Genomic DNA, 216,986 nt, shown 5'->3' on the forward strand with positions numbered 1-216,986 from the left:
CGCCTTGATGGAAGTGGGCTCTTATCTGGAATCGCAGCAGCAATACGATTTCGCTTATACGGTCCAGAAGGAAGTTGACCTTCTCATTCTGCCGGCCATCGAACGTTTGAAGGAGAAGAGCCGTGATCGCGATCGGGCGACGGCGGAGTTCTTGAAATCGCTAGAGGCCGAACAAGAAGGAAAAGAATAGAAAAGGGTGTGCCGCTCATTGGAGCAGGCACACCCTTCTTTAGTTGTGTGAGTTACAGCTTTAGCATATCGTCTAACCGTTCGGCATTTAACAGGTTGCCAACATAAAAGGCACCAAACTCGCCATAACGCGCGCTGACTTCGTCAAATCGCATTTCATAGACCAGCTTCTTGAACTGCAGCGCGTCATCGGAGAACAAAGTCACGCCCCATTCCCAGTCGTCGAGGCCGACGGAGCCGGTAATGATTTGCTTCACTTTGCCGGCATAGCTGCGGCCGATCAGGCCGTGGCTACGCATCATCTCGCGACGCTCGTCCATCGACAGCATGTACCAGTTATCGTTCAGCTCCCGCTTCTTGTTCATCGGGTAGAAGCAAATATGGTTGGATTTCGGAAGGATCGGCTGCAACCGCGCCATCACCTCGGGGTTCGCCTTCGGGTCACCGCCGCCGGAAGCAAGATAATTACTTAACTCAACAACGCTGACGTAAGAGTATGCTCTGCTCGTATACTCAGCAAAGGTCGTTTTGTTGAAGGCCGTTTCCAATGCGTTCAGCTCTTCCAAGCTTTCGCGCAGGTGCATGAACACGATATCGGCTTTCTGGCCGACGATCGAATACACGGCGGTGCTGCCCGTCTTGGATTCTTCCATCTGGTTCCAATCTTTCAGGAACGTGTGCAGCTCCTCCAGAGCTCCAGCGCGCTCCTCGTCATCCGCCGCTTTCCAGGCGGTCCAATCGATGGTGCGGAAATCGTGAAGCGCATACCAACCTTCCAAGGTTAGGGTAGCTTCATTCATGTATAATCACTCCTAGATAGATTCTGATCCTCATTCACGAATCGTACATTACGCTTCTTATTGTAGCGCAAGGTGCCTAAACGGGGCAAATCGATTCATCTAATTTTCATGCAAAGTTCATTGCTTCGTTACATAATATCTAGTAAACTAACTACTAGCTTGATTTCGTGTGATTTATGTTATAGTTCGAGCGAGCCTCGTGCTCGTCCAAAGATGCCTTTTTGAATGACCTTTAGAAGGGTGGGGAAGCGATGGGTTGGCTCATCGTACTGGTGCTGATGGTTTTATTCTTCGTGATGATGTTCGGCATCGGCTTTATTCTGAATATGCTGATGAAAACAACCTGGTTTCCGGCATACGTTTTCATTATCGTGATTTTACCGATTGTGGTGTACACCCTATGGGATCATGATCGGAGCTTTGGCGCTTACCTAGCGTCGTTCCGGCTGGTTGATTATTTGACGGCGTTCGCCGGGCTGTGCGGGGCGATTCTGAGTGGGTGGACCATCCGCAAACTGCGGTTAGGCGGTTACAAAATGTTTTAAAGGTGGTTCAAAAAGTCATCTTTCCATAACGAAGCAGAGCATGAGAAGTAGATTCGACGTCGAATCTTGAATTCAGCCGGGTCCTCCGTTGCTCACGTACCTAAAACGTACGCTGCGCTACTCAGTCCCTAGCTTCATCCAACCTTCTCGGTCCTGAAAACCTGACTTTTTGAACATGCACTTTTAGAAGTTGTTCAAAAAGCGCGAGTATCGTCATGGGATCGTCCCTGACGTCTCGCGCTTTTTTGCGTGTACCGTTATTCCTGCTGGTCTCTTTTCCACTTCTGATATTCGAGGAAGTCCTTAAACTCCTTCTTGCTGACGCCCGAAGTCATCGCTTCCTGTACCAGCTCCGACCATTCCGGATCAAGCAATTCCGGTGCGGGGCGGTCGCCATACAATAGCAGGTTGATCGAGACGTTTAGAGCGTCGGCTATCTTCTCGATGAAGGAAATGGAGGGGTTCGATTGAATATTGCGTTCAACATTGCTGAGGTAGGATTTTGCCACATCCGCCTTCTCCGCCAGCTCGGATAAGGAGTACCCTCGGTCTTGCCGAATTTTCTGAATACGCTCGCCAATATGTTCTGCCATGTAGCCGTCGCCCTTCTATCAGAATAATTTTGATGTCATTATATCAGAATAAACGAGATCGGACAAAGGCGTTAAGTCGGAATTTAACCTAAGCAAAGAACACCTTAGTCCCAGGAGCGGGGCAAGGTGTTCTGCTTCGGATGGTCCGATCTTATTTGACGTCGCCAGCGCCTTGTTTAGCTTCAAACGTCCATTTCAGGTTCAAGGCGTCGCCTTGGAATTGGTTTTGGTCTTGGCCGTTGTCCACGAATTCAAAATCAACGATCATGGTATCGATGGAGCCAGCTCTCAAGCCGCTGCGTTCCCCGAGGAAGAAGCCTCTTTCAACGGCATCCGGAGTTTGATTTTGCAGATCATACAGCGTAGTTTCGTAGATAACGTCATTCAACTTGTCGGAATTGTACAAGAATTTCACTTTAATATGTTTGCCGAAGTCGTCCGTGTTCGCTGGAGCGCCGGCTCGATTCGTAATCGTATAGCTCGTTTTCAGCAGCACTTCTTTGATATCGAGTGTGCCGTCGTTTTTGAGTTTGAACGTACGAGGAATATGGTCGCCTGGTTTCAAGTTACCGATATTTACAATCGCCGTTGGATCCGCGTTGATATCCAATGTACCAGCGGCGAACGTCCCGGTCGTTTCTACCGTATCGCTAAAGTACGCGAACGTGCCTCCGCCGATCAATGTCAAACCTAGTGCTGCAGTTGCTACTCCGAAACCTAATGTCTTTTTGATACCCATTCCTGAATTCCTCCCTGATTTTAAAAAGATTTTTTTATATATTGCATCCTTATGAATACATAAGGAGAACAACCGAATCATACTTGCTTCAATTGGGTGAAAGTGTCAATCTCGTTTTAGGATGCCTTGGCGTCAGGCTGTGTTTTGTTCGGGTCTGGTTTCTTATCCTCCAACCCGGCGATCGCCTTCCATAGGGAAACGAGCGCGTACAGGAACAAGAGGAGTCCAGGGATAATCAGCAGAGCGACATTTCCCGTCTTCGTCCCGGCGAAGCTTAATACATAGCCAATGTAAGGAACATTAAAGCCGGTATAAACGCCGGTGACATTGGCTGGATTCACCGGATCCGAGTCAGCGGCCCCATTGTTATCGCCTTTGGTCCGGTATAGCACCTGCCCGCTTTGCTCGTCGTGCGTCACCTCGACGATGCGGTGAGTGATCAGTTTGTCATCATTCGACCGGAAGGTGATGACATCGCCTACGGTGAATCGGGTCATATCGCCGCCAGGTTTAATGGCCGCAACGGAACCGGTAGGGATGGAGGGCTCCATCGAGCCGGACAGAACCGTTTTCAATTGATATCCATAGAAATTCGGTTCGCCGCCGGACGCTTTCGAGAGCACGACCGAGCCAGCCACGGTAAAAAAGGCTACCGCCATCAGGAACGTCAGCGCGTTCCCTAGCCACTTACGAATCCGCATGCTTATTCACCTGCTTTCGATAGAGTTGCGGGAGTAGGGACCGCAGACGGGGTGGAGTTTTCGACAGTCTCATCGTCCATCTCGTCTTCCTCATCCTCATCGTCCGTCACGTCATCGTCGTTGACCGGGAGTTCATCCTCCGGTTTCGTCAGGACCAAATCGTCCAACGGATCCGGCTGCGCGGGCGGCAGCGGAGATTCCAGCACCGGCGTGTCGTTGCTTCCAGGTACGTCAGGCGGAAGAGCAACGGGGTCACCGCCTGCCGGTGGGTTCGGATGATCTGAAGTAGGTTCGTGTCCGACCGAATCGTCGGAAGCCGGCGGTTGTTCGTCGGAGGAACCTTCGTCATCTGCCTCGTCTACTGCGCCATCCTCCGTAGCGTTGTCGTCCGTAACTTCGTCGTCTGCAGCATCACTCTCTGCGTCCTCCGATGACTCGTCGTCTGCAGGAGGTTGAACCGCACCGTCACCAGCGTCGCCCACCGTAGGGGGGGCTTCACCTTCAGGTGTTTCTTCCGCCGGCTGTCCCTCCCCAGATTGATTGTCGTCGCCGCTTGGGTCGACGTTTTCATCCGGGTTGGCTGGGTCTTTATCGGCTTGTTCCGCTTCTTCTTTGGCTTTCTGTTCCTCCAACTGCTTCACCCGTTCAATTTCGGCCAGTCGCTGCGCTTCTGCCTCTGCCAACAATTGGGCTCGCTGCGCCTCGAGACCGGAGATCTCGGAAGTTAAACCGGCGATGGCGGATTCGAGAGAGGCTTGCACGCTCTCAAAATAGGCGAGATCTTCCCCGCCAACCGGATTGCTAAAGGTCGAATCGTCATAAGTTGACATCCCGGCAAACGGACTGGCGAAAGTAACGGCAGCGAATCCATCGCTCGAGATCGACAAATCGGAAGGCTGGATGGAACGCAAGTAGCTCAGGATCTCTTGCAGCGTGCCGCGAAGTGGGCCGGACAGTAAACCACTGCCCTTCAGAAGGTCGGCAATGCGATCAAGCAGCGTCGTTTGCGTGATCTCCGCGCAATTGGGCTCCAAATCATTCAGCGAGGTCATTAGCCCGTGAATAACGGCTGTCGCGGCGGCGAGTTCCTGCACCAGCTCCTGCCATATAGACTGATTTAACGCCAACTGCTGCTGCAGCTGTTGAATCGTGGCATTGAGTTCGCTAATTCGCGTCGACAACCCATCGGCGGCCGTCTCCATCTGCAGACTCGCAGAGAAATCTGCGATAACCTCCGAGCTGCCAGATTCGTCGCCGCCAGAGAATACCGCGTCGGTGGAGGATGGATCCGCCGGTGGAGCGGGGGCGACCGTGTCCGGGAGTACCGGAGCCGAGATCGGAGTCGTTGTATCTATCGCAGCGCGGGTCAGGGTCGCGCCGATTAATTTTCCTTTTAAGGAAGCGGCCCGTTCCAGGTGCTCGGCCAACAATGCAAGCTGGCTTTCGATTTGGCTCGGAAATACGCGGCAAGCCTTGATTTCCGAGTTGTCCTCGCGCACGCTGGTGAATTCGCCAAAGGTCGTTCCGACCTGCTGAGAAGTCCACAAGAGCAGGGTTGAGAGAATTAATCCGGATTGCAGCGATTTGACCATATTTTGTTTCTTCCGCTTTTTGCGTAATTTGCGGATTACTTCAGCACGAGATCTTCGCAGAATAGTCGCTCCTTTCTAGGTAAGTCGCTATTCGTTCGTTAACATGTTCGTTATAGAGAACGAATTCCGTGATTCGAATATACCTGATAGGATCGAAAAAAGGAAAATCGCAAATCCGACGATTTGTTCTCAATAAAGAACGATTATCTCGATTTTTCTTTAAATAACTCCATTTTGCGTGAAATTTCACAGGAAACCGTTCACTATAAGGAACAAAGTCTTGGTTTCCAAGCTGACGGCTGTTTTTTTGCCGTAAATGACAAGATCGTTAGCGATCAAACAAAATAAGCTAACCTTTTCGATGAAAACGGGTTAGATGGACTACGCAGAGTGACATACTTTTCAAAACCAGGCCATTATAATAGGTACCAGGAAAGCTTGCTGACTTAAGAGCCCGTGATCCAACGGCCAAAACAAAAGCACCAGTTAAGGGTAAACCTGTTGAAAAGCAGGGGCACAAAGTCTCAGATCTAAGGTAGTGATACTAGGATGGCTGGACTGCCTGGGGACAAAACCAAAATAATGATCTTAGGAGGAGATTGTTGTTGAAGAAGTCCGCCCAGGTTATTGTTTATGATCGGTACCCCGGTAACGTCGATCCGGAGTGGGTGGTTTTGCTCGCCACGGCCAAGGAGGCGGGAATTTCCATTGACGAGGTTCGGCGCTTTTTGGCCGGAGATCGATCGCATTTAGCAGAATGGCATGTACATAACGAATAGATTGCGCAGGAAGAGGGAGTAAGGGATCGTCCCAGGTCGGAAGAGGGGCGGTTCTTTTTTTTTGTCTATTCTGGCGTAAATCGTTGTCCCGGTGCGGAGCAAGCGGAAAAAGGGCGATTTTTGTAAGGTGGGGGCGATTCAGGACTTCGTCTTTTATGCTAAAATAGAGGAAGTCTATTTGTGCGTGATAGGGAAGGAGCGATGAAGCCGTGCGCATGAACAACATGCTGCATTTTACCGAAAATCACCGTTACTGCGTATACCGTGACTTCGGTCTCAGTCCCGTCGATGGCAAGATGCTAGGGTTGGTCTATCAACCGATGGTAGGAGCGTTTGCCATTTCGCTTTATCGTCTGCTGGCGGACCAGGTTCCTCTGGAGCAGGTCGGATATTCGGACGTGGAGCAGCAGCGGAAGCTGTTTCTGACCCTGGGTCTAGATCCTAGCGAGAAAGGGCGGAAATTCCTGATCGAGCAAACATCGCGTCTCGAGGCGGTTGGCCTTCTTCAGACGAACCGGCTGTATGTCCCGGACAGCGACGATTATATGTACGAATATGAGCTTCAAGCCCCGCTGGCGCCGGCCGAATTTTTCCGGACCCAACATCTGACCCTGCTGCTGCGGGACAAGATAGGCAAATTCGCCGTATTGTCTCTGCGTGAGCAGTTGTTCCGTGAGGAACCGGTGGCGTGGTCAGGACTTGCCTTGAACAAGGAAAATATAACGGTACCGTTCTATGAGATATTCGAGCTGAATACGCATTCCATCGATTATGAGCTGGAGCAGGCCATCGCCGAGACGTCGATGGCCAGACAGCCGGGTCTCAAGTTGGCCTTAGAGGAGGAGGAAGCGATCAATTACGCCGATATCATCCTACGGTTCCCTCGAGAATCGAAGAATCGGGCATTCGTTGAGGCGCTTCGGTTTGATCCGGAAGGGATGGGCGTGGTCAATTTTGTCGCTCGCAAATATGAGCTGAGCATCCAGGATCTATGCAGGCTATTGGATGAAGATGGTGTCTTCGATCCAGGCGGCGCTATTCTGCTGGATGCCCTCCAGCACATCGCCAATCTGCAGTTCCGGCAGGGGAAGCGGCGGCAGGAGGAGCGCGAGGTCGCCTACGGCAAAATCGTCGCGCTGCGCGGGGAAGAGCCGAAAGCAGTTGCTTCTTCCTCTGGGAATGTAACGGAAGAAGTTGCGGTGCAAATGGAGTATTATGTGGAGGTACCGCCGCAGTTCCAAAGCAAGTGCGATATTCACCAATATAATATGATGCTTCGAAATGAGCCGTATACCCGGCTGCTCAAGACGTTCTTCCCGGGGACGATTCCGGACAATCTGCTGGATATCTTTGAGAAGATCGACTTGAACTATAAGCTGCCCGGTGAAGTGATCAACGTACTTATTCATTATTTGATGTCGCTGCTTACCTCGGGCGGAGAGCAACGGATTAACCGTAACTTCATCGACGCGATCGCCGCCAACATGCTGCTGAAGCAGATCAGTACGTATGAGCAGGCGGTGCAATATATCCGTGACCAGTCGAAGGTGAAGGAGAAGGTGAAGGAGAAAGCGGCTGGCAGCACTTCCAGTGGAGGGCGTGCGCGGACCTATGGGGGCCGCGGGGCCAAGCCGAAGCCGGAAATTCCGATTGTGGAGCGAACCGGCGCGGAAACCGCCGTGTCCGAAGAGGAATTTGCCGAATTGATCAAGATGGCGGAACGCATGCAGTCCGGAAAGCATAAAAAAGAAGTCTGAATCCGTTCGGGCTTGGGGGAAGGTGAAACACCGCGATGGAATCCCTTGGGGAAATACTTACGCAGATGAAAAATACGCAATTAAAACAACGCTCGGAGGAGCTGACTGCGCGTCTATTTAATGACCCTCTGGTATTGGAACTTCGAAATCGTTATCCGGAGCTCGGACAGGAACAATTGACGCGCGGAATGGCTAAGCTTTATCAATATGTAAACGACAGCAAGCACTGTGCCAATTGCCCGGGACTTGCGAACTGCCCCAACGACTTCCCCGGCCACTTCACGAAATTGACGGTCGAACAGGTGGGCGGCAGCCCGCAGCTGGTTGATCGGCAGGTCCCTTGCCAGAAGCAACTTCAGTATGAGCGCGAATTGTCCGTCAAGAAGCGGATTCACAGTTTCTATGTGGATGAGCGTGCGCTGGAGGAAGGGTACAATGCGGTCGAAATTATGGCCAAGGATAGCCTGAGGGCTCCAGCCGTCGGACAATTATTTCGCTACATTGAAGTTACGAAGGAGTCTGGCCTTCAAACGAAAGGACTGTATCTGGAAGGTCCATTTGGCACAGGCAAGACATTCTTGATGTGTTATTTACTGCACGAGCTGGCGAAGGAAGGGTATTCTGGAGCTATCGTCTATATGCCGGAATTCGTGGAAGATCTGAAAAGCATGCTGCAAGACAGCGATAAGCTGCGGGATACCGTGGAAATGATGAAGCAGGTCGACCTGCTGATCTTTGACGATATCGGCGCAGAGAACTTAAATCCGTGGGCGCGTGACCATGTGATGGGCGCGATCCTGAATTACCGGATGAACCGTAAACCGACGTTCTATACCTCGAATTATTCCTTGAACGCGCTGGAGAAGCATTTGAGCTTTACGAGCAAGGATGGGGAAGAGCGGCATAAAGGCCAACGGTTAATGGACCGGATTGCCCCATTCGTCGATGTCGTGCAGGTGAACGGGACGAATAAACGAGGACGGGCGTAGAGGTGTCATTCACGGCAGAGAAAAAAGAGCCGGGCTTCCCTTGGAAGGGAAACGCCCGGCTCTTTCGTTCGTTTCGCGGTCTTGTTACCGCCAAATCAGCTTAACTGGCGATAAATTTAATGATGACCATACCGAAGAAAATCACGGCCATCAATGTCAACATGCCAAAAAAGCCGTTCATCAAATCAAACAAATCGTTGCGGGGTTCTTCGTTGATGTGCTGCCGCGGATCGTTCGCATGCGTGTTAGCATCCATGGCGACGGGCCTCCTCAGGAAATAATCGTCTCGTCAATGAAAGATGTCATAGACAATCCGTTTTCAGGTTATTCTTAGTATAACCAAACCCTTTTCACTTTGTAAAGAAGGCGTTATCATGCACTTTCTTTTTTTCAGTGGTGTATGGTATAATTGGTTCGGCAGCTGTTTTCCAGGCTGTCTGCATCATTTTTGTCCAACTATCCAGTTGCTCGGGAACTCGTTTTTTTGTACGGGACGGGCAACCCCAATAAGGAGGAAGTTATCATGGCTATCGTGAATGTATCCGATCAGTCCTTCAACGCGGAAATCGAAGGGCAAGGTCCGGTTCTTGTTGATTTTTGGGCTCCATGGTGCGGTCCTTGTAAAATGATCGCTCCGATTCTGGAGGAGCTCTCTTCGGAAGTAGGCGACTCGGTGAAGATCGCCAAGCTGAACGTGGATGACAATCCGGAAACGGCATCCCGTTTCGGCGTAATGAGCATTCCTACACTCATCTTGTTCAAAGACGGTCAACCTGTCGATAAAATCGTCGGGTTGAACTCGAAGGACACGTTGAAGAACCTGATCTCTAAACATCAATAATCCAGACGATCAGGCGCGTCGCTTGACGCCTTGGATGACGCCTCCGGTTTGGGCCGGGGGCGTTTTCTGCGTTAACATGGAGAGGAGAAAGGAGGAGGAAGCTTGGACGCACCCACTAACGAAACGCCTAGTTATGAGAAAGCGATGGAGCGAATCCAACACAAGCTGGCGCTGCTACCCGATTCCCCGGGTTGTTACCTGATGAAGAACAAGGAAGGTACGATCATTTACGTCGGGAAAGCCAAAGTGCTGAAGAACCGGGTTCGTTCCTATTTTACGGGCAGTCATAACGGAAAAACCCAACTGCTCGTGTCCGAGATCCGAGATTTCGAGTACATCGTGACCGGAAGTAACATGGAGGCGCTCATTCTGGAGTGTAACCTGATCAAGGAATATCATCCGCGGTTTAATATCCTGCTGAAGGACGACAAAACTTTTCCTTATATTAAAATAACGAATGAACCGCATCCCCGGCTGGAAGTTACCCGGCGGGTGCTTAAAGATAAAGCGAAATATTTCGGACCGTATCCCAACGCGTACGCGGCTCAGCAGACGAAGAAGCTGCTCGATCGCATGTATCCGCTGCGCAAATGCAACGTGATGCCTAAGGAAGTGTGCCTGTATTATCACATCGGCCAGTGCCTGGCGCCTTGCGTGCAGGAGGTGGCGAAGGAAACGTACGAGACGATGATCCAGGAAATCACCTCGTTCCTTAGCGGAGGGCATGAGGAGATCAAAAAAGAGCTGCAACGTAAAATGCACGAGGCGGCCGAAGAGTTGCAATTTGAGCGGGCGAAGGAATTACGCGACCAAATCATCAATATCGATGCGCTGATGGAGAAGCAGAAGATTACGGTGAACGACGCGAAGGATCGCGACGTATTTGGTTACGCTGTGGATAAGGGCTGGATGTGCGTGCAGATTCTATACATGCGCCAGGGGAAAATGATCGAGCGGCATGCGTCGGTCTTTCCGTTCTACGGGGATGCCTACGGCGATTTCATGTCCTATGTGACCCAGTATTACAGCGATAATCCGGCACTGCCCCAAGAGATCCTGCTGCCGGAGCAGCCGGAGGATCAAGACGATCCGACTGCGATTGATGCCCCGACCGCCCTGCAGGAGTGGCTTGGCGTCAAGACGTTGGTGCCGCAACGCGGTTTGAAGCGGCAGATGACCAAGATGGCCGAGGAGAACGCGCGCGTCTCGCTGGACGAGAAGTTCCGCCTGATTGAACGGGACGAGGAACGGACGTCGAAGGCCGCGGAGAACCTCGGCAAGGCGATCGGGCTGGAGTCGGTGTCGCGCATCGAAGCGTTTGATAACTCCAACATCCAGGGGACGAACCCGGTCTCGGCAATGGTGGTGTTCATTGACGGCAAACCGGCCAAGAAAGAATATCGCAAATATAAAGTAAAAACCGTGCAAGGACCGGACGATTACGAGACGATGCGCGAAGTTATCCGCCGCCGTTACGAGCGAGTGCTAAAGGAGAACCTGCCGCGTCCCGACCTGATCGTGGTCGACGGGGGCAAAGGGCAGATTTCCGCAGCGACCGACGTGCTAGAGAACGAGCTGGGGCTGTTCATCCCGGTGTGCGGTCTCGTCAAAGACGCCAAGCACAAAACGGCGCAGCTCATGGCTTTTGATCCGCCGGAGCCGGTTTATCTGCCGCGCGACAGCCAGGAGTTCTACTTGCTGCAGCGGATTCAGGACGAGGTGCACCGCTTCGCCATTTCGTTCCACCGCGAACAGCGGGCCAAGTCGATGGTCACTTCGCGACTGGATGCGATCCCGGGGATCGGGGAGAAACGCCGGAAGGCACTGCTAAAGCATTTTGGGTCGTTGAAAAAAATAAAAGAGGCCTCCGTCGAAGACTTTCGGCCTCTCTCTATCGGGGAAAAATTAGCCCACGAGATTATCAGTGCCCTTCGGGACGAGGATCCGCCAGAGGAGTCGTGAAATACGGCTCCTCTTTTTGCTGCTGCTGCGGGGTCTTCCGTTCCTTACTCGGCGGGTTGAACAGGTAAATGACATAAGCTACGATCGCCGGCAGGGCGATATAGAATATTCCGGCGCTGATGTTCAGCGCTCCGCCCATAAACATCAGGCTCAGCGACATTAGAATGCTGTCAAAGACGACGTGCGAGAAGACGACGGCGGCGAAGCCGTAACGCAAGAACACGAAGCTGAACAACAATCCGATAAAGGTCAACTCGATAGGGCGAGAAATCACCGGATAAATCGGATACAACGTGTGGCCGAACGCCCAGATCAAGGTCGATAACAGGCTGGCGATGAAGGTGCTGCGGAACATTTTCTTCAGCATCGGGATCCCGAACAAGCGATAAACCGCTTCTTCTCCAATCCCTGCTACCCATGCGAGCAGCGGCAGCAGCAACGGATACACCATATTGTACGGCGATTGTGTGGCATCCGTTGTCGACCACGTATGAATCGTACGTTCCAGAATGAAGAAGACGACGGATTGGGCTCCCAGCAGGATTAACGCCCAGGCGTAGCCGTCAGCCATCGAGGTCAGCACATAACGGCCGTACCCTTCCTCCCGCGACCGCGGCCACAGGTTAATCCCGTTCTTCCGCCACAGTCCGTCGCCGCCCACCAGCGAGAAATACACGGAAGCGGCGAGGAACAACGTAACCAGTCCCTGGAAGAAGAAGCCGAAAATGAGCACGCCGGATTCGAGACCGTCTTTTTGAAAGACCGGCATCATGTTGATCGTACCCAACGTGGATAACACGAAGTAGACCGCTGCCAGGAAGATCCCGCGTTTAAACGAGGTATGGGCCCGCGTCATCGCGCTGTATACGATGGCAAGGATCGCCAGCACGAAGGTCAACAGGGCGTAACCGGCATACGTGAGCCAATTGGCGAGTTTTGTTTGCCCGGCTACGTAGTCCGTGTGCGCCTGCGGCACGGTAAAATAGCTCTCCATCGAGGACACGGCGCCGTATTCGTAACTCAGCTTGATTTGCGCTTGCGAATCGCCTAACGCGAAGCCTTTGATCAGATATTGAAGGCCGATATCCCCTTCGCCAGAGGCTAGCTCCAGATCGCTGGCTTTATAGCCAAAGGCGTTCAGGAAAGGCAACGCCAACTGTTCTTTCTCCGCTAACGTCAAATCGCCTTCCCAAGCCTTCATGGAATCGGTGGTTTCCGAGCCCAAATCAAGCATCAACTGCTTGTTGGCGTTGCTGGAGGAAGCGATCTCCTCAAAGCCGACGACTTGGCCGGTCGTCATGTGGACATCGACGGTCACAGCGCTTAGCGCTTCGGTGGGATCGTTATAACGGACGCGGAACACGTCATAAGGAAACTTCTTTTCATATGTTTTTAAGTAAGGGGCCAGAAGATCGGATTTGGTCAAATAACCAAACAAATCGGAACGTGTTTCGTATGTAATTAAGGCTTTATCCTTCATAGGTTCAGACAGATTCAGGTTTAAGACAGACCCGGCGAACTCAGCTGCGCTGGCCGCTGCTTTCGTTTTACTGATGACCTCATCCGCTTGCTGCAGCTGCAGCGATTCCGAGTCGGTGCTTGGGAACAACTGAACGGCGATAAACACAATGAATCCGAGAGCGGCCAGCAACCACAGATTCTTCGTTTTCATCCTGCGGCCAGTTGGTTTCAAAGAGGAACTCACTCGCAAAACTCCTTTTTTATTTGGTAAAATTCACTTTTTGAACACGTACTCTTTATATAGATGAGGTATGATTTCCCCCCAAGTACGTCAAAGTAAAGATAACACAGCTGCCCCCCCTGCGCCAGACGCGAGGCAAAATTGACGAGAAACGGCAATAACTCCGGCAAGCCTTCGCATCGCTCAGATACGAGGCGAAGTTTATCCCTCTACCCCTTCATTTCGCCCTTTTTTGTTCTTTTTCATGAAAATAGAGCTTTGTAGCGGAAGGAAATAAGGGATATAATCCATTTGACGAAAAAATGAATGAAAACAATTGAAAAGAAACTCGGCCGAATTTCGTAATGAAAACGGGGGAACCGTATCTTTTGGGGTGAATTTCGCAGAACTTCGCGCAGCCGGCTAGGAAGCGGCGGAAGTGTCAGCGAATAGGGCAACTGTGCATGCCCGAATCCGTCAGCTAACCTCGTAGGCCTGTGCAGCAGGAACCAAACACCGAAAGGCATTGGATTTCCAGTGCTTTTTTCTTTTGTGCTTTTTTCATAACAACGATGAGGTGAACAAGTTGCATTTTAAGAAAATAAGCCTTTCTCCCCCGCAAATCTTGGTCATCGGGTTTGCGCTCATCATTTTGCTGGGTGCGTTGCTGCTTATGTTGCCGATCTCCAGTAAAAGTGGAGAATCGCTGTCTATTGTAGACGCGGTATTCACGGCTACCTCTGCCACATGCGTGACGGGGCTGGTCGTGGTTGATACAGGGACTTACTTTTCCACCTTTGGGCAGATCGTCATTATGTTGCTTATCCAGGTGGGGGGCTTGGGCTTCATGACGATGGCCACGTTGTTTTCGCTTGTGTTTAAGCGGAAAATCTCGCTGAAAGACCGCCTCATTCTGCAGGAGGCCATGAACCAAAACACCATGGAGGGCATCGTCCGGTTGATTCGTAAGGTCCTTATGTACTCGGTGATCATTGAAAGCATTGCTGCAGTCATCTTCTCTCTGCGGTTAGCTGTGGATATGCCGTTCGGAAAAGCTGCCTATTTTGGTCTTTTTCACGCCGTATCCTTGTTCAACAATGCCGGATTCGATTTGTTCGGGGAATTCCGCAGCCTAACGCAGTATGTTGGGGATCCCGTCATGAATTTAGTGTCTATGGTACTCATCATCTCCGGGGGGCTAGGTTTTATTGTTCTTTCCGATTTGATTGATTACCGGAAACACCGAAAGCTATCTCTTCATTCGAAAGTGGTATTGTCTACAACAACCGCTTTAATCCTTATCGGTACGTTGGTCATCTTCATTTTCGAGTTCACCAATTCCAAGACGTTGGCGTCGTTGGATTGGGGAGCTAAGATTTGGAGTTCTTTCTTTCAATCTGTTACCCCAAGAACGGCGGGGGCGAACACGCTGGACATCGGTGCAATGCGGCAAGCGAGCCAATTCTTTATGATTATTCTGATGTTTATCGGAGCATCGCCAAGCTCTACAGGGGGCGGTATTAAAACGACGACGTTTACGATCTTGGTTGGCGCGGTCATCTCCATGATTCGCGGCCGGACTGACCTGGATCTGTTCCGTTATCGGTTGGCTCAGGAGCGAATCTTTAAAGCGGTCACGATCGCGATGCTGGCTCTATTCCTTGTGATCGCGGTAGCGATGGTGTTATCCACGACGGAAGATGCCAGTTTCTTAACGATATTGTTTGAATCGACTTCTGCTTTCGGAACCGTAGGACTTTCCATGGGGTTAACGGGCAAATTAACGCTTGTCGGGAAAGTGATCATTTCTTTTACGATGTTTGCAGGGCGACTGGGCATGCTGACATTGGCCTATGCGTTGGGACCGAAAAAGGGTAAAGACTTATATCGCCACCCAGAGGGTAAAATTATTATTGGATAAGGGGTATTAAACGACGATGAAGACACAGCAGTTTGTAGTGATCGGGTTGGGACGCTTTGGTTCCAGTCTGGCGCTGGAGCTCATGGACCAAGGGTACGAGGTTCTGGGTATTGATCGGAATGAAGAGCTGGTCAACGAAATGAGTGAGCACCTGACGCATGCCGTTGTAGCGGATGCGACGGATGAGGAGGTATTGAAGTCGCTGGGGGTACGTAATTTCGATTGCGGCATCGTCGCAATCGGCAATGATATTCAAACCAGCATCCTGGCGGCTATCCTCCTAAAGGATCTGGGCATTCATACCGTTGTTGCCAAGGCGATTTCCGTGTTGCACGGCCGTGCCCTTGAAAAGCTGGGCGTGGACCGGATCATTTTCCCCGAAAGGGATATGGGGATTCGTGTCGCTCATCAACTGGTCACACCCAATCTGCTGGACTATATCGAACTGTCGAAAGAATACAGCATCGTAGAGATGAACGTCCCTGCTTGTCTGAACCAAAAAAGCCTAGGCGACATCAACCCGCGGGCACGCTTCGGCTGCAGTATCGTGGCGATCCACCGCGATGGCAGTATCCTTGTGGCACCAACTGCCATGGATCAGCTGACGGAAGGCGATATCATGGTAATTATCGGAGCGAAGAAGAATATCGAGCAGTTCGAGACCATACTAAACCAATAAAGAGAAGTTTGGCATTGGACGGGAGAAGAACATGGAACAACAGGCGATTTGGGCATTAGGCATTTTTTTACTAACCTACGCACTCATTATTTCGGAGAAGGTTCATCGAACCTTGCTGGCGATGTCTGGCGCGGCTCTGATGATCATGCTGGGCATTCTTGATCAAGAGAGCGCGGTACATCATATCGACTTCAACACACTGGGGCTGTTGATCGGAATGATGATTATCGTCAATACAACGGCCGAGACGGGATTGTTCTCCTATATTGGGATCTGGACCGCCAAATTGGCCAAAGGGAATCCTATCACCATTTTGTGGCTTCTTGCGCTCATCACTGCAGTGGGATCGGCTTTTTTAGATAACGTGACAACCATTATCCTGATGGTCCCCGTGGCATTTAGCATCACTCGTCGGTTGAGGGTACATTCCTTCCCTTACCTTTTCTCTATGATTATCGCGACGAATATCGGCGGCACCGCTACATTGATCGGGGATCCTCCCAACATTATGATCGGCAGCGCCGTGAAGGAGCTGACTTTCGTTGCTTTCTTGGAAAATTTGGCGCCGGTCGCCTTAATGATTCTGGCGGTCATTTTGCCGCTCGTGATCCTAATTTTCCGCAAGCAACTGAAGGAAGCCTCGGCCAATCGTCACCGTATGATGGAGATCAGCCTGGAGGGGTTGATCACGGAGAAAAAGCTGCTAGTCAAGTGCCTGATTGCCCTGGGGCTGACTTTGCTCGGATTCTTTCTGCATCAATACACTCACCTAGAAACCGCAACTATCGCACTGGCTGGTGCATCGCTACTGTTGCTTATGACCGGCGAACACGTGATGGAAAGAGCCTTCCGTTCCGTGGAATGGCCAACCATCTTTTTCTTTGTCGGTCTGTTCGTCTTGGTTGGCGGTTTGGTTGACACGGGGATTATCACGCTGGTGGCTGAATGGGTGATGCATTTGACCGGAGGCAACCCGTTGTCCACCTCGATGCTGATCCTGTGGTTGAGCGCTATTGCATCGGCCTTTATCGACAATATCCCGCTGGTCGCGACGATGATTCCGATGATTCAGGATATGGGAAGCTTGGGGATCAGCAATCTGGAGCCGCTTTGGTGGAGCTTGGCCCTGGGAGCTTGCTTGGGCGGTAACGGGACCCTGATCGGCGCCAGCGCTAATTTGATTGCAGCCGGGATGTCCGCGAAGGAGGGGGAACCTATCCGCTTTGTCCAATATTTGAAATATGGGCTTCCATTGATGGTTGTCACCATCCTGATCTCCAGCGTTTATATCTATCTTCGATATTTTATTTAGCAGACAAGCTGTTGCTGTTCCGGGTCTTACCTGGAGGAGCGGCAGCTTTTTTTGTTAAAGCGGCAGTTCCTTGACGAGGGTTTCGCGGATTTGCGAGATCCATTCCTTCGTTTCGCTCGTCAGCTCCGATTTGTCGCCGTAGACAAGGCAGGTTTCGCGGCGTGTCTGAGCCAGCTCGGGAATCGGCACGGTGAGCAAGCCGTTATCCCGCAGCAGTGGCATGCGCAGGTACGATTTAGGCAGCAGGGCAGCCGCTTTGCAAATCGGCAGAAGGCGCACGATCGCTTCAAATGAATCGATCTCCATACGGATGTCGGGCAGGATGCTGTAGCGGCCAAACAAGTCGTCGATCAGCCTGCGGTACCAAGTCCCTTTGGAAAAGACGATCATCGGCCGACCGTTCAAATCGTCCATCACGAGGCGGCGTTTCTGCCCGGCAGCGGCCAGCGCATGCCCCTTGGGCACGACCAGCTCGAGGTGGTCCTTAAATAAAGGCAGGCATTTCAGGCCGGTCTCGTTCACCATAGAGGCGACGACGCCGATATCTACCTTTTTGTCGCGGACGTAAGAGACGATTTCGTGAGTTTTGCCGGTGACGAGCTTCAACTCGATGTCCGGAAACTTCTCCATCAGCGCGGTCACGAGGGGCGGGAGCGTGGTTTGGATCGTCGTCAAACTGGCGCCCAATGTCACGATACGGCGCTCGGCCGCTTTGAAGCGGGATACCGACTGCAGGAAATTCTGATGGCGTTGGCGCTGCTCCAGCGCGTATTGGTAAGCCTCCTGGCCAACCCGGGTGAGCTCGAGCCTCTTTCCTTTGCGATGAAACAGGGAGACCCCCCACTCTTCTTCCAATTTGGCAATTTTCCGTGAGAGGGCCGGCTGGGACAGGTTCAGCAGCTTGGATGCTTTGTTCAAACTGGATTGCTCTACAACGGTGGTGAACACCAGCAGTTCTTCCAGCATGGGGGTGACCTCCTTTTTCTGGGCGAATGACATGATTCGACAGGCACGCATATGTGAATTCGTTATAATGATTAATAAATATATTGCAATTCCATTATAAGATAAAAAGGAGTAACATGAAAAGTGACACAAGTTGTTCACATGTTACTTTTGGTACAAAGGGGTTTTACCGACCGCGGTGTGGTAATTATCATATACAATATCTGCGCCCCGTAAGGTCGATTCTTGAATGAAGAAGTGTAAGTTGAAACGGATGATGGAATGAGAAAGGGGTACACGCACTTATGAAAGGGTTTTATTCCAGAAAACTGCACTCACTGCTGGGCGTCATTCCGCTGGGATTCTTCCTGCTGGAGCACATGATCACCAACTTTTCGGCGGTCGAAGGCGGGAGCGAAGGATTCAAGGAGGCCGTGGCATTCTTAAACAGCCTCCCGCTCGTACTCGTCTTGGAGATCTTCGGGATATGGCTGCCGCTCCTGTATCACGGAGTCTATGGACTGTATATCGCATTTCAGGCGAAGCCAAACAACGGACGGTTCCCGACCGAACGCAACCTGCGTTATTTGCTGCAGCGGATTACCGGTGTCATCGCGTTTGTCTTCGTCATTTGGCATGTAGTGGAAACGCGTGTTCAGGTGGCTCTGGGCAATGTCACGCATGAAGAATTGGGCGGTGTGATGCATGATATCGTCAACAATCCGATTTTCTTCACGCTGTATGTGATCGGGGTTGTGTCTGCGGCATTCCACTTGACGAATGGCTTATGGTCGTTCCTCGTCAGCTGGGGTGTGACGGTGGGTCCACGAGCACAGCGCGTATCCTCTAATATTTGCATGGGCTTGTTCGTTATCGTCGCGGTTATGTTCGTCTGGTCGCTGTTCGCTTTCCGCGGGGCCGAGTTCCAGGCGGAAGGTACGGCATTGCTTGAGACGGCGAAGGCTTGGCTGGCTTAGGTTGATATCTGAAGGTCGAACTCGTTGATGTAACGCTCACAAAACGAAGCGGATGCTTACGAAGCAAGTTTTGTTCGTAGCTACTCGTTGAAGTAATGCTCACAAAACTTTTAGGAGTTGAAATAGAATGGCTAAACAAAGCTTAATCGTCGTTGGCGGCGGCCTGGCCGGCCTGATGGCTACGATCAAATCGGCCGAAGCGGGCGTGCCGGTGCAGCTCTTTTCGCTCGTGCCGGTGAAACGTTCCCACTCGGTGTGCGCGCAAGGCGGCATTAACGGAGCCGTCAATACGAAAGGGGAAGGCGACTCGCCCTGGGAGCATTTTGACGACACGGTATACGGCGGGGACTTCCTGGCTAACCAGCCGCCCGTTAAGGCGATGTGTGAGGCAGCGCCCGGCATTATTCACCTGATGGACCGGATGGGCGTGATGTTCAACCGCACGCCGGAGGGCTTGCTTGATTTCCGCCGGTTTGGCGGGACGAAGCACCATCGTACGGCGTTTGCCGGAGCGACGACCGGACAACAGCTGCTGTATGCATTGGATGAGCAGGTACGCCGCCATGAAGCAGCCGGGCTGGTTACCAAATACGAAAACTGGGAGTTCCTCTCCGTTGTGCTGGACGAAGAAGGCGTCTGCCGCGGGATTACGGCACAGAACCTGCGCTCGATGGAAATCACGACGTTCCCTTCGGATGCCGTGATTTTGGCGTCGGGGGGGCCAGGGATTATTTTCGGCAAAACGACGAACTCGGTCATTAACACAGGGACGGCGGCCAGTGCGGTGTATCAGCAAGGCGTGACGTATGCGAACGGCGAGTTCATCCAAATTCACCCGACGGCCATTCCGGGCGATGACAAGCTACGGCTGATGTCAGAATCGGCGCGCGGCGAAGGCGGACGGATCTGGACCTACAAGGACGGGAAACCTTGGTACTTCCTTGAGGAGAAATACCCGGCTTACGGCAATCTCGTACCGCGGGATATCGCGACACGGGAGATTTTCCACGTATGCGTGGACCAGAAGCTAGGCATTAACGGCGAGAACATGGTCTATCTCGACCTGTCCCACAAGGATCCGAAAGAGCTCGATGTGAAGCTCGGCGGCATTATTGAGATTTATGAGAAATTCATGGGCGACGACCCGCGTAAAATTCCGATGAAAATCTTCCCGGCAGTCCATTATTCGATGGGCGGCATGTGGGTCGATTTCAATCAAATGACAAATATTCCCGGCTTGTTCGCAGCGGGCGAATGTGAATACCAATACCATGGGGCCAACCGGCTTGGCGCCAACTCGCTTGTCTCGGCGATTTACGGCGGGATGGTGGCAGGACCGAAAGCGGTGGAATATCTCCGCGGCTTGAAGAAATCGACCGAAGACCTCAGCCCAGCCGTATTCGAAAGCTCTCGCAAGGCGCAAGAGACGAAATACGAAGGCATCCTGGCGATGAACGGCACGGAAAACGCTTATGTTATCCATAAAGAGCTCGGCGAATGGATGACGGCGAACATGACGGTCGTACGTCATAACGATAGACTGGAAGCGACCATCGGCAAAATCAAGGAATTGAAGGAGCGCTATAAGAACATCAACATCAACGATACGTCTCGCTGGAACAATACAGGAGCGGCGTTTACCCGTCAGTTGTGGAACATGCTGGAGCTGGCCGAGGCCATGACGCTGGGTGCACTGCTGCGCAACGAGAGCCGGGGCGCGCATTACAAACCGGAATTCCCGGATCGGAATGACGAGGAATTCCTCAAGACCACCAAAGCATCTTGGACGCCGGACGGCCCGCAGATTTCGTATGAACCGGTCGACGTCTCTTTGATCCCGCCGCGGATTCGCGACTACTCGAAGGACAAATAGGAGGGGTACCCCATGGCAATGGCGGAAACGGATGTATCGGCCAAAAAATTTACGGCTAAAAAAGTCAAATTCATCATTACGCGCCAGGATGATCCGAACTCGAAATCCTATACGGAAGAGTTCGAGCTCGACTATCGTCCCGGCATGAACGTGATCAGCGCCTTGATGGAAATCCAGCGGAACCCGGTGAATGAGAAAGGCGAGAATACCGCACCGGTCTGCTGGGAGTCCAACTGCCTGGAGGAAGTGTGCGGCGCCTGCTCGATGGTGATCAACGGCAAACCACGCCAGGCTTGCGCAGCCTTGATCGACAACCTGGAGCAGCCGATTCGCGTTGAGCCGATGCGGACGTTCCCGGTCGTGCGCGACCTGGTCATCGACCGCAGCCGGATGTTTAACGCGCTGAAGAAGGTGAAAGCGTGGATTCCGATCGACGGCACGTACGATCTCGGACCAGGCCCGCGGATGCCGGAGAAGAAGCGCCAATGGGCGTATGAGCTGTCCAAGTGCATGACCTGTGGCGTTTGCCTGGAAGCTTGCCCGAACGTTAACGAGAAGACGGACTTTATGGGACCGGCGGCCATTTCCCAAGTGCGCCTGTTCAACGCGCATCCGACCGGCGAGATGAACGCCGATGAACGCCTGGAAGCGCTGATGGAGGAAGGCGGTATCGAAGGCTGCGGCAACTCGCAAAACTGCGTCCGTGCCTGCCCGAAAGGCATCCCGCTGACCACCTCCATCGCTGAAATGAACAAAGCGACCACGAAACATATGTTCAAAACGTGGTTCACTCAGTAACCTAGAGCGATATCGGTAGACCGAAAAACGGTCCACCGTCCATCCGAAAGAATCGGAGACAGACCCCAGAGGGGCTGTCTCTTTTTTTTCGTGCTAGACAGAAAATAGGAGGGAATCAGGGATGTACATTCATATTCATCGAATCGAACATGATCAGGTTTCCGTGAAACTGGCGGAGTTCTCAAGAGAGGGTGTAGATAAGCTGCGTGCGATTGGGGGTGGGAAGTGGGATCCCAACGGGAAGTTCTGGCGGTTTCCTTGCACGGAGGAGAAACTTCGACAATTGGCCGAATGCTTTCCGGAAACGGAGATTACTTTCGATGGACTCACCGTATCTTCAAAAGTAACGGAGGATGAGCAACTCATGCTCACATTGGAACGGAAGCTGATCTCTGCACTCAAGTTAAAAGGATATAGCCTCAAAACGAGTAAAGCATACCGCGGCCATGTCCGGCGATTTTTGCAGAACTTGGCTAGTTATTTGGAGTTGAAAAGTCCAGGAACCCTCAAAGAAGAGGAACTTGAGTCCGCGATTATCGATTCGTCCCGTGCAAAACAGTATGCGTTGCAGCTCCTTGAGCAAGGACATTCCCCAGCCTATGTCAACCAAGCGATCAGTGCTTTGCGTTTTCTGGCCGTCGAGGTGTTCAAGCAACCTTCCGAACAGACGAAATATATCCGACCGAAAAAGGAGAAAAAACTGCCCTATGTCCTATCAGAGCAGGAAGTACTGCGCGTTATCCAAGCGCCAACGAATCTGAAACACCGCACGATGCTGTATCTGGCCTACGCCTCAGGGTTGCGAGTGAGCGAAGTCGTCCGTTTGAGGATTACGGATATCGACCCGGAACGCGGCATCCTTCGAGTCCGGCAAGGAAAAGGCAAAAAAGACAGACACACGTTACTGTCGCAAACGGCATGGGACATGATCAAAAAATATGTGAAAGCCGAGCGACTCTCCACCTCGTTGTGGTTATTTCCGGGGCAGCATCCGGGGAGCCATTTGCATGAGCGTTCCTTGCAAAAAGTATTTAAGGAAGCCCTGCAAACTTCGGGCGTCATGAAGCAGGTCGGCATTCATGTCCTGCGTCATTCTTTTGCTACCCATTTGCTCGAAAACGGCACCGATCTCCGTTATATCCAGGAGCTGCTGGGCCACGCCAACCCTTCCACCACCGAACGCTACACCCACGTCAGCACTAAGAACCTGAACCGAATCCAGAGTCCGCTGGATCGAATTTTGCGTGATGAGAGGGGGGGTAGCAGATTCAAGTAAGCGAACAGATTCGAAAATACAAAATCAAGAAATGGAGGTATAATTAAGGGGGTATGAACGGAGTACGCTAATCACCTGAATGGGGTGAGGTTTGTGACGGGCAGAGATTGAGGAGTTATCTGAAACCCCGGAAGAGGAGAGAAATCCATCAGTTGGTGGTTGGAAGACGCAACCGAAAGAAATAAAAAAGCTCCTTATACCTTCTATATTCCAAGTAAAGAGGTTATTGAGATTTTAAAAACAGGAGATCAAGTCAAGTTATTATTTGCATCTAATGAAATTGATGGAGATTTCGAAGTTGAAAGAATGTGGGTTGAAATATCAGAACGTGATGGAGAACTATTCAGTGGCATCTTAGTCAATACACCAGCTTCTATTAAGAATCTAGAAATGGGTCATAAAATACGTTTTAAGAGAGAACATATCAGTGACACTGAATACAAAGATCCGGAAGAAGAAGCATGGGATTACTACTTTGACAGTAAAGTAGTAGTAAGTAAGGATGTACTTAAGAGAAATGAATATAACTTCATGTTAAGGGATTTTCCTAAGGGTGAAGGAGACACAGGATGGGCATTTTCTAGTGGTTATGAAAATGATGAGTTTTTAAGCAACTCAGAAAACCTCCAAGTTATTTCGTTAGGTGTCATACTAAATATTGATGATTCAATATTAGCAATACTTGATGACCATCCACAATGTGTATATGAGCGCGATCCAGAAACAAATATGTTTCGAAAAATACATGACTTTGATTGGGACTATTATAACGGAACTTAATCTTGTGTAAGTGTGTCAAGGAGTCCGGGGCATCAGATAACAATGTGTTCACGCATCGGCGGACAAGCCGCCTCGGTCCCGGAAGATATGTCGAAGAAGTAATTGCCGGGACACATCCGCACCACCTAACCGCATCGCGGCCGGCTGCTACGCAGCCTTAAGGTGGTGAGACGTCGTGAACACGGAAACGTTAGGCGAAATCTTCGAAAGACATTATTTATATAAAATTCAAAGGAAGAAAGACATGATCTTATTGAAACTTTACCATTATTATGAATTGGATAAAGGACCTTTTAAAAACTTATCTTCCCTGGGTATCAATGAAGCAGAAGAGGTATTGGAAAAACTCAGGAATAGAGGAGACACATTTGCAAGCAAACGATCAAATGATTATTTGAAAATTAGGAGAGACCTAGAGAATCAAGCAAAAACGTTATTTACTAGTAAGGGAGGTAAACCACAAAACGATTACCCGCATTATATGACTTTAGAGGCTTGTGAGTGGATAAGAAATTGGTATAAAGACGGAAGGTACATAGAAATTAACTTAGAAGAGTTTAATAAAGATAGTATTAGTTTTACTTACGGTGATTTATTTCCCACAATGAGATATAAAGATGACCGAGAATATCGAGGACAAGTCTATACCAAGAACGAAATATTTGAATTAGTAAATAAGTACGGATTACCTCAAGAATGGAATAAGGATGGAACGAACGGACCAGAGAGATATATTGAAGTACAAGTATGGGATGATGAAGTAATAAAGAAGTACATATATTAGTAAATCTGTGGGTCGAAGACATCGCCTAACACCGTATTCACGCATCGGGGCTATCGCCCCTGGGTTGTCCAGATGTATAATCATGGAAGAAGCTCAGACAACAAACGACCCAGCCTAAGATAAGAGCTATCTAAGGCTGGGTCGTTTCGTGAATACAAGAACGTTATAGGAAATTCCGGCAAAAGTTATATATAAGGAGAAATTTTAATGAAGATTTTAAATGCAATCTTCAAAAGAGGAAAAATTAAACGATTAAAACAAGAGATTGAATTCCTTAATCCAATTAATACTTATTTGTCTTATGATTATTTGTGGTTCGACTTAAATTGGAGGTTAGTGAGGAGACTTACGTATTATATTGAGAATATGAACAGGAATACTGATGAACTATTATCTGCACTAACTAATGAACCACAAAGCTATTATTTGAACTTAATTGATTACGTTGAAAAGAATATACGGACAATTAATAAATATTTTAAAGATAACAAATCGATAATTACTTTTAAGACTTTTGACTTTGAATTTTTTGAATTCTCCTTCATGTATATTCCAAAGTTAGCGAAGAAACAAAGGGAAGCTTTCACTAATAACAAGTTATCTATAGCTAGATTAAAGGAAATAAATATGCTGTTGTTTTTTTATCATGAAGTACTATTAAGAATTCAAGTAGTTGATTACAGGATTGAAGAATTGAAGAGTATTATATAGATTATTCGACGAAGGCGGGAACATCCTATAACACAGTATTCACGCTGCGGGCCTGGCGGCCCTTGGATCGCCAGAAGTTAAGAAGCCAGGAAGCGGTTCAGGCGATCAACTCCTGCGAGGCTAAGTCTTCGACCCGGGCGCAAGCGCCCTTAAGCCTCTCGGGTTCGTGAATACAAGAACGTTATGTGAAATTCATGCAAACATAAATAAAACCATTACTCTCAAGAGGTGATCTCTATTAGTTTAATATGTTGGCTTGAAAGTTGGTATGAGAGCGAATGTAATGGAGATTGGGAGCATTCCTATGGGGTAAAAATCGGAACAATAGATAACCCAGGGTGGAGTATACAAATTTCATTAATTGAAACTGGTTTAGAATTTAAAGCCTTTAATGCAGTTGAAATTGAAAGAGATGAGGGAAATTGGATTCATTGTAGAGTCCAAGATGGTTGTTTTGAAGGATTTGGAGGACCGAGAAATTTAGAAGAGTTAATAAAAACATTTAAAGAATGGGTTGAAAAGCATTAATGAATCACAGGAATTTGTTAGTAATTCATGTAGGCATGAACATCACATAACACCGTATTCACGCTACGGAGCTGACGCTCCTTGGTTCGCCCGAGGTAATGACAGAGATGTTTAATCAGGCGAACAACCCTGCACCACCTAACCACATCGCGGCCGGCCTGACGGCCTTAAGGTGGTGAGGGTTCGTGAATTCAAAACGTTATATGAAAGAACACAACTGCTAACTTTTGAGGGTGAATTCATGGAAGAGAATATTAAGTCCTTACTATCATCATTAAGCTGGAATTGTCCACAAGATGAACAAGAGATAGCGGTAATGAAAATAATTAATCTCAAAGATAAAATCCCTAATTGCTTGATAACAAATACAAGTAAAGATCAATGGGATAATTGTATGAAGATAATCAATAAATTGGATTACAAAGATCAATTAAAAATGACTCCACAAATGCTATTTCTTCTTAAAGATATGAATTGGCCAGGTGCTCAAGAAGCTTGTAATTTAATGTGTACGATGAATACTGATGATTTAATTCCTTACATTATGCAAGCCCTAGAACAAGCAGATACGGAATGCGATACGATTTGGATTACATGGATAAAAAAATTCTTAGAAAAACTAAATCAGAATGAAATAATTATAACGAATATTGAAATCTTTAAACACGCCGAATGGTGAGAGTTGCACAGGAAGTGTGTTCCTTCATATAACACCGTATTCACGCTGCGGGCCATTCAGCCCTTGGATCGCCAGAAGTTATGAAGCCAGGAAGCGATTCAGGCGATCAACTCCTGCGAGGCTAAGTCTTCGACCCGGCCCTAAAGGGCCTTAAGCCTCTCGGGTTCGTGAATACAACAACGTTAGACGAAATTCACTTAAAACTTTTATTTGGAGGGTCATATCGTGGAAGTATTATTTAAACGTAACCCGGACATTAAGAAAAACGCATATCCGAATTGGAGAAGAAGCAACTATTCAAGTTGGGAATTTAAAACTTACTCAGAGATGTACAAGAAGAGCGGGGATCTGCTCATAGATACTATTGCGGATAATTACAATAATAGAGCTGATGAAGTAATTATTCCGAGTATCTTTTTATATCGCCATGCAACTGAATTGATTCTAAAAGCTATCTTGTTAACACATTATTTAATGGATAGAAGTATGTCTAGAGAGAAGATACAAGATAAACTTCAAGGGCATAGCTTATTTACTTTGTGGAATAAAGTTGAAAATATTATTCCTGAGTATTTGAAAGAAGCAATTAAAAAGGACAAAAGCCCATTACAATTAATGAAAGCAGCTGTTATGGAATTGCATGAGATAGATTCAACTTCAATGATGTTTAGATATCCTTTTGATAAAGAGTACAAAGAAGCGCAATTAATAGGTGACGAAGAACATAATTATGGGATTGATTACATAGCACTAAAACAACAATTTAATGAAGTATACAATTATATAGAAGGCGTTTTCTATACGTTATTTAATAGGTACGAGAATTTAGAGACAATTCCTATTTTGTAAGCTTATTCATTGAAGAAGTGAATTTCGTCTAACAATGTATTCACGCTACGTAGCCTGAAGGCTCCTTGGATTGCCAGATAGTAGGAAGCAAGGAAGAGGACTCAGGCAATCAACCACTGCGAGGCTAAGTCCTGACGGACCCAGTCGCATTTGCTCCTTTAAGCCTCTCGGGTTCGTGAATACGAGAACGTTAGACGAAATTAACGAGATTTAAACATTAGAAAGACTTATATAAACCCGAACAATCGTTCTTCATTTTACTGGTATATCATGGTAGAATAGTAAAAGACAATTGAATCTTGGGTGGGCATAGTATCCCTTCGAGAGGAGGTGATACTATGGAAGTAAAAGATGCAATAACGATTATGTTCCTTTTCGGAATGTTTATCCTTGCTCTTTTAACATACATCAGTAATAACAACAAGAGAAAGTAAGAACCCACCCCAAGGTTAGCGCCAAAGGTGGGTTCTTATTCCTTTTCGACTGTAGAAGGGATAATCCCATCCAAGCCAATTGTTTTGCCGAGTGTTTGCCGCACTCGGCTTCTTTAAAAATATGATAACACAATTGGAAAAAGAAGTGAACAAATAGAGATAAGTAAAACATTTTAAAAAAAATAAGGACCTGTTAAAGGAATCAAAGGAATTTTGTGAGTAATTCGAAGAAGCGTTAACTTCGTCTAACACAGTATTCACGCATCGGGGCATTCGCCCCTCGGTCCGCAGATGCATTTTCAAGTAGTTGAATCTGCGGACACATCCATTCCCCTAAGATAAGAGCTATCTAAGGGGAATGGACGTCGCGAATACGGAAACGTTATGTGAAATCATCGAAAGGAATGAAGTATCAAAATGAAGACTGAAGTCCTAACCTCAATAATTGGTATAGGGGGAACAATATTAGGATTCTTCTTAAGTGAGGTGTCTACATATTTCAAAAGAAATAAAGACGAGAAAGAAAGATTTATAATGGCCAACTACACCCAGAGACAGAACTCTTATGCCATAATGTATAAAGCTTTAATACAATATCAAAATTACTTTAGAAAGTTTGTTGAATATGGTAATGAATTTGTTGAGCATGAAGAACCAGAGAAATTTGGACCTTTATCTGAACTAGAGAAGTTTACACATACCTTCGAAGAAAATGAAATATGGTTACACGATAAGACAATTGAAGAATTAAGAGAAGTGCTATCCATTTCGTCACCTGCAATCAATGTTGCTCTCCTTGTTGCAGGAGGAGATGAAATGTGGATATCTCAAGTTGAGAAGATATCTACCTCAATAATTAAAAAAATTGAAGAAGTCAAAGACCATATCAAAAGTATAACTGGTATGAAACTAATTGATAATTATCAAAGTAAGCATGCTTTAACGAACAACATGAATGTTGTTTCAAGAAGTCGATGACTTCACATAGCACAGTATTCACGCATCGGGGCTATCGCCCCTCGGTTGTCCAGATGTATTATCATGGAAGAAGCTCAGACAACAAACGCCCCAGCCTAAGATAAGAGCTATCTAAGGCTGGGGCGTTTCGTGAATACAACAACGTTAAGTGAAATCGGGGATATGTATTAATAAAAACATGTAAGACAAATGAAGATTCAAAAGGGACGTGAAGATTTTGAATTACATAAGACAAATAAGAGAGTTAGTAGGAACACATCCTATAATTATGGCAGGAGCATGTGTGATTCTTATAGACGGTGAAGGTCGATTATTATTACAACAAAGAACAGATAATGGTTTGTGGGGATTACCGGGAGGTTCAATGGAACCTGGGGAAGAAATGAAAGAAGTTGCAAAACGGGAACTTTTTGAAGAGGAACGTTATAGGAAATTCCCGCAAAACATATTCAAACACAAAACACGAACAAACATTCTATTAACGAGTTGTTATTTGTGGTAGAATAAGGAAGTACAATTGAATCTTGGGTGGGCATGGTTTCCCTTCGAAAGGAGGTGAAGCCATGGAGGTTAAAGATGCATTGACAATAATGTTCCTATTCGGAACGTTTATCCTTGCCCTCTTAACATACATTAATTCCAACAACAAGAGAAAATAAAAACCCACCCCAAGGTTGACGGCCGAAGGTGGGTTTTGTTCCTTAAATGACTTAGAGGGGAATAAACCATCCAAGCCAATTGTATAGCCGAGTGTTGACGCACTCGGTTTTCTTATAACGATCATAACATATACTGAATTGACTGAAAACCAAGAAAATGGAATGTATAAAAACTTTGTATAAAAACCTGTGTGAAGTAAATTGAATGAGATATCGAAGAGGGCCGAAACATCCTATAACATCGTATTCACACGGCGAGACCTGACGGTCCCTTGGTCTGCAAGAGGATTTTCGAGGAAGCGAACTCAGCAGACAGCCCTGCATTGGCTAAGTCCGTCGGACCCGCGCTTGCCCGCTTAAGCCAGTGAGGGTTCGTGAATACAAAAACGTTAGCTGTAATTCGGTTAACCATTTTTTGGGGGGAGAAAATGAAAGAAACAAGGATTTATAAGCAAATAGATAACTGCTCTATTAGTGCAGATATCTATTACCAAGGCACTGATACTCCTGTAATATTATATATTCATAGCGGCGCTTTAATTTTTGGGACAAGAGAATGGTTACTGACTGCACAAATTGAGTATTTAACAAATGCAGGGTTTAGTTTGGTTAATATTGATTATCGCCTAGCACCTGAAACTAAATTTGAAATAATTATTGAAGATATTAGAGATGCAATTGAATGGGTAAGAACTAAAGCTATTGAATGGTATGATTTTGACATTGATAATATTGCAGTTATGGGGAGTTCAGCAGGTGGGTACCTGAGTTTATTGACTGGTACAATGGACTATAAACCAAAAGCTATTATTTCATTTTATGGATACGGTGATATTCTAGGCACATGGTACACAGAACCAAGTGAGTATTACTGCAAGAAACCGATGATAAGTAGAAGTAAGGCAATAGAGAACATAGGTTTTGAGGAAACAACAGATGGTAAATGGGATAGGATTGACTTTTATTGTTATTGTCGACAACAAGGTGTTTGGGTTCAAGAAGTAACTAAAATGGATCCTAACTACGATTTGAATAAATTAATGCAATATAATCCAATAAATAATATTTCAAATGATTACCCACCTACATTATTTCTACACGGTGACCAAGATACAGATGTTCCATATGAACAATCTGTAAAAATGTATGAGAAGCTCAAAGGAATAGGAATCGAGACAAAATTAATAACAATTGAAGGCGCAGATCATGTTTTCGATCATGATTTTGAAGATCCCAAGGTTCAAGGAGCGTTTATAGAAGTTGTAGATTTCTTAAAAACACATTTATGCAAGTGATTCGAATTAGAACCAAACTTCAGCTAACACCGTATTCACGCAGCGCGGCTATCGCCCCGTGGTTGTCAGATGTATAATCGTGGAAGAAGCTCAGACAACATACGACCCAGCCTAAGATAAGAGCTATCTAAGGCTGGGTCGTTTCGTGAATACAAAAACGTTATGCGAAATTACTGTATAGATTTGAAAGTAGGTGATTCATAGATGTTTGATAAAACACGATACCCTATTGGTCAATTTGACCCGGCACTCATATTCTTTGAAGAGGACAGGGATAAGTTCATTAATCAAATCTTATTAATTATACCTAAGCTTCGAAACCTAATATCACACTTAACGATCGACCAACTCCAAACGCCATATCGGGATGGTGGTTGGTCAATTCAGCAAATTATCCACCATATGGCCGATAATGATATGAATGCTTATTTAAGATTTAAAAGGGCATTAACAGAAATAGAACCTGCGGCTTCATCATATCGAGAAGAACTATGGGGAGATCTTCATGATTATTTTGAAACTGATATTGAAATCTCTTTATTGCTTCTAGAATCACTCCACAAACGTTTTTACATACTACTCCACAAGTTAGACTCAGGTCAGTTCTCGAGGACACTCAGAACTCAAGCATTAGGGTTAATTAATTTGGACACTGCTCTACAAAGATTTATTTGGCACAATCACCACCACATATCTCAGATTGAATCATTAATTATTAGAAAAGCGTGGTAAACAGAGATATTGTAGGTATTTCAAAGATGACAGTAACTTCGCATAACAATGTGTTCACGCATCGGCGGACAAGACGCCTCGGTCCCGGAAGATAAGTCGAGGTAGTGATTGCCGGGACACATCCGCATCACCTAATTGCGTCGCGGCCGCTCACTATCGTTCGCTTAAGGTGGTGGGTCGTCAACACGGAAACGTTAGGCGAAATTCCTGCAAGTGAGAGGAGGGGAACCATGAAGTTATACCACTTCAGTGATAATCCCGATATACAAAGATTTGAACCAAGAATGATTTATGAGGAGACGGAAGCAAAGGTCTGGGCAATAGATGAGTTTCATGCTCCACATTATTTCTTTCCTCGGGAGTGTCCGAGGGTATGTGTCTGGCCTGAAGAGTATACAACAGAAGCGGATCTAAACCTCTTTTTTTGTATGTCAACAACACAAAGAATAATTGCTATAGAGTCTGCGTGGTATGATCAAGTCAGTAATGGACATATATACCGATATAGTTTTAACCCTGATGATTTCGTGTTACATGAGCCTAATGCAGGATACTACATAAGTTCAGTTTCAGTTGTACCTAGTAATGTTGAACGAATTGATGACTTAATAGGATCAATCACAGATCTTGGAATAGAGTTTAGAGTAACCCCTTCACTAAAACCTCTTAAAGACTTAGTATTAAAATCTTCTTTAAACTACTCCATGATAAGACTAAGAAATGCAGTGATGTAGCTAACTCAGAGATGGCAGGAACATCGCCTAACACCGCATTCACGCTGCGGATCGCTGTCGTGCCCCTTGGTCCGCACCGAGGATTTTCGGGGAAGTGGAGCCAGACGGACAACCCTGCACTGCCTAACCGCGTCGCGGCCGGTTCTATGGACCTTAAGGCGATAAGGCGTCGTGAACACATGAACGTTATCTGCAATTCGAGCACGGCCTCACAGACCTAAGTCCCATTAATAACTTTTTTAAGGAGACATTAAACCATGTCCATTAATGTATCAGGAATTATCTTTAGTTCCTTAACTTCAATTGTAATTCTTTTTCAAATTGCTTTAGCGTTAGGGGCGCCTTGGGGGAGGTTTGCGATGGGAGGAAAGTACCCTGGGAGGTTCCCTATCTCTATGCGAGTAATTGCATTATTTCAAGCTGTCGTGCTTGCATTCCTCGGACTTATTGTTCTAAGTAAATCGGAACTTGCCGTAAATCAATGGTATGAATTCTCTCTTTCAGCGGTTTGGTTTGTGGTTGCTTTCTCCGTATTGTCTTCTATTATGAATCTGATCAGTAGAAGTAAAGGAGAGAGAGCTATATGGGCTCCAGTTGCTATTGTAATGGTTATTACAAGTCTGATTGTCGCGTTGGGTTAGTATTAATTATGATTAAAGAGATGAGGATCGTTTGATGACCTACAAATCAATTTTAATAGATCAAATAACTGCATGTTATAACGATAAGAGTTGGTTTATTCCACTTGCAGATATACTGGCAGATTTGACAGTGAGCGAAGCAGTTACTGAGAATGAGAATAAACAATCCATATGTTCAATAGTGAATCATATTATTTACTGGAATGAGAGATGGCTTGAGCGATTTAAGGCTGGAGAATTTGTATCAAATAATACTATTAATAATGATGAAACATTTTCTTTAACTCCAGATCAATTTGAAGATTTAGGTTGGAATGAAACATTAATTAGACTTGAGAAAGTATTTAGTAATTGGAGAACTGTTTTAGAAGAAACGGATGAATCAAAACTTACAAGACAAATTCCAGAATATTATAATGCTCAATGGTGGGGAGTTGTTTCTAATTTGAGTATTCATAATGCATATCATATTGGACAAATCATGTTATTAAAGAAACTAATTCGAGTTAAATAAATTTCTTAAGTTATTTGCAGATGTGGTTCCTTCGGATAACACTATATTCACGTATAGGGCCATTCGGCCCTCGGTCCGGACCGGAGCTCGATGCATTTCGATGAGGCATTTCAGTATACGATGAAGCGGAATCAGCCGGATACATCCGCACCGACTAACTGCGCAAGCGCAGCCGGCCAACGGGCTTAAGTCGGTGGGACGTCGTGAACACGGAACCGTTTCAGTCGAAATTCAAGCAAGATTGGAGAGATTTAATGCCACTAAACGACAATCAATTATTAGAGATATTAAGGAATCAAAATGATTTTGAAGTTCTTGATGTAAGAAGGACAGAAAATATTACTCGAGATCGGGCATCACTGAGTAAAATCGATGTACACACAAGAGACAATAGGATTGTTCCATTATTAGAGAAAAATACGATATCTATGTCTGTTCCATATGAGAATATTATTTACAAGTACTACTCCAGCAAGAATGTTTCTATTCCAAAGGTTTTTTACAATGAATATGATCAAGTTGGACATGAAGGTATATTGTTGATGGAAGATTTAACACCGACACATCGTAATATTGCTGATTGGGAGCCCCCTATTGATACTAATAAAATAAAAACCATTATTGATGTAATCTCACAATTTCATGCGGTCTCTTGGGGAAGGGGAGAACTAGCTGTCCCCAAGCATTTGCAGAGTGTAGAGGAATATTTAATACATATTGGTTATTTGGAAAGAGATTATATTCATTTTAGAAAAACTCAAATCTATAACCTTGGAGATGATCAATTTGAAATATATGAGGAAAGTCTACAGAGGTTACGCGAGAACGCTCAAAAACACATTGAACGTATAACTAATAATCAACATACTTCATTTATCCATGGTGACCTGAATGTATGCAATATGTTGTATCCGTTAATAGGTAATGCAAGGCCGTACATAATTGACCTTGAAGCAGTAAGGGTTGGGCTTTGTACAGAAGACTTGGTTATGTTATTTATTCATGATTTATTTCATGGTGGGGAAGAGACCTTACATATTTTTCAGATTTATTACCGTTCAATTTGCACTAAGATTTCCTGTGAATATACTTACGATCAATTCTTGGAGGATATAAGAATATCAATAATGGAAGGGATCTTTTTTCCACTTAAGCTTTTTGTTCATAATGGTGTAAAGGATGAAGAACTGGTATTGAAATCAATAAATGCATATAAAACTTTTATTGGGATAACTTGAGGAAGTGCTTGAGCATTGCCTAATACAGTATTCACGCTTTGGTGCTATCGCCCCTCGGTTTTCCAGATGTATAATCATGGAAGAAGCTCCGACAACAAACGACCCAGCCTAAGATAGGAGCTATCTAAGGCTGGGTCGTTTCGTAAATACGAGAACGTTAGGTGAAATCATTGGGAGTAAGAACATAACATTCCATTCTTTTAGGGAGGACAAAATGTCAATCAAGAAGGACAAAAATCTTTCTCAAAAACTAACCGGTCATGAACAGGTGATGAAATTTCTTGAGAACCTCGAACATCCATTAAAGCCTGAAATCGAGTATGTAAGAAGAATCATTTTGGAATCTAATGATCAGTTATCCGAACACATCAAATGGAATGCTCCAAGCTTTTATATTCATGACGATCGAATAACTTTTAATTTACATGGTAAAAACGGTTTTAGGTTGATTTTTCATTGTGGTTCGAAAGCTACAGAATACGCTAACGGTAAACCAATCTTTGAGGACTCCTCAAATCTATTAGAATGGTTGGCTGGGGATAGATCGACAATTCGATTCAGTTCAATGGAACAAATAGAAACCAATAAAGAACGTCTAAAACAAGTAGTAAATAAATGGATTGAAGCGACCAAAGAGTTTTAGTATGTATCATATTGAGGTCAATGACTTCAGCTAACAATGTGTTCACGCATCAGCGGACAAGCCGCCTCGGTCCCGGAAAGATAAATCGAGGAAGAGGTTGCCGGGACACATCTGCACCGATTAACTGCGCGAGCGCAGCCGCCCTACGGGCTTAAGTCGGTGGGACGGGTGGATACAGTAACGTAAGACGGAAGCCCCGAAGGGCAAGTAGAATATCTCAATTCAAGGTCGGTGAATTTCATGAAAAACACTAAATTCAAGTTCTCTTTAATCTTTATTATTTTAGGTATTAGTATTATCACAATATCTAAGATCGTTGAAGAAATAATCCCCAAAATAGGTTTTGCAGCATATCAATCTGCTGCCGCTGGTTCATTTTCTCCCGAGAATTATCATGTAAATTTAACACTAAATTATTGGATAGGAGCATTATGTATTCTGGGTGGAATTATTTACTTGATAAAGATCTCAGATTTATTAAAGAAAAAACTCGAAGAAATTAAATTGAGAAATAAGCAATTTGAAGAGAAATTTATAAATAATCAACAGGATTAAACCTAAGAAACTGAAAGGAGTGATAAGCAATAAAAGCATATAAAAGAAGTGGAATGGTCCTCTTGGTTATTTTAGTGTTATTCATGTTTTGGAATTCATATAGCGCCTCAACTATGGAAGCAGTTACCATACAGAAGGTAAGTGAAAATAACATAACTGTTGTTAATTTAAATAACCGAGTGAGAACAATAATATTAGCGGTCGATATATCTAATCTGCTAGAAGTGAATAAAGAATATATCATATCATATGAAAAAAAACTCTTTGATAAACATAGACTAAAATACATATCATCACAAATACCATAAGAAACAATATCAAATGTAAGTAAATACGCAATGTTTCGTGGGCGGGGACATCTTTTTAACATTGCATTCACGCTAAGTCTGACGACCCGTTCGCTATGCTCACTTAAGGTTCTTGGATCCGCGAACACACAATGGAATATAAACCGCCCTCATGCTTTTAAAGGAGAGATAATTCTCAATGAAGATTAGGTTAGCCTCTCTCAATGACGTTGAAGGAATTGCTAAAGTGCATTTAGAAAGTTGGAATACTACATATAAGAATATTATTTCTGATTCCTATTTATCCAATCTAACTTTAGAAGGAAGAATTAGAAATTGGACTTGGGTTTTTAACAATTCAAATAATGGCGATGTCATTATTGTAATAGAAGATGAAAACAATCAAATTGTTGGATTTTTATGTGGGGGGAAGAGCCGAGAAACAAATTTAGAATATGATGCCGAATTATATGCGATTTATCTTTTGGAAGATGCCCAAGTAAAGGATATGGTAAGTTGCTTGTTAATAGGTTTATTGAAGAATTAAAGTTAACGAATTATCATTCTATGATGCTTTGGGTTCTAAAGGAAAATCCCGCAGTTAATTTCTATAAAAAGCTTGGTGGAAAATATATCACTGAGAAAGAAATTCAAATTGGTGAAGATCGCTTAATTGAAATAGCTCTTGGTTGGAAAGATATATAAGGCGTTGCTGCAGTGTTATCACCCCCCGGTTGTCAGATGTATAATCATGGAAGAAGCTCAGACAACAAGCGACCCAGCCTAAGATAAGAGCTATCTGAGGCTGGGGCGTTTCGTGAATGCAAAAACGTTGTAGGAAATTCCATCGAACTATATACAAGCATAAAACACGAACGAATATTCTGTTAGTGACTGGGTATATATGGTAGAATGGGTGGGTCGTAAGCTTGGCTTCTCATATATTGTGCGATGTAATGACTGGAGGTTGGCAGTCGGGGAAATCGAATAATAACTTGGCTTATCCTAGCGGGTAAAACTAAAGGCATTGAAACTCAGATGTAGCCAGATATAAAGATGAAAGGAACCTAATATGAAAAGAATAATTGAGATTCTTCTATATACATTGAAGCCGGGATCTGGTGCCGAATTTCATAGAATCATGAAAGAGATAAGTGTTCCGTTGCATAATAAAATGGGGATAGACATTGTTGCGTACGGCAACTCTCTTCACGATCCAGATGCGTACTTTTTGATACGGTCTTTTGAAAGCCTGGAACAACTGAATTCAACCCTAGATTCATTCTACAAAAGTGAGGCGTGGAGAAATGGACCGCGAACAGACATTATCGAACGGATAAGTACAAGTTTAAAATCAGTAGTTTCACTTCACCCTGAAGCAATCGATGAACTCAAACGGTCGGGTTTGTAGGATACCAGTTCATCACGCTTCAGGCGTTCAGCCCTTTTGGGGATGAATTTACAGTAGCAGGGAATGAAAGGAGACTTTCATGGAACTTCTTGAAATCAATCAAAATCTAAGAGAAACAAGAAACGAATTACTGGGAATACTTAAGAGGTTGACTAAAGATGAATTAAACCAACGGAAAGATTCATTGAGCTGGAGTATAGGTCAGATCGGTCAACACTTATTTAAGACAGAAGAAGTTTATGTGGCGGCTATTAAGCGAGGATTAAAGAATAATGAAAGTTCTATCACAGAAAGTAAACCATTAGATTTTCTACTTAATAGAAGCAAAAAATGGGTAGCCCCTGATATTGTTAATCCAACTGATGATATTTTTGAAGCTGATGAACTTATTGAAAAACTAAATCAATCAAGACGGAAGTTAGAGGAAACATTGAATACTATGGAAGATCAAACCGAGCTAAGCAGAAGACATTTTGTACATCCAGTCTTTAAAGATATGTTATTAATTGATTGGGTAAGATCGCTGTACCTGCATGAACAAAGACATATTAGACAAATAGAAGAAATAATAAATGAGTCGAAGTGAGTTATTCGAAGAAGGTGGATACATCCTAGATCACCATATTCACACATCGTGCTGCCGCATTCGCCCCATTGGTTGTTCAGATGTATAATCATGGAAGAAGCTTAGACAACAAATGACCCAGCCTAGGATAGAGCTATCTAAGGCTGGGTCGTTTTGCAAATACAAGTACGTTATGAATATCTTGGAAAAACTAAATAAAAAGGCCCGAACAAACTACGAGAAAGGAAGAATCACATGGCATCCATAAACCAAGAACCAATTGTAAGATCTGAAATGCTTATTCGAAAACCAGTCGATAAGGTATTTGAAGCCTTTATTAACCCAGAGATCACAACGAAATTTTGGTTCACTAAAAGTAGTGATCGGTTAGAAATTGGAAAGCGAATACTTTGGGAATGGGAAATGTATGGGGTCTCAGATGAAATCCACGTGATAGATATCGAGAAAAACAAACGTATTCATGTGGAATCGTTGGATGGAACTAATATTGAATGGCACTTTACCCCAAGAAATAATGATGAGACATTGGTTTCTATTGAAAACTACGGATTCGCAGGAAATGCTGATGAGGTTTTAAACCAATGTATTGACTCAATGGGAGGATTTACGATAGTGCTGTGTGGACTAAAAGCTTTCTTAGAGCATAAAATCGTACTTAATCTAGTCATGGATAAAGCCCCTGATGCCCATGTAAACCAATAGGCGCCTAAAATAAATTTCCAAAAGGAAAAACGACATGAGTGATTTAAAACTTGTAAAACCCCATCAAAATCTTAAGGATGAGTACCTGTCTTTTTATCAAGAATGGAAAGAGTCTGGCGAAGAGATGGTGCCTTGGGTCATAAGTAGAGATCCCAGTAGTTTTGAAGCAATGCTTGAATTTCTGGAGGATCATGAGAAGGGCGACGGGTTACCGCAGGGATGGGTTTCAGACTCAACGTTTTGGTTGATTGATGATAAAAATCGGGTGTTGGGTGCTGTAAATATAAGACACGAGTTGTCTGAGTTTTTGTTTAACGCGGGTGGCCATATCGGATATGGAATTCGGCCATCAGAACGAGGTAAAGGATATGCCTCGGTTTTATTGAGGCTTTCACTAGTTGAAGCGAAGAAACTTGGGATAGAGGATGTTTTAGTTGTTTGTGATGCCTGGAATATCGCATCAGAACGAACCATTCTTAAGAACGGGGGAAGAGCGGATGTCGACTACATTGAAGAAGATGGCAATGTAATAAGAAGATATTGGATCAAGAATTCTTAAGAATACTCGATAGAAAGGGGTTCGGACCCCTTAAGGCAGTGTGGGGGCGTGGAAGAAGCCCAGACGAGGGAGACTACAATGAAGAAAATACGAAGTAAAACAGGCAGATCAACGGGATATGTCATCCTACTTATCGCAATCATTACTACTATCGTGTGTTGGGATGAACTCGGGAGTTTGGTAAGGACAGGAAACTATGACAATCCGGATCATATGGTGGAAACCATAATGGCCAAATCAGCGACTCCAGGAGTGGCTATGGTCGTATCAGAGCGGGGCAAGACCGAATTTCAAAATTTCGGCTATGCAGATGTTAATCATAAGAAGAGGGTAACTGAAGAGTCATTATTTGAATTGGGATCAACGACAAAGGCATTTACGGCTTTGGCCATTATTTTATTAGAAAATGAGGGCTATCTCTCTTTCTCCGACCCTATTACAGATTATATTCCTTGGTTTGAACCAACCCTTAAAGGGGAGAAAGTGAATATTACGATTTCTCAGTTGCTCGCCCATACCAGTGGAATTCCGCCGTGGAGTATTCGGTTAATTCCAGAAGGCACTACAGGGGATTTGCTTGAAAAGACCATACATACTATTTCAGACATTGCATTAGATACATATCCTGGGACAGCCTATCATTATGCTACCGTGAATTATGATATTTTAGCGATGATTATTGAAAAAGTTACAGGCAAACGTTATCAGGATTACATCACTGAAAGCATATTGGTTCCTTTAGGGATGACGGATAGTTATTATTCAACAGGGCAGGAAAAGGAATCTGATCAACTTACCAAAGGATATCGCGTGTTTTTTGGAAGAAGCTTAGAATATGATGCTCCTAGATATTATGGGAATATCGCTGCAGGATATTTGGTCACGAATTCAAAAGATTTGGAACGCTGGTTGAATGCCCAAATGGGGATCGGCGATATCCCAAATCATCTATTGAATGCGATACAACAATCTCATCAAGTCGACATCAAAACTGCTGGATACATAGATGAAAATCAATACTATTCATTCGGATGGAGCGTTGATACGAAAAATAGAGTTGTTAGTCATATTGGAGCTAATCCGAATTATTCCTCAAAGGTTATTATAGATTTAGATAAGCAGCAGGCCATATTTGTTTTGGCAAATCTGAATTCAACGGCACCCTCGCTTATTGCTAATAATATATATGAAAATATGAATGGAAATCCGATGAGAAAATTTATGTATGATGACGAGTATTTATTAATTGATTTGGTATTTTCATTCTTAGCCATAATCGCAGTCGTTATCTTATGTCTTCAAGTCATTAAACTCTCTAGAGGAATCAAGCTAGATCTTCATGATGAAAAGACAAGGTTCAGAATAAAAACAACATGCAGTATCGCACTAATCTTAAAATTTATGCTTTTGGTATTGGTCATGATCTGGCCTTATCTAATAAACCATGATTATTTCGTGATAGGGGTGTGGATGTCACATTCCATATTGATTTGGATGGGACTTGCTGCGCTCAATTGCATTTTATCGATAATAATGAATATTAAAACCCTTCATGACCTAAAAGCTTCGCGGTCGCGGCCGTTGATCGTTTAAAGCCGTGAGAGTTCGTGAAGCAATACTATTTTATTCTGATAAGGTGAATTAGATAGTGCAACAAAACGGGATATGGGATACAATTCCAGTTAAGACAATGATTTGACGTCAGACGCACACGGTGACAAGGAGATGAAGTTATGAAATTTCTGCTCACATCTGCAGGTATTAAAAACAAGCGTATACACGATACGTTGATTAACTTGTTGGGCAAACCGATTTCTGAATCTAGCGCCCTCTGCATTACTACTGGGTTGTACGCCATACCCGGAGGTGCAGGGAAAGCATGGCAGTTCTTCAGCGGACAATCTACCACACCAATGTGCGAACTGGGCTGGAAGTCAATGGGCGTGCTTGAGCTCACCGCGTTGCCTAGCATCGATAAAGAGCGTTGGGTTCCTATGGTCCAGGAGACTGACGTTCTACTAGTGAATGGCGGTGACCCCTTGTATCTCTGTTACTGGATGCGGCAATCCGGGTTGGCAGACCTATTGCCGTCGCTGCGTGCAGTTTATGTGGGGCTGAGTGCCGGGAGCATGGTGATGGCACCGAACATTGGTGAATATTTCGTTGGCTGGATTCCACCCGGTGGTGGCGATGACACGCTGAGACTGGTCGATTTTTCAATCTTTCCGCACCTGGACCACGAGATGCTGCCTGATAACACGATGGCTGCAGCAGAGAGATGGGCAGCCGGGATGAAGGGGCCGGCGTATGCGATTGATGACGAGACCGCCATCAAAGTGGTCGACGGAGCGGTCGAAGTTGTCTCCGAAGGGCATTGGAAACTGTTTGGCTCCTAGCCTAAGATAAGAGCAATCTAGGGCTGGGTCGTTTCGGGAATACAGGAAAAGTGAGGTACTCGGATGAGTTATAAATCTATTCTCATCGACCAATTAAATGCTTGTTATAACGATAAGAGCTGGTTTATTCCGCTTCACGAAATCTTAATCGACTTAGATGCTACGCAAGCTGCAGGGGAGAATGAAAGTGAATTTAGGATGTATGCATTATGGCGGAGTCCATCTGAATTTTCTTATTTATATTGCGGCTTTTTTCGGCTTAGTCATAAGGACGTTTAGAAGACCAGTAAAGAGGACGGTAGAGCCGTTCGTCACGATACCTGTTACCATCTATTTTGGTGTAAACATCTTTATGATTCATAATGGTGAGTTAAGGATCAAGATTATTTTACTACTACTCATCATATTCACCATTATAGGATTCGAAATCATTAGTAATAAGTTGCTAGATAAACTACGGATAAGTAATCACTAGAATCCGCGATAATATCGGCGAGAATATTCTAACGGCACCTATCACCGATGGGTTTTTAGATGTATAATCATGGAAGAAGATCAGTCCACAAACGCCCCAGCCCAAGATAAGTGCTATCTAGGGTTGGGGTGTTTTTTGAAGGGAGAGGAACTCATGACAGAAAGAATAAGCGTATCCACCGGCTCTCCATGGGAGCCCGTAGTGGGTTATTGTAGAGCAATAAGAATCGGTAATGTCATAGAAGTAGCCGGGACGACGGCAATGAAGGACAACCGAATCATTGGTAAAGGCGATGCATATCTACAAACGAAACAAGCTTTAAAAACAATTGAAGAAGCATTAATAAAGCTTGGAGCAGGGATGGAAAACGTGGTGAGGACTCGAATGTTTGTAACGGATATTTCGAAGTGGGAGGAGATCGGAAAAGCCCATGGAGAGTATTTCAAAGATATTCGGCCGGTTGCCACAATGGTTGAGGTTAAAGCCTTAATTGATCCCGACTTGCTCGTTGAAATTGAAGTGCAAGCCATCTTTCAGACATGAATGCCCAGCCCTAAATAATAGCTATCTAAGGCTGGGGGTTTACGACTAACTATTGTCTTATAATAAGAATGTCTCTAGGTGGTCTTCCAGTGCTTTGGATTTGAGAGATCTCCGAGTTCGTAAGATTGCGGCCAACTAAAATGAACGAAGATGTGGCGTTGTTGAAGTTGAAATTGCCCAAGTTAGATACATTTCGACTGCCCCGGAATACGCGGAAGGAACCTTGGAAGTTCGTTCCCGAGAACAAGACCAGTGTGACTTGGGAGCTTTGCACAACATTTCTGAGCCGAAAGCTTGATAGCGCGTTGTTAAACCGAAACGCTCCAAGATCGCGGACGGCGACCCCACCGCGTCTGAAGAGAATCCGACGACCAGAAAAATTGGTACCTGACCATAGTGCAAGACGTACATCACTGTTTGCCAACTATATCACTCCTTTGATTGAAGGTTGATATAGCTTATTGCAGCTTCTATGAATCGGTGTAGACCAATAGAGTAGGGTAATCGTTTGATTTGCTAATATTCTATTAAGGGGATATAAAGGTGCAAAGTTGTAATCGATGCAAACGTAAATTTACCTTTAAACAGGTGCTGAGATCTTGTTTCTACGGATATAAACCCATTCAATGTGATCGATGTGACCAGATCTATGATGTGACCTTAGGATCAAGACTACGTGTATCGGTAACTATTGCGGCAGCTATGTTCCCGGCCTTTTATGTCTACAAAGGGCCGATATACGGACATGTACTAATTTATCTACTAATCCTAATTCTTGTTTTACCTTTCTTGATGAGGTATAAGCAAAGAATTGAAGATGGAGATATATGAATGACCAAATTCAACAAAGATGTTTTGTTAACGGACGATATTCAGGTTCGGATCAATGGCATCTATGCCCCTAGGGTTCCTTCAATTTCAGCTTTTAATTGTTCAAACCACGCTAAATTGACCAAGTGATGGGAACGGGAATTTTCATTCATTCGGCGATAGTAATCAATTTGATCTGGAACTTCCTGCGTGTTGGATAGGTACTCGTCAAGGAGAGCAATTCGGGTTTTCGTCTGATCGATTTGCGATTGAATCAGCTCCAACAGCTTGTTCTTGTCGTATTCATCGGCAAAAAGCAGCGCTCCATAAAATTGCAGGTTCACATACTCCGATTGGGTGCCGTATTTGACCATCAATTTTTCGAATTCAGCCCTTCCGGATTCGGTAATTTTGAAGTTCCGAGTTTCACGTCCGCTGGTTGAAGACTCCTGTTGAATCTGTTTAATCCACCCCTTCTCTTCCAGTTGCTGCAGATTGTAATAAAACGAGCCTTTCGTGAAGTTGACAATGTACTTGTAATGGCGTTGTTCCATGAAGGCTAATAGTTCGTAGCCGTGGGCACCGGGATTTTGGAGAAGTAAGCCAAGAATAAGTAAGGGGATCAATTCTGCATCACCTTCGCCATCCGTGCCTCGAACTCCGCGTACGTGATTTTACCCAAGGCCAAATCCATGCTATGGAGGTAAATCTGTTCGGTTTTCGAATAGTTGCGCTTCGCCTTCAGCGACTGTTCTTCTCCAGGGAGGGGTTCCAGAACATGACACCCATTCGAGAACGCCTCGAAATAACGGTAGCCGAATTTACGTTGCGAAACCGCGTCGATATGAATGCCATCTGCATTCGCGGTCAAATCTGCCGCCGTGACAAAATAACAATTCGGGTGTTCCTTGGCGTAGCGCTGCAATTGCGCGTTAACCTGCCGATATTCTGTCGCGTGCTGTCCAAAACCGGTTTTTCCCAGGAAATCACCAAGCCCGCCAATCATCAGCGGTACCTCATCTTTCAAGTTCAGTTCGTTTCTCAGGGTTTCGATGATCAAGGCGAATTTCTCGTTATACGTTTCATGCAGCGAACCATAACTGTCGCTTTCCCCCTGGTGCCAAAGGATTCCACAGATTTGGCTGGAACGCTGGGCGAAGCGGGCTTCGGACAAAGCATGCTGAAACAGGATGCCTTCCGGATGCCAGTCATTCAAGGAGCTGCCTCCTTCCGCACAAGGAATCAACCCAATTTCCTCATCGGGATGAGCTTTCGACCAGGCATCGGCAAATGACGCTGCCGGACTTACTCCAGAAACGGGACGGTCGTAATTGATCGGCTCTGTCATCATCTGCCACTGTCCGTTGCGCAGCATTTTTATTTTTTCATTATAGATCGGATCGACTTCATGCAAAAATCCACGGCCCGCCATGTTCGACTGGCCCAACATTAAAAATGACTTCATCTCTGCCTAACTCCTTTATGTTACTCGTATAGTCTAATTAGACTATTGTTAGCATATCGTATGCTCAGTTTATAGTCAAATGAATGTAGCTGGTATTGGTGAACAGATGTATAATCATGGAAGAAGCTCTGACGACAAACGCCCTAACCTAAGATAAGAGCTATCTTGGGTTGGGGCATTTTGTGTAGTAAATAGGAATTGTTAGTAGGCTTGAAGGAGCCTAACAGAGGAGAATGATGAGGGAGGAAGCGAATATGGAAGAAAATAAGGAGATTAAGCAACAGGAAAAACTTGAAGACATTACGGGGATCACTTGTATCTATGTACCGGTGAATGATGTTTACGAGTCCATTCAATGGTACCAAAAGAATTTGGGATACCAACCTGCAGACAGCAATCGAGTTGAACCCGGGATGGCGATGGCTGTGATGAATATGCCGGATCGGAACGGTAACTTACCTTCACCTGGCTTAAGACAAGTTGTGCCCGCTCTGTTCTTACACCAATCGGACGAAGAAGGCGGCCGTTTACGCTTCTCATGGACATTGGACAGCAGTAAGCCGCATGCGATAGCATGTTTCATTACTCCACGGATCGAAGTGTTGCGAGAACGCTTCAAAGAAAACGGAGTGAATATTTTGGGAGAGCGTATGACAAGTGGACCCAATGTAACGTTCGCGGACCCCGACGGTAACGTATGGGAGGTTTGGCAACCCTAATGATCTCACGCTATCGTTGGATGAGTTGATTAAAGCGAATGGAATAAGAGGAGCTAAGATGATGTTATTTTTCGAGAAAACAAACAAGCTGTCCAATTTCCTACTTACCCTATTTGTGCTGTTTCTCATTCTATCTCTCATCTTCTTCGCAAGTAGCCAGTTCACGGAAGTTCTCTCGTATAACTTCACCAATGATCTGAGAGGAACCGTCTGGATGATCGTTTGCTTTGGGGTTTCGATTTCTTCGTTAGTTGCAGGAGTAGCTCTGAAGGTTTTGATAAAAGAAGCTAACGATGAAATAAAGAGACTTGAAGAAAGAATGAGGAGAAATCAGTCATAGATAAGTCCATCCCACGCGGGTTATTCGTGAGGTAAATGTTCATGTATCTGAAGAACTGGAGGCGTATTGAATTGATTCAATCCATCGTCCATATCGCACTTGTTGTTAAGGAGTATGATGAGGCTATAGATTTTTATACGAAGAAATTACATTTCACTTTAGTAGAGGATACTTATCAGCCCGAACAAGACAAACGCTGGGTTGTTGTTAGTCCGCCGGGCTCAGTAGGTACGACCATATTGCTCGCGAAGGCATCGAAACCGGAGCAAGAATCGTTTATTGGGAATCAGGCCGGAGGAAGGGTTTTTCTATTTCTGAATACAGATGATTTCTGGAGAGATTATCAAGATATGATCTCAAAAGGGATTGAATTTGTTAGAGAACCGAAAGAGCAAGAATACGGAATTGTAGCAGTATTTAAGGATCTATATGGTAACCTGTGGGACTTACTGCAGCTTAAAGAAGATCATCCCATGATGAAACGGATGAAATAACGAATCACGGGAGGTGTGCGATAATGATCAGCATAAAATCTCCGGGAGGGTCAATGTTTCCTTACTACTTAAAGATTTGGGTGGATTGGTATAAGACATCTATTACAGACCGGGTCATAAGTGAATTTATCAATAACCTAAGTAGAATGAGCTTGTATATAGAGAGACTGGCTATTGTAGGATCCAGAAGAGGCTAAGACTTGGCTAGTAACCGAAAATGGGGGTATAAAATGATATACATAGAAACGACCCGACTGCAATTGAGGGATTGGAAAGAGAGCGACTTGGCCCCCTTTCGTCAACTTAATGCGGATGAACAGGTGATGAGGTATTTTCCGAAAACCTTATCGTCTGAAGAAACAAACGAGCTTTATCAATCCATTTTATCTGAATTTCAAGCATACGGTTTTGGACTCTATGCTGTCGAAGTCAAGGAGACCCAGGAGTTTATAGGGTTTATCGGATTTCGCAAAGTCACATTTGAGGCGGACTTCACGCCATGCATCGAAATCGGTTGGCGACTGAAACAAGGAGCTTGGGGCAAGGGGTATGCATCGGAAGGGGCCGCGGCCTGTTTGCAGTATGGATTTACCCATTTGGGTTTTCAAGAGATTTATAGTTTCACGGCGGTTATCAATACTCCTTCAAGGAACGTCATGACAAAAATCGGGATGGATTATGTGAAAAGATTCCACCACCCAAGAGTCGAGAAAGATAGTCCTTTAAGTGAACATGTTCTATTTCAGATTAGGAGGTTACCCAATGAACAAATGGGAGTATAAAACCATCAAGGTGAAACCCGGAGGATTTATGGGCGGGAAAGTAGATGAGACGGAGTTTGAGCGTGAATTAAATCAATTTGGGCAATACGGATGGGAAGTGGTGTCCTGTTTCGATACAAGTTATGGTCAAGGGACATCTAGAGAAGTCATCGTTGTATTTAAGAGACCCGTGGTGGATTGAAAAAAACCTCGAAAGCCAGTTATAAGGTTTGGAGGGATTTATATAGGTAACATCGACAAGCGAAATAGACTGAGTGAGGAAGTTTTCACTTATCAGTTAACGAAGGATCATAAAGTGTTTATATATTGGAAGGGGAGGCGAGTTACGATACTCTCCGGTAAGGCAAGTCAGAAATTCTTAAATTCGATTGAAGGTAAGGATCATAAAGAAACCCAATTAGTAATGGCCAAAATTACGAGGAATTTTAAACACGGCAATGAGAAAGACAATATAAATGAGCCTTAGCCTTTATTACGGTTGGTAGATTTGTGCTTTTTGCCTTTGCTGTCATAGGTGATCCATTCTCCGACAGGCTCGCCCATCTCAAAATATCCCGACCGTTTTATTGTTCCATCGGCACGATACCATTCCCAATACCCGTCAGGTAGGTCACCAACCATTTTTCCTTTTGACCAAATGGTTTTACCGTTTGCATGATATTTGATCGTCCAACCGTCAATCACTTCCAACTTCTTTTCCTTCACTCCATTTGGATGAGTCAAATCGCAATTTTCGTTATTCATCCTGTGCCTCCGATCATCTTGTTTTTTTGTCCATAATACCATATTTCAAGGGGAAGTGAGGATGATATCATGGGATACATCATGGAGCTTCGGAAGTTAGTTGGTACCAGGCCAATCATTATGGTCGGCGTAAGCATCATCGTCAGAAATTCGGAAGGACAGATACTGCTGCAGAAGCGGACGGATAGCCTGGACTGGGGAACGCTTGGCGGTTCGATGGAACTCGGAGAGACCTTTGAGGAAACCGCACGGCGAGAGCTTTTTGAGGAGGCAGGACTTCAGGCGGAAGAATTGAACTTCATCACGAATTTGTCCGGCGAGGATTTCTACTACAAGTACCCACATGGGGATGAAGTATATAACGCCATAGCCGTATACGAGGCGGTTCGTGTCCAGGGCACACCGACCATCAACGATGATGAGGGTCTCGATTTAAGATACTTTTCTCTTGATGAGCCGATCCATAACTTGAACTCAAACAGTTATATGATTTTAAAGCAAGCGGGTTATATTCAAAAATGGTAGAGGAGGATTCCTATGAACCAACCGTGGTCAGAGCAAATGCCGGCGGTTCAATTTCGCGTGGCTCGGCCGACGCATCAACTGGATAAGATCATCGAGTTCTACACGAAAGGGCTTGGCCTAGAAATCGTAGGTTCATTTGCAAAGCATGAGGGCTATGATGGGGTGATGTTTGGACTACCGGGTGTCGACTATCACTTGGAGTTTACGCAGCATGTCGATGCCCTGCCCGTGTTGCCCCCTTCCGGAGACAACTTGTTGGTTTTCTACATCCCGGATGGAAACGCCAGAGATGATATCGTCGCGCGATTAAGCTCCATGGGTTACCCCGAAGTCGAACCCGAAAATCCCTATTGGAAGCACCAGGGTGTAACCCTATGCGACCCGGATGGCTGGAGAATCGTTTTGCAGAACACGGCAGGGATTTAGCAGGATTCCTCGTATGGAATTGCACCCTCCCGAGCTTGCTGTTATACTTTTCGCTATGAAATGGATTGGGGGTTATACAGATGGCAATTCGCAATTGCTCATTTGCTAGGAATTCCTCATGCAAAGCCTGATCTAGGGCGATACTTTGCGTGGGGTGCGAGAAGATGAATTCGATCGCCCAAACTTAACTTTATCGTTTCTAATAACAGGCTTTGCACCTTATTGGATTTGTCTAGTTCATCACAAATAAGGGGCTGAAAGCGATGAGTACACCATTTATTAGAAACCACCAGTATAACGTGATTAAGAAACAAGCGGAATTTCTTCAGAAAACTCTGCGTACCGTCTCGGATCGGAGCGTTCTGGAGACCGTCAGATTTAGTACCGCTACGAAAATCGCGGAGGCTTTTCCCATCCTGACGGAGGATCAGAAGCAGATGCTTGGGCAACTGGCTTCCCTCGAGACGGATCAAGATTTCCAAAGGTATCTTGGCGCGTTCGAGGCCTATATGGAGCCTTTTCCACCGATTACGGTGAAGCAGATTGAGAAGCTATTCCCTAAAAATAAAAAGTTGAAAGTACCGGATCTCACCTCCATCGACTTTCGTTACGTGACATATCTGAGTTGGGTAGATATCGCAACGAACAAGCTATTCCTTGTCTATCCGCACGAAGGTCGGTTCCTCGGTATCGAAGGCCGAATTACCCCGACAAACAAGAAAGGGTATTGCCTGTTCTGCAATCGACATCAGGAGCTTGCTTTTTTCTCGGTGAAAACCAAATCCGCCAATGCTTCACCAGATAACTTCTCCATGTACGGACATTATGTCTGTCTAGAGAACCAGAGCTGCAACCACAGCATTACGGATACGGGGGCTTTGGAGAAGTTCTTGCAGTTGGTTGAAAAATAAGTTCTTAAACAAGAAGATCACCGCGTAACGGTGGTCTTCTTGCTGTTTGTAGGATTTCAGGAGTAAAATGGAGGCGATACCAAACGATGCGGAAGCAACGCATGTAGAGCATAAGCAGAAAGGTCCTATCCGCCATTATAAAATCGGAAAGGACCTTTATTCATGCTCTCCTCAAGCCCGCTCTGCCAACCGGAGCGCCGAACTCCGCGGGTCCTTCTTGTACTCGTTGGGCGTCACCCCAACTTCTTGCTTGAACAGCTTGGAGAAGTAGGAGTAGTTGGCGTAGCCGACTTGGTTCGCCACGGCGTAAACGGAAAGTCTGGACGTCTCAAGCAATTGCTTGGCTACGGAGATGCGGACCTGGATGACGTAACTGCCAAGCGAGATCCCCGTCTCTTTCTTGAACAAGCGAGCCAGATAATCCGGGTTGAGATAGACGACCTCCGCTAGGCCGTTCCGAGTCAGGTCATCCCCGTAATGAGCGTGGATGTACTGCTTGATCTCCTCGGCAACCGATTTCGGTTCTGCCGCGAAGTCTCGATAGGCTACGGCGGTGTTGACCAGATAGGTCACGTACTCCTGCATGTCCTCGATCGAATGAAGGGATCCGGCTGATAGCTTCTCGTTGGCCCGCGCGGCATACAATTTGTGCGCTTCGATACCTTTGACCTTCAGGAAGGCGTATACGAGCTGTACGATATCGAGCCGAAACAAGGCGAGGCAAGAGGAGTCCAGTGTATTGCGGTCCAAGAGGCTGCGAAGGTACCGGGACGTCTCGGCTAGAAATGAAGCCGGATCATTCTGATGAAGCAGCTCTTCCAAGCGATTCAAGTCCGGAGGGAGGTATACCGGTTGCTTTGGCGGGTAATCGCTCTCCGCCCAGTAAGTTCGGTTGCGGGTTTTGGTTAAATTGTCATTCATCACCAGCAGCTGGTGCATCACTTGGCCGATGTCCTCCAAGCGGCCGGAGAGGCCCACGCAGCAACAGGCATCACAATTCAAATACCCGTTCGCTCTGCGAATCCCTTCGGAGCATAACTCTGCGAGCACTCCGGGCTCTGGCGGGGCGTTCCACTTGAGGATAGCGATCCAATGATACTCTTTCACCTCCAGGAGCGTCTCGACGGCAAACCACGGATGTTGCAGCAGCTCCCCCAACACATTACCCAAGGCAAAATCGAACAACCCCTTCTCCTCCCGGCCTAGGCTGCCATTATAGGGGAACACATGAATCAGTACCGGTTGGATAAGGTCGGTCGAAAGGTAGGCGAGCTGCTGATCTTCCACAGCCTGAGCCACCGCCGCCGGCTTAACGGGCGCGGTTGTGCTCGCACTCACGAGTTTGCGCCAGAAATACTCCACGAGATTCGCCTGGTTCTTCTGCCATAGCACCCCTTCCTGAATCGCCTTCTCCCGATACTGCTGTTCCTGGGCCCGGGCGACCGCCTTACGGAGGATCAGCATCAGTTTATCGAACTCGATGGGCTTAAGGAAATATTCGAAGCTCTGCAGCTCGATCGCTTTCTGCGCATAGTTGAAGTCGGCGTAATTGGTCAGGAAGATGGCTTGAACGGGGTAGTTCTCTTCCCGGATCCAGGCCAGCAGATCGAGTCCGCTTCCCTGCGGCATTTCAATGTCGGATATCAGGATTTGCACCGGGTTCTGCTGCAGGATATCACGAGCCTGGGCGACGTTGTTGGCCGTATACACCTTCTCGATCCCTAGCGACGTCCATTCGATTTTCTTCTCCAAAGCCGCGACGACGTAAACATCGTCATCCACAACCAATGCATTCATACCGCCACGCTCCTGTTCGCCCCGGCAACAGCCGGGAGGGATATCATCACGCACGCCCCGCCATCCTCTCGGTTGGAGAACGACACGGCCGCTTGACCGCTATAGAGGGAGGCCAAACGCTGCAACGTGTTCATAATTCCAATATGGTTCCCCGCAGATTGATCCAGGGGTCTCCCGTTCCGCAAATCCTCCAGGATCTCTGGCGGGAACCCGGGTCCGGTATCGGCGATCCGGATCGTCAGGCGCCCCTCGCCATCTTCTTGCTGCAACTGCAGCGTCAGCTCAATGTTCACCTGCGAAACGCGGGACACCGCGTATTTGACCGCATTTTCCACAAAGGTCTGCAGGACGAGCGGTGGGATCCTGAACTCCGCTGCTAGATTCTCCCCCTCGTCGATGCGATAGGCTAGAGCATTGGGATAGCGGTGCTTCTGGATGTCGAGATAGATCCGCACATGTTCAATTTCATCGCTTAACTTTACGAAATCGCCGTCGTTCTGGAAGATGTAGCGGAAATAACGCGAGGTGGACAAGGCCATCTGTTCGATTTCCCGATACAGCTGCATTTGCGCCATGCTGTAAATATTCGTCAGGCAATTGAGGAAAAAATGCGGGTTGATCTGCAACTTCATATAATCCAGCTGGATGCGCTGCTTCTCCAACTCCCGTTCGTACAGGTCGATTTTGAATCTCTTGATCTGGTCGACCAGGTTCATGAATTGCTTATTGGCTCTTTCCAGTTCGATGATTTTACTGCTTTCGAATTCCAGTGATTCGCCTTCCTCCGTCCAAAAGGCCAGGTTGTAGGAGAAGCTCTTGATCGGACGAAGGACCTTATTCCGGAAATAGAGCAGAATGAATCCGAGGCTGCAGGTAATGATGACGGCGAGCAGGAGAATCAGCAACTGAGCAATCATGATTTTCTCAAATGTCCCGAACTGAATCACCAGCTTGACGTAAAAAGAGGCGTTTGTGAACTCCCCGTTTACCGTAGTTCCGCCCTTAAACAACTTCAGGAAGGAAGACGGCTGCGGATTCTCGCCCAGCTGTTCGCCGTTGTTGGAAATCGGGCTGGTCACGACCTGGCCGCGGTCATCAACCAGCGAGACGAACCCGTTCTCGCCAAGGTTCAGCTCCCGTAATGGACGGATCAAATGATCCGCGGACACCAGGCTAATCATGTAACTATCATGATAGGGAACGATGTTCGTGATGTAATACCTGCCGCCGATCTCCACCGGCATCCACTTGGAGTAAATTTTCTCATACACGTCCCGGCCCGCCTCCACGTTGGCGATGACCTGCTCCTTCAGTTCCAGGTAATCCGAATACGGAATGCTGATCGGCGCGCAGTTGAGGAAGAAGTCCTGTTTCTTCAAATACACGAAGAAGTTGTATTCCTGCCCGTAGTTTTTTTGCAACTCATTAAAGCGTTTATGCAGATTCTCATTCCCCTCAAAAAACTCCGCACTGTTCATCGGGTTCTCGTTCATCGCCTTCAGGTTCTCGTCGTTCGCCAGCGTCCAACCCGTATAGTGGTTGATATAAGCGAAATCGTGGTTGATTCGGTTGATGTATAAGTCCGCGGTATCCTGCAGATAACGCGTGGATTGCTGCTTCACGATGGATATCGCGGCTAGGCTGATGGCGAAATCCAGGATCAAGACGATAAAGGAAATCAGGAACATGAAGTTCACGTAATGCCGGATCGGATATTGTTTGTTTTTTGCCGCGTCATTGGCCATTGTCCCTCACGCCTCTTCCTGCCTAAACTGGTTCGAATTGAACGTTCATGAATGCGCTGTCAATACGGTTTACCCCTATTATAAATCCTTCCATTAGAAAAAGAATACGTTATCCAGCCAGCACCACCGGAAAGTCCGGATAGTGCCAAATCGGGTCCGGATTCCGTTATTCCCCTCTCCCTCCGGATGAAGTTCCAAGCCACGATCCCCAAAGGAACCCGCGGGAAAAGTCCGGTTTCCGCCAGCAGGAGGTCCGATAAACGCACCAGGGCGGGCTCTATACTGAAGACATGGAAGCCGCCGGACATGCGGAAGGCGAGCCTCGGACGCTACACGAACAAGAAGGAGGGGATGTCATGAAATCCGATGTGGCCGGCTTCAGGCGAACACTCGGACAAATCCATCGAAACCGGGGGCTGTATTTGCTGCTTGTGCCTGCGGTGATACTGTCGCTGTTGTTCGCCTACAAACCGATGTATGGCGTGTTAATCGCCTTCAAGGATTACAGCCCGGCGCTGGGCATTGACGGCAGCCCATGGGTGGGGTTGAAGCATTTCGAGAAATTTTTTCACTCATATCAATTTTCGACGACGATCAAGAACACCATTATTATCAGCTTATATAGCATCGCCACGTTCCCGATTCCGATCGTGCTGGCATTAATGGTCAATCAGATGCGGGCGAACCGGTTCCGCCGCTTCTTCCAAACCGTCTCGTATATGCCGCATTTTATCTCTACCGTCGTCATGGTCGGGTTGATGCTGATCTTGCTCTCCCCAAGCACCGGCCTGGTCGGCAATCTGTACAAACTGTTCGGCGGAGATGCGCCTGACTTGATCGGCTCGGCGGGATGGTTCAGCAGTATTTACGTCTGGTCGGATGTGTGGCAGCATGTCGGCTGGGACAGCATCATTTACATCGCCGCATTATCTACGGTCGATCCAAGCTTGTATGAGGCGGCTACGGTCGATGGGGCCAGCCGCTGGCACAAAATCCGCTACATTGATATTCCGATGTTGATGCCAACGGCGATCACGCTGCTCATTTTGCGAGTCGGCGGCCTGCTGGGAGTTGGATTCGAGAAGGTGTATCTGATGCAAAACGACCTGAACATTCCCGCCAGCGAAATCTTGTCCACCTACATCTACAAAATCGGCTTACTGAGCAGCCAGTACAGCTTCTCCTCGGCCGTCAACTTGTTTAACACCGTCATTAACTTCCTGTTGCTGATTCTCGTCAACCAGATTTCGAAGAAATACAGCGAGAACAGCCTGTGGTAGGGGAAAGGGGGAGAAAGAGATGGAAGCAGAAGCAATCCGCCCGCCAGCAAGTACAGCCGCGCAGCCGATCAACAACCGATCGTCCGATAAAGTGATGGAAGTGTTGCTTTATGTCTTCGCCGTCTTGTTTTTGATCGTGTTGATGTATCCGCTGTATTTTATCGTCATCGCTTCCTTTAGCGACCCGTCGGCCGTGGCGAACGGGCAGGTGTGGTTCGTTCCTAAGGGATTTACTTTGGAAGGCTATAAGGAGCTGTTAAAGCACGAAAATATTTGGATCGGTTACCGAAACACGATATTGTATACGGTAGTAGGTACGGCCATCGGCCTGATCGTTAACGTGTCGGCGGCGTATGCCCTGTCACGGAAGGATCTCGTCGGACGAAAATTCCTTTCTTTGTTCTTTATCTTTACGATGTTCTTCAGCGGCGGACTCATCCCGACCTTCTTAACGATCCGGGATTTCCATCTGTACGATACGTTCCTGGTTATGGTCTTGCCCTTCTCCGTGATCGTATACGACATCATCGTTGCAAGGACGTTCTTCCAATCGAGCATTCCCGAGGATTTGTGGGAGGCGGCGCAAATTGACGGCTGCGGCAACCTTCGTTATTTCGCTCAAGTCGTGCTGCCGCTGTCCAAGGCGATCATCGCGGTGTTGGGGTTATGGATCGCTGTCGGTTACTGGAACTCTTACTTCAATGCCTTGATTTATTTAAAAAATCCGGATCTGCATCCCCTGCAGCTCGTCCTGCGCAACATCCTGATCACAAACCAGATGCAGTCCGGCATGGGCACCGGAGAAGCGGCGCAAATCGCTCTTCGGCTTGCGAATCTGATGCGGTATTCCGTCATTATCGTCGCAACCGTACCGATCATGTGTGTGTATCCCTTCCTGCAAAAATACTTCAATCAGGGGGTGATGATCGGCGCGGTCAAAAGTTAATTCCATCTGAAAAAGCATGGTAAAATCATGGAATGGGGGATCTTGTCTATGAACAAACAGGCAGGTAAGTTCGCAATGAAGAAATGGACGGCGCTGATTCTTGCGGGAGCGCTCGTCTTTGGATTGGCAGGCTGCGGCGGCGGGAAAGCCTCCGAAGGCTCCGGCAACCCGGCGCCAAGCGATACGAGCAGCTTCAACAAGGAAGGATTGCCGATCGTTAACGAACCGGTGACGTTGAAGGTCTTGACGATGCGCTGGGGGAACATGGGCGATACGTTTACGCAAAATCAATGGTTGATGGATTTGGAGAAGAACACCAATGTCAAAATCGAATGGCAGGTCGTATCGTCCAACGACTGGGGCGAGCAGAAATCGATCATGCTGGCCAGCGGCACGCTGCCCGATATCATCCTGGGCGACCAGACCTTTTCCGATTCCGATATCGTTAATAACTTGAGTTACTTCCGTCCGCTGGACGATTATATCGATCAATACATGCCGAACCTCAAAGCTGCCATGGCCGAGACGCCGGAGCTGAAGAAGATCAGCACGTTCCCGGACGGCAAAATCTATTCCTTACCGACAAGGCTGCCGTCGCGTCCAAAGACGAAAAACCAGCCGGTCATCAACAAAACCTGGCTGGATCAATTGGGGCTTCAGGTCCCGGACACGATCGACGATTTACACAATGTGTTGAAAGCGTTTAAGGAGCAGGATCCAAACGGCAACGGGAAAGCGGATGAAATTCCGTATACCGAAACCGGACTGGCGCCGGATTTCCTGAATCCGTTTGGCATTACCGACATCAATGCCAATAACATGCTGGTGAAGGACGGGAAGCCCATCTACTATCCGACCAGCGAGGAATATAAGGAAGGCTTGAAATTTGCGAACAAGCTGTATGCCGAAGGTCTAATCGACAAAGAGCTGTTCACCCAGGACGGAACGATGACGTCGGCGAAACAGCAAAATGCGGACGCTCCGATCGTCGGGTTTACGAACCAATGGACGCCGGATGCGGTATTCGGCAAATGGAGCGACCAGTATGCCGCCATCCCGCCGATCGCAGGACCGGACGGCAATCGCTACAATCCGGGGAATCCCAACGGGATGAGCTTTAACCGCAATGAGATGCTGATTACGACGTCCTGTAAGTATCCGGAAGTGGCCGCCCGCTGGGCTGACCAGTTCTATACCAATGAAGCGAGCATCCAGAACTTCTGGGGCGCGATCGGCACGGTTATCCAGAAGAACGATGATGGCACGTATACCCTGATGGATCCGCCGGCTGGCACCAGCGCGGACGCGTGGTACTGGGAGCAGTCGCTGCGGGATTTCGGACCCAAATACGTAAGCCCTGCTTTTGAGAAGAACATCGTGCTTAACCCGAAAGCCGGCGACGGCCTGAAGCTGGAAATCGACAAAATGGGCAGCGAATACGTGACGACGCCGTTCCCGAATGTCATGTACACCGCCGAGGAGTTCCAAGAACTCCCGACCCTGACAACGGACATCGACACCTACGTGGCGACGATGCGTGCTCAGTGGGTAACCAAAGGCGGCATCGATGAAGGCTGGGACGCTTACGTGAAGAAGCTGAACGACATGGGGCTGGAGAAGCTGATGAAAATCCGCACCGATGCTTACGACCGCTACATGAGTGTGAAATAATCTGTTTAATACCACTGAACCGCTCTGCAAATCCAATTGCAGGGCGGTTTTTGTTAAGCCAAAAAAACAAGGCTCATGCAGGTATGGAAGCCAGCGGCGGAGAATAAAGCGTTCATATACGTTGATGCAATGAGATGAAGGAGGCACCCCATGAGCGAAGAGCGGAACAACAGATCCGGTAATCCCTTATTTTCGGGCTGGTATGCGGACCCGGAAGCGAGGATTTTTCAGGATCGGTATTGGATTTACCCGACGTATTCGGCACAGTACGAGAAGCAAACGTTTTTTGATGCGTTCTATTCTACGGATTTGACGGAGTGGACGAAGGCGGAGCGCATCCTGAGAATGGAAGACATCCCTTGGGCGAGGTTAGCGTTATGGGCTCCGTCGCCGGTGGAGCGAAATGGGAGATTCTATTATTACTTTGCCGCGAACGATATCCAGAACGACGATGAGCTTGGTGGGATCGGCGTGGCCGTTGCCGACCGGCCGGAAGGGCCGTTTCGAGACGCCCTTGGCAAGCCGTTGATCGATCGGTTTCATTTTGGCGCACAGCCTATCGATCCCCATGTGTTTCTCGATGATGACGGGTGTGCCTATCTCTACTACGGGGGTTGGGGACATTGCAATGTGGTGAAATTGTCCGAGGACATGGTTCATCTGGACACTTTTGCAGATGGAGCCACCTTTAAGGAGATCACCCCGGAGCATTATATTGAAGGACCGTGCATGTTCAAGCGCCGCGATATCTACTATTTCATGTGGTCCGAGGGAGGATGGACCGGGCCGGACTATTCCGTGGCCTATGCCATGTCGGATTCGCCGGTTGGACCGTTCCAGAGGGTTGGGAAGATTCTGCAGCAGGATCCGGAGATCGCCACCGGTGCCGGTCACCATGGATTCCTGCAAATTCCGGGCAGCGACGAGTGGTACATCGTTTATCATCGCCGTCCGCTAAGCGAAACGGATGCGAATCATCGCGTGGTTTGCATGGACCGGATGTTATTTGAAGAGGACGGGCGAATCCAGCCGGTACAAATGACCCATGAAGGAGTTTCGCCCAGACCGCTGCCGAGATAGGATGGATTCTGTCTTTCCTTGAGGCGGGCAGCGACAGCTAGAGGGACGCAAGACGCTTATTTGAAAGGAGAATAAGGATGTTGTTGGCTGAAAGAAAGCAGTGGAATGCCAATCATCAGCGGTTAACCACACTTTTGCAATATCCGAAGGGGCACGAGCAAGCGGTGGCATTGTTTCTTAACCAGCATGCCTGGTTGTATGTCTCGAAGATGGCGGACGCGGGTCTGATGGGCACGATGAACACGCTGGAGGACGAATTGTTGGATGGGATAAGGGAGGAGACCCTTCGCCAGTACCCCGTTAAGGCACCTGACACGAAAAACTCGATTCTTTGGCATTTGTGGCATATCGCCCGTATTGAGGACATGACGATGAACGTGTTGATTGGAGGGCGTGAGCAGATTTTTGAGGAGGGAGATTGGCTTCCCAAGCTGAGAATTTCTTGCACCCATACGGGGAACGGCATGACAGAGGAGGAAGCGGCTGAGCTGAGTGCCGGGATCGACATGGATGCCTTGCTGGACTATCGGATCGAGGTAGGCAGGCGCACCCGGGAGATCGTCCGCAGGATGGAGCCCGCGGAGATGAAGCGCAAGGTGCCAACGGCGGGCATCGAAAAGCTCCGTGCCCAAAGCGCGGTGAAGCCGGAAGCCGAATGGCTATTAGAGTATTGGAGCAAGAAAACGTTGGCCGGATTAATTCTGATGCCCGCAACTCGGCATAACTTTCTGCATTTGAACAAGGCGATTCGCATCAAGCAACGGCTCCAAAAGCAAAGTTAAGGGGGGGATTGGGTGGACAAGCAGAAGTTGGTTCGTATTTTTGATAAGCAGGCCAATCAATATGATCGCCGTACGGAAAATCCGGCCCAAAGCCGCTGGCGTCAGCAGCTACTGAGCCATGCTCGGGGGCATGTTCTGGAGCTGGCGGTTGGGGCAGGAGCGAACTTCCCCTACTATCCGTTAGGCGTGCAGGTCACGGCTGTCGATTTCAGCCCGGCCATGCTGGAGAAAGCCCAGCGCAGGGCCAAGCATTTGCATGTGAACGCAGAATTCGTGTGTACGGATATGGAAAATGCGGACTTTGCCGATCATTCGTTTGATACGGTGGTTTCCACGCTTTCGTTCTGCAGCTATGAACGGCCGCTGGAGCTGATGGGGAAGCTTCGTCGTTGGTGCAAGCCGGGAGGTGAAATTTTGCTGTTGGAGCATGGCATCAGTTCCCGTCTGCTGGTCGCCGCGCTGCAGAAATCGCTGGATCCTCTGTTATACCGGGCTTATGGCTGTCATCATACGCGGGATATCCGGCAATTGGCCGAACAGGCCGGGCTAAACGTCATCGCGGCGGAGAGCTACTGGATGGATATGGTCCAATTGATTCGGGCGAAGCCCGGAACTGCCTAGATTGGAGGCTAGACATGATCCTCGATTTCTTCGACCTTACCTATTTGAGTCAGGGAAATGAGCGTCAGCGACAGGCTTACGAGGCGATGGAAGAACTTCAGATCGTGGGCAAGCTGGCTTGCTATCATCCCGTCTTGGCCGGAACCATTCCGCTGGATATCGATTTGCCCGAAAGCGACTTGGACATCATCTGTGAGGCTTACGACGCCAAGCGGTTTGAGCAGGAACTGGAGCTTCATTTTGGGGCATGCCCGAACTACGCCTGCTCCAGCAAAACCGTCGGCGGCCTCCTGCGAACGGTTGCGAACTTTACGCATCGCGGTTTCGCGTTTGAGGTGTTTGGTCAGCCGAAGCCGGTAACCGAGCAAAACGCATATCAACATATGATTGTTGAACACCGATTGCTAGAGATGGGAGGGCCGGAGGCATGGGATGCCATCCGTAAGCTAAAGGCAGCGGGGCTAAAGACGGAGCCGGCCTTCGGCAGGTTTTTTCGGCTGGAGGGTGACCCATATGAAGCGCTGCTGGCTATGTATGATTGGGAGGACGCGAGACTACATCATTTTATGGAAGAAAGGAACGGAACGAAATGATCAGCAAAGAGAATGCGGAACACTATATTTGGGGTGGGAATTGCGATGGCTGGCGGCTGGTGGATCGGGAGGACTGCAGCATTATTCATGAGAAAATGCCCCCGGATAGCCAGGAAGTCCGGCATTTCCATCAAACGGCGGAGCAATTTTTCTTTGTCTTGTCCGGCTGCCTGCATATTGAAATTGCCGGGACCGAGCATGAGCTTCATTCCCATGAGGGAATCGAACTTCCGCCGAACACCCCGCATCAGGCCATGAACCGATCGGACGAAGCGGTGGAATTTCTCGTTATTTCACGCCCAAATACGCGGGGCGACCGAGTATTAGCTTAAATGAAAGGGACCGGCAATAAGTCGGTTTCAAGAGAAGGAAGGGAATAAGGAATGTACGCACATCATGCCAAGTCGATCGAGAAACTAAAGGCCAAGCTCGCCACCCGGGAGGATATTCTGGCCTTACTGGTTTCCGGTTCGATTGCCCACGGATTCGCGAAACCGTCCTCGGATGTAGACGTGATGATCGTGGTATCCGAGGAGGATTATGCCCGGCGGGTAAGCACCGGAGAGACGACGTATTGGGAAAATGAATCGACGGACTATGAGTCCGGTTACGTGGACGGGAAATATATCTCTTGCAGATTCATGAAGCAGGTGGCCGAGAAAGGGAGCGAGCCGGCCCGTTTTGCATTTGAAGGGGCGATCCTCGCTTTTTCAAACATCGCGGGAGTGGAGGAATTGCTGGCAGATATCGTTCGCTATCCGGCAGAACGTAAGCAGGAGAATATCTCCCGTTTCTTGGCCCAGTTCGAAGCGTGGAAATGGTATTCCGCCGAAGCCTTCAAGCATGACAACCTCTATCTATTGCGACATGCCGTCAATAACTTGGTTTTGTTCGGCGGAAGACTGATCTTAGCGCATAATGAAATGCTGTATCCGTACCATAAGTGGTTTCTTCATGTTCTGGAACAAGCTCCGGATCGGCCCGAAGGCTTCCTGCCGCTGATCGAACGGATGCTGCAGGAACCAACGGCCGAGCATATCGAAGCGTTTTACCAGTCGGTCCGCACGTTCGCCGATTGGGGTGAGGATGGACGAAGCTGGCCCTCGCGATTCATGGAAGACAGCGAATTAAATTGGCTGGGTGGATTTACGCCGGTAGGCGATATTTAACCGGTTGGCCGGGACTGCTATGCTTAATTCCCCGCAGCGATTTCCTTCAGCCGTTCCTTGATCGCCCCGGTACATACGCCGCCATGGTAGGTAATTACCGTTTCCACATCCAGGGCGGCCAATTTTTCGACCGATAGAAGGGCCTGGGCGTAATCCGGCGTGAACTTCGGATCGGGCGGCAACACCTTGCCGCCGCTCGAGACGAGCACGTCCCCGCTGATCAACGTTTTGCTGGAAGCATGATACAAGCTGATATGATCCGGCGTGTGCCCCGGGGTATGCAATATTTGCAGGCCGCCGCCAAACGGCAGCTCGTCGCCATCGTGAAGCGCCGTATCCACTACGACCGGTTCGGCGGTGATTCCGCTTTTAATCAGCGGAATTTCCCCTGCTAGGTAAGGAATCCCCGTTTCATGGGCCAACACTTCCAATTTCCCCGCCTTCGCCTGGACCAGCTCCGGCAAGCTACCGATATGATCCCTGTCTTGATGCGTGATGATCACATGCGTCAACTGTTCCAGGGAGAACCCTCCTTGCTCCAACCCTTTGCGAATCACGTCCAATTGACCGGGAACCCCGGTGTCAACGAGGACGAGATGATCGGTCCCCCATAACAGAACCGCATGGACCGGCATCTGGTTCCCATTCGGCAAGTTCAGGTTTAGCGGCAGCGGCATCAGGCCGGATGCGTTCGTTTGTTTCATGTAATCTCCTCCTCGTTGTTCAAGCTTAGTTTATCTGCGCAAAATCGTAGCAAAGAAAGGGGCGGAGGACAAGTCCTAGCCGGATTTCAAGTAAGGGTCTGCGGTAGAGGTAATCGTAGAGAAAGACGTTTTTTATCCCTTGAAAACGCTAAAAATGACGAAATTATAAGGTTTTTTATCTCAAATTTGCATTCGGTCCAGCTTTACAAAGAACAAGCGCAAGCGTAATATTCGACTCATGAAATGATTCTAATAAAACAATCTGTATCGCTTAATTTCCGATCAGGAAAACGGGGGACCCAATGATCGCTGCCGATGTGAGAGTCGGCGGAACGGTCCGGGGTGAATCTCCTGCGGCAAGCCTATGCCGCAGGAGTAGGGCGACTCTCACCGCCCGAATCCGACAGCTAACCTCGTCAGCGTAGGGAGAGAGGATGATGGACTTGTCATGGCGAGCCACAGGGATATCCTCTGTGGTTTTCTTATGCCTATTCATGAAAGGGAAGAAAGCGTTACATTGACAATATAGAAGAAAATTAACAATCTGTTTGCATCACACTGAATCCTTCCGATGCGAAGGAACGGGGGACCCATACGGGCGGAGCGCAGGTCGCGCTTACCGCCTATGGGGCGAATCCTGGCGATAGTTGCGTATCGCGAGGTAGGGCGTCTCTCGCGCCCGAGCCCGTCAGCTAACCTCGTAAGTGCAAACGAGAGAGGAAACCTTATGGCGCGATTCCTAAAGCATAGAATACATTCATGCTGGAAGCCCGCGAAGATTCCCTCTTCCCAGGCTTCTTTTTTGATGCCTAATTTCTGAATCAGGAGGAATACAAGAAGTGGGCACTTTTGAATACGCGCTGGTGACGCATACGAATCCATTGGCGGTAGATTTCATCAGAACGATGAAGTACCGCGAAATCCCGTTTGCACTGATGGTCAACAATGATAGAAGCCGCCAGGAGGCGATAGACCGTGGGATAGAGCACGTCATTCTAGTGGATACTACTAAACGCAAAAACAAGGTCGTACCTGATATCCCCATCGGGACGGTGTATATCTTCGAAGAATCTCTGACACTAACCTGCCGATATTTGCAATTCTGCCGTCCATGGACGTCGAAGCCGATTTATGTCATTACGCAAAAGATGCATCCTGGCGCGGTTTATAAAAAGCTTGGCGCTAATTATGTGATTTATACGAAGGGAAAAGACGTATCGTTTATTCTGCACAATGAGTAAAGGAGGATCCGATCGACGATGATGGACATTTTCATGATCGGCTTAATTATCGTTATGGTTTGCATGATGGCAGGTCTGGCAACTTGGGCTTCCAAAGCGATTTCGGAGGGTGGAGATCAGTGATGATGTGGGGACTTGGCATCTTAATCGTGGCGGTTTTTGTTTATTTGGGGTATGCGCTGCTGAACCCGGAGAAGTTTTAACATTTGCCTTTCGGAGGGATAAGACGTGACTATCTACAGTTGGATTGCCATACTCGTTACTTTGGGCCTTGCGGTAATCGTCGCCAGACCGGCCGGTCTATACTTGGCCAAAGCGTTTGACTATGAAAAGAACGGTCTGGACCGGTGGTTCGGACCTGTTGAAAGAGTAATATTCCATGCCAGCGGCATCCGTCAGGAGAATCAGTCCTGGAAGAAGTATGCTTTATCCGCGGTGCTGAGTAATTTGGCGATGATGCTGATCGTCTATCTGATTTTTCGGCTGCAAGGGTTCCTGCCGCTGAATCCGAGCGGGGTTTCAAACATGGAGCCGACGCTCGCCTTCAATACGGTGATTGCCTTCATGACCAATACGGATCTGCAGCATTACAGCGGGGAAAGCGGACTGTCTTACCTTTCGCAGATGATCGGGATCGTATTCATGATGTTCACTTCGACGGCGACCGGCGTCGCCGCGGCGATGGCATTTATTCGCGGCTTGGCCGGCAAACCGATCGGCAATTTCTTCGTGGATCTGGTTCGTGCGATCACCCGGGTTCTGCTGCCGGTATCGTTCATTTCGGCTTTAATATTCGTAGCGTTGGGCGTACCGCAAACTATGGCATCAACGGCGATCGCCCATACCCTTCAGGGGACAGAGCAACCTATCGCCCGGGGGCCGATTGCCTCGTTCTTGTCGATTAAGCAGTTCGGCAACAACGGCGGCGGATTCGTGGGCGTGAACTCGGCCCATCCGTTTGAAAATCCGGGGGGATTCAGCAATATGCTGCAAATCCTATTGATGATGCTGATCGGGACTTCCCTTCCTTTCGCTTATGGGAAAATGGTCGGGAATGCCAAACAAGGCCGGGTGTTGTTCGTATCGATGCTGATGATGTTCATCGTCATGCTTGGCGTATTGCTTTCGGCCGAAAGCGCCGGCAATCCGGCATTCAACGCCCTTGGCATCGCGCATGGCCAAGGCAGCATGGAGGGCAAGGAGGTTCGTTTTGGCCTAGCCCAGTCGGCCTTGTTCGCGACGGTCACAACCGCGACGGAGACGGGAGCGGTCAATACGATGCACGATACGCTGACGCCGATCGGCGGGCTGGTTCCGCTGGCGAACATGATGCTGAATACGGTCTTCGGCGGAGCGGGCGTCGGAATCATGAACGTGTTGATGTATGCGATGATTGCGGTGTTCTTGTCCGGTCTGATGGTTGGGCGCACGCCGGAATTTCTCGGCAAGAAGCTCGAAGGCAAAGAGATGAAGCTGATCGCCGTTAATTTGCTGGTTACCCCGTTCCTGATACTGGCACCCACCGCTCTGGCTTTGTTGGCTTACCCGGATACGATATCCAATTCCGGTTTCCACGGCTTAACGCAAGCGATGTATGAATTTACTTCGTCCGCGAACAACAACGGCTCGGGTTTCGAAGGGCTTGGCGATAATACGCCGTTCTGGAACATCGCCACGGGCGTCGTGATGTTCTTGGGCCGCTATTTCTCGATCGTCGTCTTGCTGGCGGTGGCGGGCTCCTTGGCCGCCAAGAAATCGGTACCCGTCACGAGCGGCACGTTCCGTACGGATACGGCTCTGTTCGGCGGCGTCTTTCTCATCATTGTGATCCTCGTCGGCGCGTTGACTTACTTCCCGGCTCTCGTATTGGGGCCGATCGCCGAGCATCTGACTTTACTGCCATAGGTTGAAAGAAAGAAGGAGTGGAACGGACATGCGTAACAAGAAAACGATGTTATCTCGCACGATCGTCAGTCATGCGGTCAAGGAATCGTTTATGAAGCTGGATCCAAGGCTGATGGTCCGTAACCCGATCATGTTCGTGGTCGAACTCGGATTTCTCATCACGTTGATATTGATATTTGTGCCCGATGCCTTCGGTGGCGGGGTGTCGCGCGGGTTCAATTTGACGGTATCGCTGATTTTGCTCGTGACCGTGCTGTTCGCGAATTTCGCGGAGGCTCTCGCGGAGGGGCGCGGCAAGGCACAAGCGGATTCGCTTAAACAAACGAAGAAAGAAATCACGGCCAATAAACTCGTGGGCCAGCAAGTGAAGCAAGTTCCTTCGACCGAGCTGCGCAAAGGAGATCTCGTCATCGTTTCCCAAAGCGAAATGATTCCGGGGGACGGCGAAGTGGTGGAGGGACTGGCTTCTGTCGACGAGTCGGCCATCACCGGCGAATCGGCGCCGGTGATCAAGGAGGCCGGCGGAGACTTCAGTTCCGTAACCGGCGGCACGAAGGTGATCAGCGACCAAATCAAGGTGAGGATCTCCAGTGACCCCGGCGAGTCCTTCCTCGACCGGATGATCTCGTTGGTCGAAGGGGCGAAACGCCAAAAGACGCCGAACGAAATCGCATTGAATACCGTTTTGATTAGCTTGACCTTGATCTTCTTGATCGTGGTGGTCACGCTGCCGTTCTTTGGGAATTACCTGGGTATCCGGATCGAAGTCCCCATATTGATCGCCTTGCTGGTTTGCTTGATACCAACGACCATCGGCGGCTTGCTGTCGGCCATCGGGATTGCGGGAATGGATCGCGTAACGCAATTCAACGTCCTGGCGATGTCCGGGAAAGCCGTCGAAGCGGCCGGGGACATCAATACGATTATATTGGATAAAACCGGGACGATCACGTACGGGAACCGGATGGCCAGCGAATTTGTGCCGGTTGGCGGGGCAGGCCTGGCGGATGTCTCCGCCTGGGCGGCGATCAGTTCCGTCAAGGATGATACGCCGGAGGGGCGTTCGGTGTTGGAGTTGATGAGAAAACAAGGCTTGGGTTATGACGCTGCCCTTGCGGACGGCGGGGAATTCATTGATTTCAAAGCGGAAACCCGGATGAGCGGCATCGATTTGAGGGACGGCCGGAAGGTACGGAAAGGGGCGGTGGATGCCGTCAAGAAATGGGTCATCGCCCAAGGCGGGCAAATCCCCGACGATCTAGATCTAAACAGCGATGCGATTGCGACGGCGGGGGGCACTCCATTAGCGGTAGCGGTCGATCACTTCGTCTACGGTCTGATTTATTTGAAGGATACCGTGAAACCCGGGATGCGGGAGCGGTTCGAACAGATGCGGGAGATGGGGATTAAAACGATCATGTGCACGGGCGATAACCCGCTTACGGCAGCGACGATCGCGCGGGAGGCCGGCGTGGACGGCTATATCGCGGAGAGCAAGCCGGAGGATAAGATCGCTGTCATCCGTAAGGAGCAAGCCGAAGGAAAGCTTGTGGCGATGACGGGCGACGGGACGAACGATGCCCCGGCGCTGGCCCAAGCGGATGTCGGAATCGCCATGAACAGCGGCACCGTAGCCGCGAAGGAAGCAGCCAATATGGTCGATCTGGACTCCGACCCGTCGAAGATCATCGAGGTCGTGTCGATCGGCAAACAGCTGCTGATGACCCGCGGCGCCTTAACCACGTTCAGCATCGCCAATGACGTTGCCAAGTATTTTGCGATTATCCCGGCCATGTTTATGCTGGCGATCCCCGAGATGGGGGTTCTCAATGTCATGCGGCTGGGTTCTCCCGATTCGGCGATCATTTCGGCGTTGATTTTTAATGCGATCATTATTCCGCTGTTGATCCCGCTCGCCATGAAAGGGATTGCTTACAAGCCGATGAGTTCCTCCAAGCTGCTGGCGCGCAATCTGTTCATTTACGGAGTAGGCGGCGTGATTGCTCCGTTTGCGGGGATCAAAATCATCGATATGCTTGTCCACTTATGGATTTGATATTTCTCGAAGGGATGGTAAGTCATGCGAACGATTTGGATGATGCTGCGCGCCAGCGTCGTGTTGATGGCGGTAATTTTGCTGTATCAGTTGGCGGTGCTGGGGATTGCCCAGGCGGCAATGCCGGATAAGGCAAATGGAAGCCTGATTTATAATGAAAGCCAAGAAGTCGTCGGCTCGCGGCTGATTGGCCAAAGCTTTACGGATCCTTCGTTTTTTCACGGTCGGGTGTCCAGCATCGAATATGACGCGGGGGCCTCGGGAACGCCAAACTATGCGCCGTCCAACCCGGATCTGCTTCAACGGATGACGGACGCGGTGGAAGCATGGAAGCAAGAAAATCCGAACGTCCCGTTGAACGAGCTGCCGATCGACTTGATCACGAACTCCGGTTCCGGCCTTGATCCGGAGATCAGTCCGGAAGCGGCCCGAGCGCAAATCCCGCGAGTCAGCCAAGCCACGGGAATCGCAGCGGAAGAACTGGAACGGATGGTCCGAGACCATACCCGGGGACGGGATCTCGGGTTTTTAGGCGAACCGGGAGTGAACGTTTTGCAGCTCAATATCGAAGTTCAGCAAAGAATTGCGCAATAACCAATCCCCTGCTTGAAAAGCGATTTTCAAGCAGGGATCTTACGTTTTGCGGTGGGGGGCATTGCATTTTGCAAAGCTTTAAACGAAAATCGCCCGAAGAAATCCTAAAGTCGATTTACGAGCTGCATCGGGGGCGCTTGAAGGTGTATGTTGGAGCCGTCAACGGATCGGGAAAAACGTACCACATGCTGAGAGAAGGGCAAATGCTGAAGGCGGAGGGCATCGACGTGGTCATATGCGCCGTATCGACGCTTCAAAGGCCGGAGACCGTGGAGCAATTGGCTGGGTTGGAGCGGGTTCCCAGCATCCACTGGAAGCAGGATGGTATGGAGAAAAAGGATTTGAATCTCGACGCCTTGGTTCGACGCAACCCGGAGGTGGTGCTGGTAGACGGCTTGGCGCATGCGAACCGCGAAGGGGCGTCGTTTCCGACGCGTTTAGAGGATATTCATTATTTGCTCGGCCACGGTATCAGCGTCATTACGACGGTGAACATTTATGAGCTTCGCGGGATGACGGAGCTGGTACAGAAGCTCGTCGGCATTGAAGTTAAAGATACCGTGCCGGAGGGGACGTTGGAGCTTGCCGACGAAGTTCGGCTGATTGACGTATCTCCGGAGACGCTGCTCCAGCGGCTCGCCGCGGGCCATTTGCGTAACATCCCGGACAAGGCGGTGTTTAATCGCGGGAATCTCGGCGTGTTGCGCGAGCTGGCCCTACGCTGGATGGCCGAAGGCGTCAACGATACGCTGGAGAAACACCGCGAGGAGCAGGGCTTGATCGGGGCGGCGGGCGTGGCGGAACGGATTTTGGTGTCAGCCCAGTATCACTGGAATGGATCGATCTATGTGCGAAGGGGACAACAAATTGCGAGACGGTTAAACGGCGATATGCTCGTGGTTACGTTCGTGAACCCGCGTCGCAAGCTGTCGCCGGAAGCTGCGACCTTCAAACGCTCGCTGACGCAGTTGTCGGAGAAGGTGGGAGCCAAATTTGCCGAACTCCCCCTTCCCACCAGGAGGATGCTGCCGCAGGCACTGGTCCGTTACGCTATGGAGCATCGGGTCACCCGGATCGTGTTGGGCCACTCCAAGCAAACCCGGATGCAGGAATTATGGCAAGGCTCGATCGTTGGGGATATCCTGAAGCAAACGAAAAACGTGGACATCTTCGTAGTGGCGGACCGGGCTGAAACGGAGGGAGAACGCATCCTTCCGGCGAAAATCCGCGAGGAACACGGAGCCGCCGAGCCGTACCGCCGGTTGAGCGAAGCGGAAGTGGAGCAGCAAATCGGCCGGATTCGCCGCGGCAGGTTCAAGGTATACATCGGGGCTGCTCCCGGCGTCGGCAAGACGTATACGATGCTTCGGGAGGGCAACGATTTGCGCAAAAAAGGGATCGATGTACGCATCGGACTGCTCGAAACCCATGGACGTGACGAAACCACGGCTCAGGTCGGGGCGTTGCCGTCGTTCTCCCGCGCTGTACTTGATTATCGCGGGACCCAACTGGAAGAGATGGATACGGCGTCAATCCTTGCCCGGAATCCGGAAGTCGTGCTGGTTGACGAGCTAGCTCATACGAACATGCCCGGAAGCAAGCATAAGAAGCGGTACGAAGACGTTTTGGAAATTTTGGAGGCAGGCATTTCGGTGATTTCGACCATGAATATTCAGCATCTCGAAAGTCTGAACGACGCGGTCGAACAGATCACCGGCGTTCGGGTCCGGGAGACCGTACCGGATTTCATCCTTCGCCAAGCCGATGAAGTCGAACTGATCGACGTTGCCCCCAAAGCCTTGCAGCAACGGATGCGTGAAGGCAAAATCTACGCGATGGACAAAGTGGACCAGGCGCTCGGGAATTTTTTCAAAACCGGCAATTTGATCGCCCTGCGCGAACTTGCGCTTCGGGAACTCGCCGACGACGTCGACGAACGGCTGGAATCCTGGCAGCGCCGCAGCCCGCTGCGGGGAGGCGCAAACCGGGAAGAAGTGATCTTCGTAGGGGTTACGTTGAGTTCCGGAGCTGAGCGTTTAATTCGGCGCGGCTTCCGAATTGCCTACCGACTGAAGGCAAGTTGGCATGTTTTTTACCGGCATAACGGGAGTGGATTCACGCCGCAGGAGCAGGAACGGCTTCAGGCGATCGAGAGGCTTACCCGCCGGCTGGGCGGAACCTTCGAGATGCAGAAGGGACCCCGCACACGAAAGCTTGGGGAAGCGCTTGTCCGCAAGGCCGACGAACTCGGAAGTACGCAAATGATCCTTGGCCAATCGGGAAGAAACCGTTGGCAGCGGTTGTGGAGGGGCGACGTGGTCTCCCTATTGCTCCGCCAAGCGAGGCATATGGACATTCTGGTTGTTGCCGATTTCGATCCTATGGCTCAAATTAAAAAGGAGGGGAACTTCTTCTCTACGGAATAGGATATCGACAAGGCGATCTTGATCAGGTATAAATGAATCAACAAGAAAGTGGCAGTTTATTCCTGAACAGGAGGCGAACCTAGAGATGGACCCTAGATACCCTATAGGCAAATTTGCATTCGAAGGCGAGATTAACGCAGCGCAGCGGGAGCAGTGGATTCGCGAAATCGAGTCACTGCCGGCGCGATTAAGGCAAGCCGTAGCGGGTTTGAGCGAAGATCAACTGAACCTGCCCTACCGCGAGGGAGGCTGGACCTTGCGCCAGGTCGTGCATCATCTGGCCGACAGCCACATCAATGCCTATACCCGTTTTAAACTGGCCTTAACCGAAGAGACGCCGACGATCCGGCCTTACTTCGAAGACCGCTGGGCGACGCTGGCAGACTACGAGGGAGAAATTGAGGTTTCGCTGCTTCTGCTCGAAGCGCTGCACCGCCGCTGGACTAACCTGTTGAAATCGCTGGGCGACGCCGATTATGAGCGCAAGTTCCATCACCCCGAATCGGGCGAGACGACCCGCTTGGCCTATACCCTCGGCAATTACGCCTGGCACGGAAATCATCATCTCGCGCATATTACCGCCTTAAGAACGAAGCTGGACCTTTAGTTCCAAGCGTATTTCCGTAATAACAGCCCGAAAGTCCCGAGTGGGACGTCGGGCTGTTTTTTTGTTACGTCTGTAGACCTTCAATTGGAAAAGTACTTTACTTTCAGCTATAAATCGGCATTTTGAGGTATAGATAGAAAGCGCTGTCTATTCTAACATGAGGTTCGTAATCGAACTTACCCGACGAAAGGATGGATGATTCGTGAAGGCTGAGACAGCGAAGAAGTGGAAGTTGCAGACGGTGTTGCGATACCTGCTGATCGCGATACTGGCATGTTCGATGACCGGAGGTGCGGAGGCCCCAATGCGGGCTGCCGCCGAGGCGGCGAGCCCACAAGAAGCGGGGGCGATTTATTCGTTTGAGGCGGAGGCGCCGGCAAATTCCTATTCCGGCAAAGCCGGGCCGGTCTCGTGCGACCCCTGCTCCGGCGGAGTTAAGGTAGGCAATCTCTACCAGGGCTCGGCGATGCAGTTTAATGACGTCCGCGTAGCGGAAGCTGGTGTTTACAAACTAAGCTTGTCCTATATTTCCGGGGACACCCGCTCGTTTATGATCAGCGTCAATGGCGGAGAACGGGAGCGATTCACGCCGCCGGCCACGAAGGATTGGAATACGGTTGGCGTTTTCGATTTCGAAGTTCGTTTGCAGGCGGGCGCCAATACGTTGTCTTTTGACGATGATGGAGGGTATGCTCCGGATTTGGACAAGATCGACTTGGCCTTCGTATCGCCTTCAGATCCGGGAACGGGCCCGGGGGATAACGAAGACCTGAATCTTGGCGCTCCGGTGAAAACGGAGAAATATGGCTCGATCTCGGTCACTCGGCACACCAAAGGGATGAGCGTTTCGAGCGGCAGTCTAAAGCTGCTATACAATACGGAAACCGGCCTGTCGGCGTATAGCTGGAAAGCACGGGGAGAAGAAGCGAAGATCCAGGGGGCGTATAGCTCCTTGCAGTTGGATCGTTATTTAACCAGCAAAGATTATGCTAAACACGAGTTTAAGATGGAAGAGGTAGAACGGTTCCAGGATCGGGGCGGCAAAGGAGTCAAAGTGACGGTGAGCAATAAGCAAGACGGCCTGCCGCTACTTAAGCAAATCTATTATATTTATGAACAAAAAGATTACCTGCTCACTCAAGTCATTGCAGAGCAGTCCACGCCGATGGAGACGAACTATATCGCACCGCTCATCGTGGATCGACGCGGCGGGGTGGATATCGGCCAGTACGGCGATAACCGGGTGCTGGTGACCCCATTCGATAACGATGCGTGGTCGCGGTATCTGTCCAAGACGATCAATACGGATTTGAACAATCAAAATTACGAAAGCTCGGAACTGACGGCGATCTTCGATAATGACAGCCGCCGCGGTTTTGTGGTGGGTTCGGTCAGCCACGATACGTGGAAAACGGGCATTTATTGGAGCGGCTCGAACGATCGGCTGAATAAGCTGAACGTTTATGGCGGCTTCTCCTCCCTGGCCTCAACACACGATTCGTTGCCTCATGCCAAGGTCAACGGGACGACGATAGCTTCCCCAAAAGTGTTTGTCGGTTACTTTGCCGACTATCGGGACGGGATGGAGACGTACGGGAAGGCAAATGCTGCGGAAACGCCGCCGCTCGCTTTCGGTCCGGAGGTTCCGCAAGGGGTTCCAGTCGGCTGGAACAGTTGGGGAGCCGTCGGCAGCAACTTAACCTACGACAAGGCCATCGAGACCTCTGATTACTTTAAGGAGAATTTACAAGGGAAGTCGTATAATAACGACGGCCAGCTTTATATCAATCTCGATTCTTATTGGGACAACATGAACGAGGAGCAGCTAGGCCAACTGGTCAAACATATTCAGGCTAACGGTCAAAAAGCCGGCATCTATTATGGTCCTTTCGTCTACTGGGGCGATAATTTGAACCAACCGGTGGAGGGGACGGACGGTAAGTACACCTATGGCGACATCGTGCTGCGCGATGCGCAAGGGAATCCGCTGCCGAAGCTGGACGGCGCCTACGCCGTCGATCCGACCCATCCGGGCACGAAGCAACGGATCGACTATTACGTGAATCGCTTTAAGGAGCATGGGTTCGAGTATATTAAGCTGGATTTCCTGAGCCACGGCTCATTGGAAGGCCAGCACTACAACTCCCAGGCGTCTACAGGCATCCAGGCTTACCATGAAGGCATGGCCTATATCGTGAATGCCTTGGACGGTTCGATGTTTATCAGCGCTTCGATCGCTCCACTCTTCCCGAGTCAATACGCGCATAGCCGGCGGATCTCCTGCGACGTAGATGGTTCGCTGGGCAGCACCGAATACCAGTTGAATAACTTGACCTATGGCTGGTGGCAGAACGGCACGATCTACCCCTACACGGATCCGGACTACATGACGCTGGTGAAAGGCGGCTCACTGCTCGGCGCGCAAACCCGCGTGAACGCGGCGGCGATTTCCGGTACCGTGTTCCTGAACTCGGATGATGTCGCGGATCCGCTTGCTCGTGATTACATGGAGAAGCTGCTGGTCAATCCGGCCGTTAACGCGGTAGCCAAGATGGGGCAGGCGTTCCGTCCGATCGAAGGCAATACCGGAACCGCAGCGGCTGACGCCTATATCCTGAAGGATGGCGGCGTGTACTACCTCGCGTTGTTTAACTTCACGAACGAGCCGGCGGAGCGCACGATTAACTTCGAACGGGCTGCGATGGACAACAAAGGCCGCTCCGGCTTCCGCGTGACGGATCTGTGGACCGGCGAAGAGACGCGGGCGAAGACCGAGCTGCATGTCCAGCTGCAAGGGGCCGAGTCCAAACTGTATAAGCTCGTTCCCGTTGCGGGGGGCGGGAAAGATCAATAAAAAAAGGGGGCCGTGATTCATTCACGGCTCCCTTTATCTTTTTACAACACCCAGGCTCCTACGACCCCAGCAACGATACCAAGGATGACCACCGAGGCGAACACGAAGCCCAGCACCTTACGCGGGAACGAGCGCGAGACCATCAGCAAGGACGGCAGGCTAATGGTCGGCAGCGTAAGCAGCAGGGCTGCCGCCGGGCCCGCACCGAGTCCAAGCGCGGTGAACGATTGAATGATCGGAATTTCCGCCGCCGTAGGGATGACGAACAACGTGCCAACGAGGGCGAACAACAGGATGGCCAGAATGCCGCCTCCGAGTTCCACCGGGAATAGGACGCCTTGGAAAGCGCCAAGCAACAAGACGGACAATAGATACGCCGGAACGACATTCAGGATCATCATCCCAAGGCTTTTCAGCCAACGCAAGGCAAACGGTCCCTCTTCCTTCAGCTCGGCTGCGGCCTCCGCTTGCTCCATTTCCGCCGGAGCGGGGACTTGCTGGCCTTTAGCTAGCCGGTTGGCGAAATAACTGACACCAAACGTGAGCACGATACCGAAGACGAGACGAAGCAAGGTGAACTTCCAGGACAACACGAAGGTCATGAAGATCAGCGTGGCCGGGTTGAGCACCGGATTGCCGATCCAGAAGGCCAGACTCGCACCTACGGACACGTTGCGTTTGCGCAGGCCGGCAGCAATCGGCGCCGCGCAGCAGGTGCACATCATCCCCGGCAAGGAGACGAGGCCGCCGAGGAAGGTACTCTTAAACCGGCTGCTGCCGAGTACTTTATAAAGCCACTGAGCCGGCAGCAATACTTGAACGAGCGAGCCGAGCAAAATGCCCAGTACCGCTGCCTTCCATACCGATTTGAAGTAGGCTGCCGCGTAATCGAGCGCTCCACTCCACGAAATCGGGCCGGAAGCGTCCGCTCCGAGAATGGAAGAGCCAATCGTATGCTCGGTGACGGCCTTGAACGCTTTTCCGTAGTAAGGCCACCACTTGACATAACTTAAGCCGGCGATGGCTATGATGAGGAACAGAATGATGAATAACGCAGTTCTGCCTTTATGAAATCCATGCGGCTGTTGCTGCGGGTAGTTGCCACTTGATGACGAAACCATATGTTTTGTTTCCCTCCACGAACGTTTAGATTTGAGCTAGAGCACGAAATATAGTATACCACACGATGGCAAGCGGACTATATTCGGAAACGTGCCGTTGCTACGACCGAACAGGTTGCCTTTTGTACCGCAACTGGAGTACGCTTAAATATAGCATGAATTAGGGGATCCTATTAAAGATATAGGGAAGGATTGTGATCAAGCATGTCTACAGCTGAACCGATAAAATTAACGTCTTTATCCAGCAAAGGAGGCTGCGGCTGCAAAATTGGCCCGGCTGACCTGATGCAGGTCATTCGGAGCCTCCCGCCTACGGTGCCGAATCCCGATTTGTTGGTGGGCCTCGATACAAGCGATGATGCCGGGGTTTACCGGTTAAACGATGAACTGGCGCTAGTGCAGACCGTCGATTTCTTTACGCCGATCGTTGACGATCCGTATTCGTTCGGGCAAATCGCCGCAGCCAATGCGCTCAGCGATATTTACGCCATGGGCGGTAAGCCGCTCACGGTGCTGAACATCGTGGCATTTCCTATTTCTACATTGGATAAAAGCATCCTTGCTGACATCCTGCGCGGCGCGGGGGACAAGGTTCAGGAAGCTGGGGCAACGCTGGTAGGCGGCCATTCCATCGACGATAAGGAGCCGAAATTCGGCTTAGCCGTTACGGGGCTTGTGCACCCGGATAAGGTTAGAACGAATGCCGGCGCCAAGCCGGGGGACAAGCTGATCCTGACGAAACCGATCGGCGTCGGCATTATGACCACCTCGATCAAGAAGGATCAGTTGACGGCAGAAGAGACGCAGCGGGTCACCACGGTCATGGCTACGCTGAACAAGACGGCTGCTGAAGTGATGGAGCCGTATGACGTGCATGCTTGTACGGATGTGACCGGTTTTGGCTTAATGGGCCATGCCCTGGAAATGGCGAAGGGCAGCGGCACGGGGATCACCATCTCGCAAGGAAGCGTACCCGTGCTTCCGCGCGTGCGCGAATTGGCGGAGCAAGGGTTTGTCCCTGGGGGGACCAAAAACAATTATGCCCACGTGGAGGCGGACATCACGTTCCCGGATTCGTTGGACCAGACCGACCGCTATATTTTGTGCGATGCGGTTACGTCCGGTGGATTGCTGATCTCGGTGAACCCGGACCAAAGCGAACAACTGTTGGCTGAACTGCGGAAAGCCGGCGTCGAGGCAAGCTTGATCGGTAAGGTCACCGAAGAACACCCGGGTCGTATCGTGGTGGAAGCGTAGGAAGGGGTTTGCAGCATTGGATATGTTTCAGGATCTAGGCCTGGAGGAATGGGCGGAACAACGGGAGAGCAAAGCCATCACGATGATCGACGTGAGGTCCCCTTCCGAGTTTGCTGAATCAACGATTCCGGGCAGCTTGAATATTCCGCTCTTTGACGATCAGGAACGGGCGGAAATCGGAACTTTATATAAGCAAGTGAGCGTGGATGCCGCCAAACAACGCGGGCTTGAAGTCGTTTCGGCCAAGCTGCCGGACTTTGTTCGGAAGTTTGCGGAAATTTCCGGGCGAAAAGCGGTGTTTTGCTGGCGCGGAGGCATGCGTAGCCGTACGACAGCTACGCTGCTCAGCCTCATGGACATTCACACCTACCGACTGGCCGGTGGATACCGGGCTTATCGCCAGTGGGTTGTCAGCACGCTGGAGGGGATGGAATTCGCCCCCGATTTGACGGTGATCCACGGGAATACAGGAAGCGGTAAGACGCTGCTGCTGCGAAAACTTCAGGAACAAGGGTATCCCGTTATGGATCTGGAAGGGATGGCCGGGCATCGGGGATCGGTATTTGGCCAAATCGGATTGCAAGCCCGTAACCAAAAGATGTTCGACTCCCTGCTGTTGGAGGACCTGTCGCGATATCGCGAAGCTCCTTATGTGCTAATGGAAGCGGAAAGCAAACGGATCGGCAAGGTGGTCGTACCCGATTTTCTCATGGCGAAGAAAGAACAGGGCCGTCACATTCGTATCGATCTGCCGACGGACGTCCGCGTGCAGATCATTTTGGAGGATTACGAGCCCTGGAACAATCCAGAGGCCTGCCTGCAAGCGTTCCGCAAGATCAAATCGAAGATTCACACGCCAATTGCTGCGGAAATCGAACAAAGCTTGCTCGCAGGCCGTTACGACCGGGCGGTTGAACTGCTGCTGATTTACTATTATGATCCAAGATACGCTCACACGGAGAATCAATACGAAGACGCTGATTTTACAGTGATTCGTGCGGGCTCGGTTGATGAGGCGGTCACGGAGGCGGAACGGTTATTGCCTCAGCCGGTTTGAATCTTGTAAGTTTCTAAACAGCTCGCAGGTGGTTCTGCGGGCTGTTTTTTTGCCGACAATGTTTTTGGGATGGAAAATACATACAATCGGCTTTACAATAGAGAGGAAGAATATATTGGGAAAAGTGGGAAGGTGAAACGGTTGAAGCATCAGGTTAATAAAGTCGGCAAGGCAGCTGGCAGGAAGTCGTCGGCCAAACTAGCATTCGTTGGATTGGTTGCGCTTTCAGTGGCTTTGCCGCAAGGTGCGGCGTTCGCGGAGGAAGTAGCGGCATCCTCAACTTCAACAACTACGGTCGTCGTAGATTCGGGAAATGCTGGTACCGGCTCGTCCAAATCGGGGAACAGGGCAGCAGATCCGTCCAAAGCGAAAATCACAAAAGAACTGGCCATTGCCAAGGTTCGGGAGTGGTTTCCGGCTTTGGAAGCCTCCACAGTATCGCAGGTGGATTATGGCGTGAATAATGTCTACCCGGCTCCAAGTAATCAAGATGTATGGACCATCCAATGGCAAGTAGAAGTAGGGAATGGAAGCTATGGCTTTAGCAGCCAAGTCGACGCGATCACGGGGGACTTGATTCATACATACATCAGTTTTCCGCGGGAAGGCAACAAGTCGTATTATCCTCCGAAAATTACGAGAGAGCAGGCCTTGGAGAAGGCGAGGGCTTTTATCGCCAAAGTTGTTCCATCATTATCTGTGGACGAGGTGAAGGAAAGCGATTCGATGTTTTACTCGGATGCACAGACTTTATTTGGTCCCGTGAATTATAACTTCAATTTCAGTATTCTGAAGAACGGTCTGCCCTCCGGTTTTGAATCGATCAATATCACGATTACCGGCGATGGAGAAGTGACGCAATTCAGCCGGCCAGGGGAGAAGCTGGATTATCCCTCCTCCATACCGACGGTATCGAAAGCCGATGCGGAGAAGAAGCTCCGGGAAGAGTTCCAGGTTGAGCTTGGCTATGTCCCGTTGTACAAGAACGGCGCCATATCGGATTGGGTCCTAGCCTGGGGGCCAGCCTCAGACGCTACCCAGCCCATCAACGCGCTGACCGGATATAAGATTAACAGCGAGGGCGAAGAGATCACCGCCACAAAGGTAACCTACAGCGACGTGCCGATGGGGACCAAGCTGTTCCAGCCAAGGACGTCCACGACGGAATTGACATCCGACGAGGCCGCCAAGTTGGTGGAACAAATCGTCTTTATTCCGGAAGGACGGAAGCTCAGTTATCCGAACCTAGGCAAGGATTATCAGAATCCGGAGCGGAAGACGTGGCGCTTAAGATGGGAAGAGGATCGCCAAAACATGGCGGGACCTTTCTATTTCCCCGCGCAAACTTCCGCAACGGTCGATGCCTTGACCGGACAAATCCTGGAATTCCAGATTGAATCTTATAATTACGGAGAGCCGCGCGAGCCGTTGGCAGCCCCTTCAGGAGCAGCTAAATTAAACTACGACCAAGCGAAGCAGCGTGCCCTGGAGTGGGTGAATCAGCTGTATCCGCAAGCGAGTCGGGATTTAAAGCTGATGGAACGTGGGGAGACTTGGAGCCGTCTCTCGAACGGGGAGCAATACCGCTTCGAGCTGAATCGTTACGTGAACGACATTCCGGTGCTCAGCGGAGGAGTATCGATTACGGTCGACGCCTACGGCCGATTGTTCTTCTATTCGATTAACCGCGGCGAAGTTCCGGCGAATATGCCTGACGGCAAGGCCGTGACAGTGACTGCCGAGCAAGCGCTCAAATCGTATTTGGACAATTATGAATTGGAATTGCAATATTCCCAAATCGGCGGGTATACCATCGATAATACTTACGTAGAGCCGAAGGTTTACCTGGTGTATTCCCCGCAGTCCAAGGAGGCATCAAAGGCTTATCAGGTACTGAATGCCGTGACCGGGAAATGGGTGACCACCTTTGAGGACCTCCGTACGGAACAAATGGGGGGCAACGTAGAACCTAAGGATCTGAAAGGACATTGGGCGGAAGCGGATTTAAAGACGTTGATCCAATACCGGATTCTTGAACCGGACGATCAAGGGAACCTGAATCCGGATCAATCGATTACGGTAGGCGAATGGCTAACCTATACCGTCAAGGCGGCAAATCCTTATTATACCGGTTACGTGCAGGCTTCCTCTACCGCAGCAAAGGCCGGTATATCGGTAGACCATCCGTATTATCACGTGGTGAGTTATGCAGCCGAGCTAGGATGGATTGATACCATTGACCCTTCGCAATTGGATAAGGTGCTGACGCGGGAACAACTGGCCGTCTTGCTGACTTCGATCGTCAAATACGATCGGCTGGCCAACTTCTATGGGAAAGACGTATTGAACCCTCAGTTTAGCGATGCGGAGAAAATCACCCGGCCTGGCGAAGTCGCCATCGCGGTACGACTTGGTTTGCTGCAGGGGCAAAACGGCAAATTCAACCCGCAGCGCCCTGTCACCAAAGCCGAAGCCGCCTCTATCCTCATGAGATTGGTGAAGCTACAAGGCAAAACCGACCAGGCGATCGGCTTGGAATAACGCCGGTATGTGAATGGAGAAGGCAGAGAGAGGCCGTGAGGCCTCTCTTTTTTGTAAGCTTGGCTGGAAGAGGAGCTGGAGTGGCTAATTGGATATCTTCCACTTCATGACTCTATCCTGCGTCAACGTTTCACTTTAATTGGAAATCCTACAACTAATTTGCGCCAATTGACCTTGGAGCGCTAACTTTTCCTATATTAACTGCCTTTTTTCCAACTAGTGATGCCCCCATACCACCTTTCGCGAAAAATAGATGTTAGATTTCCATTTATTTACTAGGCCGTCCGCCTGTTGACTCTCCCCTTTGAGGAGGCCTTACGCTCAATAAGCGGACGTCGTGAGGCCGATGTGGAACAACGACGAGACCGTCAAGAAAAAGGAGGAGATGTTCGATGTTATACACCGTCAAAGAGGTATCGGATCTTTCGGGAGTGACGATCAAGACGCTGCATCATTACCACAAGATTGGCTTATTGAAGCCGCAGGATATCAGTGAAGCCGGCTATCGGTTATATGGCGAACGGGAACTGGAGCGGCTTCAGGAGATCCTGTTCTACCGGGAACTGGAGCTGCCACTGGCGCAGATCCAGTCGCTGCTGGAAGAGGAGCGGAAACGCGGCGACATTTTGGCGGAGCAACGGGAACTGTTGCGCAGCCGAAAGCGGAGGCTGGACTCCATTCTGCAGACGCTGGAGAAGTCGATAGAGAGTACAGCTTCAGGAGAAGAGCTAACAGGTGAGGAATTGTTTGTTGGTTTTGCCGATGAAGCGGAGTGGCGTGAGGCCTTGCGAGAGCAGGAGGATTATTTGAGCCAAACCTACGGAGTGGAGGTCCCTGGGCCCCAACCCATCGATGTGCCGGAACTGAACGAGCAGGCCAAGGAGGCTATGGAATTTACAATCAAAATGGTGGAGGCCTTACGTTCTGGAATATCCCACCAGGATGAGGGAATCCGGCATTTCATCGACGACCATCTAGCTTTTATGAAGAAGCACGACCATCCCGCAACTCCTGCGGATTTCGCAGCCCAAGCTCGATTTTTCCTCAGTGACGAATTCCACCGCGCGATGCTGGAAGGACAACAAACCGGGTTGGCGTATTATTTGTTGGCTGCGGCCGAAGCCTATGCCGCCAATTCTCCGGAAGTCGGAAAGGATCGATAGCGCTAATTTCATGTGTGAACCCCAAAAGCTCCCGCGACAGCATGTCCGGGGGCTTATTTTACATTTCGCGGGCTGAATTGGTCCAGATACTTATGGTAAAATCAGGTTACCGCCGAGAAATGAAGAAGTTTCGAGGCAGCCTTTACAGGAGAGGAGTCAGATCGATGCTAAAGATGTTTCAATATAACTGGCAGGTCCGGGACGAATGGTTTGTCTGGTGCGAGAACGTCTCCGAAGAAGAACTGTTGCGCAAGCGAGTGGGTGGTGTTGGGAATATCCTGCAGACGCTGTTTCACATCGCCGACGTGGAGTGGAGCTGGATCCGCTCTATCCAAGGGAAACCGGATTTCCAGGAGGATTTTAAATCTTTTATGTCCTTAGAATTGGTAAAAAAGCTTTCGGACTCCTTTCATACGGAAGTTGAGGCATTTCTTCAAACTTGGACCAACGAAATGGACGGATTGCTTATCACCGATCCATGGGGGAGAGAGTTTACGCAAGGCGAAATCCTTCGCCATGTCATCGCCCACGAAATCCATCATATCGGGCAGTTGTCCGTTTGGTCTCGGGAATTGGGAATGACGCCAGTCTCGCCTAATTTTATCAACCGGGGAATTCGATAGCTTTTCTCAAAATAGGGCAATCTAATCCATATATCCCAATTTACGCACCGAGGAGGAAGCGGCTTGAGACAGAACATTCAGGTGCCTTATGGTTACGAGCCCCCGGCCCCGAGCCGGAAAGGCACACTGATCTTTTACGATTCCTTTGAGCATATTTCGGACGAAGGGCTCACGCGGGCTGCCGAAGAGGCGGAGAACCGTAAGTTTACAAAGTTGGTTCTCTACCCGCTGCATGAAGAAACGGTGAGACGGATGGCCAAAGAACCGGTGGGCCCCTTCTATCGAAGGGAAGATCGGCTTCATGAATGGAGACGGGACCAGGAGGGAACCCGGCTGCCCATCGCTGTAGAGGGTTGGGAAGGGAAGCGAAAAAAGTACACGCCCATCGACGCCGCCCTTCGTCATTTGACCGAGGTCTATCCAGCGCCACATTTTCTATATCTCACGCCGGAGATGGCGAACCAGTTTGCCTCCTTCTCCTCTTTTGAGGAATGGATCGTCAAGATCCGGCTTCTGCTGGCAGCTGAGCCGGGTCATCCGCACCCACGGCTGGCAAAATTCAGCCATCGTTGGGATCTTGCCGGCGGGCATTTGGATTCGCTTGATAGGGAGTAGTTCTTATTCATCTTGCAGGAGGGAAGAGGATGAAATCGATTTGCGTATTTGCCGGCTCGCAGTTTGGCGAAGATGAGCAATTCCGCTTGAAGGCGGAACAACTGGGGATTGTTATGGCACAAAGGGGATACCGCTTAATCTTTGGGGGATCCAGGCACGGTCTGATGGGTACGGTAGCGGATGCGGTCTTGTCAACTGGCGGGGAAGCGGTTGGTATCATGCCCTCCGGTTTGATCCACGGTGAAATGGCCCATCCGGGGCTGACGCAGTTTATCGAAGTTGAAGGGATGCATGCCCGCAAGGCGAAAATGAGCGAAATGGCCGACGGATTTATCGCCTTACCTGGTGGTTTTGGTACGCTGGAGGAGCTGTTTGAGGTGCTGTGCTGGCTGCAAATCGGTATTCACCAGAAGCCGGTCGGTGTCCTTAATGTACAGGGTTATTACGAACCGCTGATGGAGCTGGTGAATTCCTGCGTCCGGGCGGGGTTTGTACACCCCGGGCATGAATCTTTGCTCAATCTAGCCGAGGATCCGGGGGAGTTATTGTCCCAAATGGAGAGCTTCGTGCCGTCCATTGCGGAGAAGAAATGGAAGCAGGGCTGAAACCTGCGAATGAAGGAAGTACACTCATATAACGAACGGAGGCGGACGAATGGACAGGATGAACACACAGCCTAAGAGTAGAAGCGTCTGGAAAGTCGCCAGCCTGCTCCTGCTGGCTGTCCTCTTGATCGCGGGATGCTCCGCTAGGCAGGGAGCGGCGGACCATCCTGCGCCTTCCGCTAGCGAAGGTAATGGAAATGGCGGTCCGGGGGCAAACCAGGGGGAGGCGTCACCATCCACTCCTGAAGCGCCGGACACACCGGAGACGCCGCCCGATCCAACAGCCGAGCTGCTGGCCCAGCTAAGCACCGATGAGAAAATCGGCCAGCTGGTTCTGGTGGGGATGGAGGGGACGAAGCCGGACGACGCGACCCGCTCACTTATCGAAGAGTACCACGTTGGGGGCTTTATTTTTTATAAGGACAATATCCAGGACACAACGCAGGCGCTTGAATTGTTTAACGGCTTGAAAGCCGCGAATGCGAAGCAGCCGGTGCCGCTGTTTATGAGCGTTGACGAGGAAGGCGGGCGGGTTAGCCGAATGCCGGGAGAACTAGCGAAACTGCCGACCGCACGTAAGATCGGGAACACAGGCAGCGAAGAATTGGCCGGACAAATTGGCGGCATCCTGGGCCGTGAGCTGGCCGGCTTCGGCCTGAACCTGGACTTCGCCCCGGTGCTTGACGTTAACAGCAACCCGGATAATCCGGTGATCGGGGATCGGGCATTCGGCACGAAGCCGGAGATCGTCAGCCGTATGGGCATTGCCGTTATGAAGGGGATTCGGGAGCAGGACGTCATTCCGGTCGTGAAGCATTTTCCGGGGCATGGCGATACTTCCGTGGATTCACATCTCGGGTTGCCGGTCGTTGAACATGATTTGGCCCGGCTGCGGAAGCTGGAGCTCGTGCCCTTTAAGCAGGCCATTCAAGAAGGGGCTGACGTCGTCATGATCGCTCATCTGCTCATGCCGAAGCTGGATTCTGAGCACCCGGCTTCCTTTTCCAAGGCGGTGATTGATGATTTGCTGCGGAAGGAGCTTGGATACGAGGGGATAATCATTTCCGATGATATGACGATGGGCGCCATCGTCGAACATTACGATATCGCTGACGCTGCTGTGCAGTTCGTTCAGGCTGGCGGGAATATCGTGCTGGTCGGCCATGATCATGAGAAGGAGAAGCAGGTGATCCAGGCGCTCCGTGATGCGGTCAGCTCCGGTAAGATATCGGCGGAAACGTTGGACGAACGGGTTTACAACGTACTGAAGCTGAAGGAGAAGTATGCCCTCACCAATGATTCAGCGCCGGGGCCTGATACGGAACAGTTGAATCGTGATATCGCCAATACCTTGAAGCCTTACGGATTATGATCCTTAACACTTTCCGGGTGGTACTGGTACCGGTTCAAGTCAATCCGGCCGCCCGGCAGAACTTCTACGCCTTCCGCTTCCAGATTCCAAGTCTGTTCCTGCACCGCTGCTTCCTCCTGCAAGGCGATTTCTCCCTTCCCGTTGACTACCCGGTACCAAGGTAAACCGTATTTGACACTCATGCTGTGAAGGATACGGACGACCTGCCTGGCCGCGCGGGGACTTCCTGCGGCGGCGGCGATCTGACCGTAGGTCATCACTTGTCCTTGCGGGATGGCGGAGATAATTTCGATGGTTCGTGCGGTGAACGGCTGCATGGGCGAAAACTCCTTATTCAAACGATAGGATCTATACCGTTTTTATACCACGCCGACGAGACAAGTTCCAGTCTCCATACAATGAAGACTGGAGCTTAGAGCTCGCTGCGACGGTAACTATCCGCCAGCCTGAATCGTATACTGACCATAAGGCAGACGGGAGGAATGAGTTTGCAACGGTGGAAAAATCTTGGTTATCCGGACAAATGGATCTTATATGTAATCTTGTTCATCTTTACAATGATCGGAATGAAATACGTCATAAGCACGCGGCTGCCCGAAGGCGGACGCCCGCCTTACCTGTTCCTGATTTGGAACGCCTTTTTGGCCTGGATTCCGCTGGGGCTGGCGGTGCTGCTCGATCTGATCAGCTTGTTAACCTCGCGGACGGCTAAGCTTGCTTTAAGCGTGCCGGCGGGGTTATTGTGGCTGTTTTTTTATCCGAATGCCGCCTATTTAATCACCGATTTGCTGCACCCGTTTAACCGCTATCCGATTGCAGCGGGTACCCGGTTTTGGGAAGACATTTCGTTCTGGGACCATCTCTTTACCCTGCTGTTTACTGGATTACTGGGATTGGCGCTGGCTTCGGTATCTCTGGCATCCGTGCATCAGTTGGTACGAAAAGCGGCTGGCCGGTTGGTGGGCTGGGCGTTTGCCGTTACCGTACTATTGCTTAGCAGCTTCGGCATTTATCTGGGCCGCTTTATCCGCTGGAACAGTTGGGATTTGCTAAGGCATCCGGGATTTGTGCTTCGGGAAACGGCTGCTTATTTTACCGATGCCGCTAACGTGGAGCATGCGCTGGCGTTTTGTAAATGGATTTTTCTGATCACGTTATTCTGTTATGTGGTGCTTTACGGGTATGGGAGAGTACATCGCTTATCGGAGCGGACCCAAGGGGAGGGGACATGACGGACATGAAAGAGCAGCTGCTGCAGCGGTTTCCAGTGCTGGAGAGCGAGCGGTTGATCCTGCGGAAGCTTCTGCCGGAAGATACGGCGGCGTTACACCGCTGCATGTCCGATCCGGCGGTACGCGCATTTACGGAGATCAATCCGGGTAAACTGCTGTTCCCGGGTCGCTTGTACCGCTATTTCGAAGACTCGTACCGATTTCTGCGGGACTTGCATTTTGCCGTGATCCGCAAAGGAGAAGGAGACTGGATCGGACTCTGTTCGCTGCAATATTGGGATGTAGAGGGGCATAAGGCTCGGCTCGGCTATCTGATCTCCCCGGCTCACTGGAACCAGGGGTATGCGACCGAAGCGGTGAAATGCGTAATGAATTTCGCTATCGACACGTTGGGGATTAGTTGCCTCGAAGCCCGCTGCAGTGCGGATAATCCGGCATCGGAATGCGTCCTGAAGAAATGCGGCCTGCGGGAGTCGGGTCACCTCGCTACGCCAGGAAGAAGGAGTGAGGGGACGCCGCTGAAGAGGTATCTCTTTGAAAGGAAGTTTCTTTGAAACGGAAGTGATAGCTTTTGTTACACAAATGAAATATAGCTGTGATCAAACCCTAATAGAAAGGGGGTACACTTATTACATGACCCCCTTTTGAATATATATTTTCTCTTGGAACCCGGAGCGTGAGACGTCGGGTTCTCTTTTTTTTGCTTATAGAGGAACGGTGATTTTCTGTTTGTTCTTGAAATACACCCATTCGTGAAAGCCGATTTCCTTGAGGCGACGGGCGACTTGTTCCCATTCATCGCCAACCCGCAAAGGGGTGTGTGCGTCGGAACCGAAGGTCACGGAAACGCCAAAATGCAGCGCCCGCTCGAGGATCGAATCGTCCGGATACCAACCGCCGCTTAGCTTTGTTTTCCCGGAGGTATTAATCTCGATGGCGATTTGGTGCTCCGCAATCGTTCTCAACGTCTCGTCAATCGCCTGCGCGGCCGGAATGTCGGTAAATGCCGGGTAGTTGCCCTTCATCGCATCGATATGGCCCAGAATTTGAAACAACCCGCTGCGCGCCGACTGGCGGATCAGATCGTAATAGGTTTCCTTGCTGGCCACTTTCTCCTCGCGGCTAAGGCCCTTCCAACGATTCTTGTTGAAGATGCTTACCTCTCCGACGCTGTGCACCGACCCAATCACGTAATCAAAGGGATACTGGTTTAGCGTATTCCGGTATGCGCCCACGTGTTCCGGGAAGAAATCCGATTCGATTCCCAATAAAACGTCGATTCGGCCGGCATATTCTTGCTTGAGCTTCAACACTTCTTCAACGTATCCGGCAAAAGCTTGTTTACCCATGGCGATCCGGGGAAAAGGCTGGTCTTCCTCATGGCCGAAGTAAGGCGTATGGTCACTGATGCCGATCACCGCTAGTCCGGCGGCGAGGCCGGCTTCGATATATTCGCGGATGTTCCCGTCGGCATGGCCACAACGGAAGTGATGAGTATGAAGATCGAATTTCATCGGGTGTCTGCTCCTTTCTGGTAGTGAGGACTTGTTGCCTACTTCTGCCCGCGGCTTATTCGGAGCTGATGAAATGCGTTTCCGGCATGCCTTTCAGGTCACCGAGAAACTGCTGCATCGCCGAATTGATGTAACGGCTCGATTTGTAGATGACACCAACCGGATGAGTCACTTCAAGCTCAGGAATCGGTACTACCTTTAGCGTACCCTGTTTTAGCTCCCGCAATATCGATTGACGCGAGATGATCGCGGCGCCCAGATTGATTTCCACCATCCGTTTGACTTCTTCGCTGCTGGAAAGCTCCATGACGATGTGCGGCTCAATGTCGTGCTGTCGGAAGACCTCGTCGATAAAACGACGCCCGACCGTATCGGGCGATAACATGATGAGGGGAACGTCGCGCAGCGACTCGAGGGTGGGTGATGGGTTGACCGCTAAAGGGTGCAGCGGCGAGACGACAAATTCGAAGATATCGTAATATAACACCGACGAAAGCACTTGAGGGTTGTTTTCAATTAAATACCCGATGCCGATATCGACAAGTCCCTGCTCTACGTTTTGATAAATTAAGCTGGAGGGCATAGATTGAATGGTGGTTTTGATCAGAGGGAACTGGTCTTGAAAATAGGACAGAATTCGCGGCAAAATCTGAATCGCGATGGATGTGGTGGTCCCTAGCACGATATGGCCTTGCGGGGTATGTTCCATGTCGGATAGCTTCTGCTTGAGCTCCTCGACGATATCCAAGATACGCTCCGCCTGATCAAGAAACACCTGTCCCCGATCCGTCAGGGTGACCGGTTGGTTGCGGTCGACCAATACGGTGCGGAACTCGTCCTCGAGGCTTTTGATTTGGGCCGATACGGCTGGCTGGGTTAAGTTGAGCAACTCCCCGGCCTTTCGGAAGCTTTTCGTTTTAGATATGGTGATCAGCGTCTCCAACTGACTAATATTCACCAGAAGGCCTCCTTTCTTCCCGTTCCTTGGGAAATCGCCGGATCCGGCAGTTTCCTCGTGATCTAATAATTATAGGGGATGTTCCTTTGTTAAATCAATGATGCGTCGTTTGGCTTCCTTCGACAATACTTACAGCGTAGAGTTCGCTCGATCGCCATCATTCGATTTTTAATGACTTATGAATAGGAATAAAGTATAATATGATTTAACTAAAAGCTGGGTCTAATGTATCGTAAAGTTATTCTCCTAGTGAAAAGGGGCGCATAATTTTGAAAGCAGAAGTCATAAATCCTTTTCTTGAATCCGCGCGTTCGGTCATACAACAGGTTGTTCAGGTTTCTCCTTCCACCGGGAGTATGGGGGTCAAAGACGTAATACCTGTGCAGGATCATATATGGATTCAAATCGGCATGACCGGCCACTTTAGCGGTATGGTTGTGTTCGGATTGCAGGAAGCCGTAGCACTTCGCATCGTTTCGGCGATGATGGGCGGTTTCGTCCTGACGGAAATGGATGAGATGGGACAAAGCGCAATTTCCGAGCTGGGCAACATGATCAGCGGCAATGCCAGCACGATTCTGTCCAACCAGGGATTTGCCGTGGATATCACGCCGCCGCAGATCATTAAGACGGAGAATGCAACCGGAATGGGACCGCGCAAGGCGCTTTGCATTCCGCTGTTGATGGATGGGATCGGCGAACTGGACATTCAGGTGATGATCTCTTAAGATAGGGGCAGTTCTTGAATTTGCTTCGTGATCCGAGGATGACTTTTGAACTACTATTTACATAAAGGTTCAAAAAGGCAGGTTTGGAGCACCGAGAAGGTTGGATGAAGCTAGGGAGTGAGTAGCGGAGCGTAGGGAAACCTACGTGAGCAACGGAGGGACCGGCTCAGTTCTAGATTCGATGTCGCTTAGCTGCTCTGAAATTGCCTCGTGATCTGAAGATGCCTTTTTGAACTACCTTTACATAAAGGTTCAAAAAGGCAGGTTTGGAGCACCGAGAAGATTGGATGAAGCTAGGGAGTGAGTAGCGGAGCGTAGGGAAACCTACGTGAGCAACGGAAGGACCGGCTGAGTTCTAGATTCGATGTCGCTTAGCTGCTCTGAAATTGCCTCGTGATCTGAAGATGTCTTTTTGAACTACCATCTAAATAAAGGATCAAAGAGGCAGGTTTGGAGCACCGAGAAGGTTGGATGAAGCTAGGGAGTGAGTAGCGGAGCGTAGGGAAACCTACGTGAGCAACGGAGTGACCGGCTGAGTTCAAGATTCGATGTCGATTAACTTCCCTGAAACGGCTTCGTGATCTGAAGATGCCTTTTTGAACTACCTCTTGAGGGGATGTTAGGGAAATGTCGTTAGAGGGCAAGATTGTCGTCGTCACCGGCGCATCCAGCGGGATTGGCGCGCTGGCGGCGCAGATGCTGTCCGAGCGCGGCGCAGTGGTCGTCTTGGCCGCCCGAAGTGCGGACAAGCTGAAACAAGTTGCCGCAAGGATGACTGGGCCTTATCGGGTGATCGAGATGGACGTTGGCAGCGATGCTTCCGTAAAGGAAGGATTCGAACAGATCCTGACCGAGTTTGGAAGGGTCGATGTCCTGCTGAACAATGCGGGATACGGCAAGTTTGAATCGCTGGACCAAATGCCGGTTACCGAATTTACCGAGATGATGAACGTGAACTACATAGGGATGGTTCGATGTACGAAGGCCGTTCTTCCTTCCATGAAGGCAGCCCGTGCCGGACGTATCGTTAATGTCGCTTCGATAGCCGGCAAGATCGGCACGGCCAAATCGACGGCTTATACCGCTACCAAGCATGCGGTCGTTGGCTTCGGCAGCGCGTTGCGTCAGGAGGTCCGGGAGTACGGAATCACAGTATCCACGATCAATCCGGGACCGATCGATACGCCATTTTTTGAAATTGCGGATCCCAGCGGGGGTTACGTCAAGAATGTGCAATGGATGATGCTGAAGCCGGAGCGTGTCGCTAAAGCAATGGTGAAGGCGGCGGAGAAAGGCACAACAGAGGTCAACCTGCCTTGGATCGCCGGGGTAGGGGCCAAGTGGTACCAGATGTTCCCCCGCTTGGCGGACCGCTTAAGCTATCGGATGATGAATAAGAAATAGCCTGCCTGCGAAGGCAGGCTTTTTGTTTGCGGATCGGTACTCTTGGGAGATGGGCCGTTAATCGCTAAGAAATGTTGGTTGTAAACAACCATTCGGAAAAAGAGGGGCAACCCATTTCCGGACCTCGCTAAATTGAGGTATTGATTTGTTGTGACTCATACTTATCGCATATAATGAAAATATTGGTATGGGACAACACGTAATATGAAAATAAAGGATGAAATTTGAAATGACAAAAACAACATTTGCCGGTCTTGGGATCGGGGAGCAGTTGGCGGCAGCTTTGCTGGACTACGGAATATCGGAGCCGTCGCCGGTTCAAGCCGAGTGTATTCCCGCGGCGTTGGAAGGCCGGGACGTCCTGGCTCAGTCGCAAACGGGAACCGGGAAAACACTAGCTTATCTGCTGCCTTTGCTGCAGCGGGTGACTCCCGCGGATAAAACGCTGCAGGGGTTGATTTTGGCCCCTACCCAGGAGCTCGCGATGCAAATCCAGCGGGAAGCAGAAAAATACGGAGAACCGCTAGGCATCCAAACCCAGGCGCTGATCGGCGGCGCGGCCATCAAAAGGCAGTTGGAGAAGCTCAAGCTGCATCCACAGCTCGTCGTGGGCACACCGGGACGCATCCGCGAAATTTTGGCACTCCGTAAGCTGAAGCTGCACACGCTGCGCACCGTCGTCGTTGACGAGGTGGACCAAATGTTCCAGCTCGGTGGTACGGCGGATGTGGAACATATCCTGCGCGGGACTTTACGGGATCGCCAGCTGATGTTTCTTTCGGCAACGATCAATCCGGAAATTCGGGCGTTGGCGGCGAAAGAGATGAAGGAGCCGCTGGAGGTCGGGATCGAACCGGAGCAGCGCACGTCCAAAACCTTAGAGCATCTTTACTTCGTTTGCGAAGCACGGGACAAAATCGATATGCTGCGGCGGATCGTGCGTCACTTCGAACCGGAGCGCACGATCGCATTCATTAACAATACCGATCAAATCGCTGAGGTCGAAGGGAAAATGAATTTTGTCGGCCTGAGCGCCGGAGCCTTGTACGGCGATGCCGACAAAACCGCTCGCAGCCTGACGCTGAAGCGATTCCGCGAAGGCAAGATCCGCGTGCTCGTGGCGAGCGACGTCGCTGCGCGCGGACTGGACATTGAGGAGCTGACCTTGGTCGTAAATCTCGATCCGCCGATCGATGCCGAACATTACGTTCACCGAGTCGGCCGAACCGGCCGGATGGGCCGCAAGGGGCTAGCGGTGTCGATTATCGCTCCGCAGGAGGAGTTCATCATGCGCAAGTTCTCCCGAGAGCTTGGCATTGCAATTGAATCTAAGGCGCTGTACGGCGGCAAGCTGGCAGAAGCCGGGGCGGCTGTCCCTGGCAAGCGAACTCGTCCGCCTGGCAGCGGCAAGACGGGGGCTGACGAAACAACCCGTCGCGCAAGCTCGCCGGAGTCCACTCGCCGCGTTGCTGGGGAAGCGGATGGCGGACGGGCTGGCAAGCCCGCTCAAATTTCCGGCAAGCCGGGAAGCCGTGCGGCTTCAGACAGCGGCGGACCACGGAAGGCTTCACCGACCGCCGAACGGAAGAAGGAGCGCCTCCAGGACCGGAAGAATAAAGGGGCTCCGAAATGGTTGAAAAATAAGCCGCCGCGGAGTTAGGCGGATCGTGGGAGGCGTTTGGTTTGAATGACAGTGAATTGCCCGTTTTGCAGGTCGAGGAACTGAGCGGAGGTTACAGCTTGGGGCGGCCTGTGCTTCACGATATCACTTTCGAGGTGAAGCCGGGTGAAATGGTGGGGCTGATCGGGTTGAACGGGGCTGGTAAAAGCACGACCATGAAGCATATCCTTGGGCTGATGACACCGCATCATGGCGAAATTCGGATCTCCGGTAACTCGCGCAGCGAAGCACCGGAGGCTTACCAGTCGCAGCTGGCTTTCGTTCCGGAGTCGCCGCTGCTTTATGAGGAACTCACCGTTCGGGAGCATCTGGAATTCGCCGCACGGGCATACGGCGTGGAGCCGGGAGCCTATCGGGAGAGGGCGGACCGTCTGCTGAAGCTGTTCCATATGGAGGAGAAGGCGGACAGCCTATCGGCCCATCTCTCCAAGGGGATGAAGCAGAAGGTAATGATCATGTGTGCATTCGTCGCTAGGCCGCCGCTTTATGTCATCGATGAACCCTTTTTGGGATTGGACCCGCTTGGCATCCGGTCGCTGCTGGATTTCATGTTGGAGATGAAGCAAGGCGGCGCGTCGATCCTGTTAAGCTCGCATATTCTGTCGACGATCGAAAATTACTGCGATCGCTTTATCGTCCTGCATCGGGGGAAGGTGCTAGCCCAAGGAACGTTGGCTGATATCGGGGAGCAGGCCCAAGCGTCGGGAGCTTCGCTGGAGCAGATTTTCTACGCCTTAGTGAAGGACGGCGAATAACGATGGAGCTTCGAACGCTGCGGAGTCGGCGAAAAGCGGCCTTCTGGGGCAAAGTGCTCCCGTTTTTGCCCTATGTGTTTCAGAGCGGCGTCGCCGTGCTGTTGCTCCTGCTCATGATTGCCTTTTCGGCTTGGTATACGGCGTTTCTTCAGCAGATACCGCCCAGCTTGCCGATTCGTTGGATTTTGCTCGCGCTATGGGGCCCCCTGACCGTGTACGCTGGGTTTCGAACCTACGCGCAGCCGGCGGATGTCATTTTCCTGCTGCCGCAAGAGACCAAAATCTCTGCGTATTTAGCTCCGGCCTTTCGGAACGGACTGATTTATAAGCTGATTGGACTCTATATCGTGGTGTTGCTGGCTTGGCCGCTATATCAGCGAAGCGGCGGGATCATCCACCCCTTGTGGCTGATGATGCTCGCATTGCTGCTCCTCAAGGCATTAAGCTCCTATGGGGCTTGGCAGGAACTGCGAATTGCGGGGGCGCGGGCCAGAGCCGGGTTTCGCTTCCTCCGATGGTGCTTTATCCTGTTGATGACCGCAGCCTGGATTTGGCAGCCGGCTTGGAAAAGCGCCTTGTTTATGGTGTTGGTCGGCCTCAATTACGCTTTAGTTTTGCGGTTTCCGATGAAACACAAGATCCCCTGGGACAACCTCATTGCCGCGGAACGCTCGGCGGCTGCCCGGGTGATGCTGGTGCTTGGTTGGTTCGTGGACGTGCCGGCAGAAGGCCAGAAAGTGATCCGCCGCCGCTGGTTGTCCGGCATCGGAAACGGGATCCCCTGGAAGCCAGCAGAGGCCTATCGGTATCTGCTGGTCAAGACGTTCGTTCGCAGCGAGCTGCTCGGCATCGTGCTACGCCTGACGCTGCTCGGCATGGTGCTCGCCGGTTGGAACGACAAGTCCTGGTTGGGGCCGGCACTCTATTTGCTATTTGTGTTCCTGGCAGGTACGCAGCTGGCTTCCTTACGCCAGGAACATCGCGATTCGCCGGCCGCCTCCTTCTACCCGCTGCCCGTCGGCGCCAGGAAGACGGCTGCGCTGCGCCTTAGCTCGCGCCTACTGCTTGCGGTAACCGTGCTGCTGTGGCTGCCGATGGCGGTAATCCCGGGCGGGGATACCGTCTTGACGTTTGGCTCCTTGGCCGCAGGCCTCTTGCTGGCATTTGGCATGCGTTCCGCTTGGACGCGGAAATGGCGTGACGAGAATGATGACGAATAACAAAACGGACCGATTCCCGACAAGGGAAACGGTCCGTTTTGGATTGAAGACGTTTAATTTATTTTCTTATAACAGGATGGAACGGCTAACGATAACCAACAGGATAAAGAGAACCAGGATCACGCCCGTGCTCGTGAACAGGCCGCCGTAGCCGCCTCTTGTATCTTCAACTCCGCTCATTTTCATTCCCCTTTCCCATTCAGGCGTAGTGTGATCGTACACCGTATAGTATGAGAAGGGGCGTCCGCGTGCGTGGGCCATCGTGCCTTTTCCCGAAGGGGAAGGCGCCTATTTGCCTTGCAGGTCTTGTACGCCTTGGTATATCAGATCAAACAATTCCTCCAGGTTCTCCTCCGAGATGCAGGAGAAGGCAATCCGCAGGTCGGTATCGCCGAGTGCGATCGTACCGATGCCGTACTGTTGGATCAGATGCAGACGGAGCGACTCGGCTGCAACGGTCTTGAGCTTGAGACACATGAAATAGCCGGAATTGAACGGATAGTATTCCCAAACGTCCCCGTACTTGCCGCTGTCCAGCAAGGCTTTAACCTTGTTGGCCCGGCCTTTCATGATCCGGAATTTTTCTTCTTTTTGAACGGCGAATTCCGCTGATTTTAACGCATGCAGCACGAACGTCTGCGAGGGGTGAGCGCCGCTGGATATGGTGGCGCGGATGATCCCCAGAGTTTTTTGTTCCAGTGCGGCCAGCAAAGCCTGATCCTCTGCCGCATAGGTGATAAATCCGACACGGAACCCCCAAACATATTCTTCCTTCGTCGCACCGTCCACCTTAATCGGCAAAATGCGCGGATGCAGGCCGGCCAGCTTGCCGAATAATGATTCCTTGAGCGAGTCTTCGAAGAACAAGCCGTAATAGGCATCGTCGGTGACGACGACGACATTAATCCCTTCTTCCGCAGCCGCTTGAATCGCCGCGACGATCTCGCCGCCTTCCTTGGCGCCCGGAGTATAACCGGTCGGATTATTCGGGAAGTTCAAGATGACGACGGCCTTGCCTTTCCCTTTCTGAGCGAGCAGGGCTTCCTGCAACCCGGCGCTATTGAAGGTCATGTCATCCGTGAATAGCGGGAAATTAACGATGTCAGCATGACGACGGATGCCGAAGGTGAGCTCGTAATTCTCCCAGTTTTTGTCCGGATAAATGACGACATCGCCTTCATCGACGAACAGGTCGGCGACGATGCTGAGCCCGTGGGTCAGCGCGTTCGTCACGATCGGTTGGCCGAAGCTCTTACCGGTCAGCGACGGGTTCTCCTGGATCATTTTTTCGCGCCAAACGCTACGTAGCTCGGGTTTACCGGCGGGCGGGGCATAAGGGTACAAATCCTGCGGTTTATAGGCGGACAGCGTGTCCTGAATAGCCGCCAGATGCATCGGACCGCCGTTTTCGATGGCGATGCCGATCGTGGCGTTGTATTTTTTGGCGTGGGCCGAAGCTTCGGCAGATTGGCTCAAAATGCCTTCCTTCGGGAAATAAATTTCCTTGCCCAGCGTCGACAGCATGTCATACACGTGCCTGTTGCCGGATTTGACGCTCTCGTTTAACTGCTCCGCGAGTGGGTTCATCTCATTCATCCTTCCAAATCGGTTTGATATTTTAGGACAGTACCGTCTTAAACTGCCTAACATTATATCATTTCGATCGGGGCGCGTCACGGTGAAATCGCGAGGTATTCCGCCTAATTTTCATGATGAGCTGGACAGTATTTCTTCATAAGAGCAATCGTGTCCGCGTCAAGCTCACCGCCCCGCTGTTCCAGACCGGAGGTAACCGCGGACAACTTGGGATCCTTTAGGTTTTGTCCGAACTTAAATTTGGCGCTGATCGCTTCCGGTACGATCCGGCATAACGCCACCGCTTTTAGCTCTCCAGCGTAAGTGGGGTCCTGCGGTGTAATCGGCGCATAGCCGCCCTCGGGCTGCAGCTTCTCCATAAACAGAGTGAATGCCTTGGCCTTTTCTTCCAGATCATCTACCTTCTCGACGAGGCCGCGCACCATTACGCTTTTGAAATAAGCTGAAGCCGGGCACGCCTGTTTGGGATCGGTGAAATACGACGGAATGATCGCATACTCCTTGGCTACTGTGAAGCTAACCCGAGGATCGCGGGCGAGGTGCTTCATTTTTTCTCCAGCGAGGCTGCCATGAAAATAGAAAACCTCGCCATCGTATACGAAATTTAGCGGCGTGACCCGGCTCCAACCATCCTCGCCCACCGTACCAAGGAACCCGAAGGTCATCTCCTGCAAAAACTCGCGAATTTCGCTTTCTTCCGTCATTCCAAATTCTCTTCTACGCATGGCCGCTTCCCCCTCCGTTTGATTGACTCCCAGCTTACGCCGGAAATTGACAATAAAAAAGAACCAATTTACATTAATTTTAATGGTCCATTTATAAGGGACGAACCTGTACGAAAAAGGGAGGGATGGGGTTGCCGGATTTTACGATCCCGTTGGCGTCGTTTGGCGAGAAATACCGCTACAAATACGTAGCGGTGTACCATGCCCTTCGTGCGGCGATCCTCGACGGCACGCTGCCGGAGGGCACACGCCTGCCGGCAACCCGGGAGCTGGCCGAATTATACGGCCTCTCCCGCGGGAGCGTTTCGCAGGCGTATGACATGCTGCATGCCGACGGCTATGTGCGGGCCGCGGTCGGCAGCGGTACGTTTGTCGCTGGCGGCCTGCAGCCGTCGCAAGCAGACGATGGCCCGAGGGCGCCGATCGCGCTGTCCCGCTGGGGGCAGCGCGTGTCAGCCGCGATGGCCATCGGCGGAGATGCCGGCGAAGCGCCGCTCGCCGTAGCGGACAGGCTGGGCGGAGCGCGCACCGCACCGCCGCCGGAAGCCGCCGCCGTCCCGATCTCATACCGGGACGGCGGACCGTGGGAGACGCTGTTCCCGGAGGCGGAATGGAACAGCGCCCTCGCCTGGGCGGCGCGCAGCAAGCCCGGCACTGGCTCGGGCGAAGGCGCGGACCCGGCCGGCGAGCCGGAGCTGCGCGCGGCGATCGCCGCGCATTTGCGGCGCAGCCGCGGCATTGCGGCAGAGGCGGAGCACATCTGCCTCTTTAACGGCTCGATGCAGGCGATTACGCTGCTGACCCAACTGCTGCTGGGGGAAGGCGAGCCTGCGGTGCTGGAGAACCCGTGTTACTACGGGATCTCGCGGGCGGTGGCTGCCTGCGGGGGCGTCGTCGTCCCGGCTGCGCTGGACGTAGACGGCATCGTGCCGCGCGACTGGGAGGCGCGGCTTCTGTTCGTCACGCCGGGTCGGCAGTTCCCGACCGGCGCCGTGCTCTCCCACGCCCGGCGGCGCGAGCTGCTGGCGTGGGCCTCGCGGCGGAACGCGGTCATCGTCGAGGACGACTATGACAGCGAGTTCCGCTGGGGCGGCCGCCCGCTGGAGCCGCTCAAGGCGCTGGACCACGAGGAGCGCGTCGTGTACGTCGGCTCCTTCTCCAAGACGATGTTCGCCGCCCTGCGGGTCGGCTATGCCGTGCTGCCGCGCGCCCTGGTCCGGCCCGTCGCGAGCGCAAAGGCGCTCTACGAGCCGGTGCCGCCAGCGCGGCAGGAGCAGCGGGCGCTCGCCCGGTTCATGCGCACGGGCGGCTATGAGCGCCATCTGCGCCGGATGCGGCGCCACTACGGCGCCAAACAGGAGGCGTTCCGCCGCTGCCTGGAACGTGAGCTGGGCGGAGTCTTCCGTTTCCGCCCTGCCGATGCCGGATTGCTGCTGTACGCCGAATGGCGCCGCTCACCGGAGGAGTACAACGCTTTTCGCGAGGCCGCCGCTGCCCGTGGCGTCCATTTTCGAGATGCAGCCGCCTACCAAATCACGCCAGGAGCGCCTGCGGCCTGCTTTGCTTTTTCCCATTTGGACGATAAGATGCTCATTGAAGGTGTATTTCGAATGAAAGCGGCTTGGGAAGATATTCAAACCCATAGGCTTTAAGGGTATAATAGAGGTGAATAGCTTGTCTTTGATTGAGGTGTAGCGCGAACCTTGCATGGATGAGGCAGAAAAAGGTGCCGTTAGGAATTTTTTTTGGGAGGGAAGGACAATGCTTCACGTTTCACCGTCTTCATTCGAATTGAAGCCGGCATTCGCCAAAATCGTCTGCGAACCCGGGTGGAAATGGCACAAACGGGAGAAGCCGCTGCAGAACTACGACCTGTTCTATGTTTGGAGTGGAGAAGGTACGGTTGTCCTGAACGACCAGCCTATTCCGGTCAGCAAAGGCAGTTGTTTTCTGTTTCGCAAAGGGGATCATACGAGTGCCACGCATAATCCGCAGCGTCCGCTGGTGCTGACGTATATCCATTTCGACGTCCATGAGTCCGTGATGGAAGTCCCAGGCTCTTATCGTGTGCTGGAGGATACGTTGGATTTCGAATACATGCTGTCTCGCTACGTCCGTTTATTCTTAATGAAGGCGTATGCTGCCGAAGAAGAGGCGCAGCTGATTCTCAAGCAGCTGTTGATCCATTTGCTGCGTGAAGAACGCCAGGTGCCGATGGAGAAGAAGGTCAGCAACCAGTTGCATGAAGTCATCCATGAGGTGGCCAATTACGTCTTGCAGCACCCGGGGTTGCCGCACAAGGTGCAGGATTTAGCCGCTCGGGCAGGCTTGTCCCCGCGGTATTTCTCCATCAAGTTTAAGGAAATCATCGGGATGTCGGTACAGTCCTACATTATCAAGTCCAGAATCGACCGGGCACAGCATCTGCTGCTGCATGCCGGCATGAATGTAACCGAGGTTGCCGACGCGTTGGGTTACCGGGACATCTTTTTCTTCAGCCGTCAGTTCAAACAATATACGGGAAAAAGCCCATCGGAAATTCGTTAGTCGGGATATGCCCAACAACCCAACACTTACGAATTCCGTTTCCGTTCACCGCCGAGCTTAAGCTTCGGCGGCTTTTTGCTTAACTGCGTACGTAAAGCTGAACTTTCCTTGACCAAAGTCTAGGAAGCGAACCGGTCCCACGCCTGTGGTTGTTCCGGATCAACTCGGTATAATTCAGGATAGGTGGAAATTTAAGGAGGAAACCTATTTCATGAAACCTACATCCAAAATCGCGTGGTTAGCGGCATCGGCCGTGCTGTTGGCCCTAGCCGCTGGCTGCGGCCCGGCCGAGAAACAAACGCTGCAGCAGCAATGGGAGCAGACGGTGGGAAACACCGTCGATTCGGTGAGTCAATCGCTCAGCGATACTGCGGCATCCGTACAGCAGTCGGTGGCGTTGGCCGCCGGGGAGTGGAAGGACGATCTGACGTTTACGGGACGCTCACACGAGCTTTCGACGACAGGGGAAATCGGCACCACCGGTAAATTGCAGTTGGAGAATGCCGTGGGTCGTCTCGAGATAAAGAAGGGTACTTCCGATCAAATCGTGGTGAGAGCGACCATCCAGGCAGCTGACCTGCCCGCACGCTCGGAAAAGCTGGATCGGTTGTTCGAACAGAGTGAGGTTTCGGTCATCCCTCAGGGGAACGTTGCCCAGGTGCGCGTACACGCCAAGGGTAAATCCGATCAAAACCTGTGGGATTGGGCTCAGAAGGAGCTGCATTTTACCGAATTCCGCATCGATTATGTCGTAGAGGTCCCTGCCGGGATCCAAGAGTTCGAAGTTACGAACAATGTCGGCGAAATCACGGCGAGCGGGCTGACGGGAACGTATCGGCTGACTGGCGATGTCGGGTCAATCAAGGTCGAAGACGCCCGTTTGTCGGGCGAATCCTCGATCACTACGGCAACCGGCAGCTTGAATCTAGGTATTCTCGCGATGGACTCCGGCAGCCGGTTACAGGCTAGAGCCGATGTCGGCAGCATCACAGCGACGCTGGATCCATCAGTAGCCTGCGATCTGGAAACGAGAAGCGAACTTGGGGCAATTCATGGGGTGCCGGAAGGAAGCAGTGAGAGGGGCGGCGGAGGGCCGCTGGTCGCGTTAGAGACATCCATCGGCAGCATCACGGTGCAATAACGGAGAAAAGCCGCCGGGAGAGAAACCGGCGGCTTCAGCAAGCCATTAGCATTTTCCTGCGGGTTTGAAGTGGCCTAGCGCTTCACCCATCCTTACCTTCCGACCGGGCTCGAGACCGGGCAGAGGGGTGAAGGTTCCATTCTGGGTGAGAAGGACGACAGTGGATCCAAATTCAAAGTAAGCAAGATCGTCGCCTTGTTCCCAGCTTTTGGCCGAGGGGTCCGTGTATTGGATGCTGCTGACGTTCATGGCTCCCACTTTGATGAGGGCGATCTCTCCGCAACTGTGGGAAATATAAGTAATCAGGCGTTCATTCCGGCATAAGACCTTCTTCATGTGGCGCATGCCGAAGTCGTTCACGGGGTACACCCGGCCCTTCACATGCTCGCTTTCCAACTTTTTCCCGGTCACGGGTGCATGAATTCGGTGATAATCAGTAGGACTAAGATAAAGGACAAGGGCATAACCGTGTTTGTACGTTTCTACGCGGGGGGAGCGCGACAGCAGCTCGTCAAGTGTGTAATCCTGTCCTTTGACGTTCAGAATCGTGCCGGTTTGGACCTCGCCCATAAAGGTAATTAAGGCGTCCACCGGACTGATCATCGTCCCTGGCTCCGCGTGCAGCGGGCGCATGCCTGGTTTTAATTTTCGGGTAAAGAACTCATTCAGTGTCCGGTATTCCCGAAGCTCCTTCTCCGCTTCATGGAGCGGAATGCCGTAGGATTTGGCGAAAAAAGGAATCATCGCCCGGCTCAAGCCCGAATGGGAGAACTTGCCCATCCATCGGGATAGCCATTTTCGGGAGGAGAGTTCCGTCATCCATTTCATCCATTTCGCGGCCAAATAGCATCCTCCTAGTCTGTCCGTTAGTGCTGCGTTGGTTTGATGAATTCGTTGCCACTTCCGCTAATCTTGACACAGAACAGGGCCGAAATCAATACAGCGGCCTGTAACCCCGGATGACAAATTTGTACAAATTGATGCTTGATGCCGAGGCTAGGTTGGTGTATGTTAATAACAATCGCATAGGGATACGGGGGCTTGAGCAAATCAGGCTGAGATAGCGGCATATGGCGCCGCGGACCGTTAATCTGATCTGGATAATGCCAGCGTAGAGAATCGATCGTCCGGGATGTCTTGCGTTTTTTACGCACCCTCGTGACCTGACCACCGTCTGAGCTTATTCAGGCGGTTTTTTTACGTATGCGATGGGAATTTAAATTGAGGAATCAAGAGGAGAGATGGAAATGTCGGAGGTTATTCAGAAAAAAATGGGCCGCGGTTTGAAGCTAAGCGACCTGTTGGTAACGGTGTTGGTCTCGCTTGTGCTTGGCGTGGTGTACCACTTCTGGAGTTCGGTGTACAATTTGTTCTCGCCCCTGTTCTTCCAGGCGGATGAACTGGTGTACGGGATGTGGTTCCTGGCCGCAACACTGGTATTCCTGCTGATTCGTAAACCGGGGGTAGCGTTGATTGCCGAGATTGCGGCGGCCCATGTGGAGATTCTGTTCGGCAGCGAATGGGGCATTCAGCTCGTTCTATACAGCGTGCTGCAAGGCTTGGGAGCGGAACTGGTATTCGCCGCGTTCCGATACCGGAAGTTCTCCGGCTCCGTCGCAGCGCTGGCCGGAATTGGGGCCGCTGTTGGATCGGTGATTCCGGATTTCTTCTATGGCTACGTGCAGGATTATGAGCCTTGGCTCTTGACTGCCAAATATGCCATGCGCGCGGTCAGCTCTGCGCTGATCTGCGGTTACTTCGCTTACGCCGTGGTAAAAGCCGTAGAAGCGACAGGAGTCACCACCCTGCTGCGGCCGGTTGATCCGAAGGACTACGCGGCGCTGAACGACTGATGCGGAAGGACATGGCGGCCGCAGAGGTGCAGGGGCTGCGGTTGAAGTTCCCCGGTGAAGCCGATTTCGTGTTCAAGGATTTGGATTTCTCGGTTGTGCGCGGAGAACATGTGCTGCTATTGGGCCCCAGCGGATGCGGGAAATCGACGCTGCTTCAGGTCTTGTCCGGCATCATCCCGGACTTGGTGGAAATCCCGATGCGGACGTCCGCGCAGCAGCTCCCGACATCGTGGCGCTTCCTGTTTCAGGACCCCGAGACCCAATTCTGTATGCCTTATGTTGACGAGGAGCTAGCCTTTGCCCTGGAAAACCTCGGCATACCGCAGCCCGAGATGTCCGCGCGGATGGAAGCCGCCTTGGCTGAGGTGGGCCTCGATTTGCCCGAGCTCCACGTGTTGATCGATTCGCTGTCCCAGGGGATGAAACAGCGATTAGCGCTCGCTTCGATCCTGTTGGGCGATCCGGAGGTGCTGCTGCTCGACGAACCTTCCGCCCTGCTGGACCCGCTGGGGCGCGAGCAAATCTGGCAAGCGATCGCCAAGGTAGCCGAGGGGCGGACCTTAATGATCGTGGAGCATCGGATCGAAGAATTGACGGCGCTAGGACTTGTTGACCGGGTCGTGTTATTCGGACCGGACGGACGGGTACTCGGCGAAGGCGCACCGGAGGTGGTGTTTGACACGTATCGTTCCGCTCTTGTGGAGTTTGGGATTTGGTATCCTGGCGTGTGGGAGGAATACTTGGCCTCGGAAGGCGGCCGTCGCTTGCTTGAGCCGACGGAGAATGTCCGGGAGGCGAATGGGCCTGTCACGGTGGAGTTGAAGGATTTTCGCGGATTTCGGCAAGGACGTCCGGTCATTGAAGTCGGGCAAGCTGCCGTGTATCCCGGCGATTGGATCGCGGTCACGGGACCCAATGGTGCAGGGAAGAGCTCGTTGCTGCTTAGCCTGATCGGTCTGCTTCCGGCAGAGGGCACGTACGTGCTCCAGGGAAAGCGGATGGAGACGGGGAAGCTGCGCCGCCGTTCCCGTAAACGGCAGATGGAGCGGTCTGCTCGCGAGATCGGATTCGTGTTCCAAAATCCCGAATTCCAGTTCGTCGCGGATCGGGTGGCGGATGAAGTGGCCTTTTCCCTACGGGAAGACGGACTTGGTGTTGAAGCCATCCGCGAACGGGTGGCGGAGTGCTTGAATCGATTTGGCTTAACCGGCTTGGAGGGTCGTCATCCTTATCAGTTGTCGCTGGGCCAGAAACGGCGCCTCAGCGTGGCCGCGGCGGCGGTGCGCGAGCAGCGGCTGCTGTTGCTCGATGAGCCGACCTTCGGCCAGGACGCAGCAAACACGTTCGCCATCCTGCAGTTATGCGAAGAGCTGCGCCGCCGTGGAATAGCCATCCTCATGGTCACGCACGAGGAACGGATCGCCGAACGAGTCGCAACCCAACATTGGGAGGTGCGGGAGGGGCGGATCCTATCGCAGCGAATCACCCCGCGGGCCGCGAACCGTCTGGCGAACGGGGGTACACCGACCGGACCGATTGGACCATCCGAGACTGAGGCGGTGATGGCGAAATGAGGCGGTTCCTAACGCCGAAGCGGCAGACGTGGCTGCACCGGGCGAACCCGGCTGCCAAGCTGGCTTTGATGATCTTGTTGTTTCTGCTAACGTTATTCACCCATCGGCTGGACTTCATCTTTTATCAGGCGATCTTGTTTACGGTGCTGTTATTCCTGTTTAGCGGGTATGAGCTTTGGAAAATCGCCCTGCTTATTCTCCCCTTCGCGTTGATCTTCGCTTCCTCGGCGGCAACGATGATCCTGTTCGGCAAAGGCGAACAGGTTTGGTGGGCATGGGGATTGTTCCGGATCTCCGAAGAAAGCTTCTTCCGAGGGATCCATATCGGGTTCAAAGCGGTGGCATTTGCCGCCGAAGGACTGTTGTTTGTGTTGACTACGCCGTCGGTTTCCTTGTTTTACGCGCTGATGCAACAGGCGAAACTGCCGCCGAAATATGCGTACAGCTTTATGGCCTCGGTCCGGTTACTCCCCATGGTATGGGAGGAGCTGCTTGTCCGTCGCAATGCGTTGCTGATCCGCGGCGTTCGCAGGCCGCACGGGCTGCCCGGACTCGTCGTCCAAGCCAAGCTTTACGCCGTGCCGCTGTTATCTCAGAGCATTCGCCGGGCGCATCGTGTCGCCGTTGCGATGGAAGCCAAGGCATTCAGCGGAAATCGGCCTCGCACCTATTATTACCGCACTGCTTACTCGCGGTACGATGTGCTGGTGCTCTTGCTCTTGGCCATCGTTGCCGTTGCGGCATATACGCTTGCGGTCGTTTACCCGCCGTTTGGCATCGCGGATGTACGTTACCGTTAATCATCATGCAATGAATCGAAGGGGCTTATTCCCGAGAACCACTCATGACCGGTTCTGAGGTATAAGCCCCTTTGGTATGCTCCAACACCTACTTATTCGGATGAACGTTGCGGTGTAACGTTCCGCTGCTCGGGCTGCCCGAGCAAATAACGAGCGTAGGCCATGGGTTGGCGATAGGAATCTTTCCAAATCTCGGGCAGTCCGGCTTTGCGAAAGCCGTAACGCTGATCACGCCCGTTGCATTCGATAAAGTAAGGACGCCCGCTTTCGGTTAGACCGATGTCTAGCCCCAGGTCGGCGAGGAGCGGCAGTCGGCCGCCCAGGTGGTGCGAGATCGCCAAGGCCAGGTTCTCAACGTGAGCCAATGCCGAAGGAACGCTCCCCTCCGGGAGAGCCTTGGCTAGCAGTTCTTCGGCGGGCAGGGCCTCTCCGCCTTTGGCGATGTTGCAAACGAAGCTCCCTGCGGCGGCGACTTTGGCGAAACGTCCCGTGACACCCCATTCGCCTCCGCTCCCTCGCTGTACGGTGATCCGCAGATCGATGGGGCGCCCTTCGTACTCCGCCAGCGGTATACGCTCCTGCACCAGATAAGGCGTGCGCCGGAGCATACGCCGAGTCCATGCCGGCAGTTCCCTTTGGTGGAGCCGTACCGTGTTCCATCTCCGCTTGCCTATAGGCGAAGCGTAAGTAAGTTCCCAACCGGTCGACCGTGCGTACCGCAATCGCATGACGCCGTGACCGACGGAGCCGCGGATCGGCTTTAAGATGAGATCGGGATGCCGAGACATCATCCTCCGCAAGTTTTCGGAGGTCAGCGGCATCGCCGCCGGAAGGTACGCCCGTAGATGGGGAGCATTCCAGAGCAGGCGGTGGATGAAGTCTTTTCCGTAACGATTGTTCACGTTAAAGACCGTGATCCCCCGGTCCTTTAGGGATTGGAGTTTTTTGTGGGCCGCGAGTCTGGGATAGAGCGCTCGATTATGGATCACCGACGGCAAAGGCAGCTCTTGTTCTACATATTCGATACCGTTGTATACATACGCGACACAGCGATCCCCTGCCGAATCGATGCCCCCAAGACGCAAGAAAATGGGGATTAATCCGTATTCCCGCGCGGTTTCTTCATACCCTGCGATCCACTCTTGGCCGGTTCTGTGCGTTGGGATCCCTCGGTACATGCTGGAGTTCAGCAAGATTCCGACAGTGTCCTGACTCAAGTGGGTGTCCTCCTTCCCGTGCTTCTTCCTCCAATGTATGTTGTCCCGGGTAAAAAGAGTGGACGACTGTGCTGCGACAGCCGCCTGTTTTCGGGCGATCACCGGGAGAGGCGCGTCTGTGGCAAATTGGGCTCTTCTTCCGTAAAGGTGTCACATTTGCCGGATCGGTTTCGTATATTTAGGGTAATGAAATTAGCGTAACGGGAAGAAGGGAGACTTCACATGGATCGGGAAAAAGTCGCGGTCATCGCACCCGGCGCCCTTGCAGCAACTTCAGGAAAACACCGGCCGGTGGAGAGGGTGCTTGAGCGGATGATTCCTCATGCGGCGGAGCAGCTACACATTCGCATCTTCGGCATCGCGGACGGACATTTGCCGTCCCAAGGCTGGATCGGCAGCGTCCCCTTTTACCGTCTGCCGGGGGGACGGAACTACCTGGAGTCGCTGCTGCGGCATCTGCGCAAGTGGCGTCCGGACACGGTGGACGTACATGGCCGGCCGATGCTAGCCTGCCAGTTGAAGGGGCGGCTTCCGCTTGCTCGCGTATTGTTGACCATGCCCTCCGCTCCGGTCTTCTCCCCCTCCTGTCACCCCAAAGCGTGCACCCCACATGTCCTGGAAAGCGTGGACGGCCTGATCGTCAACAGCGAACGAGCCAAGGCGGAGCTACTAACGCATTTCCCCTCTCTGCTCACCCCGGTTTGGGTAAATCTGCCGGGGGCCAACTTGGAGGATCACGTACCGCGCTGGACGCCGGACGGGGAACGGCAACGCCGGCATCGGCTGGCGGAGCTGGGGTGGTCGGACCGGAAGATCATCCTGTTGGCCGGTTGCTTGCCATCGATTGGCGAAGAGAACCGAATTGTCTCGGCGCTCTCCGACGTTTTGAATCGTATACCGGAGGCCATGCTGATGTTTCTTGCTTCCGACGTCCCCAGTTCGCCGCGAGCCATTCATGAGCTTGCCGCATATTTCCCGGAACGGATCGTTCGTCTACCGGCCGCCCCAACCTGCACGCTAGCGGATGGATATCTCTTGGGGGATTGTCTGGTTCTGTTGCCTGGCGATGAAACGACGTCGATGTTAACCCGTCTTGAGGCGATGGCCGCAGGCGTTCCGACACTGGATGCCAGCGACTCCCCGGTGGTCGAGTTTGCGGCTGACGGCCTCCTTGCAGGAGGGCCAGATGCGAGTTTAATGGACCGGATCGTTCTGCTGCTGCAAGATGAGGAGGTTAGCCAAGTTTTGGGCCGCGCCGGCCGAGAGATCGTTCGCCGCCATTACCGCTGGGAGCACGTTGCGGACCGTTGGGTGAACATCGTTCGCGCCGGGAATGCTGAGGCTAAGACTCCAACCGCAAGCCGTCGCAGCATAAAGAACTGAACCGGGTCGGTTCACCGACTACGTATCTTCCCCATCGTAGAAACCGGAGGGTAACTAGAATTCGGATTTTTGGCCGTAGGCACCGTTCTGTATGCGAAAAATCGAATACCATGGGCGAATGCCCGGTTTTTGCGATGCAGATAAGATGGTGCAAATTGGTGTTACAACTCGTACTGTACGAATAGCCAACTAACTAAAGACCCGGTAAAGCGGGTCTTTTTTGTTATTTTGCAGACGAATCGGGCGACGGGGCCCTTGCCGCATTCGTGTGGACAGCTGTACGTTTGCCGTTACCACCCCCCCGGCTTCACATACACTGTGGTATATGCTCCGGTATTATCACGTTTTGGGAGGAAATCGATGTGGTCAAAAAACGCAAGCCGCGCATCCGACTGAACCGTAAACCGATTCAGCGTAAGCCGACGTTACCGCGTTTGGTCAATCATCAGGCCCCCCTGGTATCCATCATCATCCCGGCGATGAATGAAAGGGCGACGCTGGCCGGCGTGTTGCGTGAGGCGGGCCGGGTTCATCCGTACAGCGAGACGATCGTCGTCGTCAACGGATCGACCGACGGGACCGCTGAGCTGGCGAAAGCCTGCGGTGCCCGTGTGCTCGGAACACCGGAGCCGCTGGGGCATGATGTCGGCCGGCGCGTTGGGGCGGAGGCCGCACGCGGCCAAGCGCTGCTGTTCGTTGACGCTGACATGATTATTCCCGCTCGGGAGCTACGCCCTTATGTTAAGGCGGTGTTAGCCGGCGTTGACGTTGCGCTAAATGGCTACTCAGGTCCGGCGAGTCGGAAGGAAGCCCATCCGGTCGTTCTGGCTAAACACGTCCTAAACGGTTTGTTGCAGCGGTCCGACCTGCGGGGGGCTTCCTTGACGGCGGTGCCTCATGCGATGAGCCGGAAGGCGGTGGAAACCGTCGGACCGGACGCCCTGGAGGTTCCGCCGCTGGCCTTGGCTAGAGCGGTGCGACTCGGGTTAAACGTACAAGCGGTCCATACCGTTCCTGTCGGGAAGTTGAATCCTGCCCGGGGATGGGTGCGGAACAAGGGGAGACGCGTTGATCCGCTGACGGCACTAGTGGCAGGCGATCATTTGGAGGCGATTCATTGGCTACTCCGTCAGCAGGGTCCACGCGGTGGGTACGGCGATTTAGGTCGGCAGCGCGGCAAGGTGAGGTGAAACTTTGATGGAAGCGAAGCAATCAATTAAGCAACGCCGGAAACGAAAAGGCGGATCCCTGGCCCGCCCGCAAGGAAGAGCTGGCCGGATGAAGAGCAGCTTGGCCCGCAGAGGCAGCCGTATGGCTCGGCCGTCCGCAAGGAAGGGGCTGGCCGGCGGCTTGATTCAACGCTTGAAAGCGAGGGCTCTGGCCGCAGGTGCCAGAGCAGCTGCGTCACGAGGAAAAGCAGCGGCCGATTCGCCTCACATGCAGGCTTGCTTTCAAGAATGGGCACGGGCGGAACGGTTGGACAATAGTCCCTTTGCGACTATTTTAGCAGCCTCCTTGGCGTATCGCCGCGGTTATGCCGATACGGCCGGGCTGAGTACGCCGTGGCTCCCTTTGCCGCTGAACGGGAGCGCCTCGGCTATCGTGACGGCGAGCAATGAGGAGAAGACGCTACCTGCGGTTGTGGCAGAGCTTCGCAAGCTGCCGTTGCAGGAAATTATCGTGGTTCTAAACGGCTGCAATGACGGCAGCTTTACCGCTGTGGACCGGGATCCGCGGATCACGCGGCTTAGCTTCCCTGAACGATTGGGCCATGACGTAGGCCGAGCGATCGGGGCGGCGGCGGCCACCGGAGACATTCTCCTCTTCACGGATGGGGATCTGTGCGTCGGCGCAGAGGATTTAGCCGCCTTCCTGATCGCGATCGACCAGGGAGTGGACTTGGCGTTAAACGATTTGTCGCCGTATCTGCCGCCCTTTTCCCAACAGGATGAGGTGACGCGCTGCAAGGCCTTCCTTAACTTGGCGTTAGGGCGTCCGGATTTGAAGGCGAACTCGCTGACGGCGGTGCCGAACGCCTTGTCCCGCCGTGCGTTGCAAACGGTGGGGACCGCTGCCCTGATCGTTCCTCCGAAAGCCCAGGCGCTGGCTTTAGCCCGCGGTCTTAAAGCGGGTGCGCCCATTTCCGTGGACGTGATCCGCAAAAACCGGATTCGCACCAGTAACAGCGGAACGGGCAACGCAGTCGCGCAAATGATCATCGGCGATCATATGGAAGCGCTCGGCGAGGTTATGAAGACGGAGGGCGTCCGTCTGCGGTTCGCGACAATCGGGCGCAGTGAATTGGCGAAAATGAGGAATGCCCGATGAGCGGAACCGGTGTCACGAGCATTATCATTCCTACTTATAACGGACTGCACTTGCTCGCCCCTTGTGTGGAGGCGATCCGCCAATATACGGAGACGCCCTACGAAATTATCGTCGTGGATAACGGCTCCGAGGACGACACCGCGTCGTTTTGCCTGAAGGAGCGCTTGATCCTCGCGGCGCTCCCGCGAAATGAAGGATTTCCGGTCGCCGTAAATCGGGGGTTGTCCGTCGCTTCAGGCGATCAGTTGCTTATCCTGAACAACGATGTCGCCGTCTCCCCGCGATGGCTCTCCAATTTGTTGCTGGCGCTGCACAGCGCCCCCGATGTAGGCCTTGTTGGTCCGGTGACCAATTACGCCAGCGGACGGCAACAGGTTGCGATTGACTGGGTGGAAGGCGAGGATTTCGCCCAAGCGGCGGAGAAACATAACCGTTCTGATTCTTCCAAATGGCAGGAGGTCCAGCGGCTTGTCGGGATGTGTCTGCTGTTTAAGCGAGAGGTACTGGAGCGGGCGGGGCTCTTCGACGAAGGATATTCGCCCGGACATTATGAAGATGACGATTACTGCTACCGCGCGCGGCAGCTGGGCTACCGTCTGCTCATTTGCGGGGATACGCTGGTGTACCATGAAGGCAGCTCCAGCTTTAAAGCCCAGCATCCGGAAGGGTGGAATGAACTCCTGGAACGGAACCGTATGCGGTTTATCGAGAAATGGGGAGTGGATCCCTGGCAATTTATCTCATGAGAAAATCAAATCTTTGGCATAAAGGAGGAGCGTTCATGAAAGGCGTGATTTTGGCGGGGGGCAGCGGCACGCGTCTATACCCGCTGACCCGATTGATCAACAAGCATCTGCTTCCGGTCGGGAATTATCCGATGGTCTGTTACGGCATAGAACGGCTGCGTCAAGCTGGAATCACCGATATTCTCATCGTGATCAGCAAGCAATCGGCTGGTCTGTACGCCGATTTCCTCGGCAGTGGGGAGAACTTCGGTGTGAACCTGACGTATCGCGTCCAGGAGTCAGCCGGGGGGATCGCCGAAGCCCTGGAGTTGGCTGACGGGTTTATTCCGCCCGGCGGCAAGTTCCTTGTACTGTTAGGCGACAACCTGTTTTTGGACGATTTAACGCCCTATGTGGAGAAATTCAAGCAGCAGCCACCAGGCAGTGCCCGGGTGATGCTGAAGCCGGTGGATGACCCACGTCGTTACGGTGTGCCGGTGTTTGCCGAGGACACACCGGAACTTATCGCCTATATCGAAGAAAAACCGAAAAAACCGAAATCCAAATTTTCGGTCACCGGCATTTACATGTACGATGACTCGGTATTCGGCATTATCCGCAGCATCGATCGTTCCGCCCGCGGTGAATTGGAGATTACGGACGTGAACAATCGCTATGCGCAGAACGGCATGCTGGAATTCGATGTTCTCCAGCTATGGTGGGGCGACGCGGGTACGCTTGAATCGCTGCAGGAAGCCGGAATTCATATGAAAGGCGTACTTCCCTAAGCGATTAGGGAGGCCGGAAAGGAGGCACGGGATGGCTTCACGCGAAAACTCAGCCGGACGGAGTCGCAAGGCCCACCGCCGGCAAGGTATGGGTAAAGCGGCCGCAACGGTCCGCCGCTCCGCCGGCCGTCGGAAGGCCAGCCGCGTAGTCCGTAACGCGCCCGCCAAGGGCGCGCTTCACCGGCGGCGCGGAAGCCGCCGGCGCTTGAACGGGCGCCGTGTGGCCCGCCCGGTGGTGTGGCGGCGAGCCCTGCCGGCAGCGAGCCGAACGGGCATCGCGGGCAGTCCTGGCGGCAATCCGGTAGAGGCTGCGGCGGCCGCTGCGCCTGACCCGAGCGCTTCAGCGCCGCCGCCATTGCCCACGCCCGAGCCGACGGTACTAAACCCGGTCCCGGAGGGCGGCTTCGAGGCGGCATGGTTCGCAGCCGAGGCGGAGCGAGTCCGTGCTGCCGCTTATGAGGAAGGCTACCGCGAAGGCTTCTTTGAAGGCGGGGAAGCGAAGCTGGGCCGCTTGATACCGCGCCATACGCTACTGCCTGAGGTGCGGGTCGACGACGTCATCGCCGCGGGTTTCCCTACTGTTGCCGGACGGTTGTACCCGCTGCTCACGCCGGTTGGCGTATTCGCCGCTACCGACGAGGCGCTGCGGGCCGGCCGGCCGCTGTCCGTCGTCCGCCTCGGGGACGGGGAGTTGATCACTTTGGCGCACGGGACGGTGATCGGGGCCGAGGAAGCACTCCGCTGGGGGGCTTTTTTGCCCTATGCAGGAGTGCAACTGCCGGATCCGGCCGCGCGCGAGACTTTGGCCGCCGCCGTGCGGGCCGCTGATATCATCGGGGTGCCGGAATCCCGGCATCCGTCCTATCAAGGGTTATTGTTTCCCGTGCTGCACCATTATGGGATCGATTACCGCACTTTGCAGTTGACCACATCGACCATAAATTACGAATTAAATACCGGCGGTTATTTGACGAGACTGTTGCATGGCCGGCGCGTCCTGCTGATCGGGAATCAGGCGGAGGCGCTGGCAGGGTTTCTCGGGCAACGCAGCGTGAACGTTGTGGGGTGGCTCGCTCCGGTTCAGGGCGTGGCCGATGTGCCGACGGTCGCCATGCGCGTCCGGGAATTTCCGGATTTTGACCTGGCTCTGGTTGCCGCCGGTGTGGCTGCTGTGATGATTTGCCCGCAGCTGTCCAGAGAATTGGGCAAGGTGGCGCTGGATATGGGTCATCTGGCCGATAAACTGATAAAAGGCGAGGCGGCCCTGCCGCAACTCGGGGAGGTGCACACCGGTGCAAACGGAAATTGACGGAAACACCAACGACCAGGCGAAACGTCCTTCAGGGACCTACGAACAAGGGCATGCTGCCGGCTATGCATACGGGGTCCGCGAAGGCATCCGGACGTTTGGTACGGGCCAGGAATTCACGAGTATCATTATTCCGACCTATGATCGCATAGATTTGTTGCTTCAGTGCTTGGATCACATTGATCAGCACACGTCTTCCCCGTATGAGGTTATCGTTGTCGACAATGGATCGGCCGATGGTACGGCCGAGGCCGTTCGCAGGCGACGCGGGCGGGTAAGGCTTGCGGTGCATTCGCAGAACCTGGGGTTTGCCCGTGCGGTGAATACCGGCTTAATGATGGCTAAAGGAAATACGATCGTGCTGCTGAATAACGACGTGCTGGTCACGGAGCGCTGGTTGGATCAGTTGTTGGCATGTCTCCGGCAATTTCCGGAGGCCGCTGCGGCGGGACCCGTCACGAATTACATCAGCGGGGAGCAATTAATCGACGTTCCTTATAAAGATGTTACGGATATGCCGGCTTTCGCCGCTATGCACAACCGCTACGATCCGCGGAAGTGGCGCGTGACCGATCGGCTGGTGGGCTTTTGCGTTGCGTTTCCGCGTACGACATTGGATCAAATCGGTTATTTTGACGAGGGGTACGAAATCGGCAATTTTGAGGACGACGATTGGGTCGCGCGTTTGCGTTTGCAGGGGAAGAAGATGGTGATCGCCGGGGACACCTTTGTCCATCATTATGGAAGCATGACGATGAAAGGACTGGGTTCCCAAGGCTTTCAGGAAGTTAACACCCGTAATCACCATTTCTTCCGCGAGAAATGGGGGGATCTTCAAGCACTGTATGCGCGGATGCCGGCATGGCGCGGAGAGCGGACGCTGCAGGCGGCGGATTTCTTCCCAACCCATGTGCGGGTTCGGGACGCGAACGGGGGCGTGCACTGGTTGGAGCAGGGGGTTCGCCATCGGCTGCACCAGGTTGGCGCCCTGGTCACAGAGCCGACGCGGCTGTCCGTGCTGGATTTGCTCCAGCTGCCGGCCGGGCCAGACCGATCGCAGGAACAGCTAGCTGGTTTCAGCGGGAGCGCACCGTCCGAGGCAGGCTTAACGGACGGCACCGTTGCCGTCTGCGGTGGGCGGTGGTATCAAATTGATCGAGGGCAGCGGCGGGAGATCATCTCCGAATACACATTGCACGCGTGGGGGCTTGCACCTTCGGGTATCGCACTTTCGGAAGACGTGGTGGGCGCTTATTCCGAGGGGCTGCCCATCCTGCCGCCTCCGCATCTCGTTAGTGAGGATTTATAGGCTGGCAAGGGCCGTTTCCCCAGGAACGCGCTTATTCGTACCGGCATATGTTATTGCAGGCAGGGCATCTGAGAGGACGGTGTCCGCTTCCTGAAGCGAAAGGCGGTTCTTAGGCGAGGAGGAGTCAGGGTGGAGCAAAAAATTTCGGAGATCATCGTGCACATGGCCCACTCTCATCAGCAGATGGCGCGGGTGATCGATGCCGAGCGGCAGGTTGCCGTGCGCATGGCGCAGATCGTGCATGCGATTCCCGATGCCGAGCCGGCGTTTGAAGGAACGTCCGGCATTTTGGAGAATTCGAGCCGGATTAACAAAAGCGTGATCTCCTACTTAAATGCCATTGCTGATTTGCAGGAGGCGATGGCAGAGAATTTGGGGATAGTTATGAAACAAATGAAAGGTCATGAAGAAGAGTGAGGTTAAAGAAGCGGGGAATGATGCCATGAGCAGGGAACTGGCCTATCTGAACATGCTGGATGCGGCCGCCAAGATCCAGTGGAACGTCGCGATGATTCTCGAGGCCAAGGCGGTTGAATCCGAGAAGGTGCGCAACTGGGTATTGAATCATGTGCTGGAGAGCAGTTTTGAGGATCACGAAAAGCAGCTGTCCGATCCGCTGGATGTTCACGATCAGCTCGTGGAGGTGATCGAGGGCCTGACCAAGCTCCAGAACGGGCTGTGCAGCAACTTGAAAACGATACTGCCGCCCGAGGACGAGGAAAGCGGCGGCGACAGTAGCCTAGACGGTAATTTTAGCGGAATGTTCGGTGGTGATTTTGATCTGGGGGATTCAAACAAATGACCCTCTTTCCTCTTCAGGCCGGGGAGGAGGCCAAATTACGGTTGATCGACGCAATCAGCCAGAGCCAGCTGGCGATGGCACGAATTCTCGGCAGCCTCGCCGATGTGACCGAATTGTCTCCGGACGCCGCCAGACATATTGCCGGCAATATCGATAGATTAACGAAATATCAGGAAGCGATGGCCCGCACGGTCTGCGGGTTGACTTTTCATCGCGTCAAATACGGAACTCCTTCGCCGCCGTGGATGATGGACGCTTGTTATGCAGCATACAACGTTACCCGAGGAGAACAGGAGGAAGAAGGATGGCAAAAACCAAACTCCGGCGCACCCGCCGTGTGAAACCGCGCGCGCTGAGAAAAATCAAGCCCCGTAAGAAACGGAAGCTGTCCCTGCGCCGGGGAAGCAAGCTGACCACTGCCCGTCGCAAACGGCGCAAGGTGATGCATAAGCTGCGTTCACGCCGCAGCAGAAGAAGATGGAGAGGTCGTCGCGCCGCCCTTCCGGTACCCGCAGCCGTGATCCCCGCTCCTGAGCCGGCTGCCGTACCGGAACCCGTTGCCGTCCCGCCGGCAACACCTGAGGACGCCGTGGTTTACGATCAAGCTTATAATGAGTCGTATCAGGAAGGGTTTAATAATGGCTTCGCCCAAGGTTACGAGGACGGGCACAAAATAGCCTATAAAAATCAAATCTAGCAGAAACGCTGTCGGTGATCCGGCAGCGTTTTTTTTTGCTTTTTGGCGGCGGGCGGCGGCATTCGCCAATTTATCAGGCGGGCGGGTAGTCGTCCATGATGCACGTGTCCCCTCAGCATATATTTATTAAGACCCAGGAAACGCAAGATAGAATTCCACGAAGATAGGATGAAGAACCTTGGAGAACGTCAAGGAAAATCGGTACGGCGAGGCATATCAAGTCGGATACGAAGAAGGGATCCGGTATGGCGGGTGCCAGGCCGTACTCGAACGAATTCCGCCGGTTACCCGGCCAAAGGTGGATCTGCGGGTGCTATATGTACCCCAGGGGTTCGACGCGATCGACGAAGGGGTTCAAGCGGCACTCAAGGAGCTCACGCGCGAGTGCGTCGTCGCTTCACCGGAAATGATGCTGCAGGAGACGCTGCGCGTCCATCCCGATCTGGTGCTGGTCATGAATTCGCTGCACGTCTTTCCGCCCGACCATGCCTCGCAAATGGCACAGATTCGGAGTATGGGCATTCGGACAGCGGTTTGGTTCGTCGATGACCCTTATTTTACCGACGATTCGATCGAGCTGGCTTTAAGCTACGACGTGGTGTTTACGCACGAAATCGAATGCGTGCCGCTTTATCGGTCCATCGGAGTTCGAAGCGTTTACCATCTTCCGTTGGCCGCCAATCCGCACCAATTTCGGCCCGTTCCGGCCAAACCGGAATATCGCTATGACGTGTGCTTTATCGGTAATGCTTTTTGGAATCGAGTCGGCCTGTTCGACCGTTTAAGTTCGTTCCTGCAGGACAAACGGGTCCTGATCGCCGGGTTTCATTGGGACCGACTGCCCCGTTACGAACAGTTATCGCGATTTATCCGCCCGGGTTGGGTTCCCGTCGAGGAGACGGTTCGTTATTACAACGCCTCCAAAATCGTGCTCAACATCCACCGGCCTACACAAGCCGGCCAAGATAACCGGAACGGACGCGATACCCCGGGGGGATCAATTAATCCACGCACCTATGAGATTGCAGGCTGCGGCGCTTTCCAGATCACGGACATCCGCAGCGATTTGGTCTCCTATTACCAACCGGGTTACGACATCGAGACATTCAGAGATGAAGTGGAGCTGGAGGCAAAGATACGTTATTACCTCGAACACGAGGAAGAACGACGGCAGATTGCCTGGCGTTCGCTGTGGACGACGACGGCCGCCCATACCTATTCGGATCGGGTCAGTCGTCTGCTGGACGCAATCGCTGGAAGCTAGTTCAAGAACCAACCCCAAAAGGAGTGACATTATGTTTATTGAGGAAGCGGATGGTCAAATGACTCAAACCGTTTTGGACCCGGCCGAGAGCGGAAGAAAGAACGGGCTCCGCGACGGCTATGCCGAAGGGTACCTTAGGGGGAGAGCCAGCTATATCGTGAGTCAACCGAAGCCGGCTTTTCCGGTTCGCAAAGTGAAAGTGTTATACGTCAGTTCGGGGAAAGGCTTTCCGTATTCTCCGCTCGACGAGGCGGTATCGTCTACGCTCCGCACCTTAACCACCGAACTGATCGCCACAGTACCGGGCGACCCGATTCCGGATTTGGCTGCGCAGCACAAACCCGATCTGCTGCTCGCTCTCGACGGGCTGGAGCTCCCCGCGGAGCAATTGAACGCCGTACGGGCGATGGGGATTCCGACCGCCGTTTGGTTTACGGATGATCCTTATTACACCGATCTGACCATTCCGTTAAGTTCTCACTACGATTATGTATTTACGCTTGAACGTAATTGCGTCGATCCCTATCGCGCCGCCGGGTGCAGCCAGGTCCATTATCTGCCGTTTGCAGCGTTTCCGGAACACTACCGGCCAACGTTGATCCCCTCCCCACACCGTCGCAATTTGAGCTTTATCGGCTCGGCTTACTGGAACCGGGTGATCTATCTTCAACCGGTGCTTCCCGCGCTGATGGAGCAAGGCTTATTGATCAACGGAATCTGGTGGGATCGTCTGCCCGAGTTCCCGGCGTATTCGGATCGGATCGAGTTGGGCAAGTGGATGGGGCCAGTAGAGACCTCCGAAGTATACAGCGGGTCGAAAATCGTCCTGAACCTTCACCGTTCTCCGTTCGAGGAGTACATCAATAACAACCAAGCTGGGATTCCGGCGGCATCGCCGAATCCGCGGACATTCGAAATCTCGGCCTGTGCCACGCTCCAATTAGTTGATGCGCGCGACGACTTAACCTCGTTTTACCGTCCGGACGAGGAAATCGTAACCTTCTCCTCGCCGGAGGAATTGGTTGATAAAGTGCGCTATTACCTGACCCACGAGGAAGAAAGAAGAGAAATCGCGTTGCGTGCATTGGATCGGACCTTGCGGGATCACACGTATGCCAATCGGTTGGATCAGTTGCTGTCTGTGATTTTCGGGTGATCCCTGCAGTTGAGAGACCTGTTCCGGAACGCCTGGACATCGTGCAAAAAAAGGAGGGGCAATCGTGCCGGATAAGAAGAAGCTGCTGCTGTTTTCGCATGTATGCAATTCAAGAAACGTAACCGGTGCCGAGAAATTGTTGTTGTTCAACGCGAGGAAGCTATCGGCTTATTACGACTGTACGATTGTAGTTCCTCGGCAGGGCAGTTTGTCCGTTCTGGCCAAACGTTACGGGATCCGTTCCCTCCTGTGCGAAAACGCGCTGCTTTACAGCATGTGTGCCCCGCACGCCAACTTGGCCGATGAACTCCAGTCCATCGCCTGGAGCGAACAGGTGCAGCGCACGATAGAGCTGCTGAATAAGGAGCGGCCAGATGCCGTGCTTGTGAATACCAGCGTGAATGTTTCGTCGGCGATCGCCGCTAAACAGCTGGGAATTCCCGTCATTTGGCAGATCACGGAGGTGATTGCGTCCAACGAATTCACCGCGGAGGCGGTGAATTTGATCGACAAGTACAGCGATCTGATCATCGGGATTTCCGATTCGGTGCTGCTTCCTTTCCTCGGAACGCAGGCTGCGGACAAAACCGTACTGCTGTACCCTTCGTGGAATCCCGAGGATGTCCACCCCGACATCTGGCCGGCACAGCGCTGGCATAAGCGAGCTTGGTGGAAAGTCAAATCGACGGAAGTGCTGGTAGGCTATATTTCTTCTTACTTGATTCCGGAGAAAGGAGCCGATCACTTCATCGACGCGGCGTTAAGTCTGGCCGGCCGATTCCCGGAGGCGAAGTTCGTTATCATAGGTGCGGAGATTCATCCAGAGTATTACCGGAACTTAAAGCGAGCGGTTCAGGGCTCGCCGTATCCGAATCGGTTTAAATTCGTGAGCTTTGAAGATCATGTGGAATCCGCCTTTAGCGCGATGGATATCGTTGTCGTCCCGGGGATTCTTCCGGAAGGGTTTGGGCTAACCGCGCTGGAGGCAATGGTCTTCGGCAAACCGGTTGTCGCTTATGCTTCGGGCGGTTTGCGCGAGATTTTGGAAGCGGTGGGCAGCGGGGCTTACCTGGTGCCAACGCGGGACAGCGGTGGACTCGCGGAAAAATGTGCGGAGCTGCTGTCTTCCATGGAATTGACTCGTAGTGTGGGGGAAAGGAATCGGGGTCAAGTAGAAGCGGTGTTCGGCCCGGCAGCCTATGATTTGCGGCTTCAAGGGTTGGTTCAGCGCATACAGGGGCTTTCGGGTCTTGTGGTCCCACTGCCCGAACCGGCACCGATCATGCCCTCTCCGGATGCGGCGGACCTCCGTGTCTCGGACTCGGAGGGATTACCTATTGGGCAAACCACGCCTCCGATGTCCGTCAAACCCGCCGGGCGCCGCAGAAGGATCAAGCTGAAGCGAGCTAAGCGATCACGCAGAAGAAGATTCGGTGCCGGTAGAAGCTTGACCGCCCGGCGCGGCGGAACCGGTCACGTTCGTAGCAAGTCGGCCCATCGCCGCCGCAAGCCCGGCCAGCGCACAGCAAGGGCTCGTACGAAACGCGTGCGCGGGCGTCATAAGTCTGCAAGGAGATGAGACCGTGAAGATCATGACCATTTTAGGAACCCGGCCGGAGATCATCCGGCTTAGCCGGATCATCCCGCTGCTGGACCGGTGGGCCGACAACCACGTGCTGGTGCACACGGGGCAGAATTTTACGGCCAGTCTCAGCGATGTTTTTTTCCAAGAGCTTGGTTTGAGACAACCGGACTATATCTTTCAAGATCATCAAACGACGCTGGGCAGCCAGCTATCGGCTATGTTTGCCCAGATGGAGCGAATCTTAGATGCTGAACGACCGGATCGCGTGCTGCTGCTGGGAGATACGAACAGTGCACTATGTGCGGTTCTGGCCGAGCGGCTGGGCTACCCGGCGATCCACATGGAAGCGGGTAACCGCTGCTTTGACCTGGAGGTCCCCGAGGAGAAGAATCGGAAAGTCATCGATGCGGTGTCGACCATCAACATGCCATATACCCCGCAAAGTAAAGCTCATCTGATCGCTGAGGGCGTTCCGAGCAATCGCATCGTACTGACCGGCAATCCGATTTATGAGGTGATGAAGCATTACGAGCCGCAGATCGAAGCGAGTGACATCCTGCAACGCTTGGGGCTTCAGGAAGGAGAGTATTATCTCGTCACAGCCCACCGCGCCGAGAATGTCGATCGCCCGGCTTCCCTGCACGCCATTATGGAGGGGTTGAACCGGGTGGCAGCCGCCTCGTCCAAACGGTTGGTATGCAGCATTCATCCCCGCACGAGATCACGGATCGAACGCGATTTGAAGCTGGAAATGCATCCTTTGGTGGAATTTTATGAGCCGTTTGGGTTTTTCGATTTCGTGAAGCTGGAAAAGCATGCGTTATGCGCGTTAACCGACAGCGGTACCGTACAGGAGGAATGCTGTATCATGCAGGTGCCTACGGTAACGATTCGCCGAACCACGGAGCGGCCGGAAACGGTAGATTGCGGCAGTAACGTCGTTTCCGGCGTGGACGCCCGCAGCATCGCTGAAGCGGCGGAGATGATGGCGGGGATGGAGCGTTCGTGGCCTTGTCCCGAGGGCTATCTGGAGGAGAAGGTTTCGCAAAAAGTGGTCAAATTCGTGCTTGGAGGGAAATTGAATGTTTAAAGATCAAGTAATTCTGGTCACCGGGGGGACAGGGTCCTGGGGATATGAGTTGATCCGCCAGATCCTCCCTCAGGAGCCGAAGGAGATCATCGTATATTCCAGGGGGGAGGCAGCTCAGGTCGCTATGAGCCGCGCTTTTGACGATGAGCGGCTTACGTTTCGCATTGGAGATATCCGCGATAAGGAGGCGCTGACGGCGGCTTGCCGAAACGTGGACATCATCTACCATCTGGCTGCCTTGAAGCATGTGCCCATTTGCGAAGAGCAACCGGGCGAAGCGCTGAAAACGAATGTGGTCGGCACGCAAAACGTCATCGAAGCCGCCATCGAAAACAAAGTCAAGAAAGTCCTCTACATCTCCACCGACAAAGCCTCCAATCCGTCCAACTTTTACGGTATGACCAAAGCCATCGGCGAAAAGCTGATCGTTTATGCCAATCTGCTTCAGGAGGAGACCCGGTTTGTGTGCATCCGGGGCGGCAATGTGCTGGGCACGAACGGCAGCGTGATCCATCTGTTTAAGCAGCAAATCCGCGAGAAGAAGGTTCGGATCACCGATATGGAAATGACTCGGTTTTTCCTGACGATGCCGGAGGCGATCCAGCTTCTGTTTAAGGCTTCTCAGGAAAGCGAAGGCGGTGAAATCTTCGTCATGCTGATGCCGACCTGTCGGATCGTGGAGCTGGCGGAGGTGCTGATCGAGGATTCGGGAGAAGCGGACATATCGATCGTTGAGTCGGGGATTCGGCCCGGAGAGCGGATTCATGAGCTGCTGCTCAGCGAATACGAGAGCCGGACGACCGTGGTGTACGACAAGGAGTATCTAGTGATTTTACCGGCGTTGGACATCGCGGGCTTGAAGGAACGGTACGGTCATTTGCCGCTTGTCCCTTTCGGCGAGCTGAGCTCGGAGCATGGGCTGATGAGTAAGGAAGAGATCCGCAGCATGCTGAGTAAAGGAGGATTCCTTTCATGAAAATGCTGATCCTCGGGGGCCACGGAATGGCGGGTCATGTCCTGGTACGGCATTTCCGAGAACAGGGGGGTCACCAGGTGTTCTATACCTCGCGTGATCCCGGGGACCCAGGCTCCTTGATCTTGGATGCCGGTGATATCGTTGCCGTTGATCAGGCGGTTCAGTTGGTTCGTCCAGACGTCATTATTAACGCGGTCGGGGTGCTGAACCAGTTTGCCGACCAAGACAAAATCATGGCCTACCATATTAATGGATTCCTTCCCCACCGATTGCGGCATTTGGCGGATAAAACAGGCGCGCGTCTGATTCATATCAGTACGGACTGCGTCTTTCGCGGCGACCGCGGCGGATATCGGGAGGAGGATCAACCCGATGGCGTTACGACGTATGCCGTGACCAAAGCGCTCGGGGAGGTGCAAGACGAAGGACACTTGACGATCCGCACCTCGATTATTGGACCTGAAATTCGCCGTCAGGGCATCGGATTGTTTCAGTGGTTTATGAGTCAGGAAGGCAAGGTATCCGGATATCGCCGGGTCAAATGGAACGGCGTGACCACGGTACAGTTGGCTAAGACGATCGAGTGGCTGCTGGATCGTCCGGTGTCCGGCTTGATCCATCTGGCACATCCGGAGGTTGTCAGCAAATACGAGATGCTTCATCTGTTTCAAGAGATCTGGGGAAAAACCGATCTTGAGATCGAACCGGACGACGGTCCCGCCCTCGATCGAACGCTGGTGAACACCCGTCCGGAGGCGGCGGCCCCTCTCCCTCCATTCCGGCAGATGTTGGAGGAAATGGCCGACTGGATGAGACGGCATGGGTGACGGGGCGGCGGTTCTGGTCACGGGGGCTGGCGGGTTTACCGGCCGCCACGCCAGCCGCCGTCTTGCCGCCAAGGGATACAACGTCTTCGCTTTAGTGAGAAGCGAAGCCGGACTGCCTGCAATCGAAGGTGTCGAGTACGTCATCTGCGATTTGACGGACAAAGTGGGAGTCAAACGCGTCATCGATCGGACCCGGCCGCAGTTCGTGCTGCACCTGGGCGGCAAGAACTCGGTCCCAGACTCCTGGTCCGAACCGCTTCTTTATATAGAAACTAATGTCATGACAACCCTGTACCTGCTCGATGGCCTGCTGGCTTTCGGACTGGAGGATACCCGCATTCTCGTTGTCGGATCACGCCTCAAATTCGGACTAGAGAGACCGCTTCACCCAACACACCCTTACGGATTGAGCAAATCGTTACAAGAAGCCGCAGCTCTGGCCTGGGGAAAGCTGTACCGTCTCAGCGTCATGATCGCCGAACCGGGCAACTTGATCGGAGCCGGACCGTCCACGGGCGTCTGCTCTCTGCTTGCCCGGCATATCGTCGGGTTAGAGCGAGGGGAAGCCCCTCCCCCTTTCCTCTTGTCGTCGGCGGAGGCTCGGCGTGACTTCCTTGATGTGCGCGACGCGGTGGATGCCTACGAGATCCTGCTTCGCAAAGGTGAGGTTGGCGAGGTATACCCGGTTTGCTCGGGGCAAGAGAGGAGTTTGGCTGAGCTGGCGGAGGATTTCTCGCAGCTGACGGAAGTTGCGGATTTGAAATTAATGATGGGTCGCCCGTCAGGAGGAGAACCCCTTGTTAGCACTGGGCCGCTCCTTCCCGAAGCGCTTCAGGCTTTAGGGTGGCGCTCAAGTTTGGCCTGGGAACAATCCCTGCAGGATGTACTGGACTATTTTCGCAAGGAGGGAACCGCTTCGTCATGAATCCACGTGTAAGTATCATTATTCCGTTCTATAACTGTCCGTATATTGAACAGGCCGTGCAAAGCGCGCTGAACCAAACGCACCCGCATACGGAGATTATCGTCGTTGATGACGGTTCGACTGTGCATGCCGAGCGGCTCGCTCCGTACCGGGGGCATATTTATTATCTGGGAAAAGCCAACGGGGGGACCGCCTCCGCCTTAAACCACGGAATCCGCCATGCTTCCGGAGAGTATATCGCTTGGCTCAGCTCGGACGATCTGTTCTCGCCAGAGAAAGTTGCGGTACAGTTGAATTTCATGCGGGAGCAAGGCGCTGAAATTTCCCACACCAACTTCCATTATATCGACGAATACGGCCGAATCACCCAATACAATGCCGGCATGCAGCATCTGGGGATGCGGGAGCTGGCGAACACGTTATACAGCGGCAATCCCGTGAACGGCTGTACCGTGATGATTCGCCGCAGCCTGATCGAGCGCGTCGGTTTGTTTGATGAGGCCCTGCCGTATACTCATGATTACGATTTGTGGCACCGGGTGTTGCTGTCCCGCGCCGCTTTTCCTTATTTAAACGTACCGTTAGTGAATTACCGGCGCCATTCGGGGATGGGAACGCTGCGCCATCAAGCGGCGATCACGGCGGAAATTGCCTTCCTACAGAACCGCTACCGCGGTGCCCTGACTCATCTCATCGCTACTTCTTGACGAATGAGGTGAACCCCTGATTGGGAAGAGAGACAAAATAAGCGGTTATCTTGATCAAGTTGTCTATACCAAAACGGAGCTCCGATCATAACCTGTACTAGATTACAAGAAGGTGGTGATTAAGAGATGGGTGTCTTTCTTGATGCCAGAAGCTCCGTAAACTCCAACCAACCTGGGTTCCCTGGGACTCCGCTCACAGATACTCCCGCTTTGTTCGGGGTTATCGGCCTGCAGACGCAAAACGTACCGAATCCGATCGTCATTCTGTCCGGATCCGTTGGGATATTGGGAGGAGTCGGCGATACGTTTACGATCGAAATCGTCCGCGGCTTGACGTTTGCTCCGGCCAATGTCATTTTTACCCTCGACGGTGTCGTCAATAGTGCTACGTCGACGGAGGTTACGTCCTTCGTAGCTGCCGATTTGCAAGCTCCTGCTGCTCCCGAAACGATCTATACGTCCTATATTTCCGGGGCTACAACAGCTATCCGTAACGGCCCAGAATCATTTACTGGCATTGCCGAACAGGGCTAGGTTATGCCCAGAAAACCTGCCTCGGGGTGTCCCGGGCAGGTTTTCTGCTAAATGAAATCGTCGACCTCTGACAGAAAAGGACTTGAAGGGATGAAGCGTCTAAAAATCTTGTTTGTAACGAAGGATTTCAGTCATTATCTGGAGCGGAATATTCATTACATGCAATTGGAACTAAGAAAACATGCCGATTTGGCATTGGATTATAGAGGCGGGGAGGTACGTTCGATTCTCCGGCGGACTCCCTTTCAACCCGATTTTATTCTGTTTAACGACATGTTCCATGCATCCTACTGCCCGCCCGTAAATGGGCTTGCCCAGTTGAAGGTGCCCTGGGGCATGATCATGCATGATCTGCACGCTAGGCCTGAGCAACGTCGGGAGTTCTTACATCGGTTTCCGTCCGCGAATATCTTTGCGATGTATAGGCAAGCGTTCCGGCAGCGGTTTCCCGAGTTCAAGGGTCGTCTGTTTTGGCTCCCCCACTTTGTGGAGCCGACCGTGTTCAGGGATTACCAACGTCGAAAAAACATCAATGTTTTGCTCATGGGGGCAACCAACCCTAAGGTATACCCGCTTCGCCATAAGATGAAGATGGCCTTGTCTGGGCATCCCGGCTTTGTATCCCACAATCACCCCGGGTACACGGATTTCGGCTCCGACGCTCAGGCGCACGTAGCGCGCGGCTTTGCGCTTGAAGTGAACCGAACCAAGATCTTCCTGACCTGTGATTCGATTTACCATTATCCGCTGCGCAAGTATTTTGAGGTCCCCGCTTGCAACACACTGCTGCTAGCTTCCGACAACGCCGATTTGCAGGCCCTTGGCTTCAGATCTGGCGTTCATTATGCGGCTGTGACGGAAAGGGATTTCCTGGCTAAGCTTCACTTCTATCTGCATCCGAACAACGAATCGCTGCGGGCCAAGATCAGCCGGCAAGGTTATGAGTTCGTCAGGGAGAAACATACGACCTCCGTCCGTACCCTGCAGCTTCTCGAAATGATAGGTTCGATCGTCGGCTGAATTTCCGGGATCGACCTATAACCCAACAACAAGCGAAAGGGGAGATGGATATTGTCACGTATCATCGCCATCGTAGGCATGGGCTATGTCGGCCTGCCCCTGGCAGAAACGTTCCTGGACCAGGGCTTTCGCGTCATCGGCCTTGACAAGGACGAAGAGAAATTACGGCTATTGCGAGCGGGACGCAGTTACATCGCGGACGTTCCCGATGTGAAGATCAAACGATATGCCGATGCTCAGCAATTGACGGTAACTTCGGACTTCGGCGGGATCGCAAGCGCAGAAGCCATCATTATTTGCGTGCCGACCCCATTGACGGATCAGCATGTCCCGGACATGACCTATCTGATCGATGCCGCGGAAAAAATCGGGGAGCATCTGCAGCCCGGGCAGTTGGTCGCGTTGGAAAGTTCTACTTACCCCGGAACTACCCGGGAAGTGATCTTACCTCTTCTGCAAAAAAACGGTTTAAACTCGGGAACGGATTTTTTTGTCGGGTTTTCACCGGAACGGGTTAATCCCGGAAGTCGCCGCTATTCGCTGCGGGATATCCCCAAAATCGTCAGCGGCATCACCGACGCTTGCACGGATCGGATGGAGGAACTCTATCGCGCGGCTTTTCAAACCATCGTACGGGTTTCCTCGACGGAAACGGCTGAAATGGCCAAACTGCTGGAAAACACCTTCCGCTTCGTCAATATTTCATTTATTAATGAGTTCGCTTTGCTCTGTGATCAGCTGGGAATCAACGTTTGGGAAGTGGTGGAGGCGGCCTCATCCAAGCCGTTTGGATTTAAGCCGTTTTATCCCGGTCCCGGCGTCGGTGGACATTGCATCCCGGTAGATCCGATTTACCTGCAATGGAAAGCGCGGCAGATGGGGGCGACCAGCTCGTTTATCGAGATCAGCGCGCGGATTAACCGCGACATGCCGGCGTACATCGTTTCCCGGCTACAGGAGGAATTGAACAGTATTACTCTTTTCGGAAAGCGGATTTTAGTGGTTGGCATTACGTTTAAAGAAGATGTCGCCGATATCCGCGAGTCGAGCGTGATCGAATTGATCCGACTGCTGATGGCCGCAGGGGCAAAGATCGATTATCACGACCCGCTGATATCGGAGGTAGAGATCGACGGCGTTAAGCTACATTCGGTGGAGTTGGAGGAGGAGCGTTTGGCTTCCTCAGATGGCGTGGTTCTGGCGGTTCATCACCATGGTTTACCGCTGAAGGAGGTTATGGAGCACGCGCCATTCGTGTTCGATACGCGAAACGCGGCCGCCGGCATTCAAGGTAAAGCGCGGGTTGTTACGCTGGGGGGCGGAAAGTCGGGTTTCAGAGAAAAAAAAGCCGATTCTTAAACGGAAATTCACGGGCGAATATAGTCACGAAAGGAAGGTAGAAGGATGTTTAGAGACAAGACGATTTTGATTACCGGGGGAACTGGATCTTGGGGGAAAACGTTGACGAGGAGGCTGCTGCAGGAGGGGCCGCGGGAGATCCGCATTTTCTCGAGAAACGAATATGCGCAGGTTTTGATGCAGCGGGAATTTGGCGGGCATGCCTCCGTGCGGTACCTCATCGGTGATGTACGCGACTACGCTGCGGTGGATGCGGCCTGCAAAGGGGTCGACTATGTCTTCCATCTTGCGGCGCTTAAACATGTGCCGGTTTGCGAATTTCAGCCGGAGGAAGCGCTCAAGACCAATGTGCTTGGATCTGAAAACATCATTCGAGCGAGTATCGCGCACAAAGTGGCCAAAGTAATAGACGTATCCACCGACAAAGCGGTTGATCCGACGAATACGTACGGGATGACGAAAGCGATCGGAGAAAAACTGATGATCCGCGCAAACGATTTAAGCGAACATACCCGGTTTACTTGTATTCGTGGGGGAAATGTACTTGGAACGAACGGCAGCGTCGTCCCGTTGTTCATCAACCAACTGCGGGAAGGGAAAGACTTGACCCTTACAGTTCGGGAGATGACTCGGTTCTTTCTGACCTTAGCCCAAGCGATCGACCTGCTACTCAAAGCGGCCACGACGGCGATCGGGGGCGAAACCTTCGTCATGAAAATGAAGGCATGCCGCATCATCGATATTGCGGAGGTGCTGGCTGAGCATTATCGTGGGCATCACGTTCCCGTTAAGGAAATAGGGATTCGGCCCGGGGAGAAGCTGCATGAGGTGCTGGTCTCCCGCTACGAGGCTCCTTATACGTTGAAATATAGCGGTCAATATTACGTCATCCTTCCTCCCGGCTCCAAGGAGCTGGCCACCCATTATTCGGCCTTCTCACCCGCTCAGTTCTCGGAATACCATTCCAATGATTTCTTACTCAATAAAGCTGATGTTGCCGAGTTACTGAAGGAGGGAGGGTTTCTCAACTGATTACCATCAGCTTATGTATGATTGTCAAAGATGAAGAGGCTCGTCTTCCCGTCTGCTTAACCTCCGTTGCCGATTTGGTGGATGAAATCGTCATTGTGGATACGGGATCCAGCGACCGTACCCAGGAGGTAGCCGCAGATTATGGAGCGAGAATTTTTGAGTTCGTCTGGCAGGATGACTTCGCGGCTGCGCGGAATTACGCCTTCTCGCTGGCGTCCTGCGATTATATTCTTTGGTTGGACGCCGACGACGTCATCACCGAGCCAAACCGCATCAAGTTCCTTCAATTGAAGCAAGAGTTGGCCTCCGATATCGATGCGGTTCTGATGAAATACGTGCTTCGCGAGCAGGAGAAGACCGGGGAGCCCTTGGCTTCAACGCGCCGCAACCGGTTGGTCAAGCGAAGCCGAAACTACCGTTGGATCGGTGTCGTGCACGAATATCTTGAGGTCACCGAAGGGAAACAGCTGTTGACGGATATCGCCGTCACCCATCGCGGTGTCGAGAGCCATTCCGGACGGAATCTACAGATCATTGAACACTATTTGGCTTCCGGCGGCATGCTGGAAGGGCGCTTGCGCTTTCATTTGGCATGTGAGTTAGCCGAGGCGGGACGTTATGAGGAGGCGGTGCCGCATTTTGCGGAGTTCCTCCTCGACCCGAAGGCGAATCGGGATGACCTGGTTTTGGCCTACGCTCGTTTAAGCGATTGTTATGGCCATTTGGGCCACGAACGGGAGAAGCTGGAGATGCTGTTTCAAACCTTCCGATTTGAAATTCCGCAACCGGAAATTTGCTGTGCCATAGGCAAATGTATGGAAGACCGTCAGGAGTGGACCCTGGCCGTGTATTGGTATGTTCAGGCGCTGCAGAACGCAAATGGTAGCAACTGGACGGCCATCGTGCATGCGGCTTCCCGGACATGGCTGCCCCATAGCCGGCTATGCCTGTGCTATGCGCGGCTTGGCCACTTGGGCAAGGCTTATGAGCATAACCGGGAGGCGCTTCGCTATTTGCCGGACGACCCCGGGCTTCTCGATAACGAGAAGAAGCTGAAGTTGGCTATAGACACGGCATCTCTCCAATAGTATATGTCATTTTGCTAAAAAAATTTGCCAAGCAAAGAACCTCCAGCGATCTGGAGGTTCTTTGGCTTTTTCTTATTGCACCCCTAAACGCTTCAGCATTTGACGGAACGAATCGGCATATTGCTGCGGCGACAACCACTGGTGAATATGCCGTTGTCCTGAGCTGCGGATCTTCTCCCGCACTGCGGAATTGTCCATTAGCTCCAAAGCACCGGTAACCGCTTGGCCTACTTGCGGATAAGCGAAGAACTTGCCCGTTTGATTATGCTTAATAAAAAGACGAACCCCGTCGGAATCGGTAGTAAGAACGGGGCAGCGGCAGGCCAATGCCTCGGCGACGGCATAGCCAAAGCCCTCCAAGGTGGATGTGGAGATCAAGAGCCCCCCGGAATCCCCAACCCGCGATAAATAATAAGCCATCTCCCGGTTGGGTGTATTCGGGTATAGCTTTATGATGGATTGAAGTCCAAGCCGACTGACATGTTGCCAAAAGGCGTTTTTGGTGTCCTCGGTCGGTAGTTGATAATCGAGAAACATCCATATTTCCATCTTGGGACGCTGACGATGCAGCGCGGCGGCGATTTCTAAGAATAACCCCCAATTTTTGTTGGGCTCTAGCCTTCCAACCCACGCAATGATCGGCACCGGATATTTGGACTGGGCCTTGTAATGGAAGTGCTGCGTATCCAGCGGATTCGGGAACACGAACCTGGGCAGCGACGGGTAATAGGAGGAAGCGAGCTCCATCAGATGGGGCGTCGGCGGCATCAGTGAAGCCTGGCAATGGCGAAGAATTTCTTGCGTCCCTTCTCGCAGTGTCTTCTCTGCATCATCCCGGGTTCCCAAACCCTGAATTTCATAAACAATTGGTTTCTTAAATCCAAGTCGGCGCAGCCTTCCCGGCATCCAGAAATCCGAAGTAGCCACTACCGCATCATATTGGGGTAACCGTTGAATCAGTTCGACATCCCCTGGCGCCACCATAACGGGAATGTTCGCCAACTGCGTATTCACAAGACCGGATCCGGGGCGTAAATACATAATATGTCCTTCAATGTCCCGACTCTTCAGCGCGATACAGCGCAAGCGATTTAGGGTCTCAACCCCTCCGCTCGGAACATAGAACGTAAACAGCACTTTCATGGGCTAGCACCCCTTGAAGTTATTGAGCGTCTTACGATTAGTTTACGCGCTGTCCGAATCGGACGTGTGGGTTGATTTACCTGGATACCGCCCGCCTTCTGGCAGGCGTTAGGTGGGTCGCTCGGTTATGTTTACCTGTATGACGACTACGGGATTTGGCGCATGATAAGTCCTGTTTCATACATCAATTATTACGGATGGAGGATGACTACATGCGAGGAGCGAAAGTCGTTAACTTATCGTTGTCCGCAGCATTGCTGGCCGGGGTTGCTTTGGTGGCGGGTTGTGGAGACGGTAAAGACAACAATAATGTGCGCACGCAAAGCTTGCGGGGCAATAACCGTAACTATGACGTCAATTCCCTGAACCAGGGTAATCGCCTGTTCTCCCGCAGCGCCGGCAACGGCCAGGATCAGCGCATCCGTTCCCTGCGCTATAGCCCCGCGCTGAGCAATAAAGTCGCGCAGCTTCGCGATGTTCAAACGGCACATGTCGTTGTTACCGACCGTGATGCTTATGTCGGCGTCACGCTCCACGGCAATCATACGACAGGACGCACCACTGCTTACGGCATGCAGCGTCCGAACGGAATCGGTCTCGGGACGACCAATGTGGGCGGACCTTACGGCGCGGACTACGGAACTCGCGGTGCAGCGGATAACGGATTGGCACGCGGCACTGGCCGTACAGGTACCGGGGGCAGCCTCTTTGATCTTGGACGGGGCGGTTTGTTCGGGGCGGGGTATGACAACCGCAGCGATAACAGCTCCATGCTAGGCAACGGAACGACCGGTTACCGCAGTGGGAACGGCTCCATGCTGGGTACCGGAACGACAGGAAACCGCTTCGGATCGATGTATCCTGGGGGCAGCATGGGAATGTCCAGCGTAAACCGCGGGACGGGGACATCGGCTTATGGAACCAGTACAAATAGGGGGACGATGAACAACACCCCTACCGGGTTTACGACAGGAAATGGAGCCTTGGGTGCCGGTACGGATAACGTATCCCAAGATGTAAAGAATCGGATAACGGCTGCCATTAAGCAATCGGCACCGCACATCCGCAATGTCTATGTGTCCGGAGACGCCGACTTTGTCTCCCGCATTGGAGATTACGGGACGCAATCCCGAGGCGGCGGAACGCTGAACAATTTCATTAGCGATTTCGAAACGATGATCAATCGTGTCTTTCCCGGACGCACGGGAACGATGACCGGCCCGAACGGCTATGCGCCGACAGGTCCTAACGCCGGCATGGGCAACGGGGTAAATAACATGGGCACGACCGGTACTGGTGCACGAGGCACGAATGCCGGCTTTACTGGTGGAACGACCCGCTAAGGGCAGTTCATAAGAAGGATAAAAGCGCGAGAAGCGGGATGATGTTAAGTCCCTGCTGCTCGCGCTTTATCTTTTGATGAGATCGTCACCTTATTCGTGTTCGCGGAAAGAATGCCCTTTGACCCAAACCCGCTGCAAATCCAAATCCCGGTCAACCAGCAACAAGTCGGCTTGCTTGCCGGTTTCTACTGAACCGGTTAGGTGGTCGATGCGAATCAGCTTCGCTGGATTGCCGCTGGCGGCTTCCGACGCACGCTCCACCGATAATCCGACCTCACGTACGAGATGGCGGAAGCCTCGGATCATCGTCAGCGTACTGCCAGCCAACGTCCCCTCGCTGTCACGCAACGTGCAGACATTATCCTTGACGACAACCGGCAAATCGCCCAGCATGTAATCCCCGTTGCCAAGCCCCGCTGCCGACATCGCGTCGGTGATGAGGATCAGGTTGCTGCCGGTTTTTACGCTGGCCAGTAGCCGGATCGCCGCATGATGAACGTGGATGCCGTCGGCGATAATTTCCGCGCTGATTCCAGGCGTGCTAAGGATCGCGCCCGCAGTGCCCGGTTTACGATGATGCAGCGGGGTCATGGCGTTAAACATATGAACGGAGTGGTTTAAGCCCATTTCGTAAGCGGCGATGATTTCCTCGTAGGTGGCATCGGTATGGCCTGCCGCGGCGACGATTCCCTGCTTCCGCAAAAAGCGGATCAGCTCATGAGCCCCTTCTCGTTCGGGCGCGAACGTCACTTGCTTGATCAATCCCGGATATTGCCGGTCCCAGGCCTCAACCCATTCCCGGTTAGGCGGGACAATGTGCTCGGGATTTTGCGCTCCCGGCCATTTCGGACTAATGAACGGTCCTTCCAAGTGGACGCCAACCAACTGGGCATAAGGCATCCTTCCGGTGATATATTGATGGACTTCCGCCAGCACGTTGTCGATCATCGCTTTGGGGAGAGTCATTGTGGTAGCCAGCATCGAGGTGGTACCCTGGCTGCAATGGAGCTTAGTGATGGCATCGAGACCTTGCTTGCTGGGTTTCGAGAAATCCTCCAGCATTCCGCCATGCACATGCACATCGATAAAGCCGGGCAGCACGTAGCTGCCTCCCGCATCGATGGTCTCGGCCTCGGCAGGGTTCGGTAATCCGGCGGTCGTGCCGACGTAAGTAATTACGCCATCTTCAACCGCAACGGCGCCGTCTCGGAACGTTCCGCGCGGGGTAACGACTTCGGCATGAACGAGGTTGAAAGTTCGATCGTTTCCGCTCATTACAGATATCTCCCTGCGGCTTGGTCGACGACCACAACGACGTTGGAGTGGGTTTGCAGCAGCGACGCCGGACATTGGGTCGTGATCGGACCTTTCAACGCTTTAGCGATAACCTCCGCCTTGTCTTCGCCTTTGGCCATCAATAGGATTTGTTTGGCCTGAAGGATCGAGCCGATCCCCATCGTCAACGCATGCGTTGGCACCTCATCGATGGATGAGAAAAAGCGTGCGTTCGCGAGGCGCGTGCGTTCTTCCAGCTTCACGACATGCGGCGGCCCTGTAAGTTCTTCGCCCGGCTCATTGAAGCCGATATGCCCATTATGGCCGAGTCCTAGCAACTGCAAATCGATTTGGCCAACTTCGTCCAGCAGCTTCGTATAATCTTTGGCAGCTTGCTCGGGGTCCGCTGCAGCACCGGATGGCACATGCGTATTTTCGGACAAAATATCGATATGGTTAAACAGCTTCTCGTCCATGAAGCGACGATAGCTCTCCGGATGGCCCGCCGGCAATCCGATATATTCATCCAAATTATAGCTGCTGGCTTGTTTGAAGCTCACGCTGCCTTCCTTATAAAGCTCTATCAGCTTCTCGTACACCCCGACCGGCGTACTGCCCGTAGCAAGGCCTAGGATCGCCCGTGGGTTGGATTGCAAGAGACTGGCGATGATGCCTGCCCCGGTTTCATTGAACTGCTGTTCGCTGTTTGTTTTGATAATATTCAACATTAGTGTTGCCCTCCTTGGATTTTACGGTAAATTTGAACATTCTGGTACGAGGTTTCCAGCTTCGGAATGAAGTCTTGAAACTCGAGGCTGACCATGCCTGTAAACAAAATATCGATGACGTGCAGCTGTGCGATCCGGGAGGCCATATCCCCCCGGCGCATGCCTTCCTCCAGCGATGACGAGAATAAAGAGATATCCGCCAGCGAAGCGAGAGAGTTGTTGCTGTACTGCGTGAGTGACAGCGTGGTCGCGCCGCTATCCTTGGCGCATCGAAGCGCGTCGATGGTTTCCGGCGTTTCCCCCGAATAAGAGACCGCCAGCGCCACGTCTCCTTCGCTTAGCGAGGAAGCCGAGGTGATCTGCATATGGGAATCGGCGAAGGCCGTGCAGTTCTTGCCGATTCGAACCAGCTTCTGATAGAAGTCCTGAGCGACGATGGAGGAGGTTGCGACGCCGTACAGATCGATGCGTTTCGCGTGGCATAACGCCTCTACGGCGCGGGAAAGCTGATTCATATCCAGCAGCCGAGTGGTGTCGGTAATGGAGGCCACATGATTGGCTTCCATCGCTTCGACGATTTTTTGCAGGTCGTTGCCGGCGATGATGTCTTGGTAGTGGTTCTCCGCGGGCTTATGGGCCAGCTCGGAGGCCAGCTTCATTTTGAAATCGGGGAATCCTTTAAAGTGAAAGGTTTTGCAGAACCTGGTCACCGTTGAAGGGCTGATTCCACACGCGTTCGCCAGCTCCGTGATCCCCTGATGAACGACGGAGGCAGGCGCTTCCAAAATGTATTCGCCGAGCTTGCGCTCCTGAGCCGGCAACGTTTCCAGATGGCTGGATACGGCATGCAATATGGGTGTCATAGATTGGATCCTCCCTTATGGAAGTGCGGCAATGGAATTCGTTCAAAGCGAAAATTATTTTTATAAACTCTGTGTAAACTGTGAAAATTATTTTGATTTACGGTTTCATCATAAAGGAATTCTAGAGCTTTTTCAAGTAGGGTAACCCGTCAAATGACGACAGATTCCTTGTATTTTCGGGGGTTGCATAATAAACTAAAAAATAGGGTTATTTTCCGGAGAGAGGAATGGTTTGGTTGTCCTTTGATCTCGACAATTACATAGATCGGATCGACTCGGTGTGGTCCAATTCGTTTCGCAAAATGAAAACCGAATTAATGCATCACCATGAGCTTGGCCTGACCGGCCCTCAATTTCATATGCTGACGCTGATTGCTCGGAAGAAAACGTGTAATGTCAGCTATTTGGCGGACAAGCTTGAGGTTAAGCCCAGCGCGATCACGGTGATGATCGACCGGCTTGTCCAAAGCGGTTACGTGGAGCGGCGACACGACGAGCAGGACCGGAGGGCTGTGCTGCTGTCGGTCACTGAGCGCGGGGCTGAGGTGCTTGGGGAAGCTCGGAAGAAATCGCGGGAAGTGTTGAAAACGCATTTATCCGTGCTAAGCCAGCAGGAATTGGAAATGATGATCACGATTCTGGAGAAGCTCTCCAAGAGTTACAAGCCGTAAGGTTGGCGGGCGGGAAAGAACCACGGGGTATCCCCGTGGTTCTTTGTTTCATTCCGTTCCTTTATTGAGAAGCCGATGCCGATAGCGCACCCGAGGCTTGCCGGGTTATGATAGGAGTAGAAATGTAAGCGTTACTTCACCAACTGAAACGGGGGAAATCGATGGAGAAGTATATCTTGGCTTTGGATCAAGGCACGACAAGTTCGCGGGCAATCCTGTTCAACCGGCAGGGGGACATCGTCTACTCGGCGCAGCGGGAGTTTCCGCAGTATTTTCCCGAACCTGGCTGGGTAGAGCAAAATCCGAACGAAATCTGGGGATCTATCCTATCGGTCATCGCCTCCTGCCTATCGGAATCCGGCATCAAGCCGAGGCAAATCGCCGGTATTGGCATTACGAACCAGCGGGAGACCACGGTCGTTTGGGAGAAAGAGAGCGGCAACCCGATTTATCCGGCGATCGTCTGGCAATCCCGGCAAACGGCCTCCATCTGTGAGGAGCTGCGCGAAGCGGGACATGACGCCCTGTTCCGGGCAAAGACCGGCCTGCTACTGGATCCGTATTTTTCTGGCACCAAGGTCAAGTGGATCCTCGACCATGTTGAAGGCTCACGGGAACGGGCGGCAAACGGAGAATTGCTGTTCGGCACCATTGATACGTGGTTGATCTGGAAGCTGTCCGGCGGACGCCTGCATGTGACGGATTACTCCAACGCATCTCGGACGCTGATGTATAACATCCACGAGCTGACCTGGGATGACGAGTTGCTGGCGCTGCTCGATATACCAAAGGCGATGCTGCCTGAAGTCAAGTCCTCCTCCGAGGTGTACGGTACGACCATTCCCTATCATTTCTTCGGGGAAGAGGTACCGATCGCAGGAGCGGCGGGGGACCAGCAAGCCGCTTTGTTCGGGCAGGCTTGCTTCCAACCGGGAATGGTCAAGACGACCTACGGAACCGGCTGTTTCATGCTCATGAATACGGGGAGTACCCCAGTCGTATCCGAGCATGGGTTGATCACCTCGTTGGCTTGGGGATTAAACGGAAAAGTGGAATATGCGCTGGAGGGCAGCATTTTTGTGTCCGGTTCGGCGATCCAGTGGCTGCGCGATGGGCTGCGTCTATTCCGGGATGCGAAGGACAGTGAGGTATACGCCTCGCGCGTCGCCTCAACGGAAGGCGTCTATGTTGTTCCTGCATTCGTTGGCCTCGGAAGCCCTTACTGGGACAGCGATGTACGCGGGGCCGTATTTGGCCTGACGCGAGGAACAAAGAAGGAGCACTTCATTCGAGCGACGCTTGAGGCGTTGGCTTACCAGACGAAAGATGTCCTTAGCGCGATGGAGCAGGACTCCGGGTATGCCGTACGGTCCATGCAGGTGGACGGAGGGGCCGTCTCGAACGGATTCCTGATGCAGTTCCAGAGCGATATTCTCGGGGTGCCCGTAGAACGTCCAGCGATTGGCGAAACGACGGCGTTGGGGGCGGCCTTTTTGGCGGGGCTGGCGGTAGGCTACTGGAGTCATTTGGATGAAATTTCGCAGTGCAAACGGCTAGATCGCCGGTTTGAACCGGCCATGTCGCAGCCTACTCGGGAAGTCCTCTATCAAGGCTGGCTGAAAGCGGTTCATGCCGCGATGGCCTTTAAATAACAGACCGCCCAATTCTAAATGGTACCGCACCATTGCCCCTGTTCTTTCATAAGATGTGTTGACTGTATCCCTGAACCTTGTTAAAACCACAAAACCCGAGCAAGGAGGGGTGACGCATTTTGAAGAGCAGCGATCGTAACAGCAAATTTCTGTTAACTCATCGTGAACGGGAGGTCTTTGAACTTCTCGTGCAGGATAAAACGACGCGCGACATTGCCGGGCAACTATTCATCAGTGAGAAAACCGTCCGTAACCACATTTCTAACGTCATGCAAAAGTTGAATGTCAAAGGTCGCGCGCAGGCGGTTGTCGAGCTGATCAAGCTTGGGGAGCTGAAAATCTGACGGTAGACTACGCGTGCGTAGAAAGCCGCAAGCCTTCTTTTTCATCCCGTAAGGGGGAGAGAGGAGGTTTTTTTGTATTTTCAGGCGAATATCTACTTGTTATCCCGTTTTGATGAAAGAATCGGAATGAAGAACAGAGTAGTGGAAGAGCTGAATACGGAATACCATCGTCTTGGCTTATTGATTTTGAGAAAAAGGCATGAACGGCTTGCGTTAATTCGAATCCTCAGATTAATTCGTATCACCCAATGATGGCGAAAAAACGAAAACCTCCGAGCTCCCTTAGTAGGGTGTCGGAGGTTTTTGCTGTCCTATGCCTTACAGCGATTTCAAGTAATGAACGATCGTGAGCAACCCTTTGTCGAAGTTCTCCAAGTTGAAATGCTCGTTAGGCGCGTGCAGGTTCTCGTCTGGCAGCCCAAAGCCCATCATTACAGCCGGAGCCGAAAGGACGCGGGACAAGGTCTCGACGATCGGAATCGAACCGCCGTCCTTGGTGAACAACGCCCGCGTGCCGTAAACGGATTGGTAGGCATCGGCCGCTTTTTGCAGCATCGGATCTTCCGGATTGCACGTAAAGGCCCGGGCTTTCTCGGTTGCTCTGACCTTCAGCGTCGCCCCCGGCTGCAGGTGTTTGTTTAGATGACGCTCAATACGGTCGATCGTGGCCTGCGGGTCCTGGTCGTCGACGAGGCGGCAGGTGATTTTGGCGTGAGCTTCCTTCGGCAAGACCGTCTTGGTCCCTTCTCCTTGAAATCCGCCGTAGACCCCATTGAGTTCCAGCGTCGGCCGGGCACCCGTCCGTTCGACGAAAGAGTAACCGGCTTCGCCGTAAAGCTCGTTCAAGCCGAGGTCATGCTTCAGCTTCTCCTCATCAAATTGCTGTTTGACGAATTCCTCGCGCTCCAACGTGGACAATTCGTGAACGCCTTCGTAGAAACCCTCGACCGTTACCCGTCCCTGATCATCGTGTAGGGAGGCGAGCAACGCCACGAGTGCGTGCAGTGCGTTAGGCACACCGCCGCCAAACGTTCCGGAGTGGAGATCGGTGTTCGCGGTGAACACCGAGACCTCCATCGCACATAAGCCGCGGAGACCAATGCAGATGGCCGGTTTGCCCGGTGCCATCAGGGCCGTATCGGAGATCAGGATTACGTCGGCGGCCAGCTTCTCCTGATTGTTTTCCAGGAAGGAGGGCAGGTTTGGACTCGTGACTTCCTCTTCCCCTTCGATACAGAATTTGATGTTGACTGGAAGCTCGTTCTCCTGTTTTAAAATTGCTTCTATCGCCTTGATATGCATAAACACTTGGCCTTTGTCGTCTGTCGCCCCGCGAGCGTAAAGCTTGCCGTTCCGGATAGACGGCTCGAAAGGCGGCGTTTCCCACAGATTCAGCGGGTCCACCGGCTGGACGTCATAGTGTCCGTACACCAAAACGGTCGGTTTGCCCGGAGCATGCAAATGCTCTGCATAAACGACGGGGTGTCCGGCGGTTGGATGGACCTCCACCGCTTCCATGCCGGCCTGACGCAGTGCCTCGGCGATCCATTCAGCCGCCTTCAGCACATCGCCTTTGTGTTCGGACAAAGCGGAGATGCTGGGAATCCGAAGCAAGTCGCCAAGTTCCTTCAAATGTTGTTCGCGGTTCGTAGAAAAGTATGCTTGATAATCCATCGTCGATTCGTTCCTCCCGAACTAGTTTTACCCGTATATTCTACACCTTTTTTGCCGAGAACACGAATGACGGGGTTCACGCTGATCGTCTAGGTTTCTGGAGCTACCTTAAATTCATCTTAAAAACAGCCAAGCTTTTTTTAGGAATATTTAAGGTAAGGCCGGATAATTTCTGGTAAAGTCAAGAAAGTACGCTGAATAAAAAAGAATGCTTCAGAAGAAGGGAGTCGCAAAGACATATGGACGAAAAGGACAAAAAAGAGCTGGAGGTAACCGGGGGCGAAGCCGGAGCCGCTGAGGAGGAGACGCAGACACCGGGTGGACAAGCTGAACCGGCAGACGTCGCAGCGGACGAGCCGAAGGAAGCGGAATATGATCCGGCAGACGACGCAGATTTTATCGCCGAAGCCGACGAGGATTCGACGCCGGTGATGGTCTCCCAATACGGGGAGCCTGAGGCCGCAGCGGTCCAAACATCCAAATCCGGCAGCAAGGTATGGCCGATCGTGTCGCTGATCCTAGCCGTCTTGCTGATCGTTGTGTTGATAAAACCACCGTTTGCCTCAACCAAAGCGGAGGCCGTGGCTACGGTCAACGGGGTGGAAATTACGAAGGATCGACTTTATGACGAATTGGCTGCCAGCGGCGGGGAACAGGCCCTGACGAACCTCATTAACCAGGAGCTCGTGAACCAAGAGGCTGCCAAGAAGAATATTACGGTCACGGACGCCGACATCGACGCCGAAATCGAAAGCTACAAAACCCAGTTCGGCTCGGAGGATGCCTTGAATCAAGCTTTGGTGCAGTACGGCATGAGCTTGGATGACTTGCGCAAGCAGGTTGTGATGGAACTCAAGATGACTAAGCTGCTGGAACCGCAAATCAAGGTAACCGACGATCAAATCAAGGAAACGTTCGAAACCTACAAGGAGTCCTTCAATACGCCGGAGCAAGTTCGGGCCTCTGTTATTTTGGTAGCTACCGAGCAAGAAGCGAAGGATATCGTGAAGCAGTTGAATGAAGGCGCAGACTTCGCGGAGCTGGCCAAGAGCAAATCGCTTGACACGGCAACGAAAGAGCAAGGTGGCGACACCAATTTCTTTGCTCGCGGCGAGAAGGAAGAAGCGGTGGAAACGGCAGCCTTTAAGCTGGCGAAAGGGGAAGTCAGCGAGCCTGTGAAGACGACCGAAGGTTACCAAGTCATCAAAGTGACCGACAAGAAGGAAGCTAAGACGGCGACTCTAGAGGAGAAGAAGGAAGAGATTCGTAAAGGTCTCGTCTCCCAACAAGTATCCAGTTTGTCTGGTACGTGGCTGGAGGATGTGCGGGGCAAGGCGAAAATCACCAATACATTAACGGATGCAGCCGCTGCCGAGTAAGAAGGCGTCGGAGCACGCGTGGTACCGCCGGAGCACTATGCTTCGGCGGTTTTTTGTATTGCCGACACGATCCCCCAATGGCTTTGTGTTTCCAGGAGTCTGGCAGTACAATGAGGATAAAAGCATGGGTTCATGACGTATCCGATCGGGATGGATGGTTTGGAGGCAGGGGTAAATGACGGATTGGTATGAGCGAAGTTTCGGTGATGACTATCTGCTGGTGTACAAACACCGCGATGCGCAGGGGGCCAAACAGGAAGTGGAGAGGATGGTCGGCTGGCTGCGCCTGGCACCTGGAGCGAAGGTGCTGGATTTATGCTGCGGCATGGGACGCCATTCGTTAGCGTTGGCCGAAGCCGGATACAGGGTCACCGGCGCAGATCTGTCTGAGGTGCTGTTACGTGAGGCGAAACGCTTCGACACCCGGGGCCAGGTGACTTGGCACAAGGCCGACATGCGCCGGTTGCCACTGGAACACGGAGAGTTTGACGCGGTGGTGAACTTGTTTACTTCGTTCGGATACTTTAGGGAGGATGTAGAGCAGATCAAGGTGTTGCGAGAAGCAGCACGCGTGCTGAGGCCGGGCGGCCGTTTTCTCCTCGATTTCCTGAATCCTGCTTATACAACGACCCATCTTGTTCCGTATTCGGAACGGGAGGATGAGGGACAGCGGATCGTGGAACTTCGTCGGATTGAAGACGGGTATGTCATCAAGGATATCGTCATTACCTCCCCCGGCGGGGAACCGAGACATTACATAGAGCGGATTAAGCTATACGGGTTGGATGATTTTCGGCGTATGCTGAGGGAGGCTGGATTGCACTTGCAAAATGTTCATGGAAATTATGACGAAGAGATCTACGATCCGGAAACGTCACGGCGCATGATCCTAGTGGGGGTGCGCCAATGACGTTGCTGCCGGAAATTCAGCTTTGGGAGCGGGAGGTCGTCGCCCGCGTTCCCATCTCCATGGCTCCTCCCCTTCGACGGGTAAACAGTTACGTGCTGCGGGGGGAGGAGGGGATTACGATCATCGACCCGGGGCCGCGGACGGACGAAACGATAGGCGAATGGCGGGCCGCCTGGCAGGAGCTCGGAATCACGCTCCGCGACATCACCCAGATCGTTCTAACCCATCATCATCCCGACCATTACGGTTTGGCGGGATATTTGCAGGAGGTTACCGGGGCGGTTATCCATATGTCCCCGCGGGCTTATGAGGAGACGCGACTGATGTGGGGACAGGACAGCCGAATGCACGAGGCGCTACCCGAATTGTTCCGCCGGCACGGGATGCCGGAAATGTGGTGTGATCAGCTGCCAGGGCATTTGAACGGCTTTATTGCCCAAGTGACCCCGGCTCCTGAGGTGACGTTCCTCCGAGAAGGAGAACCGATCTGGATGGGTGGACGAGCCTGGCTGCCGATTGAAACGGCCGGACATGCCCCGGGGCATCTGTCGTTTTACGATGCCGGGCATAAGCTGATGTTCTGCGGGGATGCGGTGCTGCCGCAAATCTCCCCTAACGTCAGCTTCCTGCCCGGCAGCGATCCACAGCCGCTGCAGTCGTTCCTGGATTCACTCGTGAAACTGAGCGCATATGAGGTCGTGACCGCTTATCCGGGACACCGCAATCCGTTCGATTATTTCGCGGAGCGCGTTCGGCTGTTGCTTCAACATCATGAGGAACGGCTTCTGCGCATCGAAGGCTTGCTGCGGGAGCGGCCGCAGACGGCCTTCGATGTTTGTTCTACCTTGTTTGGCACAGAGCTCGGCATTCACCAAATGCGATTCGCGATGTCGGAGACGCTGGCGCATCTGGTGGAGCTGGTTCGGCAAGGGCGAGCTGAAGAGCAATCACTTGGAGATAGTGAAAACGAGGTCATCCGGTTTGCGCTGGTATAGTGAATCCCAAAGAAGGGCGGCATCGGATGCCGCCCTTCTTTATTCCCCGCGTGCGGATCACCGCTCTGAATCCAGTGACTCCTCGCCGCGTTCTTTTTCCCGCTCCGCTTGCTTGCGGTGGGCGATACGGCTACTGGCAGAGGCTGCGATCGCACCGACGATATCGTCCAGGAACGTGTTGCACGGTCCCAAAGACTTATCGTTAAGCTGTTCCAGGATGCCCGGCTTCAGCTTGTCGACATAGCCGTAGTTGGTAAAGCCGATGCTGCCGTATACGTTAACGATAGAGAAGGCTAAAATTTCGTCAACCCCGTACAAACCTTCATCATTGGCGATCATGTCCTGAAGCTCGGGGATCAACATCCCCTGCTCCGCCAAAATATCAAGCTGGATGCCGGTTAATACCGCATTTTGCACCTCGCGTTTGGTCAGCACTTGCTCCACGTTATGTATGCACTCTTCCATCGTCAGGTTCGGGTAGTATTTTTGCTGCAAAAACAGAACGAGTTCGGCGATTTGCTCCGTGGTAACGCCGCGCTTCTGCAACCACGCTTTGGTGGCGTCGGCGACCTTCTTACTGTTCAGGCTGTAAGGCGTTTTGGCTTTCGGTTGTTCCATCCCCATACACTCTACTCCTCGTGGTTGAATTGGATGACAAGATATGAAGCAGTTTGTCCAGATCCCGGAAAAATATAGTTATTTTTCGGGACAGGTCTCGTATATATAGTAATACAAACCTTAGCCAAATGAAAAACTCAGGGAGGCACGAGCAAAATGAAATGGAACCGCCGAATACGAAATACGGCTGCCGTCGGGGTAATCTCGCTTCCGTTGTTGCTGTCGGGTTGCGGGTTGTTTGGGGGGAGCTCCGCCCAAATTGATCCTCCGCCCACAGATATGGAAACCCAGATGCTGAAGGGACTTGACGCTGTTGAACAGACAAGCTTTAGCCAAGAGGAAGCACTCTCCACGGTTTATTTGGTGAACGAGCATGGCAAGCTGGCACCGGTTGCCTTGCACCTGCCCGAGGGCGAAGCTTCGCTGAAGTTAAATCGGATGTTGGAGATGCTCGTGAAGAACGGCAAGTATGCGGGCCTGCTACCGGCGGGATTTAGCGGGATCCTTCCGGCGGGCAGCGAGGTCAAGGCGGTCACCGTCAAAAAGGACGAGAAGCTGGCCGTCGTCGAATTCAACAAGGCGTTTGCCGGCTACGAAGCTGCGGACGAGCGCAAAATCCTTGAGGCATTGACTTGGACGTTAACCGGAACACCGGACGTGGAGAAGGTTCAGCTATGGGTTGAAGGAGAAAAGCTGAATGAGATGCCGGTGAACGGCACGCCGCTGGATCGTCCGCTCAGCCGCAACTTCGGCATCAACCTCGAATTGAAAGGGGAATCCGGCCTGTCTCAACTGAGCCCGGTGATCGTGTACTTCTCGGCGGCCACGCCGGATGGCGTCCAATATTTCGTCCCGGTGACCCGATTTGTTCCGGCTGATGGCGATTCCGTCAAATCGGCGCTGGGCGAGCTGCTAAAGGGGCCGCAACAGGGCGACGGCCTGGAGCGGGTTGTGACGGACAATACGAAGCTCGACAGCGTCGAGGTTTCGAAAGACGGCGTCGTTACCGTCGCGCTGACGGACGACATGTTCGAAGCCGGGGAGAAGCTGCCGGCGCAAATGCTGCAATCGCTGGTGCTCACGGTGACCGAAAACAAGGATGACAGCAAGGTACGCATTTGGCTAAACGGGCAAAAGGAAGTTGTTGGCCTGGACAACCAGACCTACAGCGAACCGGTGATGCGGCCGGAGACGATTAACGAAATTCCGCTGTAAACCGTGCTCATTAACGGCATGCTAAACCGCCGATAAAAGGGAACCCTGCGAGGTGCAGGGTTCTTTTTTTGGCCGAATGGAAAGGTGCTTTTATGACCACACTTTGGTAGAATAGGGAAAGCAAACAGACAGCAAGAAACCGTAGGAGGCAGTAATGATGAGAAGCAACGGACGCCAGGCGAATGATCGCCGGCCGATGAATTTAACCGTGAATATTAATAAATACGCGGAGGGTTCCGTTTACATTGAGGTAGGCGATACCAAAGTGATGTGTACCGCAACCGTCGAGGAGAAGGTCCCGATGTTTATGAAAGGCCAAGGCAAGGGTTGGGTAACGGCCGAGTATTCGATGCTGCCCCGTGCGACCCAAACGCGTAACCAACGGGAATCCGCCCGCGGCAAGCTGAGCGGCCGGACGATGGAAATCCAGCGTCTGATCGGACGCTCGCTGCGTTCGGTCGTTGATCTGCAGGCGCTGGGCGAACGCTCAGTCACGATCGACTGCGACGTGCTACAGGCGGACGGGGGAACGCGGACCACGTCGATTACCGGAGCCTTCGTGGCGATGGCGCTGGCGATGCACAAGATTGCTCAGAAGCATGCGCTGCCGAAGTTTCCGATCACCGATTTTCTGGCATCCGTCAGTGTGGGTATCGTCGGAGAAGATACTTTGCTGGACCTCAACTACGAAGAGGATTCCAAAGCCAAGGTGGATATGAACGTTGTCATGACCGGGCGAGGCCAATTCGTTGAGATACAAGGAACCGGTGAGGAGAATCCGTTCTCCCGTTCGGAATTGGATGGCTTGCTGGCGATAGCTGAGAAAGGGATCCGGGAGATGATCGAGCAGCAGCGTGAAGCGCTCGGACCCATTGCGCTGCAGATCAGCAGCAGGCAGTCCGGATCGGCGGTGTAAGCATGATCGAAGGACCGGTGGTTATCGTTGCGACCCGCAATGCCGGGAAAGTGAAGGAGTTCGCCCATGCGTTGGCTCCGTTAGGCAAAGAGGTCCAGAGCTTGGCCGATTATCCGGAGGCACCGGAAGTTGAGGAAGATGGAACAACGTTCGCGGAGAATGCCCGTAAGAAGGCCAAAATGGTCGGCGACGCGCTTGGCCGGCCCGTGCTGGCCGACGATTCGGGGCTCTGCGTTGACCAGTTGGACGGGGCGCCGGGCGTCTACTCGGCAAGATATGCCGGGGAAGGCGCCAACGACGAGGACAACAACGAGAAGTTGCTTGCCGAGCTGGAGAAGCGGCGGCTTGGCGAAGATACGGAACAGCCGCTGTTGAGCACGGCGCGTTTTGTCTGCCACCTGGCTTTGTATGATCCGGCGAATGGGCAGTTTATCGAAGCCTCCGGCGAAGCCCAAGGCTGGATCACTTCCGACCCAGCGGGCGGCGGCGGGTTTGGTTATGACCCGCTGTTTTATCTGCCGGCCTACGACAAGACGTTCGCCGAGCTGACGCTGGAGGAGAAGCAGGCTGTCAGCCATCGGGGCGCTGCATTGCGAGCGTTGTCGGAGAAGCTGAGCGGGGCAGCCGCAGGGAAGTAGGTCTACGGTTCATTTTGCCCCAAAGGCCCAAAAAGGCCTAGTCGCCCGAAATTAACGCCAGGAAATACCGTTAATTTACGTCGAGGCGCTAGAATCGGTAAAATGAACATTAGGTTTTCCAGTTAGCGGCAGAAAAAAAGCAAGCCAGGTCCCCTGTGGGATCCCGGCTTGCTTTTTTGTGCTTTTTCTTAACGAATTTTCACGTTGTACTTGTTTAGCCAGAAGTTCACCTGCGACAAATAAGCGAACAATTGTGGGCCGCTCATCAGCTGGCCGAACCACGGCAGGTTGGAGGACGATTCCTTGGATGCGGCGATAGCGCGGATTTTGTCCGCATCGATCAGCGGCAGGATCGGCGAGGTGGGATCGTCGAGAATTTTCAGCATCTGATCGCGCACCGCGGTAAGGTAATTCGGATTATGCGTTTTGGGGTAAGGGCTTTTTTTGCGATACAACACGTCTTCAGGCAGGATGCCTTCGAGCGCTTTGCGCAGAATGCCTTTTTCCCGATTCCCCGTCGTTTTGATCTCCCACGGAATGTTCCAGACGTATTGCACCAGTCGATGGTCGCAATAAGGAACGCGAACCTCCAGTCCGGCAGCCATACTCATGCGGTCTTTGCGGTCGAGCAGTGTGGGCATGAACCGCGTGATGTTCAGGTATGACATCACTCGCATCCGGGCCCGTTCCCCCGTCTCCCCTTCCAGCTTCGGCGTCTCCCCTACCGCTTCGCTGTAACGATCGGCGATGTATTGTTCCGGTTTGATCCATTCGCGGATTTCCGGTGACAACAAATCGGCGCGCAGTCCCGTCGCCACCGACCACGGGAACGTTCCTGAATTCAGCAGCTCTTCACGGTGAAACCAGGGGTATCCGCCGAAAACTTCGTCCGCGGCTTCACCGGAGATGGCGACCGTCGCCCCTTTTTTGATTTCCCGGCAAAACAACAGCAGTGAAGCGTCAACGTCGGCCATCCCGGGAAGGTCGCGGGCAATCGTCGAATCGGGCAGGGCATCGACCAGCTCGGGGGTATCGAATTGGATCGCATGATGGGCGGTCTGTAACTCCTCTACCATGCGCTTAATCCATGGGCCATCTGCGCCGGGTTGATAGCTGTGAGCTTGAAAATGTTTGTCGTTGTCGACGTAATCGATCGAATACGTATGCACTTGACCTTGGCCGGTTCGCTTGTAGTAATCAACGGCCAGCGCGGTCAGCGCACTGGAGTCCAGACCTCCGGACAGCAAGGTGCACACCGGCACATCAGAGATGAGCTGGCGATCCATCGTATCCTGCAGCAGTTTGCGAATGGTGGCTGCGGTCTCTTCCACATTGTCCGTATGCGGCTCGGCTTCTAGCTTCCAATAGGCGTATTTGCGCAACCCGCTGCGGCTGAAGATCATGACGTGACCCGGACGCAGCTCCTTCAAATCCTTATATACGCCATGGCCAGGCGTCCGCGCCGGACCCATGACGAAAATTTCGGCAAGACCTTCGGGCCCAACGACAGGCTCCACCTTTGGATGGCGTAAAATCGCCTTCGGCTCGGAACCGAAGATCAGCGTACCGTCAATTTCGCTGTAGAATAGCGGTTTTACCCCAAGGCGGTCCCGGGCAAAAAAAACATGCTCCCGAACGCTGTCCCAAATCGCAAACGCATAGATCCCGTTCAGCCGGTACACGCAATCCGGCCCCCACTCGATATACGATTGCAGTAACACCTCCGTATCGCAGTTGGTACGAAACTTACGTCCTCTCCGCTGCAACTCAGCCTTCAGTTCAGGAGCATTATAAATCTCCCCATTATATACAATCGTAAACACCGCATCGTCTTCATGAATGATCATCGGCTGGGCCCCATTCTCGGGGTCCATGACGCTAAGGCGCCGATGTCCGAAAGCACACGGGCCGGAAATCCAAGTTCCCTGGGCATCGGGTCCCCGTTTTTCCAGACAGGACGTCATGGATAATACCAGATCCGATTCTTTGGTCAAGTCCCGGTTCCATTCGATAAAGCCGGTTATTCCGCACATTTTTGCTATCTCCTCTCCGCATTGCTTTACAGTCCCCGCTTGCCGACCGGGTGAAAAGTATTAACAAATTATGCCGAACAAGGGCATAAAATGTCTGTCCATTATGGAAAACTATGGCTTGAGGGCGGCAAAGCACGAGGTGAATACAAGCAATAGGAAGGAGGAATTCACTTGGAAAAGAGGCCTTTTTTCGTTTCTGTTCAAGGGCGCTCGCTGCTTGAGGATCCTGGAGCCGCGGCGTACGAATGGGAGGTCCAAGCAACCCGCCAGGAGGCGGACACCTTAAGCCATATGCTCGAGCAGTTGGGGGAGAAGGAGGAAAGCGGCTTTCTGGCTTTTACGTACCCTTGGCCGGATACGCCGGAGGGCGAGGTGAACCGCAGCTACGACAGCCTCCTGAACGCGTTGTACCGTGAGATTTATCGGCTGGGTACGGCAGAGACCCGGGCGCAAATGGAGCGTTCCGGTTTTGCGGCTCAGCTGTAGTTTCTTTGGATTCCACCCGAAAGGAGCAACACCTGTGACGTATTATATCAAGGACGCTGAGTTTCGGCGGATGGACGAGCATCAAGACCGGCCCTGCGCGGTGATTCAGGTGTACCCGGGGGCGGTGGGCGACCCCGATCTATTTGTTTACGTGGCTCGTGCTAAGGCGGAAAACGAGTATGAAATCATCCGAATGATTCGCAGCGATGCCGATTTGGAGATCGACTGGTACGATAATAGCCTGCATCAGGCGTTCGCCGACGTGGCGGAAGAACAGTTCGGAGACCGGGGGTGGCCGGAACCGGAAGCTCAACGTAAGGAGTTTCTGCAGAACCTGCTCGCCAATGAGCAGATTGCCGCCCGGCTGGAGCAGTTGCCTACTTGAGACCACGCCAAGATTTTGCCAAAAAGCGCTTTGAAAAAACAAAAGGGATGCGCTATAATTATTAACGCATCCTTTTTTCATACCTGTGTCCCAGTAGCTCAGCTGGATAGAGCAACGGCCTTCTAAGCCGTCGGTCGGGGGTTCGAATCCCTCCTGGGACGTAACAAGAGAGCACCCGTAAGGGTGCTTTTTTTTTGTTGCGTCCCAGGTTGGGATGAGAACCCCAACAGGGGTTCGTCGAAGCGAAACCGCCCGCGCAAGCGGGGCGGAGGAGCGGAGTCTCGAGCGTTGCGAGAGTACCCCGACTGGGACAGACAGAGCACCCGTAAGGGTGCTTTTTTTTGTTGCGTCCCAGGTTGGGATGAGAACCCCATCAGGGGTTCGTCGAAGCGAAACCGCCCGCGCAAGCGGGGCGGAGGAGCGGAGTCTCGTGTTCCCGATTTGGGTTGAGCTAGATGGATTTTCTACATCTATTTTCGTTGTTTTCAGGCAAAAGGAATAATTGAGTTGGAAATCCTACAGTTAAATCTACCCGAAATAGCCTCCAAACGAGAAATCAGGAAAAGCAACTGTAGATTTTCCACTTCGTACCGTCCCCAAGAGACAAAACCGAAAAATGAAGTGTAGGTTTTCCAGTTAATGATCCTTCCGGACAGAGGTATCATTCTACTTCATTATGTCCTAAATTGGGGCGAGCTCTCCTTAGGGAATTCATCGAAGCTAGGCTGCCCAAACAAGCAGGGCGGACGTGTGAAGTCTCGAGCGATGCGTGAGAGTACCTCGATACAGGACCGTCGTCCAACTAATTTAAAAAATCAAAAACCCCTTTGAGATCAAAGGGGTTGGAGGTTACTAGGTTATGGAGCGGGTGAAGGGAATCGAACCCTCGCCTCAAGCTTGGGAAGCTGGCGTTCTACCATTGAACTACACCCGCAAAAGCTAAGCAAGAAATATTATAACGCGAACCAAGAAGAGAATCAAGCCCCGCCAAATATTACCGGTCGGGGCTTTTGCTTGTTACTTGACGATGATTCTTCGGGCTGCTGCCATCCCTCTTAACTCGATGTTTAGTTTCTCCTTTTCTTCGGGGTTCAATTCCAGGCGTAATCCGTAATGTTGGCTTGAGGGCTCAAGCTCCTTCTGCCAGCGAATTTCCCCTGGAAAGGTGCGCATCTCGTCACTTAACCGTACATGCAGTAGGATGCGCAAGTCGTGAGAAGACGCGTGCAGATTCAATTCGGTGCGGACCCGGCAGCCCGATTTACTGATGTCGATTAGATCGATCTGAGCGGGCTTGCAGGGCAGCGGTTGCCCATCAATGGATAGGATTTCAAGCGAGGCCTCGATCGGCGGATACAGAGAGTAACGGAAAGGTTCAGTTCTTCTAGTTGTTGTCATAAATAAGATTATAGCGAAATTTGTCGAGAGATACATGGATTTTTCAAAGGAGGAGAGGGCGAAATTTTTTTTACATTTTTACATAACCTTACAATCTACGAGAATTGATTTAACAATTGTATACGACAATCAAATCGTAGTTACATATGCCAATATAAAAGGGTGAAATGAATGAAGACGAGTAAGGTATTGGGGATGATTTTGGCCTCCGCGGTCGTAGCGACGACGGCGATGGCATCAAGCGCAGCAGCTGAAGCCGGCCACAAGACGGCCGCAGCCAAATCTAGCGTAAGCCAGCTGAAAGTAGTGAATCAGAGCGTAGTCATCGACGGAACCAAAGTGTCGTTGAAATCCGTGTCGGTGAACAAAGCGGTCTTGTACTCGCTTCGCGACTTGGCCGGTGGACTCGGGGCAACCATTAAGCAATCCGGTGCCGAATTGACCGTTACCGACAGCCTGGGGCAACACGCAGTCACTTTGAAAGCTGGCGCGAAGGCATATCGGGTCGATGGAGTTAGCGCTCAGTTTACGGTTGCTCCGCAATCCGTACAAGGCTCGCTTTACGTAGAACCTGCCACGCTGATTCAAGCACTAGGAGGCGAAGTGCTCCCGGGTACAGGCGAGGTTCGCAGCACGGGACGCTTGAGCGGCCAATTCTCCGCCCCATGGTTCAACGCAGCTGGCAGTATCATTGTTAGCCAGGACGATGCAGAAACGGCACAGTTGTTCAAATTGGGCAATAACGGACAATTTGAACTCTTTTCCGATAACGGGAATCTCACTGGGGCTGCCTTGTCGCCTGACCTTACCACAGCGGCCTTTACGGATGAAAATGGCGCTTTGTTCTTGATCAATACAGGGAACGGTACCGTGAAGAAGCTTGGCTCCGACACCACGGTGAAGACGGATTTGACCTGGTCGGCGGACGGCAAGAAAATCTATTTCATCCAAGGCGACAAACAAGAGAAGATCGCATACATAAGCCTGGATACCGCTCAAGTGACGGAAGTGCTGGCGGATAAAGTGGAGAACAAAGCCGAGGTTCAAGTGTCTCCGGACGAGAAGAAGCTGGTGTATTTCGTTAACGTGACCGGCAAAGCCGAAACGGATAAAGAAGGCACGGAGGAATCGTTGACCATCGATTACTCTAAAGCGGGGACGCAAGTATACTCTCTGGAGCTTGGCAAGAAGGACGCTAAACCAGTGCAATTGACAAAAGAACTGGACAACAAATTGTATCTTTCCCTGCTTTCCGACGGCAGCGCGGCATATATCAGTGCCGATCCCGACGGGGCGACGGACGGCAGTGTGCTGAAGCTGATTTCGGCAGACGGTACCAAAATCAGTAACTTGGTCGCCGATGCAGACGTCTTATCGAGCCGCGTAGTTAACGGTAAGTTGGTCATTCTTGCTGAAGATGCCAACGGAAGCCATCTGTTTGAAGTGGCTCCAACCGGCGCGAAAACGGAATTGTATGGCACCAAAGCGTCCGTCTCCGAATGGTCCGTAGCGAAGAATGGAACGATCGTACTCATCGAGGACGGCAAGGTAATCTTGGTTCAAAGCGGCAAATCGACAGAGCTGACAAAATAATGGGATTCGGAAGGGGTTTATTTGAATGAACTGGTTGAAAAAATTATCATTGGTCGCGGTAGCCTCGGCAGTACTGCTGTCGACGACGATTTCGGGCTCTGCTTGGGCGAAAGATGACCTTAAGGGCAAAATTACGGTTAACGGCTCGACAGCGTTGCTGCCTCTGACTTTGCAAGCCGCCAAGGAGTTTCAAAAGCTGCATCCGAAAGTGAAGATCGCTGCTTCCGGTAAAGGCTCCGTAACTGGACCTCAAGCGGTTAAGAAGGGGATCGCGCAAATCGGCGCTTGCGACTGGGATGCCAGCACAGACGTTCCCGGATTTAAGGCGTTCGACGGGCAAGTAGCCAACAAAGTCGCAGTGATTCCGTTTGCTACGATCGTGAATAAGAGCGTGAGCGTGGACAGTCTGACGACCGAGCAACTGAAGGGCATTTTCGCTGGTAAAATCACCAACTGGAAAGAGGTTGGCGGCGATGACGAAGATATCGTGGTTATTACTCGCTCGTTTGGCTCGGGCACACGCGTTAACTACCAAGCCAAAGCGCTCGGCGGCGGGGATATCGTGAAAAAAGAAAAGAACTACAAGGAAGTTGGCTCCAGCGGCGACATGAAAACAGCCGTAGCCACGACGCCGAATTCGATCGGCTACATCGATTTAACGTATATCAGCGGGAAAGACATTAAAGCCGTGAAGCACAACGGAGTTGAAGCTTCTGTGGAGAATGTCATCAACGGCAAATATAAAATTTGGTCGTACGGTTATTACATGACGAAGGGTCAACCAACCGGCGCGACAAAAGCATTTATCGAATACGTACAAAGCAAGAAGTTCCAAGAAGGTTCCCTGAAAAAATTGAAATTCATTCCGATTTCGGCAATGAAATAAGCAGAAGCTTGCATTAACCCGGCCAGCCCCATCACCTACGGGGCTGGTCTTACGCATGGGAGGAACCAGGGTGAATCTACCTGCTCAACATACCGCATCGCACGCCGGAGCGGCATCCAAACCCCAGCGTGACCCGCATGGCCTAACGGCCGGGAATAAACGGGCACGGCTGATGGACCGGCTATTCAAGAATTACTTTCTGTTCAGCATTTTGGCCTTATGCCTCGTACTGGCAATGGTCGTTTTCTTTATCGGCAGGACCGCGATTCTGACCTTCGGGGAGGTTTCGTTTGCAGAATTCTTCTTCTCCTTCAATTGGACGCCGGAGGAGGATCGGTTCGGTGCTGCATTGTTTATCATTAACACGTTGTCCTTAACTGCGTTGACCATGATCATCGCGGTTCCGATTTCCGTAGGGATGGCGATCCTGATCGCAGAAATCGCCCCAAATTGGCTCAAAAAAATCATCCGTCCGCTGCTGGACCTGCTGGTCGGCATCCCCTCGATTGTTTACGGGTATCTCGGGTTGACGGTGCTGCTTCCATTCCTCCGCGATCTGAGCGGCGAGGGTTTGGGCGACGGGCTTCTGGCTGCCGCACTGGTTCTGACGATCATGATACTGCCAACGATCAGCCGTATCAGCGACGATGCGATCTCGGCCGTACCGAAGAAGTATCGCGACGCTTCCTACGCCTTGGGCTCGACTCGGTTGCAGACCATCTTTAAAGCCGTGCTGCCGGCGGCCGGACGGGGTATCGTTGCCGCTATCATTTTAGGGATGACCCGCGCCATCGGCGAGACCATGGCTGTGGTGATGGTCATCGGGAATACGCCTCAGCTGGCAAAGTCGCTGTTTGCGCCCGCCTCGGTGTTGACGAGTAATATCGTCATGCAAATCTCCAACGTAGAGTTCGAATCTACTTGGAATTACAGCTTGCATATGATGGCGTTTTTGCTGCTGCTCATTTCCTTCGCCCTGATTTTGCTCATCCGCTACGTCGGACGAAAGAGAGAGGTGTAGCCAATGAACGGGTTTCAACGATCCCGAAAATTTAGCCGTTCCTTGCTGTGGGACCGCGCTGCCACCGGTGTCTTTTATGGATTGGGAGCGCTGATCTTGCTGTTGATTGCTTGGCTGCTGTTTACGATCCTGAGCAAAGGGCTGCCGCAAATTTCCTGGGGGTTTCTGTTCAAGCTGCCGGAGGAGATCGATGCCGGCGGCGGCATCGGTCCGATGCTGTTCAACTCCTTTTACGTCCTCTTCCTCTCGCTGGTGATCTCGATTCCAATTGGCATCGGCGCGGGCATTTATATGGCGGAATACGCACCGAACAATCGGTTTACAGAAGTGCTGCGCATTTGCGTGGAATCGTTGTCCTCCGTGCCTTCGATTGTCTTCGGCATGCTGGGCTTGGCGATTTTCGCGGAATATTTCGGGATCGGCCTCACGATCCTTGGCGGGGCGGTTAGCCTGGCATTCCTCAACCTGCCCATGCTGGCTCGGGTAACGGAAGAGGCGGTTCGCGCCGTGCCAAACGATCTCAGAAATGCGGCTTACGCGCTGGGTACCACCCATTATCAAGCGATCCGTACGGTCGTGATCCCTGTGGCGATGCAGGCGATCGTCACCGGAATCTGTCTGGTGGCAGGCCGCGCATTCGGGGAGTCGGCCGTCATCATTTTGACGGCAGGACTCAGTACTTCGGGAGAAATGTGGGACTTCAATCTGTTCTCCCCCGGAGAAACCTTGGCCGTTCATCTTTGGTACGTCCAATCGGAGGCGATCGTCGAGGATGCCCGGGAGATCGCCGACAAATCGGCCGCCGTACTCGTGTTCGTCGTGCTGTTGATCAACTTGGTGTTCCGCGTACCGCTCTGGTTCAATAATCGTAAACTGAAGAGATAATGCCAGGCGTAGGAAGGAAAACTTGAAAAGCCGCGGGAGCGATTTGCTCCTGCGGCTTTATTTTGGCGGTATACCTGTTAGTTCTCAAGCACCGTGGTTTGCTGATGGACGGGTCAGCAGATCCCGGATATCCGATTCGATTTCCGCGGGCTCGGTGCGGGCGCCGTACCGCTTGACGATCGCTCCCTCCCGGTCCACAAGGAATTTCACGAAGTTCCACTCGATATCACCGGTGTCGTAAGGATCTGGCGTATGCTCCCGCAGATATCGGTACAACGGGTGAGCTTGCGCTCCGTTAACGTCGATTTTAGCGAAGAGCGGGAAGGTGACCTGATAATTCGTTTCGCAAAACGTCTTAATCTCTTCTTCACTTCCCGGCTCCTGCTCCGCAAATTGGTTGCAAGGAAAGCCAAGGACGGAGAAGCCTTGGTTCTTGTATTCGCTGTACAGGTGCTGCAGCCCAGCATAGTGTGGAGTCAACCCGCAGGCACTGGCGGTGTTCACGATCAATAGTACGTGGCCTTGGTAAGGTGCAAGCGTCGTTGTTTCGCCCGAGATGGTACGGACCTCGATATCGTAGATGCCCTTAGGCTCTGAACTCATAACATCACCTCTCGCATAATTGATAACGTTTACCTCTATTCTACTCCATAAGTTCCCAATATTTCAAATTTGAATAGATCGCCCGAAGAATAGCTGTCATAGACATGACATTAAGAAATTTTCTATTGTCTATCCTGTGAAAATGCTGTAAAGTAACTTATCAAACAAACATTTTTCTGTTTTGTGTCAGTTAACTTAACACTTCAATTGACCATAGTTCGATTAATCGTCACTTTTAGCGAAAAAACGGCAAAAAAATGTGATTTATCATATATCGCTTTGATCACAGCGGTTGCTTAAGTTCGGACTTTAGTTGGTTGCAGTGAGGAAGTGAGAATATACATTCGTCCGCTCTATAGGGACAGAACGACAGGGTCCGACCTTCTGCAAAACAGAGTTGGAAGGTAGTTGTATAACTTGTTGCTTTAGCAAATCACAGCAAGATAGAACGTTTGCACATTTGTCTGCCATTGACGGACATTGTCGAAACCGCGACATTCCATTTTTTCAGGAAAAGAGGCTGTAACATGATTCAACCCATTTTGCAGATTGAGGATTTGCACACCCACTTTTTTACCGATCGAGGCGAAATCCCTGCGGTGGACGGCGTGAACCTGTATGTCAATCCGGGGGAGGTGCTAGGCGTCGTTGGGGAATCGGGCTGCGGCAAGAGCGTAACCTCATTGTCGATCTTAAAGCTCATCCCACAGCCTCCCGGCAAAATCACCAGCGGGTCGATCTTGTTTAAAGGGCAGGATATCGTCCCGATGAAAGAACGGGAAATGCGATCGATTCGCGGGAACTCCATCTCGATGATTTTTCAGGAACCGATGACGTCGCTGAATCCATTGTTTACGGTCGGCCAGCAGATTGGAGAGACGGTCCGGTTGCACCGAGGGTTAAGTAAAAAGGAAGCCCGCGAGCATACGATTGACATGCTGAAAAAGGTCGGCATACCAAGACCGGAAGCCATTATCGACGAATATCCCCACCAGTTATCCGGCGGGATGAGGCAGCGGGTCATGATCGCGATGGCGATCTCCTGTAATCCTGAGCTGCTGATCGCTGACGAACCGACTACGGCGCTCGATGTGACCATCCAGGCGCAAATCCTTGACCTCATTCGGCGATTGAACGAAGAGAATGGTACCGCCGTGATGATGATTACCCACGATCTTGGGGTCGTTGCTGAAATGTGCCACCGCGTTGCGGTCATGTATGCCGGAAAGGTCGTAGAGGAAGGTAGTGTACGGGATATTTTCAAAAATCCGCTGCACCCCTACACGCAAGGGCTGATCAAGTCAGTGCCGCGTATGGACGAGGAACGCAAGCGACTGTTCTCCATCCCAGGCAACGTGCCCATTTTGAACACTCAGATGAAGGGGTGCCGCTTTGCCGAACGTTGTCCGCACGCAATGCCGATTTGCCTGGAACAGCTGCCCGAACTGAGGGAATACGAAACGGCGCACAACTGCCGGTGCTGGCTCCATGAAACGCCACAGGAGGAAGTCGTATGAGTGAACCATTACTGCAAGTAGAGCATCTGAAAAAATACTATCCCCTCGGGGGCGGTTGGTTCGGCCAGACACAACAATTCGTCAAAGCAGTGGACGACATCTCGTTTACGGTGTATAAGGGCGAAACGTTTGGGCTGGTAGGGGAAAGCGGCTGCGGGAAATCGACGACAGGCCGTTCCTTGCTCCGGTTGATCGAGCCGACCGGCGGGAAAGTGATGTTTGAAGGGGAAGAAATCACGGCCCTGTCTCCGGAAGCGCTGCGTAAGAAACGCAAAGATATGCAGATCGTATTCCAGGATCCATTCTCATCGCTGGACCCGCGCCATACCGTACAACGTATCCTTGAGGAACCGTTGATCGTACACGGCGTGGGCAACGCCAAGGAACGGCGAGCGATGATCGACCGATTAATCGACGTCGTTGGCCTGACACAAAGTCATTTGCAGCGTTATCCGCATCAGTTCTCCGGCGGACAGCGGCAGCGGATTGGCATTGCAAGGGCGTTGTCCTTGCAGCCGAAGCTGATCGTCGCCGACGAGCCCGTCTCGGCGCTCGACGTGTCGATCCAGTCGCAGGTGGTGAACCTGCTTCAGGATCTGCAGGAGGAATTCGGCTTGACTTATATCTTTATCGCCCACGACCTTAGCGTCGTGAAGCATATCTGCGATCGGGTCGCGGTGATGTATCTAGGCCGGATCGTCGAGATCGCCGACAAGCACAAGTTATATTCGGCGCCTCAGCATCCGTACACGCAGGCGCTCCTGTCCGCGGTTCCGGAGCCCGATCCGGACAAGAAGGCAGAACGGATCATCCTGCAGGGCGAAGTGCCCAGCCCGGCCAATGCGCCGGTCGGCTGCGCGTTCCATACGCGGTGTCCGATGGCGATGGAGGTCTGTCGGACGCACCGCCCAGAGTTGGCCGAGACGGAAGCGGGCCATTTGACGGCGTGTCACTTGTTCACGGAAGCGAAGACGGCAGGAAGCGCGAGTTTAGCGTAAGGGTTAGGTTTCGAGCACCGAGAAGGTTGGATGAAGCTAGGGAGTGAGTAGCGGAGCGTAGCTGGAAGCTACGTGAGCAACGGAAGGACCGGCTGAATTCAAGATTCGACGCCGATGATGCTTCACCTGACTTGCATCGTGATCGAAAGATGACGTTTTGAACTACCATTTCAATAAAGGTTCAAAAGGTTAGGTTTCGAGCACCGAGAAGGTTGGATGAAGCTAGGGAGTGAGTAGCGGAGCGTAGCTGGAAGCTACGTGAGCAACGGAAGGACCGGCTAAATTCAAGATTCGACGCCGATGATGCTTCACCTGACTTGCATCGTGATCGAAGGATGACGTTTTGAACTACCATAATGGTTTATAGCTGGGAACTAAGCCCGGCTTCTTATAAACAAGAAATTATATATCGTGATTCAGAAGGGAGCCACAATATGAAAGCAAAGAGATGGAGTAGTGTCGTTTTAGTCATGATGCTTAGCGCAGCCGTTGCCTTGACGGGTTGCGGAGGGAACAACAATGCCGGCAGCAGCAATACTGGCGGAACCAATGCGGGTACGAATACGGAAGCGAACGCTCCGGCTAATTCCGCCCAAGACACCTTGATTGTCGGTCGCGGTGGGGATTCTGCATCCCTGGATCCGGCGATCGTCACGGACGGAGAATCGCTGAAAATCGCGCACCAAGTGTTCGACTCCCTGCTGGAGTACAAAGAAGGAACTACAGAGGTTCAGGGTTCCCTGGCCGACAGCTGGACCGTGTCCGATGACGGTTTGAAATACACCTTCAAGCTGCGTCAAGGCGTGAAATTCCATGACGGCACCGAATTTAACGCCGATGCGGTCGTATTCAACTTCAACCGTTGGACGGATCCGAGCAGCGAATTCAAATTCGAAGGCGACTCCTTCGACTATTATGATTCCATGTTTGGTCCGGACGGCAAACGCGTCATTAAAGAGGTTAAAGCCGTTGACCCAAGCACGGTAGAATTCACATTGAACCAGCCGCAAGCTCCATTCTTGCAAAACCTGGCTATGACCTCCTTCGGAATCGCCAGCCCGACGGCCATCCAGGAGAAGAAGGAGAACTTCAAGAACGAACCGGTTGGCACAGGTCCATTCGTGTTCAAAGAGTGGAAACGCAACGATTCGATCACGTTGGAGAAGAACGCAAGCTACTGGAAAGAAGGCCTTCCGAAGCTGAATAAAGTCATCGTTCGCTCGATTCCGGACAACTCTGCACGCTTCAATGCCTTGCAAAGCGGAGAGATCGATTTGATGGAAGACTTGAGCCCGGACGATCTGGCGACGCTGGAAGCCAACCCGGACCTGCAAAAGATCGAGCGTCCTTCCAACAACGTTGGTTACGTCGGCTTCAACACGAAGAAAGAACCGTTTAACAACGTGAAAGTAAGACAAGCGATGAACTATGCTGTCGACAAGCAAGCGATCATTGACGCTTTCTTCGCCGGCCAAGCGGAACCTGCCAAGAACCCGATGCCGCCGTCCCTGTGGGGCTACAACGACAGCATCGCCGATTACGAGTTTGATCCAGAGAAAGCTAAATCATTGCTGGCGGAAGCAGGTTATCCGAACGGCTTGCCTGGTGAATACGTCTTTTATGCCATGCCAGTATCCCGTCCGTATATGCCAGACGGCAAGAAAGTTGCCGAAGTCATTCAACAAAACTTCGAAGCCGTTGGCGTGAAGGTTGTCATTGAGTCTCCGGAATGGGCCACTTATCTGGATGATGCACAAGCCGGCGAGAAAGACGATCTGTACATGCTGGGCTGGACCGGCGACAACGGTGACCCTGACAACTTCTTGTACACGTTGCTGGACAAAGACGCGATTCCGTCTAACAACTACAGCTACTATGCGAACGACGAGCTTCATGAATTATTAGTCGCGGCGCAAAAAGAAACCGAGCAATCGAAACGTGAAGAGTTGTATAAACAAGCTCAAGAAATTATCAAAGCCGACGCTCCATGGATTCCGCTCGTGCATACGACGCCGCTCTTGGCAGCGAAAGCAAATCTGAAAGGTTATGTTCCGGCGCCGACAGGTACGGAGTACTACAGCAATATCTATTTCGAATAACAGGCGGTATCTTAACGCCTCTGGCAGGTGAACCTCATCTTGAAAGCTTATGTATTGAAACGAATCCTCATCATGGTTCCTGTCCTGATCGGCATGACGATTATCGTATTTTCCATTATCCATGCGATTCCCGGTGATCCTGCGGAAACGATTCTGGGTCAGAAAGCGACCGAGCAGTCCAAAGAGGCGCTTCGCGAGCAGCTTGGCCTGAACAATCCGTGGTATCAGCAGTATTTCGCGTACATGGGGGATTTGCTGAAAGGGGATCTGGGGCAATCGATCCGCACAAGAGTGCCGATTGCCCAAGAGATCACTCCGTATCTGGCGGCAACGGCAGAATTGACCGTGGCGGCCATGGCGTTTGCGATTTTCTTCGGCGTGAACGCCGGCATTATCAGCGCCTGGAAGCAAAACTCTTGGTTCGATTACATCTGCATGCTGATCGCGCTCATCGGGGTGTCGATGCCGATCTTCTGGCTAGGGTTGATGGAACAGTGGATCTTCTCGCTCAAGCTCCATTGGCTGCCTTCGATCGGGCGCATGAATCAACGGGATCCGGTAGAAGCCGTCACCAATCTATATCTGATCGACAGCCTCATCGCGGGTCGATGGGATCAGTTATGGACGGTGTGCAAGCATTTGATTTTGCCAAGTGTGGCTCTGGGTACGATTCCGATGGCGGTCATCGCCCGAATGACGCGATCCAGCATGCTCGAAGTCATGAACTCGGATTTCGTTCGTACGGCTAAAGCCAAAGGGTTGTCGCAATTCATCGTCGTTTATAAGCATGCTTTGAAAAATGCCTTTATTCCCGTGCTGACGGTCATCGGTCTACAAACAGGTGCGCTGCTTGGCGGCGCGGTTCTGACCGAAACGATTTTCGCCTGGCCGGGCGTAGGACGGTACATTTACGAGGCAATCAGCTCGCGTGATTATCCGGTCATTCAGTCCGGCATCCTGATTATTGCCTTTCTGTTCGTCGTCATTAATCTGATTGTGGATTTGCTGTATGCGGCGGTGGATCCGCGCATCCGTTACCGGTAAAGGAGGGAAACCATGGCACAAGCAACTACGGCAACATCTAACGGAACTACCTCCATCCCGGCCGAGAAGGTTTCCGGACCTTGGCGCGATGCGTGGAGAGCGTTCCGCAAGAATAAAATCGCGATGGTGGGCCTCATCATGATCGGCTTCTTCATCTTAATCGCGCTACTGGCCCCGGTCATCGCCCCTTATGAATACGATACGCAGGCACTACGTGATCGATTGAAGGCTCCGTCCTCGGCCCATTGGTTCGGGACAGACGATCTCGGGCGGGATTTGTTTACCCGCGTGCTATACGGCGCCCGCATCTCCTTGTGGGTGGGGACGTTTTCCGTGGTGGGATCGATTATTCTGGGGACGCTGTTCGGCATTTTGGCGGGATTCTATGGCAAATGGATCGATATGGTGATCTCGCGCTTATTCGATATTTTGCTGGCGTTCCCAAGCATTTTGCTGGCGATCGCGATCGTGGCCATTCTTGGCCCGTCTCTGCAGAATGCGCTGCTCGCCATCGCTATCGTTAACATTCCGACCTATGGCCGGCTAGTTCGGGCGAAGGTATTGAGTTTGAAAAATGAAGAGTATATTACCGCCGCTCGTGCAATCGGGATGAAGAACAGCGCGATTTTGCTGCGGCACATCCTGCCCAACAGCTTGACGCCGATTATCGTACAGGGCACTTTAGGTATCGCCACAGCGATCATCGAAGCAGCCGCCCTTGGCTTCCTCGGTCTAGGCGCGCAGCCGCCTACACCGGAATGGGGCAAAATGCTGTCCGACTCGCGTCAGTTTATCGCCACCGCTCCGTGGACGGTCGTATTCCCGGGGGTTTCGATCATGCTGACTGTACTTGCGTTTAACCTGATGGGCGACGGTTTGCGCGACGCACTGGATCCTCGGATGAAGAGTTAAGTTGTTAAGAATCGACTGCCGGGAGGTTTCCCGGCAGTTTTTTTGTGTGCTGTGCCTAATATACGGAGTATGAGTTTGCGGGTATAATTTAGGCGTAAGCTAAAGAGAGTGGCAAGGATGAGGAGGCGGCGGGATGGCCAGAAAAGCTAGAAAAGTGACGATTGTCGGATCCGGTCTGGTCGGAACGGCTTGCGCTTATTCCATGATCAACCAATCGGTCTGCGACGAGATCATGATGATTGATCGGACGTATGATCGCGCGGAGGCGCATGCGCTGGATTTATCGCATTGCATGGATTTTACGCAAGCTCGCACGAAAGTTTCGGCCGGCCGGCTGGAAGATTGCCGCGATATGGATGTGGTTGTACTGACAGCGGGGGCGAATCCGAAGCCAGGGCAAACGAGACTGGACGTCTTGGAAGAGGCGGAAAAAATCACGCGGGATATCGTCAGTCGCATTGTCGGCGGAGGGTTTGACGGGGTATTTGTTGTAGCCGCAAATCCGGTCGATATCGTCACGTACATCGTGCGCGAGGTATCCGGGTTCCCGAGGAATCGAGTGATCGGCACCGGCACCTCGATCGATTCAGCCCGGCTGAAAACGCTGCTGTCGGAGGTGTTTTCGATCGACCCGCGCAGCGTTAACGGGTACGCGATGGGCGAGCACGGCGAATCGCAGTTTGTCGCCTGGTCACATGTCACGATAGGTGGGAAGCCGCTGTTGCACATTCTGGAGCAGCACAAGGAGCGGTTCCGCCACGTCGATTTGGACGAAATTGCGCAGAAGACCAAGGACGCAGGCTGGGAAATATTTACGCGCAAGGGCAATACGCAGTTCGGGATCGGCAATGCGCTGGCCTACATCGTGCGATCCATACTGAATGATGAGCATAAGATCATCGCCGTCTCCGCTGTATTGGAGGGAGAGTACGGGCAGACGGGCGTCTGCGCCGGGGTGCCCGCCATCATTGGCGATGGTGGGATCGAAGAGGTACTGGAGTTGAACTTGACTTGGGAGGAACAGCGCAAATTCGCGCATTCCTGCGGGATTATGAAGACGGCGATCGCCAGTCTCCACGCTTAATCTGCGGCTGCAGGTAATTGGCAGCCTCTGAGCATCGATCCGAACGGATCGGTGCTCTTTTTTTCTGAAGAGGTGTGTACCTTCATCATGTAAGTTCCGGGAAGGAGCGTTAGATCATCCTCAAGGAGGTTCTGCCGGAAGGCTTCTTCATTATATAGTAGAAAAAAAGCTGAAGGAGGTCCCGGAAACGACGGGGGACATCGTGATATCCATTCTGGCGGAGCTCGGGGACGATGCGGCCAGCCAGGCGATCGGCATTTTTGTGGAGGGATTTTACGACACGCTGCGCTTCTTCTCGGTGAACCCGGTTAGATTGGCGAAGGAGGCCCGGTGAAGAGGGGGGGGGACAGTCGGTTAAACGACGAGCTCATTCCTGGCTTTGGTGGATGATAATGGAATGTTTAGGACTTTACAGGAACATACATTCGGTTTATGATGAGAGAAGTTAAGCATAGGGAGGGTATTCATATGCCATTTTGCAAGGTAAGCCAAGCAGAACTTTATTATGAAGAGAAGGGTTCGGGGCGCCCGATCGTGATGATTCACGGTTTCACACCCGATCATCGGCTGATGAGCGGCTGTATGGAGCCGGTGTTCGAGAAGCGTGAAGGTTGGCGGCGGATCTACCTTGATTTACCGGGGATGGGGCGCTCACGCAATTATGCGGATATCGAGAGTACGGACGGGATGCTGGACGCCGTGCTGGAACTGATCGACAAGCTGATCCCCGAATCGAACTTCGCGGTAGCCGGCGAGTCATACGGTGGGTATTTGACAAGAGGGATCATTGCCCGTCGGTCTCAGCGAGTCGAGGGTGCGGCGTTGATTTGCCCTATGGTTGTACCGGACAAGGAGCGCGCGTTACCACCGCATACAGTATTTTACGAGGACCCGATGCTAATTGCCGAACTACAACCCGAGGAGTACGCGGATTTTCGCTCGATGGGGGTTGTTTTAGACCGACGCGCTTGGGAAAGGTATGCCGAGGAGATCGTCCCCGGGTGCCGTCTGGCGGATGCGGCTTTTTTGGACAAGATTCGGAAGCGGTATGGGTTTTCTTTTTCCATCGATCAGGAGGCGTTTGCAGCTCCTTCGTTATTCTTGCTCGGCAAGCAGGATGCGACGGTTGGGTATGCCGATGCGCTTCAATTATTGGAGCAGTATCCACGCGGTACGTTTGCCGTCATGGATCGGGCGGGACACAACCTACAGATCGATCAGGAAAATGCGTTTAACGTGTTGGTGAACGAGTGGCTGGATCGGGTTGAAGAAGCTTGGGATAAGGAATGATGAGTTGAGATCGGGTTGTGGTAGGCAGACTAGAATACGATTTTGACTGACCCGGGTGAAATTTGGTGGAGGTGTTCCGGAACGTATGAGTTCAAGACCAAGCCTTTAACTCGCGCCGGATGATCCTGCCTGAAGAAAAGTCGCCAATATCGATGTGGACGTGTGGCGTGAATGAATCCGGCAGTCGGTCGAGCATTTGCAGAGGGTGAATCCGAACGAGAATAAAGGGGATTAGCTAGTAAACGGCTCTTTCTTTGTGTCGGAAACGGCGCGGGGACGGGGAGTTGGGCCAGGGTGGCGGCGTTCGCATGAAATGTATGCGAAAAATCGAATAGAATCCGCGGATTCCAGAGTTTTTGGCGAATTATAGCTGATTTTTCATACATATTTGACCTGGCGGAGGCTAAAAGCCCAAAATCTATATGAAATTTCGTATAGAATTCACGATATCTGCCGTTTTGATCTGAATATAATCGAAATTTCGAATAGATTTCGGCGGCAGCAACGACCAGGCTTCGACGAACCCTTAGGGGTTCTCATCCCAACCTGGGATATATCCAAAAAGAGCACCCATATGGGTGCTCTTTTTGTACCAGTCGGGGTACTCTCGCAGCGCTCGAGACTCCGCTCAACCGCCCCGCTTGGGCGGGCGGCTTCGCTTCGACACCCCCCCACCGGGGGTTCTCATCCCAACCTGTGAACGCAAAAACACTCTCCATTTAGGAGAGTGTTTTTTGTTACGTCCCAGGAGGTGTACTCTCGCAGCGCTCGAGACTCCGCTCAACCGCCCCGCTTGGGCGGGCGGCTTCGCTTCGACGAACCCCCACCGGGGGTTCTCATCCCAACCTGTGAATGCAAAAACACTCTCCTAATGGAGAGTGTTTTTTGTTACGTCCCAGGAGGGATTCGAACCCCCGACCGACGGCTTAGAAGGCCGTTGCTCTATCCAGCTGAGCTACTGGGACATCTTCAATATGAAAAACACAAGCAAAAAATATTATATCATATGAGGTGTACAGGATCAAGATCCATAAGATAAAATTGGCAGGAGCGCAACAGACGCATGATCTAAGCGCCAGGGCTACCCGCTCAGACATAAGGTTTTTGTCTTCGCCGGGGACTATGCTATAATCTCAATTAATTGCTATTCGGATGAAAGGAGGTGCCCTTATCAGCAGTTTACGACCCGATGAGAAAGACAACATCGTCTTGTTTCCAAAAACACTGGATTACTATCAGATCGAATTGACCCGCATGCTGGAGACGGAAAGATACGGGGAGGCCGTTGAACTTCTGCAGTTCCTGCTTCAGTGCCAGGGTGAGGATCCACGGCATTACGAGGAATGGCAGGCTTTGCTTGACTGGCTGATTGGCGCATTTCCCGCGCTGAAGAACGGCATGACGGATTCGCAGGGTCTCGAGGATGAAGACGAAACCGAAGAAATGTTGGCACGCCGGCTCGCAGAGGCCAAACTGGCTGAAGATGCGGGTTATGCGGACAAATTATTACATACCGTGAGGGACAAACCGCTATCGGAACAGACGTTTCTGGCTCTTGAACAACTCGCTTACCTGGATCGGCCAGAAGTTGACGATGCGCTGATCGGATGGATTACCCGGGAGGAGCTTCATCCGCTACTCCAATACCGGGTGCTGCAAACGCTGCGACGCAGTGGAACGACAGGGACGCTGGTATTTACGCGCGGAGGCGAGCGGGTGGAGGTGGAGATCGAAGCCGTCCCGCTTAAACCGGAGGATTTCCCCCCTGCCGTGCAGTCCGTATTGGACCGCGTAGGAGATCTGACGCAGGTTCATGATCCGACTCTTTTTTATTTCGCCCAAGAGTTATGGTCGCAGTTCGTCATGGCTTTATACGGAACGGTGGATTATCGTTCGCTCCTAAGCGAGGAAGATTCGGTGATCGATATTTGGGCGGCGGCATTACATCAAATGGTAGCGGATAGCTTGTCCGGCAGCCAAACTGATGAGGAAATTCGCGCCATGTACGGGATTACCGATGGGCTGCGGCTTCGGTATGAGCAGATCTGCCGGTTGCTCGGCAAATTCGTCGCTTCGGGACGGCTTCGCGGAATGTAGCGGGTGGGACAAGAAAGAGGATCATTCTATGAAGCTTGTAAAAATCCGTTTGCCGCGCCCAATACCTGGCTGAGGATCGGCTCTTGTAAAAAGATGTTTTGTTGTTTATAATATAATGGTTATTCTGATCGTGCTCATAGAGACAGCTATACTGGAACCCTAATGCAAGATGCCTCGAAATAGCTGCTTTATTCGCGATTCGGTTTCAGTATTTAAAGTATATGTGAAATTTGGAGGGGAAGGCATAAAATGAAAGCAACTTGGGAAAAAATAGAGAAGAACCTCGGCGTACTCGAGGTTGAAGTGGAGGCGGACCGTGTAGCCGCCGCACTGGATAAAGCTTTTCAAAAGGTAGCAAAGAGAGCGAACGTACCTGGCTTCCGTAAGGGTAAAGTGCCTCGGCCGATTTTTGAAGCGCGTTTTGGCGTGGAAAGCTTGTATCAAGATGCCATCGACATCTTGCTGCCTGAAGTGTACAGCGAAGCTGTAGATCAAACGGATATTTTCCCGGTGGATCGTCCTGAAGTGGACGTTGAGCAATTTGCTAAAGGACAACCTTTCAAGTTCAAAGCAAAAATCACAGTTAAACCTGAAGTGAAACTTGGCGATTACAAAGGCGTAGAAGTTCCTGCCGTTACCGTTGAAGTCAGCGAAGACGAACTCAACAGTGAACTGGAGCGTCTGCAACAACGTCATGCAGAGCTTGTTGTGGTTGACGAAGAACCGGCCCAAAACGGGGATACGGTTGTTATCGACTTTGACGGTTCCGTAGACGGTGTGCCTTTCGAAGGCGGTCAAGCAGAACGTTATTCCTTGGAACTCGGAAGCAACACGTTTATTCCTGGGTTTGAGGAACAAGTGGTAGGTCTGGCTACCGGCGACTTTAAGGACGTAACAGTCACTTTCCCGGACACGTACCATGCCGAAGAACTGGCTGGCAAAGAAGCCGTGTTCAAAGTGAAAGTGCATGAAATCAAACGCAAACAACTGCCTGAACTGGACGATGAGTTCGCGAAAGACGTTAGCGAATTCGATACGCTTGCTGAGTTCAAGGAAGACCTGAAGAAACAACTGAGCTCCCGCAAAGAGCAAGAAGCGAAGTCAACCCGTGAAGGGGCACTCGTTGATAAAATCGGCGAGAATGCGGAAGTGGAAATTCCGGAAGCCATGATCAATGGCGAAGTGGATAACATGGTTCGCGACTTCGACAACCGTCTTCGCTCGCAAGGCATGAACCTGGACATGTTCCTGGGCTTCTCCGGCCAAACGGTGGATGACCTCAGAGGACAAATGCAGGGAGATGCCGAGAAACGCGTTCGCAACAACCTGGTGCTTGAAGCGATTGCGAAGGCTGAGAAGATCGAAGTGACTCAAGACGAAATCAACAAAGAACTGAACGATATGGCGGAAGCTTACAAGCGTACGCCGGAAGAAATCCGCAACATCTTGGCGGCGAATGGTTCTTTGGGAAGCTTGAACGAGGAAATTCTGATCCGCAAGACGATCGAGTTCTTGCTGGAGAACAGCAAAGAAGTTCCAGCCGAGCAAGCGGAAGCAAAGTCTAAAGAAGCTAAACCGGCTGCAAAGAAAACGACGAAGAAATCGACGAAAGCTGAATCGAAAGCAGACGCCGACAAAACCGAAGCCGAAGAAGCCCAAGACGAAGAGTAATTCACTCTAGCCTTGAACCCGCTTCTTTGAATACATCACGATAAAAGTTAGGGCACGTATGATAAAATGCGTGCCTTAATTTTTCATCTCCGAACGATACATTTATTTCCATTACGCACGGGACAAGCCTTAGGTTATATAATGTGTAAAAACAAACATAAACTGTACGGGGCGAAAAATGACATGGGGCTTCGAACATGATAGAATGTTTTACGTAAGTGTAAGGGAAATTGATAAGGAAAAGAGGTTGGTCGCATGAGTCTGGTACCTATGGTCGTAGAACAAACGAATCGAGGAGAACGGTCGTACGACATCTATTCAAGACTCCTTAAAGATCGCATTATTTTTCTCAGCAACGCTATTGATGATGAAGTTGCCAATCTCGTGATTGCCCAACTGTTGTTTTTGGCGGCCGAAGATCCTGAGAAAGATATTCACCTGTACATCAATTCTCCGGGTGGTTCCGTTACCGCGGGGATGGGTATATATGATACGATGCAGTTTATCAAACCTGATGTGTCCACCATCTGCGTGGGTATGGCGGCCAGTATGGGATCGCTGCTGCTGACGGCGGGGGCCCCGGGTAAGCGTTTCGCGCTTCCAAACAGCGAAGTGATGATCCACCAGCCGCTTGGCGGCGTTCGCGGTCAGGCAACGGATATTAAAATTCATGCCGACTGGATCATCAAGACGAGACAAAAACTGAACCAGATCTATGTAGATCGTACGGGTCAACCCCTTGAAAAAATCGAGCGCGATACGGACCGCGACTTCTTCATGAGCGCGGATGAAGCCAAGGACTACGGGATTATCGACAAGGTTATCTCCAAGCCCACTAATCTATAAAGGGGTGTTTACATGTTTAAGTTTAACGATGAAAAAGGACAACTGAAATGCTCGTTCTGCGGCAAATCGCAAGAACAGGTACGCAAGCTTGTTGCCGGACCCGGCGTTTATATATGCGACGAATGCATTGAGCTGTGCACGGAAATCGTGGAAGAAGAGCTTGGCCACGAGGAAGAACTGGATCTCAAGGAAATTCCGAAGCCCAAGGAAATCCGCGATATTTTGGACCAGTACGTCATCGGCCAGGAGCAAGCGAAGAAATCGCTGTCCGTTGCGGTTTACAACCACTACAAGCGGGTGAACACGCAAAGCAAGATCGAGGATGTCGAGCTGCAGAAGAGTAACATTTTGCTGCTCGGTCCTACGGGTTCGGGGAAAACCCTCCTTGCCCAAACGATGGCGAAAATCCTGAATGTACCGTTCGCGATCGCAGATGCGACTTCCTTGACCGAAGCCGGCTATGTCGGCGAAGACGTCGAGAATATCCTCCTGAAGCTGATTCAAGCTGCTGATTATGATGTGGAAAAAGCGGAACGCGGCATCATTTACATCGACGAAATCGATAAAGTGGCGCGTAAATCGGAGAATCCTTCGATTACCCGCGACGTTTCCGGCGAAGGCGTGCAGCAGGCGCTGCTGAAAATTCTGGAAGGTACGGTCGCTTCCGTTCCGCCTCAAGGCGGACGTAAACATCCGCATCAGGAATTTATCCAAATCGATACGACGAATATTTTGTTCATTTGCGGCGGCGCGTTTGATGGTCTGGAGCAAATGATCAAACGCCGGATCGGCAAGAAAGTCATTGGCTTTAATGCGGTCAGCGATGGGCAAAAGGATCTTAAACCGGGCGAATATCTGTCGATGGTATTGCCGGAAGACCTGCTGAAATTCGGGTTGATCCCGGAATTCGTAGGCCGTTTGCCGGTCATCTCGACCCTCGAGCCGCTGGATGAGAAGACGCTGGTTCGCATTTTGTCCGAACCGAAGAATGCGCTGGTGAAGCAATACCAGAAGCTGCTCGAGCTGGACAACGTCAACCTGCAGTTTGAACCGAAGGCGCTGGAAGCGATCGCTCAGGAAGCGATTAAGCGTAATACCGGGGCGCGTGGTCTTCGTGCAATCATTGAGGGCATTATGCTTGACGTGATGTATGAAGTACCGTCCCGCGACGATATTTCCGACTGCGTCATCACCGAGAAGGTCGTTCAGGAGAAAACCGTTCCTGAATTGGCTGCTAAGCCAAACAAAAAACAAGAAGAAAGCGCGTAAGCGGGAAACCGTTTGTTCACGCTAAAATTAAGGTCAAGGTTCTCCACCTTTGCGGTTGTCGTGCCCTCAGAAAGCGCGGCTCCTGCGGGGGTGGAGCTTTGATCGTTATGGGAGAGACCAGACATGACATTCTTGAGACAAGATACGCGGCCGGTCAAAGTCGGGAATCTGACGATCGGCGGCAGCAACGAAGTTATCATTCAAAGCATGTGTACGACGAAAACAGCGGACGTTGAAGCGACAGTCGCGGAAATCCTCCGGTTGGAGGAAGCGGGTTGCCAGCTGGTACGCGTGACGGTGAACAATGAGGAAGCGGCTGCGGCGATCAAGGAAATCAAGAAACGGATTCATATCCCTCTGGTTGCGGACATTCACTTCAACTACAAGCTGGCGCTGCTGGCAATCGAAAACGGCATCGACAAGGTCCGGATTAATCCGGGCAACATCGGCCGCCGAGAGAAGGTTGAGGCCGTTGTTAAAGCTTGTAAGGAACGCGGCATCCCGATTCGAATCGGGGTAAACGCCGGCTCGCTGGAGAACCATTTGCTTGAGAAATACGGTTATCCGACCCCGGAAGCGATGGTGGAGAGCGCTTTGTTCCATATTGGCATTCTGGAGGAGCTGGACTTCCATGATATTATCGTATCGCTGAAGGCTTCGGATGTCCCGATGGCAATCGCAGCCTACACCAAAGCGGCTGAGGTGATTCCTTACCCGCTGCATCTGGGTATTACAGAAGCCGGTACCTTGTTCTCCGGTACGGTTAAGAGCGCAGCTGGTATCGGTGCCCTCTTGTCGATGGGCCTTGGCTCGACGGTACGTATCTCGCTAAGCGCCGACCCGGTAGAGGAAGTGAAGGTAGCGCGCGAGCTATTGAAGACGTTTGGGCTGATCACCAACGCTGCGACGCTCGTTTCTTGCCCAACCTGCGGGCGCCTGGATATCGACCTGTTCTCGATCGCCAATGAGGTTGAAGCTTATATCTCGAACCTGAAGGTACCGATCAAGGTATCTGTACTCGGTTGCGCCGTCAACGGCCCCGGGGAAGCACGCGAAGCGGATATCGGCATAGCCGGCGCACGCGGGGAAGGGCTGCTGTTCCGCTACGGAGAAATGATTCGCAAGGTGCCGGAAGCCGAGTTGCTGAACGAGTTGAAGAAAGAGATCGATCATATCGTTGAGGTGTACGAGGCGACCGGTGAAATTCCGGGACGCAAGGAACACCGGGCTCACGTCCAGTCCTAATTCGAGGTTACCCCAAACCGCAATCTGCTTGATGCAGGCTGCGGTTTTTTTGTATGTCAAGCAAGGAAAATGAGAGCAAATGATGTAGTTTTTACAACATTCCACGACCCTACGGTGAAAACTCAAAGAAATGTTGCAGTAAATACAACATTTCTTTGACTCAAGCCTCTCCTCCCTGCTTCAATACGAGTTGGATAAACTCTAGAATATTCCCACTTGAAAATCCTTGTTTTACCTTGGAGCGAAAAGGCTATACTACCAAGTATCAGTCCAAGAGGTTGTTCAAAAAGTCGTCCGACTTCTTGAACAAGCAGTATAAGTGTGGGAGGCGTAACGCGTATGGATTTTAATGTTATCCTGATGGCGGTCCAAATGTTCTTTGCCGTAGTCATCGGGCTTTATTTCTGGAATCAACTGCGTAGTCAAAAAGGGAATCGACTCGCGGTGGACCGGGAATCGCGCAAGGAAATGGAAAAATTGCGCAAGCTTCGGGCCGTCTCGCTCACCAAGCCGCTTGCGGAGCGAACCCGTCCAGCCTCGATGAACGACATCGTTGGGCAGAAGGACGGTTTGCGAGCGCTTAAAGCGGCGCTTTGCAGCGCCAACCCGCAGCATGTGATCATTTACGGGCCGCCAGGCGTAGGTAAAACAGCAGCGGCACGCGTCGTGATGGAGGAGGCCAAGAAAAATCCGGTCTCTCCGTTTAAAACCGATGCCAAATTCATGGAAATCGACGCAACCATCGCACGATTTGATGAACGCGGCATCGCTGACCCGTTGATCGGTTCGGTGCATGATCCGATTTACCAAGGGGCGGGGGCCATGGGCGTTGCCGGCATTCCGCAGCCTAAACCCGGTGCGGTCACGAAAGCCCATGGTGGCATTTTGTTTATCGATGAAATCGGCGAATTGCATTCGATTCAAATGAATAAACTGTTGAAGGTCTTGGAGGACCGCAAGGTGTTTCTGGAGAGTGCGTATTATAACTCTGAAGATGCAAATACGCCGGCGTATATCCACGATATTTTCCAAAATGGGTTGCCTGCTGATTTCCGTCTGGTAGGGGCGACAACCCGTTCACCGCAAGAGATTCCGGCTGCCCTGCGTTCGCGGTGCATGGAAATCTATTTCCGCCCGTTGCTGCCGGAGGAAATTGCCCAAATCGCCGAGGATGCCGTGAAGCGGATTGGCTTCCAGCCTTGTCCGGAAGCAGTGGAGGTCATCAAGAAATATGCGACCAACGGCCGCGAAGCCGTTAATATGGTCCAATTGGCCGCTGGCCTTGCCCTCACCGAAAAGCGCGACCATCTGATGGCGTCGGATCTGGAGTGGGTGGCAACAAGCAGCCAGCTTGCGCCGCGCCCGGACCGCAAAATTCCGGCACAACCTGCGGTTGGCGTCGTCAACGGACTGGCCGTGTACGGCGCGAACATGGGCACGTTGCTAGAGATCGAAGCGACGGCCGTTCCGGCTGAAAAGGGCAAAGGCCTTTACAATATTACCGGCGTTGTGGACGAAGAGGAAATTGGCGGAGGCAGCCGTACGTTACGCCGCAAGAGTATGGCGAAAGGGTCGGTGGAGAACGTTCTGACCGTTCTGCAGCGGATCGGCCTGAACCCATCGAACTATCACCTTCATATCAACTTTCCGGGCGGAACCCCAATCGACGGTCCGTCCGCCGGGCTCGCCATTGCCACCGCCATTGCGTCGGCGATCAAGCAAGTCCCGGTGAACCATCAGATCGCCATGACCGGCGAGCTGGGGATCCACGGCAAAGTGAAGCCGGTTGGCGGCGTTGTGGCTAAGGTGGAGGCGGCGTTTCAGGCAGGCGCGACTACAGTGTTGATTCCGAAGGACAACTGGCAAACGTTATTCGAAGGGTTGGAAGGGCTGCAGGTCATTGCCGTCGAGACATTAGGAGATGTGTTCCGCCATGTCTTTGGTCCCGAAGCGGAGAAGAACCTCGAGCTGCCGATTGGCGGAGAGTTGTTTGCCCCGGCAACCGCACCTGCGCCTTTCCTGCATGCGGAGTCTCCTTCGCAAGGCGGGGCGATGTAACCGGGGAAGATACGAATTCGATAACGTCCGGCTCGTTTGCTTTCCGGGGGGCGGCTGCCTGAAGCGGCCGCTCCTCGTTGGTGTTTTTATGTAACATTTGCTAAAATAGCAATGATATCAACAGAGAACGTTTGGAGGTGCATAAGCGATGGGACCCCATAAATCCAAAGGCCGGCGTTTCCCGCTGCTGCCGCTGCGCGGTCTGCTCGTCTATCCAAGCATGGTGCTGCATTTGGACGTAGGACGGGAGAAATCCGTGAAAGCGCTGGAAAAGGCCATGGTCGAAGATAATCTGATTCTCCTCTGTTCTCAATCGGAAGTGAACATAGAAGAACCAACCCAAGAAGATATCTTTCGCATCGGCACCGTCGCGAAGGTGCGCCAGATGCTGAAATTACCTAACGGTACCATCCGGGTGCTGGTGGAAGGCATGGAACGCGCAGAAATTATCGAATATTTGGATAATGACGAATATTATGAGGTTATGGCCAAAGAACGTCCGGAGGAAGAAACGGTCGATCCGGAAGTTGACGCGCTCATGCGCACGGTGTTAACCCAATTCGAACATTATATCAATTTATCCAAGAAGGTTACGCCGGAGACGCTGGCTGCGGTATCTGACATTGAGGAAGCGGGGCGCCTGGCAGACGTCATTACCAGCCATTTGTCGTTGAAGATCAAAGATAAGCAGGAAATCCTTGAAACGATCGACGTCCGCAAGCGGTTGGAGAAACTCCTCGACATCTTGAATAACGAGCGCGAAGTGCTTGAGTTGGAACGTAAAATCAACCAACGCGTCAAGAAACAAATGGAGAAGACGCAGAAGGAATATTATTTGCGCGAGCAAATGAAAGCGATCCAGAAGGAGCTCGGCGAGAAAGAAGGGCGGGCTGGAGAAGCGGAAGAGCTGCGGACCCAACTCGAGGAGAAAGGGCTGCCGGAGAACGTTCGGGAGAAGGTCGAGAAAGAAATCGATCGCCTGGAGAAAATGCCGGCCACCTCGGCGGAAGGCGGCGTTATCCGCAATTACGTGGATTGGCTGCTTAGCTTGCCGTGGAGCAACAAGACCGAGGATGACCTGGATCTCGCCAAGGCGGAACAGGTGCTGAATGAAGACCACTATGGTCTGGATAAGCCGAAAGAACGGGTCCTGGAATATTTGGCCGTACAGAAGCTGGTCAAAAAACTGAAAGGGCCGATTCTTTGCCTAGTCGGACCACCGGGGGTCGGGAAAACGTCGTTGGCTCGTTCAATCGCTCGTTCCCTGGGTCGAGAATTCGTCCGCATTTCGCTCGGCGGCGTTCGGGACGAAGCGGAAATCCGTGGACACCGCCGTACCTACGTCGGCGCCATGCCTGGCCGGATTATTCAGGGCATGAAGACGGCAGGCACGCTGAATCCGGTGTTTCTGCTGGACGAAATCGACAAGATGGCCTCCGATTTCCGCGGCGACCCCTCGTCGGCGTTGCTTGAGGTACTGGATCCGGAGCAAAATAATACCTTCTCGGATCATTTTATCGAGGTTCCGTTTGATCTTTCGAACGTCATGTTCATCACGACGGCTAACGCGGTGCATAATATTCCGCGTCCGCTGCTCGATCGGATGGAAACGCTGTTTATTCCCGGTTATACGGAACTGGAGAAGCTCCAGATCGCGAACCGATATTTGCTGCCGAAGCAAAAACGCGAGCATGGGTTGGAACCGGAGCAACTGGCGATCGGTGAAGACGTATTGCTGAAAGTCATCCGCGAATATACTCGCGAATCCGGCGTCCGTAATTTGGAACAACAGGTGGCCGCATTATGCCGCAAAGCCGCGAAACAGATCGTATCCGAAGACAAGGAGCAAATCTCAATCACCTCGGACACGTTAAAGGATTATCTCGGCCCAGGGAAATTCCGTTACGGCATGGCCGAGCTGGAGGACCAGATTGGCACAGTCACCGGGTTGGCCTGGACGGAGGTCGGCGGAGAAACGCTGGTGATCGAGGTGACGGTCGTGCCGGGCGCCGGGAAGCTCACGCTGACCGGTAAGCTGGGCGATGTCATGAAGGAATCCGCGCAGGCGGCTTTCAGCTACACTCGTTCCAAAGCGGCGGAGCTTGGGATTCCGCTTGATTTTCACGAGAAGAACGATATTCACATCCATATCCCCGAAGGGGCCATTCCGAAAGACGGTCCGTCGGCAGGCATCACGATCGCTACGGCGTTGATCTCGGCCTTAACCAACCGCCACGTTTCCAAGGACGTCGCCATGACCGGCGAAATTACACTGCGCGGACGCGTGCTGCCGATCGGCGGATTGAAAGAGAAATCGCTTGCCGCACATCGGGCGGGCTATCGCAAAGTCCTGATGCCGAAGGACAACGAACGCGATCTGCGCGACATTCCGGACAGCGTTAAGGAAGATCTGGAGTTCGTGCCGGTGTCCCACATGGACCAAGTGCTCGAGCATGCGCTTGTGGAACATCCCGAAGTGCATTAGCATGAAAGGCGCGGCGGAAGCTTACACCGCGTTCAAGAGAGGAATTGAATGATGAAAGTAACTAAGGCTGAATTTATCATCAGCGCCGTTGGCCCCGATCAATATCCTGAGGACGCCTTGCCGGAAATTGCTCTGGCAGGGCGTTCCAATGTGGGCAAATCGTCGCTGATCAACCGAATGATTAACCGTAAAAATCTGGCGCGCACGAGCTCGACTCCCGGCAAAACCCAGCATCTGAACTATTACCGGATCAATGATCGGGTCTATTTCGTGGACGTGCCAGGCTACGGGTACGCTAAAGTATCTAAGACGCAGCGCGAGGTCTGGGGCAAAATGATCGAGAAGTATTTGCAGGAGCGGGAGACGCTGAAGCTGGTCCTGCAAATCATCGACCTCCGGCATCCGCCAACCAAGGACGACGAGTTGATGTACGATTGGTTGAAGGCGTACGATCTACCCGTTTGCGTCGTTGCGACCAAAGCGGACAAGATTCCGAAATCGCGCTGGCAAAAGCATCTGAAGATCATCAAGGAAGGGCTGGTACTGCGGGCGGGCGATCCGCTGATTCTCTTTTCCGCGGAAGAGGGGATTGGAAAGGACGAGCTATGGGCGCAGATCGCGCGGTATGCTGAACTTTCGGAGGAATCAGAGGATAGGATTCCGGACGGCGAGGAAGCCGAAAATGGAAAAAGTTAAGAATTCGATGGATGCGGAAGGGATTTGAAGTAGTTTCAGCAGGAAAGTGAGCATGCAGCGGGATAGTTCAGGATAAAAACGGCTTAGTGCCGTTTTTTCTGAAAAATGGCAAGAATTCACGTTTTGGCAGCTGAGCGTACGGCAGGAATCGTAGTGTATAATTATGATAAAGCGATTTAAGAATTGAGGAGATTTGTATGGCTCAGCGGTTAGCCACAGAGTATGTCAATGCCAGTATGCGTTTAACGGAAGTCCAGATGTCGCAGTTCGTTCACAAAGTATACGATCCTCACGTACGTCAGCGGGTCAAGGTGCTAGACAACGGTGGGCAAGTGGTCGTGCTGGAGGATGACGGCGGAGAAGAAGTGCATCTGCCATTTGAACGTAAGGACGGTTATTATGTCTGCGAAATGTCTTTCCGCTTGGAAAAACCCCATTTAACGAACGTGATGAGACTGCTGTTCGCAGCTTTTAAAGGCTCCGGCATGGTCACTCGAATTTATAACGGATTCATGATGATGTATTATTATCAGGAAGGTCGGGTTCGCAAAATTGTCGAGTATTCCCGAGACTCCTATAAGCTGGTGTTCGAGTTCAAGGATGCAACGGCAGAGCTGCAGCAGGTGTACCGGAATAACGATGTCGAGTTGGAAATCGCCCGTATCCGGAAGGACGTGAATGCACTGCTTGATCAACGGTTTATTGCCAGCGAAGCGGACGTGGATCGCATTGACGATGAATTGCGCCATTGCTCGCGCAGATTGTTCGTTCTCGAAGCTTAAAAATTTATGCCGTTTATCCACTTGGCTGAAGTCACCTGTGGGAGGGCGGCAACATAATGTACTAGTGATAACTACCCTGATAACAGGGTAGTTTTTTATTCCAAATACCGCAGGCGGAAGCGGCTTTTCCACCAGAAAAAATAAGTTGCATTTGTCCTCAAGAGATGTTATTTTTAATCTCGTTGAAAAGAATATAGGAACCAGGATTCACTCAGGACATGGAGATGTTGCGAGAGATTTTTCCCTCGAGAAGTGAATGACGTAGGTCCTAGCGGATGAAATTTTTCAAACATTTTGTTCCTAGGAAGGGGGAGCCGGAAGATGGAATATTCAACTTTCGGAAGACACGTTGCGGTTGATGCTTGGGGAGTCGACTTTGAGGTGCTGAACAACGCAGGGTTGTTGGAAGCTCACCTGGTGGAAGCTGCAGAAGCCTGTGGAGCCACCGTGCTGTCCATTCAGTCCAGACAGTTCGAGCCGCAGGGTGCTACTGTTCTTGTGATGTTGTCGGAAAGCCATCTCTCGATTCACACGTATCCTGAGAGAGGGTTTGCTGCCATTGATTGCTACACTTGCGGGGAAATGGTTGATCCGCAGCTGGCGATTGATTACCTGGTGACCGTCTTGAATCCAGAGAAAACGTACGCGAAGAAACTGATTCGGGGTTTGGGCGAGTTGGAAGTCGCCGAACCGGACTCCAATCGGGCCGAATTCGTCTAAACATTGATAGATTTTCGGAAATATGGGTAAAATAGGATAACCATGGAGCTTCCATGGTTATTTGTTTTGACGGTATGAAATTCATAAATAATTCATAAAAAACTCATAGAAACTGCCGGGGAGTTTGGGGCTACTGTGATATAATTAACATAGTTTGTTTTCGGTAAATGCTATTGACATCTTTTTCAAGGCAGGTGAACTTGCAATGCACATCGTCGTAGTTGGGTTAAACTATCGGACGGCGCCTGTGGAAGTCAGGGAACGCTTTTCTTTTGCGGACAAGGATATGCCGCAAGCGCTGCAGGAGCTCTTACGCACCAAGAGTGTATTGGAAGGCGTGATTATCGCCACCTGCAATCGTACGGAAATCTATGTTGTGGTTGATCGTCTACACATGTGCGGGGCGTTCATTCGCAGTTTTATGGAACGTTGGTTCGGGGTTCCTCGCGAAGAATTTACCCGTCATTTATATATGTATGAAGATGAACAAGCGATACGCCATCTGTTCCGTGTCGCATGTGGTTTGGATTCAATGGTGTTGGGGGAAACGCAAATCCTCGGTCAGGTGAAGAATGCGTTTCTGGTGTCGCAAAGCGAGAAAGGGACCGGAACGTGGTTTAATATGCTGTTCAAACAAGCGGTAACGCTTGGCAAACGGGCCCACTCCGAGACGGCGATCGGCGAAAGTGCGGTGTCGATCAGCTACGCAGCCGTCGAGTTGGGCAAGCGGATTTTCGGCAGCTTTGAAGGGAAACGCGTATTGATCCTAGGTGCCGGCAAAATGAGCGAGCTAACGGCCAAGCATCTGAGCGGGGCTGGCGCGGAAGAAGTGCTGGTGGCCAACCGGACGTACGCTCGTGCTCAGGAGCTTGCCGCGAAATGCGACGGCGTGGCTTGTACGATGCAGGAAGCAATGGAGCGACTGGAAGAGGTCGATATTCTGATCAGCTCGACCGGTGCGGAAGGATATGTCATCACATCGGCGCAGGTTGCCCGGAGTATGAAGGGGCGGCTAGATCGCCCGTTGTTTATGATCGATATTGCCGTGCCGCGGGATATCGAGCCGTCCATTGGCGAGTTGGAGCAGGTATTCCTGTATGATATCGACGATCTTGAAGGGATCGTGGAGAGCAATATGGAGATGCGCCGTGCGGAAGCGGTCAAGATCGAAGGGATGATCGAGGAGGAGATGGCTGCTTTTGCAACCTGGCTACAAACGCTAGGCGTGAAGCCGGTTATCCGAGCGCTGCAGGAGAAAGCTTCCGATATTCATGAAAGCACGCTGGACAGTCTCTTTAACAAGCTGCCGGAGCTGGATGAAAGGCAACGTAAAGTCATTCGCCGACTTACCAAGAGCATTCTTAACCAAATGATGCATGATCCGATCAACCGGATCAAGGAACTGGCTGGGGAAACTCAAGGCACGGAAGCCTTGGAGCTGTTTACCCAAATTTTTGCGCTCGAGGAACGTTTGGATGCACCAAATGAAGCTCCTTCCGGCAAGGAGACCTCGGCGTCATTGGAGTCCAAAGAGATTTTATCAACCCAGGAGTCCGAAGGCTTAACGGATCTCCAAGGTGTGGCCCCAAGCCGAATCCCTTTTGAGCCGGAGTCTTCGCTGCCACTTGCGAAGGTATCCGTGTGATCTTAATAAGTTAAACTGCGAGAACGCCCTGAGCCCTCTGCCGTATGCACCGAATCGCAAGGCTGATTCGACGCTAAAGCGGATGGCACAGGGCTTTTTTTGAAGGGATGAACATGGAAAAATGCGGCAGGGTAGGGTATGCTATTAACGAGTTGAGGATAAGGATCAGGGGGATACGACATGCCTTATTATGTGCCCGTCCTGTTGAATTTGACCGGCCGGCGTTGCGTTGTGATCGGTGGCGGGCCGGTTGCCGAGCGGAAGGCGATGATGCTGGTTGCTGCGGGCGCGGAAACGGTCGTAGTCAGTCCTGCCGTAACGGCTGGTCTGCTGCGGCTTCTTAAAGAGCAGCGTCAGGGTGTTTGGATCGAACGCGAGTACCGACAGGGGGATCTTGCCGGCGCGTTCTTGGCTTTCGCCGCGACGGATCGAACAGAGGTGAACGCCGCTGTCGCCGCCGAAGCTGAAGCGGAGGGGATTCCGATGAACGACGCCGGTGATGGAACTCGAGGAAGTATGATAACTCCTGGCGTTCTACGGCGCGGTGGGCTGGTGGTGGCTGTTTCGACCTCGGGAGCGGGACCGGCGGCGGCGCGGGAAATGATTCGGGAGATCGACCAGCATTTTGGAGAAGATTACGAACAGTATATTGACTTTTTGAGCTCCATGCGAGCTTTTATTAAAGAGCGGGTCAGCGATCCCGGTAGGCGAAAACGTCTGTTTCGAAGATTAGCTGAGTCCGATATTTTGACCTCGATCCGAGGAGGGGGTTTCCATCGGTGGAACGAAGCGGCGATGATCGCCTGGATCGAGGAACAAACGGAGGAATAAGCATGACAAAGCGAACGATTGTGGTGGGAACGAGACAAAGCCAATTGGCACTGACGCAGACGGGACAGGTCATCGATGATTTGAAGGCGCTCTGCCAGAAGCATAACCTGCCGTATGATTTTGAAATCCGTAAGATTGTAACCAAGGGCGATCGGATCCTGGATGTGACGTTATCCAAGGTCGGTGGCAAAGGTCTGTTCGTGAAGGAAATTGAGCAGGCGATGCTGGACAAGGAAATCGACTTGGCGGTACATAGTATGAAGGATATGCCGTCCGTGCTGCCGGACGGGCTGATCAACGGTGCCGTGCCGCGGAGGGTAGATCCTCGGGATGCGCTGATATCGAGAAGCGGCCTGAGCCTTGACGAACTGCCTCATGGCGCCAAAGTTGGGACCAGCAGCTTACGCCGCGCCAGCCAATTAAAGGCTTATCGTCCGGATCTCGTATTGGAGCCAATCCGAGGGAATATCGATTCCCGTTTGCGCAAGTTGGAGGAGGAAGGCTTTGATGCGATTATTCTGGCGGCGGCCGGGTTGTTCCGGATGGGCTGGGAGCATCGGATTACGGCATATCTCCCGGCGGAAGTTTGTCTTCCGGCGGTTGGCCAAGGGGCGCTTGGGATCGAATGCCGCGAAGACGACGTCGAGGTTCGCCATCTTTTATCCCTTTACAACGATCCGGACACGGCGGTGACGGTTGCCGCTGAACGTCGTTTCCTCGGCGTGCTGAATGGCGGCTGCCAGGTGCCGATTGGGGCCTTCGCGACGTTACTGACGAACGAAGGGACCTCTGATCCAAGCGGCCGCCCGCGTTTGCAGTTGACGGGGATGGTTGGCTCAGTGGATGGCGCGAAAATATTAAAGGAAAGCGCCGAAGGGACAGATCCGACTGAACTGGGCGAACAGGTTGCCGGTCGGTTGATTTCCTTGGGTGCAGCCGCATTATTACAAGAAACCGGGGAGTGATGGAGCATGGCCGGTAAAGTTTATCTGGTTGGCGCGGGACCCGGGGATGCGCGATTGATTACGCTGAAAGGGCTCGATTGCCTGGAGAAGGGCGATGTCATTGTGTATGATCGACTTGCCAATCCCAGTCTTTTAAAGAGAACGAAACCCGGAGCAGAGAAAATCTACGTCGGCAAAAGAACCGACCGCCACACGATGAAGCAGGAGCATATTAATCAGTTGCTGGTCGATTTAGCGCTTGAGGGCAAAACGGTGGTTCGCTTGAAAGGCGGGGACCCGACGATCTTCGGCCGTGTTGGTGAGGAGGCTGAATTGCTTCGCAAGCATGGTATACCTTATGAAATCGTACCGGGGATCACCGCCGCGATCTCAGTGCCCGCATATGCCGGAATTCCCGTAACTCACCGGGATATGGCTTCGTCCGTGTCGATCATTACGGGTCATGAAAGCCCGGATAAGCTGGACCAATCGATCAATTGGGAAAAAGTGACGAACGCAACCGGTACCCTGGTATTTATGATGGGCGTAGCGAATATCGGACATATCAGCAGACAGCTGATTCATTACGGACGTCCGCCCGAAACGCCGGTCGCCCTCATCCGCTGGGGGACAAGAGCGGAGCAGGAGACGCTGATCGGCACGCTGGCCGATATTGAGCGGAAGGTTCGCGAAGCCGACTTCAAGCCGCCGGCCGTTACGGTTGTCGGCGAGGTCGTGAGTCAGCGCGAACAGCTGAAGTGGGCAGAATCGCTGCCGCTGTTCGGCAAGCGAATTCTCGTCACCCGCTCGCGTTCGCAGGCGAGCGAGCTGGTGCGCGGCATCGAGGAGCTTGGCGGCGAACCGTACGAGTTCCCGGTTATCGACATCGTGATGCCGGAGGGGCGCGAGCTGGCCGACACCGACGAAGCACTAGCCCAGTTGGAACGATACGATTGGGTGTTTTTTACGAGCGTGAACGGCGTGGAGTATTTCTTCTCGCACCTGGAGAGACTGGGGAAAGATGTAAGAGGGCTACACAAAGCGAGAATCGCGGCCGTTGGGCCGGCGACGCAAGCGGCGCTGCGCCAACGTGGCATCGCGGCGGAGGGTTTGCCGGGCAAGTTCCAAGCGGAAGGGCTGATGGATACCTACGGCAGCGAGCTGCAGCCTGGGCAGCACGTGCTGCTGCCGCGCGGGGATCTCGCTCGTGCCTGGCTGCCGGCTGCTTTGCGTGAGCAGGGATTAACTGTCACCGACGCGGTCATGTACCGAACGGTACCGGCCGGGGAGGCGGACGACGAGCTGCTGAAGATGCTCGAGAAAGGCCGCATCCACGCCGTGACTTTTACCAGTTCGTCGACGGTGACGAACTTGCTGGCCGCTCTGAGCGCGATGGGCGTGGCCGATCCGGCTGCGGCGCTGCGGGGCACGGAGATCGCTTGCATCGGGCCGGTCACGGCAAATACGGCCAAGGAAGCCGGCCTAAACGTGTCCATTCTTGCAGAAGAAGCGACGATCGACAGCTTGCTTCAGTCGTTGTGCGCTTGGAAAGAACGAAGCGCTCCAGCGGAGTGATGATTTTTCAACACGGGGGTTGCCTGCCTCTGTGCTACATATTAGGAGGGGATATCAAACATGAGTTTTCCAATCGTAAGACATCGCCGGCTGCGTCAGTCGGCCGCCATTCGCGGCATGGTACGAGAAACCGTCCTGACGGTGGACGACTTTATCCAACCCATTTTCGTCACCTACGGAAGTGGCGTCAAGAGCGAGATATCGTCGATGCCCGGGGTTTATCATTTTTCGCTCGACACCCTGGAGGAAGAAGTGAAGGAGATCGTTGATCTGGGCATTCCGGCGGTGCTGCTGTTCGGTATTCCAGAAACGAAGGATAGCGTGGGCACCTCGGCTTTCGCGGAGGACGGTATCGTACAAGAAGCGACACGGGTCATTAAATCGCGGTATCCGGATTTGCTGGTCGTTGCCGACACCTGCTTGTGCGAATTCACGGATCACGGGCATTGCGGGATGGTACATACGTTTGAACGCGACGGGCATGTATGCGGTGACGTGATGAACGACGAGTCGCTGGAGCTCTTGGTGAAAACCGCTGTCTCTCAAGCACGTGCTGGCGCTGATATCATCGCCCCGTCCAACATGATGGACGGATTCGTGCAAGCGATTCGTTCCGGGCTCGACGAAGCCGGCTTCAGCCATGTTCCGATCATGTCGTATTCTGTCAAATATGCTTCCGCTTTTTACGGACCGTTTCGTGAAGCGGCCGATTCCGCGCCGCAGTTTGGCGATCGGAAGACGTACCAGATGGACCCGGCTAACGTCCGAGAAGCTCTGCGGGAAGCGGAATCCGATGTGATGGAAGGTGCGGATATGCTGATGGTCAAGCCGGCGCTGGCCTTTATGGACATTTTGCGCTTGCTGCGCGATCAGTTTGATCTGCCTCTGGTGGCGTATAACGTGAGCGGCGAATATTCGATGGTCAAAGCAGCTGCTCAGCAAGGCTGGATCAATGAGCGAGCGATCGTTACCGAAATGCTGCTTGGCATGAAGCGGGCAGGCGCAGACATCATCATTACGTATTTTGCCAAAGATATGGCACGCTGGCTGCGCGAGAAGCAGTAAGTTTGGACATAGACGGGTTTTTTGAAGAGTTAAGGAGGGGTATCGATGAGCAAAGACACGATAGGCCGACGCGGCGACGAACGATCGCGGTTAGCTTTCGAAGAAGCGAAGAAGGTTTTACCCGGCGGCGTCAACAGCCCGGTGCGGGCGTTTAAATCCGTTGGCTTGACGCCAATGTATATCGAACATGGGAGCGGTTCCCGGATCTATGACATCGACGGCAACAGCTTTATCGATTATGTGGGTTCCTGGGGCCCGTTGATTATGGGTCATGCCCATCCTGAGGTGGTTCGAGCGCTGCAGGAGACGGCCGCCAAAGGGACAAGCTTTGGAGCGCCGACGCTGCTGGAAACGCAAATGGCCCAACTGGTCGCGGAGCGCGTACCTTCGATTGATGTCGTCCGTATGGTCAATTCGGGGACGGAAGCGACGATGAGCGCGATTCGTCTGGCGCGAGGGTATACCGGTCGCAGTAAAATCATGAAGTTCGAAGGTTCTTATCACGGCCATGCCGACAGCCTGCTGATTAAAGCGGGATCCGGCGTTGCTACGCTGGGATTGCCGGACAGCCCGGGCGTACCGGAGGGCGTCGCCGCCAATACGATTGCGGTACCTTATAACGACTTGGCCTCTGTGGAGCTGGCGTTCGAGCGTTTCGGCGAAGAGATCGCCGGCGTGATCGTCGAGCCGGTAGCCGGGAACATGGGCGTTGTGCCGCCGTTGCCGGGCTTCCTTGAAGGCTTGCGCCGGATCACGGAGCAATACGGCAGCTTGTTGATTTTCGACGAAGTGATGACGGGCTTCCGCGTGCATCTGAACTGTGCGCAAGGACGCTTTGGGATTACGCCGGATTTGACCTGTCTCGGCAAAGTGATCGGCGGCGGATTGCCTGTAGGAGCCTATGGCGGGAAACGTGAAATCATGGAGCAAATCGCGCCAAGCGGGCCGATTTATCAAGCCGGGACGCTGAGCGGGAACCCGCTGGCGATGGTTGCCGGTTATACGACGTTGTCGCTGCTCACTCCGGACGTGTACGACCGTCTGGAACGCCTGTCGGCGAAGCTGGAAGAAGGCTTTACGCGCAATGCGAAGGAACGGGGGATTCCATGCACGATTAATCGCGTCGGCTCGATGGTTTGCCCGTTCTTTACCGAAGAGAAGGTCATTAACTACGATACGGCAAAAACGAGCGATCTGGACCTGTTCCGCCGTTATTTTGCGGCACTGCTTGAGCAAGGTATCAACGTGGCACCTTCGCAGTTCGAAGGCATGTTCGTCTCAGGCGTACATACCGATGAAGACATCGAACTTACGATCGAAGCGCACCGGTTGGCGCTGCAAAAGCTGTGAGCCGTAAATTATCGTGGACGCGGCGCGGCGAGTGGTTGGAGTTGATGCCCGGTAAGCTGCCCGCACGTGAAGGGCTGGATCGACTGGATGCAGCAAAGGCCTGGCTGGAGGAGGAGCTGCAGGCTCCTCCCAAGCTTCTGCGCAAGCTTCGGGCCGAAGACGGTATCAAGCTTGCCGGAGATCGTTTGCGGTTGCTGGCGTTTCCGCCTAGGGATTCGCAGTATGCTCCGTTTGAGGCGGAGCTTCCGCTTTTATATGAAGACGATTTTTGCCTTGTCGTGCACAAGCCGGCAGGGCTTAAGGTCCATCCGGACGGCGGCGAAACTTCCGGGGGGGCTTCCGGCCAGTCGCTGGCTTCGCGAGACACGCTTGCCAATCGCGTTGCCGGATGGTATGCCTCCCTTGGCGAGCCGATCGCCGCCGCGCATATTCACCGGCTTGATGAAGATACGTCAGGACCCGTGTTATTTGCTAAAAATGAATACGCCCATTTGAAGTTGGACGAAGCGATGAGTCGCAAGGCCATCGACCGTACCTACATTGCGTTCGTACAGGGGATCGTCAGCCCTGAGCTCAAAGTCATCGATCAGCCGATCGGCCGGGACCGTCATCATAACCAGCGGCGCCGGGTTTCTCCCGGAGGCAAAGGGGCTATAACCCACTTGGAGCGGCTGGAAGTTTATCCGAAACACGACGCAAGTCTGGTCCGGCTCACTTTGGAGACGGGTCGGACGCATCAAATTCGCGTCCATCTGAGTGCAGCGGGACATCCGCTCGTAGGTGACGCGCTGTATGGCGGTAACACGAAGTGGCTGTCTCATCAGGCGTTGCATGGGGAGCGACTGTCGTTCCCGCATCCACTCTCCGGAGAAGCCGTGGAGCTTGAGGATCCGTGGCCCCCGGCGATGAACCGTTTGCGCGATCACTTTAGCTTATGAGCGCCCTTGAACAGCAAGGCTTTGTCTAGCACGTGGGCAAAAAGCTGGCATGCACTCCTTTTTGAAGCATATAGATTAAACGAGGATGATTTGGATCATGATTCATCGATTTTAAATCACGTTTGGATATGCTGAAGGGAGGTAACGTGTTGGCTGATCAATCCTATGGTCTCAGGTTTGATATTTACGAGCGCATACATCTTTCTGAAGATGTGATCGGCATTGAAGAGTTGGAGGAGATCGAGCTCTATCCGAAAATCCAGGTGATTCCCGGGGAAGAGTATGCCGCGCTGCGCGGCCATTTGCTGTTGTCGGGGTTGTACCGGGGAGAAGGGGAGACACGGGAGCTTGCGCATTATATTCCCGTAGAAATTACGATACCGCTAAGTCGGGTCAACCGGTTAGAGGATATCACGGTCGAAATTGAAAATTTCGATGTTGACCTGCTCAGTTCGCGGAGTTTGAACATTACGGGCGTATTATCGCTTCAAGGAGTTGAAACCTCCTCCTTGTTATCCGAACAAGATGCCTGGAAGGATCGGGAGTTTACCACGGCACATGTTGTACCCGCTATCCGAGGCGAGGAATTGGTATCAGATTTGGATGCGGGCACGGCAGAGTTGGAGGCTCTCGAAACGGAGCCGGAATCGGAACGGGATGTACTAAGCCCAGCGCCATTGCTAGCGGATGAGGTGCGTCAAGATCCGGTGTTCTCTTGGAATTCGTTAGCAAGAGAAGATGCGGACAAAGAGCAAGAGCCGGAAACAGAACCGGAATTGGAGTTCGAGTTGGAACAACAAGACTCACAGGTTCCGCATGTGCCTCAATTTGCTTCGTGGCAGGCGTTTCCAGATGATGTGCTGAATGCACAAAAACGAAGTGCGGACGAGCCGCAGGAGGTTCTTTCCTGGACCGAGGACGTTTCGGCATTTCAGGAGTCCGACCCTTGGGCGGACAAGGAATCCGTTGCGAGCTTTGGCTCTGCTGCGGAGGCCTTTGCGGATCACGCGGAGGAATCGGACGCCAACATATGGTTTAAGGATGAGGTTCGCCCGACGGACGATTTCCAGGCGACCGAACGTGCCAGTGAATCCGTAGAAGCGGAAGCTGCGGATTCTGGGGCTGCGTACGAAACAGGCGAAGAAGTCGCTGTAACCCCAAACGAGGCGGTAAGTGAGGTTGCCGATGAGTCTGAAGCGGCGGTCGAGGCGGATCATCAGCCGGAAGAGAAGAAAGAAATGAAGATCGCGCTTGGGTCTAAAAAGAGTGCTGACGAGAGCGGAAGAGAAGGTTTTGGGTTAACGAAGCTGATCTCTTCATCCTCGCGGGTAGCTCGGGAAGCACTGGAGGACGCTTCGGATCTGCCGATAGCTGGCAGTGAACAGGGAGAAGGCGAAGAACTGCGGTGGAAGAACCTGTTTATCAGCAACGAAGATCAAACTCCTTTCCGCACAGTACGGCTGGTCATCGTGCAGCGCGAGGAAACGCTGGACGATATCGCCCAGCGCTACCACTTAAGTTCGCGGGAGCTGCAGTTGTATAACCGACTCGCTGAGCACCAGGTCAATGAGGGACAAATCTTGTACATTCCATAAAGTTTAGACTGCGAAAAAAGGCGGATGATTGACTCCCGTTCCTTTCCAAGTTATGATAATATAGATTCAATCAATTAGATCTATGTCAAAGACTTGGAACGGGAAGAGTAGGCAGCATACCCTTCAGAGAGCGGAACCCACGGCTGAGAGTTTCCGCAGGACATGTAGCTCGCCGAAGTCGCCCGGGAGTTGTTCGTTTGAGCTGTTTTGCGATGGTTAGAACGGACCGGTAGCAGCCGTTATCTGCATGAGTGTCGCATGTCAAGTACCGGATTCCGGAAGGGCTGGATGACGATGTGCGAAACAAAGGTGGTACCGCGAAAGTAAAGCCTTTCGTCCTTTGAGACGAAAGGCTTTTTTTGTTTTTCTTGGACATCAAGAATAAAGGCGTAAAGCCGACGACAGACGATTATCTTGGGATCGCCAAGGCTATGCTTATTTGTAACGGAGGTTGAATAGGATGACAGAAAATCAAGATCAACTAGCCTCGTCGGCGGAAATGCCGACGACGTACGATCCGAAAGCGGCGGAACAGAAATGGTACACTTATTGGCTGGAGAGCGGGTTCTTTAAAGCAGGACAACGGCCGGATGCCAAGCCGTATACGATCGTGATCCCGCCACCAAACGTAACGGGGATGCTGCATATCGGGCATGCGCTCGATTTTACACTGCAGGACATTATGACGCGCACGAAACGGATGCAAGGTTACGATGCGTTGTGGCTGCCTGGCTCTGACCATGCGGGGATTGCGACCCAAACGAAGGTGGAGCAGAAGCTGCGCGAGCAAGGCGTAACGCGGTATGACTTGGGCCGTGAGAAGTTCCTGGAGAAGGTGTGGGAGTGGAAGGACCAATATGCTGCCACCATTCATGAGCAATGGGCTAAAATGGGCTTCTCCCTCGATTACTCGCGTGAGCGTTTTACGTTGGACGAGGGGCTTTCTCAAGCGGTTCGCGAGGTTTTCGTTAAGCTCTACGAGAAGGGCTTGATTTACCGCGGGAAATATATTATCAACTGGGATCCGGCAGCACGCACGGCCCTCTCCGATATTGAGGTCGAATACAAAGAAGTCAACGGGCATCTCTACCATCTTCAGTACCCGCTGAGCGACGGGAGCGGCCATATCACGGTGGCGACGACGCGTCCCGAAACGATGCTGGGCGATACCGCCGTCGCTGTTCATCCGGAGGATGAACGGTACCGTCATTTGGTCGGCAAAACGTTACGTCTGCCGATCGTTAACCGTGAAATACCGATTATCGCTGACGAATATGTCGAGAAGGAATTCGGCAGTGGCGCTGTGAAAATCACTCCAGCGCATGACCCGAACGACTTTGAAGTAGGTTTGCGCCATAATCTGCCGCAGATCAACGTCATGGATGAAACCGGCACGATGAACGGTGAAGCCGGTAAATATCAAGGATTGGACCGCAGCGATTGCCGTAAGCAAATCGTCAAGGATTTGCAGGAGATGGGCGTTCTAATTAAAATCGAGGATCACCTGCATCAGGTCGGCCATAGCGAGCGGACCGGAGCGGTTGTTGAACCGTATTTGTCCACCCAGTGGTTCGTCAAAATGAAGCCACTCGCTGAAGCGGCGATCGAAGCGCAACAATCCGGGAAAGGCGTTAATTTCGTGCCGGACCGTTTTGAGAAGACATACTTGCACTGGATCGAAAACGTACGTGATTGGTGTATTTCCCGTCAGCTCTGGTGGGGTCATCGCATTCCGGCCTGGTATTGTGAGGCAACCGGAGAGATGGTTGTTGCCCGCAGCGAGGAAGAAGCGCGAGCCAAGCTGGGGCGTGATGATCTGAAACAGGATGAAGACGTGCTCGACACCTGGTTCAGCTCGGCCCTCTGGCCGTTCTCTACGCTGGGTTGGCCGGATGAGAATAACGAGGAATTCAAACGGTACTTCCCGACGGACGTGCTCGTGACGGGATACGATATCATTTATTTCTGGGTAGCCCGGATGATCTTCCAGTCCCTGGAGTTTACCGGCGAAATGCCGTTTAAAGACGTGCTGATGCACGGCCTTGTCCGCGACAGCGAAGGACGCAAAATGTCCAAATCGCTGGGTAATGGCGTTGACCCGCTCGAGGTCATCGAGAAATACGGCACAGACGCGATGCGCTATATGCTGTCTACCAGCAATACGCCGGGGCAGGATTTGCGCTTCCGCTGGGAACGGGTTGAGCAAGCTCGCAACTTCGCCAACAAAATTTGGAACGCTTCGCGTTTCGCTTTGATGAACCTGGAAGGCGTGAAGTATGCCGATATTGATATTAACGGTGATCTGTCTACGTCCGACCGCTGGATTTTGCACCGGATGAACGAGACGGCCAAGGAAATTACCCGCTTGATCGATGCTTACGAATTTGGGGAAACCGGTCGGTTGCTGTATAACTTCATTTGGGACGATCTGTGCGATTGGTATATCGAATTCGCCAAGTTGTCGCTGTACGGGGAAGATGCTGCGGCTAAGAAGAAAACCCAATCGGTACTCGCCTTCGTGCTTGACCGTACGCTGCGCATGATCCATCCGTTTATGCCGTTTATTTCCGAGGAAATATGGCAGCATTTGCCGCATGATGGCGAAACGATCATGCTTGCGGCTTGGCCGGAGTACGACGCTTCGTTAGAAGCACCGGACGCCGTTCAGGAAATGAATCTGTTGATCGACGTGATTCGTTCGGTACGAAATATCCGTGCCGAAGTGAACGTGCCGATGAGCAAAAAAATCGAACTGGTGATCAAACCAAGCAGCACCGACGTGTTGGAAGTGCTGACCCGCAACGAGCATTACGTTCGCCGGTTCTGCAATACGTCCGAGTATGAAGCAGCGCTAAACGCGGCCGTGCCTGATAAGGCGATGACCGCCGTTGTGACCGGGGCCGAACTGTTCCTGCCGCTGTCGGGCCTGATTGACATCAGTCAGGAAATCGAACGGCTAACGAAAGAGCTCGACAATCTGAACAAGGAAGTGGAACGCGTCGAGAAGAAGCTGGCTAACGAGGGCTTCGTGGCCAAAGCGCCGGCGAAGGTGATCGAGGAAGAACGCGCCAAGATGGCCGATTATTCCGAGAAACGCGACAAAGTGCTGGCCCGGATCGCGGAGTTGAAGGGTTAAGTGAACTTGAGCTTCGTGATCCGAAGATAATTTTTTTGAACTACCATTTTAATAAAGGTTCAAAAAGTTAGATTTGGAGCATCGAGAAGGTTGGATGAAGCTAGGGAGTGAGTAGCGGAGCGTACGTATTGGGTACGTGAGCAACTCAAATCTTTTCCGGAGGAAACATGCTTCGGAAGCGTCCGCTCGACCGGGTGAATTCAAGATTCGATGACGAGTCTACTTCGTTGGTTTTGCTTCGTGATCGAAAGATGATTTTTTGAACAACCATTTAATAAAGGTTCAAAAAGTTAGATTTGGAGCACCGAGAAGGTTGGATGAAGCTAGGGAGTGAGTAGCGGAGCGTACGTATTGGGTACGTGAGCAACGGAGCGACCGGGTGAATTCAAGATTCGACGACGAGTCTGCTTCGTTGATTTTGCTTCGTGATCCAAAGATGATTTTTTGAACTACCACTAATTGATGAAGGTGACTGACATGGGGGATCGTACAGAGGAAGAAATACGACCGCTGCCGCTGAATAGCTATACCGAAGCGGTCGATTGGATCAACGGGCTATTGCCGTTTGGCATCCGGCCCGGCCTGGAACGAATCGAGCTAATGATGGAACGTTTGGGGCATCCTGAGCGGAGGCTGAAGTTCATTCATGTGGCGGGGACGAACGGAAAGGGCTCCTCCTGCGCTTTTTTAACTCGAACATTGCGGGAATGTGGATATCATGTGGGGACGTATACGTCCCCTTACATCACGAAGTTCACCAACCGCTTCCAGTATGACGAGGTGGACATTCCCGAAACGGCGCTGCTGGAACTGGCAAACCGCGTTGTTCCGTTGGTAGAAGAAATCGCTGGCACCGACCTGGGCTCTCCGACGATGTTTGAAGTGAGCACGGCGATCGCCATTTTGTATTTTGCGGAGATATGTTATCCCGATGTAGTAGTATGGGAGACGGGGCTTGGGGGAAGGATGGATGTTACGAATATCGTGACTCCGATCGTCTCTCTGATTACGAATATCGGTTATGATCACATGGACGTTCTTGGGGACACGATTGAACAAATTGCCGCTGAGAAGGCTGGCATTATCAAGGCGGGCGTGCCCGTAGTCAGCTGCGTCGAGCAACCCGAGGCGATCACCGTACTGAAAACCACGGCCGCTTCCAAGCACGCCACTCTATATCTGATGGGCGAGCAGTTCCATTATGAGCGGCTTAGTGTTGATGCCAAAGAGCAGCAATTGCATTTCAAAGGTCCCTTCCGAGATATGGATTTTACGATTCGCATGTTTGGGGGGCATCAATGCAAGAACGCCGCCGGCGTCATGATGGTATTGGAAGTGCTGCGACAATACATGGCTTTTCAGCTTGAGGATGAACAGATGCAGGACGGTTTCCGTACCACCTTCTGGGCAGGACGGCTGGAGGTAATTCGGGAAGAACCGCGTTTGGTACTGGACGGAGCGCATAATCCGGAAGGCGCTGCTTCGCTGGCGCAAAGCCTGCCGGAAGCCTTCCCTTACCGAAAACTGCATTTGATGATGGGGATGCTGGCCAATAAGCATCATCAAGGCTACTTGAAGCATATATTACCAATAGTGGATACGCTTATTCTGACCGAGCCCGATTTTCGCCGAAAAATGGACGCCGAAGCGTTATACGAACTCGTGGCCGAACTACAGGGGACGGAAGCGAAAGCGGATTTGGAAATCATCGTAGAACGTGACTGGAGAAAAGCCCTTTCGCTTTTGGAGTCACGGACGGAACGGGAAGATCTTGGGGTGGTAACCGGCACGTTGTACCTGATCTCGGACGTGCGGGCGGCCCTTTTGCATCAAACCGATTCTGAAAAAGGCTGGTGACCATTTTGTTGAATACGACCGAACAACATGTACATTTTATCGGCATTGGCGGCTATGGTATGAGTGCCATCGCTCGAGTGATGCTGGAAATGGGTTATACCGTCACGGGATCGGACGTTGCCTCCCAAGAATTGACGGAGAAGCTCGCTGCAAAGGGAGCGAAGATATACATCGGCCATACCGCCGAACACGTGCACGGGGCGGATCTGGTCGTTTACTCGACGGCGCTGCCAAAAGATAACGTGGAGCGGCTGGAGGCTCAGGAGCAAGGAATCCCGGTACTTCACCGTTCCCAGATGCTGGCCCGGTTGTTAAATGAACGGACCGGTGTCGCCGTGGCCGGGGCCCATGGGAAAACAACGACCTCGTCGATGATCGCACTCGTGATGGAGCATTGCGGGACAGACCCGACCTACATTATCGGTGGGGAAATTATGGACATGGGCACCAATGCGAAAGCCGGGCAAGGAAAATGCGTGGTTGCGGAGGCTGACGAAAGCGACGGCTCCTTCCTGCAGTACCACCCTTCGCTTGGCGTGGTGACCAACATCGAGGCGGATCACCTGGAGAACTACGGCGGGGATTTCGGCAAGCTGAAGGAAGCCTACGTGCAGTTCTTGAACCAGATCAAGCCGGATGGAAAAGCGGTGGTTTGCGGCGACGACCGAAACGTCCGGGAATTGCTGCCTCAGGTTCAGAGCAAAGTCATTACGTACGGCATCGAATCGGGCTGTGACTATACGGCTCACGAGATCGATCTGGGGGACCGCTGCGTCACCTTCAGAATGAATCAAGGCGACCGGGAGCTCGGTATGGTGGAGTTGTCCGTGCCTGGCCGACACAATGTTTACAATGCAATGGCTACCGTTATCGTCTGCTTGGAAGCGGGCATTCCTTTTAACGAAATCGCAGTGGCCTTGCGTCACTTCCATGGTGCAAAGCGCCGCTTCCAGGTACTTGGGGAACAAGATGGTATCCTGATCATCGATGACTACGCTCACCATCCGACGGAGATCCAAGCAACGATCGCAGCGGCCAAAGCGACTGGCAAACGGATCATCGCCGTGTTCCAGCCGCAGCGCTATACGCGGACCTTCTTCCTGCTGGATGCGTTCAGTCGGGCCTTTGGGGAAGCGGATGAAGTGATCATCACCGATATTTACTCACCGGCTGGGGAAAAAGCGATTGAAGGCGTTCATTCCTCCAAGCTGGTCGAGTTGATCAAGGAGAACAGCAATGCCGGTGCCCGATATTTGCCGACGAAGCAGGATGTGCTTGAAGATCTGCAAAATCGGCTGAAGCCTGGCGACCTTGTGCTAACGATGGGCGCGGGCGATATTTATAAGGTGGGATACGAGCTGGCGAAAGGTTTGTCTAGCTAAAGCGTATATCAAATTTCTCGTAAAAACGGTCTTCGACGGGTCTTGTCTGCCCGGGGAGGCCGTTTTTTGGGTTGCTGAGGTGATCTTTGCTTGCTCGCCTGCAGGCTTGGCATATCGGACGGTCCACGCACATATGGATAGGTTAGAAGAATGGACAAGGAGCGTGCAGACCGTGAACAAAGCCAAAATGACATTCCGGTTTGATGGGGAAGGCCGGGAAATCCGGCCGGAGCTGCCGCTGGAGATTGCAGAGATGCCGAAGCGGGATGCGGTGCCTCGTTATCGAGCGGTCGAAACCGTGGAGGAATGGGCAGATCCTTTTACGGACCATACGGGGATGGGGCTGACTGTTTTTCCAGGCGGACGGAATCCCAACCTGAGCCCAGACTCGAGAGAGGTCGACCAGATTGGACGTGAAATGGAATATCCGGAGGACTATACTACTCCCGCGGCCAATGATTGGGAGGAAATCTACGGAAAGGATCCCTGGCAGACCGAATGGCAGGAGGAGGCTCCTCCGCTCTATTCTCATCCCCATCGAACCTCATGGTGGAAGGTCGCGGGCTCCTTGACCGGGGCGATTGTTACGGGCGCGTTGTTCGGGTTTGTTGTATTATCCTTATTCAATCAGGATGTGAAGTTTCCACTTCCGGGCATCGGGGTGCCGCAGCAGACCGATATGGGTGAGGCGGCAAGTTTACCGGTCATGGGAGACATAGAAGGGTCGACGACGACACCGGAAGAGAACATCCCGCTCATCAGCGTTGCTTTGCCGGAACAAACCTACTATTTTCTACAATACGGCGTGTTCAGCACAGCGCAAGGTGTGCAGCTGGCGCAGGAGGAGCTGCAAGCCTCGGGTATTGCTGCCGCGAGGGATACCGTCGACGAGAAACGGGTATACGCGGGGGTTTCGACAGAGCGTGAGCAATCGAAGTTGCTCAGCGGTCAACTGAAGGCGGCTGGCGTGAATCTTATCTTACACGAGATTTCGTTCCCGGCGGCGGCCAACGTCGAATTTTCCGGAGAGCGCGAGGCTTTGTCAGGCTTTATGACGCAAAGTGCAGAGCTGGTTCGCCTGCTTAGCACTACGTCCGCTGCGCTGCTGACCGAAGCGGATCCACAGCCGCAGAAACATGCGGAGCTGGAGCAGTTGGAAGCGAAGCACCAAGCCTGGACGGAAGGCGCCTCGGCCATCCGCGGCAAATGGTCGGCAGGGGGAGCGCTCCTGGCCGGTGAAATGGAGAAAGCGATCAACGGGGCCGTCGAGGCTATGGGTGAATACCAAAAAAACGGCGCAAAAACGCTGCTCTGGGAAGTACAAAATGAGATGATGCGCTTCATCATGGCTGAGCAGTCTCTAGTTGAGGCCGGAGTCACAAATCCAGGCCGCTAATACAATAAAAGACAGGGAACTGGAAATAGTTACCCCTGTCTTTTTTGTGTTTGCGCCCGGGGCTAAAATAATCTTATAATAGGTTAGTGTCAAAAAATGGCGGGGATGACAGCAATCACTGTCGAATACTCACCCATTTTTTGTTAACTTAGGTTTGTAACCATTCAGGACATCAAATCGTCTTTTCAAAGGAGAGTTCCGCATTGGATACCGCGTATTTGCGCCGGATCATACTTGCCTCCACTTCACCTCGCAGGCGTGAATTAATCGCATCGCTGGCCATTCCATTTGAAGTGATGCCCAGCCATACGGATGAATCTTATGAGGAGACGTTGCCGCCGGAGCAAATCGTGAAGGAGCTAGCCGGCCGCAAGGCGGATGCCGTCTACCGTGGGCTTAACCCGACGGGAGACCGTAATGCAGTTATCGTCGGCAGTGATACGATCGTGGTACGGGACGGCGACGTCTTGGGCAAGCCGCGGGACGTTCAGGAGGCTGCGGAGATGCTGCGCAGCTTACAGGGACGAGACCATGTGGTGTATACCGGCGTGGCTTGCGTGGATGCCTTGACCGGCTCACGTCAGGTCGACTATCGAGCGACGACTGTAACGATGAAGGCATTGTCCGAAGCGCAAATTCAGGCCTACGCCCGTAGCGGGGAAGGATTGGATAAAGCCGGGGCGTATGCCATCCAGGGACTTGGCGCAACGATCGTGACCGGGATCAAAGGCTGTTATTTTAATGTCGTTGGTTTACCCTTATCGTTGCTCGTCGACATGCTGGAGGATTTTGATATTCGGGTATTGTAAGCAGGTAGCAAGGCTTGCCGCGATGGCAGGTCATCAGGAAGTGATAAAGCATATCCTTCCGAACTTAGGACGGGCCTACCGGTATCGCCGGAAGTCGCCCGAAACCATTCGGAAGCGGGGGATAACGATGGAACAAGCTCCCTATATGCTGCGTGATCTGCCTTCTGAGGAGCGGCCAAGGGAACGAATGATCAAATATGGAGCAGGTGCGCTCAGCCATGCTGAACTGCTAGCCATCCTGTTGCGCACGGGAACACGCCAGGAGTCGGCGGTTCATGTGGCACAGCGGCTGCTATCCGGCGTAGGCGGACTCCGCGGGCTGGTGGATGTCAGCTTGGACGAAATGACGAAGCTGAAAGGCATCGGTCCGGCCAAAGCGATCCAGCTGAAGGCGGGGATCGAAATGGGACAGCGATTAGCCAAAACGCGGCTTCCGGAACAACGCACGATTCGCAGACCGGAGGATGCAGCCGAATTGCTAATGGAGCAGATGCGCTATTTACAGAAAGAGCATTTTGTTTGTCTTTTTTTGAATACGAAAAATCATATCATAGCTCAGGAGACGCTTTCGATCGGAAGTCTGAACGCTTCGATTGTGCATCCGCGGGAGGTGTTCCGCGCCGCGATCAAATGCAGCAGTGCTTCCGTCGTATGTGCCCACAATCATCCCAGCGGCGATCCCAGCCCGAGTCCGGAGGATATCCGGATGACACGAAGGCTTTGCGAAGCGGGGGAGATCATAGGCATCGACGTGCTTGATCACATCGTCATCGGGGATGGGAAGTTCGTCAGTTTGAAGGAGCGGGGCTTGATGTAGCGTAGGCGGATCTACGTGAGAGGGCGGAAGACCCGGCTGAATTCAAGATTCGCTGCCGCAAATCACTTCTGTGATGAGCTTCGTGATCGGAAGATGACTTTTTGAACAACCGTTTCAATGAAGGTTCAACTAGTCAGGTTTCGAGCACCAAGAAGGTTGGATGAAGCTAGGGGCTGAGTAGCGGAGCGTAGGCGGATCTACGTGAGCAACGGAAGACCCGGCTGAATTCAAGATTCGCTGCCGCAAATCACTTCTGTGATGAGCTTCGTGATCGGAAGATGACTTTTTGAACAACCTCTAATATAATGGGTTAGATACAGAAGGAAAGGAAGAAGCAGCATGTTAGGTGGTTTTACAAAAGACTTGGGTATTGACTTAGGGACGGCAAATACGCTGGTATATACGAGAGGCAAGGGCATTATCGTCCGGGAACCTTCCGTGGTAGCGATTCATACCGACACGAAGAACATCGTGGCCGTCGGCGAATCCGCCAAGAAGATGATCGGCAGAACCCCTGGCAACATTCGGGCGATCCGTCCGATGAAGGACGGCGTGATCGCCGATTTCGATACAACGGCAACGATGATTAAATATTTTATTAGCCAAGCGCAAAAGCAGCGTTCGCTGTTTCAACGCCACCCGAACGTAATGGTTTGCGTTCCGTCGGGGATCACGGCTGTTGAGCAGCGGGCCGTAGAAGACGCGACAAAGCAAGCCGGCGCGCGCGAGGCCTATACGATCGAGGAGCCTTTCGCTGCAGCGATTGGCGCGGATTTGCCGGTTTGGGAACCAACCGGCAGCATGGTCGTAGATATCGGCGGCGGGACGACGGAGGTCGCGGTAATCTCCCTTGGCGGGATCGTCACCAGCAAATCCGTCCGCGTCGCGGGCGACGAAATGGATGAGGCGATTATCCAGTACATCAAACGCCAATATAACCTGATGATCGGCGAGAGAACCTCCGAGCAGCTCAAAATGGATATCGGTTCCGCGCTTGCGTTGGAGAAGGTCGAAACGATGGAAATTCGCGGACGCGACCTCGTGTCGGGGTTGCCGAAGACGATCACGATCACCTCTGACGAAATCTCCGACGCGCTTAGCGATACGGTAGGCGCTATCGTTGATGCGGTAAAGGTAACTTTGGAGAAATGCCCGCCGGAATTGGCCGCCGACATTATGGACCGAGGAATCGTGTTGACCGGTGGCGGCGCGTTGCTGCGCAACCTGGATAAACTGCTGGCCAGTGAAACCGGCATGCCGGTGATCGTGGCGGAGAATCCGCTGGATTGCGTGGCGATTGGTACGGGCCGCGCCTTGGATAATATTCATTTATTCAAATCAAAAAGTAGTTCAGCCCTTCGTTCCAAACGATAATGTTCGTACGGGAGAAGGCACCCCTGATATGAATGCGGCGCCGTCCTGAATTGGACGGCCAATGCCGTTTTTCCAAGAAAAATGTATGGTTGGAGGGTGCGGAAACTGTTTAAGCTGCTTGGCAACAAAAGATTGTTTATTTTGTTGATGGGACTTATTTTGTTTATTGCGGTGATGGGATTTACGCTAGGGCCAAGAACCAACTTGTCTTGGCCGGAGAAATTCGTGAAGGACACGGTTGGCTTCGTGCAATACGTGTTTTACAAGCCCGCTAGCTATGTAGCGGGCTTGTTTGAAGATATTTCGAACCTCCGCGCGCTGCAGGAGGAGAACGAACAGCTCAAGATCGCATTGGCGCATTATACCCGCGACAAAGCGACCTATAACTGGATTGAGCAGGAGAATGAGCGGCTGAAGGATAAGCTTGATTTTACGGAAGCCCAGAAAAGAATCTACGATTACACCTGGAAGATCGCTCAAGTAGTTAGCGTTAATGACGACCCCGTCAATCGCACGATCATCGTCAACCTCGGGGCTCGGGAAGGCGTCAAGGAGGGGATGGCCGTCACTTCCGAGAAAGGCTTGGTTGGTGTAATCAGCCATGTCAGCAACTTTACGTCCACCGTTCGTCTCGCTACGGCGATGGATGCCAAGGACCCGAATTCCAACGGCATTGCCGTTACGGCGCAAGGGAAGGAGAACGACGTCTTCGGTATGATCGAAACGTTTGATCGCGAGCAGGGGATGTTCCTGATGACACGGATTGAAGATGCCACTCCGTTGAAGGAGGGGGATTTGATCGTCTCCTCTGGGATCGGAGGCGTATTCCCTCGGGGGATGGTCGTGGGAACCGTGAAGGACATCCAGGTTGGAGAATACGGCTTAACCTATACCGCCACAGTGGAACCCGCGGCAAACTTCACGGACTGGAAGGAACTATTTATCGTCTTTACACCGGAAGGTGAAGGCGAGTGAACAAGCGAAAATTGATTCTATTCCTGCTGATGTTCCTGTTGTTCATTCTGGAGGGGACGCTGGTTCCCTGGCTGGTTCCATCGGCTTGGCAGTCGCGGATAGCGCCTCATCTGGTTTACATGGTCATTCTTTATTTCTCGGTATATGAGAATCGGCATACGGGACTAATTCTAGGTCTAGTATTTGGGATGCTGCATGATATCGTTTTTTATGGCGCATTGATTGGAGCCTACTCCTTCGCCATGGGGCTGTCCGGCTATCTGCTTGGGCTCTTGTCCCGCAATCAACGGGCGCCCCTGCCTCTGATGATGATCATTGTATTGCTCGGCAGCCTTCTTCTGGACTCGATCCTGTTCGGCACGTATTCGCTGTTCGAACTGATCCACCAGCCTTATACGTGGGCGCTAAAAAACAATATCATCCCGAATGTATTCGTGCAGTTCGTGTTTGCGCTGGCGATATACGTCCCGCTAAGGCGTCAACTCGAAATCATCACTCGCCGACGCTCTCCCGAGGAGAATGCTTGACTTCCCGCTTATTTTGCTTGCCGTAAGCAGGAACTTTTCCGCTTCGGCGCGAATTGATTAGGGGGGAGGGACAGGCTAATGACAGTGAAATCCAACCACGTGACGATTAAAGGCATAAAAGATGGCCTGGTTTTCCTGCTGGACGACAAATGCGACTTTTCAAGTCTTCTGGAGGAATTGAAGTATAAATTGGAATTTAGCCATCAACATATTTTGACCGGACCGATCATCCATGTCGATGTGAAGCTGGGAATGCGTCTCGTCACTGACGATCAGAAGGATATGATTCTTGATATATTGAAGCAAAAAGGCAATCTGCTTGTACGCTCCTTCGAAATGCCGGAGATCGTCCGCGCCGATGACCCGCAGGCTCTGACTACGATTGCGGGCATCGTCCGCTCGGGGCAGGTGCTGCATCATGAGGGCAATCTGCTATTTATCGGGGACGTTAATCCGGGAGGGACAATCCAATGTACCGGCGACATTCTGATTCTGGGTGCTCTGCGGGGGATGGCCCATGCGGGGATCAAGGGCAATGAGAATTCGATTATCGCGGCTTCGTACCTGTCTCCGACACAGCTTCGGATTGCGGAGACGATCAGCCGGCCTCCCGATGAATGGGAGAACCGGGAAACGAGCATGGAGTTCGCTTTTCTTCGAGAAGGGAAGATGCAGATCGACAAGATCATCAATATGACCCGGGTGAGACCGGACCTTAACGTGTTTAAAGGGGTGTGAATCATGGGACAAGCTATCGTAATTACATCCGGCAAAGGCGGGGTCGGCAAAACGACCACCTCGGCCAATATCGGAACGGCGCTTGCGCTGTTGGGGAAAAAAGTCTGCTTGGTCGATACGGACATCGGTTTGCGAAATTTGGACGTGGTCATGGGACTGGAGAATCGAATCATCTATGATTTGATCGATGTCGCGGAAGGTCGCTGCCGATTAAATCAGGCGCTGGTCAAGGATAAGCGGTTCGATGAGCTTTACATGCTTCCGGCGGCGCAAACGAAAGACAAAAATGCGATTTCGCCGGAGCAGGTCAAAGATATTATTCTGGAGCTCAAGAAGGAGTTCGAATTCGTCATTATCGACTGCCCGGCCGGGATCGAGCAAGGCTTCAAGAACGCCATTGCCGGTGCGGACCAGGCCATCGTCGTTACGACGCCAGAGCATGCCGCGGTGCGAGATGCAGATCGGATTATCGGCTTATTGGAGAACTCGCATATCGCTTCGCCGAAGCTGGTGGTGAACCGGATTAAGATCAATATGATGAAATCCGGGGACATGCTGGATATCGAAGGGATTTTGCAGGTGTTGAACATCGATTTGATCGGGATCGTGCCGGATGACGAACTGGTCATCAAAGCCGCGAACAGCGGCGAGCCTACGGTGATGAATCCGGATTCTTCGGCAGCGATCGCTTACCGCAACATTGCGCGGCGGATACTAGGCGACACCGTGCCGCTCATGCTGCTGGATCAGAAGAAGGGCGTATTTACGCGCTTCAAGAAGTTTTTTGGAATGGGTGGATAATCGTTGTTTTTTAAACTTAGAAAAGTGGACTGGCTCATAGTGGGGATACTCGCCTTGTTCATGCTGTTCAGTACCCTCCTGGTACGCAGTGCCATTGCTCCCTATGAGACGGAGTTCCAGGGTTATGATGTAAAGACGATCCTATTTTATTTGCTGGGATTCGTTGTCGTGTTCGGTATGGCCTTGGTAGATTATCGTACGTTGCTTCGTTATAGCTGGTATGTTTACGCCGCAGGTTGCGTGCTTCTGGTGATGGTATACCTGTTTGCGCCGGAAATCAACGGGGCACGAAGCTGGTTTCGGATCGGGGGGCTGCAATTTCAACCGGCCGAACTGGTGAAGGTCATCCTGATCTTGACGACGGGGTATTTACTTGGCAAAAAAATGGGGCAGCCGCTTCAATTCCGGCGCGACATCATTCCGATCACGATGGTGACGCTGCTGCCGTTTGTTCTGGTGCTGATTCAGCCGGACTTGGGAAATGCCATCATCTATCTGGTGGTGCTGGTAGGGATGCTCTGGATCGGCAACGCCAGGTATAGCCATGTCTTGATCGCTTTAACCGCCGCGGTTGCGGCGTTAATCCTCTTCGTTACGTTGTTTAACGCCTATAACACGCAGATTCAGGACTATTTGGAGAAGCACCAGAAGCTCCACTGGTACCAACGGATCAATACGTTCATTAACCCGGATCAAGCGTCGAGTGATGACAGGCACCAATCGAACTACGCCAAGATTGCCATCGGCTCCGGGGGACTGCTCGGCGACGGTTACATGAAAGGCGACTTGAAGAACAAAAAATTCGTTCCGTATCCGTATTCGGACTCGATCTTTGTTGTCGTTGGCGAGGAGTTTGGGTTTATCGGGGCTTCGGTGCTGCTGCTGCTCTACTTCTTATTTATCTATAGGATGATCTTAATCGCTCTGCATTGTATCGATAAACGGGGGGCTTACATCATTGTCGGAATCGTGGCGATGTTCCTGTTCCAGATCTTCGAGAACGTTGGGATGATGATCGGCCTGATGCCGATCACCGGGATTACGTTGCCGTTCATCAGCTATGGGGGAACCTCGCTCTTAATCAATATGTTATGTATCGGACTGGTGTTCAGCATTAAGCTGCATCAGGAGAAATATAAGGTGGAATAGGATAAACCGGTGCCGAGGGGCATCGGTTTTTTTTGCATCGTAGGGGGCTATGGCGGTGTATTCGTACGTTCATATTCCACTCCAGCGGTTCATAAGTATAAGTACAGGCCAAGGACAAACCGTGCATTGGACCGGAGGGATGAAAGCATGGACGTGAAATCAAATGTAAAGAAACGGAGGGCGGAGCGGATTCGCCAGCTGACGTTGGAAGACGCCGTGGGTCCAGGCCCGCTGCGTCCGGAACGAGGATGGGAATCGGCACCAGGTCAGGCCGCGGTTCCGCAGAGGGAACAAACGGGGCGGAACGCGAAGGGGGAGCGCGCAGACTTCACCGTATCCGATCCCGATCCCGAGCTGTTGTGGAAGCGTGGACAAGGCCGTTGGCAAGATCCTTACGGAGGGGCTTACGGAAGCCGTACCGAGGATCCCATCGTTCCCGGGCCTAGAAAAAAATCTACCTTTTGGACCGCTTTGTTCGTCCGACTCGTGATTAGCTCACTCTTGTTTGCAGCAGTCTGGGGCATGAACCGCTATGAGCCGTCCTGGGCGACTCCGATTCGAGCATTTATTGCCAAGTCGCTTACCGTGGAAATGGATTTTCAAGCCGTAGAGGCCTGGTATACGCGTTATTTCGGCGGAGCCCCGTCGTTTATTCCGATATTCAAAACCAACGAAGATAGCGGACTTCGAGTTGGAGCGGCAGCCGGATTCTCGTCGCCGATCGCCGGCCATTTGGCCAGCCCATTTGCCCTAAGCTTAAAAGGGATCGAGATTATCCCCGACACCGGCAGTTCGCAGGTAAAAACGATCGAGACCGGACGGGTGCTCCGCGTTGCCCGGGATGCCGTTACCGGACAGACGGTGACGGTACAGCATGCTGGCGGTTACGTCTCCGTGTACGGCCATTTGGAGCAGATCTCCGTCGAAAAGGGGGACTGGCTGGAAGGGGGCGATGTTCTGGGCAGCCTTCCTCCGCGAACGCAGTCCCCATTGCCGACGCTCTACTTTGCAATCCAAAAAGATGACCGGTATATCGATCCGGCGGATGTGATTCCGTTTGATTAAATGGCGAGGCATCGCGTTTTCTTTTCATCCTTTGTTCGTCATCATCATGCTTACGTCGGTGCTGACCGGTCATTTTCTGGAGTTGCTTGCTTTATTCGCCATCGTGTTCGTTCATGAGATGGGCCATGTGTTCGCGGCTCGCATGTACGGCATCAAGGTATTGTCCGTTCAAATGCTTCCGTTTGGGGGCGTGGCGGTCCTGGAGGCGGGGGATATGACAGCCGGACGGGAGATTGCCATCGCCTTGGCGGGACCGCTGCAGAACGTCCTGCTGATCGGCGCCTCTCTGTTGCTGCATGCCGCCGGGATGTGGGACGGGCCTTTTTTGGACTATTTTATCCAAAGCAACCTGCTGATTGCCCTATTTAACCTGCTACCCATCCTGCCGCTGGACGGCGGGAAAGTCTCACAGGCCTTATGCAGCCTGACGATGCCTTACTACGCCACGCTGATTTGGTCTTACCGCATCAGCCTGCTGTTCAGCGCCTTGCTGCTGGTGTATTCCTTCTTGCCGTTGCTGCTGGGGCTCGGGGGGATGCAGCTGAATCTTCTGATGATCGGCTTTTTTCTGCTTTATTCCAACCTGACGGATTATCGGAACATTCCTTATCGTTTCTTGCGTTTTCTGGTGAACCGGGATCGCAGCTTCGCAAGGCATTTGTTGACCGGGACTTTGGCCCAGCCGATCGTTGCCGAAAAAACGAAACCTTTGGATCATATTTTGCGTCTATTTAAAAGAGAAAAATACCATTTTATTTATGTGATGAACCACCAAGGGCATATCGTAGCGGTCGTGCCGGAACAGCGAGTCATTTCCTCTTTCTTACAGGGGGGTTCCGGGGCTTGAAGCGCGAAAGTCGTGATATAATGAAACGGGCATGTGACTGGATAAGGCGAGTTCATGATCCATGGATGACGAACGTATGAAGGGTGAAATCATGAAAAGGATGATGGTTCACTGCGGACCCGGCTCTACCGAGATCGCGCTTCTGGAAAACGGCAAACTGGTGGAGTATGCGGCAGAGCGTTCTCAGCATAGAGGACTGGTTGGCAGTTTCATTAAAGGCAAGGTGGTTAATGTCATTCCGGGCATGCAGGCCGCTTTTGTGGATATCGGTCAGAAAAAGAACGCGTTTCTCTATATCGACGACGTGCTGCATCCTCATTTGGAAAAGCAACCAAAGCAGAAGCCGTCGATTGCGCAACTGCTGAAGCCCGGCCAAGAGCTGGTTGTTCAGGTTGTAAAGGAAGCGATTGGCAATAAAGGGGCTCGGGTAACAACGCATTATTCTTTGCCGGGACGCTGGATTGTTTATATGCCGACATCCGGTTATGTCGCCGTTTCCAAGAAGATCGGGCGCGAAGAGGAGAGATACCGCCTTAAGATGCTCGGTGAGGAATTGCGCGAGGAAGAGGAAGGGCTGATCCTGAGAACGGTTGCCGATGAAGAAGACGGTGAAGCGATCGGGGATGACCTCACACAGCTGCGCAAACAGTGGACCGCCATTCTGGAGAAGGCGAAGCACGCTGCGGCGCCGGTCGTGTTGCACCAGGATCTAAGCATGATCCAGCGACTGATGCGCGACGTGTACAGCCCGGAAACGGACGAGCTAATCATGGATTGTCCGGAGCAGGCGGAGGAGGCGCAAGCCTTTCTACAGGCGATGCTGCCGGGGGAGACGCCGCGCGTCATCGTGCATGAAGGCGCTGTCCCTTTATTTGATTACTATGAAGTGAAGCCGCAGCTGGAGAAGGATTTTCAACGCAAGATCTGGCTGCCTGGGGGCGGCTATCTCGTGTGGGATACGACAGAGGCACTGACCGTCATCGACGTGAACACCGGCAAATTTACCGGAGGCGACAGTTTGGAGGACACGGTGTTCCGCACGAATTTGGAGGCCGCGCAGGAAATGGCTCGGCTGATTCGGCTGCGGGACACTGGCGGAATTATCATCGTCGATTTTATCGACATGGACAGCGACGAGCATCGCTCAGCCGTTTGCGAACGGTTGGAGCAAGCGATGTCCGGCGACCGAACGCAGCATCATATTTTGGGCTGGACGAAGCTTGGTTTGCTGGAAATGACGCGAAAAAGAATGAGAGAAGAGAATACGGTAATCAGTTGATTTTTTACGAGGCCCATGATAGTATATTAGGGTATGTGTCATAAGTTAGCTTGTGCACATGCTGCAACCGCTCCGATCGGGTTACAAGTCCGCTGGACCTAGCATCTATCGGCACCTGAATCAGGCGAGTCTGAGACATGAGGAGGTGCAAGCAAATGTACGCAATTATCGAAACTGGCGGTAAACAATACCGTGTTCAAGAAGGCGATGTGCTTTACATCGAGAAATTGAACGCTGAAGACGGCGCAAGCGTAACGTTCGACCGTGTGTTGGCAGTATCCAAAGGCGAAGGATTGGTAACGGGAGCTCCATTGGTATCCGGTGCTAGTGTAACGGCGAAAGTCGAAAAACACGGCAAAGGCCAAAAAGTGATCGTTTACAAATACAAACCGAAGAAGAACTACCACAAGAAGCAAGGTCATCGTCAACCTTACACGAAAGTAACCATCGAGAAAATCCAAGCGTAAGAAGGTGCGGTAATTTGATTATCGTCTCCATATTGCGCCGGAAGGATAACGGCATCGCAGGTTTTGAGGTGGAAGGCCATGCCGGCTACGCCAAGGCTGGGGAGGACATCGTCTGTGCGGGCGTTTCAGCCGTGACCGTAGGAACGGTCAATTCGATTGAAGCGTTGACTGGCATTGTCATGGACTCCAGGATGAAGAACGGCTTTCTTAGCGCGGATCTTCCTGCTACGGCCCGGACGGAAGCCGAAGAACAAGCGCAATTGCTGCTTGCCTCGCTTGTCGTTATGCTAAAGAGTATCGAAGAATCATACGGGAAGTATATTCAGATACAGGACGTCATTATTTGAAGAAGGAGGTAGACTACAATGTTGAAATTGGATCTCCAGTTATTCGCTTCCAAAAAGGGCGTAGGCTCCACGAAGAACGGACGCGACAGCATCGCGAAACGCCTTGGCGTGAAACGTGCTGACGGTCAAGTCGTAACGGGCGGAAGCATTCTCGTTCGTCAACGCGGAACGAAAATTCACCCAGGTACGAACGTAGGCATCGGTTCGGACGATACGCTGTTTGCTAAAGTCGACGGCGTTGTGAAATTCGAACGTTGGGGTCGCGATCGCAAAAAAGTGAGCGTCTACCCTGTGGAAACCGCTCCTGTAGCGGCTACAGTCGAAGCTTAAGAGCTTATAAGCAAGAGCCCTGGCACGTTGGTGTCAGGGCTTATCTTTTTTTACATACATAACGAGAGCGAACTTGATTTAGGTATGTTATACTGGGTAGTGATGCCAGGGTGAGGACTTCATTTCACCCAATTTGTTAGAGGAACGGGGAAAATATGAAACATCGGTTCATGGTGAGGGCGATGTTCGTGCTGCTTGCGGCCGTTAGCCTGACACTTGCTTATTTCCTGAAATCGCCGATCGGACAGGTCCTCCTGTGCGGGGCTCTTTTCGTGTTGTTTTGGGTATATGTTCGGCATCTTCGGAAGGCGGCCGAAACCGAGCGGAAGCAGTTGCTGGAGTCGATCCAAAGAACCGCCTCCGCCACTTTAGGTCATCATCGCCATGATTGGATGAACGATCTGCAGATTTTGTACGGATATATCCAGCTTCGGAAAATTGATAAACTGGCCGATTGCGTGGAAAGAATAAAAGGACGAATGGCCGTGGAGAGCAAAATCGCAAGGCTTGGCATTCCGGCTTTGGTCTTCTACTTGCAATCGTTCCGCGAGGTGAACGGTTCGGTGCAACTTGAGGTTGATATTGAGGACGAGCTGCAGTTGGACAGTTTGCTTACCATCGAAGAAGCGGAAGAATTGACGGAAGCTATCGTGGAATCGGTACGGGTGTTTCAGTTTAACGGGCGGTCTTCGTGGGGCGAGACGCTGCAACTGAAAATATCGATGTACCGCGAAGGCGGCGAAGTGTTGGTTTGGTTTGAACAGATCGGTTCTACAGGGAATCAGGAGGCACTTGCTCGTCACATCGATGAAGGAATTACAGGAATGCGAATACGGGCTGACCGAGGCGATGCGGAGAACGGTTCGCTGCGGCTTCGGGTGTCTTGCGGAAAAATAAACGAGGTGAACGCATGTTTGTAGATAAAGCGAAAATTTATGTCAAAGGGGGCGACGGCGGCGATGGGCTCGTAGCCTTTCGCCGAGAGAAGTACGTACCCGAGGGCGGTCCGGCCGGCGGTGACGGAGGGAAAGGCGGCGACGTGATCTTTCGCGTCGACGAAGGCCTAAGAACGTTGATGGACTTTCGATATCAGCGGCATTTTAAGGCGCAGCGTGGGGAAAAAGGGCGGAATAAGAGCCAGCACGGGGCGAATGCGGAGAATATGATCGTACGGGTTCCTCCGGGAACGGTCGTCATCGACGATGACTCCCAGGAGGTAATTGCCGATTTGACGCGCCATGGGCAGCAAATTGTTGTCGCCCGCGGCGGGCGGGGCGGACGCGGCAACATCCGTTTCGCTACGCCAAGCAATCCGGCTCCCGAGCTCGCAGAGCATGGCGAAGAAGGCCAAGAGCGCTGGGTTGTGCTGGAGCTGAAGGTGATGGCCGATGTCGGACTAGTTGGATTCCCGAGTGTCGGGAAATCAACGTTGTTGTCGGTCGTATCGGCAGCCAAACCGAAAATCGGCGCCTACCATTTCACAACGATCACCCCGAATCTTGGTGTCGTTGAGGTGGGCGACGGGCGCAGCTTCGTGATGGCGGATTTGCCCGGGTTGATCGAAGGCGCCCATGAAGGCGTTGGCCTCGGCCATGAATTCTTGCGTCACGTGGAGCGGACAAGGCTTATCGTTCATGTCGTCGATATGGCCGGTTCGGAAGGACGCGACCCGTTTGACGATTGGCAGAAGATCAACGACGAACTGCGGCAATACAACGCGGATTTGGAGAAACGTCCGCAGATCGTGGCCGCGAATAAGATGGATATGCCCGAAGCGGCGGAGTATCTGGAGAGATTCCGCGAGGAAGTCGCAAAGGTACGCGGGGATCTGGAGATCATGCCGATTTCCTCGCTGACCCGTCAGGGCATCCAGGAACTGTTGTACCGCGTGTCGGATCTGCTGGATCAAATTCCGGAAGCACCGGCGATCGAGGAAGTCACCGAACTCGCGGAGCGTAAAATTTTCAAATTGGACAAGACGGAAGACGAAAGCTTTACGATTCGCCGCGAGAACGAGACGTTTGTGGTGGAAAGCGTGAAAATCGAGCGGATGATGAAACGGATGCAGCTGAATTCCCATGATGCAATTCTGAAGCTGGCCCGCACGCTGCGGCATATGGGCGTTGACGAAGAGCTGCGTAAGCGGGGCGCTAAGGACGGGACACTGGTTCGTATCGGCGACTTCGAATTTGAATTTGTCGAAGGCAGCAGCTACTATTATTGATGTGAAAAAGCACCTTTTGGGTGCTTTTTTTAATATAAGGCGGGATAAAAAGCATTGCCACTCTGCCTGATTTCCGTTATAATGTCCACTATACGAAAACAAAGGTCTCTAAGGAGAGGACGTTCGTGAAAGAGCACTACTATTTGGTACGCGAGGATATTTTGCCTGAAGCGGTGGTTAAAACGTTGCAGGTGAAGCAACTGCTGGCCTCCGGCGATGCGAAAACAGTGCATGAGGCCGTAGCTCAGGTGGGCTTGAGCCGCAGCGCCTTTTACAAGTACAAGGACGGCATTCATCAATTAAATCAAATTGAACGGGAAAGCATCGTGACGATTTCGTTTGACCTGGAGCACCGGTCGGGAATTTTGTCGAAAGTGCTTGCGCTGATCGCCGGGTCTGGCGGTAACGTTTTGACGATAAACCAAAGTATACCGCTTCAAGGCAAAGCGAATGTCGTGATTTCCGTGGAAACCTCGCGCTTAACCGAGGAGCTGGATGTGATGCTGAACTCGCTGCAAGGCATCCCGGGAGTTAGGAGAACGCAGATCGTTGGGCAAGGATAAGAGAAGAAGCCATGCGGGAATACCCGCGATTGGATAACGGGAGGGGACGGCTGTGAAGCCTGTGAAAGTAGGACTGCTCGGACTCGGCACGGTGGGGACTGGCGTCGTCCGGATCTTGGAAGGACATCAGGAGGATCTCAGCAGTCAGGTTGGTTCGCCGATCGTCATCGAGAAAATCGCCGTTAAGACGTTAGCAAAAACACGCAGCATCGATGTGGATCCGCGCAAGCTGACGGAGGATCCCTGGTCGGTCATCCGTGACCCGGAGATCGATGTTATCGTGGAAGTGATGGGTGGCGTCGATCAGACGAAAGCTTATATTCTGGAGGCGCTGGAACGCGGCAAGCATATCGTGACCGCCAACAAGGATTTGATGGCGCTGTACGGCTCAGAGATTCTGGCTAAGGCGATGGAGCATCAATGCGATGTGTTTTACGAGGCAAGCGTGGCTGGCGGCATTCCCATCATCCGCACGTTGATTGAAGGGTTTTCCTCCGATCGAATCATGAAGATCATGGGGATCGTGAATGGGACGACCAATTATATTTTGAGCAAAATGAGCCAGGAAGGCGCCTCCTACGAGGATGTGCTGAAGGAAGCGCAACAGCTTGGTTATGCAGAGTCGGATCCGACCTCTGACGTGGAAGGATTGGATGCGGCCCGTAAGATGACGATTCTTGGGACTCTGGGGTTCCGTACGAACGTGGAACTAAATGATGTGCATGTTCGGGGGATTTCATCGGTGTCGAGGGAAGATATTTTATATGCTAAGCGTCTCGGTTACGAGATGAAGCTGCTTGGCATCGCCGAACGGCAGGATGACGAATTCAGCATTACGGTGCAGCCGACCATGGTCAAGAAAACGCATCCGATCGCGGCTGTAAACGGCGTATACAACGCGGTGTACGTGCACGGGGAAGCCGTTGGCGAAACGATGTTCTATGGTGCAGGCGCCGGGGAGATGCCGACCGCCACCTCCGTGGTGGCGGACCTGGTTGCCGTCGTCAAGAACCTTAAGCTTGGCGTCAACGGTTTGAAGGCGATCGTCCCATATAAACCGAAGAAGCTCAAAACGGACGAACAAATCGCCTACAAGAATTTCCTGTTGCTACACGTCGACGACAAAGCTGGCGTCTTGGCGCAAATCACTCAGGTGTTCGCCGAATACGAGGTCAGCCTGGAATCGGTCGTGCAATCGCCGAACACGAATTTGGCCGGTGCTGAGATCATGATCGTGACGCACAACGCTAGCAAGGCCAGTATGAATAAGGTTCTGGCCCATTTCGAATCGCTGGACGTCATCCATCGGATCAAAAGCGTGTACCGCGTAGAGGGATAATCACATTAATCAGATAAAGGAGTTCTTATTGGATGAGATATCTTGGATTGCTGGAAACGTACAAGGAATATTTGCCGGTGAACGACAAGACGCCGAAGCTGACACTGCAGGAAGGCAATACCCCGCTGGTTCGCGCAGAGAACCTCTCGAAGGAGCTGGGGCTTGACCTTTACTTCAAATATGAAGGGTTGAACCCGACCGGCTCGTTTAAGGATCGCGGCATGGTCATGGCCGTCGCCAAAGCGGTCGAGGAAGGCAGCCAGACAATCATGTGCGCGTCTACGGGGAATACTTCAGCCGCTGCTGCGGCCTACGCCGCCCGTGCAGGGATCGATTGTATCGTATTGATTCCCAATAACAACATTGCTCTCGGCAAGCTCGCTCAGGCGATGATCTACGGCGCGAAAGTGATCGCGATCGAAGGAAACTTCGACCGGGCGCTCGAGATTGTGCGCGACATTACCGCTAAGCATCCGATCACGTTAGTGAACTCGGTGAACCCGTACCGCATCGAAGGCCAGAAAACGGCGGCATTCGAAGTGTGCGACCAACTAGGGAAGGCCCCTGATGTACTCGCCATTCCGGTCGGCAACGCCGGTAACATCTCGGCTTACTGGAAAGGCTTCAAGGAATATCATGAGCGTGGCAAATCGACTTCCTTGCCGCGGATGGTCGGTTTCGAAGCCGAAGGTGCGATGGCGATTGTCAAAGGCGAACCGATCTTGGAGCCGGAAACCATTGCGACCGCCATCCGGATCGGTAACCCGGCAAGCTGGAAGACGGCTGTTGCTGCAGCGGAAGAGTCCGGCGGGCAGATCAATTACGTAACGGATGATGAAATTCTCGATGCATATCGGATCATAGCCGCGAAGGAAGGCATTTTTGCCGAGCCCGCTTCGGCGGCTTCCATCGCCGGCGTTTATAAGCTGAAACGCGAGGGATATTTTAAAGGCGGAGAGACAGTGGTCTGCGTTCTGACAGGGCATGGCCTGAAGGATCCGAATATCGCCATCAAGAGCATCGGCGGCGAACCGCTCGTCGTTCAGGACACGGAAGAAGCGGTGCTGGATGCGATCGCCAAGCTGCAAGGAGCCCAGGCATGATTCGCCAAGAAGGCGTTCTGATCAAGGTGCCGGCAAGCACGGCGAACTTAGGCCCTGGCTTCGATACGCTAGGTATGGCGCTGAATCTCTATTCTTGGATCGAAATGAAACCGGCCGATTCCACGGTTTTCCGCCTACATGGGGAGAACCTGGAGGGACTGCCGACCGATAAAAGCAATCTGGTGTATCAGGTCGCGCAAACGGTGTTTGCGGAAGCCGGCGTGACTTTGCCGGAGTTGGAAATCTCGATGAAATCGGATATTCCGCTGACCCGCGGGCTTGGCAGCAGCGCTTCGGCGATCGTCGGGGCGCTGTTTGCCGCCAATCTGCTGATCGGCGAGCCTTTGAGCCAAGCGAAGCTGTTCGATATGGCGACGGCGCTGGAGAAGCATCCGGATAACGTGGGTGCTTCCCTTTTCGGCGGGATCATTACCGCCGTCTGGGACGGAACGCACGCCGATGTGCTGCGCATCGAGCCGCCAGCGGATCTCGAGGTGCTTGTGGCCATCCCTGATTTTCAGTTGTCCACCTCCAAGGCTCGCGAGGCATTGCCTAAGCAGATTAGCCTGCAGGATGCGGTATACAACGTCAGCCACTCTTCGCTGCTGACCGCGGCGCTGACCTCGGGTCGGTTGGACCTGATCCCGGTCGCAATGCGCGATCGGCTGCATCAACCCTACCGGGCATCGCTGGTGCCGGGCATGGCTCGGATCCTTGAGGAAGCGACGGCCCATGGAGCGTTAGGCGCCGCCTTGAGCGGGGCCGGTCCGACGCTGCTCTGTTTGACGGACCGCCGTAAGGGAGCGGAAGATCAGCTTGAGGGGTTCCTCCTTGAGGTGCTTGGCGAGCAGGGCATCACCGCGCAGACGATGCGATTGAAACCTTGCACATTGGGGGCCGTGGCGCTTACTATGGAGAGTGAAGGTTCATTTTTGGATTATATTCAGGCTTAGAGGGCGGGTAGACCGGCTGCATTCAATAGAATTGGAGCACCGAGACCGTTGGATGAAGTTAGGGAGTGAGTAGTAGAGATGAAACGAATAGCATTGCTGCCGGAAGGCTCGGTGTCCCATGAAGCAGCGCTGCACCTGTTCGGCGATGAGCCGGTGGAGCTGCTTCATTTCAAGCAGATATCCGACGTATTCTTAGCTACGGCCAGCGGTCACAGTGATTACAGCGTCATCCCCATGGAGAATACGATCGAAGGCTCTGTCAGCCTCCATATGGACTGGCTTGTCCATGAGGTGGATATTCCGATGCAAATCGAATGGGTATATCCTTCCGTGCAGAATTTGATCGGCAATCGGGAGGAGTTCCAATCGGGGGATCAACCTGGCGATATCGATTATTCCAAAGTGACGAAGGTGTTGTCACATCCGGTTGCAATGGCCCAGTGTCTGCAATTTATCCGCTCACGGATGCCGCGAGCGGAATTAGAGCATGCGGGCAGCACTTCGGAAGCGGTGGAACTGGTGAAGAAGAATCCGGGACAAGGTTGGATGGCGATCGGTACGGCACTCGGGGCCAAGCGGTACGGTTTGGATGTCCTGGCCCGTCAAGTGACGGATCACGACAACAACTATACCCGGTTTGTTCTAATCGGCCCTCAGCCGCTGGAACTGGCAATCCCGGCAGCCCAGAACAAAACGAGCCTGCTTGTGACGCTGCCGGAGGATTTTCCAGGTGCCTTGCATCAGGTATTGTCCGCGTTCGCATGGCGTAAACTGAATTTGTCGCGAATTGAGTCGCGTCCCACCAAGAAACGGCTTGGCAATTACTATTTTATTATGGATGTGCTTGAATCTCTCGATGCCGTGCTGCTCAGCTCAGCGATTGGAGAAATCGAAGCATTGGGTTGCCAAGTACGCGTGCTGGGGAGTTATCCCAGCTTATCGTTTGGAGAACAAAAAGCGGAGGTGCCAAAATAATGGCAGAACAATGGATTTACTTAGATGGACAATACGTAACCAAAGATCAAGCAAAGGTTTCCGTATATGATCATGGTTTTTTGTACGGAGACGGCATCTTCGAAGGCATCCGCATTTATAACGGAAATATTTTTAAATGCAAAGAGCATTTGGACCGTCTTTACGATTCAGCTAAATCCATCATGCTGGAGATTCCGCTGACGTATCAGGAAATGGAGAACGCGCTAGTGGAGACGCTTCGTCGCAATGAGCTTCGCAACGGTTACATCCGTCTGGTTGTTTCCCGCGGTGCCGGTAACTTAGGTCTCGATCCGAACCGTTGCCCGAAAGCATCGGTCGTCATCATCGTGGAGCAACTCGCGATCTATTCGGAAGAAGCCTACAAAACCGGGCTGAAAACCGTCTCCGTATCGACGCGGCGCAACATCCCCGATGCCCTGAATCCGAAAATCAAATCGCTAAACTATTTGAACAATATTTTGGTGAAAATCCAATCGAACCTGTCCGGTGCGGGCGAAGCGATCATGCTGAACGCACAAGGGTACGTGACCGAGGGCTCGGGCGACAATATTTTCATCGTCAAGAACGGAATGATCACCACCCCTCCATGTTACTTGGGGGCGTTGGACGGAATTACCCGCCAGGCGATCATCGAGATTTGCCGCAAGAGAGGCTACAGTATCCAAGAACAGCCGTTTACGCTTCACGATGTGTATGTCGCTGACGAAGTGTTCCTGACAGGGACGGCTGCTGAGGTCATCGCCGTACGTGAAGTCGACGGCCGCATCATCGGGGAGGGACATGCCGGTCCAATCACGCTGAAGCTGCTGGAGGAATTCCGTGCGATCGTAGATCAGGACGGAGTGAAGGTTTGGTAAGAACGCGCGAGAGCTAGCATGAATCCTATTTTCCTTGACCTAAGAGGGAGATAGGATTTTTTCTTTTCCTGGATGTCAAAAACCGGGCGCCTGCATAGGATGTAATAAATGGGCCCCGGGCGATCATCACGTACCGGAGAAGAAACCTAGGAGGTCTTTATCGCGTGAAAATCCATATTGTGAAAAAAGGCGATACTTTGTTTGAGCTCTCAAAAAAGTATAACGTGCCTCTGGAGAAACTGATCGAAGCTAACCCGCAGTTCGCCAATCCGGATCAGTTGAACGTCGGCGACAAAGTGAAGATTCCAGCCGTGGCTGTGCCGATCGGCGGTGAATCGGGCAATATCTACAAGCACGTCGTGAAGCAAGGGGACACGTTGTGGAAGTTGTCCAAAGCCTGGGGCTTGCCTTTACAGACCCTGATCGCGGCAAATCCTCAGCTTAGCGATCCGAACCAGTTAAAGGTAGGGGATGTTGTAAACATTCCGACGGGTATGGGATCGCCCGCCGGCGGAGCCGCCAACCCGCCAGGACCTAACATGGGATTGTCGCCGGCGCAAACCGGTAAGAAGAACACGGCCCCCATTGCCGGTACGGGCACGAAAGCTCCGACAGGCGTCAAGCCGGAAATGACGGCGCCGAAGCCGCCGAAGATGGAAGTCCCTAAGGTTCAACCTATTCAAACGGAAAAACCGAAACCGAAAGAAGAACCGGCGAAGGTTGAACCAGCGAAGGTAGAACCAATCAATGTTGTGCCGCCGAAACAGCAATCGGTACATGTCGAACCGCCCAAAACAGTACCCATGGAGATCAAAATTGAAGTGGAGCAAATACAATATGAATCCACGAAACTCCAGCCGATTCAATATCAGCCGCAAAAGCAGGAGCCGGTTAAAGTTGAACCCTATAACTATCAACCGATGAATGTCGCACCAGCCAATTATGGGCCGACGAACGTCAGCCCTGCGGCCAATGTCCCGATGAAAGGTGAACCTACGGGAGTTAGCCCTTATGGATATGAGCCGATGAAAGGTGAACCTACGGGAGTTAGCCCTTATGGTTATGAGCCGATGAAAGGCGAACCTATGGGAGTCAGCCCTTATGGATATGAGCCGATGAAAGGTGAACCTACGGGAGTTAGCCCTTATGGATATGAGCCGATGAAAGGCGAACCTATGGGAGTCAGCCCTTATGGATATGAGCCGATGAAAGGCGAACCTACGGGAGTTAGCCCTTATGGATATGAGCCGATGAAAGGCGAACCTATGGGAGTCAGCCCTTATGGATATGAGCCGATGAAAGGCGAACCTATGGGAGTTAGCCCATATGGATATGAGCCGATGAAAGGCGAACCTATGGGAGTTAGCCCTTATGGATATGAGCCGATGAAAGGCGAACCTACGGGAGTCAGCCCTTATGGATATGAGCCGATGAAAGGTGAACCTACGGGAGTTAGCCCTTATGGATATGAGCCGATGAAAGGCGAACCTACGGGAGTCAGCCCTTATTCTTATGGGCCGAATGTGCAACCTATCCAATACGCAAACCCTGCCTATCCGAGTCACGGTATGTCGCAGTTCTTCCCAACACAACCATCTCCGACTGTACTTCCGGCTATGGGTTACGCCCCTTCACCTTGTGGATGCTCGGGAGCTACCCCGTATTCGTATACGGCTCAAGAAGCCTATCCTCCTTTTTATCAATATCCGGTGGCAGCCGAACCTGTATCCGCTCTTTACGACAACACTTCAATGCCACAGCAACCAACAGCACTCTCCCCGACGGAAGGGGAGTATCCGGGGATTTCAAACGTTAACGCTCCCGTGTCGCAAATGCCTAATTTAGGAGGGGTGAGCCCATACGCCAATCAAGCTCCCAATGCGGGATATCAGCCGCTTGGAATTTCGCCACAGGCCGTATCCCCTGAATCGTACGGTAATAGCTTCTACCCTCAGACCATGGATTGGGGTCATCAGCCTGGATATATGCCTTGTTACGGTCCTCCCGTTCCAGGCTACCCAACTTCGGTATTGCCGGCTGCTTATTCCGTTCCGCCGATGCCTGGGTACCCGATGGCCTATCCTGGGGCGAACAATTTGGCTCCGATCGCAAACGAACCATTAAAAGGGGAAGTTGGCGGGATTGAAAATATGAAGAGTCACCTTGATCGTGAGGCACAGGCCTCGGGCTCCAACGACGGATTGGAGGATAACGGGCAAAAAAAAACGGAAACCAAATCCAAAACGCTAAATCCCTCAAAGAAAAACGTGAAAATTTCAGGCAGCCTTGACTCGCAGTCGACCACGAGTAAGCCAAGTAAATCCGGAGCAGGAACGGTAACCCAAAAAACTCGGCAACGTGCCAACAAAACGAGTGGACGACGGAATCCATGGATTAACGATTAAAGGCAAATCGGAGCGGGGGGAGATAGATCCCCCTGCTTTGTGTTTTGTCAGAACTTGTTGCACTTCCTCTAGAGAAAGGACTTGAGCCTGTGCGCTGAATATGTTATATTAGACGTCCCCCGAAAACTAGAAGCTTGGTTTGAAGGGGAGGTTCAATTGAGAAAGAGATGTGCCAATTACCTGGAATTAAATGCTTAGAAAAAAAAGTGCTTGCTATCCCGTTCCTGGTATGTTATATTATTTAAGTCGCCGCTGAAACGCAGCGATGAACGAAAGAACGAAAGTTGATCTTTGAAAACTGAACAACGAGTGAGTAATACAATGAGATTTTAAATCTCGTCAGTTTGTTTAAATGAGCAAGTCAAACACTTTATTGGAGAGTTTGATCCTGGCTCAGGACGAACGCTGGCGGCGTGCCTAATACATGCAAGTCGAGCGGAGTTAATCGGGAGCTTGCTCCTGATTAACTTAGCGGCGGACGGGTGAGTAACACGTAGGCAACCTGCCCGTAAGACTGGGATAACTACCGGAAACGGTAGCTAATACCGGATACGCAAGTTTCTCGCATGGGGAGCTTGGGAAAGGCGGAGCAATCTGTCACTTACGGATGGGCCTGCGGCGCATTAGCTAGTTGGTGGGGTAACGGCTCACCAAGGCGACGATGCGTAGCCGACCTGAGAGGGTGAAC

212 protein-coding genes, 3 tRNA genes, 1 rRNA gene, 5 riboswitches and 2 other annotated features (1 of these 223 only partly in view) are annotated in these 216,986 nt (G+C 52.2%); of the genes, 181 read left to right on the forward strand and 35 right to left on the reverse strand.

The window, feature by feature from the left end; genetic code table 11:
- On the forward strand, positions 1–190 hold the 3' portion of the coding sequence (locus KJS42_RS14650; protein ID WP_155606191.1) for a hypothetical protein. 62 nt of this gene lie to the left of the window's left edge; only the last 190 of its 252 coding nucleotides appear in the window; its start codon lies beyond the left edge, outside the window; its stop codon occupies positions 188–190.
- 52 nt (positions 191–242) lie between these two features.
- Here KJS42_RS14650 and hemQ read toward each other — a convergent pair whose 3' ends face one another.
- On the reverse strand, positions 243–989 hold the full coding sequence (gene hemQ / locus KJS42_RS14655) for a hydrogen peroxide-dependent heme synthase (protein WP_155606192.1): 747 nt from the start codon (positions 987–989) through the stop codon (positions 243–245).
- A 251-nt stretch (positions 990–1,240) separates the two neighbouring features.
- Between hemQ and KJS42_RS14660 the strand changes: the two genes are divergently transcribed.
- Complete coding sequence (locus KJS42_RS14660) at positions 1,241–1,534, forward strand: YuiB family protein (RefSeq protein WP_155606193.1); 294 nt, start codon at positions 1,241–1,243, stop codon at positions 1,532–1,534.
- Positions 1,535–1,791: 257 nt separating this feature from the next.
- Here the strand turns inward: KJS42_RS14660 and KJS42_RS14665 are convergent, their stop codons facing one another.
- The 4 genes from KJS42_RS14665 to KJS42_RS14680 all read right to left on the reverse strand — a co-directional run bounded on the left by KJS42_RS14665 (position 1,792) and on the right by KJS42_RS14680 (position 5,159).
- Entirely contained in the window at positions 1,792–2,127 is a 336-nt protein-coding gene (locus KJS42_RS14665; RefSeq protein ID WP_193417383.1) for a helix-turn-helix domain-containing protein, read from the reverse strand.
- Positions 2,128–2,278: 151 nt separating this feature from the next.
- Entirely contained in the window at positions 2,279–2,866 is a 588-nt protein-coding gene (locus tag KJS42_RS14670) for a TasA family protein (RefSeq protein WP_193417384.1), read from the reverse strand.
- A gap of 116 nt (positions 2,867–2,982) precedes the next feature.
- Positions 2,983–3,567, reverse strand: a complete 585-nt coding sequence (gene sipW / locus KJS42_RS14675) for a signal peptidase I SipW (protein WP_155606196.1) — start codon at positions 3,565–3,567, stop codon at positions 2,983–2,985.
- A gap of 2 nt (positions 3,568–3,569) precedes the next feature.
- Positions 3,570–5,159, reverse strand: a complete 1,590-nt coding sequence (locus tag KJS42_RS14680; protein WP_213623283.1) for an ICP22 family protein — start codon at positions 5,157–5,159, stop codon at positions 3,570–3,572.
- Positions 5,160–5,640: 481 nt separating this feature from the next.
- A riboswitch (cyclic di-GMP riboswitch) is annotated at positions 5,641–5,725 on the forward strand.
- Between the two features lie 39 nt (positions 5,726–5,764).
- Here KJS42_RS14680 and KJS42_RS14685 point away from each other — a divergent pair.
- The 3 genes from KJS42_RS14685 (at position 5,765) to dnaI (ending at position 8,684) form a co-directional block, all read left to right on the forward strand.
- Positions 5,765–5,938 (forward strand): anti-repressor SinI family protein, encoded by a 174-nt coding sequence (locus KJS42_RS14685; protein WP_155606197.1) that lies wholly within the window; start codon positions 5,765–5,767, stop codon positions 5,936–5,938.
- Positions 5,939–6,147: 209 nt separating this feature from the next.
- On the forward strand, positions 6,148–7,695 hold the full coding sequence (locus KJS42_RS14690; RefSeq protein ID WP_193417386.1) for a DnaD domain protein: 1,548 nt from the start codon (positions 6,148–6,150) through the stop codon (positions 7,693–7,695).
- Positions 7,696–7,730: 35 nt separating this feature from the next.
- On the forward strand, positions 7,731–8,684 hold the full coding sequence (dnaI, locus tag KJS42_RS14695; RefSeq protein ID WP_193417387.1) for a primosomal protein DnaI: 954 nt from the start codon (positions 7,731–7,733) through the stop codon (positions 8,682–8,684).
- 100 nt (positions 8,685–8,784) lie between these two features.
- Here dnaI and KJS42_RS14700 read toward each other — a convergent pair whose 3' ends face one another.
- Positions 8,785–8,940 carry a YqzM family protein gene (locus KJS42_RS14700; protein WP_155606199.1) on the reverse strand — a complete coding sequence of 52 codons (156 nt, stop codon included), beginning with the start codon at positions 8,938–8,940 and terminating at the stop codon, positions 8,785–8,787.
- 267 nt (positions 8,941–9,207) lie between these two features.
- On the opposite strand from KJS42_RS14700, the gene trxA reads away from it, so the two are divergent.
- Positions 9,208–9,525 carry a thioredoxin gene (gene trxA, locus KJS42_RS14705; protein ID WP_193417388.1) on the forward strand — a complete coding sequence of 106 codons (318 nt, stop codon included), beginning with the start codon at positions 9,208–9,210 and terminating at the stop codon, positions 9,523–9,525.
- A gap of 144 nt (positions 9,526–9,669) precedes the next feature.
- Complete coding sequence (gene uvrC / locus KJS42_RS14710; protein ID WP_213623387.1) at positions 9,670–11,487, forward strand: excinuclease ABC subunit UvrC; 1,818 nt, start codon at positions 9,670–9,672, stop codon at positions 11,485–11,487.
- On the opposite strand, the gene KJS42_RS14715 is transcribed toward uvrC, so the two are convergent.
- Positions 11,447–13,159 carry a CPBP family intramembrane glutamic endopeptidase gene (locus KJS42_RS14715; protein ID WP_483311280.1) on the reverse strand — a complete coding sequence of 571 codons (1,713 nt, stop codon included), beginning with the start codon at positions 13,157–13,159 and terminating at the stop codon, positions 11,447–11,449. The genes uvrC and KJS42_RS14715 overlap by 41 nt on opposite strands.
- 350 nt (positions 13,160–13,509) lie before the next feature.
- Positions 13,510–13,679: riboswitch (cyclic di-AMP (ydaO/yuaA leader) on the forward strand.
- 66 nt (positions 13,680–13,745) lie between these two features.
- Here KJS42_RS14715 and KJS42_RS14720 point away from each other — a divergent pair.
- Genes KJS42_RS14720 through KJS42_RS14730 form a run of 3 tightly spaced genes read left to right on the forward strand, consistent with a single transcriptional unit; the run spans position 13,746 to position 17,080 of the window.
- Positions 13,746–15,089, forward strand: coding sequence for a TrkH family potassium uptake protein (locus KJS42_RS14720; protein ID WP_213623285.1), 1,344 nt, complete (start codon positions 13,746–13,748; stop codon positions 15,087–15,089).
- A 16-nt stretch (positions 15,090–15,105) separates the two neighbouring features.
- Positions 15,106–15,768 carry a potassium channel family protein gene (locus KJS42_RS14725; RefSeq protein WP_155606203.1) on the forward strand — a complete coding sequence of 221 codons (663 nt, stop codon included), beginning with the start codon at positions 15,106–15,108 and terminating at the stop codon, positions 15,766–15,768.
- 31 nt (positions 15,769–15,799) lie between these two features.
- Positions 15,800–17,080 carry an ArsB/NhaD family transporter gene (locus KJS42_RS14730; RefSeq protein WP_213623286.1) on the forward strand — a complete coding sequence of 427 codons (1,281 nt, stop codon included), beginning with the start codon at positions 15,800–15,802 and terminating at the stop codon, positions 17,078–17,080.
- Positions 17,081–17,134: 54 nt separating this feature from the next.
- On the opposite strand, the gene KJS42_RS14735 is transcribed toward KJS42_RS14730, so the two are convergent.
- Complete coding sequence (locus KJS42_RS14735; RefSeq protein ID WP_213623287.1) at positions 17,135–18,046, reverse strand: LysR family transcriptional regulator; 912 nt, start codon at positions 18,044–18,046, stop codon at positions 17,135–17,137.
- 284 nt (positions 18,047–18,330) lie between these two features.
- Between KJS42_RS14735 and KJS42_RS14740 the strand changes: the two genes are divergently transcribed.
- The 30 genes from KJS42_RS14740 to KJS42_RS14875 all read left to right on the forward strand — a co-directional run bounded on the left by KJS42_RS14740 (position 18,331) and on the right by KJS42_RS14875 (position 42,662).
- Positions 18,331–19,002, forward strand: coding sequence for a succinate dehydrogenase cytochrome b558 subunit (locus KJS42_RS14740; RefSeq protein WP_213623288.1), 672 nt, complete (start codon positions 18,331–18,333; stop codon positions 19,000–19,002).
- A 127-nt stretch (positions 19,003–19,129) separates the two neighbouring features.
- Complete coding sequence (gene sdhA, locus KJS42_RS14745; RefSeq protein ID WP_213623289.1) at positions 19,130–20,875, forward strand: succinate dehydrogenase flavoprotein subunit; 1,746 nt, start codon at positions 19,130–19,132, stop codon at positions 20,873–20,875.
- A 12-nt stretch (positions 20,876–20,887) separates the two neighbouring features.
- Positions 20,888–21,673 carry a succinate dehydrogenase iron-sulfur subunit gene (gene sdhB / locus KJS42_RS14750; RefSeq protein ID WP_193417395.1) on the forward strand — a complete coding sequence of 262 codons (786 nt, stop codon included), beginning with the start codon at positions 20,888–20,890 and terminating at the stop codon, positions 21,671–21,673.
- 121 nt (positions 21,674–21,794) lie between these two features.
- Positions 21,795–22,949 (forward strand): tyrosine-type recombinase/integrase, encoded by a 1,155-nt coding sequence (locus tag KJS42_RS14755; protein WP_244868493.1) that lies wholly within the window; start codon positions 21,795–21,797, stop codon positions 22,947–22,949.
- 147 nt (positions 22,950–23,096) lie between these two features.
- Positions 23,097–23,729 carry an immunity protein Imm33 domain-containing protein gene (locus KJS42_RS14760; RefSeq protein ID WP_213623389.1) on the forward strand — a complete coding sequence of 211 codons (633 nt, stop codon included), beginning with the start codon at positions 23,097–23,099 and terminating at the stop codon, positions 23,727–23,729.
- A 175-nt stretch (positions 23,730–23,904) separates the two neighbouring features.
- Positions 23,905–24,513: a hypothetical protein gene (locus tag KJS42_RS14765; protein WP_306433137.1), complete on the forward strand. Its 609-nt coding sequence runs from the start codon at positions 23,905–23,907 to the stop codon at positions 24,511–24,513.
- A 207-nt stretch (positions 24,514–24,720) separates the two neighbouring features.
- Positions 24,721–25,224 carry a hypothetical protein gene (locus KJS42_RS14770; RefSeq protein ID WP_213623290.1) on the forward strand — a complete coding sequence of 168 codons (504 nt, stop codon included), beginning with the start codon at positions 24,721–24,723 and terminating at the stop codon, positions 25,222–25,224.
- Between the two features lie 228 nt (positions 25,225–25,452).
- The gene (locus KJS42_RS14775; RefSeq protein WP_244868494.1) at positions 25,453–25,752 is read left to right on the forward strand and encodes an immunity 53 family protein; all 300 of its coding nucleotides are present in this window, start codon (positions 25,453–25,455) and stop codon (positions 25,750–25,752) included.
- Between the two features lie 241 nt (positions 25,753–25,993).
- On the forward strand, positions 25,994–26,431 hold the full coding sequence (locus tag KJS42_RS14780; protein ID WP_213623291.1) for a hypothetical protein: 438 nt from the start codon (positions 25,994–25,996) through the stop codon (positions 26,429–26,431).
- Positions 26,432–26,656: 225 nt separating this feature from the next.
- Positions 26,657–27,280 carry a hypothetical protein gene (locus KJS42_RS14785; protein WP_193417407.1) on the forward strand — a complete coding sequence of 208 codons (624 nt, stop codon included), beginning with the start codon at positions 26,657–26,659 and terminating at the stop codon, positions 27,278–27,280.
- A 338-nt stretch (positions 27,281–27,618) separates the two neighbouring features.
- On the forward strand, positions 27,619–27,714 hold the full coding sequence (gene comI, locus KJS42_RS23175; RefSeq protein ID WP_239483764.1) for a competence inhibitor ComI: 96 nt from the start codon (positions 27,619–27,621) through the stop codon (positions 27,712–27,714).
- Positions 27,715–28,131: 417 nt separating this feature from the next.
- The gene (locus tag KJS42_RS14790; protein WP_213623292.1) at positions 28,132–28,692 is read left to right on the forward strand and encodes a hypothetical protein; all 561 of its coding nucleotides are present in this window, start codon (positions 28,132–28,134) and stop codon (positions 28,690–28,692) included.
- A gap of 217 nt (positions 28,693–28,909) precedes the next feature.
- Positions 28,910–29,194 (forward strand): NUDIX domain-containing protein, encoded by a 285-nt coding sequence (locus KJS42_RS14795; protein WP_418888773.1) that lies wholly within the window; start codon positions 28,910–28,912, stop codon positions 29,192–29,194.
- Positions 29,195–29,255: 61 nt separating this feature from the next.
- A complete protein-coding gene (gene comI / locus KJS42_RS23180) occupies positions 29,256–29,351 on the forward strand; it encodes a competence inhibitor ComI (RefSeq protein ID WP_229752580.1) in 96 nt (31 codons plus the stop codon).
- A 428-nt stretch (positions 29,352–29,779) separates the two neighbouring features.
- Positions 29,780–30,646 carry an alpha/beta hydrolase gene (locus KJS42_RS14800; RefSeq protein WP_213623293.1) on the forward strand — a complete coding sequence of 289 codons (867 nt, stop codon included), beginning with the start codon at positions 29,780–29,782 and terminating at the stop codon, positions 30,644–30,646.
- 204 nt (positions 30,647–30,850) lie between these two features.
- Positions 30,851–31,378 (forward strand): YfiT family bacillithiol transferase, encoded by a 528-nt coding sequence (locus KJS42_RS14805; protein WP_213623294.1) that lies wholly within the window; start codon positions 30,851–30,853, stop codon positions 31,376–31,378.
- Between the two features lie 230 nt (positions 31,379–31,608).
- Entirely contained in the window at positions 31,609–32,112 is a 504-nt protein-coding gene (locus KJS42_RS14810) for a DUF6886 family protein (protein WP_193417410.1), read from the forward strand.
- 257 nt (positions 32,113–32,369) lie between these two features.
- Positions 32,370–32,753, forward strand: coding sequence for a hypothetical protein (locus KJS42_RS14815; protein ID WP_155606214.1), 384 nt, complete (start codon positions 32,370–32,372; stop codon positions 32,751–32,753).
- Positions 32,754–32,787: 34 nt separating this feature from the next.
- Positions 32,788–33,267 (forward strand): DinB family protein, encoded by a 480-nt coding sequence (locus KJS42_RS14820; protein ID WP_193417412.1) that lies wholly within the window; start codon positions 32,788–32,790, stop codon positions 33,265–33,267.
- Between the two features lie 203 nt (positions 33,268–33,470).
- Positions 33,471–34,505: a phosphotransferase gene (locus KJS42_RS14825; RefSeq protein ID WP_213623295.1), complete on the forward strand. Its 1,035-nt coding sequence runs from the start codon at positions 33,471–33,473 to the stop codon at positions 34,503–34,505.
- Between the two features lie 214 nt (positions 34,506–34,719).
- Positions 34,720–35,148 carry a DUF1801 domain-containing protein gene (locus tag KJS42_RS14830; RefSeq protein ID WP_193417414.1) on the forward strand — a complete coding sequence of 143 codons (429 nt, stop codon included), beginning with the start codon at positions 34,720–34,722 and terminating at the stop codon, positions 35,146–35,148.
- Positions 35,149–35,388: 240 nt separating this feature from the next.
- Entirely contained in the window at positions 35,389–35,703 is a 315-nt protein-coding gene (locus KJS42_RS14835) for a hypothetical protein (RefSeq protein ID WP_213623296.1), read from the forward strand.
- A 486-nt stretch (positions 35,704–36,189) separates the two neighbouring features.
- The gene (locus KJS42_RS14840; RefSeq protein ID WP_244868495.1) at positions 36,190–36,537 is read left to right on the forward strand and encodes a GNAT family N-acetyltransferase; all 348 of its coding nucleotides are present in this window, start codon (positions 36,190–36,192) and stop codon (positions 36,535–36,537) included.
- Positions 36,507–36,695 carry a GNAT family N-acetyltransferase gene (locus tag KJS42_RS23185; protein WP_244868496.1) on the forward strand — a complete coding sequence of 63 codons (189 nt, stop codon included), beginning with the start codon at positions 36,507–36,509 and terminating at the stop codon, positions 36,693–36,695. The genes KJS42_RS14840 and KJS42_RS23185 overlap by 31 nt, the downstream gene beginning before the upstream one ends.
- A 785-nt stretch (positions 36,696–37,480) precedes the next feature.
- Positions 37,481–37,987, forward strand: a complete 507-nt coding sequence (locus KJS42_RS14850; protein ID WP_193417416.1) for a DinB family protein — start codon at positions 37,481–37,483, stop codon at positions 37,985–37,987.
- 234 nt (positions 37,988–38,221) lie between these two features.
- Complete coding sequence (locus KJS42_RS14855; RefSeq protein ID WP_213623297.1) at positions 38,222–38,689, forward strand: SRPBCC family protein; 468 nt, start codon at positions 38,222–38,224, stop codon at positions 38,687–38,689.
- A gap of 34 nt (positions 38,690–38,723) precedes the next feature.
- A complete protein-coding gene (locus KJS42_RS14860; RefSeq protein ID WP_213623298.1) occupies positions 38,724–39,248 on the forward strand; it encodes a GNAT family N-acetyltransferase in 525 nt (174 codons plus the stop codon).
- A 78-nt stretch (positions 39,249–39,326) separates the two neighbouring features.
- Positions 39,327–40,841, forward strand: a complete 1,515-nt coding sequence (locus KJS42_RS14865) for a serine hydrolase domain-containing protein (protein WP_213623299.1) — start codon at positions 39,327–39,329, stop codon at positions 40,839–40,841.
- Positions 40,842–40,981: 140 nt separating this feature from the next.
- Positions 40,982–41,644 (forward strand): Type 1 glutamine amidotransferase-like domain-containing protein, encoded by a 663-nt coding sequence (locus KJS42_RS14870; RefSeq protein WP_213623300.1) that lies wholly within the window; start codon positions 40,982–40,984, stop codon positions 41,642–41,644.
- 628 nt (positions 41,645–42,272) lie between these two features.
- The gene (locus KJS42_RS14875; protein WP_193417422.1) at positions 42,273–42,662 is read left to right on the forward strand and encodes a RidA family protein; all 390 of its coding nucleotides are present in this window, start codon (positions 42,273–42,275) and stop codon (positions 42,660–42,662) included.
- Positions 42,663–42,711: 49 nt separating this feature from the next.
- Here KJS42_RS14875 and KJS42_RS23330 read toward each other — a convergent pair whose 3' ends face one another.
- Entirely contained in the window at positions 42,712–43,086 is a 375-nt protein-coding gene (locus tag KJS42_RS23330; protein WP_155606226.1) for a hypothetical protein, read from the reverse strand.
- A gap of 119 nt (positions 43,087–43,205) precedes the next feature.
- Here KJS42_RS23330 and KJS42_RS23365 point away from each other — a divergent pair, with 119 nt between their 5' ends.
- The gene (locus tag KJS42_RS23365; protein ID WP_213623301.1) at positions 43,206–43,493 is read left to right on the forward strand and encodes a TIGR04104 family putative zinc finger protein; all 288 of its coding nucleotides are present in this window, start codon (positions 43,206–43,208) and stop codon (positions 43,491–43,493) included.
- 62 nt (positions 43,494–43,555) lie between these two features.
- Here the strand turns inward: KJS42_RS23365 and KJS42_RS14885 are convergent, their stop codons facing one another.
- Together KJS42_RS14885 and KJS42_RS14890 are read right to left on the reverse strand one after the other, a co-directional pair.
- Complete coding sequence (locus KJS42_RS14885) at positions 43,556–44,098, reverse strand: PadR family transcriptional regulator (protein ID WP_213623302.1); 543 nt, start codon at positions 44,096–44,098, stop codon at positions 43,556–43,558.
- Entirely contained in the window at positions 44,095–44,937 is an 843-nt protein-coding gene (locus tag KJS42_RS14890) for a sialate O-acetylesterase (protein WP_193417425.1), read from the reverse strand. Before KJS42_RS14890 ends, KJS42_RS14885 begins: the two co-directional genes overlap by 4 nt.
- Before the next feature lie 254 nt (positions 44,938–45,191).
- On the opposite strand from KJS42_RS14890, the gene KJS42_RS14895 reads away from it, so the two are divergent.
- The 4 genes from KJS42_RS14895 to KJS42_RS14910 all read left to right on the forward strand — a co-directional run bounded on the left by KJS42_RS14895 (position 45,192) and on the right by KJS42_RS14910 (position 47,453).
- Positions 45,192–45,656, forward strand: a complete 465-nt coding sequence (locus tag KJS42_RS14895; protein ID WP_213623303.1) for a VOC family protein — start codon at positions 45,192–45,194, stop codon at positions 45,654–45,656.
- A 411-nt stretch (positions 45,657–46,067) separates the two neighbouring features.
- Positions 46,068–46,490, forward strand: coding sequence for a VOC family protein (locus tag KJS42_RS14900; RefSeq protein ID WP_213623304.1), 423 nt, complete (start codon positions 46,068–46,070; stop codon positions 46,488–46,490).
- 230 nt (positions 46,491–46,720) lie between these two features.
- Positions 46,721–47,272: a GNAT family N-acetyltransferase gene (locus KJS42_RS14905; protein WP_155606344.1), complete on the forward strand. Its 552-nt coding sequence runs from the start codon at positions 46,721–46,723 to the stop codon at positions 47,270–47,272.
- Positions 47,253–47,453: a DUF4177 domain-containing protein gene (locus KJS42_RS14910; protein ID WP_213623305.1), complete on the forward strand. Its 201-nt coding sequence runs from the start codon at positions 47,253–47,255 to the stop codon at positions 47,451–47,453. Before KJS42_RS14905 ends, KJS42_RS14910 begins: the two co-directional genes overlap by 20 nt.
- A gap of 281 nt (positions 47,454–47,734) precedes the next feature.
- Here KJS42_RS14910 and KJS42_RS14915 read toward each other — a convergent pair whose 3' ends face one another.
- Positions 47,735–48,016, reverse strand: coding sequence for a toxin-antitoxin system YwqK family antitoxin (locus KJS42_RS14915; protein ID WP_193417430.1), 282 nt, complete (start codon positions 48,014–48,016; stop codon positions 47,735–47,737).
- Between the two features lie 69 nt (positions 48,017–48,085).
- Here KJS42_RS14915 and KJS42_RS14920 point away from each other — a divergent pair, with 69 nt between their 5' ends.
- The 3 genes from KJS42_RS14920 (at position 48,086) to KJS42_RS14930 (ending at position 49,878) form a co-directional block, all read left to right on the forward strand.
- Positions 48,086–48,541: an NUDIX hydrolase gene (locus KJS42_RS14920; RefSeq protein WP_193417431.1), complete on the forward strand. Its 456-nt coding sequence runs from the start codon at positions 48,086–48,088 to the stop codon at positions 48,539–48,541.
- A 12-nt stretch (positions 48,542–48,553) separates the two neighbouring features.
- Entirely contained in the window at positions 48,554–48,967 is a 414-nt protein-coding gene (locus KJS42_RS14925; protein ID WP_213623306.1) for a VOC family protein, read from the forward strand.
- Positions 48,968–49,230: 263 nt separating this feature from the next.
- A complete protein-coding gene (locus KJS42_RS14930; protein WP_213623307.1) occupies positions 49,231–49,878 on the forward strand; it encodes a FusB/FusC family EF-G-binding protein in 648 nt (215 codons plus the stop codon).
- Positions 49,879–50,049: 171 nt separating this feature from the next.
- Here the strand turns inward: KJS42_RS14930 and KJS42_RS14935 are convergent, their stop codons facing one another.
- Entirely contained in the window at positions 50,050–51,675 is a 1,626-nt protein-coding gene (locus KJS42_RS14935) for a response regulator transcription factor (RefSeq protein ID WP_213623308.1), read from the reverse strand.
- Positions 51,672–53,420, reverse strand: a complete 1,749-nt coding sequence (locus tag KJS42_RS14940; protein WP_213623309.1) for a cache domain-containing sensor histidine kinase — start codon at positions 53,418–53,420, stop codon at positions 51,672–51,674. Before KJS42_RS14940 ends, KJS42_RS14935 begins: the two co-directional genes overlap by 4 nt.
- A gap of 356 nt (positions 53,421–53,776) precedes the next feature.
- Between KJS42_RS14940 and KJS42_RS14945 the strand changes: the two genes are divergently transcribed.
- The 9 genes from KJS42_RS14945 to KJS42_RS14985 all read left to right on the forward strand — a co-directional run bounded on the left by KJS42_RS14945 (position 53,777) and on the right by KJS42_RS14985 (position 61,562).
- Positions 53,777–54,700 (forward strand): ABC transporter permease, encoded by a 924-nt coding sequence (locus tag KJS42_RS14945; RefSeq protein WP_155606243.1) that lies wholly within the window; start codon positions 53,777–53,779, stop codon positions 54,698–54,700.
- Positions 54,701–54,719: 19 nt separating this feature from the next.
- The gene (locus tag KJS42_RS14950; RefSeq protein ID WP_213623310.1) at positions 54,720–55,646 is read left to right on the forward strand and encodes a carbohydrate ABC transporter permease; all 927 of its coding nucleotides are present in this window, start codon (positions 54,720–54,722) and stop codon (positions 55,644–55,646) included.
- A gap of 75 nt (positions 55,647–55,721) precedes the next feature.
- A complete protein-coding gene (locus KJS42_RS14955) occupies positions 55,722–57,317 on the forward strand; it encodes an extracellular solute-binding protein (protein ID WP_483311281.1) in 1,596 nt (531 codons plus the stop codon).
- A 150-nt stretch (positions 57,318–57,467) separates the two neighbouring features.
- Positions 57,468–58,397, forward strand: a complete 930-nt coding sequence (locus KJS42_RS14960) for a glycoside hydrolase family 43 protein (RefSeq protein WP_213623312.1) — start codon at positions 57,468–57,470, stop codon at positions 58,395–58,397.
- A gap of 77 nt (positions 58,398–58,474) precedes the next feature.
- Positions 58,475–59,179 (forward strand): DinB family protein, encoded by a 705-nt coding sequence (locus KJS42_RS14965; RefSeq protein WP_213623313.1) that lies wholly within the window; start codon positions 58,475–58,477, stop codon positions 59,177–59,179.
- Positions 59,180–59,191: 12 nt separating this feature from the next.
- On the forward strand, positions 59,192–59,800 hold the full coding sequence (locus tag KJS42_RS14970) for a class I SAM-dependent methyltransferase (protein WP_213623314.1): 609 nt from the start codon (positions 59,192–59,194) through the stop codon (positions 59,798–59,800).
- A gap of 14 nt (positions 59,801–59,814) precedes the next feature.
- Entirely contained in the window at positions 59,815–60,393 is a 579-nt protein-coding gene (locus KJS42_RS14975) for a DUF4269 domain-containing protein (protein ID WP_213623315.1), read from the forward strand.
- On the forward strand, positions 60,390–60,725 hold the full coding sequence (locus tag KJS42_RS14980; RefSeq protein WP_213623316.1) for a cupin domain-containing protein: 336 nt from the start codon (positions 60,390–60,392) through the stop codon (positions 60,723–60,725). The genes KJS42_RS14975 and KJS42_RS14980 overlap by 4 nt, the downstream gene beginning before the upstream one ends.
- A 51-nt stretch (positions 60,726–60,776) precedes the next feature.
- Positions 60,777–61,562, forward strand: a complete 786-nt coding sequence (locus KJS42_RS14985) for a nucleotidyltransferase domain-containing protein (RefSeq protein ID WP_213623317.1) — start codon at positions 60,777–60,779, stop codon at positions 61,560–61,562.
- A 23-nt stretch (positions 61,563–61,585) separates the two neighbouring features.
- Here the strand turns inward: KJS42_RS14985 and KJS42_RS14990 are convergent, their stop codons facing one another.
- On the reverse strand, positions 61,586–62,266 hold the full coding sequence (locus tag KJS42_RS14990) for an MBL fold metallo-hydrolase (protein WP_244868498.1): 681 nt from the start codon (positions 62,264–62,266) through the stop codon (positions 61,586–61,588).
- 258 nt (positions 62,267–62,524) lie between these two features.
- Positions 62,525–62,704, forward strand: a riboswitch (cyclic di-AMP (ydaO/yuaA leader).
- A gap of 108 nt (positions 62,705–62,812) precedes the next feature.
- A riboswitch (cyclic di-AMP (ydaO/yuaA leader) is annotated at positions 62,813–62,988 on the forward strand.
- A gap of 117 nt (positions 62,989–63,105) precedes the next feature.
- On the opposite strand from KJS42_RS14990, the gene KJS42_RS14995 reads away from it, so the two are divergent.
- The 8 genes from KJS42_RS14995 (at position 63,106) to KJS42_RS15035 (ending at position 73,949) form a co-directional block, all read left to right on the forward strand.
- Positions 63,106–63,507: a hypothetical protein gene (locus KJS42_RS14995; RefSeq protein WP_213623318.1), complete on the forward strand. Its 402-nt coding sequence runs from the start codon at positions 63,106–63,108 to the stop codon at positions 63,505–63,507.
- A 125-nt stretch (positions 63,508–63,632) separates the two neighbouring features.
- A complete protein-coding gene (gene kdpF, locus KJS42_RS23370; RefSeq protein ID WP_368858225.1) occupies positions 63,633–63,710 on the forward strand; it encodes a K(+)-transporting ATPase subunit F in 78 nt (25 codons plus the stop codon).
- 31 nt (positions 63,711–63,741) lie between these two features.
- The gene (gene kdpA / locus KJS42_RS15010) at positions 63,742–65,412 is read left to right on the forward strand and encodes a potassium-transporting ATPase subunit KdpA (RefSeq protein WP_213623393.1); all 1,671 of its coding nucleotides are present in this window, start codon (positions 63,742–63,744) and stop codon (positions 65,410–65,412) included.
- A gap of 28 nt (positions 65,413–65,440) precedes the next feature.
- The gene (kdpB, locus tag KJS42_RS15015; protein ID WP_193417447.1) at positions 65,441–67,468 is read left to right on the forward strand and encodes a potassium-transporting ATPase subunit KdpB; all 2,028 of its coding nucleotides are present in this window, start codon (positions 65,441–65,443) and stop codon (positions 67,466–67,468) included.
- 24 nt (positions 67,469–67,492) lie between these two features.
- Positions 67,493–68,062: a potassium-transporting ATPase subunit KdpC gene (kdpC, locus tag KJS42_RS15020; RefSeq protein ID WP_193417448.1), complete on the forward strand. Its 570-nt coding sequence runs from the start codon at positions 67,493–67,495 to the stop codon at positions 68,060–68,062.
- Between the two features lie 68 nt (positions 68,063–68,130).
- A complete protein-coding gene (locus tag KJS42_RS15025) occupies positions 68,131–70,488 on the forward strand; it encodes a histidine kinase (RefSeq protein ID WP_213623320.1) in 2,358 nt (785 codons plus the stop codon).
- 85 nt (positions 70,489–70,573) lie between these two features.
- Positions 70,574–71,095 carry a YfiT family bacillithiol transferase gene (locus KJS42_RS15030; protein WP_213623321.1) on the forward strand — a complete coding sequence of 174 codons (522 nt, stop codon included), beginning with the start codon at positions 70,574–70,576 and terminating at the stop codon, positions 71,093–71,095.
- 202 nt (positions 71,096–71,297) lie between these two features.
- Complete coding sequence (locus tag KJS42_RS15035; RefSeq protein WP_213623322.1) at positions 71,298–73,949, forward strand: carbohydrate-binding protein; 2,652 nt, start codon at positions 71,298–71,300, stop codon at positions 73,947–73,949.
- A gap of 41 nt (positions 73,950–73,990) precedes the next feature.
- Here KJS42_RS15035 and KJS42_RS15040 read toward each other — a convergent pair whose 3' ends face one another.
- Entirely contained in the window at positions 73,991–75,070 is a 1,080-nt protein-coding gene (locus tag KJS42_RS15040) for a permease (RefSeq protein ID WP_213623323.1), read from the reverse strand.
- A gap of 204 nt (positions 75,071–75,274) precedes the next feature.
- Between KJS42_RS15040 and selD the strand changes: the two genes are divergently transcribed.
- From selD to nagZ, 8 genes are all read left to right on the forward strand, one after another.
- A complete protein-coding gene (gene selD, locus KJS42_RS15045; protein ID WP_155606253.1) occupies positions 75,275–76,327 on the forward strand; it encodes a selenide, water dikinase SelD in 1,053 nt (350 codons plus the stop codon).
- Between the two features lie 22 nt (positions 76,328–76,349).
- Positions 76,350–77,384, forward strand: coding sequence for a tRNA 2-selenouridine(34) synthase MnmH (gene mnmH, locus KJS42_RS15050; protein WP_213623394.1), 1,035 nt, complete (start codon positions 76,350–76,352; stop codon positions 77,382–77,384).
- A 132-nt stretch (positions 77,385–77,516) separates the two neighbouring features.
- Entirely contained in the window at positions 77,517–79,925 is a 2,409-nt protein-coding gene (locus tag KJS42_RS15055) for a YcdB/YcdC domain-containing protein (RefSeq protein WP_213623324.1), read from the forward strand.
- Positions 79,926–80,317: 392 nt separating this feature from the next.
- Entirely contained in the window at positions 80,318–81,088 is a 771-nt protein-coding gene (locus tag KJS42_RS15060) for a MerR family transcriptional regulator (RefSeq protein ID WP_213623325.1), read from the forward strand.
- A 164-nt stretch (positions 81,089–81,252) separates the two neighbouring features.
- Positions 81,253–81,711: a DinB family protein gene (locus KJS42_RS15065; RefSeq protein ID WP_155606256.1), complete on the forward strand. Its 459-nt coding sequence runs from the start codon at positions 81,253–81,255 to the stop codon at positions 81,709–81,711.
- A 63-nt stretch (positions 81,712–81,774) separates the two neighbouring features.
- On the forward strand, positions 81,775–82,326 hold the full coding sequence (locus KJS42_RS15070) for a hypothetical protein (protein WP_155606257.1): 552 nt from the start codon (positions 81,775–81,777) through the stop codon (positions 82,324–82,326).
- 29 nt (positions 82,327–82,355) lie between these two features.
- Positions 82,356–82,931: an LOG family protein gene (locus KJS42_RS15075; RefSeq protein WP_155606258.1), complete on the forward strand. Its 576-nt coding sequence runs from the start codon at positions 82,356–82,358 to the stop codon at positions 82,929–82,931.
- A 49-nt stretch (positions 82,932–82,980) separates the two neighbouring features.
- Positions 82,981–84,303 carry a beta-N-acetylhexosaminidase gene (gene nagZ / locus KJS42_RS15080; RefSeq protein ID WP_244868499.1) on the forward strand — a complete coding sequence of 441 codons (1,323 nt, stop codon included), beginning with the start codon at positions 82,981–82,983 and terminating at the stop codon, positions 84,301–84,303.
- On the opposite strand, the gene KJS42_RS15085 is transcribed toward nagZ, so the two are convergent.
- Complete coding sequence (locus KJS42_RS15085) at positions 84,291–84,620, reverse strand: MGMT family protein (RefSeq protein ID WP_193417457.1); 330 nt, start codon at positions 84,618–84,620, stop codon at positions 84,291–84,293. The genes nagZ and KJS42_RS15085 overlap by 13 nt on opposite strands.
- Before the next feature lie 171 nt (positions 84,621–84,791).
- Between KJS42_RS15085 and KJS42_RS15090 the strand changes: the two genes are divergently transcribed.
- Entirely contained in the window at positions 84,792–85,535 is a 744-nt protein-coding gene (locus KJS42_RS15090) for a DUF1361 domain-containing protein (RefSeq protein WP_213623326.1), read from the forward strand.
- Entirely contained in the window at positions 85,532–86,089 is a 558-nt protein-coding gene (locus KJS42_RS15095) for a GNAT family N-acetyltransferase (protein WP_155606261.1), read from the forward strand. The genes KJS42_RS15090 and KJS42_RS15095 overlap by 4 nt, the downstream gene beginning before the upstream one ends.
- 150 nt (positions 86,090–86,239) lie before the next feature.
- Here KJS42_RS15095 and KJS42_RS15100 read toward each other — a convergent pair whose 3' ends face one another.
- Positions 86,240–87,049, reverse strand: coding sequence for a histidinol-phosphatase (locus tag KJS42_RS15100; protein ID WP_193417460.1), 810 nt, complete (start codon positions 87,047–87,049; stop codon positions 86,240–86,242).
- Positions 87,050–87,104: 55 nt separating this feature from the next.
- The gene (locus KJS42_RS15105) at positions 87,105–88,007 is read right to left on the reverse strand and encodes a LysR family transcriptional regulator (protein ID WP_213623327.1); all 903 of its coding nucleotides are present in this window, start codon (positions 88,005–88,007) and stop codon (positions 87,105–87,107) included.
- Between the two features lie 269 nt (positions 88,008–88,276).
- Here KJS42_RS15105 and KJS42_RS15110 point away from each other — a divergent pair, with 269 nt between their 5' ends.
- The 5 genes from KJS42_RS15110 to KJS42_RS15130 all read left to right on the forward strand — a co-directional run bounded on the left by KJS42_RS15110 (position 88,277) and on the right by KJS42_RS15130 (position 93,795).
- Complete coding sequence (locus KJS42_RS15110) at positions 88,277–88,735, forward strand: chemotaxis protein CheX (protein WP_193417462.1); 459 nt, start codon at positions 88,277–88,279, stop codon at positions 88,733–88,735.
- Positions 88,736–89,362: 627 nt separating this feature from the next.
- On the forward strand, positions 89,363–90,139 hold the full coding sequence (locus KJS42_RS15115; protein WP_213623328.1) for an SDR family NAD(P)-dependent oxidoreductase: 777 nt from the start codon (positions 89,363–89,365) through the stop codon (positions 90,137–90,139).
- Between the two features lie 229 nt (positions 90,140–90,368).
- Complete coding sequence (locus KJS42_RS15120) at positions 90,369–91,799, forward strand: DEAD/DEAH box helicase (protein WP_213623329.1); 1,431 nt, start codon at positions 90,369–90,371, stop codon at positions 91,797–91,799.
- A gap of 23 nt (positions 91,800–91,822) precedes the next feature.
- A complete protein-coding gene (locus KJS42_RS15125) occupies positions 91,823–92,575 on the forward strand; it encodes an ABC transporter ATP-binding protein (RefSeq protein WP_155606267.1) in 753 nt (250 codons plus the stop codon).
- A 2-nt stretch (positions 92,576–92,577) separates the two neighbouring features.
- A complete protein-coding gene (locus KJS42_RS15130) occupies positions 92,578–93,795 on the forward strand; it encodes an ABC transporter permease (protein WP_213623330.1) in 1,218 nt (405 codons plus the stop codon).
- 66 nt (positions 93,796–93,861) lie between these two features.
- On the opposite strand, the gene KJS42_RS15135 is transcribed toward KJS42_RS15130, so the two are convergent.
- The 3 genes from KJS42_RS15135 to KJS42_RS15145 form a co-directional block, all read right to left on the reverse strand.
- A complete protein-coding gene (locus KJS42_RS15135; protein ID WP_213623331.1) occupies positions 93,862–93,975 on the reverse strand; it encodes a YjcZ family sporulation protein in 114 nt (37 codons plus the stop codon).
- A 108-nt stretch (positions 93,976–94,083) separates the two neighbouring features.
- The gene (locus KJS42_RS15140) at positions 94,084–95,382 is read right to left on the reverse strand and encodes an aminotransferase class I/II-fold pyridoxal phosphate-dependent enzyme (RefSeq protein ID WP_213623332.1); all 1,299 of its coding nucleotides are present in this window, start codon (positions 95,380–95,382) and stop codon (positions 94,084–94,086) included.
- Positions 95,383–95,495: 113 nt separating this feature from the next.
- Positions 95,496–96,116 carry a pyridoxamine 5'-phosphate oxidase family protein gene (locus KJS42_RS15145; RefSeq protein WP_213623333.1) on the reverse strand — a complete coding sequence of 207 codons (621 nt, stop codon included), beginning with the start codon at positions 96,114–96,116 and terminating at the stop codon, positions 95,496–95,498.
- Between the two features lie 131 nt (positions 96,117–96,247).
- Here KJS42_RS15145 and pdxR point away from each other — a divergent pair, with 131 nt between their 5' ends.
- The 3 genes from pdxR to KJS42_RS15160 all read left to right on the forward strand — a co-directional run bounded on the left by pdxR (position 96,248) and on the right by KJS42_RS15160 (position 99,804).
- Complete coding sequence (gene pdxR / locus KJS42_RS15150) at positions 96,248–97,768, forward strand: MocR-like pyridoxine biosynthesis transcription factor PdxR (RefSeq protein WP_483311277.1); 1,521 nt, start codon at positions 96,248–96,250, stop codon at positions 97,766–97,768.
- A 109-nt stretch (positions 97,769–97,877) separates the two neighbouring features.
- Complete coding sequence (locus KJS42_RS15155; protein ID WP_155606272.1) at positions 97,878–98,663, forward strand: helix-turn-helix domain-containing protein; 786 nt, start codon at positions 97,878–97,880, stop codon at positions 98,661–98,663.
- Between the two features lie 211 nt (positions 98,664–98,874).
- A complete protein-coding gene (locus KJS42_RS15160; protein WP_155606273.1) occupies positions 98,875–99,804 on the forward strand; it encodes a hypothetical protein in 930 nt (309 codons plus the stop codon).
- Between the two features lie 45 nt (positions 99,805–99,849).
- Here KJS42_RS15160 and asd read toward each other — a convergent pair whose 3' ends face one another.
- On the reverse strand, positions 99,850–100,647 hold the full coding sequence (gene asd, locus KJS42_RS15165) for an archaetidylserine decarboxylase (protein ID WP_155606274.1): 798 nt from the start codon (positions 100,645–100,647) through the stop codon (positions 99,850–99,852).
- Positions 100,648–100,827: 180 nt separating this feature from the next.
- A riboswitch (TPP riboswitch) is annotated at positions 100,828–100,939 on the forward strand.
- Positions 100,940–101,051: 112 nt separating this feature from the next.
- Here asd and KJS42_RS15170 point away from each other — a divergent pair.
- From KJS42_RS15170 to KJS42_RS15180, 3 genes are read left to right on the forward strand one after another with little or no spacing between them, the layout of a single operon-like run.
- Positions 101,052–101,657 (forward strand): ECF transporter S component, encoded by a 606-nt coding sequence (locus KJS42_RS15170; protein WP_155606275.1) that lies wholly within the window; start codon positions 101,052–101,054, stop codon positions 101,655–101,657.
- The gene (locus KJS42_RS15175; protein WP_213623335.1) at positions 101,657–103,231 is read left to right on the forward strand and encodes an ABC transporter ATP-binding protein; all 1,575 of its coding nucleotides are present in this window, start codon (positions 101,657–101,659) and stop codon (positions 103,229–103,231) included. The genes KJS42_RS15170 and KJS42_RS15175 overlap by 1 nt, the downstream gene beginning before the upstream one ends.
- Complete coding sequence (locus KJS42_RS15180) at positions 103,228–104,031, forward strand: energy-coupling factor transporter transmembrane component T family protein (protein ID WP_155606277.1); 804 nt, start codon at positions 103,228–103,230, stop codon at positions 104,029–104,031. The genes KJS42_RS15175 and KJS42_RS15180 overlap by 4 nt, the downstream gene beginning before the upstream one ends.
- Positions 104,032–104,123: 92 nt before the next feature.
- On the opposite strand, the gene KJS42_RS15185 is transcribed toward KJS42_RS15180, so the two are convergent.
- A complete protein-coding gene (locus tag KJS42_RS15185; protein ID WP_155606278.1) occupies positions 104,124–105,248 on the reverse strand; it encodes a YheC/YheD family endospore coat-associated protein in 1,125 nt (374 codons plus the stop codon).
- A 222-nt stretch (positions 105,249–105,470) separates the two neighbouring features.
- Here KJS42_RS15185 and KJS42_RS15190 point away from each other — a divergent pair, with 222 nt between their 5' ends.
- From KJS42_RS15190 to KJS42_RS15305, 24 genes are all read left to right on the forward strand, one after another.
- Positions 105,471–106,631: a glycosyltransferase family 4 protein gene (locus KJS42_RS15190; protein ID WP_213623336.1), complete on the forward strand. Its 1,161-nt coding sequence runs from the start codon at positions 105,471–105,473 to the stop codon at positions 106,629–106,631.
- Between the two features lie 362 nt (positions 106,632–106,993).
- Positions 106,994–107,821: a glycosyltransferase family 2 protein gene (locus KJS42_RS15195; protein WP_193419144.1), complete on the forward strand. Its 828-nt coding sequence runs from the start codon at positions 106,994–106,996 to the stop codon at positions 107,819–107,821.
- A gap of 7 nt (positions 107,822–107,828) precedes the next feature.
- A complete protein-coding gene (locus tag KJS42_RS15200) occupies positions 107,829–108,959 on the forward strand; it encodes a glycosyltransferase family 2 protein (protein WP_244868500.1) in 1,131 nt (376 codons plus the stop codon).
- Positions 108,956–109,705, forward strand: coding sequence for a glycosyltransferase family 2 protein (locus tag KJS42_RS15205; RefSeq protein ID WP_155606282.1), 750 nt, complete (start codon positions 108,956–108,958; stop codon positions 109,703–109,705). Before KJS42_RS15200 ends, KJS42_RS15205 begins: the two co-directional genes overlap by 4 nt.
- A gap of 35 nt (positions 109,706–109,740) precedes the next feature.
- Positions 109,741–110,472: a sugar phosphate nucleotidyltransferase gene (locus KJS42_RS15210; RefSeq protein WP_155606283.1), complete on the forward strand. Its 732-nt coding sequence runs from the start codon at positions 109,741–109,743 to the stop codon at positions 110,470–110,472.
- A 31-nt stretch (positions 110,473–110,503) separates the two neighbouring features.
- Entirely contained in the window at positions 110,504–111,781 is a 1,278-nt protein-coding gene (locus tag KJS42_RS23195; RefSeq protein WP_244868501.1) for a GT-D fold domain-containing protein, read from the forward strand.
- On the forward strand, positions 111,765–113,090 hold the full coding sequence (locus tag KJS42_RS15220; protein WP_213623337.1) for a glycosyltransferase family 2 protein: 1,326 nt from the start codon (positions 111,765–111,767) through the stop codon (positions 113,088–113,090). Before KJS42_RS23195 ends, KJS42_RS15220 begins: the two co-directional genes overlap by 17 nt.
- A 129-nt stretch (positions 113,091–113,219) precedes the next feature.
- Positions 113,220–113,507, forward strand: a complete 288-nt coding sequence (locus KJS42_RS15225; RefSeq protein ID WP_193419148.1) for a nucleoside-diphosphate sugar epimerase — start codon at positions 113,220–113,222, stop codon at positions 113,505–113,507.
- 25 nt (positions 113,508–113,532) lie between these two features.
- Entirely contained in the window at positions 113,533–113,892 is a 360-nt protein-coding gene (locus KJS42_RS15230) for an alpha-helical endospore appendage domain-containing protein (RefSeq protein WP_155606285.1), read from the forward strand.
- Positions 113,889–114,233: a hypothetical protein gene (locus KJS42_RS15235; RefSeq protein ID WP_155606286.1), complete on the forward strand. Its 345-nt coding sequence runs from the start codon at positions 113,889–113,891 to the stop codon at positions 114,231–114,233. Before KJS42_RS15230 ends, KJS42_RS15235 begins: the two co-directional genes overlap by 4 nt.
- The gene (locus tag KJS42_RS15240; RefSeq protein ID WP_193419149.1) at positions 114,197–114,589 is read left to right on the forward strand and encodes a FliH/SctL family protein; all 393 of its coding nucleotides are present in this window, start codon (positions 114,197–114,199) and stop codon (positions 114,587–114,589) included. The genes KJS42_RS15235 and KJS42_RS15240 overlap by 37 nt, the downstream gene beginning before the upstream one ends.
- Before the next feature lie 178 nt (positions 114,590–114,767).
- Positions 114,768–115,853, forward strand: a complete 1,086-nt coding sequence (locus tag KJS42_RS15245; RefSeq protein WP_213623338.1) for a CgeB family protein — start codon at positions 114,768–114,770, stop codon at positions 115,851–115,853.
- Positions 115,854–115,884: 31 nt separating this feature from the next.
- Complete coding sequence (locus KJS42_RS15250) at positions 115,885–117,009, forward strand: CgeB family protein (protein WP_193418160.1); 1,125 nt, start codon at positions 115,885–115,887, stop codon at positions 117,007–117,009.
- A 64-nt stretch (positions 117,010–117,073) separates the two neighbouring features.
- Complete coding sequence (locus tag KJS42_RS15255; RefSeq protein ID WP_244868502.1) at positions 117,074–118,588, forward strand: glycosyltransferase; 1,515 nt, start codon at positions 117,074–117,076, stop codon at positions 118,586–118,588.
- Between the two features lie 4 nt (positions 118,589–118,592).
- Positions 118,593–119,684, forward strand: coding sequence for a non-hydrolyzing UDP-N-acetylglucosamine 2-epimerase (wecB, locus tag KJS42_RS15260; protein ID WP_193418158.1), 1,092 nt, complete (start codon positions 118,593–118,595; stop codon positions 119,682–119,684).
- Positions 119,677–120,660: a polysaccharide biosynthesis protein gene (locus KJS42_RS15265; protein WP_155606290.1), complete on the forward strand. Its 984-nt coding sequence runs from the start codon at positions 119,677–119,679 to the stop codon at positions 120,658–120,660. The genes wecB and KJS42_RS15265 overlap by 8 nt, the downstream gene beginning before the upstream one ends.
- Complete coding sequence (locus KJS42_RS15270) at positions 120,657–121,487, forward strand: SDR family oxidoreductase (RefSeq protein WP_155606291.1); 831 nt, start codon at positions 120,657–120,659, stop codon at positions 121,485–121,487. The genes KJS42_RS15265 and KJS42_RS15270 overlap by 4 nt, the downstream gene beginning before the upstream one ends.
- Positions 121,480–122,412, forward strand: a complete 933-nt coding sequence (locus tag KJS42_RS15275; protein ID WP_213623339.1) for an NAD-dependent epimerase/dehydratase family protein — start codon at positions 121,480–121,482, stop codon at positions 122,410–122,412. The genes KJS42_RS15270 and KJS42_RS15275 overlap by 8 nt, the downstream gene beginning before the upstream one ends.
- A complete protein-coding gene (locus KJS42_RS15280) occupies positions 122,409–123,119 on the forward strand; it encodes a glycosyltransferase (protein WP_213623340.1) in 711 nt (236 codons plus the stop codon). Before KJS42_RS15275 ends, KJS42_RS15280 begins: the two co-directional genes overlap by 4 nt.
- Before the next feature lie 126 nt (positions 123,120–123,245).
- The gene (locus KJS42_RS15285) at positions 123,246–123,653 is read left to right on the forward strand and encodes a hypothetical protein (protein ID WP_193418152.1); all 408 of its coding nucleotides are present in this window, start codon (positions 123,246–123,248) and stop codon (positions 123,651–123,653) included.
- 90 nt (positions 123,654–123,743) lie between these two features.
- The gene (locus KJS42_RS15290; RefSeq protein WP_213623341.1) at positions 123,744–124,673 is read left to right on the forward strand and encodes a glycosyltransferase; all 930 of its coding nucleotides are present in this window, start codon (positions 123,744–123,746) and stop codon (positions 124,671–124,673) included.
- Positions 124,674–124,724: 51 nt separating this feature from the next.
- Positions 124,725–126,032 (forward strand): nucleotide sugar dehydrogenase, encoded by a 1,308-nt coding sequence (locus tag KJS42_RS15295; protein WP_244868503.1) that lies wholly within the window; start codon positions 124,725–124,727, stop codon positions 126,030–126,032.
- Positions 126,033–126,077: 45 nt separating this feature from the next.
- Positions 126,078–127,064 (forward strand): polysaccharide biosynthesis protein, encoded by a 987-nt coding sequence (locus KJS42_RS15300; RefSeq protein ID WP_213623342.1) that lies wholly within the window; start codon positions 126,078–126,080, stop codon positions 127,062–127,064.
- A gap of 17 nt (positions 127,065–127,081) precedes the next feature.
- Positions 127,082–128,152 carry a glycosyltransferase gene (locus KJS42_RS15305; protein ID WP_244868505.1) on the forward strand — a complete coding sequence of 357 codons (1,071 nt, stop codon included), beginning with the start codon at positions 127,082–127,084 and terminating at the stop codon, positions 128,150–128,152.
- 72 nt (positions 128,153–128,224) lie between these two features.
- Here KJS42_RS15305 and KJS42_RS15310 read toward each other — a convergent pair whose 3' ends face one another.
- Complete coding sequence (locus KJS42_RS15310; protein WP_213623343.1) at positions 128,225–129,295, reverse strand: glycosyltransferase family 4 protein; 1,071 nt, start codon at positions 129,293–129,295, stop codon at positions 128,225–128,227.
- 212 nt (positions 129,296–129,507) lie between these two features.
- Between KJS42_RS15310 and KJS42_RS15315 the strand changes: the two genes are divergently transcribed.
- Positions 129,508–130,638, forward strand: coding sequence for a YhcN/YlaJ family sporulation lipoprotein (locus tag KJS42_RS15315; protein ID WP_213623344.1), 1,131 nt, complete (start codon positions 129,508–129,510; stop codon positions 130,636–130,638).
- 90 nt (positions 130,639–130,728) lie between these two features.
- Here the strand turns inward: KJS42_RS15315 and nagA are convergent, their stop codons facing one another.
- From nagA to KJS42_RS15330, 3 genes are read right to left on the reverse strand one after another with little or no spacing between them, the layout of a single operon-like run.
- Positions 130,729–131,913: an N-acetylglucosamine-6-phosphate deacetylase gene (gene nagA, locus KJS42_RS15320; RefSeq protein WP_213623345.1), complete on the reverse strand. Its 1,185-nt coding sequence runs from the start codon at positions 131,911–131,913 to the stop codon at positions 130,729–130,731.
- Positions 131,913–132,641 carry a glucosamine-6-phosphate deaminase gene (gene nagB / locus KJS42_RS15325; RefSeq protein ID WP_155606301.1) on the reverse strand — a complete coding sequence of 243 codons (729 nt, stop codon included), beginning with the start codon at positions 132,639–132,641 and terminating at the stop codon, positions 131,913–131,915. Before nagB ends, nagA begins: the two co-directional genes overlap by 1 nt.
- Positions 132,641–133,504 carry a MurR/RpiR family transcriptional regulator gene (locus KJS42_RS15330; RefSeq protein WP_155606302.1) on the reverse strand — a complete coding sequence of 288 codons (864 nt, stop codon included), beginning with the start codon at positions 133,502–133,504 and terminating at the stop codon, positions 132,641–132,643. The genes nagB and KJS42_RS15330 overlap by 1 nt, the downstream gene beginning before the upstream one ends.
- A 227-nt stretch (positions 133,505–133,731) precedes the next feature.
- Between KJS42_RS15330 and KJS42_RS15335 the strand changes: the two genes are divergently transcribed.
- The 3 genes from KJS42_RS15335 (at position 133,732) to KJS42_RS15345 (ending at position 136,171) form a co-directional block, all read left to right on the forward strand.
- Complete coding sequence (locus KJS42_RS15335; RefSeq protein WP_155606303.1) at positions 133,732–134,175, forward strand: MarR family winged helix-turn-helix transcriptional regulator; 444 nt, start codon at positions 133,732–133,734, stop codon at positions 134,173–134,175.
- Positions 134,176–134,336: 161 nt separating this feature from the next.
- Positions 134,337–135,827 carry a glycerol kinase GlpK gene (glpK, locus tag KJS42_RS15340; RefSeq protein ID WP_213623346.1) on the forward strand — a complete coding sequence of 497 codons (1,491 nt, stop codon included), beginning with the start codon at positions 134,337–134,339 and terminating at the stop codon, positions 135,825–135,827.
- Positions 135,828–135,946: 119 nt separating this feature from the next.
- Positions 135,947–136,171, forward strand: coding sequence for a helix-turn-helix domain-containing protein (locus tag KJS42_RS15345; protein WP_009225122.1), 225 nt, complete (start codon positions 135,947–135,949; stop codon positions 136,169–136,171).
- 318 nt (positions 136,172–136,489) lie between these two features.
- Here KJS42_RS15345 and KJS42_RS15350 read toward each other — a convergent pair whose 3' ends face one another.
- On the reverse strand, positions 136,490–137,845 hold the full coding sequence (locus KJS42_RS15350) for a dipeptidase (protein WP_213623347.1): 1,356 nt from the start codon (positions 137,843–137,845) through the stop codon (positions 136,490–136,492).
- 239 nt (positions 137,846–138,084) lie between these two features.
- Between KJS42_RS15350 and KJS42_RS15355 the strand changes: the two genes are divergently transcribed.
- From KJS42_RS15355 to KJS42_RS15365, 3 genes are all read left to right on the forward strand, one after another.
- Positions 138,085–139,224, forward strand: coding sequence for a peptidylprolyl isomerase (locus KJS42_RS15355; RefSeq protein ID WP_155606306.1), 1,140 nt, complete (start codon positions 138,085–138,087; stop codon positions 139,222–139,224).
- 175 nt (positions 139,225–139,399) lie between these two features.
- Positions 139,400–140,134, forward strand: a complete 735-nt coding sequence (locus tag KJS42_RS15360; RefSeq protein WP_213623348.1) for a class I SAM-dependent methyltransferase — start codon at positions 139,400–139,402, stop codon at positions 140,132–140,134.
- Entirely contained in the window at positions 140,131–141,129 is a 999-nt protein-coding gene (locus tag KJS42_RS15365) for an MBL fold metallo-hydrolase (protein WP_213623349.1), read from the forward strand. Before KJS42_RS15360 ends, KJS42_RS15365 begins: the two co-directional genes overlap by 4 nt.
- A 57-nt stretch (positions 141,130–141,186) precedes the next feature.
- Here the strand turns inward: KJS42_RS15365 and KJS42_RS15370 are convergent, their stop codons facing one another.
- Positions 141,187–141,753 (reverse strand): phosphatidylglycerophosphatase A family protein, encoded by a 567-nt coding sequence (locus KJS42_RS15370; RefSeq protein ID WP_193418127.1) that lies wholly within the window; start codon positions 141,751–141,753, stop codon positions 141,187–141,189.
- A 150-nt stretch (positions 141,754–141,903) separates the two neighbouring features.
- Between KJS42_RS15370 and KJS42_RS15375 the strand changes: the two genes are divergently transcribed.
- The 3 genes from KJS42_RS15375 (at position 141,904) to KJS42_RS15385 (ending at position 144,516) form a co-directional block, all read left to right on the forward strand.
- Positions 141,904–142,962, forward strand: coding sequence for a GerMN domain-containing protein (locus KJS42_RS15375; protein WP_155606309.1), 1,059 nt, complete (start codon positions 141,904–141,906; stop codon positions 142,960–142,962).
- Between the two features lie 154 nt (positions 142,963–143,116).
- Positions 143,117–143,878 carry a ribonuclease PH gene (gene rph, locus KJS42_RS15380; RefSeq protein ID WP_155606310.1) on the forward strand — a complete coding sequence of 254 codons (762 nt, stop codon included), beginning with the start codon at positions 143,117–143,119 and terminating at the stop codon, positions 143,876–143,878.
- Between the two features lie 2 nt (positions 143,879–143,880).
- Entirely contained in the window at positions 143,881–144,516 is a 636-nt protein-coding gene (locus KJS42_RS15385; RefSeq protein ID WP_213623350.1) for an XTP/dITP diphosphatase, read from the forward strand.
- Positions 144,517–144,704: 188 nt separating this feature from the next.
- On the opposite strand, the gene asnB is transcribed toward KJS42_RS15385, so the two are convergent.
- Positions 144,705–146,549: an asparagine synthase (glutamine-hydrolyzing) gene (asnB, locus tag KJS42_RS15390; protein ID WP_213623351.1), complete on the reverse strand. Its 1,845-nt coding sequence runs from the start codon at positions 146,547–146,549 to the stop codon at positions 144,705–144,707.
- Positions 146,550–146,720: 171 nt separating this feature from the next.
- Here asnB and KJS42_RS15395 point away from each other — a divergent pair, with 171 nt between their 5' ends.
- From KJS42_RS15395 to KJS42_RS15405, 3 genes are all read left to right on the forward strand, one after another.
- The gene (locus KJS42_RS15395) at positions 146,721–147,035 is read left to right on the forward strand and encodes a hypothetical protein (RefSeq protein ID WP_193418119.1); all 315 of its coding nucleotides are present in this window, start codon (positions 146,721–146,723) and stop codon (positions 147,033–147,035) included.
- A 34-nt stretch (positions 147,036–147,069) separates the two neighbouring features.
- Positions 147,070–147,420: a hypothetical protein gene (locus tag KJS42_RS15400; RefSeq protein ID WP_244868507.1), complete on the forward strand. Its 351-nt coding sequence runs from the start codon at positions 147,070–147,072 to the stop codon at positions 147,418–147,420.
- 87 nt (positions 147,421–147,507) lie between these two features.
- Positions 147,508–147,581, forward strand: a tRNA-Arg gene (locus KJS42_RS15405).
- A 699-nt stretch (positions 147,582–148,280) separates the two neighbouring features.
- Here the strand turns inward: KJS42_RS15405 and KJS42_RS15410 are convergent.
- Together KJS42_RS15410 and KJS42_RS15415 are read right to left on the reverse strand one after the other, a co-directional pair.
- Positions 148,281–148,354, reverse strand: a tRNA-Gly gene (locus KJS42_RS15410).
- Positions 148,355–148,437: 83 nt separating this feature from the next.
- Positions 148,438–148,818 carry a PilZ domain-containing protein gene (locus KJS42_RS15415; protein ID WP_167521210.1) on the reverse strand — a complete coding sequence of 127 codons (381 nt, stop codon included), beginning with the start codon at positions 148,816–148,818 and terminating at the stop codon, positions 148,438–148,440.
- Between the two features lie 171 nt (positions 148,819–148,989).
- Between KJS42_RS15415 and KJS42_RS15420 the strand changes: the two genes are divergently transcribed.
- The 4 genes from KJS42_RS15420 to pstA all read left to right on the forward strand — a co-directional run bounded on the left by KJS42_RS15420 (position 148,990) and on the right by pstA (position 153,203).
- Entirely contained in the window at positions 148,990–150,411 is a 1,422-nt protein-coding gene (locus KJS42_RS15420) for a stalk domain-containing protein (protein ID WP_213623353.1), read from the forward strand.
- Between the two features lie 25 nt (positions 150,412–150,436).
- Positions 150,437–151,297: a phosphate ABC transporter substrate-binding protein gene (locus KJS42_RS15425; protein WP_155606317.1), complete on the forward strand. Its 861-nt coding sequence runs from the start codon at positions 150,437–150,439 to the stop codon at positions 151,295–151,297.
- A gap of 70 nt (positions 151,298–151,367) precedes the next feature.
- A complete protein-coding gene (gene pstC / locus KJS42_RS15430) occupies positions 151,368–152,318 on the forward strand; it encodes a phosphate ABC transporter permease subunit PstC (RefSeq protein WP_244868508.1) in 951 nt (316 codons plus the stop codon).
- A gap of 3 nt (positions 152,319–152,321) precedes the next feature.
- Positions 152,322–153,203, forward strand: a complete 882-nt coding sequence (gene pstA / locus KJS42_RS15435) for a phosphate ABC transporter permease PstA (protein ID WP_155606319.1) — start codon at positions 152,322–152,324, stop codon at positions 153,201–153,203.
- A gap of 84 nt (positions 153,204–153,287) precedes the next feature.
- Here pstA and KJS42_RS15440 read toward each other — a convergent pair whose 3' ends face one another.
- Positions 153,288–153,806 (reverse strand): glutathione peroxidase, encoded by a 519-nt coding sequence (locus tag KJS42_RS15440; RefSeq protein WP_213623354.1) that lies wholly within the window; start codon positions 153,804–153,806, stop codon positions 153,288–153,290.
- Positions 153,807–154,333: 527 nt separating this feature from the next.
- Between KJS42_RS15440 and KJS42_RS15445 the strand changes: the two genes are divergently transcribed.
- The 8 genes from KJS42_RS15445 to KJS42_RS15475 all read left to right on the forward strand — a co-directional run bounded on the left by KJS42_RS15445 (position 154,334) and on the right by KJS42_RS15475 (position 162,750).
- Entirely contained in the window at positions 154,334–155,323 is a 990-nt protein-coding gene (locus tag KJS42_RS15445; protein WP_193418114.1) for an ABC transporter ATP-binding protein, read from the forward strand.
- The gene (locus KJS42_RS15450) at positions 155,320–156,321 is read left to right on the forward strand and encodes an ABC transporter ATP-binding protein (RefSeq protein WP_213623355.1); all 1,002 of its coding nucleotides are present in this window, start codon (positions 155,320–155,322) and stop codon (positions 156,319–156,321) included. The genes KJS42_RS15445 and KJS42_RS15450 overlap by 4 nt, the downstream gene beginning before the upstream one ends.
- A gap of 434 nt (positions 156,322–156,755) precedes the next feature.
- Positions 156,756–158,420, forward strand: a complete 1,665-nt coding sequence (locus tag KJS42_RS15455) for an ABC transporter substrate-binding protein (RefSeq protein WP_213623356.1) — start codon at positions 156,756–156,758, stop codon at positions 158,418–158,420.
- 39 nt (positions 158,421–158,459) lie between these two features.
- Entirely contained in the window at positions 158,460–159,464 is a 1,005-nt protein-coding gene (locus tag KJS42_RS15460) for an ABC transporter permease (RefSeq protein ID WP_193418108.1), read from the forward strand.
- Positions 159,465–159,476: 12 nt separating this feature from the next.
- Positions 159,477–160,376, forward strand: coding sequence for a nickel transporter permease (gene nikC / locus KJS42_RS15465; RefSeq protein WP_155606325.1), 900 nt, complete (start codon positions 159,477–159,479; stop codon positions 160,374–160,376).
- A 133-nt stretch (positions 160,377–160,509) separates the two neighbouring features.
- Positions 160,510–161,460 carry an L-lactate dehydrogenase gene (locus KJS42_RS15470; protein ID WP_213623357.1) on the forward strand — a complete coding sequence of 317 codons (951 nt, stop codon included), beginning with the start codon at positions 160,510–160,512 and terminating at the stop codon, positions 161,458–161,460.
- A gap of 202 nt (positions 161,461–161,662) precedes the next feature.
- Positions 161,663–161,794: a hypothetical protein gene (locus KJS42_RS23295; protein WP_280516409.1), complete on the forward strand. Its 132-nt coding sequence runs from the start codon at positions 161,663–161,665 to the stop codon at positions 161,792–161,794.
- Positions 161,795–161,928: 134 nt separating this feature from the next.
- Complete coding sequence (locus KJS42_RS15475; RefSeq protein ID WP_213623358.1) at positions 161,929–162,750, forward strand: alpha/beta fold hydrolase; 822 nt, start codon at positions 161,929–161,931, stop codon at positions 162,748–162,750.
- Between the two features lie 891 nt (positions 162,751–163,641).
- Here KJS42_RS15475 and KJS42_RS15480 read toward each other — a convergent pair.
- A tRNA-Arg gene (locus KJS42_RS15480) sits at positions 163,642–163,715 on the reverse strand.
- Positions 163,716–163,902: 187 nt separating this feature from the next.
- Here KJS42_RS15480 and KJS42_RS15485 point away from each other — a divergent pair.
- From KJS42_RS15485 to KJS42_RS15710, 46 genes are all read left to right on the forward strand, one after another.
- Positions 163,903–164,847, forward strand: coding sequence for a hypothetical protein (locus KJS42_RS15485; protein WP_213623359.1), 945 nt, complete (start codon positions 163,903–163,905; stop codon positions 164,845–164,847).
- A 249-nt stretch (positions 164,848–165,096) separates the two neighbouring features.
- The gene (gene tig, locus KJS42_RS15490; protein WP_213623360.1) at positions 165,097–166,518 is read left to right on the forward strand and encodes a trigger factor; all 1,422 of its coding nucleotides are present in this window, start codon (positions 165,097–165,099) and stop codon (positions 166,516–166,518) included.
- 255 nt (positions 166,519–166,773) lie between these two features.
- On the forward strand, positions 166,774–167,364 hold the full coding sequence (gene clpP, locus KJS42_RS15495; protein ID WP_155608615.1) for an ATP-dependent Clp endopeptidase proteolytic subunit ClpP: 591 nt from the start codon (positions 166,774–166,776) through the stop codon (positions 167,362–167,364).
- 12 nt (positions 167,365–167,376) lie between these two features.
- Positions 167,377–168,633, forward strand: a complete 1,257-nt coding sequence (gene clpX, locus KJS42_RS15500; protein ID WP_155608616.1) for an ATP-dependent protease ATP-binding subunit ClpX — start codon at positions 167,377–167,379, stop codon at positions 168,631–168,633.
- Positions 168,634–168,756: 123 nt separating this feature from the next.
- A complete protein-coding gene (ispG, locus tag KJS42_RS15505; RefSeq protein ID WP_155608617.1) occupies positions 168,757–169,878 on the forward strand; it encodes a flavodoxin-dependent (E)-4-hydroxy-3-methylbut-2-enyl-diphosphate synthase in 1,122 nt (373 codons plus the stop codon).
- A gap of 339 nt (positions 169,879–170,217) precedes the next feature.
- A complete protein-coding gene (lonB, locus tag KJS42_RS15510) occupies positions 170,218–171,936 on the forward strand; it encodes an ATP-dependent protease LonB (protein ID WP_155608618.1) in 1,719 nt (572 codons plus the stop codon).
- A gap of 148 nt (positions 171,937–172,084) precedes the next feature.
- Complete coding sequence (gene lon, locus KJS42_RS15515; RefSeq protein ID WP_213623361.1) at positions 172,085–174,421, forward strand: endopeptidase La; 2,337 nt, start codon at positions 172,085–172,087, stop codon at positions 174,419–174,421.
- A 51-nt stretch (positions 174,422–174,472) separates the two neighbouring features.
- A complete protein-coding gene (gene yihA / locus KJS42_RS15520; protein WP_213623402.1) occupies positions 174,473–175,117 on the forward strand; it encodes a ribosome biogenesis GTP-binding protein YihA/YsxC in 645 nt (214 codons plus the stop codon).
- Positions 175,118–175,314: 197 nt separating this feature from the next.
- On the forward strand, positions 175,315–175,899 hold the full coding sequence (locus tag KJS42_RS15525) for a non-ribosomal peptide synthetase module (RefSeq protein WP_155608620.1): 585 nt from the start codon (positions 175,315–175,317) through the stop codon (positions 175,897–175,899).
- 321 nt (positions 175,900–176,220) lie between these two features.
- The gene (gene speD, locus KJS42_RS15530; protein WP_155608621.1) at positions 176,221–176,619 is read left to right on the forward strand and encodes an adenosylmethionine decarboxylase; all 399 of its coding nucleotides are present in this window, start codon (positions 176,221–176,223) and stop codon (positions 176,617–176,619) included.
- 205 nt (positions 176,620–176,824) lie between these two features.
- Positions 176,825–178,264: a glutamyl-tRNA reductase gene (gene hemA, locus KJS42_RS15535; protein WP_213623362.1), complete on the forward strand. Its 1,440-nt coding sequence runs from the start codon at positions 176,825–176,827 to the stop codon at positions 178,262–178,264.
- 180 nt (positions 178,265–178,444) lie between these two features.
- Entirely contained in the window at positions 178,445–179,095 is a 651-nt protein-coding gene (locus KJS42_RS15540) for a precorrin-2 dehydrogenase/sirohydrochlorin ferrochelatase family protein (RefSeq protein ID WP_244868509.1), read from the forward strand.
- Positions 179,096–179,097: 2 nt separating this feature from the next.
- The gene (gene hemC, locus KJS42_RS15545) at positions 179,098–180,060 is read left to right on the forward strand and encodes a hydroxymethylbilane synthase (RefSeq protein WP_213623363.1); all 963 of its coding nucleotides are present in this window, start codon (positions 179,098–179,100) and stop codon (positions 180,058–180,060) included.
- Between the two features lie 6 nt (positions 180,061–180,066).
- The gene (cobA, locus tag KJS42_RS15550) at positions 180,067–181,614 is read left to right on the forward strand and encodes a uroporphyrinogen-III C-methyltransferase (RefSeq protein WP_213623364.1); all 1,548 of its coding nucleotides are present in this window, start codon (positions 180,067–180,069) and stop codon (positions 181,612–181,614) included.
- A 60-nt stretch (positions 181,615–181,674) separates the two neighbouring features.
- A complete protein-coding gene (gene hemB, locus KJS42_RS15555; protein ID WP_155608626.1) occupies positions 181,675–182,679 on the forward strand; it encodes a porphobilinogen synthase in 1,005 nt (334 codons plus the stop codon).
- 45 nt (positions 182,680–182,724) lie between these two features.
- Positions 182,725–184,029, forward strand: coding sequence for a glutamate-1-semialdehyde 2,1-aminomutase (gene hemL / locus KJS42_RS15560; protein ID WP_213623365.1), 1,305 nt, complete (start codon positions 182,725–182,727; stop codon positions 184,027–184,029).
- Positions 184,026–184,967 carry an RluA family pseudouridine synthase gene (locus KJS42_RS15565; protein ID WP_213623366.1) on the forward strand — a complete coding sequence of 314 codons (942 nt, stop codon included), beginning with the start codon at positions 184,026–184,028 and terminating at the stop codon, positions 184,965–184,967. The genes hemL and KJS42_RS15565 overlap by 4 nt, the downstream gene beginning before the upstream one ends.
- Before the next feature lie 128 nt (positions 184,968–185,095).
- On the forward strand, positions 185,096–186,562 hold the full coding sequence (locus KJS42_RS15570) for a LysM peptidoglycan-binding domain-containing protein (RefSeq protein WP_483311278.1): 1,467 nt from the start codon (positions 185,096–185,098) through the stop codon (positions 186,560–186,562).
- 85 nt (positions 186,563–186,647) lie between these two features.
- Positions 186,648–186,906, forward strand: a binding site (T-box leader).
- Positions 186,907–187,022: 116 nt separating this feature from the next.
- Positions 187,023–189,698 carry a valine--tRNA ligase gene (locus tag KJS42_RS15575; RefSeq protein WP_213623367.1) on the forward strand — a complete coding sequence of 892 codons (2,676 nt, stop codon included), beginning with the start codon at positions 187,023–187,025 and terminating at the stop codon, positions 189,696–189,698.
- 477 nt (positions 189,699–190,175) lie between these two features.
- On the forward strand, positions 190,176–191,555 hold the full coding sequence (locus KJS42_RS15580; RefSeq protein ID WP_213623368.1) for a bifunctional folylpolyglutamate synthase/dihydrofolate synthase: 1,380 nt from the start codon (positions 190,176–190,178) through the stop codon (positions 191,553–191,555).
- A 59-nt stretch (positions 191,556–191,614) separates the two neighbouring features.
- Positions 191,615–192,937: a UDP-N-acetylmuramate--L-alanine ligase gene (gene murC / locus KJS42_RS15585; protein WP_430144941.1), complete on the forward strand. Its 1,323-nt coding sequence runs from the start codon at positions 191,615–191,617 to the stop codon at positions 192,935–192,937.
- Positions 192,938–193,109: 172 nt separating this feature from the next.
- Entirely contained in the window at positions 193,110–194,333 is a 1,224-nt protein-coding gene (locus KJS42_RS15590; protein ID WP_244868512.1) for an SPOR domain-containing protein, read from the forward strand.
- A 203-nt stretch (positions 194,334–194,536) separates the two neighbouring features.
- Positions 194,537–195,142, forward strand: a complete 606-nt coding sequence (locus KJS42_RS15595) for a Maf family protein (protein WP_213623371.1) — start codon at positions 194,537–194,539, stop codon at positions 195,140–195,142.
- A 127-nt stretch (positions 195,143–195,269) separates the two neighbouring features.
- Positions 195,270–195,959 (forward strand): RadC family protein, encoded by a 690-nt coding sequence (gene radC, locus KJS42_RS15600; RefSeq protein WP_213623372.1) that lies wholly within the window; start codon positions 195,270–195,272, stop codon positions 195,957–195,959.
- Between the two features lie 339 nt (positions 195,960–196,298).
- Positions 196,299–197,333 (forward strand): rod shape-determining protein, encoded by a 1,035-nt coding sequence (locus tag KJS42_RS15605; RefSeq protein WP_193418068.1) that lies wholly within the window; start codon positions 196,299–196,301, stop codon positions 197,331–197,333.
- Positions 197,334–197,429: 96 nt separating this feature from the next.
- Positions 197,430–198,308: a rod shape-determining protein MreC gene (mreC, locus tag KJS42_RS15610; protein ID WP_213623373.1), complete on the forward strand. Its 879-nt coding sequence runs from the start codon at positions 197,430–197,432 to the stop codon at positions 198,306–198,308.
- Entirely contained in the window at positions 198,305–198,835 is a 531-nt protein-coding gene (mreD, locus tag KJS42_RS15615; protein ID WP_213623374.1) for a rod shape-determining protein MreD, read from the forward strand. The genes mreC and mreD overlap by 4 nt, the downstream gene beginning before the upstream one ends.
- A gap of 78 nt (positions 198,836–198,913) precedes the next feature.
- The gene (minC, locus tag KJS42_RS15620; RefSeq protein ID WP_155608637.1) at positions 198,914–199,573 is read left to right on the forward strand and encodes a septum site-determining protein MinC; all 660 of its coding nucleotides are present in this window, start codon (positions 198,914–198,916) and stop codon (positions 199,571–199,573) included.
- Between the two features lie 3 nt (positions 199,574–199,576).
- The gene (gene minD, locus KJS42_RS15625) at positions 199,577–200,374 is read left to right on the forward strand and encodes a septum site-determining protein MinD (protein WP_155608638.1); all 798 of its coding nucleotides are present in this window, start codon (positions 199,577–199,579) and stop codon (positions 200,372–200,374) included.
- A gap of 3 nt (positions 200,375–200,377) precedes the next feature.
- A complete protein-coding gene (locus KJS42_RS15630; protein ID WP_213623375.1) occupies positions 200,378–201,523 on the forward strand; it encodes an FtsW/RodA/SpoVE family cell cycle protein in 1,146 nt (381 codons plus the stop codon).
- Between the two features lie 147 nt (positions 201,524–201,670).
- The gene (locus KJS42_RS15635; protein ID WP_213623376.1) at positions 201,671–202,588 is read left to right on the forward strand and encodes a M23 family metallopeptidase; all 918 of its coding nucleotides are present in this window, start codon (positions 201,671–201,673) and stop codon (positions 202,586–202,588) included.
- Positions 202,581–203,435 carry a M50 family metallopeptidase gene (locus KJS42_RS15640; RefSeq protein ID WP_213623377.1) on the forward strand — a complete coding sequence of 285 codons (855 nt, stop codon included), beginning with the start codon at positions 202,581–202,583 and terminating at the stop codon, positions 203,433–203,435. Before KJS42_RS15635 ends, KJS42_RS15640 begins: the two co-directional genes overlap by 8 nt.
- 91 nt (positions 203,436–203,526) lie before the next feature.
- Positions 203,527–204,714, forward strand: coding sequence for an Rne/Rng family ribonuclease (locus KJS42_RS15645; RefSeq protein WP_193418052.1), 1,188 nt, complete (start codon positions 203,527–203,529; stop codon positions 204,712–204,714).
- Positions 204,715–204,769: 55 nt separating this feature from the next.
- Positions 204,770–204,856, forward strand: a sequence feature (ribosomal protein L21 leader region).
- A 13-nt stretch (positions 204,857–204,869) separates the two neighbouring features.
- Complete coding sequence (gene rplU, locus KJS42_RS15650; protein WP_059040908.1) at positions 204,870–205,181, forward strand: 50S ribosomal protein L21; 312 nt, start codon at positions 204,870–204,872, stop codon at positions 205,179–205,181.
- Between the two features lie 14 nt (positions 205,182–205,195).
- Positions 205,196–205,528 carry a ribosomal-processing cysteine protease Prp gene (locus KJS42_RS15655; protein WP_193418050.1) on the forward strand — a complete coding sequence of 111 codons (333 nt, stop codon included), beginning with the start codon at positions 205,196–205,198 and terminating at the stop codon, positions 205,526–205,528.
- A gap of 18 nt (positions 205,529–205,546) precedes the next feature.
- Positions 205,547–205,858: a 50S ribosomal protein L27 gene (gene rpmA, locus KJS42_RS15660; RefSeq protein ID WP_036620517.1), complete on the forward strand. Its 312-nt coding sequence runs from the start codon at positions 205,547–205,549 to the stop codon at positions 205,856–205,858.
- Between the two features lie 155 nt (positions 205,859–206,013).
- Positions 206,014–206,778, forward strand: coding sequence for a Spo0B domain-containing protein (locus KJS42_RS15665; RefSeq protein ID WP_213623378.1), 765 nt, complete (start codon positions 206,014–206,016; stop codon positions 206,776–206,778).
- Positions 206,769–208,082, forward strand: a complete 1,314-nt coding sequence (gene obgE / locus KJS42_RS15670) for a GTPase ObgE (protein WP_193418046.1) — start codon at positions 206,769–206,771, stop codon at positions 208,080–208,082. The genes KJS42_RS15665 and obgE overlap by 10 nt, the downstream gene beginning before the upstream one ends.
- 125 nt (positions 208,083–208,207) lie before the next feature.
- Entirely contained in the window at positions 208,208–208,645 is a 438-nt protein-coding gene (locus KJS42_RS15675; protein ID WP_193418044.1) for an ACT domain-containing protein, read from the forward strand.
- Positions 208,646–208,697: 52 nt separating this feature from the next.
- Positions 208,698–209,984: a homoserine dehydrogenase gene (locus KJS42_RS15680; protein ID WP_193418042.1), complete on the forward strand. Its 1,287-nt coding sequence runs from the start codon at positions 208,698–208,700 to the stop codon at positions 209,982–209,984.
- Between the two features lie 32 nt (positions 209,985–210,016).
- Positions 210,017–211,087, forward strand: coding sequence for a threonine synthase (thrC, locus tag KJS42_RS15685; protein WP_155608647.1), 1,071 nt, complete (start codon positions 210,017–210,019; stop codon positions 211,085–211,087).
- Complete coding sequence (thrB, locus tag KJS42_RS15690; protein ID WP_213623379.1) at positions 211,084–212,040, forward strand: homoserine kinase; 957 nt, start codon at positions 211,084–211,086, stop codon at positions 212,038–212,040. The genes thrC and thrB overlap by 4 nt, the downstream gene beginning before the upstream one ends.
- A 78-nt stretch (positions 212,041–212,118) precedes the next feature.
- Positions 212,119–213,015, forward strand: coding sequence for a prephenate dehydratase (gene pheA, locus KJS42_RS15695; protein WP_155608649.1), 897 nt, complete (start codon positions 212,119–212,121; stop codon positions 213,013–213,015).
- Entirely contained in the window at positions 213,015–213,893 is an 879-nt protein-coding gene (gene ilvE / locus KJS42_RS15700; protein ID WP_155608650.1) for a branched-chain-amino-acid transaminase, read from the forward strand. The genes pheA and ilvE overlap by 1 nt, the downstream gene beginning before the upstream one ends.
- Before the next feature lie 164 nt (positions 213,894–214,057).
- Positions 214,058–216,298: a LysM peptidoglycan-binding domain-containing protein gene (locus KJS42_RS15705; RefSeq protein ID WP_213623380.1), complete on the forward strand. Its 2,241-nt coding sequence runs from the start codon at positions 214,058–214,060 to the stop codon at positions 216,296–216,298.
- A 370-nt stretch (positions 216,299–216,668) separates the two neighbouring features.
- A 16S ribosomal RNA gene (locus KJS42_RS15710) occupies positions 216,669–216,986 on the forward strand; the annotation flags it as partial.

Origin of the sequence: Paenibacillus sp. J53TS2, from assembly GCF_018403305.1 — a bacterium.
Classification (GTDB): Bacteria; Bacillota; Bacilli; order Paenibacillales; family Paenibacillaceae; genus Fontibacillus; species Fontibacillus rhizolycopersici.

Excerpts from the sequence above, each read along its gene's own strand:
- hemQ (WP_155606192.1), bottom strand. The coding sequence starts at position 989 with ATGAATGAAGCTACCCTAACCTTGGAAGGTTGGTATGCGCTTCACGAT.
- KJS42_RS14660 (WP_155606193.1), top strand. The coding sequence starts at position 1,241 with ATGGGTTGGCTCATCGTACTGGTGCTGATGGTTTTATTCTTCGTGATG.
- KJS42_RS14665 (WP_193417383.1), bottom strand. The coding sequence starts at position 2,127 with ATGGCAGAACATATTGGCGAGCGTATTCAGAAAATTCGGCAAGACCGA.
- KJS42_RS14670 (WP_193417384.1), bottom strand. The coding sequence starts at position 2,866 with ATGGGTATCAAAAAGACATTAGGTTTCGGAGTAGCAACTGCAGCACTA.
- sipW (WP_155606196.1), bottom strand. The coding sequence starts at position 3,567 with ATGCGGATTCGTAAGTGGCTAGGGAACGCGCTGACGTTCCTGATGGCG.
- KJS42_RS14680 (WP_213623283.1), bottom strand. The coding sequence starts at position 5,159 with ATGGTCAAATCGCTGCAATCCGGATTAATTCTCTCAACCCTGCTCTTG.
- dnaI (WP_193417387.1), top strand. The coding sequence starts at position 7,731 with ATGGAATCCCTTGGGGAAATACTTACGCAGATGAAAAATACGCAATTA.
- KJS42_RS14700 (WP_155606199.1), bottom strand. The coding sequence starts at position 8,940 with ATGGATGCTAACACGCATGCGAACGATCCGCGGCAGCACATCAACGAA.
- trxA (WP_193417388.1), top strand. The coding sequence starts at position 9,208 with ATGGCTATCGTGAATGTATCCGATCAGTCCTTCAACGCGGAAATCGAA.
- uvrC (WP_213623387.1), top strand. The coding sequence starts at position 9,670 with ATGGAGCGAATCCAACACAAGCTGGCGCTGCTACCCGATTCCCCGGGT.
- KJS42_RS14715 (WP_483311280.1), bottom strand. The coding sequence starts at position 13,159 with ATGAAAACGAAGAATCTGTGGTTGCTGGCCGCTCTCGGATTCATTGTG.
- KJS42_RS14725 (WP_155606203.1), top strand. The coding sequence starts at position 15,106 with ATGAAGACACAGCAGTTTGTAGTGATCGGGTTGGGACGCTTTGGTTCC.
- KJS42_RS14730 (WP_213623286.1), top strand. The coding sequence starts at position 15,800 with ATGGAACAACAGGCGATTTGGGCATTAGGCATTTTTTTACTAACCTAC.
- KJS42_RS14735 (WP_213623287.1), bottom strand. The coding sequence starts at position 18,046 with ATGCTGGAAGAACTGCTGGTGTTCACCACCGTTGTAGAGCAATCCAGT.
- KJS42_RS14740 (WP_213623288.1), top strand. The coding sequence starts at position 18,331 with ATGAAAGGGTTTTATTCCAGAAAACTGCACTCACTGCTGGGCGTCATT.
- sdhA (WP_213623289.1), top strand. The coding sequence starts at position 19,130 with ATGGCTAAACAAAGCTTAATCGTCGTTGGCGGCGGCCTGGCCGGCCTG.
- sdhB (WP_193417395.1), top strand. The coding sequence starts at position 20,888 with ATGGCAATGGCGGAAACGGATGTATCGGCCAAAAAATTTACGGCTAAA.
- KJS42_RS14755 (WP_244868493.1), top strand. The coding sequence starts at position 21,795 with ATGTACATTCATATTCATCGAATCGAACATGATCAGGTTTCCGTGAAA.
- KJS42_RS14770 (WP_213623290.1), top strand. The coding sequence starts at position 24,721 with ATGAAGATTTTAAATGCAATCTTCAAAAGAGGAAAAATTAAACGATTA.
- KJS42_RS14780 (WP_213623291.1), top strand. The coding sequence starts at position 25,994 with ATGGAAGAGAATATTAAGTCCTTACTATCATCATTAAGCTGGAATTGT.
- comI (WP_239483764.1), top strand. The coding sequence starts at position 27,619 with ATGGAAGTAAAAGATGCAATAACGATTATGTTCCTTTTCGGAATGTTT.
- KJS42_RS14790 (WP_213623292.1), top strand. The coding sequence starts at position 28,132 with ATGAAGACTGAAGTCCTAACCTCAATAATTGGTATAGGGGGAACAATA.
- comI (WP_229752580.1), top strand. The coding sequence starts at position 29,256 with ATGGAGGTTAAAGATGCATTGACAATAATGTTCCTATTCGGAACGTTT.
- KJS42_RS14800 (WP_213623293.1), top strand. The coding sequence starts at position 29,780 with ATGAAAGAAACAAGGATTTATAAGCAAATAGATAACTGCTCTATTAGT.
- KJS42_RS14805 (WP_213623294.1), top strand. The coding sequence starts at position 30,851 with ATGTTTGATAAAACACGATACCCTATTGGTCAATTTGACCCGGCACTC.
- KJS42_RS14810 (WP_193417410.1), top strand. The coding sequence starts at position 31,609 with ATGAAGTTATACCACTTCAGTGATAATCCCGATATACAAAGATTTGAA.
- KJS42_RS14815 (WP_155606214.1), top strand. The coding sequence starts at position 32,370 with ATGTCCATTAATGTATCAGGAATTATCTTTAGTTCCTTAACTTCAATT.
- KJS42_RS14820 (WP_193417412.1), top strand. The coding sequence starts at position 32,788 with ATGACCTACAAATCAATTTTAATAGATCAAATAACTGCATGTTATAAC.
- KJS42_RS14830 (WP_193417414.1), top strand. The coding sequence starts at position 34,720 with ATGTCAATCAAGAAGGACAAAAATCTTTCTCAAAAACTAACCGGTCAT.
- KJS42_RS14835 (WP_213623296.1), top strand. The coding sequence starts at position 35,389 with ATGAAAAACACTAAATTCAAGTTCTCTTTAATCTTTATTATTTTAGGT.
- KJS42_RS14840 (WP_244868495.1), top strand. The coding sequence starts at position 36,190 with ATGAAGATTAGGTTAGCCTCTCTCAATGACGTTGAAGGAATTGCTAAA.
- KJS42_RS14850 (WP_193417416.1), top strand. The coding sequence starts at position 37,481 with ATGGAACTTCTTGAAATCAATCAAAATCTAAGAGAAACAAGAAACGAA.
- KJS42_RS14855 (WP_213623297.1), top strand. The coding sequence starts at position 38,222 with ATGGCATCCATAAACCAAGAACCAATTGTAAGATCTGAAATGCTTATT.
- KJS42_RS14860 (WP_213623298.1), top strand. The coding sequence starts at position 38,724 with ATGAGTGATTTAAAACTTGTAAAACCCCATCAAAATCTTAAGGATGAG.
- KJS42_RS14865 (WP_213623299.1), top strand. The coding sequence starts at position 39,327 with ATGAAGAAAATACGAAGTAAAACAGGCAGATCAACGGGATATGTCATC.
- KJS42_RS14870 (WP_213623300.1), top strand. The coding sequence starts at position 40,982 with ATGAAATTTCTGCTCACATCTGCAGGTATTAAAAACAAGCGTATACAC.
- KJS42_RS14875 (WP_193417422.1), top strand. The coding sequence starts at position 42,273 with ATGACAGAAAGAATAAGCGTATCCACCGGCTCTCCATGGGAGCCCGTA.
- KJS42_RS14890 (WP_193417425.1), bottom strand. The coding sequence starts at position 44,937 with ATGAAGTCATTTTTAATGTTGGGCCAGTCGAACATGGCGGGCCGTGGA.
- KJS42_RS14895 (WP_213623303.1), top strand. The coding sequence starts at position 45,192 with ATGGAAGAAAATAAGGAGATTAAGCAACAGGAAAAACTTGAAGACATT.
- KJS42_RS14905 (WP_155606344.1), top strand. The coding sequence starts at position 46,721 with ATGATATACATAGAAACGACCCGACTGCAATTGAGGGATTGGAAAGAG.
- KJS42_RS14910 (WP_213623305.1), top strand. The coding sequence starts at position 47,253 with ATGAACAAATGGGAGTATAAAACCATCAAGGTGAAACCCGGAGGATTT.
- KJS42_RS14915 (WP_193417430.1), bottom strand. The coding sequence starts at position 48,016 with ATGAATAACGAAAATTGCGATTTGACTCATCCAAATGGAGTGAAGGAA.
- KJS42_RS14920 (WP_193417431.1), top strand. The coding sequence starts at position 48,086 with ATGGGATACATCATGGAGCTTCGGAAGTTAGTTGGTACCAGGCCAATC.
- KJS42_RS14925 (WP_213623306.1), top strand. The coding sequence starts at position 48,554 with ATGAACCAACCGTGGTCAGAGCAAATGCCGGCGGTTCAATTTCGCGTG.
- KJS42_RS14930 (WP_213623307.1), top strand. The coding sequence starts at position 49,231 with ATGAGTACACCATTTATTAGAAACCACCAGTATAACGTGATTAAGAAA.
- KJS42_RS14935 (WP_213623308.1), bottom strand. The coding sequence starts at position 51,675 with ATGAATGCATTGGTTGTGGATGACGATGTTTACGTCGTCGCGGCTTTG.
- KJS42_RS14940 (WP_213623309.1), bottom strand. The coding sequence starts at position 53,420 with ATGGCCAATGACGCGGCAAAAAACAAACAATATCCGATCCGGCATTAC.
- KJS42_RS14945 (WP_155606243.1), top strand. The coding sequence starts at position 53,777 with ATGAAATCCGATGTGGCCGGCTTCAGGCGAACACTCGGACAAATCCAT.
- KJS42_RS14950 (WP_213623310.1), top strand. The coding sequence starts at position 54,720 with ATGGAAGCAGAAGCAATCCGCCCGCCAGCAAGTACAGCCGCGCAGCCG.
- KJS42_RS14955 (WP_483311281.1), top strand. The coding sequence starts at position 55,722 with ATGAAGAAATGGACGGCGCTGATTCTTGCGGGAGCGCTCGTCTTTGGA.
- KJS42_RS14960 (WP_213623312.1), top strand. The coding sequence starts at position 57,468 with ATGAGCGAAGAGCGGAACAACAGATCCGGTAATCCCTTATTTTCGGGC.
- KJS42_RS14965 (WP_213623313.1), top strand. The coding sequence starts at position 58,475 with ATGTTGTTGGCTGAAAGAAAGCAGTGGAATGCCAATCATCAGCGGTTA.
- KJS42_RS14975 (WP_213623315.1), top strand. The coding sequence starts at position 59,815 with ATGATCCTCGATTTCTTCGACCTTACCTATTTGAGTCAGGGAAATGAG.
- KJS42_RS14980 (WP_213623316.1), top strand. The coding sequence starts at position 60,390 with ATGATCAGCAAAGAGAATGCGGAACACTATATTTGGGGTGGGAATTGC.
- KJS42_RS14985 (WP_213623317.1), top strand. The coding sequence starts at position 60,777 with ATGTACGCACATCATGCCAAGTCGATCGAGAAACTAAAGGCCAAGCTC.
- KJS42_RS14990 (WP_244868498.1), bottom strand. The coding sequence starts at position 62,266 with ATGAAACAAACGAACGCATCCGGCCTGATGCCGCTGCCGCTAAACCTG.
- kdpF (WP_368858225.1), top strand. The coding sequence starts at position 63,633 with ATGTGGGGACTTGGCATCTTAATCGTGGCGGTTTTTGTTTATTTGGGG.
- kdpB (WP_193417447.1), top strand. The coding sequence starts at position 65,441 with ATGCGTAACAAGAAAACGATGTTATCTCGCACGATCGTCAGTCATGCG.
- kdpC (WP_193417448.1), top strand. The coding sequence starts at position 67,493 with ATGCGAACGATTTGGATGATGCTGCGCGCCAGCGTCGTGTTGATGGCG.
- KJS42_RS15030 (WP_213623321.1), top strand. The coding sequence starts at position 70,574 with ATGGACCCTAGATACCCTATAGGCAAATTTGCATTCGAAGGCGAGATT.
- KJS42_RS15040 (WP_213623323.1), bottom strand. The coding sequence starts at position 75,070 with ATGGTTTCGTCATCAAGTGGCAACTACCCGCAGCAACAGCCGCATGGA.
- selD (WP_155606253.1), top strand. The coding sequence starts at position 75,275 with ATGTCTACAGCTGAACCGATAAAATTAACGTCTTTATCCAGCAAAGGA.
- mnmH (WP_213623394.1), top strand. The coding sequence starts at position 76,350 with ATGTTTCAGGATCTAGGCCTGGAGGAATGGGCGGAACAACGGGAGAGC.
- KJS42_RS15060 (WP_213623325.1), top strand. The coding sequence starts at position 80,318 with ATGTTATACACCGTCAAAGAGGTATCGGATCTTTCGGGAGTGACGATC.
- KJS42_RS15065 (WP_155606256.1), top strand. The coding sequence starts at position 81,253 with ATGCTAAAGATGTTTCAATATAACTGGCAGGTCCGGGACGAATGGTTT.
- KJS42_RS15075 (WP_155606258.1), top strand. The coding sequence starts at position 82,356 with ATGAAATCGATTTGCGTATTTGCCGGCTCGCAGTTTGGCGAAGATGAG.
- nagZ (WP_244868499.1), top strand. The coding sequence starts at position 82,981 with ATGGACAGGATGAACACACAGCCTAAGAGTAGAAGCGTCTGGAAAGTC.
- KJS42_RS15085 (WP_193417457.1), bottom strand. The coding sequence starts at position 84,620 with ATGCAGCCGTTCACCGCACGAACCATCGAAATTATCTCCGCCATCCCG.
- KJS42_RS15095 (WP_155606261.1), top strand. The coding sequence starts at position 85,532 with ATGACGGACATGAAAGAGCAGCTGCTGCAGCGGTTTCCAGTGCTGGAG.
- KJS42_RS15100 (WP_193417460.1), bottom strand. The coding sequence starts at position 87,049 with ATGAAATTCGATCTTCATACTCATCACTTCCGTTGTGGCCATGCCGAC.
- KJS42_RS15115 (WP_213623328.1), top strand. The coding sequence starts at position 89,363 with ATGTCGTTAGAGGGCAAGATTGTCGTCGTCACCGGCGCATCCAGCGGG.
- KJS42_RS15120 (WP_213623329.1), top strand. The coding sequence starts at position 90,369 with ATGACAAAAACAACATTTGCCGGTCTTGGGATCGGGGAGCAGTTGGCG.
- KJS42_RS15130 (WP_213623330.1), top strand. The coding sequence starts at position 92,578 with ATGGAGCTTCGAACGCTGCGGAGTCGGCGAAAAGCGGCCTTCTGGGGC.
- KJS42_RS15135 (WP_213623331.1), bottom strand. The coding sequence starts at position 93,975 with ATGAGCGGAGTTGAAGATACAAGAGGCGGCTACGGCGGCCTGTTCACG.
- KJS42_RS15140 (WP_213623332.1), bottom strand. The coding sequence starts at position 95,382 with ATGAACCCACTCGCGGAGCAGTTAAACGAGAGCGTCAAATCCGGCAAC.
- KJS42_RS15145 (WP_213623333.1), bottom strand. The coding sequence starts at position 96,116 with ATGCGTAGAAGAGAATTTGGAATGACGGAAGAAAGCGAAATTCGCGAG.
- KJS42_RS15155 (WP_155606272.1), top strand. The coding sequence starts at position 97,878 with ATGCTTCACGTTTCACCGTCTTCATTCGAATTGAAGCCGGCATTCGCC.
- KJS42_RS15160 (WP_155606273.1), top strand. The coding sequence starts at position 98,875 with ATGAAACCTACATCCAAAATCGCGTGGTTAGCGGCATCGGCCGTGCTG.
- KJS42_RS15170 (WP_155606275.1), top strand. The coding sequence starts at position 101,052 with ATGTCGGAGGTTATTCAGAAAAAAATGGGCCGCGGTTTGAAGCTAAGC.
- KJS42_RS15175 (WP_213623335.1), top strand. The coding sequence starts at position 101,657 with ATGCGGAAGGACATGGCGGCCGCAGAGGTGCAGGGGCTGCGGTTGAAG.
- KJS42_RS15180 (WP_155606277.1), top strand. The coding sequence starts at position 103,228 with ATGAGGCGGTTCCTAACGCCGAAGCGGCAGACGTGGCTGCACCGGGCG.
- KJS42_RS15190 (WP_213623336.1), top strand. The coding sequence starts at position 105,471 with ATGGATCGGGAAAAAGTCGCGGTCATCGCACCCGGCGCCCTTGCAGCA.
- KJS42_RS15200 (WP_244868500.1), top strand. The coding sequence starts at position 107,829 with ATGGAAGCGAAGCAATCAATTAAGCAACGCCGGAAACGAAAAGGCGGA.
- KJS42_RS15205 (WP_155606282.1), top strand. The coding sequence starts at position 108,956 with ATGAGCGGAACCGGTGTCACGAGCATTATCATTCCTACTTATAACGGA.
- KJS42_RS15210 (WP_155606283.1), top strand. The coding sequence starts at position 109,741 with ATGAAAGGCGTGATTTTGGCGGGGGGCAGCGGCACGCGTCTATACCCG.
- KJS42_RS23195 (WP_244868501.1), top strand. The coding sequence starts at position 110,504 with ATGGCTTCACGCGAAAACTCAGCCGGACGGAGTCGCAAGGCCCACCGC.
- KJS42_RS15230 (WP_155606285.1), top strand. The coding sequence starts at position 113,533 with ATGAGCAGGGAACTGGCCTATCTGAACATGCTGGATGCGGCCGCCAAG.
- KJS42_RS15235 (WP_155606286.1), top strand. The coding sequence starts at position 113,889 with ATGACCCTCTTTCCTCTTCAGGCCGGGGAGGAGGCCAAATTACGGTTG.
- KJS42_RS15240 (WP_193419149.1), top strand. The coding sequence starts at position 114,197 with ATGGCAAAAACCAAACTCCGGCGCACCCGCCGTGTGAAACCGCGCGCG.
- KJS42_RS15250 (WP_193418160.1), top strand. The coding sequence starts at position 115,885 with ATGTTTATTGAGGAAGCGGATGGTCAAATGACTCAAACCGTTTTGGAC.
- KJS42_RS15265 (WP_155606290.1), top strand. The coding sequence starts at position 119,677 with ATGTTTAAAGATCAAGTAATTCTGGTCACCGGGGGGACAGGGTCCTGG.
- KJS42_RS15270 (WP_155606291.1), top strand. The coding sequence starts at position 120,657 with ATGAAAATGCTGATCCTCGGGGGCCACGGAATGGCGGGTCATGTCCTG.
- KJS42_RS15275 (WP_213623339.1), top strand. The coding sequence starts at position 121,480 with ATGGGTGACGGGGCGGCGGTTCTGGTCACGGGGGCTGGCGGGTTTACC.
- KJS42_RS15280 (WP_213623340.1), top strand. The coding sequence starts at position 122,409 with ATGAATCCACGTGTAAGTATCATTATTCCGTTCTATAACTGTCCGTAT.
- KJS42_RS15285 (WP_193418152.1), top strand. The coding sequence starts at position 123,246 with ATGGGTGTCTTTCTTGATGCCAGAAGCTCCGTAAACTCCAACCAACCT.
- KJS42_RS15290 (WP_213623341.1), top strand. The coding sequence starts at position 123,744 with ATGAAGCGTCTAAAAATCTTGTTTGTAACGAAGGATTTCAGTCATTAT.
- KJS42_RS15300 (WP_213623342.1), top strand. The coding sequence starts at position 126,078 with ATGTTTAGAGACAAGACGATTTTGATTACCGGGGGAACTGGATCTTGG.
- KJS42_RS15305 (WP_244868505.1), top strand. The coding sequence starts at position 127,082 with ATGATTGTCAAAGATGAAGAGGCTCGTCTTCCCGTCTGCTTAACCTCC.
- KJS42_RS15310 (WP_213623343.1), bottom strand. The coding sequence starts at position 129,295 with ATGAAAGTGCTGTTTACGTTCTATGTTCCGAGCGGAGGGGTTGAGACC.
- KJS42_RS15315 (WP_213623344.1), top strand. The coding sequence starts at position 129,508 with ATGCGAGGAGCGAAAGTCGTTAACTTATCGTTGTCCGCAGCATTGCTG.
- nagA (WP_213623345.1), bottom strand. The coding sequence starts at position 131,913 with ATGAGCGGAAACGATCGAACTTTCAACCTCGTTCATGCCGAAGTCGTT.
- nagB (WP_155606301.1), bottom strand. The coding sequence starts at position 132,641 with ATGTTGAATATTATCAAAACAAACAGCGAACAGCAGTTCAATGAAACC.
- KJS42_RS15330 (WP_155606302.1), bottom strand. The coding sequence starts at position 133,504 with ATGACACCCATATTGCATGCCGTATCCAGCCATCTGGAAACGTTGCCG.
- KJS42_RS15335 (WP_155606303.1), top strand. The coding sequence starts at position 133,732 with ATGGTTTGGTTGTCCTTTGATCTCGACAATTACATAGATCGGATCGAC.
- glpK (WP_213623346.1), top strand. The coding sequence starts at position 134,337 with ATGGAGAAGTATATCTTGGCTTTGGATCAAGGCACGACAAGTTCGCGG.
- KJS42_RS15350 (WP_213623347.1), bottom strand. The coding sequence starts at position 137,845 with ATGGATTATCAAGCATACTTTTCTACGAACCGCGAACAACATTTGAAG.
- KJS42_RS15355 (WP_155606306.1), top strand. The coding sequence starts at position 138,085 with ATGGACGAAAAGGACAAAAAAGAGCTGGAGGTAACCGGGGGCGAAGCC.
- KJS42_RS15360 (WP_213623348.1), top strand. The coding sequence starts at position 139,400 with ATGACGGATTGGTATGAGCGAAGTTTCGGTGATGACTATCTGCTGGTG.
- KJS42_RS15365 (WP_213623349.1), top strand. The coding sequence starts at position 140,131 with ATGACGTTGCTGCCGGAAATTCAGCTTTGGGAGCGGGAGGTCGTCGCC.
- KJS42_RS15370 (WP_193418127.1), bottom strand. The coding sequence starts at position 141,753 with ATGGGGATGGAACAACCGAAAGCCAAAACGCCTTACAGCCTGAACAGT.
- KJS42_RS15375 (WP_155606309.1), top strand. The coding sequence starts at position 141,904 with ATGAAATGGAACCGCCGAATACGAAATACGGCTGCCGTCGGGGTAATC.
- rph (WP_155606310.1), top strand. The coding sequence starts at position 143,117 with ATGATGAGAAGCAACGGACGCCAGGCGAATGATCGCCGGCCGATGAAT.
- KJS42_RS15385 (WP_213623350.1), top strand. The coding sequence starts at position 143,881 with ATGATCGAAGGACCGGTGGTTATCGTTGCGACCCGCAATGCCGGGAAA.
- asnB (WP_213623351.1), bottom strand. The coding sequence starts at position 146,549 with ATGTGCGGAATAACCGGCTTTATCGAATGGAACCGGGACTTGACCAAA.
- KJS42_RS15415 (WP_167521210.1), bottom strand. The coding sequence starts at position 148,818 with ATGACAACAACTAGAAGAACTGAACCTTTCCGTTACTCTCTGTATCCG.
- KJS42_RS15420 (WP_213623353.1), top strand. The coding sequence starts at position 148,990 with ATGAAGACGAGTAAGGTATTGGGGATGATTTTGGCCTCCGCGGTCGTA.
- KJS42_RS15425 (WP_155606317.1), top strand. The coding sequence starts at position 150,437 with ATGAACTGGTTGAAAAAATTATCATTGGTCGCGGTAGCCTCGGCAGTA.
- pstA (WP_155606319.1), top strand. The coding sequence starts at position 152,322 with ATGAACGGGTTTCAACGATCCCGAAAATTTAGCCGTTCCTTGCTGTGG.
- KJS42_RS15440 (WP_213623354.1), bottom strand. The coding sequence starts at position 153,806 with ATGAGTTCAGAGCCTAAGGGCATCTACGATATCGAGGTCCGTACCATC.
- KJS42_RS15445 (WP_193418114.1), top strand. The coding sequence starts at position 154,334 with ATGATTCAACCCATTTTGCAGATTGAGGATTTGCACACCCACTTTTTT.
- KJS42_RS15450 (WP_213623355.1), top strand. The coding sequence starts at position 155,320 with ATGAGTGAACCATTACTGCAAGTAGAGCATCTGAAAAAATACTATCCC.
- KJS42_RS15455 (WP_213623356.1), top strand. The coding sequence starts at position 156,756 with ATGAAAGCAAAGAGATGGAGTAGTGTCGTTTTAGTCATGATGCTTAGC.
- nikC (WP_155606325.1), top strand. The coding sequence starts at position 159,477 with ATGGCACAAGCAACTACGGCAACATCTAACGGAACTACCTCCATCCCG.
- KJS42_RS15470 (WP_213623357.1), top strand. The coding sequence starts at position 160,510 with ATGGCCAGAAAAGCTAGAAAAGTGACGATTGTCGGATCCGGTCTGGTC.
- KJS42_RS15475 (WP_213623358.1), top strand. The coding sequence starts at position 161,929 with ATGCCATTTTGCAAGGTAAGCCAAGCAGAACTTTATTATGAAGAGAAG.
- KJS42_RS15485 (WP_213623359.1), top strand. The coding sequence starts at position 163,903 with ATGAAAGGAGGTGCCCTTATCAGCAGTTTACGACCCGATGAGAAAGAC.
- tig (WP_213623360.1), top strand. The coding sequence starts at position 165,097 with ATGAAAGCAACTTGGGAAAAAATAGAGAAGAACCTCGGCGTACTCGAG.
- clpP (WP_155608615.1), top strand. The coding sequence starts at position 166,774 with ATGAGTCTGGTACCTATGGTCGTAGAACAAACGAATCGAGGAGAACGG.
- clpX (WP_155608616.1), top strand. The coding sequence starts at position 167,377 with ATGTTTAAGTTTAACGATGAAAAAGGACAACTGAAATGCTCGTTCTGC.
- ispG (WP_155608617.1), top strand. The coding sequence starts at position 168,757 with ATGACATTCTTGAGACAAGATACGCGGCCGGTCAAAGTCGGGAATCTG.
- lonB (WP_155608618.1), top strand. The coding sequence starts at position 170,218 with ATGGATTTTAATGTTATCCTGATGGCGGTCCAAATGTTCTTTGCCGTA.
- lon (WP_213623361.1), top strand. The coding sequence starts at position 172,085 with ATGGGACCCCATAAATCCAAAGGCCGGCGTTTCCCGCTGCTGCCGCTG.
- yihA (WP_213623402.1), top strand. The coding sequence starts at position 174,473 with ATGAAAGTAACTAAGGCTGAATTTATCATCAGCGCCGTTGGCCCCGAT.
- KJS42_RS15525 (WP_155608620.1), top strand. The coding sequence starts at position 175,315 with ATGGCTCAGCGGTTAGCCACAGAGTATGTCAATGCCAGTATGCGTTTA.
- speD (WP_155608621.1), top strand. The coding sequence starts at position 176,221 with ATGGAATATTCAACTTTCGGAAGACACGTTGCGGTTGATGCTTGGGGA.
- hemA (WP_213623362.1), top strand. The coding sequence starts at position 176,825 with ATGCACATCGTCGTAGTTGGGTTAAACTATCGGACGGCGCCTGTGGAA.
- KJS42_RS15540 (WP_244868509.1), top strand. The coding sequence starts at position 178,445 with ATGCCTTATTATGTGCCCGTCCTGTTGAATTTGACCGGCCGGCGTTGC.
- hemC (WP_213623363.1), top strand. The coding sequence starts at position 179,098 with ATGACAAAGCGAACGATTGTGGTGGGAACGAGACAAAGCCAATTGGCA.
- cobA (WP_213623364.1), top strand. The coding sequence starts at position 180,067 with ATGGCCGGTAAAGTTTATCTGGTTGGCGCGGGACCCGGGGATGCGCGA.
- hemB (WP_155608626.1), top strand. The coding sequence starts at position 181,675 with ATGAGTTTTCCAATCGTAAGACATCGCCGGCTGCGTCAGTCGGCCGCC.
- hemL (WP_213623365.1), top strand. The coding sequence starts at position 182,725 with ATGAGCAAAGACACGATAGGCCGACGCGGCGACGAACGATCGCGGTTA.
- KJS42_RS15570 (WP_483311278.1), top strand. The coding sequence starts at position 185,096 with ATGCTGAAGGGAGGTAACGTGTTGGCTGATCAATCCTATGGTCTCAGG.
- KJS42_RS15575 (WP_213623367.1), top strand. The coding sequence starts at position 187,023 with ATGACAGAAAATCAAGATCAACTAGCCTCGTCGGCGGAAATGCCGACG.
- KJS42_RS15580 (WP_213623368.1), top strand. The coding sequence starts at position 190,176 with ATGGGGGATCGTACAGAGGAAGAAATACGACCGCTGCCGCTGAATAGC.
- murC (WP_430144941.1), top strand. The coding sequence starts at position 191,615 with ATGAGTGCCATCGCTCGAGTGATGCTGGAAATGGGTTATACCGTCACG.
- radC (WP_213623372.1), top strand. The coding sequence starts at position 195,270 with ATGGAACAAGCTCCCTATATGCTGCGTGATCTGCCTTCTGAGGAGCGG.
- KJS42_RS15605 (WP_193418068.1), top strand. The coding sequence starts at position 196,299 with ATGTTAGGTGGTTTTACAAAAGACTTGGGTATTGACTTAGGGACGGCA.
- minC (WP_155608637.1), top strand. The coding sequence starts at position 198,914 with ATGACAGTGAAATCCAACCACGTGACGATTAAAGGCATAAAAGATGGC.
- minD (WP_155608638.1), top strand. The coding sequence starts at position 199,577 with ATGGGACAAGCTATCGTAATTACATCCGGCAAAGGCGGGGTCGGCAAA.
- KJS42_RS15635 (WP_213623376.1), top strand. The coding sequence starts at position 201,671 with ATGGACGTGAAATCAAATGTAAAGAAACGGAGGGCGGAGCGGATTCGC.
- KJS42_RS15645 (WP_193418052.1), top strand. The coding sequence starts at position 203,527 with ATGAAAAGGATGATGGTTCACTGCGGACCCGGCTCTACCGAGATCGCG.
- rplU (WP_059040908.1), top strand. The coding sequence starts at position 204,870 with ATGTACGCAATTATCGAAACTGGCGGTAAACAATACCGTGTTCAAGAA.
- rpmA (WP_036620517.1), top strand. The coding sequence starts at position 205,547 with ATGTTGAAATTGGATCTCCAGTTATTCGCTTCCAAAAAGGGCGTAGGC.
- KJS42_RS15665 (WP_213623378.1), top strand. The coding sequence starts at position 206,014 with ATGAAACATCGGTTCATGGTGAGGGCGATGTTCGTGCTGCTTGCGGCC.
- obgE (WP_193418046.1), top strand. The coding sequence starts at position 206,769 with ATGTTTGTAGATAAAGCGAAAATTTATGTCAAAGGGGGCGACGGCGGC.
- thrC (WP_155608647.1), top strand. The coding sequence starts at position 210,017 with ATGAGATATCTTGGATTGCTGGAAACGTACAAGGAATATTTGCCGGTG.
- thrB (WP_213623379.1), top strand. The coding sequence starts at position 211,084 with ATGATTCGCCAAGAAGGCGTTCTGATCAAGGTGCCGGCAAGCACGGCG.
- pheA (WP_155608649.1), top strand. The coding sequence starts at position 212,119 with ATGAAACGAATAGCATTGCTGCCGGAAGGCTCGGTGTCCCATGAAGCA.
- ilvE (WP_155608650.1), top strand. The coding sequence starts at position 213,015 with ATGGCAGAACAATGGATTTACTTAGATGGACAATACGTAACCAAAGAT.